The organism is Streptococcus sp. ALY_211 (assembly GCF_058314555.1).
In genome coordinates, this window is sequence record NZ_JBZFUN010000001.1 from 115,062 (window position 1) to 345,747 (window position 230,686).

Consider the following 230,686-nt stretch of genomic DNA (forward strand, 5'->3'; position numbering starts at 1 on the left):
AAGAAATGCTTGTAAGCTTCTTCTTCTGAGAGACCTTCGCTGACCATTTCGGCGTGGACACGTGAGGCAATTCCAGCCCCAGCAGATCCAGCTCCGTAGCAGAGGTAGACTTGGTCAGTGAGTCTTTCGCCAGTGATGTCAAGAGCACCGAAGATACCACCAAGTACTACAATACCAGTACCTTGGATATCATCGTTGAAGGTAGGGATAGATTTCTTGTAGCGGTTCAAGATGTCCGCCGCAGTTGAGCGACCAAAGTCCTCCCAGTGGAGGTAGAGTTTAGGGAAGAGCTTTTCTGCGGTTTGAACGAATTGATCGATAAAGGCATCGTACTTTTCACCACGCACACGCTCATGGCGGTTACCAAGGTACATGGGATCATCCAAGAGTTCTTGGCGGTTGGTACCTGCATCGATGACAAGGGGCATGACGCATGATGGATCAATCCCAGCAGCAGCTGTGTAGACCATGAGTTTTCCAACAGAAATATCAACCCCTTGGACACCCCAGTCACCGATACCAAGGATACCTTCAGCATCTGTTGCCACAATCAGGCGGATATCACGGTCACCAGCAGCGTTTTTAAGGGTTTCTTCGATATTTTCTGGGTGGTTGATGTCCAGATAAGCAGCGTATTGTGGATCTACAAAGAGGTGGCTGTAATTTTCAATCGTATCTGCGATGACTGGATCATAGACAATAGGGTTGAACTCAACCATGTGTTGGTTAAACAAATGATAGAAGAGGGTACGGTTAGTGTTGAAAATTTCCATCAAAAAGAGGCGTTTTTCTAAATTTGATGGTTTTTGAAGGAAATGTTGGTAAGCTTGCTCAGCTTGTTCTTCAATGGTTTGAACATAAGGTGGCAAGAGTCCAATAAGACCAAGTTCTTTACGCTCTTCCATGGTAAATGCGGTCCCTTTATTTAAAAAAGGATTATTTAAAATGTCATGTGCTTTCATGGGGAAAACTCCTTAAATAATAGAATGGTTACTCGTATGAGTTTTATCATTATAGGAATTTGCAAGTCTTATAGTCAACTTGACCCCATATCATAAATTTTATTTATAAGAGCGTTAAAAATTTGTTAGAATAGACAGCGGAGGACAGACATGAATTTAAGGGATTTAGAGTATTTCAAAGAGTTATCTAAACGAAAGTCATTTACCGCAGTGGCTAAATCTTTTGAGGTCAGTCAGCCCACTATTACCTATGCTGTTAAGCGCTTGGAAGATCATTTTCACTGTGACCTCTTTATCAAGAATCCGTCTCATCGCTCGGTAGTCCTGACCCAAGAAGGTGAGATTTTAGCCAAGCACATTGGGGTTATCTTGAGTGAGCTGGCGATTTCAGAAAAAGAGATGGAGCGGGTCCATCACCATGAGATTAAGGTTGGCTTGCCACCGATCATTCGTGCTAGGATTTTATCTGAATTGATCCAAAAGGGTGAAGACATTTCTTTTATCTCAGATATCCAGATGACGGGAGAGGAAGGTTCTGTCGATCTCTTTCAACATTTGATTAGTGGGGATTTGGATTTTAGTCTGATTGGCAGTTTACATGTACTAGATCATCCTAAGCTGGTCACCAAGGAGCTCTATCAGAGGCCTTTTTATGTGATCGTCTCAGAGAAACATCCCTTATCTCAACGCCAATCGATTAGGTTTGAGGAGGTGTTGGAAGAACCCTTTATCTTACTGGATGAAGGGCACACCCACCTAGATGCTTTTAATCATCTTAACGAGCGCTTTGATAATAGAGCTAAGGTTGCCTACAAATTATCGGAAGTGACCTTGATTGGTCAGATGGTCCGTGAAAACCTAGGCATCACCTATATGACAGACTTTTTCTTCTTTTCCAATGATGAAGGTCTGGTTAAGATTCCTGTGCAGGGTGATAGCAACCATTTTCATGTCAGTTACGCCTACTCAAAAAATACTGTCTTGTCTCCTGTTATTAAACATTTGATTGCCTTACTAGAAACCATCGACTAATTGTTAGATTATAAAACCAAGCCTTTTTGCTGAGGCTTGGTTTGTTTTACTAGTTTAAATGTGTGTCGAGGTCGGGTTAGACATAGAAAATCAGCGCTCGATCTTGGCTTGATTAATGGGAGGTTTTTGATGGCGATAGAGATACTTAAGGACCTTGAACTGGGAGTGAGTCGGCGGGTAGTCTTGTGGGCGGTTATTGGAGAGTTGCTCAAAATCCTGAACCAGCAGTTTTAGAATAAAGGTATTACCTTAGTTTATCTTTTGGCATAGAACCTCCTTAAGGATATATAGCATGCTATGGATTGCCAACCGATCTGCTCGGAATGGGTGAAAATAAAAGAGCAATCTTCATCCTTTAGATTTGCTCTTTTATCCTTATTCTAGCAGTCGTTAGTGTTATTGATGGGCTTTGATATAAGCAAGTTTTTGTGCGCGTGTTTTTTGTTTGAAGCGACTTTCAGCACTCATTGCTGCATTCTTGTGATTGAACGTTTCGGAGTAGATTAACTTGACGGGCAGGCGGGACTTGGTGTACTTAGCCCCTTTTCCAGCATTGTGGGTGGCGAGCCGCTTGTCGAGGTCTGTTGTGTAACCGGTGTAGAGACTGCCATCAGCGCATTCTAGGACATACATATAGGCTTTGTGGTCTTTACCAAAATAGATGTCATGGATGTCATCGGTATAGTCGCCATTGTCCTTGTGGACGATGAGCGGCGGTAGGACTTTCATGCCATCTAGGGAGCCATCTTTGATGGCCTCGACTAAGATCATATTGGCTGCCTTATCTTTTTTAGGATAGACAAATTGGACACGTTTAGGCGCCAGCTTGTAATTCTGCAGAGTTTCCATGATTTCTAGGAAGCGATCAGGCCGGTGCACAAGGGCTAGGCGTCCTTTGGTCTTTAAGGCCTGCTGGCTGATTTTACAGATAGCTTCTAGGTTGGTTGTGATTTCGTGGCGGGCTAGGAGGTAGTGCTGGCTGGCATTTTTTTTAGAGGTTTCAGTGGCCTTAAAATAGGGTGGATTGCATAAGATGAGATCTACCTTTGAACGGGGGACGTGCTGAAGGAGATTGTCCAGATCGTCATGGACCATGGTGACCTGATCTTGGAGATTGTTTAAAGTAATGGAGCGCTGTCCCATATCAGCCAGGCGCTCTTGGAGCTCGATCTCGACGATTTTAGCCTTGGTCTTGGTTGATGCAAAAAGTCCAACGGCTCCATTTCCAGAGCAGAGGTCAACGATTAAACCCTTGGATGGAAATTTTGGGAAGCGTGATAGCAGCACACTGTCGACAGAGTAGCTGAAGACGTCTTTATTCTGAATAATTTTAACATCGGTTGAAAAGAGCTGATCAATGCGCTCTCCTTGAAGTAAATGTGGCTTAGTCATAGTCTTTATTATAGCACGGGAAAAAGAGAGAGGACAAGCTAAGAAATAGAGAAAGTGGGACTCTTATCTTACTGCTTATGGCTTGTTGGAATGAGACTTTTTCTTTTCTTCCAGTACTTGGTTGATGCGGTTGGTACGATTAGCAAAGGATAAGGAGGACAGGCACCAAATAGTAACATAAACCAGTAGAAAAGTGGCTAGAAAGGGAAGGGTGAATGGATTGGTGATCTTATTTAGCAAGGTCATCAAGGCAACCAGTGCATAGACTAGACAAAAATGTAGGCTAAGTCCGGCAAGCAGTGATAAGCGATCCCATATAAAAATCATGCTCACCAGACCGATAAGGGCACTGATCCACATCACCGTTGCAATTTGTGCGACAGATTGTGTCTGTGCGTGTGTCATCAATAGCAAAAGCGTATAAGTGACTCCTCCAAAACCAACTCCGATGATAGCAAATTTAAAGATTGTTTCAATTTTTTTAATCATATTTACGCCCTCACAATCCTAGCTTCTTTTCGAGATTTTTTAAATACCAGCGACTGACATGTATCTTTCGTCCCCCTCTTAAAAAGGCGACCATATTTCCAGAAAAACTGTTTTCCAGCGCTTCTAAGTAGTTAATATTGATGAGGCATTGTTTTGATACTTGCACGAAGTCGGAATTTTTGAGCTGGTTCTGAAATTTATAGAGTCTCTCTTTGATCAGGTATTGACCTGTCAGGGTTTCTAAGACGAGGTTGGATCCATCCACTTCGACTGATAATAATTGATTCGTTTTAATCATGTCGATTCTGTCCTTGGTCTTTATGGGCAGAAATAGTGGGGATTTTGCTTGATAAGCTGCTAGGTATTCCAGTAACTCTGTAACAGCTGGAGTAGTCTGGTTGCTGCGAACAATAATCTGAATGTTATCGTCATCCAGATTTAGGATGTCTTCAAATTTATAGTCTACCAAATCCTGTCTCCCTCAACTTTCTAGGTTATAGCCGTTTTATTCGTTTTACGATAGGTGATGAGCAGGTGAGCTAGGAGCAATCCTAAGCAGATAAGGATGATTCCAATTGCTATTAAAATATTCTGTGTTAGATTCGTCAATCCATTCCAATCCAGTCCAATTCCTAGAAATTCTTTGATCTCAATGCCTTTAATGCTGGCCCGATGAGGAATATCTTCTACTAGGATCTGTCTAAAAGCTGCAGCACTGTAGGCACTGGGTGTTATTTTAACAATGGCTTGAGCACTGTCTGGTAGGGCACCGATTGGCATATAGACACCTACTAAAAACCCAGAAGCAGTCCCAATAATGATTGAAAAGCGATCTGCAGATTCTGATGTTTGGAACCGCTGTGCTAAAAGTAGGCTTAAGCTAGCTCCCAAACTGGCGGAAATCAGCATGACACCTAGCATTGGTATGGAGGTGTCCCATTGAAAAGCTAAGCCGTCTTGGTAGAAAAAGTAAACCGACATGATCAGGTACATGACTATCTGCATGATGAGACCAATGAAGGTGCTGCTTAGTAGATAGCCCATCTGCAAGGAGAAAAAGGAGGTGTCTGTCAATAGGAAGTCATCGAGACAGTGTTTTTCACGATCTCGGATTAAACGGCTTGTCCCGGTCCATGTCGTTGTCATACTGGTCACGGCCAGTGTTCCTCCAATAACCCATTGGTCCAGAATTTTTTCAGCGTTCTTGATGGCTTGGAAAGAATCCACTAGATTCTTTTGCAGGAAGATAATATAAAGGGCAAAAGCGATCCAGGCTCCTAAAAGTGAGAAAAAAAGACTGGCTTTATTGCTAAAGTAAAGTTGACAATTTCTTTTGGCAAGGGCAAACATTAAGACATCTCCTTTCCTGTGATGGCCATGAAGGCTTCGTTGATCGTTCCTGCCTTAAATTCAAAATCTGAAAGCTGGTGGCGGTACTGAGTTAGAAAATCGAGGGCATCTTGTGAGGTCATTCCCTCAATCACCAAGCCTCCTTCAACTTTTGTAATAGGGAAGTCAAGATTGGTGATAGTCCTTGGGTCGATCCCTCTGATATAGAGTTGTGTTTTGGCATATAAGTGGATGAGTTCTTGAGCAGTGCCCTGGGCTAAAAGACGTCCATGATCGATGATATAGGTCATATCGGCATTTTGGGCTTCTTCTAAATAATGGGTCGTTAAAACAATAGTAAGTCCTTGTTGCTGCTTTAAGTGATGGAGCAGTTCCCAGATCAGTTTTCTGGTTTGAATATCCAGTCCTGTTGTTGGCTCATCTAAAAATAAGACATCTGGCTTGTGTAGGAGGGCACGGGCAATATCGACACGTCTACGCTGTCCTCCAGATAGGGTGCCATAGGCTTGGTCTAGAAATTCATCAAGACCAATGAGGGTGATTAATTCTTCTAACCAGGCTTTATCCTTATTTTTATATAGTTTGGCTCTATTTTGTAGATTGTTACGAACGCTCAGTTCATCGTCGAGGACACTGTTTTGAAAGACGATGCCAATTTTTAAACCAGCTTCTTTAGATATATGTCCTGAGCTGGGCTGCTCTAGACCTGTTAGCATGCGAATGGTTGTTGATTTTCCAGCACCATTTGTCCCTAAATAAGCCACTAAACTGCCTCTAGGGATAGAGAGATCTAGGTGGTTGACGACGGTTTTATTCCCATATGTTTTGCTTAGTTTTTTTGCTTGAATAAGCATGGCTTTCTCCTCGTGTTAAAATATAATCTAGTATAGCACAGTAGAGTAGGCAAAAGAAGCTATTGAGAGCTAAGTGGTAGCGGTCAGAAGCCAAGTGGTAGATTGGGCTTTCTGTTTTTGCACTAAGGCTGATATTATTGGTCCATAAGAGGGGCATCAGCAAAAAGAGATAACGGATTGTTTATTGCAATTTTTAAGCAGCAGCCTACCATTAGTTAGTGTGGATTTGGGAGGCTCTCCAGCAGAGCTTGTTTGGTGATTTTTTTGAATTTTCTAGATAAAGGGCGTAAAATAAATGTGTTAAGATTTTCTCAATCTAGGTAGATGGGCTTATTGTTGGTGCTAGATTGAGCACTGTTCTGCCATCTGTTTTGTAGGTTTGAGAAAGGAGAGGAGATAGTCAATGAAGTTAAATGAAGCAAGAGTAGGTGGTCTCTACCGTGTGGAGGCTATTTACAGTGATGAAATTGGTGGTCAAGATCCAATGAGTCTAGGGATTGAACTGGGGACCTCCCTAAAAGTCCTAGCTATTTCTGGTAAAACAGCTACAGTTCTAGCAAATGATCAGCAGTTGGTATTAAATGATCAGCTAGCAAACAGTCTAGAGGTGAGTCAAGTTGCTGAGGAGGCTGATGTAGTTGATACAGGGGAGCAAGACAAGGCGGTATCATCTCCCGATCAGCAAGCGGGAAATGGCAGTTTGCCTATGGAAGAGCCTGCTGCTAAGCCAGTAGCAACAGGTATCAAGGTGGTCAGTATCTTATTTTGGCTCCTTGGTCTTGTTCTAATGTTTTCAGGGATTATGCTGGGCTGGTTTGAGCACTTTCCTATTATTGTACCTGGGATCATTTTATTTATTGGAATTGAAGCCCCTATCATGTGGTATTTTGTTTTTAAGATGAATCGACCAGAAGGTAGGCAGAAAAATTCTGGTAATTATTATTTGAGTCTATTATTTGTAGATTTTCTTTTCTTTATTTTTTTGGTCATGAGTCTATTACTGCCATGATGTATTTCTTAGAGATTGAGTTATCGGCCTGTCTTTTAGATTTTTTTGATTTTCCTAGGTAAAAGGAGTAGAATAAGTTTGTTATTATTTTCTCAATCTAGCTGGAAGAACGCTATGTTTGGTGCTGGAATGAGTGATATATTTCAACTATCTTGCAAATAGGAGAAGATTATGTCTGAGGTCAAAAAGCGCCCTGAGGTTCTAGCCCCTGCAGGGACATTGGAAAAATTAAAGGTTGCAGTTCTTTATGGTGCTGATGCTGTGTTTGTAGGTGGTCAGCAGTACGGTCTTCGTAGCCGTGCAGGTAATTTCAGCATGGAAGAGATGCGAGAAGGGATTGAATTTGCCCACGCGCATGGTTCCAAGGTCTATGTGGCTGCTAATATGGTAACGCACGAGGGTAATGAGCAAGGAGCCGGCGAATGGTTCCGCCAGCTGCGTGATATGGGATTGGATGCGGTTATCGTGTCTGATCCTGCCTTGATTGAAATTTGTGCAATAGAAGCACCGGGTCTTGAGATCCATTTATCGACGCAAGCCTCGGCTACCAATGTTGAAACTTTTCATTTTTGGAAGGATTATGGCTTGGCACGTGTGGTTCTGGCGCGTGAGGTTAGCATGGAAGAGCTGGCAGAAATTCGTCGCCGTACCGATATTGAAATCGAGGCCTTTGTACACGGAGCTATGTGTATTTCTTATTCTGGTCGCTGTACTTTGTCCAATCATATGAGTCACCGCGATGCTAATCGGGGTGGCTGCTCTCAGTCCTGCCGTTGGAAATACGATCTCTATGATATGCCATTTGGGCAAGAGCGTCGCAGCTTAAAAGGGGAGATTCCAGAAGAGTACTCTATGTCAGCTGTTGATATGTGTATGATTGATCACATTCCAGATATGATTGAAAATGGTGTGGATAGTCTTAAGATTGAAGGACGTATGAAGTCAATCCATTACGTCTCAACGGTAACTAATTGCTATAAGGCTGCAGTTGATGCCTATATGGAGAGCCCAGAAGCCTTTTATGCCATTAAGGATGATCTTGTCAATGAGCTTTGGAAGGTTGCTCAACGTGAGCTAGCGACAGGTTTCTATTATGGTACACCTAGTGAAAATGAGCAGCTTTTCGGGGCTCGTCGTAAGATTCCACAATACAAATTTGTAGCTGAGGTCGTCTCTTTCAATCCAGCATCAATGACAGCAACCATTCGTCAACGCAATGTTATTCACGAAGGAGACCAGGTTGAATTTTATGGTCCTGGTTTCCGCCACTTTGAAACAACTATCGAAGATCTTCATGATGCTGATGGCAACAAGATCGATCGTGCACCCAATCCAATGGAATTGCTTACTATTACAGTACCGCAAGCTGTTGAGCCGGGTGATATGGTGCGTGCCTGTCAGGAGGGCTTGGTCAATCTTTATAAAGAAGATGGATCCAGTCAAACGATTCGTGCCTAAGGGCGATATTTTTACGGATAAATAAGTGAGCCCAAGTGATCACTATAGTTACCAATAATAGTATTATGAGGGACTTGTCTTAATACGAAGGAGGTGTTTAGATGGCAGACTTTACATTTGAGATCGAGGAAAAGCTGCTGGTTCTATCTGAAAATGATAAGGGCTGGACCAAAGAGCTCAATCGTGTTAGCTTTAATGGGGCACCAGCCAAGTATGATATTCGTAGTTGGAGTCCGGATCATGAAAAGATGGGGAAGGGTATTACCCTAACCAATGATGAATTTAAGGCTCTGGTTGATGCCTTTAAACAGTAAAGATTTTTCTCTTTTTTGATGAAGTGACCTGCTCTTGATTAATGATAGAGCAGGTTTTTTGCTGTTAGGAACAGTCTTGTAGGAGATAAATCGCTAGAAATATAGTATAATAGGGAAAATTATAGATTATCAGTTAGGGTTTAGCAAACTGATTACTAAGGATACAGGATGAAAAGATTTGAAGAAGACTATAGACATGCGATCGCTAAGAGTAGTATCCGAGGCCTAGGTAACCCTCAAGTCAAGAAGGAATTGCAAGATCGCATTCAAAGACTGGCTGACAATCTGGAGCAGGCACAGGACGAAGAGGAACAGCATGAAATCCAGTTTCTCTTGGATCGTGCTAGGGGCGATTATCAAAAGTATTTAGCAGAGGAAGGGAAGATGGTTGCCATGATTCGTGAGGATAGGCGAGTGCGAGAAGAGCGGGAGCGCCAAATAAAGCGTCAGAGGTATCAGATCACAGCTATTGTTGCAGTTGTGGGTATCGTTCTTTTCTTTGTGGTTGGTCATATCATTGCTAATCGTCGTGGTGCTGCTAAGGAAGCTGCTGCCAAGGCTGCCTTTCAGCACAAAGATGCTAATTCCCAGAAAGAATCTCAAGCATCACAGGATAATAAGCTAGAGGAAGGGGAATTGGTCCCTAAAAATCTGGTTGGGACCTGGACTGGTACACAAGGCGGTGTCGAGATGACCCTGATATTTACTGAGGATGGTAGTGTCACTATCCGTACAGATACAGCAGATGGCAGCTATACTGAGTCACAAGGAACGATCATCACTTCAGAATCAGTAGATGATAACACCTTTAAAATTGTCGGTTACGAAGGCTTTGTGAGTCCTAACCAGTTGGATGCGCAAGTGCAAAGCGGTGAAGTTGGCTATCAGCTAGGAAAAGGTGGTAAGACCTTATACGGTGTTCATTGGCCAGTGGCTCAAGCTAGCTATACGGATGATTATGGTGAGAGTCAGACTGAGTCATCGACTAGCGATGGGACGTCTGACTATGAGATCGATAAAGAAAATGTCTTTGTCAAGAGTGAAGACTAGCTCAACTGCAGGGGAGTTGGTTTCGAAAAAAGATTAAGCCCTAGCAGTTATGGTAGTTAAGTCAATAGTGAGGTAGGCTGACAGTCCTATCTCTTTTTTCTTACTAGGGTTTTCGATGGGGATTGGTATTGATGAGAAGAGTTAACCTAGTTTGCTTCTAGCTATTCTCCCCTTATTTTCATAGCTCTATTGTTTAAAATTTGCTATAATATAAACTAACATATTATGCTTTATAAGGAGGTCAGACCTTGCCTGATTATTTGTCCGTCAGCTCTTTGACCAAATATTTAAAACTAAAATTTGATCGTGATCCTTATTTAGAGCGGGTCTATTTGAGTGGTCAAGTGTCAAACTTCCGAAAGCGTCCTAATCATCAATATTTTTCTTTGAAGGATGAGGGGGCAGTCATTCAGGCGACCATGTGGGGAGGCGTCTATAAGAAATTGGGCTTTGAGCTAGAAGAAGGGATGAAAATCAATGTTGTCGGGCGTGTCCAGCTCTATGCGCCTAATGGCTCTTACTCTATTGTGATCGAGCAGGCACAGCCAGATGGTATTGGAGCCTTGGCGGTTCAGTTTGAGCAACTTAAGGCTAAACTGACTCAGGCAGGCTATTTTGCTTCTGAACACAAGCAGCCCCTGCCTCAATTTGTCAAAAAGATCGGTGTTATCACTAGCCCCAGCGGAGCAGTCATTAGGGATATTATTACCACGGTTAGTCGTCGCTTTCCTGGTGTCGAGATTTTACTTTTTCCAACCAAGGTTCAAGGTGAGGGCAGTGCCCAGGAAGTAGCTGATAATATTGCTAAAGCTAATGAGCAAGAGGATCTGGATCTCTTAATTGTTGGACGTGGAGGGGGATCTATTGAGGATCTCTGGGCCTTCAATGAAGAAATCGTGGTTCAGGCTATTTTTGAATCTAAATTGCCCCTTATATCTAGTGTAGGCCATGAGACTGATACGACTCTAGCGGATTATGTTGCCGATCAGAGGGCCGCAACGCCTACTGCAGCAGCAGAGTTAGCGACGCCAGTAACTAAGGCTGACCTTTTGTCTTGGGTCAGTCAGGCTCGTCAAAGGGCTTTTCAGGCTACCCAGAGGCGTTTGGCCCAGTCTAATGAACGTCTGACTCAGCTCAGCCAGTCAGTTATTTTTAGGCAACCAGAACGCCTGTATGATGGGCATTTCCAGCAGTTAGACCGTCTTAAGGAGCGTTTGACCAATCAGTTGCGTCACCAGTATGCACAAGCCTTGCAAGAAGAGCGGTTACTGAGACAGCGTCTAGCAGGAGTGGATTTGGATAAGCGTCTTCACTATCTGCAGGAGGGCCTTGACCAGCAGAGACAGTCCCTGATCTATCGCATGAAAACGCTGATTTCGGCCAAGCAGGCACGATTTGATAAGGCTCAAGGGTCGCTGCTATCTCTTGATACGAGTAGAATTGTTGCAAGGGGGTATGCTATTGTTCGTAAGGATAGTAAGCCGATTACGAGTATCAAGGATGTAAAAGGTGGCGATGCTTTGACTTTAGAAATGAAGGATGGACAGATAAAGGTAGAGGTGAAAAATGCCAAGTAAGAAAAAAACATTTGAAGAGAATTTACAAGACTTAGAAACCATTGTGACCAAGCTTGAAAATGGGGATGTCCCTTTAGAAGAGGCAATCTCAGAGTTCCAAAAAGGGATGCTTTTATCCAAGAATTTACAAAAAACCTTGGCGCAGGCTGAAGAAACTCTAGTGAAAGTGATGCAGGAGGATGGCAGTCAAACTGAATTGGAGTCCCATGAATAAGCAAGATGGTATCGATCAGGCAATCAAGCAGTTTTATGGGGAAAAGCAAGTATCAGAGCGTCTTGTTGAAGCTATTCTTTACTCTGTCAATGCGGGCGGGAAACGTCTGCGCCCTCTGATTCTCCTTGAACTTTTAGAGGGATTCGGGGTTTCGCTTCAGGAAGCTCATTATCAAGTCGCTGCAGCGCTAGAGATGATTCACACAGGGAGTCTAATCCATGATGATCTCCCGGCCATGGATAATGATGATTATCGTAGGGGGCGTCTAACCAATCACAAGCAGTTCGATGAGGCGACAGCTATTTTGGCGGGTGATAGTTTGTTTTTAGATCCCTTTGCCTTGATAGCTCAGACAGATCTACCTGACTTGGTTCGCCTTGAGCTCATTCGTCAGTTATCTCTTGCTTCGGGAACCTTTGGCATGGTGGCTGGACAGCTGCTTGATATAGCAGGCGAGGGCCAGCAGCAGAGCTTTGAGGAGCTCAATGCGATTCACAGTCATAAGACTGGTAAGTTACTAGCTTTTCCTTTTCTTGCAGCTGGTATCCTAGCCCAGGTAGATAAAATAGCTATCGAAGCGCTTGGTCGAGCAGGTATCCTGATTGGAACAGCTTTTCAAATTAGAGATGATATTCTGGATGTCACAGCGAGTTTTGAAGAGCTTGGGAAAACCCCTCAAAAAGATCTTAAGGCGCAAAAAACTACCTATCCTAGCCTCTTTGGTTTAGAGGAATCTTACCAGATGTTAAACCAAGCCTTGGATCAAGCAAGGGCTATTTTTGATCGTCTTAGGGAAGATCATGGACTGGATTCAGAGTCCAGTCTTGATATCATAGAAAGGTTGCGGTTGCATGGCTAAGGAACGTGTTGATGTACTAGCTTATAAGCAAGGCCTTTTTGAGACAAGAGAGCAGGCTAAGCGTGGTGTAATGGCTGGTCTGGTGGTATCTGTCTTGGATGGTCAGCGCTATGATAAGCCAGGTGAGAAAATATCAGATGATACAGAGCTTCGCCTTAAAGGTGAAAGGCTTCAGTATGTCAGCCGTGGCGGTCTTAAATTGGAAAAAGCCTTGCGGGTCTTTAATCTTTCTGTGGCAGATAAGATAACGCTGGATATTGGGGCCTCTACTGGTGGCTTTACAGATGTGATGCTTCAAAATGGTGCCAAGCAGGTCTATGCTATTGATGTTGGGACCAATCAGCTGGTCTGGAAACTCAGGCAAGATCCTAGAGTTATTAGTATGGAGCAGTATAATTTTCGCTATGTCAAGGTTCAGGATTTTGATCAAGGCTTGCCTCAGTTTGCCAGTATAGATGTGAGTTTTATTTCCTTGAGTTTGATCTTACCCCCTCTAGCTAGACTATTAGCTGAAGGCGATCGAGTTGTCGCCCTGGTCAAACCTCAATTTGAGGCTGGTCGACAGCAGGTCGGTAAGCATGGTATTGTTAAGGATGCTAGGATTCATGAAAAAGTTTTAGAGCGTGTGGTCTCTTTTGCTCTAGAATGCGGATATACTATTAGGGACTTGGACTTTTCTCCGATTCAAGGGGGTCACGGAAATATTGAATTTCTGATGGATCTGGAGCGGTCTAGTCATCCAGAGAATACGATTGGCTCAAAAATTGCTACTACAGTAGAAAAAGCTCATGAGGAGTTTAAAAAAAATGAAAAAACATGAACGTTTGGAATTGTTGCGTCAAATTGTTTTAGATAATGAGATTGAAACTCAGAATGATCTTGTTGCTAAGCTAGAAGAAAACGGTCTAAAAGCGACTCAAGCGACTATTTCAAGAGATATTAACAGCTTGGGTATCATCAAGGTTCCTGGTAAATCTGGAAAATATATCTATGGCTTTTCCATGGAGAGTGCACGTGAGCTGATGACTCCCTTGCAACGTGCCTGTGAGTATATTATCCAGATTTCAGACTTGACACCAGGTCTGGAATATTTGATTAGTATCAGGGTTGAACCAGGGAGCACAAATTTTTTAAAGCGTTTGATTTTAGAGGAATTTTCAGACGTCATCTTCAGTGTGCTTGCTGATGATGATACGGTTCTGATTATCTTTAAGTCGCCAGAGCTTGGTGAGGAAGTGCGTGAAGATCTGGTTAACTGGACGGCCCATTATCATTGATTTGAGGAAGGAATATGCTACTAGAAATTTCCATTAAGAATTTTGCTATCATTGAGGAAATTTCCCTCAACTTTGAGACTGGTATGACGGTTTTGACAGGTGAGACTGGTGCTGGGAAATCCATTATTATTGATGCAATGAATATGATGCTGGGGGCACGTGCTAGTACAGAAGTGATTCGCCATGGTGCTCAAAAAGCTGAAATCGAAGGCTTTTTTACAGTTCAGGAACATCCATCTTTGCTGGCTATTCTAGCCGATCAAGGTATTGAATTAGCAGATGAGCTGATCATTCGACGGGAGATTTTTCAAAATGGTCGGAGTGTTAGTCGTGTCAATGGGCAAATGGTGAATTTAAGCACCCTGCGAGCTATTGGCCAATATTTGGTGGATATTCATGGTCAGCATGACCAGGAGGAATTGATGAAAGCTAGTCAGCATAGTCATCTTTTGGATGAGTTTGGTGACGAAACTTTTGAGGATGTCAAAATGGCTTATCAGGAGAGCTTTGAGGCCTACAAGGCTTTGCGCAAGCGTGTCATTGAGAAGCAAAAAAATGAAGTTGAGCACAAGGCTAGAATTGACATGTTAGAATTTCAAATTGCTGAAATTGAAACAGCTCAGTTACAGGCTGGAGAAGACCAGAAATTGCTTCAAGAGCGTGAACGCCTGATCAATCATAAAAATATTGCGGATACTTTGACTAATGCTTATGCTAACTTAGACAATGATGACTTTTCTAGTTTATCTAATATTAGAACAGCCATGAATGACATGCTGAGCATTGAGGATTATGATGCGACCTATAAAGCTTTAGCTGCCAGTCTTGCAGAATCTTATTATATTTTGGAGGATACTAGCAAGCGATTATCGGATGTGATTGATCAGTTAGATTTTGATGGTAATCGTCTTAATCAGGTCGATGATAGGCTGAATGTCATCAATACAATTACACGTAAATATGGTGGCAGTGTTGATGATGTCTTGACTTATTTTGAGACGATCACTAAGGAATATAGCCATCTGACTGGTAATGATCTTTCTAAAGATAATTTGGAAGCCGAGCTCAAAGAGTTGGAAAGAAGCCTTATTTCTAATGCTCAAAGACTAAATCAGATGCGTCATGACTTGGCGGATAGGGTTGAAGCAGAGATTAAAAAAGAACTGCAAGAGCTTTATATGGAAAAAGCAGAGTTTCAAGTCAAATTTACATCAGGTAAATTTACCAGAGATGGTAATGAGCAGGTTGAATTTTATATTTCAACGAATCCTGGGGAAGGTTTTAAGCCTTTGACCAAGGTAGCTTCTGGCGGTGAGATTTCTCGTTTAATGCTGGCAATTAAATCGGCTTTTTCTCGTAAGGAAGATAAGACTAGTATTGTCTTTGATGAAGTGGATACCGGTGTTTCTGGCCGTGTCGCTCAAGCTATTGCACAAAAAATTTATAAAATTGGTCAGCATGGACAAGTTTTAGCTATCTCTCATTTACCGCAAGTTATAGCTGCTGCCGATTATCAATTCTATATTGAAAAAGAGAGTAAGGATGAGTCTACGGTTTCTACAGTTAGGCTGCTGAGCATGGATGAAAGAATCCAAGAAATGGCTAAGATGTTGGCAGGGGATCAAGTGACTCAGGCTGCTCTCAATCAAGCTCAAGAATTACTTAGAAAATAATAATTTTAGTATATAAATACTTAAACCAGATGGGCAAAGTCCCATCTGGTTTTTTGTCTTTGAAGATGTTGCTAGAAATCTAAAAACTAGTTTAAAAAAGGGTTATAGAAGCCTGAAAATACAAGAAATATTGAAATACTGCTTGTCAAATAAAAGTTCAGGTAGTATAATATCTTTTGTTTTAAGAATGAAAGCATTTTTACACTATTAGTAGTTTGATACTGATTATAATGGGAGAGATGATTGGGGGTGACAGTAAAAATGTTTAAAAGTAAGGTTAGCGCTAAGAAGCGCTCATCAAATATGAGGTTTGATATCCAGCTGGTGGTTTTTATCTTGAGTGGGATTCTATTAGCTTTTATCTTGGGGAATGTAGAAGCACGTGTTAGCTCTGAAACCTCTTCGTCTAAACAACCTGTCGCCCAGACTACTGGTAAAATTTTGCCTGTAGATGTTACAGGTGTTTTAAATGGTGATTATTCTAGTGTTGTGGGGACTTGGAAGTCTGAGAATGGTTCTAAGGTCATTTTTGACACGGCTGGTCAAGTTACTGTTGTGTCTAAATCTGGTACTCAGTCTAAGGGGCAGCTCTATAATGCCAGAATTTTGGACGGACGTTTAGAGGCTCGTTTTGAACTGAGTAATAAAAGTATTGTTAGTATCTTTTTGCTTCCTAAAGGTTCGACTACTAAGTATACAGGAACAACTTATGCATCAGATGCCCTCCTAGTTCGTCAATCGATTAGTGATAGTGATGAGCCCTACTATCGAAAAGAATGAAAATAGAATAGATGTCAATTTTTTAGAAAACTCTGCTCTTGGGTTGTAGGTGAAATTGGTTGCGAGAAAGTGAAGCTGAGAATTTTATCTCAGCTTTTTTGTGTTTTTTAAAGTCAATGTTTTGAATAAATATAAAAATTACATAAAATATATTGACTTTTATTCAAAATAAAACTAGAATATAATACATAATTATTCAGTTTGGAGTGACTATTATGAAAGTTTCGATCATCGGAGTAACAGGTTATAGTGGGTTGGAGTTGGTACGTCTTTTGAGTAGCCATGGCCAGGTAGAATTGGTTTCAGTTCATGCGACTAAAGCTGTTGGTCTTTCGTTGTCAGATATTTATCCGCACCTTAAAGGGAGTTGTGACCTCATTATTGAGGCTGTAGATCCAATGATTATTATGCAAAAGTCAGATTTGGTTTTTATGGCAACTCCTAGTGGCATAGCTAAGGAATTATCGCAGACTTTTATTGATGAAAATTTTCCAGTGATCGATTTATCGGGAGATCATCGCTTATCTGGTGATCTTTATCAAAGGTGGTATGGAAAACAGCCAGCTGCTGATACGATTTTGGAAGCCTTCCATTATTCTTTGGCTGAATTTTCCCAAGAGCCCCGTCGCTTCATTTCTAATCCTGGTTGTTATGCGACAGCAACAGAATTGGCCTTAATTCCCCTTATGATGACGGATTGGATCGATGCAGATAGTATTATTGTTGATGCTAAGAGTGGCTTGACTGGCGCTGGTAAGTCCTTGTCTGAGTCGAGTCACTTTGTCAATGTACATGATAATTATGTAACTTATAAATTAAATCAGCATCAGCATATTCCAGAGATTATCCAAATGCTTAGGCGTTTTAAGCCAGATTTGGATCACATTCAGTTTTCAACTTCCTTGCTTCCTATTAATCGTGGGATTGTGGTGACGGCTTATGCTAAGGTTGTTGAGGATCTGTCCCAGGAGGATCTTCTGGCTCTTTACCAAAGAGTCTATGAGGATAAGTTCTTTGTTCGTATACAGCCGGAGCTTCCAAATCTCCATAATGTTTTAGGTTCAAATTTTACTGATATTAGTCTTGTTTATAATCCGGTGACTAAAATAGTAACAGTGGTAGCAGTTCTAGATAATCTGATCAAGGGAGCTGCGGGACAGGCGATTCAAAATATGAATCTAGCTTTTGGTTTTCATGAGAGCGAAGGTTTGATGGCAGGACCTCAGTATTTATAAGGATGTTAGAGATAAGAAGGGAGCAGTTATGAATTATATTGATGGCACAATTGCCAGTCCTCTAGGATTTTCAGCCGATGGTTTGCATGCCGGTTTTAAAAAGAGAAAGCTTGACTTTGGATGGATTGTCTCGGAAAAGCCGGCAAGTGTTGCAGGGGTCTATACGACGAATCAGGTCATTGCAGCGCCATTGATTGTTACGAGGCAGTCCGTTCAAAAAAGGCAGCAAATGCAAGCGATTGTGGTCAATTCTGGTATCGCTAACTCCTGTACAGGTGTTCAAGGGATGACGGATGCTTTGACAATGCAAGAGCTGACAGCCGACAGATTAGGTATTGAACCTGATTTGGTGGGGATTGCATCGACTGGCATTATCGGTGAACCTCTTCCTATGGAGACACTGAGGAATGGCTTAGATCGTATTGTGGTCAATGGGAATGCGGATGATTTTTCCAAGGCGATTTTAACGACAGATACTTGTCAAAAGAGTGTTGTGGTAACGGAAACGTTTGGTAAAGATTTGGTGACCATGGCTGGTGTTGCTAAGGGATCTGGTATGATTCATCCCAATATGGCAACGATGTTGGCCTTTATCACTTGTGATGCGGTTATATCTAGTGAGACCTTGCAAAAAGCACTGTCCCAAAAAGTAGAAACGACTTTTAATCAAATTACTGTAGATGGCGATACGTCGACAAATGACATGGTCTTGGTCATGGCTAATGGCTGTGCGAAAAACAAGGAGATTCTCCCTGACACAGCAGAGTTTGATGCTTTTGTTGCCATGCTGGAGTCTGTTATGACAGATCTAGCCAAGAAGATTGCTCAGGATGGTGAAGGGGCAACTAAATTGATCCAAGTGGATGTTACTGGTGCAAAGGATCCAGGAGATGCTAGGATGCTGGCTAAGTCAGTGGTTGGTTCAAGTCTCGTTAAGACGGCTATCTTTGGTGAGGATCCTAATTGGGGACGTATTCTAGCTGCTCTGGGCTATGCTGGTATCGATATTCCAGTAGATAAGGTGGATATTGCTATAGGTGCTATTCCCGTGATGAAGGCTTCTAGTCCAGTCGCTTTTGATCCTGAAGAGATGGCTGATATTATGCAGCAAGATAAGGTTGTGATTAGCGTAGACATACATGATGGCGAGGCTAGTGGCAGAGCCTGGGGATGTGATCTTTCCTATGATTATGTCAAGATCAATGCTCTTTATAGAACTTAAGTAGGATAGTTATCGTTATGAAAAGGAGGGATAGGATGTCTGATACGATTGTTATAAAGATCGGCGGAGTAGCTGCTAAGCAGTTAGATCAAGCCTTTATCAGTCAGGTTAAGACATGGCAAAAGGAAAAACAGGTAGTTATTGTCCATGGTGGAGGTTATGTTATCAGTCAGCTCATGGATGAAGCAAACCTGCCTGTAGAGAAAGTCGATGGTCTACGTGTAACCGACTTGGCAGCCATGCCTTTGGTTGAGGAAGCCTTGATTAATCGCGTTGGCAAATCTCTGCACCAACAGCTAGAATCTGCTGGTTTATCTGCTAATCAAGTTGTAGAAGGGTTAGACCAGATTGTTAGGGCAGATTATCTAGATAAGAATCGATATGGTTATGTCGGAAGAGTTGATGATATTGATGCTCAGGCCTTAAAAGATTCCATTAAAATTGGATCAATTCCTTTAATACCATCTTTGGCTTATGAGAGAGACGGCGCTTTGCTTAATATCAATGCAGATCATCTGGCAACTGCTCTTGCCATCAGTTTAGCAGCAGAAGAGCTGATCTTGATGACAGATGTTGCTGGAGTCAAAGAGGGCAACCAGATTTTAGGGCAACTACCAATTAGTCATATTGAGGCTAAGATAAGTCAAGGCGTCGTTACAGGGGGGATGATTCCTAAAATCAAGAGTGCTAAGGTTAGTATAGAGTCAGGGGTCAAGATGGTGCTCATTGGAGATAACCTTACTAGTGGAACAAAGATTGTAGAGGGATAGAATATATGACCGCATTATTTTCAAATTACAAGCGTGCAGAGATTGAATTTACCAAGGCTAAGGGAAATTATCTTTTTGATGCCAAAGGTAAGTCCTACTTAGATTTTTCATCTGGCATTGGTGTGACTAACTTAGGATTTCATCCAGCAGTTGTAGAAGCACTAGAGAAGCAAGCTGGAGAAATTTGGCATACCCCTAATCTCTATCAGAACCAGCTACAAGAAGAAGTTGCTCAGAAATTAATCGGAGATTATGATTATCTAGCTTTTTTCTGCAATAGTGGAGCTGAAGCTAACGAGGCTGCTATCAAAATTGCTCGTAAAGCTAGCGGTAAGCAGGACATTATCACCTTTAAAAATTCCTTTCATGGTCGGACTTTTGGATCAATGTCAGCTACTGGTCAGGATAAGATAAGAGAAGGATTCGGTGATGGTGTCCCACATTTTCATTATGCTCTCTATAATGATTTGTCTTCTGTCAAGCAGTTGGTCAGCGATCAGACAGCTGCTGTTATGCTGGAATTAGTCCAAGGAGAGTCAGGGGTACATCCGGCAGATCCTGATTTTGTAAAGGAACTGGCTGCTTACTGCCAAAAAGAGGAGATCTACTTGATTGTGGATGAAGTGCAGACTGGTATGGGGCGGACTGGTAAACTTTTTGCTTTTGAGCATTATGGTATCCTACCTGATATTGTCTCTTTGGCTAAGGGAATTTCTAATGGTGTCCCTGCAGGTGCTATGCTGGCGAAAGATTCTTTGGGTTGGGCTTTTTCATACGGTAGTCATGGGTCTACCTTTGGTGGTAACAAATTAGCGATGTCAGCTAGCTCGGCTGTGCTAGATATTATGCTGGCTGAAGGATTTTTAGATCAGGTCCAGGCTTTATCAAACTATATGAGAAGAGAACTTTCATCCGCTCTGGGGAAAAAAGATAGTGTGACTGAGATACGTGGTCTCGGTTATATGATTGGGATTGAAACCACTCGTAATCTAGAGGAATTGGTGAAGGCAGCACGGGATCGTGGCTTGATCGTCTTAACAGCTGGTTATGATGTGATTAGGCTTTTACCGCCATTAACCTTGACTAGAGAAGAAATAGACTTAGGTATTGCGATTTTGGCTGATATATTTGATTAAGAAGAGTTATGAAAAAAACACTGGAAAATTTTCCAGTGTTTTTAGAGGTTATTTGGTCCATTGTGCTACTTTATCAGGATTATCTTTAATCCATTTTTGGGCAGCTTCAGATGGAGTTTTTCCATTGTTGATAGCCAGCATGACTGATTCCATATCCTTAGAGGTCCAGTTGAAGTTATCAATAATCTTATAGGCTTCAGCATTATCATCTTTTAGACCTTTTCTGGAAATCGTATGGATATCTTCTGATTTACCAAAAGCACCTTTTGGATCATCCAAAAATTTTAAATCATACTTAGCAAACATCCAATGAGGTTTCCAACCTGTAATAACAATATCTTCTTTATTTTTTAATGCCTGTTGCAGACTGGTAACCATGGCACCAGTAGAAGAAGAACTTACCTTCCAACTTGAGAGATTAGAATATTCTTTTTGTGCTTTCTCAGCACCTGTCATAATACCAGCACCAGGCTCGATACCTGTGATCGTAGTATCAGCTTGATTAGATAGGTCTTCAATGCTGTTGACATCTTTCATGTAGGTTGGTACGACAAGTCCCAGTTTAGTTCCTTTTAGATTGACACCTAGATCATCTAATTGTCCTTTGTATTTATCGTATTGTGCCTTATGCGTAACTGGTAACCAAGCCGAAACAGAAGCATCAACGCTACCGTCAGCAACTGATTTCCAAGCAATAGCATTATCTAAAGGTTTAATTTCAACATTATAACCCTTGTCTTTAAGAACTTCAGCTAATACATTGGTTGAGGCCACCTCAGAGTCCCATTCGACATAGGCTAGGGTTACCTTTGGTTTCTGGACGCCCATATTTGTCAGAACAGTCTGTGTAATACCAGTAGCAAGGAAGGCCAAGACGAGAATCGGTGCCAACCATTTTTGCCATTTAGGCTTAATCGTCTTTTGTCTGATAGGAGTATTTAGTTTTTGAGTGAAGCGGTCGATAATAATGGCTAGAACAACTAAGGCTAAACCATTGACAAATCCATTACCGATTTCAGCGTGTTGGAGAGCTGATAGGACTCCGTTTCCTAGACCAGGAGCACCGATCATAGAAGCAGTAACGACCATAGAGAGGGATAACATGATAGTTTGGTTGACCCCAGCCATGATTGTACTCTTTGCTAGCGGTAGTTCAACACCGAACAATTTTTGTGAATTAGTGCTACCAAAGGCATCAGAGGCTTCGATCAATTCTACTGGAATTTCACGGATCCCTAAGTTGGTCATACGTACGGTCGGTGGCAGTGCAAAGATAACAGAGGCAAATACCCCTGGTACCATTCCGATACCAAAGAAGGCAACCGCTGGAATCAAGTAGACAAAGGCCGGCATTGTCTGCATGAAGTCCAAGATAGGATTAATAATTTTTTTAGCATTTTCACTTTTTGCCATCCATATTCCTAGAGGAATCCCAATCAAGATAGAAATAAGACTGGATAGGAGTACTAAAGTAAAGGTGTTGATCAGGTCTCCCCATAATTCTTGGTTGTAGATAAAGAGGAGCCCAATTGCTGTCAGAATACTAAAACTCCATTTTTTAGAGAGGATATAGGCTAAAGCTACAATCAAAACGATAAGAATCCAAGGATTAATGAAGGTCAGAGTGTTGGAAATAAAGCCCATAACACCATCCCCAGCTATTTTAAGAATATTGAAAAGTCCTGAGAAAGTATTTGTTAACCAATCGACAAAACTATCTACATAGTCTGCAATTGGTAATTTTGTTGTTACTAATCTATCCAAAATTACTCACCTTCCTTTTCTACTTCGATACCTTGTTTGGTTAAGGCTTCAATGACACGTCCCTTGATGATAACCCCCATCAAGCGCTCATTATCATCAAGGACAGCGATAGGAGCTGCAGAATCATAAATCAGAGGAAGGATATCAGTTAGGACAGCATCTTTAGGAACAGTACGGATATTTGGATCCACACAGTCAGCTAACTTGGTGCCGTTTTTACGAGCATCATAGGCAGCATCAGCTGTAATGACTCCTAGGAGTTTGCGCTTTCGGTTGGTCGCCAGAAGCATACTGACCTCTTCAGTATCCATTCGTTTGAGAGCTACGTTAGGACCATCGTTTTCGATATTAGCGGTAATTGGTTTGATCATGATATTTTGTGCTGTCAAAACCTTAGAACGATCGACATCTTCAACGAACTCACGAACAAAGTCATTAGCTGGTTGTGTGAGGATTTCTTCACCTGTACCGATCTGCATGATTTGCCCGTCTCTCATCAGTGCGATTCGATCGCCAATACGAAGGGCTTCATTAAGATCATGAGTGATAAAGATAATAGTCTTTTGAACATTGTCTTGCAGGTCCAAAAGCTCATCTTGCATTTCCTTACGAATCAAGGGGTCCAAGGCTGAGAAAGCTTCATCCATCAGGAGGATATCAGGATCGTTAGCCAGTGCACGTGCCAGACCTACACGCTGCTGCATCCCTCCTGATAGCTGATCAGGATACTGGTCTTTGAAGGCTAAAAGGCTTGAATTCTCCAAGGCTCTCTCAGCTAGAGCGGTACGTTCCTCTTTAGGAACGCCACGAAGCTCTAAACCATATTCGGTATTTTCCAAGATGGTTTTATGAGGGAAAAGTCCGAAGTTCTGAAAGACCATGTTGACAGAGTGACGACGGATTTCCCGCAGTTCCTCAGGAGAGGCTTCAGAGATATTTTTCCCCTTGATTTCAACCGTACCAGATGAAGGTTCGATCAAGCGGTTAATCAAGCGGATCAGAGTTGATTTCCCGCTTCCTGACAGTCCCATGATCACGAAGACTTCGCCTTGATTGACTTCGAAATTAACATCGTAAACACCGACAGTACAGCCTGTCTTTTCAAGAATCTCAGTTTTTGATTTTTCTTCTTGAATCATTTTTAGAGCAGCTTTTTGTTTTTTACCAAAAATCTTACTCAAATGACTAACTTTTAATAGTGTATCCATAGTAATCCTTTCTTATTAAGATAACTCTAAGGTAGTGTAACATAGTAGTATAACTCTAATATAATGTTAGTATTAAAACTAGATGACAGTTACACAGCTTATCACAAATATCCTCATTATAGCAGTAATTTGCAAAAAAATCATCTATTTCAAAAAAAGGGTCTGGCATAAAAGTCCAGACTCCTTAGTATTGTTCTATTTGAACCACTGCTGAATGGTAGTTCCTACCTTGGATTTATTCTATTTTTAGAATGAATGTCTAGAGATAAAAGGGAGAAAGAGAAATCAAAATCGTGATTTTATCACCGTTACTGACTGTCCTCTACTCTTTTCTGTAGGGCAGATATTTTATTTGAGTATGAGTTGGGCAACAATGGGACTGATGAAGACATACATAATACCGGTAATACCGATGGCTAAGCCAGCCATAGCTCCTTGAATTTGTCCTTCTTTAAGAGCTGCCCCAGTTCCAATAGCATGTCCAGTACCGCCAAGGGCTAGTCCGAAAGCGATGGGATCCGTCATTTTTAAACGTTTTAGAAGAGAGGGGCCGATAACGCTAGTCAAGATACCTGTCATGACTACAACGACCAAGGTCAAGGTTGTAATTCCTCCCATTTTCTCACTGATGCCAATAGCCATGGCTGTAGTGACAGATTTGGGAAAGAGTGAGATGGAAAAGAAAAAGTCTAGGCCAAAGAATTTAGCAATAAGGGCGGTATAGCCTGTGTTTAGGATAGTTGCAATCAAGCTTCCAATGATGATGCTACGGTAGTGATGTCTCATGAGATGGAAATTTCGGTAGAGAGGAATAGCCAAGGCTACCGTTGAAGGGACAATTAAGGTATTTAGATATTCACCACCTTTATAATAACTATCATAAGAAATTCCAGTTAACTTTAGAAGAATAATGAGAGCTATAGTAGCTACTAGCAGAGGTGTAGTAGCAGGGCGTGTGAAATGTCGATAGATGATGAGGCCAATAAGATAGGCAAGAATAGATAAGGAAAGTCCGAAAATAGGGTTATTAATAATGTCTGCCATATGCTTTATCCTTTGTAGTCGCCTTCAAAGCGATTTTTGATCCAGGTAACAACATAGGCCATGACGATGAGATTGATGAGCAAGGCACCTAGGGTTACCAGCAAGATAGGAAGAATATTAGGGAGGATGAGGTCAAAATATTGCATAACCCCGACACCAGCAGGCAAAAAGAGGATGGTCATATTATCTAGCAGGAATTTTCCGACGGTGTAGATGTGTCTTAGTCGGATAAGTTTAAACTGTAAGGCCAGAAAGAGCAAAATCAAACCAATGATGCTGCCGGGAATAGGCAGGTGGAAGATGGAGGAAATGAATTGCCCAATAAGACAGAATAATAAAATGATCATGAATTGTACGTATAACTTCATAAAAAGGCCTTCTTCTAAATGAATAAATCTAGTATAAGTCTACTACTCTGATAAAAATATTCAAGGTCATGAAACGCTTTCATGTGAAAAATAAACAAACTCCTGCTTGTCAAGCAGGAGTTGTACAGGTCTTTGATTATATGAAGCCTTTAGTCAATACCATAGTTATAGTCATCATCCTTCATAGCTTCTACGGTACCAAGGAGATAACCATTTCCGACCTGGCTAAAGAAGTCGTGGTTGCTTGTTCCTGTTGAGATACCATTCATGACGATGGGATTGACATCATCAGCTGTATCAGGAAAGAGAGGATCCTGTCCCAGGTTCATGAGGGCTTTGTTGGCGTTATAGCGCAAGAAGGTCATAACTTCTTCGGTCCAGCCTAGTTCATCGTATAAGGTTTGGGTATAACGTTCTTCGTTCTCATAAAGTTGGTAGAGGAGATCATACATCCAGTCACGAAAGTCGTTTTGCTCCTCTTCTGAGAGTTCGTTAAATCCTAGTTGGAACTTATAGCCAATGTAGGTGCCGTGGACAGATTCATCACGGATAATGAGCTTAATGATTTCGGCGACATTAGAGAGTTTATTATTTCCCAGGTAGTAAAGTGGGGTGAAAAAGCCTGAATAAAAGAGGAAGGTCTCAAGGAAAGTAGAAGCCACCTTTTTTTGGAGAGGATCACCATTGAGATAAATTTCATTGATAATCTCAGCCTTTTTTTGCAGGTATTCATTGTTGTTGGTCCATTCAAAAATCTCTTCAATTTCAGACTTGGTGTTGAGAGTTGAAAAGATGGATGAATAGGACTTGGCATGGACAGATTCCATAAACTGGATATTGTTAAGAACGGCTTCTTCGTGAGGGGTACGTACATCTTTACGGATAGCTTCCACACCAGTTTCAGACTGCATAGTATCAAGGAGTGTCAGTCCTCCAAAGACCTTACCCACTAGATCTTTTTCCGCAGCAGAGAGCTTACGCCAGTCATCCAAGTCGTTTGACAGTGGGATGCGGGTATCCAGCCAAAATTGTTCAGTCAGCTTTTCCCAAGTTGACTTGTCAATTAAATCTTCTATTTCATTCCAGTTAATGGCTTTGTAGTATGTTGTCATGAGTTTCTCCAAGTTAAAGAAGGATAATATTATTCAAAAGTTTAGTAAGTGAACTAGCCAAACCGCCGATAGCGGTTGGCGTGTCAAACATAGGAGCTTTAGCTCCAAGTTTGCCATGTCTAAAGAGTTACGACACGTAGTAGAAGGTGTCGATGATACACCTTCTACGAAGTTAGTAAGTGAACTAGCCAAACCGCCAATAGCGGTTGGCGTGTCAAACATAGGAGCTTTAGCTCTAAGTTTGGCTGTTCAGTTAAATCACACAGCTTTCACATTGATTTGCGCCTACCTCGGATCCATCATCTGTAAAAGTACGGATATAATAGATGGACTTGATTCCCTTGTTGAAGGCATAGTTGCGCAAAATAGAGAGGTCACGAGTCGTTTGTTTTCGTTCGGTTTTCCATTCGTAGAGACCATCTGGTAGTTCGCTGCGCATAAAGAGTGTCATTGAGAGACCTTGATCAACATGCTGTGTAGCTGCTGCGTAAACATCAATGACCTTACGCATATCCATATCATAAGCAGAAGTGTAGTAAGGGATTGTGTCGGTTGATAGCCCACTAGCTGGGTAGTAAATTTTACCAATCTTCTTTTCTTGGCGTTCTTCGATCCGTTGGATAATAGGGTGGATAGAAGCAGATACATCGTTAATATATGAAATGGATCCGTTAGGGGCAACCGCTAAGCGGTTTTGGTGATAAAGACCATCAGCCATAACCGCTTGACGAAGAGCTTTCCAGTCCTCTGCACTTGGAATAAAGTGCCCGGCAAACAGCTCCTTGACACGTTTAGAACGAGGTTGGTACTGACCGGTCACATACTTGTCAAAGTAACTACCATCAGCATACTTAGATTTTTCAAATCCTACAAAGCTGACACCACGTTCGCGAGCAATGGCATTGGATTCGACCAAAGTCCAATAATTCATGAGCATAAAGTAAATATCAGTAAATTCAACAGACTCTGGACTTCCATAGTGGATATGATTTTGTGCTAGGAAGGAATGCAGCCCCATAGCTCCTAGGCCAAAGGTGTGGGCTTCATCATTTCCATTTTTGATGGTTGGGACAGCATCGATACTAGATGAATCAGATACAAATGTCAACGCACGTACCATAGCCTTGATAGAGCGACCAAAATCTGGAGAAGTCATCATGTTGACGATATTGGTGGATCCTAGGTTACAAGAAATATCTGTCCCCATGTCGACATATTCTTGACGATCATTGATCAAACTTGGACGTTGCACCTGAAGGACTTCTGAACATAGATTGGACATGATGATGCGACCATCAATAGGATTTGAGCGATTAGCTGCATCCACATTGATGATATAAGGGTAGCCAGATTCTTGCTGCAGTTTAGAAATTTCAGTTTCTAGCTCACGAGCGGAAATTTTAGTCTTGGTGATATTAGGGTTGGCTACCAGCTCGTCATATTTCTCAGTGATATTAATGTAGTTAAAAGGAACACCATATTCTCTTTCAACAGAGTAGGGACTAAAGAGATACATTTCTTCGTTGTTACGTGCTAATTCATAAAATTTATCTGGCACAGTAATCCCAAGAGATAGGGTCTTAACACGAATTTTCTCATCAGCATTTTCCTTCTTCGTTGAAAGGAAGGCTAAAATATCCGGATGGAAAACATCTAGATAAACAGCTCCAGCTCCCTGGCGTTGGCCCAATTGGTTGGAATAGGAAAAGCTGTCTTCGAAGAGTTTCATGACAGGAACTACTCCGGATGCTGCGCCCGCGTAGCCCTTAATTGGTGCCCCAGCTTCACGCAAATTACTCAGAGAAATCCCTACACCTCCACCGATACGAGAGAGCTGCAGAGCAGAATTGATGGAACGACCGATAGCATTCATATCATCAGTCACTTGGATCAAAAAGCAGGAGACTAGTTCTCCACGTCGACTACGCCCAGCGTTTAAAAATGATGGTGTAGCTGGTTGGTAGCGCTGATGAATCATTTCATTAGCTAGGTCTTTGGCTAATTCTTCATTACCGTCAGCAAAGTAGAGGGCGTTGAAGAGAACCCTGTCCTCAAGACTTTCTAAATAATAGAGACCATCGTTAGTCTTTAAGGCATACTGCTGATAAAATTTATAAGCAGCCATGAAAGATTGGAAATGAAAATTTGATTCTTTCAAAAACTGCGCCAATTCCTCGATGAAGGCTGGCTTATATTTTTTAATAAAGGTTGATTCAATGTAATCATTCTCAGTTAGATAAGTGATCTTATCAGTAATGGTAGCGAATGACTTGGTATTAGGAATGACATTTTCCAGAAAAAAAGCTTCCAGCGCTTCTTTATCCTTGTTAAGTGGGATTTGACCGTTTACTGGTCGATTGATTTCATTATTAAGACGGAAGTATGATACATCCCCTAGATCTTTAAGACTCATAAAAATTCCTTTGATATACAATAATTAAACTTTAAAAAATATTAATCGATCGCTTTGAAATGTAGAACTGCTAAGTGACGACAAATCACTTAGCAGTTCTACACTAGGTTTAGATAATTTCTTTTAGCTTGGATGGTTGGAAACCAGAGAATACAGTGTCCCCCGCTTCAATAACAGGAGCAGCAGTAAAACCAAGACTTTTAACATAGTCTACTTTCTCAGGATGCTCTTCGATGTTAATTTCTTCGAAGTCAGCTCCGTTTTGTTCCAAGAATTTCTTGGTCATTTTGCATTGCATGCAATTATTTTTTGAATAGACTGTGATAGTAGCCATTATTTTCCCTCCAAAATATTTACTGAAACTAGCATACCCAAAACTAGGATAAAAAGCAAGGAATTAAAATCAAAAAAACACAATATTTTGTGGTTGTTTTTTCGAGGAAACCCAACATATTGTGGTGAATTTGCTTTTGACACCAAACTGTAAAAAAGCCAGTTATGACAATGTTCCGGGGGGCATTAAGCTAGAATTTTTATAAAATTAATCTTCTATTATATGTTTTTAAAAAAACTTTGATATGAGATTGGATATACTTCTAGGTTTAGAAAGATTGTGTGGGTGAAGAATTGAAAACCTTTATAGAAAAGCAAAGAAAAGGGTTACAAAAAAATGGAGAAAAAACTTTCTATCTTGAAAATCGTGAATGCTTATGATATAATTCTGCTTTGTAAGGGTTATCATAAGATAATTCAAAAATTTTTACATTAGAAAAAGGAGAGTCATTATGGCTTCTAAAGATTTCCACATCGTTGCAGAAACTGGTATCCATGCACGTCCAGCTACTTTGCTTGTTCAAACTGCAAGTAAGTTTGCTTCAGACATCACCCTGGATTATAAAGGTAAATCAGTTAACCTTAAATCAATCATGGGTGTGATGAGCCTTGGTGTTGGTCAAGGTGCTGACGTTACTATCGCTGCTGAGGGTGCAGATGCAGATGATGCAATCGCAGCAATTGAAGAAACAATGACAAAAGAAGGATTGGCATAAGATTATGACAGAAATGCTTAAAGGAATCGCAGCATCAGATGGTGTTGCTGTTGCTAAGGCATATCTATTGGTTCAACCGGATCTTTCGTTTGAAACAGTATCTGTTTCAGATACGAGTGCAGAAGAGGCTCGTCTAGACGCAGCTCTGGCAGCGTCTCAAGACGAGCTTTCTGCTATCCGTGAAAAAGCCGTAGGTAGCCTCGGAGAAGAAGCTGCAGCTGTATTTGATGCACATTTGATGGTATTGGCTGACCCAGAGATGGTAGGCCAAATTAAGGAAACTATCAAGTCTAAAGAAATTAATGCAGAAGCTGCTCTCAAGGAAGTAACGGACATGTTCATTACTATCTTTGAAGGTATGGAAGATAACCCTTATATGCAGGAACGTGCTGCGGATATTCGTGATGTCACTAAACGTGTATTGGCAAATCTTCTTGGTAAGAAATTACCAAATCCAGCTGCTATTGATGAAGAGTCGATTGTTATCGCACATGACTTGACACCATCTGACACAGCTCAATTGGATAAAAAGTTTGTTAAAGCTTTTGTGACTAATATTGGTGGACGTACTAGTCACTCAGCCATTATGGCACGTACGCTCGAAATTGCTGCTGTTCTTGGAACAAATAATATCACTGATACCGTGAAAAATGGTGATCTCGTTGCTGTTAATGGTATTACTGGTGATGTCATTATTGATCCTACTGATGAGCAGGTGGCAGAGTTTAAGGCAGCGGGTGAGGCCTATGCTAAGCAAAAAGCTGAGTGGGCGCTCCTTAAAGATGCTGAAACTGTTACGGCTGATGGTAAGCACTTTGAGTTAGCTGCTAATATTGGTACACCAAAAGACGTTGATGGTGTCAACGATAATGGGGCAGAGGCTGTTGGTCTATATCGTACAGAGTTCTTGTACATGGATTCACAAGACTTTCCGACAGAAGACGAGCAATACGAAGCCTACAAGGCAGTGCTTGAAGGAATGAATGGTAAGCCAGTTGTGGTTCGTACCATGGATATCGGTGGTGATAAAGAATTGCCATACTTCGATCTTCCAAAAGAAATGAACCCATTTCTAGGTTTCCGTGCTTTGCGTATCTCAATTTCTGAGACCGGTGACGCTATGTTCCGTACGCAAATCCGTGCCCTCCTTCGTGCATCAGTCCATGGTCAATTACGCATCATGTTCCCAATGGTTGCTCTTCTTAAAGAATTCCGTGCTGCTAAGGCTGTCTTTGAGGAAGAAAAAGCTAACCTCAAGGCTGAAGGGGTTGCAGTCGCTGATAACATTCAAGTGGGTATCATGATCGAAATCCCAGCAGCTGCTATGCTTGCTGACCAATTTGCTAAGGAAGTGGACTTCTTCTCAATTGGTACCAACGACCTTATCCAATACACAATGGCTGCTGACCGTATGAACGAACAAGTATCATACCTCTACCAACCATATAACCCATCAATCCTTCGCTTGATCAACAATGTGATCAAGGCAGCTCACGCTGAAGGTAAGTGGGCAGGTATGTGTGGTGAGATGGCTGGTGACCAAACAGCTGTACCATTGTTAGTTGGTATGGGACTTGATGAGTTCTCTATGTCAGCGACATCAGTTCTTCGTACACGTAGCTTGATGAAGAAACTTGATACAGCTAAGATGGAAGAATACGCTAACCGTGCATTAACAGAATGTGCTACTATGGAAGAAGTACTCGAACTTCAAAAAGAATACATTAATTTTGATTAATGAACATAGAAAAGCTAGCCTGAGGCTGGCTTTTTTGAGTGGATCTTATGCTAATCTTATAATATATGATGATTAGCGTAGCGACTATTTGAAAATAATTTAAAAAGTGTTAGAATGATTTTATCAATAAATAAAGGAGAACTAGATGACAAAGCAATATAAAAACTTGGTCAATGGTGAGTGGAAGCTCTCTGCTGAGGAGATTAAAATCTATGCTCCTGCTAGTGGAGAAGAACTTGGTTCAGTTCCAGCCATGAGTCAAGCAGAGGTTGATGCTGTTTATGCGTCAGCAAAGGCTGCTCAGCCTGCTTGGCGTGCTCTTTCTTACAAAGAACGTGCTGACTATCTTCACAAAGCAGCTGACATTTTGATGCGTGATGCTGAAAAGATCGGTGCTGTCCTCTCCAAGGAAATTGCAAAAGGTTATAAGTCAGCTGTGAGTGAGGTTGTTCGTACAGCTGAAATTATTAATTATGCAGCTGAAGAAGGCCTTCGCATGGAGGGTGAGGTTCTTGAAGGTGGTTCCTTTGAGCCAGCAAGTAAGAAGAAAATTGCCATTGTGCGTCGTGAGCCAGTAGGTCTTGTACTTGCTATTTCACCATTTAACTATCCTATCAACCTTGCTGGTTCGAAGATTGCTCCTGCTCTTATTTCAGGAAATGTTGTTGCCTTAAAACCACCTACGCAAGGTTCTATTTCAGGACTTCTCTTGGCGGAAGCTTTTGCCGAAGCTGGTATTCCTGCCGGTGTCTTTAGTACTATTACTGGACGTGGATCTGTTATTGGGGATTATATCGTTGAACATGAAGCCGTTAACTTCATCAATTTCACAGGTTCGACTCCGGTTGGTGAGCGTATTGGTAAATTGGCTGGTATGCGTCCGATTATGCTCGAACTTGGTGGTAAGGATTCGGCTATTGTCCTTGAAGATGCTGATCTTGAATTGACTGCTAAAAATATCATCGCAGGTGCTTTTGGTTATTCAGGTCAACGTTGTACCGCAGTGAAACGTGTTCTGGTTATGGATAGTATTGCTGACGAATTGGTTGAAAATATTCGCCAGAAAGTCCTTAAATTGACGATCGGTATGCCTGAAGAAGATGCTGATATTACACCGTTGATTGATACCAAGGCGGCTGACTTTGTTGAAGGACTTATCAACGACGCTAGCGATAAGGGAGCTGAGGCTCTTACTGAAATTAAGCGTGAAGATAATCTTATTTGCCCTGTTCTTTTTGATAAGGTTACCACTGACATGCGTTTGGCTTGGGAAGAGCCTTTTGGTCCTGTCCTTCCAGTTATTCGTGTATCGTCAGTTGAAGAAGCTATCAAGATTTCTAACGAATCTGAATACGGGCTCCAAGCATCTGTCTTTACTAAGAACTTCCCACTTGCTTTCAAGATTGCTGAGCAATTAGAAGTTGGTACTGTTCATATCAATAACAAGACCCAACGTGGTACAGATAACTTCCCATTCTTAGGAGCTAAGAAGTCTGGTGCCGGTGTTCAAGGGGTTAAATACTCTATTGAAGCGATGACAACAGTTAAATCGACTGTATTTGATATCGCAGACTAATCGTTCATTTGATCACTCACAATTGTGGGTGATTTTTTATGTTGAAGTGAGAGAAGAGGGGGGATTGTTGTCAGAAAAATCAGGCAAGTTCTTTTAATAGCTTATTAAATGTGATAGAATGATAAGGTAAATAAATTTATAGAAGAGGTACATTTATGTCTCGTACACCATTTATCGCTGGTAACTGGAAAATGAATAAAAATCCACAAGAAGCTAAAGCTTTTGTGGAAGCTGTAGCTGCTAAAATTCCAGCTACAGGTGTTGAAGCAGGAATCGCTGCTCCAGCTGTTGACTTGACAGCTGTTCTTGAAGCAGCTAAGGGTTCAAACCTTAAAGTTGCTGCTCAAAATACTTACTTTGAAAATTCAGGTGCTTTCACTGGTGAAACTAGCCCACAAGTACTGAAAGAGATCGGAACTGACTACGTTGTTATCGGTCACTCAGAACGTCGTGACTACTTCCACGAAACAGACGAAGACATCAACAAAAAAGCAAAAGCAATCTTTGACAACGGTATGCTTCCAATCATCTGTTGTGGTGAATCACTTGAAACCTATGAAGCAGGTAAGGCTGCTGAATTTGTAGGGGCACAAGTATCTGCAGCATTGGCAGGATTGACAGCTGAGCAAGTATCATCACTTGTTATCGCCTATGAACCAATCTGGGCTATCGGTACTGGTAAATCAGCCACTCAAGACGATGCGCAAAACATGTGTAAAACTGTTCGTGATGTTGTCGCAAAAGACTTTGGTCAAGAGGTTGCTGACAAGGTGCGTATCCAGTACGGTGGATCTGTTAAGCCTGAAAACGTTGCATCATACATGGCTTGCCCAGATGTTGATGGTGCCCTTGTTGGTGGTGCTTCATTGGATCCAGAAAGCTTCCTTGCTTTGTTGGAATTTTAATTTTAATAAAAAAAGAACTGCCTTGGCAGTTCTTTTTTTATTGGCGGCCTGTGATTTTTTTTAGGAGGCTAATCATTTTATATTTTAGGGGATGTGGATAGTAGCTGAAAGCGCCTGGGCGACGCTCAATATGTCCATTAAAATTCTGTTTAAATTTTAAAATACTATCACTGCCATCAAAGAGGCCTGAAATACCTCTAAGATTATAACTGGTTATCCCTTGATCAATGGCTTCATGCATGACATATTCTTGAAGTAGTCCTGGGGCATAGAAGCGGTTGAATTCTGGGTAGGAGCCGCTGAGAAAATAAACAGCTTCTTGAGGAGTGAAGATAAAGATAGCACCAGCTAGGACTTGGTCTTCTGATCCGTAGGTCGTAATAAGCTCTTTGGCTTCTGAACGTCGCTTATCAAAGGTCTCTGATTGGCTGAGAAGCTCTCGGAGTTGATTGTGCTTCTTGTTTGAATTTGGATGGGTGAGCAAGTCTTCTTGAAGCTTATGGATACGTTCTTTTAGCTGATCTTGCTGGAGGGTTAAATTCTCGAGATAATCGGTAAAGTTGAGGGTTGCCATCAGGAACTGCACCTGTTTGCCAAAACTATCGTACAAAAATTCGTAGTAGGATAGAGGCTTATCGTTATATGAACGTCTCTCAGATGTTGCTTCAGTTAATTCCTTGAAAAGATGGAGTTCCTCTCTTTTGAGCGGTCTTATCTTGGTTCCAAAGGTTCCAGCTTTTTTAACTAAAGATTTCCCTTGTTTGGTAAAAGTTTTGAGCAGGCTGTCTTTGGTCAGATCAGTCAAATCTTTAACATAGTGCCAATCGCTGGTTTCAAAGCCTTGAGTTAATCCAAGATGTTCGAAGCCAGCTGCTTGATAAGTAGCTATCAGCTGGTCATTCGTTGCCGAGTCGCTCTGACCATCGGAAGTGAAGGTTTGATAGATATCGTAGGGCTTGACAGTTATTTCTAGGGCCTTGATAGACTTGGCAAAGGATTTAAGCTCTTCTAAAAAAGCAGGAATGTGATCAAGATTAGTATAAATGGGTCCATAGTAAATTTCGGAGTGCAGGCCACCCAGAATAGGGGTGGAGTAGATAAGAGCTGCGACAGTTAGCTGTCCGTCAGTCTCATAGCCTAGGTAATCAACACGATAACCGCGCTGAGTAAAGACCTGCCCCATAGCAGCAGACTGTTCAAAACTTTTTTGTTTGACGGTCGTTGCAAATGTTTGAAATTCCTCTGGTGTTAGTGTTTTTAGCATGACATTATCTTCCTAACATCTTTTTAATGGTCTGGATGATCCTATATTTGAGAGGGCTTGGATGGTAGCGGAAGGTCCCCATCTTACGAACAATATAGCCGTTGAAGTTTTGCTTAAAGCGCAAAACACCATCACTATTGTCAAAGATTCCTTGAATCCCTAAGAAGTTATAGGTTGGGATTTGGCGCTTGATGGTTTCTAGCATGACGTGCTCTTGCAAAAGAGCCGGTGCATAGTAGCGATTGAACTCTGTGTAGGAACCGCTAAAGAGGTAGACGGATTCTTGGGGGGTGTAAATGAAAAGGCTGCCGGCTAGGACAACATCTTCTGATCCATGCTGGTCAATTGCCTCTTGGGCCTCAGCTAGGCGTGTCTCTAGTGTATCTAATTGTTTTTCTAGCTGCTGGCGTTGTTTTTTAATTTTTGCACCATCGGCCCCTTCATTGATGGCTTTAAGGATAGGATCTAGTTGGTTTTGTAGAGCTTGTTTTTGTTGGGACAAAGATTGGTGATAATCCTGAAAATTAAGGGTCGCAATCATGAACTCTGCCTTATCTCCCCAGCTATCATAGAAATCTTGATAGTATTCTAGAGATTTATCACTATATTCCCGTCGATCTGAGGTTGAGCTGGTAATATCTTTAAAGATATGTAGTTCATCTCTTTGAAGTTTGCGAATTTTTGTTCCAAAAGATTTGGCTTTTTTAACCAGAGGCCGTCCCTTTTTACTAAAAGATTGGATCAGGTTATCTTGGGTGATTCCTGTCATATCCTTGATGTAGTGCCAGTCTGGCTCTCCGCCTGGATAACCAGTTTGAAGACCATCATGACTAAAGCCTAAATCCGTTAGCCTTGTAATCAATTCTGGTCGCTCATGGTCTGTGGGATTTCCTTCACTATCAAACGTTTGATAGGTATCGTAGGGCTTGATAACAAGCTCGAGAGCCCCTTGAGACTTGGCATAGTGCTGAAGTTCTTGGTAAAAGCTAGTCAGATAGGTAGGGTCTGTCCAGAAGGGGCCTGAGTTGATTTCCATATGAAGTCCCCCAGTCATGGGCATGGTATAAAGGACAGCTGCAACAGTTAGTTGCCCATCAACTTTTAATCCGACATAGGTCGCTTCATAACCTCGCTTACGCAATAGCTGTGCCATTGGAACGGATTGCATAAATGATTTATAGGCTACAGATCGACTGAAGGTTTCAAAAATATCTTGACTGAGAATTTCAAATATCATTTAGTGCTTACTCCTTAGTTGCTTGCGCTTCGTATAGGCGAACATAGCTAGACGGTAGAAAGGACTGACGGGAATGTTGAACTCCCCGATAAATTCTTCAAATCGTGGTTCAAATTTTGACTTGAAAGCAAAAAGACCACCATCTAGCTGGTTTTCTACCCCTCCTAAATTGAGCCAGCGGTTGCCTCGTTCAAAAGCATGTGCAGCTGTTTCAAACCAGACATATAAAGGGGCTTGGTAGCGACGGAAGGTATCATCCATGCCGGCGTAAAGATTCTCAGATGTCTTTGCAAACTCCAAGGTCAAAGTTCCTGCTAGCGGAACCTTTTTAAAGCCTTGATGGATATAAGGTGCGATAAAGGTTAGTTCCTCTTCAAGACGCTTAATATCATTTTTGGTGTTTTCGACTTTACCGGGTTTAGTTTTTTCAGTGTATTTTGCCAGAGTTTCTTTTGCCTTATCCAACTGAGATTCCAGTTCAGCCTGTCTATTATTGAGATCCAGGTAGGCCATAGTAATAAAGGAATGATCTGGATAGGCGGTTAGCATCTTTTTGTAATAGTCACTATTGCGCAGATGGATAGATTTACGTTCCTCAGTCTTTTTCATCAGACTAGAAAAGTCTTCTAGTAATTCTAAACCACCAAAGGTAATCGTAACGCCCTTATTTTTGCTCGTCCGAATGGCTTGACGGATGTTTTTGGCAAGGGAATCTAAAGAGAAATCTTCAGCATAAATATTAGCTTGGAAACGCGGTTGGATGGTTTCTGATAGATCCCTTGTACGACCTGACCAATCGCAGCCTAATTCTTGGAGCGTAGTTATGAGTGCTTGGGCTTGAGCCTTATCTTGGAACTCAGCCTTGCCTTTTTTATCAGCGATTAGCACCATAGGATCGAACTTGAGAAATAAGGCTTTTTTAGTTTTTGCCACTTTTTTGAGAGTATCAAGTGTATAAGTTACTAGCTCTTTGTTAGTGTAATCTATAACGGGTCCACGAGGAACATAGACCATAGTACGTCCTAGGGGTAACTGACGGATGAGGAGCAGGGCAGCACCAGTCAAGTTTTCATTTTGGTATATACCTAGCCGGACACTTTTCCAGTCATCCTTGACCTTGGCCCAGCTGCTACTTTGAAAAAGGTTAACCTGCTCCTGACTGGCGATAAAATCATCATATTCAGAAGTAGGAATATCTAGCTTATAGCTATACATATTAGTCTAATACCCACTTTCTAATGGCGTAAGCAACGCCAGATTCGTCGTTTGTTTTAGTGATGTGCTTGGCGATTTTTTTGAGTTCAGGGTTACCATTTGCCATGACGATGGGAGTCCCTACAACTTCCAGCATGGCACGGTCATTTTCCTCGTCACCGATAGCCATGGTTTCTTCCATGCTCAGACCTAGGTGCTGAGCTAGGTGCTTGACAGCTTCTCCCTTACTAGAGGTTTTATTGAGCAGCTCTAGATAGAAGGGGCGGGACTTTACAATCGTAAAGCGTTCGTAGAACTCAGCTGGGATCTTTTCGATAGCAGCATCTAAAAGATCTGGCTCATCGATATACATGGCTTTAACAAAGGACTTGCTCGATAGTTCCTCGGGTGTTCGATAGAAGATGGGCATATCGACCAGGGTGGATTCGTGAACAGTGTATTTGCCAATATTACGGTTGCTTGTGAAGATACCATTCTTATCGATAGCGTGTGAATGAACTCCGAGTTTGTTGGCTAGACTTTCGATGTCCAGATAATCCTCGTAGGACAGGGCATCGATCAACAGCTCTTTACCTGTTGCAGTTTCTTGCACTAGACCACCGTTGAAAGTAATGACATAGTTGCCCGGTTCATTGAGCTTGAGTTGCTCAAGCAGACTTTTCACCCCAGCGATAGGCCGTCCAGTCGTGATGACAATTTTGACTCCAGCAGCCTTGGCCTCCTGTACAGCATTAAAGACGTCCTTGGTAATTTGGCGATCACTATTGACCAATGTACCGTCTATATCTACGGCAACGAGTTTAATTGACATAATATCTCCTTATAGGTATTACGTATATACGTAAATCGCATGAAAAATAGCCCTTATAGGCCTAAAATCTCAGTTACTATGATACTAAAAATCCTGCCAATTGTCATGGCAGGACTTGGCTAGAGAAGGTAGTCATTCTTGATGTGACTGAGGAAAATTTCTTTCTCAGCCTGAAAGAGGTCATCAGCTACTAGCATTTCCGCAGGAAAATAGAAGCGATAATCGCCGTGAATAGTGCCGGTTAGAGATTTGACCAAGGCTGATTCTTGGCTGAGTTCCTTTAGGCTACCATCTTTTTGGAGCAGCTCGATTTGAGTACGTGGATTTTCCTTCTCAGGTCTGTAGATATCGTAAGGAAGATCAAAGTTTTTGTGCTCAGTTGTGTAATAATCAGCGTCATATCCGATTGCTGAGATCATCTGGCGCAGTTGGCTCAGGGAAGTTTGGCTATCCTTTGTGATGATAACGGATTTAAAAGGTTTACGGTTGATGAAGCGGCTAGCTAAATCTGCAAGAATGGCATCGTCTGCCAACATCCAGCTTTGGAAGTAGGTATTCATGACACCATCGTCCAGCCTTAAGTAGTCGCTCAAAGTATAGTTCTGCTCGAAAAAAGGAATAAGGCAGGGAGAAGTTTTCTGGAAGTAGGTACTGTTCTTTGGATAGAGCACTTTGGCACGCTTGAGAAGATTTTGTAAGAGGACTTCCATGGCGCGGCTAGCAGGGTGAAAGTAGACCTGCATGTACATCTGATATCGACTGACAAGATAATCTTCGATGGCATGGGTACCATTGATGGTAAAAGCAATTCCATTGCCGTGGGGGCGTATAACGCTTAAAATACGAGTCAGATCAAATTGACCGTAGCTAGCGCCAGTATAATAGGCATCACGCAGGAGATAATCCATACGGTCACTGTCGATTTGACTGGAGATGAGCTGTTCGACCTGTTTGTTGGGATAGGTGTGGTTGATGACACTGGCTACCTTGTCTGGAAAATCAGGTGATACTCGGCGTAATACCGCATTGATCTGAGTGTTAGGATTAGTGATAATATCCTGTGTTACAGCCTCATGATCGGTGTCAAAAAGGCGCTCAAAGGTGTGAGAATAGGCTCCGTGTCCTAGGTCATGGAGCAGGGCTGCAGTCATAGCCAGCTGACTGTCTTCACTTTTCCATTGGTCAGGATAGAAGGTTTCAAAACGCTCAATAATGCGTTTGGTGATATGGTAGACACCTAGACAGTGAGAAAAACGATTGTGTTCAGCTCCATGGAAGGTATAGCTAGTTGTTGCTAACTGTTTGATCCTACGGAGACGCTGGAATTCATGTGTATTAATCAGATCATAGATCAATGGATCTGTGACAGAAATATAGTTGTGAACGGGATCTCGAAAAATTTTTTCTTTCATGGCTCTAGTATATCAAAAATTGCTTATTTGGGTTGAAATTGGTAGAATATTAGAGCGAAAAAAAGAGGAGATATTCCTATGAAAATCCATATTCATAATACCATTCAAATGGCAGGTGAGACGGAGATTATCAATGAAATTCATGAAGGTCAGTGGACTGTAAAAGCTGATTGCCATTATCTGGTTTATATCAATCAAGATGGTGAGAAGGTCGTTTTGAAAATGAGTGACGAGGAGCTGGTGATGAATCGTTTTTCAACACCAAAGTCTAGCATGCGTTTCACGCAAGGTGATTTAAATGTTGCTAGTATTCCTACACCATTGGGTGTTCAGCGCTTGGTGACTCAAACTTTCAAATATAATCTGGACCTGTCTCATCAAAAGTTGAGTTTGACTTATGATCTTCTCAGTGCTCCTGACAGTCCTGACCCCTTGGCATCCTACAAAATGATCATTACTTGGCGCTGATATAGGCCTCAAAATCGTTGTCAACTGCTTGGCTTTTTAGTATAATGGATAGCGATCAAGGGAGTAGCGGACAGTGCTTATCATACTTACTTAGTGATGATAGGGTCTGTGTCAGTGTCGTCAATACGAAAGCAATTTCCGGCACTGACTTAAACGGCGAGACTTGTTTAATATGAACAGGTCTCTTTTATTTTGTGATAAGGGAGACTAGAAAAGGAGACTATTTTGGCTAAAGAACAGAAAAAATTAGCTTACTATACTCAAGCTGAAGACGATGTCCTAAAAGCTCTAGAAACGTCGAGGGATGGCTTGACTAGCGCCCAGGCAAAGGAGCGCTTGGAAGCATATGGTCGCAATGAGCTAGATGAGGGTGAGAAGCGTGGTCTGCTAGCTAAGTTTATCGATCAGTTTAAGGATTTGATGATTATTATTTTGCTAGTAGCAGCAGTCTTATCCGTCATGGCAGAGGGAGCACATGGTGTGACGGATGCCTTGATAATTTTGGCGGTTGTCGTGCTTAATGCTGGTTTTGGTGTGTATCAAGAGGGACAGGCAGAAGCAGCTATTGAAGCTCTTAAGGATATGTCCAGCCCCATGGCGCGTGTTCGTCGTGATGGTCATGTTATTGAGATTGATTCTAAGGAATTAGTTCCTGGGGATATTGTTCTGCTAGAAGCTGGTGATGTTGTGCCAGCGGATATGCGCCTTTTGGAGGCTGCTTCTTTGAAAATTGAAGAGGCTGCTCTTACGGGTGAGTCGGTGCCAGTTGATAAAAATATCTCGGTAGAGCTTGCTGCTGATGCAGGGATTGGCGATCGTCTTAATATGGGCTATCAGAACTCTAATGTCACCTATGGTCGTGGATCTGGGGTTATTACCAATACAGGGATGTTTACTGAGGTTGGTAAAATTGCAGATATGCTGGCTAATGCTGATGAGACGCAAACTCCACTTAAACAAAGTATGGAGCAGCTGTCTAAAGTTTTGACCTATATGGTCATTGTTGTGGCTTTGATCACCTTTTTAGTTGGTGTTTTTGTTCAAAAAGAGTCACCTCTTGATGGCTTGATGATTGCGGTTGCTTTGGCGGTGGCTGCTATTCCGGAAGGACTTCCTGCTATTGTGACGATTGTCCTATCTATGGGGACAACGGCCCTGGCTAAACGTCATTCGATTGTTCGTAAACTTCCTGCTGTGGAAACACTGGGGTCAACTGAGATTATCGCATCTGACAAGACCGGAACCTTGACCATGAACCAGATGACTGTTGAAAAAATTTATTTCAATGGTGAGTTACAGGGAGCCTCGACTGAGCTTGCTGCTGGGAACAATGTCTTGCGTATTATGAATTTTGCCAATGATACCAAGGTGGACCCTGATGGTAAACTTCTAGGGGATCCAACTGAGACGGCTTTGGTGCAATTTGGGCTTGATCATAATTTTGATGTTAGAGAAATACTCAAATCAGAACCTCGTGTGGCAGAGCTGCCATTTGATTCTGAACGCAAGCTTATGACGACTGTTCATGAGCAAGGCGATGGGACTTACTTTGTTGCGGTCAAAGGGGCTCCTGATCAGTTGCTCAAGCGCATTACACAGATTGAGGATAAGGGAAGCGTTCGTCCGATTACGCAAGCCGATAAAGAAGCTATCTTAGCGACTAATAAGGATATGGCCAAGCAAGCTCTTCGAGTTCTTATGATGGCTTATAAGAGGGTTCCTCAGATTCCAACTATGGAAACGGAAACTGTCGAATCTGAATTGATCTTTGCTGGTTTAGTGGGAATGATTGATCCTGAGCGTCCAGAAGCAGCTCAAGCTGTTGAGGTTGCTAAGGAAGCAGGCATTCGTCCGATCATGATCACAGGGGATCACCAAGATACAGCTGAAGCCATTGCTAAGCGCTTGGGAATTATCGACGAAGGGGATGCTGAGGACCATGTCCTGACTGGGGCTGAACTTGATGAGATGTCCGATGATCAATTCCAGCAGGTCTTCAAACAATATTCTGTTTATGCGCGTGTTTCGCCTGAGCATAAGGTCCGTATCGTCAAGGCTTGGCAAAATGATGGTAAGGTTGTTGCTATGACTGGTGATGGGGTTAATGATGCGCCATCCCTTAAAACAGCTGATATTGGGATCGGTATGGGAATCACAGGTACCGAGGTGTCTAAAGGCGCATCTGACATGGTTCTTGCAGACGATAACTTTGCAACCATCATTGTTGCTGTTGAAGAGGGGCGTAAGATTTTCTCAAATATCCAAAAATCTATTCAGTACCTTCTTTCGGCCAATATGGCAGAAGTCTTAACGATTTTCTTTGCAACCTTGCTTGGTTGGGATGTCTTACAGCCAGTCCATCTTTTATGGATTAATCTAGTGACTGATAGTCTTCCAGCTATTGCACTTGGTGTTGAGCCGCCAGAGCCTGGTATTATGAGTCATAAACCTAGGGGTCGCCAGTCCAATTTCTTTAATGGCGGTGTTCTAAGCGCAGTGCTCTACCAAGGTGTTCTTCAAACGATTTTGGTATTGGGTGTCTACGCTTTTGGGATCAATTTCCCTGAGCATGCGGGAGATAAAGCCATTCATGCAGATGCTTTAACCATGGCCTTTGCGACCCTTGGCTTGATTCAGCTGGTACATGCCTATAATGTTAAGTCTGTTTATCAATCCATCTTTACCGTAGGTTTTTTCAAAAACAAGACCTTTAATTGGGCTATTCCAGTGGCCTTCATCCTTTTGATGGTGACCATTGTAGTACCAGGCTTTAACAGTCTCTTTCATGTTGCGCATCTCAGCGCAACTCAGTGGTTAGCTGTTATTGTTGGTAGTGTTCTTATGCTAGTTATTGTAGAGTTTATCAAGGTTATTCAACGTGCTCTTGGCAAGGATAAAAATGCTATCTAAGGAATACTGTAGCCATACAATTTAGATGATAAAAACCCAACCAGCTCCTAAGAGCTGGTTGGGTTTTTTAAAATAAAGAAAGGATTGAAACTTTTTTCGTGACCGATCGTAGTATCTAAACCATGTCCTGGATAGACTTGATAGTGATTGGGGAGAGTGAACAACTGTGTTTTGATGCTAGTGAGGAGCTGCTCTTTGTTACCAGTAGGGAGGTCTGTTCGTCCGATAGTCTCACAAAAAAGGGCATCTCCGGAAAAGACGAGTTCTTGTTCTGGGAAGATAAGAGACACACTACCCCAGGAATGTCCGGGCGTTTCGACCACTTGGAAGTGAAAATTAGCTAGATGGTAAGTTTGTCCAATGTGATAGTACTTGTCAGCGGCTCTAGCAGTAACATCTGGCATATCAGCATGGCGGGGCAGACCGGATAAGTTATCAAGGGGACTGGTTAGCCAGCTGGCCTCTTTTTCAGAAATATAAACCAGTGGAGAGTGAAAATGATCTCGTACAGCATCCACGCTCATAATATGATCATAATGGGCATGTGTCAGTAAAATGGCAGCAACTGGTTTGTTTAAACTGGTCAGTTTGTCAATGATCTGACTGGTATTGCTGCCTGGGTCGATGACTAAAAGAGCTTGTTTATTTTCTAGAATATAGGTGTTTTCAGCTGCGACAGTATTTCTAATGACATCAATTTTCATCTTGTGACCTCCTTATTTACTGCTATTATAGCTTACCTTTATTAAAAAGCTAGCAGAAAGACACAAGATGCTTTCTAGTGCGATTGGAAAAGGACAGTTGTCAAAATCAAGAAAACGCTTGCATAATCAAAGTGAGAGGTCTATAATAGATCCCATAAGAAAATTGGAGGTTATTATTATGTCAAAAGTTGCTATTGTTACTGGTGCTGGTCAAGGGATTGGTTTTGCAATCGCTAAGCGTCTGCATGCAGATGGATTCAAGGTTGGTATTTTAGATTATAATGAAGAAACAGCCCAGGCGGCTGTTGCCCAGCTATCAGCTGAGGATGCTTTGGCTGTTGTGGCAGATGTATCCAAGCAAGAACAAGTTGAGGCAGCTTTTGAAAAAGTTGTGGCACATTTTGGTGATCTTAATGTCGTTGTTAATAATGCTGGTGTGGCTCCTACAACTCCTCTGGATACTATTACCCCAGAAACTTTTGAACGCACCTTTGCTATCAATGTTGGTGGTGTGATCTGGGGAGCTCAGGCAGCTCAAAAGATTTTCAAACGCCTAGGACACGGTGGTAAGATTATTAATGCTACGTCGCAGGCTGGTGTCGTGGGAAATCCTAACTTGACCATCTACGGTGGGACTAAGTTTGCTGTCCGTGGTATTACGCAGACATTGGCTCGTGATTTAGCAGATCAAGGCATTACAGTTAATGCTTACGCACCGGGAATTGTTAAGACACCTATGATGTATGATATTGCTCATGAAGTCGGTAAAAATGCTGGTAAGGACGACGAATGGGGTATGCAAACCTTTGCTAAAGATATTACCCTCAAGCGCTTATCTGAGCCAGAAGATGTAGCTAATGCTGTTTCTTTCCTAGCAGGTCCAGATTCAAACTACATCACTGGTCAAACAATCATTGTAGATGGTGGTATGCAATTCCACTAATCGAGGTTAGAAAAGCTGGTAAGTCCAGCTTTTTTAGTATAATAAAATAAGCGATAAAAAGGAGGGCATGATGTCAGTATTTGAAGAATTAGCTCAAGGAGCAAAGCTCATTGATGTGCGAAGTAAGGCAGAGTATGATGACGCTCATGTAGAGCAGAGCCAACTTATCTCACTGGGAGATTTGGCAGAGGCAGATTTAGGTGATAAGGATCAGGCCATTTTCATTCACTGTGCTGCTGGTGGTCGTGCTGAGCAAGCCAAGCAAATTTTAGAAGCTAAGGGTTATCAAAAGGTTACTAATTTAGGCGCCTTAGATGATCTGGAAGCTATGGGATTTGACATTATTTAGTAGCAATGAGCTCTTATTTCCCTAAGATATTTTAAGGGGCCCCTGCTTTTTAGCTAGGGGTATTTTTGGTATAATGAGATTATTATGACAGACAAGAAAAAAGCAAACAAATATGCTGTTGTCGATCTAGAAGCAACTGGAACTTCAGCTAGGGCACAGATTATCCAGATCGGTATTGTTGTCGTAGAAGACGGGGATATTATCCAGACGTATGAGTCTGATGTTAATCCCCATGAACCCTTGAGCGAGCATATTATTAATTTGACTGGTATTACAGATGAGCAATTGGCCCAAGCTCCGGATTTTTCTCAAATTGCTCAGGAGGTTTATGAACTACTCGATGGCTGTATTTTTGTTGCCCATAACGTTAAATTTGATGCTAATCTTTTGGCAGAACAGCTTTTTCTGGAAGGCTTCGAGCTGAGGAATCCAAGGGTAGATACAGTAGAACTATCTCAAGTTTTCTTTCCAACCCTGGAACGCTATCGGTTGACGGATTTATCCCATTATCTTGGTCTGGACTTGAGGCAGGCTCACACTGCTATTGCAGATGCCCATGCTACAGCTCAGTTGCTTTTAAAAATTAGGGAACGGATTGGTAGCTTACCACGTTTGACGATCGCAAAACTCTTGGAGTTTGCGGATCACTTACTCTATGAATCTCGCTTATTAATTGATGAAGTTTATCAAGAGATGTCCCCCCAGCTTCCTAGGGGCTATGTGGAAGTTGGCAATCTTGTTTTAAGAGCAGAGGAAGCTCTTTTATCAGAAAGACAGGTTTCTGATGATTTTGAGACGAATTTGGCCTTGCTTGATTTGGATGCTAGAGCAGAGCAAGTTCTTTTTGCTCAGGATATTAGGGATCATCTGGAAGGGGAATTGCCTCACTTCGTTCAGGCTAGAGCAGGTATTGGCAAGACCTATGGTTATCTTTTACCCTTATTAGCTGGAGCTAAGCAAGGGCGCATCATCGTCAGCGTTCCCACTAAGATTTTGCAGGATCAAATTATGGCACAGGAAGCTAAGCGGTTAGCAGAGGTCTTCCATATTTCGAGCCATAGTTTGAAGGGGCCTGCTAACTATATCAAGCTGGATGCTTTTTATGATTGTTTAGAAAGGGAAGATAGTAATCGTCTTTTCAATCGTTATAAGATGCAGCTCTTAGTATGGCTGACGCAGACTGAGACTGGTGATTTGGATGAGATTCAGCAAAAGCAGCGCTACCAAGCGTTTTTTGATCAGATCAAGCATGATGGTAAGCTCGAAGCTAGTTCGCTGTTTTGGGAGCAAGATTTTTGGAATCGTTCCTATAGGCGTTCCCAACAGGCCAAAATCGTTATTACTAATCATGCTTATTTCTTAACACGGGTAGAAGATGATAAGGAATTTGTAAAAGGGCAGTATTTGGTCATTGATGAGGCTCAGAAACTCTTCTTGGCTATGGAGCAGTTTTCAAGGAGGCAAGTTGATCTGACCAAAACTGTAAAAGATCTGCATAGTCGCTTGGGTCACAGCCACAGCCAGTTGGGAATGCGTCTCTTAGAGAGTTTGCAGTTTGAATTGTCACAGATCAGTCTTGATTTTCATAAAAAGAATCAGGCCGATGTCGCTATGGAGCGTATCCAGCAGATACGTCTGGATCTCGAGGAGCTAGATAGTCCAGAGCTGGCTCCCTTGAAAGAGGCCTTGCTTCCTAGCTATCCCAATGTTTGGGTTAGTCAGGAAGAGTATCAGGATCATCGTGTGACTTATTTAAATAGTGCCCGTTTGGATTTTATGAACTTCAGTACTTTTTTACCCAGTACAGCCAAGACTTTTTTTGTATCAGCAACTTTAGATATTAGTGAGCGTATTGCTCTACCCCAATTACTTGGCTTTGATCGCTATACCCAGACGAGTTTGCCGCATGAAAAAGAAAGGCAGCAAGAAATTTGGATTGACTCTAGCATGCCTCCTATCAAGGACTTATCACAGAGTGCCTATGCGCAGGCTATTGTTGAGCGCCTTCGTGCCATAAGTCAGCTTGGCCGTCCTATCATTGTCTTGTTTAATGCTAAAAAGTTGATGCAGGCTGTTTCTGAAAGGTTGGATCAGGCTTCCTTATCTCATCTTTGTCAGGATAAAAATGGCTCAGCGGCCAATATTAAGCGTCGTTTTGACAGAGGGGAAAGCTCAATGATTTTAGGAGCAGGTTCCTTTTGGGAAGGGGTTGATTTTGCTAATCAAGATCAGCTCATTGAGGTGATTACCCGTATTCCTTTTGATAATCCTGTTGATCCTTTTAGTAAAAAGCTCCATCACCAGTTAAGTCATCAAGGCTACAATCCCTTTTATGATTACACGCTGCCGCTGGCTATCTTGCGGATTAAGCAGGCTATCGGGCGGACTAAGCGCAGAAACCATCAGAGATCTGCTGTTCTTATTCTTGATAATCGACTATTAACGAAAGATTATGGTTCGCTGATACAAGCCTCTCTAGGTCAGTCCTATGAGCTTAAAGCAGGTCATTTAGAGGAAATCTTGCCAGAAATGGCGCAATTTTTTAAAAATATTTGATATAATGAAATGGCAACTATTCTAGGAGAGCTGCCTAGTGAATGGATAATTGGGGCTGTAAAGCTAGATGGATCAGGTGAGAGAGGGAGAAGGATGACGTATTTATCACAGCGGGTTTTGGATATGAAAGAAAGTGTGACCTTGGCAGCCAGTGCTAAGGCCAAGCAGCTGAAAGAACAAGGGCGGGATATCCTCAGTCTGACACTAGGAGAGCCGGATTTTGTAACGCCTAAAAATATTCAGGATGCGGCTATTACGTCTATTCGAGAAGGACGTGCTTCCTTTTACACGGTCGCTTCTGGTTTACCTGAACTCAAGGCTGCTATCGCTAGTTATATGGAAAAATTTTATGGCTACTCTGTTGATCCCAATCAAGTTGTCGCAGCAACAGGAGCTAAATTTATCCTCTATTCTTTTTTTATGGCAGTATTAAATCCAGGTGATGAGGTCATTATTCCTAGACCTTACTGGGTGTCTTATAGTGATCAAGTCGAGATGGCTCAGGGGAGACCTGTTTTTGTCCAAGCCAGAGAAGCCAATGATTTTAAGGTAAGTGTTTCAGATCTTGAAGCAGCCCGTACTGATAGGACGAAGGTGCTTTTGATCAATTCTCCATCCAATCCGACTGGTATGATTTATACGGCGCAGGAGCTTAAGGCTATTGGTGACTGGGCGGTTGCGCATGATATTCTTATCTTAGCCGATGATATTTATGGACGTCTGGTCTACAATGGAGCTGAGTTTACTCCTATATCGACCTTATCTGCGAAAATACGCCAGCAAACGATAGTTGTTAATGGAGTAGCTAAGGCTTATGCCATGACTGGATGGCGTGTTGGTTTTGCGGTTGGCAATCCTGAGATTATTGCTGCTATGGGAAAAATCATTGGTCAAACGACTTCTAATCTGACAACTGTTGCTCAGTACGCTGCTATTGAAGCTTTCACTGGTGATCAATCCAGCGTTGAAACGATGCGCCAGGCCTTTGAAGATCGTCTCAACACGATTTATCCCTTGTTAAATGATGTGCCAGGTTTTACAGTTGTGAAGCCGCAGGGAGCTTTTTATCTATTTCCTAATGTCAAGGAAGCTATGGCTATTAAGGGCTTTACAGATGTTACTGCCTTTACTTCGGCTATCCTTGAGGAAACTGGGGTTGCCTTGGTGACAGGGGATGGATTTGGTGCGCCTGAGAATGTTCGTATGAGCTATGCAACCGATATGGAGACCCTCAAAGAAGCCGTGCATCGTCTCAAGATCTATATGACATCTTAGAGGGCGAGAGCTAAGGGATTATTATCGTAGTTGATGGCCTGTTCATCTAGGTGATGACAGCCATGAAATATCATAAAAAAGTAAACAGAAATGAGAGAATTTATGTCTAAACCATTAGTAAGTATTATTGATGTTCCTAAGCATCTTGGTGAGGAAATCAAGATCGGTGCTTGGGTAGCTAACAAGTCTGGTAAAGGGAAAATTGCCTTCCTTCAGTTGCGTGATGGAACAGCTTTTTTTCAAGGTGTCGCTTTCAAGCCTAATTTTATTGATAAGTATGGTGAAGAAGAAGGAACTGAAAAGTTCACGACGATTCGTCATCTGAGTCAGGAAACGTCTGTCTATGTGACGGGTATTGTCAAGGAAGATGAGCGTTCAAAATTTGGTTATGAACTGGATATTACAGATATCAAAGTCATTGGGGAGTCACAAGACTATCCGATCACACCGAAGGAGCACGGAACAGACTTCCTCATGGATAACCGCCATCTTTGGCTTCGTTCTCGTAAGCAAATGGCCATCATGCAAATCCGTAATGCCATTATCTATGCAACTTATGACTTCTTTGATAAGAATGGCTTCATCAAGTTTGATAGTCCGATTTTGTCTGGAAATGCAGCTGAAGATTCAACAGAACTCTTTGAAACAGACTACTTTGGCACACCTGCTTTCCTGAGCCAATCTGGTCAGTTATACCTTGAAGCAGGTGCTATGGCACTGGGGCGTGTCTTTGACTTTGGGCCGGTCTTTCGTGCTGAAAAATCTAAAACACGTCGTCATTTAACGGAATTTTGGATGATGGATGCTGAGTATGCCTTCTTGTCACATGATGAGTCACTCGATCTCCAAGAGGCTTATGTCAAAGCTCTCATTCAAGGGGTTTTAGACCGTGCACCACAAGCCCTTGAGATTTTAGAGCGTGATGTTGCCTTGCTCAAGAGTTATATCGATCAGCCGTTTAAGCGTGTACCCTATGATGAAGCGATTGATCTCTTGCAGGCTCATGAAAATGATGAGGATGCTGATTATGACCCTATCAAGCACGGTGATGATTTTGGCTCACCACATGAAACATGGATTTCCAACTACTTTGGTGTGCCAACCTTTGTCGTCAACTATCCAGCAAGTTTTAAAGCTTTCTACATGAAGCCGGTACCAGGAAATCCAGAGCGTGTGCTCTGTGCTGATCTCTTGGCACCAGAAGGCTATGGAGAAATTATCGGTGGTTCTATGCGTGAGGATGACTACGATACTCTTGTGGCTAAAATGGACGAATTAGGCATGGATAAGTCAGAGTATGAGTTTTATCTGGATCTTCGTAAGTATGGTTCAGTGCCACATGGGGGATTTGGTATTGGGATAGAGCGTATGGTTACCTTTGTAGCAGGTACCAAGCATATCCGTGAAGCCATTCCATTCCCACGCATGCTTCACAGAATCAAGCCATAACGCTCATCTTGTTATCATTTGGGGTTGGCTGAAGCCCCTCATCCACCTTAATCTGGTAAGGTGGATTTTGTTTTTGATCCAATGTTTCAATTTTCTGATAATTTTGTTATACTAGGAAGCATAAACAATAAGGAGACCAATTATGGCAAAAACGATTCATACTGATCAAGCTCCTGAAGCTATCGGACCCTATGTGCAGGCCAAGCAAGTAGGAGATTTTATTTTCGCATCTGGGCAAGTTCCTCTGTCACCAGAAACAGGAGAAATTGTTGGCGTAACCATTGAAGAGCAGACAAAACAGGTCTTAAAAAATATCACTGCTATTTTAGCAGAGGCTGGTACAGATTTTGACCATGTCGTTAAAACAACTTGTTTTCTCAGTGATATGAATGATTTTGTCGCTTTTAATCAAGTTTATGCTACTGCATTTGAAAAAGAGTTTCCAGCTCGTTCAGCTGTGGAAGTTGCCCGCCTTCCAAAGGACGTCAAAGTCGAAATCGAAGTCATTGCTTATCTAAAGGATTAAGAGCCTAGCTTAGCCAGGCTCTTTTACTTGTCTTTATGAGAAGGAAAGTGTGCTATAATAGAGCCTGGAAAGAAGGAGTTATGCCTAAAGAAGTACTTGTTGAAGATGCACTTGATCATAAAACGTATCGTTTAGTTGAGGGAATGACTGTGTCTGAGATGGATAGCCGTTTGCAGAAGTTATTGAGAAAAGATTATCCTCAGTTGTCTGCGGATGATTTTATCAGCCACGCCAATCTCTTGCCCTATCGTTTGGCTTGGCTTCGCTTGACGATAGAGCGAGCCCAGCTTAAAAATGATTATGTTCGTGAGACGGTTTATGATGTGACAAAAAATAGTCATTATGAGCCCATGAATATTCAGGAAGTGCTCGATCAGAAAGTGACATTTGGGCAAAAAGTAGCTGATGGTGTTGCTCGCTTTGGAGGCTCTTGGACCTTTATCATCAGCTTTATCATCTTTATGGGGCTGTGGATGGGCGTGAATATCGTTAAGCCATTCGGTATAGACTTTGATGCCTATCCCTTTATTTTACTGAATCTCGCTTTGTCGACTCTAGCCGCTATTCAAGCTCCTTTGATTATGATGAGTCAAAACAGGGCGTCAGACTACGATCGGCTCCAGGCTAAGAATGACTATCGTGTCAATCAGAGCTCTGAAGAGGGGGTGCGTCTCTTGCACACGAAGATTGACCATTTGGTGCAGCAGGATCAGTCCGATTTATTAGAGGTTCAGCAGCTGCAAACAGAAATGTTGGCAGCTATTCTCCAACAGTTAGATTTGCTTCAGCGAACGACGGATAGTCTGAAGAGTAGAGACGATTAATTTATGAAGCATTGGATAGAAGGAGGAAACCATGACACAAACGATTCATCTTGTGATTGTCACTGGAATGAGTGGCGCTGGTAAGACGGTTGCCATCCAATCATTCGAAGATATGGGGTATTTTACGATTGATAATATGCCACCGACACTGGTTCCTAAGTTTATGGAGTTAGTCGGTCAAAGTGATACTAATAATAAGGTTGCCTTAGTTGTTGATATGCGTAGTCGCTTGTTTTTTAAAGAGATTACCAATATTTTGGAAGAGTTAGACCGCAATGCCGTGATTGATTTTAAAGTGCTCTTCTTAGATGCCACTGATGGTGAGTTGGTGGCTCGATATAAGGAAACCAGGCGTAGTCATCCTTTGGCAGCAGCTGGTAGAGTTATGGATGGTATTGAGTTGGAGCGTGAGCTTTTAGCCCCTCTTAAAAGTCTCAGTCAACATGTTATCGATACGACCGAGCTGACTCCAAGACAGTTGCGCAAGGTAATTACAGATCAATTTTCCTCAACTTCTGACACGGCTAGCTTTCGTATCGAAGTTATGAGTTTTGGTTTTAAATATGGTCTGCCCTTGGACGCTGATTTGGTTTTTGATGTTCGCTTTTTACCCAATCCTTATTATCGATCAGACTTACGTGAGCAGACAGGCCTGGATCAACCAGTTAAGTCCTATGTTATGGGAAGCGAGGAAGCTGAATCTTTTTACCAAAATCTAGTGAGCTTACTAAAGCCTATATTGCCGGCTTATCAGTCAGAAGGGAAGTCTGTTTTGACCATTGCTATGGGCTGTACGGGTGGTCAACACCGCAGTGTTGCCTTTGTGCATCGCTTGGCTGAGGAACTCAGTAAAGACTGGATCGTCAATGAGAGTCATCGCGATAAGGATCGTCGAAAAGAAACGGTGAATCGCTCATGAGAAAACCGAAAATTACTGTTATTGGGGGAGGGACAGGTATTCCTGTTATCCTCAATAGTCTACGGCATAAAGATGTTGATATTACAGCTATTGTGACTGTAGCTGACGATGGGGGATCATCTGGTGAACTACGCTCAGCTATGCAGATGACACCGCCAGGGGATCTGCGCAATGTCTTGGTTGCAATGAGTGATATGCCAAAATTTTATGAAAAGATTTTCCAATATCGTTTTAACGAGGATGATGGGGCTCTGGCTGGTCATCCGTTGGGAAATCTGATCATTGCCGGGATTTCGGAAATGCAAGGTTCTACTTACCATGCCATGCAAATTCTGAGCGAATTCTTTCACACGACGGGTAAAATTTATCCAGCTAGTGAGGAAGCCTTGACTCTGCATGCCGTCTTTAAGGATGGGCATGAAGTAGTAGGGGAGTCTAGTATCGCCTCTTATAAGGGCATGATTGATCATGTCTTTGTGACTAATAGTTATAATCATGAGCAGCCAAAAGCTAGTCGTAAGGTTGTTCAGTCTATTATGGAAAGCGATATGATCGTCCTTGGTCCTGGTTCATTATTTACTTCTATTTTACCCAATCTGGTTATTCCAGAGATCAAGCAGGCTCTGCTTGATACGCCGGCTGAGGTCGCTTATGTGTGCAATATTATGACTCAGTATGGGGAGACAGAGCAGTTTAGTGATGCTGATCATGTGGCTGTTCTCAATCGTCATCTGGGGGCAGATGTGATTGATACGGTGTTGGTCAATGTCGAGCCTGTTCCTAAAGACTATATGGATAGCAATAAATTTGATGAATATCTAGTCCAGGTCGAGCATGATTTTGCAGGCTTGTCACGCTTGGTTAAGCGCGTGATTTCCTCTAATTTCTTACGCTTGGAAAATGGAGGGGCCTTTCATTATGGTGAAGGTGTGGTCGAAGAGCTTATGCGCTTGGCGCAAAGGAGGGCTAGATGAGTTTTACCACTAGTGTGAAAGAAGAAGTCCTTTCTCTAGATGATGCTGATCGCAGTCAGTTGTCAGCTTTTATCAAGATGTCTGGGAGCTTGGGCCTGACGAGTCAGGGCTTAACTCTGTCTATTTTGACTGAAAATGCCAAGATTGCCCGACACATTTATGCGCTTTTAGAGCGATTCTATCACAGTCATCCCGATATTCGTTACCATCAAAAAAACAATCTCAAGAAGAATCGTGTTTATACAGTTGTTCTTGAGACGGATGTGGAGAAGATTTTAACTGACCTGCAGTTAGCCGATTCTTTTTTTGGTATTGAAACCGGTATTGACCAGAGAGTTTTGAACTCCGACCAAGCTGGTCGAACTTATCTGCGCGGTGCTTTTTTGGCCAATGGGTCAATCCGAGACCCTGAATCAGGTAAATATCAACTAGAAATTTTTTCGGTTTATCAGGATCATGCAGAGGATCTAGCTCAGCTGATGCGCAAGTTTATGCTGGATGCCAAGGTCATTGAGCATAAAAATGGTGCGGTGACCTACCTCCAGAAAGCTGAAGATATCATGGATTTTCTGATTGTTATTGGAGCTATGGCAGCTAAGGATAGCTTTGAAGAAATTAAGGTTCTTCGTGAAGCTAGAAATGATCTTAACCGTGCGAACAATGCAGAAACAGCTAATATTGCAAGAACGGTCAATGCTAGTATGAAAACGATCAACAATATCGTTAAGATCATGGATACTGTTGGTTTGGATGTCCTTGCTCCAGAGCTTCAGCAAGTGGCACGCATTCGGATTGATAATCCTGATTATTCTATTCAGCAAATTGCTGATAGTATTGACAATTTGACTAAGAGTGGCGTCAATCATCGCTTGAGGAAAATTAATAAGATCGCTGAAGATCTCTAAACTTTCAGCGACTAGCATGGCACTTAGAGAAAATCTCTAGGTGCTTTTATCATCTTCATCTTAATTTTTATCACTTGACCTAATCTTTTAATGTGATATACTTAACCGGTAAAGTATTTTAGAGAGGTTTTTTATGACTAAAAAACAAATGATTACCTTTTCGACCTTGTTGGTCGCTGTATTGGCTGTTTTTATAGGGAGTTGGGTTCGCAATCAACAGGCTAAACATTCAGATAAGCCGAGATTGGTGACGAGCTTTTATCCCGTTTATGCTTTTACAAAAGAAATAGTCGGTGATGATGCAGATGTAGACCTTCTTATTCAGGCAGGTACCGAACCTCACGAATTCTCTCCATCTACCAAAGATATTGCTAATATACAGGATGCTGATGCCTTTATCTATGAAAATGACAATATGGAAACGTGGGCAGGTCAGGTTCGTAAAAATATCGATAGTAAGGAAACACAGATCATTCAAGCAAGTGGAGACATGCTCTTGCTGCCAGGCTCAGAAGCAGAACATGATCATTCTCATAGTGAGGCAGGGCACCACCATGCTTATGATCCTCATGTATGGCTATCACCTTATCGTTCAAAAATGCTAGTGCAAGAGCTTAGTGATCAGCTGGTTAAAGCCTTTCCAGATAAGGCAGCTGTCTTTAAGAAAAATACAGAGCACTATTTAGCCCAGCTGGATCAGCTGGATAAGGACTATCAAAAGACTTTTGCAGCAGCTAAGCAAAAAACATTTATTACCCAGCATACTGCTTTTAGTTATTTGGCTCTGGACTATGGGTTGGAACAAATCGCTATCAATGGTATTTCTGGTGAAGGGGATCCATCCTCGCAGCGGATCGCTCAGTTGAGTCAACAAGTTAAAGAATATGGTTTAAACTATGTTTACTTTGAAGAGAATGCTTCCTCCAATCTTTCTAATACTCTAGCTAAAGAAGCGGGAGTGAAAACTTTGACGCTTAATCCTTTGGAAAGTCTATCTCAAGAGCAAATGGACAAAGGAGAGGACTATATCAGCGTCATGCGCAAGAATCTTGCAGCCTTGAAAAGGTCTACCGATCTTAAAGCTAAGAAGGCGCAGCCTAAAAAAGAAGAAGAAAAGACAGTGGCTAATGGCTATTTTAAAGATAGTCAGATAAAAAATCGTCCCTTGAGCAATTGGAGTGGCAGCTGGCAGTCAGTCTATCCTTATTTAGAGGATGGTAGCCTAGATCAGGTTTGGGATTATAAGGCTAAACTCAATAAGGATCAATCGGCAAAAGACTATAAAAACTATTACACAACTGGCTATAAGACGGATGTCAGCAAGATTAAAATTGACGGTAAGACTAGTCAAATCAGCTTTACAAAAGGGGATAAGACCTATACTTATACTTACGAAAATAAGGGGCATAAGGTTTTAACTTATGAAAAAGGAAACCGTGGTGTCCGCTATATTTTTGAAGCTAAGGAAAAAAATGCAGGAGAATTTAAGTATGTTCAATTTAGTGACCATACGATTACAGATACAGCCAGTAGTCATTACCATCTCTACTGGGGAGGGGATAGTCAGGAAGCGCTCTATAAGGAATTAGAGCATTGGCCTACCTATTATCCATCAGATATGTCAAGCTTTGATATAGGTCAGGATATGGTCGCTCATGGTTAATCTAACAAGAGAGGTTAGGATACAGGTCCTGCCTCTTTGTCTTGTTATGGACTTATTAAATTGAAAGTTTTGCCATCTTACTTAATTGATCTCTTGTCAAGATTTGGTTGCGCTGCTTTTCTAACTCAGACTGATCGATCCCAGCGTTTAGCGTTACATTTGACGGTATTTTTGTTACAATTTGTTATAAGACTTATCTGATACTGGAGAGATCAGCTGCTCAGGTATTTGCCGATTTGAAAACTTGCTAAGAAGGGATCTCATATTGATTTTGTTAGTGAGTTGATTTGGCTGTTTTATGCTGTGCAGATGAGCTTGCTGAAGTGATTGATAGTCACTGCTGGTGATGGATGATCTATCCATCTTGTTAAACGATATTATAGTGAATTATGCACTATGTATAGTAAAGGAGAAAATTGTGTCAAAAAAACATATCAATGGTTTGACAGATGATGAGGTCTTACGTTCACGTGAGACGGGGGGCACCAATGCCCTCTCAGAAAAAAAGGAGGCAACCCTCCTTGAGATTTACTTGGATAGTCTCAAGGATATTTGGCTCTTGATTTTGATTGCTGGTTTGGCTCTGAAAGTTGTTATTAACATTCTCCAGCCCCATGAGGCTAACTGGTATGAAGTTGTTTCCTTGGTTGTTGCGATTGCATTAGCTTCAGGATTTGCGACACAATCAGAATATTCTAACCAGAAAGAATTTGCTAAGCTGCAAATGAAGGCTGGTAAGATTATGACTAATGTCGTTCGTAATGGACAGATGGCTGAGGTCATGATTGATGATATCGTTAAGGGCGATGTTATTAAATTACGTGCTGGGGATCAGATCCCTGCAGATGGCTATATCCTTGACGGAAGGATCAAGGTTGACCAGGCGAGTCTGAATGGTGAGTCAGAGCCTGCTAAGAAGGTGGCTCTTGGAGATGCTCCTAGACCAGAGTCACAAGATACTTTTAATGAGTACCTTTTGCTCAGAGGGTCTAATGTTCTTGAAGGTGAAGCCTATATGGTGACTGATACTATTGGAGATGAGACTATGATTGGTTCTATCAATACTTCTCTCCAAGAAGATACCAAGGTTTCACCATCTAATGCTAAACTAGCTAGATTAGCTAAACAGATAGGGGTATTGGGGACAGGAACAGCTATTCTTTATGTGGTGATTACCCTTGTTCAGGCTCTTGTAGGATCTCCTTCTATGGATCTAGCTGCCTGGCTAGCTATCCTTTTATCGATTGGTATGTATGCTGTGACCATTGTTATTATGGCTGTGCCAGAGGGCTTACCCATGATGACTTCCATGGTTGGCGGTATGAACTCTAAGCGCTTGCTCAAAGAATCTATTCTTGTGCGTAATACTGAGTCCATTGAGACAGCAGGCTATATGAATCTGCAATTTTCTGATAAAACAGGGACGATTACGACAGGTAAGATGGAAGTGGTTGATCTTTTGCTGGGGGATGGTCATATTTTCACACGTGAGGACGGAAGTGATCATCAGCAGCTGTCAGAGTTAGAAGATCCTTATCTTGAGGTGCTCAGTCAGGCTGTTGGGCTCAATAATGATGCTTACATCTATAATGAGCAAGGAACTGGCTCTAATCCGACTGACAATACCCTTATGACCTTTCTATATCAGCAGCAGCTGACTGACTTTGATCGAGATCAGATCGTTGATAAAGAACTCTTTGACTCAGCTAAGAAATTTGCCTCTGTGACAACTGAAGATGGTGTGACTTATCTCAAGGGAGCTCCTGAATTTCTGCCTGTTGAGATCACCCACTATTTGGATGCTGCTGGACAAGTACAGCCCTTTACAGCTGAGATCCAAAAAGCATTTATCGCAGGATCTGACTCACAAGCCAATCGAGCTATGCGTGTCTTAGCAGTCCTTAAGATTGTAGAGGACAAGAATATCTTGGTCGCTGGTATCTGTATGCGTGATAATGTTCGCCCAGGTCTGCCAGAGGTGATCAGGCAAGCCAACGAAGCTGGTGTTCAAGTTGTGATGGTAACGGGGGATCGTAAGGAAACAGCAGTTGCCATTGCTAAAGATGCTGGTATCTTGACTAGTGATGAAGAGATTGTCCTGACGCACACAGAGTTAGAGAATTTATCTGACCAGAAAGTCAAGGAAATCTTGCCGAAATTGAGAGTTGTGGCGCGTGCGCTTCCCATGGATAAGAAGCGTCTAGTACAGTTGGCTCAAGATCTTGATATGGTTGTTGGAATGACGGGGGATGGTGTCAATGATGCTGCTGCTTTGAGAGCTGCTGATGTCGGATTTGCCCTGGGTGATGGGACACAGACAGCTCAGTCTGCTAGTGACATGGTTCTTGTTAATAATTCTTTTAACACTATTTTGACAGCTATCCTTTATGGACGTACCATGACCAAGACGGTTCAAAAGTTCCTAATATTTCAGTTGACGGTAAATGTTTCCACCCTAGCCATGTCTGTCTTAGGACCTCTGTTTGGCTTTAGGGAACCATTTACTATTGTTCAGGTTTTGGAGATCAATCTCATCATGGATACTCTCGCGGCTCTGGCCTTTGCTTTGGAGCCTGCTCTCAAGCGCTATCTTAAGGAGAAACCGATCAGGCGCAGTGCTAATATCCTGACAAGATATATGATGAGCGCTATCGGATTTGCAGCTCTCTATATCACTATTATTGCTATTTTGACCTTGACAGATCTTCTAGGCATGCATAAGGTGTTGGATCTGCACACGCCTTTAGAGACATCTACCTTTATGTTCTCCACCTTTGTCTATACTATTTTGGTTAATAGTTTCAATACCCGCAGTGAAACCTTTAATCTTTTGGAAGATATTGGGCAGAATAAGCGCTTCCTGTGGATTATCGGTGGTATCTTTATTGGTCAATCTCTACTAGTCCAGTTTGGTGGTGCCTTTATGTCGACAACACCAATGGATCTTAAGCATTATCTCTATGCCTTTATCTTGAGTTTGGCTGTGATTCCATTTGATTTTCTTCGTAAGTTGATGATCAAAATTTATCGCCAATCTAAGTCATAAAAAGAATGGGACAGAAATCAAATTCTTCGAATGATTGATTTTCTGTCCTGTTTTTTTGGTTTATTGATAGAAATAGTAGAATTGAAAAGACAAAAAAGACGCAAGACATAATGCCTTGCGTCTTTAACAACCTTGATATTATAGAATAAATCAGGTTTATTATCATCATGAATGATAATCTTATTTGAGACCGTATTTTTTGTTGAAACGGTCGACACGTCCGTCTGCTTGTGTAAATTTTTGACGTCCAGTGTAGAATGGGTGTGAATCTGATGAGATTTCGACACGGATCAATGGATAAGTTTCCCCTTCAAATTCTACAGTTTCGTTAGAAGCTTTTGTTGAGCCGCTAAGAAATTGGTAACCAGTAGTTGTATCAAGGAAAACAACTGGACGATACTCTGGATGGATATCTTTTTTCATGTTAAAACAAATTCCTTTCTGCCATAGCTTTTCTAAGCCATAGTTAATAACTCCTTCATTCTAACAAAGTTATGAGTTTTTGGCAAGGCTTTTGCTAAAGAAAATCTGAGTTCACCTGATTTTAGAGGTTGGAAGAATGTATGATTTGGCTAAAGAATTTGCGAGGACTTGCTGTTTCTTGGTGACCACAATGGCGCCAAATTTTCTATGCTGAGCTTGGCTAAGGATGGTCTCAATCTTTGCACCAAAGAGTCGGCTGGTCCAGATGTCTCCATCGATTGAATTTGTTGAGATGATGGTCAGGCTACGAATGGGAGATTGGATAGGATAACCTGTTTTTTTATCCAAGATATGATGGTAGTTTCTGCTGCCATCTTTCAGGTAGCGTTCATAGGTACCTGAGGTGACCACTGATTGATCTCTGATAGCCAGGGTTACTAGGTGGTTTCCTCTAGGAAGCTGAGGATCTTGCAGACCGACTCGCCAGAGATGGTCTAGACTGTGATAAGCAGGTCCAAAGGTCAATACATTGCCACCGAGATTGATCAATCCAGCAGGGGCACCTAGTGATTTAAAGCGCTTGATGATCTGATCGGCAATGTAGCCTTTGGCTATAGCACCGAGATCTATTTTCATACCAGTTTTTTTAAGAAATACGCTCTGATTATGGGGGTGGAGTAGGATATCTGCAGGATCGGTCAAAGAGAGACTTTTGGTGAGATCGTCTTGGCTGGGCACTTTGGCATCAGCAAAGCCGATACGCCAGGTCTGTACTAAGGGACCAAGTGAGATGTTAAGCCAGCTGTCTGGAGCTAGGCTATGTTTCTTTCCAAGTGAGATCAGCTCAAACAGTTCAGAGTGGACAGATACAGCTTCTAGACCGGCTTTTTGGTTGATCACTGATAACTCAGACTGAGGATCATTGGCCGAGAAGCGCTGGTTATAGAGATGGAGTAGACGCACTCCTTCATCTAGGATAGGCTCTGGATCTTGATGGTAGATGCTCATCTGGATGTGGGTGCCCATGAGCTTGATTTCCCTAGTGCGAAGTGGCACTGGCTAAGGTCTCCTTGATTTCCTTATAGATTTGTTCGTTTTCTTCTAAGCTGTAAGAATTGGCTCCGCTAGCCAGTGGATGTCCCCCGCCATCGTGGCGTTTGGCAATGTCATTGATGACAGCTTTTTTACTGCGCAGGCGAACACGATAATGCCCCTCAGGCTGCTCGACAAAAATTGCCCAAGATTGAACGCTATCAATTTTTCCTGGGCTCCCTACGATGGCAGAGCTTTCAGCTTCTGTGACCTGAAATTTATCCAGTATGTCACGCGTCAGGGTCACTCTAGCAGCACCGTTTTGATCGACTTGAAGGTGGTCAAATATATAGCCTTGAAGTTTAGCGATTTTAAAGCTAAAACTGTCCATTTGACGAGAAATAGCTGCAAAATCAAAGTCAAATGCCCGCAAGTTAGCTGCAATTTTCAATGTTTTAGGGCTGGTAGCGTCGTAGAGAAAGCGGCCAGTATCGCCAACAATACCAGCATAAAGGAGGCGAGCCGCCTCATCGGTCAGCTTAAGATCAGTTTCTTGGGCAAAATCAGTGATGATTTCGCTGGCTGAAGAGGCTTGGGTATCAACATAGAGTATATCACCATAAGGATCTTCGTTGGGATGATGGTCAATTTTTATGAGAAATTTTCCCCTAGTGTAGCGGTCATCATCAATGCGAGGTGTGTTGGCAGTGTCTGTCACGATGACTAGAGCTTCTTGATAGGTACTGTCGTCAACAGTATCCATCTTGCCCAGCCAGCCTAAGCTCGGTTCGTCACTGCCCGTTGCTAGCACAGCTTTATCAGGAAAATTATGACGCAAAATTTCCCGCAGCCCTAGCTGACTGCCTAGGGCGTCCGGATCAGGCCTTTGGTGGCGGTGGATGATGATGGTATTGTAGGATTTGATGGTCTCTAAAATATTTTTAAATGTTGACATAGCAAGATTTAACCTTTCTAATTCTACACAGGAGGTAGCAGAAAAACGCAGTGCAAGTCAGTGATAAAACTAGACCTATTGCTGATATAGGCATGACTGCTATGCACATTATACCATAAGCTAAAGTATGGAAAAAAAAGAGCCTGGGACAACAAAATTAAAACCGTGATTTTTTTCACGGTTTACTGATTGAGTCCCACTCTCTTTAGAAGAGTTTTAATGAATATCCTTATACTCTGCTTCTAGTCCACGTTTAACAGCTGGACGTTCCGCAATTTTCTTTGTCCAGGCCTGTAGATTTTTGTATTCTGCGACATTGAGGAAGATTCCTGCACGGTCCCAGATTTTATCTTGAGCAAGGCGGCCATACCAAGACCAGATGGCTATATCGGCGATGGTGTAGTTGTCGCCTGCGATATAAGGCTTGTTGGCTAATTCTTTATCTAAAAGATCAAGCTGACGCTTGGCTTCCATGGCGAAGCGGTTGATGGCATACTCGATTTTTTCGGGTGCATAGTGGAAGAAGTGGCCAAATCCACCTCCAAGGAATGGGGCAGCTCCTGTTTGCCAGAAGAGCCAGTTGAGGACCTCATTGCGTTCAGCTGGATCTTTTGGAATGAGCTGATCAAATTTATCTGCTAGATAAAGGAGGATATTAGCAGATTCAAAGACTCGGACAGGCTTGTCACCTGATAGGTCTAAGAGGGCTGGGATTTTAGAGTTAGGGTTAATAGCGACAAAGTCAGAACCAAACTGATCCCCATCACTGATGGAAATTTTGTAAAGATTGTAAGCAGCCTCAGCAATTCCCAATTCTTTTAGCTCTTCAAGCATAATGGTCGCCTTAATCCCATTAGGAGTCCCTAAGGAATAAAGTTGGAAGGGGTGTTCTCCTTTAGGAAGTGTTTGATCGAAGCGAGCTCCAGCAGTCGGTTGATTGATCGATCCCCAAGCGCCCCCAATACTGGATGGATTTTCCCAAACTTCAGGCAGTTTGTAGTCAGACATGGTCTTACCTCCAATTATTTTAGTTATGGCCTTATGCTACCAAAATACGGTCATGATTTCAAAAAATTGATCGATCTAGGTCTTGAATTTTTGCTTAGTTGTGATAAGATAGGAAAAATATTTTAAAGGAGATTAGACATGTTTCAATCACTAGCTAAGACCGAACTGCACTGCCATTTGGATGGTTCCTTATCTTTAGATGCTATTAGACAGTTGGCCCAGATGGCCGATCGTTCTCTTCCAGAGTCTGATGATGCTTTAAAAGCGCTAGTGACAGCTCCATCCGATTGCCAAGATCTCATGGACTATCTCAAAACATTTGATTTTATCAGGCCCCTTCTTCAAACTAAGGAAGCTTTGGCACTTGCCGCTTATGATGTGGCGAGACAGGCTGCTAAGGAAAATGTTATCTATATGGAGGTTCGCTATGCGCCTGAGTTTTCTATGGATCGGGGATTGAAGGCGACTGAAACCTTGGATGGTGTTTTGACTGGTCTCAAGCGGGCTCAGGATGAATTTGGTATTGTGTCTCGTGCTTTGGTCTGTGGGATGCGTCAATCTGATCCTGCTGTCACACGGGATATTTTGTCAGCGATAGCAGAGTACGCACCCAAAGGGTTTGCTGGCTTTGATTTTGCTGGTGATGAACATGGCTTTCCACCAGCTAAAATAAAAGCCTTGATCCAGGACGTTCAAGCGTTAGGGTATCCGATGACCCTTCATGCTGGAGAATGTCGTTGTCCAGAGCATGTCAGTCAAACCTTAAGTCTTGGGATCAAACGTATGGGGCATGTGGCAGCGATTGCGCATCATCCAGATATCATTCAAGACTTTGTCTCTCAAGGAGCAGTTGCTGAGATGTGTTTGACTAGTAATTTGCAGACTAGGGCAGTTGCCAGCTTGTCGGACTATCCTTATCAGGCGCTCTATGAGGCAGGAGCTAAGATTACGATTAATACAGATAACCGAACAGTGTCTGATACAAACTTGTCAAAGGAATACAGTCTGTTTCACCATCACTTTGGAACTGAGATATCCGATTTTCTAAGATTTAATCAAAATGCTTTAGAGGCTGCCTTTGTTTCCGAACGGGAGAAAAAAGTGCTTCAAGATAGGTTGGTAGAGGCCTACAAGCCTTATCTATGAGCGGAAGCAATTTTTTTGTGATATAATCAAATCACTTGATTATATGGAGGAAACTATGGCTTTAGCTAAGATTGTTTATGCGAGTATGACTGGTAATACCGAAGAGGTTGCTGATATTGTAGCAGAAAAACTACAAGAGCTCGGTCATACGGTCGACGTCGATGAGTGTACGACAGTTGATGCTGTGGACTTTGAGGATGCGGACATCGTTATTGTGGCGACCTATACCTACGGCGATGGAGACTTACCAGATGAGATTGTTGATTTTTATGAAGATCTGGGTGATCTTGATTTGTCAGGTAAGATTTATGGTGTCGTTGGCTCTGGAGATACCTTCTATGATTATTTTTGTAAATCCGTTGATGAGTTCGATGAGCAGTTTGCTAGGACTGGTGCTACAAAAGGGGCAGACTCTGTCAAGGTAGATCTCTCTGCTGAAGATGAAGATATCGAAAATCTTGAATCCTTTGCAGAGAGCTTATCTGCCCAAGTAGGATAATGATGAGGTGGGATTGGAGTTTACGTTCCAATCTTTTTTGATGGTATTTGTGCTAGAAGGGTGGTAGGCATGAAAAAGGGACATAGAGAGTTGGGGGAGCCTTTTTTGAGGCGTCTGCTGGCCTGGTTGGCCTTGATCTTTGTTCTCTTGTATGTGGGGTTTGTGCTCAGTCGTTATTGGGAGGTGATTGTGAGCTATAGCCATTTGGATAGAGATTTTCAAAATCTGGCTCACCATCTTTCAAAGGCTAACCTGATTGATTTTTGCGTTCTGATTCTATTAACCGCTATGGGCTCGGCTGTTCCTTTTTTATCCAATGGCCTTCTAGCGATTTTTAATGGTATTGTTTTTGGGCCTTGGTTGGCCTTGGTCATGAATCTTTTAGCCAACATCCTTGGAAACTGGTTGATGATTCTGGTATTAAGAAAGATTAGCTTAGTTGGGCACGAACAAGCCTTTACAGATAAGTTAGCTATCTTGGAGCGGATCAATGAGCCTTATTTGGCTATTTGTATTGGCTATATGGTTCCTATATTTCCGACCCTTTTGGTTAATTATCTTGTCATCAAGGGTCATTTAGAAACAAGGTATTGGCTGGTGAGTGTATTGATTGGCGTCTTTCCTACTAGTTGTCTTTACGCTTTTGGCGGCGATGCTATTATTAGGGGAAATATCAAACGACTATTCTTTATTTTATTGTTTGTAGTATTGAGCTATCTATTGGTCAAAATCATGATAAAGCGTATAAAGACCTAGTTTTACTAGGTTTTTTTTGCTATAATTTTTTCAATCATTCTAGGGAGGATTTTATGGATTTAGTGGCGATTAGACAAGAGATTGACCAAACTGACTCAGAATTGGTTAGGCTCATTGAAAAGCGAATGGACTTGGTGTCACAGGTAGCGGCTTATAAGCGGGAAACAGGTAAGGCGATACTTGACCATGCTAGAGAGGAAGAGGTGTTAGCAAAAGTCTCTGAGCGTGTATGTAATGTAAGCTATAGACCCTATATTGTTGATACTTTTGTTGATATGATGAGGCATTCTAGAGCTTATCAAACGAGTGTCCTTAAGGATCGATAGCTAAGGGAAAGAGGCGTTTGATGGTTTTACAATTGAAAAAATGGTCGTCCTACCTTTTTTTATCTCTGATTATTGGTGTGGTGACTGGGGTAATTGACATGATTTTTGGTCGAGTTTTGCTGGCTATTGGTGATTATCGTGATCAGCATATCTCCGTTCTGCTGCCTTTTTTAGCCTTGGCTGGTCTTGTCAGTGTGTGGCTCTATCAGCGCTTTGGTGGAGAGAGTCAGAAAGGAATGGGACTGTTATTTGAGGCAGGACAGCGTAAGCGTGAAAAGATTCCAGTTATACTGATTCCTTTGGTAATGATTAGCACTTGGCTGACGCATTTATTTGGAGGGAGTGCCGGCAGGGAAGGTGTTGCCGTACAGATCGGTGCTAGCCTGTCTCACTGGGTAGGTAGACATCTGCCCTATCAGGATGCTTCTAGAATCTTTCTAGTTGCAGGTATGGCAGCTGGTTTTGCAGGTCTTTTTCAGACCCCTCTAGCTGCGACTTTCTTTGCTTTAGAAGTCCTGGTAGTTGGTCAGTTAGCAGTAGAGGCTTTGCTGCCTGCTTTAATAGCTTCTTTGAGTGCTAGTTTTACCTCGCATAGTCTTGGTTTGGAGAAATTTTCAGTATTTTTGTCTTTTCATCTAAAAGAGACCCCTATGCTATGGCTTAAATTGGCCCTTCTTGGTCTTTGCTTTGGTTTAGTTGGTAGAGCCTTTGCTTTCAGTTTAGCTTGGTCAAAAAAATTTGTCAGTCAGCGTTTGTCTAATCCTTATCACCGTATCCTACTGATTAGTATAGTTTTGAGCATCCTTCTCTACGCCTTATGGCAGGGGAGATATGCAGGACTGGGAACTAATTTGATTGGTTTTAGTTTTGAGACTCAGCAGGTCTATCTATGGGACTGGCTGGTTAAGTTGGTATTGACAGTATTGACTCTGTCAGCTGGTTTTCAAGGCGGAGAAGTGACACCATTGTTTGCCATAGGAGCTACTTTGGGTGTTGTCTTAGCAGGATTCTGGGGCTTACCGGTGATGCTGGTAGCAGCTCTCGGCTATGCTGTTGTATTTGGATCAGCCACCAATACGCTGTTGGCGCCAATTTTTATTGGGGGAGAGGTATTTGGATTTGCTAATCTTCCTTATTTTATTCTTGTAGCAGCTGTTGCTTATAGTTTGGGACATAAAACTAGCATTTATAGCTTGCAAAAACGTTGATGATAGGGTAGAATGATTTTATGCGTGTGTAATGGACATGCATGAATAAAACGGCTAATCCGCTGGGACAAGGCACCTATGATTAGTAAGATAGGAGAATTTTAAATGAATCCATTAATCCAAAGTTTGACTGAAAGTCAATTGCGCACTGATATTCCTGATTTCCGTCCTGGTGACACTGTTCGTGTTCACGCTAAGGTTGTCGAAGGAAATCGTGAACGTATTCAGGTCTTTGAAGGTGTTGTTATTTCTCGTAAAGGACAAGGCATCTCAGAAATGTATACTGTTCGTAAGATTTCTAGTGGTATCGGTGTGGAACGTACTTTCCCAATTCATACCCCACGTGTTGACAAGATTGAAGTCACTCGTTATGGTAAGGTACGTCGTGCTAAATTGTACTACCTACGTGCTCTTCAAGGTAAGGCTGCACGTATCAAAGAAATCCGCCGTTAATTTAGTTTAGAGATTTCTGTTTCTAAACCATTAATGGCATGAGAATCTGTCCCTTGATGGACAGGTTTTTTCATAAGTCCCCTTAGTTAAATGGATATAACATCTCCCTCCTAAGGAGCAGTTGCTGGTTCGATTCCGGCAGGGGATATGAGATTAGTAGTCAGTGACTATGGAAGAAGTTGAGTTTTCTGTTGAACTCAGCTTTTTATTAAACTCTTGCTTCTCTTACTTGCTAGTGCTACAATATCTTGTATGATAATTGGAAAAGAGACACAAGATATTGTGATAGAAGGGACTAATTTTGAAATTTGTCTATATTAGTCTTAGTGGTAATACTAAGGCCTTTGTACAGAAGTTGGTTGATCATTTTGCCTTTAATCATCCTGAATTGCCAGTTGATACTTTGGATGTTAAAGACTTGGTCAAAAGTGGTGCGAGTTATCCTGATTTGACGGAGGACTATATCGCTTTTTTGCCTACTTATTTAGAAGGTGGCAATGGTATTGATAATGGGGATCAAGAGATTTTGACGACTGACTTACGCCATCTAATTGCTAAAGGCGATAATGCTAAGCATTGCTTAGGTGTTATCGGAAGTGGTAATCGCAATTTTAATAATCAATTTTGTTTAACTGCCTACCAATATGCAGAGCAGTTTGGCTTTCCTGTCTTGGATGTGTATGAGATGCGTGGCTTGACAGCTGATGTAGAGCGTATTGCACAAAAAATTTTGGACGTCTATCATCTGAGCTAGGTAGGCTGCTGGACTAACAGTCTTTATTTTCTTGACGTATTGCTGCACTGAGTTAGTAAATTTGAAGTGCATGAAGAAGTCAGTAAAGTTGACTTGGTGCTGTATTCTTGGGGTGGTGGACAAATTATCTGAATTGTGCTAAAATTCTAGCATATATTAGGAGGGGCTATCTGATGCGGGATGATATCAAAATTAACGATCGAGCTTTGGCGATTAGTGATAAGCTCGTTGAGAAACTAGAGTCGGTCTTTGATCCTGAAATTGAGTTAGATATTTATAATCTGGGATTAATTTATGAGATTAATCTGGATGAAAATGGCCATTGTCAGGTTGTCATGACTTTTACAGATGTTGGTTGTGGCTGCGAAGACACGCTTCCTATTGATCTGGTAGAAGTTCTTAAGACGATTGATGAGATCAAAACTGCCAGTGTAGAGGTTGTCTGGCAGCCGGTTTGGCGCTTGACCCGTATCAGCCGTTTGGGTCGTATTACGCTAGGTATTGCTCCTAAATAATTGTTTCATATAGAGAGAAGGATGTCTTATGACAGAAGAGATGAAAGCCTTACGTCACCGTTCAGCTGTTTATGATAGCATGGTTAAGTCACCTAATCGGGCGATGTTGCGTGCTACGGGAATGACAGACCAAGATTTTGATAGTCCTATCGTCGGTGTGATTTCGACTTGGGCTGAGAATACACCTTGTAATATTCATCTGCATGATTTTGGAAAAATCACTAAAAAAGGTGTCAAATCTGCAGGAGCTTGGCCTGTGCAGTTCGGTACAATTACGGTTGCTGATGGGATTGCGATGGGAACACAAGGGATGCGTTATTCTTTGACTTCTCGTGATATTATTGCAGATTCTATCGAGGCTGCTATGGGAGGGCATAATGTTGATGCTTTCGTAGCGATTGGTGGTTGTGATAAAAATATGCCTGGTTCTATGATCGCTATCGCCAATATGGATATCCCTGCTATTTTTGCCTATGGTGGAACTATCGCACCTGGTAATCTCGACGGTAAGGATATTGATTTAGTTTCGGTGTTTGAAGGAGTTGGACACTGGAACAATGGTGATATGACTAAGGAAGAGCTGCGCCAGATTGAGTGTAATGCCTGCCCTGGCCCTGGTGGTTGTGGTGGTATGTATACGGCTAATACTATGGCGACAGCTATTGAAGTTATGGGTATGAGCCTTCCTGGGTCATCGTCTCACCCTGCTGAATCAGCTGAGAAAAAAGCTGATATTGAAGAAGCTGGTCGTGCTGTTGTCAATATGCTTAAAATGGGCTTGAAACCATCGGATATCTTGATACGTGAAGCTTTTGAAGACGCTATTACTGTGACAATGGCTCTGGGTGGTTCAACCAACTCAACCCTTCACCTTTTGGCTATTGCCCATGCTGCCAATGTGGATCTGAGCCTTGAAGATTTTGATGCTATTCAACAAAAGGTACCGCATTTAGCTGACTTGAAGCCCTCAGGACAGTATGTTTTCCAAGACCTGTATAATGTTGGTGGTGTACCGGCTGTTATGAAGTATTTGTTGGCTAATGGTTTTCTTCACGGGGATCGTATGACCTGTACTGGTAAAACGGTTGCTGAAAATCTAGCTGAATTCCCAGATTTAACACCAGGTCAAAAGGTTATCATGCCACTTAATAGTCCTAAGCGTGAAGATGGTCCATTGATCATTCTTAAAGGTAACTTGGCGCCTGAAGGTTCTGTAGCCAAGGTATCTGGTGTCAAAGTACGTCGCCATGAAGGGCCTGCCAAGGTCTTTGATTCCGAGGAAGAGGCAATCGAAGCAGTCCTTGCAGATGATATTGTTGATGGTGATGTTGTTGTGGTCCGTTACGTTGGTCCTAAAGGTGGTCCTGGTATGCCAGAGATGCTATCACTCTCATCAATGCTTGTTGGTAAAGGTCAAGGAGACAAGGTCTGCTTGATTACAGATGGTCGATTCTCTGGTGGGACTTATGGATTGGTTGTTGGTCATGTGGCCCCAGAAGCTCAAGATGGTGGTCCTATCGCTTACCTGCGTACAGGTGATGTTGTCGTCGTTGACCAGGATACCAAAGAAATTACGATGAAAGTCTCTGATGAGGAAATCGAGCGTCGTAAGTCTGAGACAGTTATTCCGCCTTTGTATTCACGAGGTGTTCTCGGTAAGTATGCTCATATCGTATCATCAGCTTCTAGGGGAGCTGTGACTGATTTCTGGAATCGTGAAGAAAATAATAAATAGGTTGATTAGAGCTAGAAGCTATTCTGGCTCTTTTCTATGATTAAGAAGGGAGAATATATGAGACAATTATTACCTGGGTTAAGTCTGACAGCTATGCTAGCTCTTGTATCTCTGATACTTGGTCACTTTGTTCCTTTGATAGGTTCCAGTGTCTTTGCGATTATATTGGGGATCTTGGCTAATCAGTTTTTGAATCTGGGAGATGGTTATAAGTCCGGGATTAATTACAGTGGTAAGAAGGTACTTCAGTATTCTATTATCATTTTGGGATTTAGCATGTCTGTAGGGTCAGTCTCTAAGACAGGCCTAGAAACTCTGAGGATTTCTATCGGTACGATCATCATTGCTTTTGTGGTTGCGTATATAGCTGGTCGTCTTTTCAAAGTGTCTCGTCCTTTGAATATTTTAGTTGGTTTTGGAACTGCTATCTGTGGTGGTTCGGCTATTGCAGCTGCTTCCCCGATTTTAGAGGCAGATGATGAAGATGTTGCCTTGTCTATTTCAACCATTTTTCTTTTTAATATCATAGCTGTCTTTCTTTTCCCTTTTTTGGGACATATGATGTCTATGACTCATCAAGATTTTGGGCTTTGGGCAGGGACAGCGATTAATGATACTTCTTCGGTAGTTGCAGCTGGCTATAGTTATAGTCAAGAAGCAGGTGACTATGCGACAGTGGTTAAGCTGGCGCGTGCGCTGATGATTGTCCCAGCCTGTTTAATAATGGCTGGCGTAAAAACCTATAGCAGTCAAAGGCACTCGGAGTCCTTTAGCTTTGCCAGGGTATTTCCTTGGTTTATTCTGTGGTTTTTTATCGCATCGCTAATTAGCTCGTTAGGTATTCTTCCCAAAGAAATAGTTCCTTATGCCAAGGGAATATCACAATTTTTAATGGCAATGGCTCTAGCTGGTATTGGTTGCCAAGTTTCTTTTGCTCGTTTTAGGCAAGTTGGTCTTGCCCCTGTGATGACGGGGGCTGTAACCTGGGCAGCAGTAGCAATCAGTAGTTTAATACTAAAACAGATCCTATATTGATTGCTGACCGCTAAAAGGAATCGTGCTATAATAGCAAGGATGATTAAATAGGAGAGTGCTATATGCCACGAAAAAGAAATAAACCGTTAGATAATGGGATTGATTATACGCTTATTATACCAGTGTTTTTACTGATTATTATTGGTATTGTAGCTATTTATACAGCTACTTACCATGACTACCCTCATGCGATTATACCGACCTTGTTGCAGCAAATCGTTGGTATCATCGCTGGATGTTTGGCTGCAGTAGTGGTGATGTACTTCAATGTTGAAAGACTCTGGCGGATAACTCCATATCTCTATGGTTTGGGTCTGGCATTGATGGTCTTGCCGATTTTTATTTATAGTCCAACCTTGGTAGCATCGACAGGAGCTAAGAACTGGGTCAGTATTGGATCTATTACCTTATTTCAGCCATCTGAGTTTATGAAGATTGCTTATATTTTGATGCTGGCTAGGGTCGGTGTCTGGTTTAAAGATACTTATCGTGATGAGGAGCCCAGTCTCAAAAAAGATGGACGTCTGCTCTTGATGTATGGTGCTGTCACCTTACCAATTTTAATTTTATTAGTCTTTCAAAAAGATATGGGGACTGCTATGGTCTTTATGGCTATTCTAGCAGGATTGATTGTCTTGTCAGGTGTCGCTTGGAAGATTATTCTGCCGGTTGTTTTGACAGTTGCCCTAGGATTTCTAATCTTTTTACTCTTGTTTACGTCTCAGTGGGGTAAGGAATGGCTGTTTTCTATGGGAATGAAGACCTATCAGATCAATCGGGTATCAGCTTGGCTGGATCCTTTTGCCTATGAATCTGGTATTGCCTACCAACAGGTTCAGAGTCTATTAGCTATTGGTAATGGTGGGGTGTTTGGCCGTGGATTTAATGTTTCAGAAGTGGCGATTCCTGTAAGAGAATCTGATATGATCTTCACAGTTATCGCAGAAGATTACGGCTTTTTAGGGTCGCTCATTGTTTTACTCTTGTATTTGATTTTGATCTTTAGAATGTTGAAAATCACAATAGAATCCAATAATGTTTTCTACACTTACATTTCTACAGGATTTATCATGATGATTCTATTTCATATTTTTGAAAATATCGGAGCAGCTGTAGGATTACTTCCTCTGACTGGAATTCCCCTTCCGTTTATCTCCAAAGGTGGCTCCGCTCTCATGTCCAATATTATCGGTGTGGGGCTAGTCTTATCCATGTCTTATCAAAATCAGCTAGCTAAAGAGCGTTCCAAAACATCTAAAAAGGCTTGAGAATATATTGATTAAATCAGACTGAAAAGAGGGTTTCAGTCTGATTTGTTTTATGGCTCAATTTTTTAGAGAATAAGTCTAAAAGGGCATAATAGCAAGGTTTTTAGTCTTTAAATAGATGCAAACAGCTTGAAAATATGTTACAATAGAATGTATGAAATTTCATGATTATATTTGGGATTTGGGAGGGACCTTACTCGATAATTATGAGCTGTCAACTAAAGCTTTTTGCGATACGCTCCAAGATTTTGGAGTTGAGGCAGATCATGATGCTGTCTACAGACAGCTTAAAATCTCAACGCAAGCAGCTATAGCTCGCTTTATCCCAGACCAGCCTACTTTTCTAGCCAAGTACAAAGATAGGGAAGCTAAGGAATTGGCTCATCCTATTTTGTTTCCAGGTGCAAAAGAGATCCTGAAGGCTATTGTGGCCTCTGGGGGTCGTAATTTTCTGATTTCGCACCGTAATCACTTGGTTTTAGATATTTTAGAAAGAGCTGGGATTGCAGCCTATTTTACTGAGGTAGTAACCAGTGAGAGTGGCTTTGCTAGGAAACCTAATCCTGAATCCATGATCTATCTAAGAGAGAAGTATCATTTGACCAATGCGGTCGCTATTGGTGATCGTGCTATTGATTGTCAGGCAGCTCAAGAGGCTGGCCTGACTGCCCTGTTGTTTGATGGGACTAAAACATTAGAAGAAACGGTAGAATAAGTATGTCTGAAGAAGTAAACAATACAGATGCTCTAGCCCAAGAATATGATGCTAGTCAAATCCAGGTTTTAGAAGGACTTGAGGCTGTGAGAATGCGCCCGGGGATGTATATCGGTTCGACCTCAAAGGAAGGTCTGCATCATCTCGTTTGGGAAATTGTGGATAATTCAATTGATGAGGCATTGGCAGGATTTGCTAGTCATATTGAGGTCTTTATTGAAGAAGATAATTCTATTACAGTTGTTGATGATGGTCGGGGAATTCCTGTCGATATTCAAGAAAAGACTGGACGTCCTGCCGTAGAGACAGTTTTTACGGTTCTTCACGCTGGTGGAAAATTCGGCGGTGGCGGCTACAAGGTATCTGGTGGTCTTCATGGTGTCGGTTCTTCCGTCGTAAATGCTTTATCAACAGTCCTTGATGTTAAAGTTCATAAGAATGGTAAGATTCACTACCAAGAATATCATCGGGGAGCAGTCGTAGAGGACTTGAAAGTCATTGGAGAAACTGACCGTACAGGGACAACGGTTCACTTTTGTCCGGATCCAGAGATCTTTAAAGAGACGATTGTTTATGATTTTGATAAATTGGCTAAGCGAGTCCAAGAGCTAGCTTTTCTTAATAAGGGTTTGAGAATTTCTATTACTGACAAGCGTCCAGATAGTCAGCAAGAAAAACACTTCCATTATGAGGGTGGGATTTCAAGCTATGTCGATTATCTTAATGAGAATAAGGACGTTCTTTTTGAAACCCCTATCTATACCGATGGCGAACTGGATGGTATTTCTGTCGAAGTTGCTATGCAATACACCGGAACTTATCACGAAACGGTTCTCAGTTTTGCTAATAATATTCATACCCATGAAGGTGGTACCCACGAGCAAGGTTTCCGTACAGCCTTGACACGTGTTATCAATGATTATGCACGTCAAAATAAACTCCTAAAAGAAAAGGATGATAACTTATCTGGGGAAGATGTTCGAGAAGGTTTGACAGCTATTATCTCAGTTAAGCATCCTAATCCTCAATTTGAAGGTCAAACCAAGACTAAGTTAGGAAATTCTGAAGTCGTTAAGATTACTAATCGCCTTTTCAGTGATGCCTTTTCACGTTTCCTTCTTGAAAATCCACAAGTGGCTAAGAAGATTGTTGAAAAAGGAATTTTGGCTTCCAAAGCTCGTATTGCTGCTAAGCGTGCACGGGAGGTCACTCGTAAAAAATCAGGGCTTGAGATTTCTAATCTTCCTGGTAAGCTGGCGGACTGCTCGTCTAATAATGCTAGTCAAAATGAGCTCTTCATCGTTGAGGGGGATTCGGCAGGTGGATCAGCTAAATCTGGCCGCAATCGTGAATTTCAGGCTATCTTACCTATTCGTGGTAAGATCTTAAATGTTGAAAAAGCTAGCATGGATAAGATTTTGGCCAATGATGAAATCCGTAGCTTGTTCACGGCTATGGGGACAGGATTTGGTGCTGATTTTGATGTGAGCAAGGCACGCTATCACAAACTTGTTATTATGACGGATGCCGATGTCGATGGAGCACATATTCGGACTTTATTGTTAACTTTGATTTATCGCTTTATGCGGCCGGTACTTGAGGCTGGTTATGTCTATATTGCGCAGCCGCCTATTTATGGTATCAAGGTCGGTAGTGAGATTAAGGAATATATCCAACCAGGAACGGATCAAGAAACTCAACTTCAAGAAGCACTTGACCGCTATACAACTGGGCGCTCTAAGCCAACGGTTCAACGTTATAAGGGACTGGGGGAAATGGATGACCATCAGTTGTGGGAAACGACCATGGATCCAGATAACCGCTTAATGGCACGTGTTTCTGTTGATGACGCTGCGGAAGCAGATAAAATTTTCGATATGCTGATGGGAGACCGGGTAGAGCCACGTCGCGAATTTATTGAGGAAAATGCTGTTTACAGTACCTTGGATATCTAGTGATAAAGAGGCTGTTACAGCTTTGTAACCAAGTTTTTTTGATATGTCTCCATAACTATGTTATAATGGGGCGTAATATGTGATATTGTGAAGGTATTCTATACCTTTGACACTAAAGGAGAAAACATGTCGGGTATTTTAGTGCTGAGTATAGTCCTCATTATCGTATTGGTTGCGGGCTACTTAATCGGCGTTATTATTAGAAAGAGAAATGATTCGTTACTGGCAGGATTAGATGAGAGAAAAAAAGCTCTCTTTAATGCTCCGGTCGATCAAGATCTGGAAAAAGTCAAAAAACTCAATTTGATTGGTCAGAGTCAGACGACTTTCCGTGAATGGAACCAAAAATGGACCGACCTAGTTGAAAATTCACAGGATGATATCAGTAATCAGATCGTTGAAGCAGAGCACTTGAATGATTCCTTTCGCTTTCTCAAGGTTAGCAATGCTATTGGAACTATTGAGAGCCAGCTTGATTTAGCTGAAGAAGATATCGCTTCTGTGCGTGATGCTCTTGCTATCCTTCAAGAACAAGAGGATAAAAATAGCGCACGTGTCAAGCATGCTTTAGATCTCTTTGAAGATTTAAAGGCAAGCATTAAAGATAATGCAGATAACTTCGGGACTACCAAGTCTGAAATTGATAAGCAGCTCAAAAATATTGAGTTGGAGTTTTCTCAGTTTGTAACGCTTAATACAACTGGTGATCCAGTAGAAGCGGCAGAGATATTAGACCGTTCTGAAGAACATACGATTGCTCTGGGACAGATAACAGAGAAAATTCCAGCTATTGTTGCTAAGCTTGAAGATGATTTTCCCGATCAGTTGGATGATTTGGAAACTGGATACAGAAAGCTCTTAGAAGCCCATTATCATTTTCCAGAGCGCAATATTGAACGTCGTTTCCAAGATATTAGAGAATCTATCTCGAGTAATGCTGAAGGTATGGTCAATTTAGATTTGGATCGTGCCAATGAAGAAAACGATGATATTCAGGAAAAAATTGATAGCCTTTATGCTATATTTGAGCGTGAGATTGATGCCCACAAGCAAGTTATGAAGGACAGTAAGATTCTGCCTAAATATCTTGAGCATGCCAAAGGCAATAATGACCAAATCAATGCTGAGATGGATCGTCTCAATGAGATCTATATCATTGAGGATAATGAAACCCTCAGTGTTCAAAAATTTGCTAAGGAGCTGGAAAAGATTGAAGGTGATACCATTCCAGCTATTGAGAACTTTGCTACCCAGGACAAGCCCTATTCTGAGCTTAAGGTTATATTTGATGAAGCGCTTAAGACTTTAGCTATTGTTGAGGAAGGTCAAATTGAGCTCAGTAAAGAACTTAAGAGTATTGAGCGTATTGAGAATGATTCTCGCATCAAGGCAGACGATTTTATTAATCAGTTGCATACGATTAAGCGTTTTATGGAAAAGCGAAATTTACCGGGGATTCCTCAAGATTTTCTCAGTATTTTCTTTACTGCTAGTGAACATTTGGAAACGCTCATGGATGAGCTTGGTAAGAAGCGAATTAAAATCAATTTAGTGGCTCGCTTGACAGAGTCGGCAGCTTCCTCTATGGATCTATTGGTTGAAACGACTTATCGTGTCGTTCAAAATGCTATCCTGACTGAGCAGCTCTTGCAGTATTCCAACCGCTATCGCAGCTTTGAACCTGCTGTGCAAGAAAGTTTTGAGATTGCACTGAGATTGTTTGAAAATGAGTATGACTACAAGTCATCTTTTGAGGAAATTTCATACGCTTTAGAGCTGGTTGAGCCAGGCGTTACAGATCGATTTGTATCATCTTATCAAAGAACACGTGAAATTATTAGATTTTAATCCTAAAACCTGGGCTAAAGTGCCTAGGTTTTTTGATTTTGCTACTGATTATTTTGTGAATAGAATTTCTAAGAGAGGTGGCTTGTGCTATCTGACCTTGTAGCAAATATGATATAATATGATTTACTGATTAGTAGGTAGAAAGGGGGATCTTCTGTGATTGGCACAAGTAAGGAAGCTGAGCGCGTTGTCCTATTGGCAGTTGAGCTGCCAGATACGCAAAATTTTGCCATGTCCTTTCAGGAATTGGAAAATTTAGCTAAGACGGCTGGTGCCCAAATTGTTACTAGGTGCGTACAAAAGCGGCAGCGTTATGACAGCAAGTCCTTAATTGGTTCAGGGAAACTCCAAGAAATATCTGCTTTGGTAGATGCTGAAGATATTGATACTATTATTGTCAATAACCGTTTAACACCACGACAAAATGTTAATCTAGAGGAGGCATTGGGAGTTAAGGTAATTGACCGGATGCAGTTGATCTTAGATATTTTTGCTATGCGAGCACGTAGCTATGAAGGTAAACTTCAGGTGCATTTGGCCCAGCTTAAATATATGTTACCTCGTTTAGCAGGTCGGGGAGTGATGCTCAGTCGTCAGGCTGGAGGTATCGGTAGCCGCGGTCCTGGTGAAAGCCAGTTGGAGCTCAATCGCCGTTCGATTCGTAATCAAATTGCAGATATTGAGCGTCAGCTTCAGCAGGTTGAAAAAAATAGAGAGAAGCTACGGGATAAGAGGATGGACGAATCCACCTTTAAAATCGGTTTGATCGGCTATACAAATGCTGGAAAATCTACACTGTTAAATGTTTTAACAGATGACCAACAGTATGAGGCAGACGAACTCTTTGCAACCTTGGATACAACGACGAGAAAGATCCATCTCAAGGATCAATTCCAAGTTACACTGACTGATACGGTAGGCTTTATACAAGATCTGCCAACTGAGCTCGTTGCAGCCTTCAAATCGACTCTTGAAGAGAGTAGAGAAGTTGATCTCCTCCTTCACCTTATTGATGCTAGTGACCCTAACCATAGTCAACAAGAGAGGGTTGTCATGGATATTCTTGAGGATTTAGGGATGGAGGATATTCCTAGACTGGCTATTTATAATAAAATGGACAAGGTTGATCATCTGATTCCTACAGCCTTTCCCAATATCAGACTCTCTCTTAAAGATCCTAATAGTCGTAATATTTTACGACATCAGATTATTGATGAAATTGAACAAATTTTTGTTCCCTTTACTATCAGACTGGGGCTAGAAAATTATCATAAATGGTATGAGTTGAGTAAATTTGCCTTGATGGATCCTTTGGATTTTAAAGAGTCTAGCGAAGAAATCAAGGGATTTATTGCTGAAAACAATAAATGGAGGTTAGAAGATTTCTATGACTGATATGCTAGATCTAGCGATACGTTATGGGGGCTATACTAGCTTGGACAGGGTTTACTTGCAGACTCATTTGCAAAAATTAAGCCCTAAGCAGCAGTTAGAAATGATTGCACCACCTCCAAGTGTTGTGAATGCTTATTTTGCAGAAATCTATCAAAAGCAAGGGCCTAAAGAGGCGACAGATTATTATTTGGAATTGAGCAAGGTCTTTGGCTGGTTTCAGTCTGATCCTAGTTTTGAGGCTGAGCAATTTCCTTTTATTCGCTTAAATATCTCTGGAACTTCTTATGGTATGGTCTTTGAAAATGAAGAGCAACGAGCTTTAGTATTTTCTGAAGTCGAGTCTACAGTGACTCCTTATTTACTGATGGAGCTTGCTAAAATTTTCCCCCACTACAAGGTTTTTTTAGAGCAAGGTCGGATTTATATGATGCCTATTGAGTTTGATGAAGAAGGGGCGAAAAAAGTTGACTTACCTCATCAAAGTCTGCTTACTGAAGCCTATCAGCTTAAGGGAAATTTGCTAAAGGTGACTGGTTACAATCAAGATGATTTGTTAGAAGTATTAAATCTTAACTTGGCACAGACAGTATACTATAGCTTTTATCAGAGAAACTTTGTTATTTATTTGCGAGCCTACTAAAAAAGAACGTAAGGATAATAGTTGAAAAATTTAAGGACAGGATAAGGCATGGAATTACAGTTTTTAGGTACAGGTGCTGGTCAACCAGCTAAGTCACGTAATGTTTCAAGTTTAGTTTTAAAGCTGCTCAATGAGATTGATGAAGTGTGGATGTTTGACTGCGGTGAAGGGACCCAGCGTCAAATCTTAGAGACCACTATCAAACCACGTAAGGTTCGAAAAATTTTTATCACTCACCTACATGGTGATCATATTTTAGGGTTACCGGGCTTTTTGTCCAGTCGTTCTTTTCAAGCTAGTGAGGAGCAGACTAGTATTGATATCTATGGTCCTGAAGGCATTCGTAGTTTTGTTTTAACAGCATTGAAGGTTAGTCAAACACGTCTGCCCTATCGTATTAACTTTCATGAATTGCAACCCAATGGGTTAGGCAAGATCCTTGAAACAGATCAGTTTACTGTCTATGCAGAAGCACTTGATCATACGATCTTCTGTCTTGGTTACCGAGTCGTCCAAAAGGATTTAGAAGGAAGACTGGATGCCGAACAATTAAAGGCTGATGGTGTTCCTTTTGGTCCCCTCTTTGGGAAAATTAAAAAGGGCTTGGATGTTACCTTGGAAGATGGTCGGATAATCAAGGCTGAGAATTATCTATCAGCTCCTCGTAAAGGGAAGGTTGTTACGATATTGGGTGATACACGCCAGTGCCATGCTAGTGTCCGTCTGGGATTTGGTGCAGATATCTTGGTTCATGAATCGACTTATGGCAAGGGCGATGAAAAATTGGCATGCCATCATGGGCATTCTACCAATAGACAGGCGGCGCAAGTAGCTAAGGAAGCTTCGGCTAAGCGTCTATTGATGAATCATATCAGTGCTCGATTTTTAGGACGTGATGTCAGACAACTTGAAGCCGATGCTAGAACAATCTTTGAGAATAGTAAGGTTGTTTGGGATTTAGAAGAGGTTGAAATTTAATGAAAGCAAGCGGTCGTATTATTGCTATTACAGGAGCATCAGGTGGGCTGGCTCAGGCCTTTATTGGTTTACTACAGCCAGACGATACGATTTTAGCTATTGGTCGTAGTGAGGCCAGATTAGCTGAGCTTTATCAGGGTCAGGATAATATTCATTTTTATGGACTGGATCTGCGTGATCCTTTAGCGATTGAAAATCTAGTTGAAGAGATTTACCAATCTTTTGGACGCATTGATGTTTTTATTAATAATGCCGGTTTTGGTGAGTTTAAGGCTTATGATGCCTTTGATGTTGAAACCATTCAGGAGATGGTCGATATCAATACATTGGCGGTTATTCACTTTTCTCGCCTAGTCGGACAAAAAATGGTTGAACGAGGAAGTGGGCAGATTATGACAGTAGCAAGTATGGCTGGTAAAATGGCGACGGCTAAGGCTAGTGTCTATGGCGCTACTAAATTTGCAGTTATCGGCTATTCTAATGCACTCAGATTAGAATTGGCTGAGCACAATGTCTTTGTAACGACGGTCAACCCTGGTCCAATTTCAACGCCTTTTTTTGATCGAGCTGATCCATCGGGGAGTTACTTGAAATCGGTTGAAAAATTCAGTTTGCGGCCCGAGAAAGTGGCTGGTAAAATGTTTAAAGCTTTGGGTAAAAATAAGCGTGAGCTTAACATGCCTTTAGCTCTGCAAGCGGCTTTCGTTTTTTATACCCTATTTCCCAGGGTATCTGATTTTCTATCCAGAAAGGTCTTTAACTATAAATGATTTCGTCAAAATATGACTGGAATATGATTGAAAAGGCTCCTAGTGAGTCCTTTTTAGCACTAGGACAAAAAGAAGCGTTAACACCGACAGTTGCTAAGATTCTTTATGATCGAGGGATTGATTCTGAAGAGTCTTTGCGAGACTTTCTTCATGCAGATCTTGGTCACTTACATGATCCTTATTTACTTCATGATATGGAAAGGGCGGTGGAGCGTATCCGTCAGGCTATTGAGAATTATGAGCAGATTCTTATTTATGGTGACTATGATGCTGATGGGATGACGTCTGCTTCTATTATGAAGGAGGCACTCGATATGATGGGGGCAGAACATACCGTTTATCTGCCTAATCGCTTTACAGATGGTTATGGTCCGAATCAAAGTGTCTATAAGTACTTTATAGAACAGCAGGGGGTCTCTCTCATCATTACGGTAGATAATGGAGTGGCTGGTCATGAAGCGATCACTTATGCACAGTCTAAGGGGGTGGATGTCATTGTTACTGACCATCACTCTATACCAGATGTATTGCCAGAAGCTTATGCGATTATCCATCCGGAACATCCTGAGTCCGATTATCCTTTTAAATATTTAGCAGGATGCGGGGTTGCCTTTAAGCTTGCTACGGCTCTGTTAGAAGGAATCCCCAATGAATTATTGGATCTCGTAGCGATTGGGACAGTAGCTGATATGGTTAGTTTGACAGATGAAAATCGTATCTTGGTCAAATATGGACTCCAAGTCTTAGCGCATACCGAGCGTATTGGCCTGCAAGAACTCATGAAGTTAGCTGATGTGAACATGGGAACCCTAACAGAAGAAACGATCGGTTTTCAGATTGCTCCCATGCTGAATGCTTTGGGACGTTTGGATGATCCTAATCCCGCCATTGAGCTCTTAACTGGTTTTGACGAGGAAGAGGCTCAGACGATCGCTTATATGATCAAGGAGAAAAACGATGAGCGAAAAGCTCTTGTTCAGACTATCTATGATGAGGCTAAAGCTATGGTTGATCCTGATCGTCCGGTCCAAGTGCTAGCTAAGGAGGGATGGCATCCAGGCGTTCTTGGAATTGTAGCTGGACGTATTCTTGAAACGATCAATCAGCCAGTCATTGTTCTTACTATTGAGAATGGGAAAGCTAAGGGGAGTGCTCGTTCCATAGATGCTGTCAATATCTTTGAAGCTTTAAGTGAGCACCGTAATATGTTCGATGCTTTTGGTGGTCATGCAGGTGCTGCTGGAATGACCTTATCTGAGGAGAATTTGCCTAGGCTAGCAGAAATTCTTAGTGAGTATGTGATGTCCCAATCTATTGATAGTAGGCAAAAAAATAGCCTAACGATTGATGATCAACTCAACTTGAAAGACCTTAATTTTGATACGGTTAAAAGTCTAGAAAAGCTAGCACCATTTGGGATGGATCACCAAAAGCCTGTCTTTAGATTGAAGGACTTTAAGGTTCTCCAGAGCCGTACCATGGGACAAAATGGAGCTCACCTCAAGCTAAAAATTGATCAGGATGGTGCCGAATTTGATCTTATTGCTTTTTCGCAAGGACATCTGGTACAGGAGTTTGCTAATGCTAGTCATCTGGAGGTAGCTGTTACCTTATCTGTCAATGTTTGGAACGGCAATACTAGCTTGCAGTTGATTCTGGTAGATGCCCAGGTAGAAGGTGTTCAACTCATAGATATCAGGGCTAAGTCAGCGCCATTACCAGATCATGTTCCCATTTTAGGGTCACAAGAGGAGGGAATGGAGTCTGTTGTTCTGCTAGATCTACCAGAAAAACCAGAGGAGTTGAAGCGTCTCTTTACTGGGCAGGATTTTAAGGTGATCTACTTTAAAAATCAAATCAAACAAGCCTATTATTTAACTGGCTATGGTACCCGTGACCAATTTGCTAAACTTTATAAAACGATCTACCAATTTCCAGAATTTGATGTTCGTCACAAACTTAATCAGCTAGCTAATTATCTCAAGATTCCTGATATTCTTTTGGTCAAAATGATTCAGATCTTTGAGGAATTAGACTTTGTGACCATTGATGATGGAGTGATGCGTGTTAATAAAGGCGCTCAAAAACGTGAGATTTCTGACAGTAAGATCTACCAAGATCTTGTACAGGTTGTTAAATACCAAGAACTTATGGCTTTAGGGACTCCCCAAGAAATTTATGATTGGATAAGGAAGTCCTAGCTATTTGTGTTTTGTAAGAGTCACCACGATCATATGATTGATTGTGGTGTTTTAATATGTTTTTATGGTCATAGGAGGGGGTATAAGGCTAGTGCTATAAATTGACTTGACCTAGCAAAAAGGGTAGTATAAAGGCATGGATATTTGGACAAAGCTGGGGCAGTTTTCTCAGTTAGAAACACAGGATCTTTATTTAAGACCCTTTTGTTTTAGTGATCATGAAGATTTTTTTGAGATGACTCAAGATCCTGAAAATATGGCCTTTATTTTTCCCAGTCAAGCTAGTCAAGCTGAAAGTGATTATTTGTTGGTTCACTATTTTATGAAGGAGCCTTTAGGAATCTGGGCTATGGAAGACAAGATAGGTGGTAAATTGGTCGGTGCTATTCGCTTCGAAAAGCTTAATCTTGTGAAGAGGACAGCCGAGATTGGTTATTTTGTTCATAAGGACTATTGGGGGAGAGGCTTTGCGACACAGAGTTTAAAAACGTTGAGCTTCTTAGCCTTTGAGGAGTTTGGGCTCCAGCGTTTGGTTCTCATTACTCATTTAGAAAATATTGCCAGCCAAGCAGTTGCTAAAAAAGCTGGTTTTAATATTGTTAGACGCTATAAGGGTAGCGATCGGTATAGTCATAGGATGAGGGATTACTTGGAGTTTCATTTGACTGCTTTTCCTGACGGTTGATGCTCTAGTATCATTATTAATCAAATGATGGTATACTTTGTACTGTGAAGAACAGGTCGTAGATTTGTTATTGATGTTTTATTTAAGGAAATAGGAGACTTAATATTTTATGATTACACTTAAATCTGAGCGTGAAATTGAAGCGATGGATCGTGCTGGTGACTTTCTAGCCAGCATTCATATTGGTTTGCGTAAGCTTATCAAACCTGGCTTAGATATGTGGGAAGTAGAAGAATATGTTCGTCGGCGTTGCAAGGAGGCTAATGTTCTTCCTTTACAGATTGGGGTTGATGGCCAGTTGATGGACTATCCTTACGCTACTTGCTGCGGTTTAAACGATGAGGTTGCTCACGCCTTTCCTCGTCATTATATTCTTAAGGATGGGGACCTTTTGAAGGTGGATATGGTGTTGAGTGAGCCTATTGATAAGGCTGAGCTTGATGTGGCCAAGCTTGATTTTGATAATACCGCAGAGATGAAAAAATACACAGAGACTTACCGTGGTGGTATCGCAGATTCTTGCTGGGCCTATGCTGTTGGTGAGGTTTCTCAAGAAGTTAAGGACCTTATGGACGTGACTAAGGAAGCTCTTTATATTGGAATTGAGCAGGCGGTCATTGGCAACCGTATTGGAGATATTGGTGCGGCTATTCAAGAATATGCTGAGAGCCGTGGTTACGGAGTTGTACGTGATCTTGTTGGACATGGTGTTGGTCCGACTATGCACGAGGAACCCAATGTCCCTCACTATGGGAAGGCTGGACGTGGTCTTCGTTTAAAAGAAGGTATGGTATTAACGATCGAGCCAATGATTAATACAGGTACTTGGGAGATAGATACAGATATGGAGACTGGCTGGGCACATAAGACACTGGATGGTGGATTGTCTTGTCAATATGAGCATCAGTTTGTTATCACTAAAGATGGTCCTGTTATTTTGACTAGTCAGGGAGAAGAAAGAACATACTAAGCCTATGATGAAAAAAATAGTGGATCAGTTGCTCGATAAATTGAGCTATCCACCCTTGCAGGTTTTTATCAAGCACTATCGCAGTGCTGAGATTGATTTATCTAGTATAGCTGTGGCTTATTACTTGATTTTGACCTTGTTTCCAATGGTTGTTATTGCTGCGAATATTTTTCCTTATTTTGATATTGATCTGACTGATTTTCTCTCTTTTTTGAGGCAGAATCTGCCGATTGAGATCTATAGTTCTGTAGCAGGTATTATTCGCAATTTATTTGCGACTCCCTCTAGCAGTATTTTGGGAGTGGCGACAGTGGCTGGCTTTTGGACCATGTCTCGAAGTTTGACTTCCCTTCAAAAGGCTTTTAATAAAGCTTATGATGTGAGTGAGCATCGAGATTTTGTGATCGGTCATATCATTGGGATTATTGCTAGTTTCTTTATCTTTTTTCTATTGACATTTGCTCTCTTGCTGTCAACCTTGTCAGATGGTATCTACCAATCCTTACGTAAAGATTATGACTTGCCCGCTGGGATTGTCAGTCTTTTGTTGCATGTCAATAGGCCTTTGATGATTATGATCATTATCATTGGATTAATGACTCTCTATTTTATCCTTCCCAATGTTAGGATAAAAAAGTGGCGCTATACCTTACCTGGTACAATGCTCAGCTCGCTAGTTCTGATTTTTATGACAGGATTGGTCGGTCGTTATGTAACACGAACTTTTAATAATCTCATCGATATTAAGGTGTTTGGATCTATCATTATCTTCATTATCATGTTTTGGTTCGTTGTTTTAGCACGGATTTTGATTACGGGAGCTGTCCTTAATGCGACTGTTCAAGAGCTTAAGCAAGGGGAAATGGAAGGACGCCGTGGTGACTTACTGGCTTTCTTTGGACACGGTGATGTTTCCTCATCTGAGTCGGGCAATGAAGATCAAGAGGAATGACCATAATTGTATCAAAAAGACTGAGGCATACGAGTGTATGACCTCAGCTTTTTGATGATGGAGTCTTAATCTTTGTGCTATAATGAAGGCACGATATTATCAAAGGAGAAGCTTATGCCAGTTGATTTTAAAGCAGAAGTAGAAAAACGCCGTGAAGACTTGTTGGCTGACTTGTTCAGCCTTTTGGAAATCAATTCGGAACGTGATGATAGTAAGGCTGATAAGGAACATCCCTTTGGGCCTGGTCCTGTTAAGGGCCTCAAACACTTTTTAGCTATGGCTGAAAAGGATGGTTATAAGGTGCGCAATATCGACAATTATGTCGGTGATTTTGAGTTTGGTGAGGGCAATGAGACTTTGGGAATCTTTGCCCACCTGGATGTGGTGCCTGCTGGTTCTGGTTGGGAGACTGATCCCTATAAACCAGTTATCAAGGATGGGAAACTCTATGCGCGTGGCTCCTCGGATGATAAGGGGCCTACTATGGCAGCTTATTACGCCTTGAAAATCATCAAGGAATTAGGTCTGCCGACTTCTAAAAAGGTTCGCTTTGTTCTAGGAACAGATGAAGAATCTGGATGGGCTGATATGGATTATTACTTTGCTCACCCAGATGTAAAAAAACCAGACTTTGGCTTTGCTCCGGATGCTGAGTTTCCCATTATCAATGGGGAAAAGGGCAATATTACCCAGTATCTGCATTTTTCTGGTCAAAATGCTGGCCCAGTCGTTCTCCATTCTTTCAAGGGCGGTCTTAGGGATAATATGGTTCCAGAATCGGCAACAGCAGTCCTTTCTGGTCAAGTCAGTCAAGCAGATTTGGAAGAAAAATTATCCGTTTTCTTAGTTCAAAATCCTAATCTGTCGGGCTCTCTAACAGCAGAAGGCGATAAATTAACAGTCCAAATTATCGGGAAGGCAGCCCATGGTTCAACCCCTGAAGAAGGTCTCAATGGAGCAACTTATTTAGCGCTTTTTCTTAAGGATCTAGCTTTTGCTGGTCCTGCCAAAGCCTTCATTGATTTGACTGCTGATGTTCTGCACGGAGACTTTGATGGGCATAAATTAGGCTTAGCTTATAAGGATTCTAAGATGGGAGCTTTGTCTATGAATGCTGGTATTTTCGACTTTGAAGCGGATTCTGATAATAATACTATTACCCTCAATTTCCGCTATCCCCAAGGAATCGATACTGCAACCATCAAGGCTGGACTCGAAAAGTTGGCTGGGGTCGAATCTGTTAGTCTGGCTGACCATGAACACCTGCCTCACTATGTCCCAATGGATGATCCCCTAGTTAAGACCCTCTTGTCTGTTTATGAAAAACAAACTGGTCTAGAAGGTTATGAGCAGGTCATTGGCGGTGGGACCTTTGGCCGCCTCTTGGAAAGAGGTGTTGCCTTTGGTGCTATGTTCCCCGATTATGTCAATACCATGCATCAGGCCAATGAATTTGTCGAAGTGGAAGATCTCTATCGGGCCTGCGCTATCTACGCCGAAGCCATCTACGAATTGATCAAATAAGGCAGTAACCACATATCTAAGCTCACTAATCTCTGGCTAGATTGTTTCACTGATTTTAGCTTGGAAATACTCAAGGATGAATGCCCAAGGGCAGAAAAAATGCTCCGACATCAACCTGATTTTGAAAAGGAGATGTTGTCCATGTCAACCATGCAAGACATTGTTAAAGCTATTATGGCCGATCCAGAAAATGAGGATTATACCAAGGCTGGCATTGAACCGCTTTTTACGGCGCCAAAGAGCGCTCGTATCAATATCGTCGGTCAGGCTCCGGGAATTAAGGCTCAGGAATCCCGCCTTTACTGGAATGATCCATCGGGCGATAATTTACGAGATTGGTTGGGGATTGATCGAGATACGTTCTATAGTTCTGATAAAATAGCCGTTATCCCTATGGATTTCTATTATCCTGGTAAAGGGAAGTCTGGTGATCTCCCTCCTCGCAAGGGTTTTGCTGAAAAATGGCACCCCTTGATTTTGCAGGAATTACCTGATATTTCTTTGACTTTACTGATTGGTAATTATGCGCAACACTATTACCTCCAGCAAAAGCCTTCAGTCAAGCTGACCGACAATGTTAAGTCCTACAAGGACTTCCTCCCTGATTTTTTCCCGCTGGTTCATCCGTCGCCTCGCAATAATATTTGGCAAAAGAAAAATCCTTGGTTCAAGGAAGACGTATTGCCAGACCTCAAACAACTTGTGAAAGATATTCTTGAAAAATGACACAAAAATTGATTTTTAATGTTTCTACCGCTCAAAAGAAACCTAGTAATCAGGATAGCTGTCCCTTTTGTCAGGTCGATAGTCTGGAAAAAATCATCGCTCAAGAAGGCGATATGATTTGGCTAGACAATAAGTATCCTGTTCTTGATAAGACCTATCAAACCTTGATTATTGAGTCTGACCAGCATCTAGGCGATATCACGACCTACAGTCAGGAATATAATCGCAAGCTCTTTGTCTTCGCTATCAAGTCTTGGCATCAGTTGGAGGAGAGCGACCAATTTAAGACTGTTGCTCTCTTTAAGAATTTCGGGCCTTTGTCGGGTGGTTCTCTGCGCCATCCTCATATGCAGATTGTCGGTTTTGAAGATCTTGATGCTTATGAGGCCGTTGATCCAAAAACCTTTGAGGGAACTCTTGTTTGTCAAGAGACAGAACAGCTGGCTCAGGTCACTATTTCTGACCAACCTTTGAGTAGTTTTACTGAAATCAACGTGACTATAGCAGATATCAAGGATAGCTATAAGCTAGCTGATACTGTTCAAAAGGTTCTCCGTTATGTTTTAGAGGGCTATTTAGATGGCGCTTGTAGCTCCTACAATCTCTTCTTTTACCATCAGGAAGAAGGTCTCAGTTGTAAAGTAGTTCCTCGTTTTGTAGCCTCTCCCTATATGGTTGGCTATCATCTGGTTCAGGTCAACTCAGCTGTCAGAGTGGCAGAAGAGGTGGCAGAATTGCAGGCTTTTTTAGAAAAGTAGATGGAGTCTGATCCAAGTTACTTGGATCAGATTTTTTCTAGCCAGCCGGTACATTTACCCTATCTTAAAATTATTGGAAAAAGGCTTGCCGGCCTTCTTATAAAATGGTAAACTTTTTCTAAAAGTTTTTTAAGGAAAATATTATGACTCCGAATCAATTTAACCAAGAGCGAGAGGAACAAGACTTTTCTAACCCTATTTGGACATCGGGCAGGGATCATTTCCAAGAACGTTATTCTGACTTAAACCCGTCTACCCTTTCTAAGCAGGATACTTTAAGGACATTGTCTTTTAGGCAGAACCGCTCGAAGGTGCCAGGCCTATTTACGACTATTGTTGCTATTATGACAGCAATTTTATTGCTGTTGATTCTATTAGGTATAATATTTAGCTCGGCCATTAATAATGTCGTTCTGGGCTTAACGGCAATAGTCTTGGTCTTTACCTATATGCCTGCGACTATTATTCTTAGTATTTTAGGAATAGTCAAGGCCAGTCAATATAATCGTTGCGGTATCGAAAGCTATTCAGCGAGTCTGGTAAGTAACATCGTTTTTTTAATCATCAATGGTCTACTATGGTTCTTTTTCCTAATTTTGGTTATAGAGGGGATTAGGAGCTAAGGATATAAGAAGACTGATTATTAAATATTAAAAAAGGAAAAAATTGTGGCATTAAAATTAACAGAAGAAATTGTTTCGAACTTAGTTGCGGAGTACAATCAGATTAATCCTGCCTTTCAAATTGACTGGAAAACCTATATTTATGGGACTGACAAAGAAGGCTCTGTCCGATCTTCTCAGCAAGCACCTCTCTTATGGTTTGAAAATGATTATTATTTTGTTTTAATCTATTTAGCAACTTTAAATGTCAGTAAAATTCAAAAAGTTAAGGTTATTGATAAAGATGAAATTCAAGGAGTGAAGATTAAATACGGTGGCCTAAATGCTGTCGTTAAAATTCGGATGACCAATGGAGCTTACTATAACTTGAGATTAGCTCGCAGAAATTACAAGACTCTGCCTCGTCAATTGTCTAACTTGGATAGCTTGATGGAGGTTTTCCATCTTTTCTACAGTGACCGGATTGATATGAAGGACCATTCCACATCAATCGGTGCTAAGGTCCTGAGTGCAGCGACAACCGCAGTCTTAGTGATCCTAGCTATCCTCTTTATATTTTTAACAAAGTCTAGAGTTCTGACTTATCTTTTGTTAATTCTAGCTATTTTCTTAGGTGGTTTGATTTGGACTCAAGCAGAAACCTTTATCAATAAGCAAAGAGACAGAGCATTTGTGCAAGCTTTTGAGCAAACAAAGCAGCTTGTTACTAGTATGACAGAAAGTCAGTACTATCAAGCCTTACAGGGTATAGATGTAAAACCAAAAACTCAGATGATGCAGGAAAGCTACCTTAAGGTTCTAATTTCAATCGCTCATAATCTGGGCTTGGATAAGGAGGCTAGAGCATATTTAACACAATTTCCTAGACGATATTCAGCCGATGCTGAAGAAATTTATTTAGGACTCATAAATCTGTTAGCCTCCAATCAAAAAGTCCCTTACGAATTTGGCCAAGCACCATTAGACGTTGAACAGGACATCTGGCAGAAGTATCAGTAAGAGTATAATCTGAAAATCCTAGGAATGGCTATCTTAGATTTTGGGAAAGCCTGCTGGCCATCTCTGGTCTGGTTTGTCTATTTTTTTGAATCTGACATCCGAGATATTGGCGGTAAGTAGGTCAATAATAAGTCAAAAAAATCTGAGTCTTGTCTCAGATTTTTTGAGTTTGATAATAATTGCAGGACTCGTTAACAATAGTTTGTGTCTTAATTGTTCGCCCTCCATTACTTTCAGGCTTGTTCTAAACTGATGCTTCCCAGACTGGCTTATTTCCCCAAACAGAACTGGCTAAAGAGCTGGGTGATGAGTTCATCTGGAGCGGCATCGCCGGTGATTTCTCCCAGAATTTCCCAACAGCGGGTAAGATCTACTTGAAGGAGATCGACTGGCATTTCCATGGCCAAGCCATCATTGACAGCTTGGAGACTGGCAATCGCTTGTTCAATGAGGGATATGTGACGGCTGTTTGATAGGTAAGTGGCATCTTGATCGATGGTTTGCGCATTGTCAAAAAAGAGGGCATTAATTTTTTCTTCAATAGCTGTAATATTTTTATTTTCAAGGACAGAGATACGGATACAATCTTCTGGAAGTTGATCGTTTTCGATCTGTTCGTTTAAATCAGTTTTATTAAGAAGAATGATTCGTCGGCTATCCTCTGATAGAGTTAGTAGCTGATAATCTTGCTCTGTCAAGGGTTCTGAGGCATTGAGGACCAGTAAGACTAGATCTGCTTCAGAGAGTGCTTTGCGAGAACGCTCTACTCCAATTTTTTCAACCACATCTTCTGTATCACGGATTCCTGCGGTATCAATCAATTTTAATGGCACACCATTGATATTGACATATTCTTCAATGATGTCACGTGTGGTTCCCTCTATATCTGTGACAATAGCCTTGTCTTCCCGTAGGAGTGTATTGAGAAGGCTAGATTTTCCAACATTTGGCCGCCCAATGATAGCTGTTGAGATACCTTCTCGAAGGATTTTTCCTCTTTTGGCAGTCTGGAGGAGGTGTTCCAGCAATTGCTGGAATTCTTCTGTTTTTTCACGTATAACAGCTGTTGTAGCTTCCTCAACATCATCATACTCAGGATAGTCGATGTTGACCTCTACTTGGGCAAGGGTTTCTAGAATTTCTTGTCGAGTTTGATTGATTAGCTGAGATAGGGAACCATCTAACTGTTTGACGGCATTATTCATAGCCTTGTCTGTTTTGGCTCTAATGACATCCATGACGGCTTCAGCTTGAGTCAAGTCAATACGGCCATTCAGAAAGGCACGTTTTGTAAATTCACCAGGCTCAGCCATGCGGGCACCGAAGCGGATGAGAAGCTGGAGAACTTCATTAGTGACAGCAATACCACCATGGGTATTGATCTCAATGACATCTTCACGGGTGAAGGTCTTGGGGGCACGCATGACTCCTACCATGACTTCATCGATAACTTTATCAGTTTCAGGATCAATAATGTGCCCGTAATTTAAGGTGTGACTTTCTACCTGCTCAAGGTCATGGCCTTTAAAGACTCGCTTAGCAATAGCAAGCGCATCATTTCCAGATAGGCGGACGATACCGATGGCACCTTCGCCCAGAGGAGTAGAAATAGCGGTAATAGTATCAAATTCTTTAGTAATCATTTATTTTCCTTTTCAACAATAATAGCTTCTTCCTATTATATCATGCTAGCTATGAAATGCATCAGTATAGAATTGTATAGGAGCCTAAAAGGATCAATGTTTAGGAATAAAAAGCTATGGAAGGTTTAAAAGCATTTTTTGTTAAAAAGATGACAAAAAAATGACTTTTATTAATAAAAAGATACAATTTCCAGAAAATTGTGATATAATGAACTTGTAAAAATAAGAAAGGAGTGAGTCATTATGATGGATTTATTCTCAAAAAAACAACGGTTTTCTATTCGTAAGTACAGTATTGGCGTGGCGTCTGTTTTGATTGCTGTAGCCCTGTTTGCCAGCAGTCCTGTCAGGGCAGATCAGGTGACTCAGGAATCTGGAACGACCACTGCTCCAGAAACCTCTATCGTTAGTCAGACAGATGATAACTCCTCAGTACAAGTCAATCAAGCACCTGAAACTCCAGCGACTTCTGAATCCGCTCCATCTGTATCAGAGACAGCTCCAGAATCCAAGACGACAACAGCTCCTACCTCAGATATTTCTGAGAGTCATGTGGGTAGTGCTACTTCTGATGATTCAGTAGCTACTTCTAAAGTTGTCAAAAATAACCAAAAGGCAAAAGCCAGTGTTGCTAAGGTAAATAATTTACCAGCTCAAGGCACCTATACCTTTACTAGAAGAACTGAAATCAAGTATGAGCCTGTGGCATCTCGTAAGGCTGATAAAGTGTTCAGTAAGGGTGACCATGTTATGTATGAAGCTGTGATTGAAGCAGATGGACATCGGTGGTTGAAATTTAAGGATTATAATTTTGTTTATAATTATGCTGATATTGCTACCTTGTCTAAAACATCTAAGACCAATAAGGGGGCAAAAGAACCAGCACCAGCTGGTAAAGTAGCTAAGAGCAATCAGCTCCCTGATAAAGGTACCTATGTCTTTACTAAACGTTCTGAAATCAAAGAATATCCAAGAAGAGATGCACCTAGCGATTACTACTATGACAAGGGAGAGTCAGTTAACTATGATGTTCTCATAGAGGGTGATGGTCTGCAATGGATTAGCTATGTCGCTCATTCTGGTCGTCGTTTCTATGTAGCAGTTGGTGATGCTCCTAAAGCTGATGCAAACAAGGTTAATACAACTCAGCCATCAGCTACCAAAGCGGCTTTACCAGCTAAGGGCACTTATACCTTTACTAAACGTGCTGAAATCAAGGAATCTCCAAAGAAGGATGCGCCTAGTGATTACTACTATGAAAAGGGCATGTCTGTTAATTATGACAAAGTACTCAATGCAGACGGTCTACAATGGATTAGTTACCTGTCTAATTCTGGTCGTCGTCTCTATGTAGCTGTTGGCAATGCTTCTAAAGCTGATGCAGGTAAGACCAATGCTACTGAGCCATCTAAGAAAGCAGTCTTACCAGCTAAGGGTACTTATACCTTTACTAAGCGTGTTGAGATCAAGGAAATTCCAACTAAGGATGCACCTAGTGATTACTACTATGATAAGGGTATGTCTGTTAATTATGACAAAGTGCTCAATGCAGACGGTCTGCAATGGCTTAGCTACCTGTCTAATTCTGGTCGTCGTTTCTATGTAGCTATTGGTAACGCCTCTAAAGATGACGCAGGTAAAACAAATACAACTAAGCCATCTGCTAAAACAACTTTACCATCTAAAGGTACCTATACCTTTACTAAACGTACTGAGATTAAAGAATCTCCAAAGAAAAATGCGCCTAGTAAGTATTATTATGATAAAGGCATGTCCGTTAATTACGACAAAGTCGTGAAGGCGGATGGTTTGCAATGGCTTAGCTACCTGTCTAATTCTGGTCGTCGCTTCTATGTGGCTGTCGGTAATGCAGGCAAGGTCAACTCAAGCAAGAAAGCGACTTTACCAGCTCAAGGTATCTATACTTTCAAAAAACGCTTAGCGATTCAGAGTCAGCCAAAGGTTTCTAGCAAAGTGTTGACTTACTATAATGCTGGCGATCAGGTTTACTATGACAGTGTGATTAAGTCAGATGGCCATCAATGGTTGTCTTACAAGACCTATACTGGTAAACGTCTTTACATCGCTATTGATTAAATAACTAAAAAGAAAAATAGATAAAATTTGTGAAGTTGTACCTCAACTATTAGTCTTTCTTGACTAACAGTTGAGGTATTTTTTGTCGAGGGATAGGGCAAAATAAAATTACTTTGGATTTTTTATTTCTTATTTGGATGGGTAAAGCCCCCTTTGCGCCACCTGGTTTATGGTATAATAGAGTGATAGAAAATGAAGGAGTTGCTATGTCTAATCTTAAGAAGGCTGTTGGTGTCAAGGCGGCTGAATTTGTTAGTGATGGTATGATTGTTGGTCTTGGTACAGGATCGACTGCTTATTATTTTGTTGAGGAACTTGGTCGGCGTGTCAGGGAGGAGGCCCTGAACATCACTTGTGTAACAACTTCCAGTGTTACCTATAATCAGGCTCAGAGCCTAGGAATCAACTTGAAAGCTATTGATGAGGTTCCTTATGTTGATTTAACAGTTGACGGTTCTGATGAGGTGGATCCTAATCTCAATGGTATTAAGGGCGGTGGCGGAGCCCTCTTGATGGAAAAGATTGTTGCTTCAAACAGCAAGGATTGCTTCTGGATTGTAGATGAGTCCAAGTTGGTTAGTCGTTTAGGATCTTTTAAACTGCCGGTAGAGGTGGTTCAGTATGGCGCTACTAATCTTTTTAGGCAATTTGAGGAAAAGGGGTATCGGCCATCTTTTCGTATGATTGATGGTGAGCGTTTTGTTACTGATATGCAGAATTACATTATCGATCTTGATCTCAAAGAAATTGATGATCCGTACGCCTTGGCCGAGGAGTTGAAGCTTACAGTCGGTGTGGTAGAACACGGTCTGTTCTTAGATCGAGTTTCCAAGGTTCTAGTCGGTCGCAAGTCCGGTGTTGATATTATTGAAAAGTCTTAAGAGTTTAGAATGGAGGAGTCCTATGTCAAAATTTGATCGTATTCATTTAGTTGTTTTGGATTCAGTTGGGATTGGTGCGGCACCAGATGCCAATAATTTTTCTAATGCTGGTGTGCCAGACGGTGCCTCTGATACCTTAGGTCATATTTCAAAGACCGTTGGTCTTGATGTACCAAATATGGCTAAAATTGGTCTGGGGAACATCCCTCGTTCACAAGCATTAAAAACTGTTTCAGTAGAAAATGCTCCAAGCGGTTATGCCACTAAGCTAGAAGAAGTATCACTTGGTAAGGATACCATGACTGGTCACTGGGAAATCATGGGGCTCAATATCACAGAACCTTTTGATACCTTCTGGGACGGTTTTCCAGAAGAAATCATCACTAAAATTGAGGAGTTCTCAGGACGCAAGGTTATCCGTGAAGCCAACAAACCTTATTCAGGAACGCAAGTTATCGAAGACTTTGGTCCCCGCCAAATGGAAACTGGTGAACTGATTATCTATACTTCAGCTGACCCAGTTTTACAGATTGCGGCCCATGAAGATGTGATTCCTTTGGAAGAACTCTATCGTATCTGTGAATATGCTCGTTCCATTACCTTAGAACGCCCAGCTCTACTTGGTCGTATCATTGCCCGTCCTTATGTAGGCCAACCGGGTAACTTTACTCGTACTGCTAATCGTCGTGACTTAGCTGTTTCTCCGTTTGCCCCAACCGTCCTTAACCAATTAGATGAAGCTGGTATTGACACTTATGCTGTCGGTAAAATCAATGATATATTCAATGGTTCAGGCATCAATCACGATATGGGGCACAATAAGTCTAACAACCACGGTGTTGACAATCTTATCAAGGCTATGAAGTCCCCTGACTTTGAGCATGGTTTCTCTTTTACCAATTTGGTGGACTTTGATGCTCTCTATGGTCACCGTCGCAATGCTCACGGTTATCGCGATTGTCTCCAAGAGTTTGATGCTCGTTTACCTGAAATTATTGCAGCTATGGGAGAGAATGATCTTCTCATGATTACGGCTGACCATGGTAATGACCCAACTTACGCCGGTACCGACCATACTCGAGAATACATCCCACTCTTGGCTTATAGTCCTGCCTTCCAAGGTAATGGGGGCATTCCACAGGGACACTTTGCAGACATCTCAGCAACTATCGCTGAAAACTTTGGTGTCGACACAGCCATGATTGGTCAAAGCTTTTTGGATAAATTAAACTAAAGGAGTAGTTATGAAGGTTACCATTTATCATAATCCAAATTGCGGCACTTCTCGAAATGTACTAGCCATGATTAAGCAAGCTGGCTTTGAACCAGAGGTTATTGAATATTTAAAAACACCTCCGACTCGCTCTACGTTGGTGAGCTTGATTAATGCAGCAGGACTATCGATCAGAGATGTCCTTCGGACAAATGTACTACCTTATGAAACGTTTGGGTTAGATGATACCTCACTGAGTGATGACCAGCTCTTAGATGCTATGATGCAAGAACCAATTCTGATCAATCGTCCCATTGTCGTAACGGATAAGGGTACTAAACTTTGTCGACCATCGGAAACCGTTTTGGACTTGTTACCTGAACCATTTCCATTCCCGTTTATCAAGGAAGATGGTCAGGTCATTGATGGCTACCGCTAATTTTATTAACAAAGGAAAAAAGACATGACACTACTTGATAAAATCAATGAAACGGCTGCCTTTCTTAAAGAAAAAGGCATGACTGCACCCGAATTTGGTCTGATTTTAGGATCAGGTCTGGGAGAGCTGGCAGAAGAAATCGAAAATGCTATTGTATTGGATTACGCTGACATTCCAAACTGGGGTCGCTCGACTGTCACTGGGCATGCTGGTAAGCTAGTCTATGGTGATTTATCCGGTCGTAAAGTTTTAGCTCTTCAAGGTCGTTTCCATTTCTATGAAGGGAATCCCTTGGATCTTGTTACTTTTCCGGTGCGCATCATGAAGGCTCTTGGTTGTCAAGGGGTTCTCGTTACCAATGCAGCAGGCGGTATCGGCTTTGGACCAGGAACACTTATGACGATCAGTGACCATATCAACTTTACCGGTCAAAATCCATTGATTGGAGAAAATCTTGATAGTTTTGGCCCTCGTTTTAATGATATGTCAAACGCCTATACGAGAGACTATCGTGCTACTGCTCATCGTGTCGCTGATAAGATCGGTATTCAGTTGGATGAAGGGGTTTATATCGGCGTGTCAGGCCCATCTTATGAAACACCTGCTGAAATTCGCGCCTTTAAGACTATGGGGGCCGATGCAGTTGGTATGTCTACTGTAGCAGAAGTGATTGTTGCAGCCCATTCTGGACTTAAGGTTTTGGGGATTTCTTGTATCACTAATCATGCTGCAGGTTTTCAAGAAGAGCTCAACCATGAGGAAGTGGTTGAGGTGACTCAAAGGGTCAAGGGGGATTTCAAGGCCTTGATTACAGCTGTTTTGGCAGAACTTTAAACTATTTAGAGCTTAATAACGATTAATAAGAAAGGACAGAGTGTTAACATATTTAACACTCGGATATAATCAATGAGTATTCATATTGAAGCCAAGTCAGGTGATATTGCCGATAAAATTCTTTTACCAGGTGATCCTTTACGTGCAAAATTTATCGCAGAGAATTTCCTAGAAGATGCGGTTTGTTTCAATCGAGTCCGCAATATGCTTGGCTATACTGGGACTTACAAGGAGCATAGGGTCTCTGTTATGGGAACTGGTATGGGAATGCCATCTATTTCTATTTATGCCAATGAATTGATCACTTCTTATGGTGTTAAGAAGTTGATCCGTGTGGGAACTGCGGGTTCTCTCAATAAAGATGTACATGTGCGTGATCTGGTCTTGGCTCAGGCGGCAGCAACGACATCAAGTATGATAAAAAATGAGTGGCCACAGTATGATTTGCCACAGATTGCGGATTTTAGCATGCTGGATAAGGCTTATCATATTGCTAAAGAGATGGGGTTGCCACTTCATGTCGGCAGTGTCTTGTCTATAGATGCTTTCTATTCTGATTTTGCTGAAAACAATATTAAATTAGGGAAAATGGGCCTTAAAGCTGTAGAAATGGAAGCAGCGGCCCTTTACTACCTTGCAGCTAAACACGGTGTTCAAGCCCTTGGTATTATGACTATTTCAGATAGCTTGGTTGCTGATGAGGATACCACTGCTAAGGAGCGTGAAACCACCTTCACCGATATGATGAAAGTTGGATTGGAAACCTTAATTGATGGCGATGAATAGAACTGTTAGCAAAGATATTATTGAAATCTTGCTCAATCATTATGACTATAATTCAGCTTATGGTATTATCAAATCAGAACCGATTGATCAGGATGCTAAGACACTGATTTACCTTATGAAGAGACGGCGACAGTTGGCGATTGATGAATTATTCAGTAAAAAAACACTTGAGTATTTCAAAGCACATTATCGAGTGGATTTGGTGGTCAATGCAGCTGAAGAAGAGCTTTTAGCTAACTATATTATGGATCTTCAAGCTAAGGTTGAAACAGAGGACATTATAGACTTTGTCCGTGCAGTTAGTCCGATTATCTATCGTCTTTTTATGCGTTTGATTGCTAGAGAAATTCCTGATATTACTGACTACATCGTGAATGCTAAGGATTCCCAGTATGATACATGGGATTTTGAACACTTGTCAATGTCAAACTATCCAGCTTTGATGAATTTTTCTCAGGTCTGGCATGATTCTCGTGTGACCTCCAAGAGTTTGCAGGTGCTTATTGAGCAGTTGGGAGTCTCAGAGTCCTTGAAAAAAGATGTTGTTTTTTTGAGGGATATGGAAAAATCTGTGAGAAATCCTTTAGCACATCTCATCAAACCTTTTGATGAGCGGATTTTGAGTCAAACGACAGGGTTTTCATCTAGGGCCTTTCTTGAGATGCTGATTAAATTAGCTCATCATACTGGCATCAACTATCAAGAAAATCCATTTTACTTTGATCAGATCAATCAGCTGATTTTATCACTTATCTAAAATGAAAGGTTTTATATCTAAAAAATGATAAAGTATCTCATAATGTTTTTGATTTCAATGGTGCCTATAATTGAGCTGCGTGGTGCAGTTCCTTATGGTGTGGCTGCCGGAATTCCCGCCTGGCAGGCTATTGTGATTTCTGTCATTGGTAATATGTTACCTGTGCCCATTATTTTCTTCTTTGCTCGTCGTGTTTTGGAGTGGGGATCGGACAAGCCAATTATTGGAAAATTTTTTAGCTGGTGTTTGAGGAAGGGACATAGTGGTGGTCAGAAATTAGCTAAAAGTGCTGGAGATAAAGGACTCTACCTTGCTTTATTCTTATTTGTGGGTATCCCCTTGCCAGGAACAGGAGCTTGGACGGGAACCTTGGCTGCCTCCATTTTGGATCTTAAGTTTAAAAATAGTATTATAGCTACTATGCTGGGAGTTGTTCTGGCTGGTTTTATTATGGGGATTACGTCCATCTTTCTAAAGGGATTGTTCTTCTAATATTAAGGAATATTCGATTGAGTGATCGAGCATTTTATTTTGTTATCAACTTAACTATTGGCTTGAAATATAGGAGATAAGGTCTATAATGAAGTTAGAAGGTAATAAAAATAGAAAGTGTGTTAGTATGATGACTGCTGATGAAAAGATTATAGCACTCGTAAAGCCAGAATATATGGAGCGTATTCCCCGTTTGGTGAGGGGGCATGCGACTAGGTCAACTTGTCAGTTGATTGCGCGTGAGTTTCCAGAAGCTTATGCTGAAGCTGAGAAAGAAGGAGACATTTCGTCAGAAGCAAAAGAGCAGCTGACAAAGATTGTCAACGATATTTTTGAAGAACGGATGGCAAAGCATCATCTGTAAAATAATAAGAGAGCGGGACAAATTTTGTCTCGCTCTCTTATTATGTAAATTTTACTTCCTCTAGTAGGTAGTCAATAAAGCGTTCGCCCATTTTAGAAAGGTTAGCTTTTTGATGTTTGAGGTAAACGATATCAATTTCATCTTCTACATCAAGGGGAATTGATATGATATTATCGCCATTTAGATTGCTGTTGAGAATCCCTGTAGCGACAGTATAGCCGTCCAAACCGATTAGGAGGTTGAAGAGTGTGGCACGGTCGGAAACGACGATAGATTTTTTATGGGAAATCTGTGACATGATTTCCTCAGAAAAGTAGAAAGAGTTGTGTACTCCTTGTTCATAACTGAGATAGGGGAAGTCTTCTAGGTCACTGAGCTTGATCGATGATTTCTGGGCTAGAGGGTTGGTCTTGCTGACAAAAATATGAGGCTTCGCTTTAAAGAGGCTGGTGTAGGATAAATGATTATCGTCAAACATTTTGGTGAGGACATCACGGTTGTAGCTGTTGAGAAAGAGGACGCCGATCTCTGAGCGAAAATTTTTGACATCATCAATGATTTCATAGGTTCTGGTTTCGCGTAAAAATAGTTCATATTGGGTCATATCCGCCCCTTTTAGCAAAGAGACAAAGGCATTGACAACAAAGGCATAATGCTGTGAAGAAACACTAAAGAGCTCTCGGCTAGTTGAGGGGCTCTTATAGCGCTCTTCTAGGAGGTTGGTTTGTTCGACGACTTGACGAGCGTATGAGAGAAATTCCATGCCATCCTTTGTCAAAGTGATTCCTTTGGGATTTCGATTGAAAATGGTGATATTCATCTCTTGTTCAAGATCTCTGACAGCATTAGACAGACTGGGCTGGGTGATATAGAGTTGCTTGGCAGCTTCATTCATACTGCCAGTTTCAACGATTTTAATAATATAGTGTAATTGTTGGATTCGCATAGTAGTATTGTATCACACTTTAGCTATAGTTACAGGCTATATAATATCAAATATGAGCGAAACACCAAGAAGGCAACGCCTTCCTGACATTTGAGGACCTCTATGGTATAATTTAAGGTGATAAATTGCGAAAGGATTTTTCCTATGAAAGGTATTATATTAGCGGGTGGTTCTGGCACTCGACTTTATCCTCTGACACGCGCAGCTTCCAAACAGCTGATGCCTGTTTATGATAAGCCTATGATTTACTATCCCCTATCAACTCTAATGTTGGCTGGTATCAAAGATATTCTGATTATCTCCACGCCACAAGATCTTCCTAGATTTAGAGAGCTTCTCCAAGACGGTTCTGAATTTGGTATTAGTCTCTCTTACGCTGAGCAGCCAAGTCCTGACGGATTGGCTCAGGCTTTTATCATAGGTGAAGACTTTATCGGTGATGATTCGGTTGCCCTTATTTTAGGAGATAATATTTACCATGGTAATGGCTTAAGTAAAATGCTCCAGCGTGCAGCTAGCAAGACATCTGGTGCGACAGTTTTTGGCTATCAAGTTAAAGATCCTGAACGCTTCGGTGTGGTTGAGTTTGATAGTCAGATGAATGCTATCTCAGTTGAAGAAAAACCTGAGGCACCCAAATCAAATTTTGCAGTTACGGGTCTGTATTTCTATGATAATGATGTCGTTGATATTGCCAAAAAGATTGCACCCTCTCCTCGTGGTGAACTGGAAATTACAGATGTGAACAAGGCTTATCTAGAACGTGGTGATTTATCTGTCGAAGTCATGGGGCGTGGTTTTGCTTGGCTGGATACTGGGACGCATGAGAGTCTGTTGGAGGCGGCTCAATATATCGAAACGGTTCAACGCTTGCAAAACCTGCAAGTTGCAAACTTGGAAGAAATTGCCTATCGCATGGGCTATATTACTAAGGAGCAAGTCTTTGAGCTTGCTCAGCCTCTTAAGAAAAATGAGTACGGACAATATTTGCTCCGTTTGATTGGAGAAGCCTAATGTCAGAACAATTTTTTGGTAAAAATCTAGCTGTTCGTAAGATTGATGCTATACCGGGAATGCTGGAATTTGATATTCCCGTACATGGGGATAATCGTGGCTGGTTTAAAGAAAACTTTCAAAAAGAAAAAATGCTCCCTTTAGGATTTCCAGAAAGTTTTTTTGAGGCTGGTAAATTACAAAATAATGTTTCTTTCTCTCGGAAAAATGTGCTGAGAGGTCTTCATGCGGAGCCTTGGGATAAATATATTTCTGTTGCTGATGAAGGAAAAGTACTGGGAGCTTGGGTGGATCTTCGTCAGGGAGAGAGCTTTGGTCGTACCTATCAAACCATTATTGATGCATCCAAAGGAATCTTTGTCCCTAGAGGTGTTGCCAATGGCTTTCAGGTGTTATCAGATAAGGTATCTTATAGTTATCTGGTCAATGATTATTGGGCGTTGGAACTCAAACCCAAGTATGCTTTTGTCAACTATGCCGATCCAAGCCTAGACATTAAATGGGAAAATCTGGAAGCGGCTGAAGTGTCAGAAGCAGATAAAAATCACCCTCTGCTCCAAGATGTAAAGCCATTGAGGCAGGAAGATCTATAAGGTATCCTTCTTTATAAGTGAGCTTCTTGGACAGAGGTCTAACTATTAGAATAAGTCTCCAAAATCAAATCATAAAAGGAACTACCATGTCAGAATATAAACATATTATCGTTACCGGTGGCGCTGGTTTCATCGGATCAAACTTTGTACATTATATCTATAATAATCACCCAGATGTGCATGTCACTGTCTTGGATAAGCTCACTTATGCTGGTAATCGTGCTAATATCGAGGAAATTCTCGGTGATCGTGTAGAGCTTGTAGTGGGTGATATTGCAGATGCTGAATTGGTTGATAAGTTAGCTGCTAAGGCTGATGCTATCGTCCACTATGCTGCTGAAAGTCACAATGATAATTCCCTAAAAGATCCTAGTCCCTTCATTTATACTAACTTTATTGGGACCTATACCCTTTTAGAAGCTGCTCGTAAATATCATCTTCGTTTCCACCATGTATCGACAGATGAGGTCTACGGCGATCTTCCCTTGCGTGAGGATCTGCCAGGGCACGGCGAAGGGCCAGGTGAAAAATTCACTGCTGACACCAAGTACAATCCATCATCACCTTATTCATCAACTAAGGCAGCTTCTGATTTGATTGTTAAGGCTTGGGTCCGTTCTTTCGGTGTTCAGGCTACCATTTCTAACTGCTCAAATAATTATGGACCTTACCAGCATATTGAGAAATTCATTCCACGTCAAATCACTAATATCTTATCTGGGATTAGGCCAAAACTTTATGGTGATGGGAAAAATGTCCGTGATTGGATCCATACTAATGATCACTCTACCGGTGTTTGGGCGATTTTGACTAAAGGAAAAATTGGGGAAACTTATCTGATCGGTGCTGATGGTGAAAAAAATAATAAAGAAGTTCTAGAGTTGATTCTGGAAAAGATGGGCCAGCCCAAGGATGCTTATGATCATGTGACTGACCGTGCTGGTCACGATCTGCGCTATGCGATCGACTCAACCAAGTTGCGTCAGGAGCTTGGTTGGGAACCTCAGTTTACTGACTTTTCGGAAGGACTACAAGAAACCATTGACTGGTATAGTTCCCATAAAGATTGGTGGCAGTCTGAGAAAGAGGCTGTTGAGGCTAATTATGCCAAGAGTCAAGACATTCTAAAAAAATAAGAGATTTAAAGGGGGAGACTGGGTTCTTCCTTTTTTTTTAAGGGTGAAAGTGATATACTTAGACGGAATGAAAAAACAGGATGAATATCTAGAAATTATGAAAAAACATTATTTTAATAAGCAAAGCGTCGTCATGCCAATGTTGGTTGGTATATTCTTGGTTGTATTTAATCGCCTGTTTTGGCAAAGCTCTCCTGCTATTGCTAATCTCGCAGGAAGAGATTTACGAACAGGATTTTCTTATGTCTTTGATTTGGTTATCTCATCGGGCTTGCCGCTGATTTTAATATCTATAGGGTATCTGTTTGCGCGCAAGAAAAATACCTTTCCTGATGCTATCAAGCTCTGGCTAAACACGGTAGTCGTAGGATTATTTGTTGTCTTATTTTTGATCATTTTTCCCAGGGTATTCATGATTTCGACGCTCTATGATGTGTTGCTTCCAATAACTAGGAGCAGTAGTTTGGAGATTACGTCGATCATTCTCTTGCTAATGATTATGCCCTTGGTTAAGATTTTTGCTGAGAGGATGACCCTACAGCGCTTGATTGCTGTTATTTTGGTTTTCTATGGCTTGGGAACGATCTTTAATAAAGATATTTTTTCCATGACATTAGGGACTTCAATTGTATTTTATCTCTCATTGGGGATTTTAGGAGTCTTTATCAACTATTGTCATATAGATCTTGACTGGAAGCGCTTATTACTTGGAACAGTTGGCAGTTGGCTCCTTGTCGCTATTATTAATATAGCCATGCCCTATATGTCCTATTTGGTTCATAGTAATGGATCGACAGCAGGACGTTTTCACAATATTACTAATCTCTTCTCTATCGTTGCTATTATTTTCACCTTTTTATTCTTATCAAAAATCAAGTTACCGAAGTGGTTGTATCCCAACCAAATTGCCTATGTGGCTTTATCGGCTTTAGTTGTTTCTAGAAATATTAATGTCCTTTCTTATTTTAATAGCATGTACCTTCCGCGGTTTGGTGGTTTTACCCTATATCACTTGATCTACTCCTTTAGAAATGCGATTGTGATCAGTATTGGTGTAACGGTGTTACATATTATTTTGTACTTTACAGCCAACCGTATCGGCTACCGCCAGCGGGTTAATAGCTATTGGCGTAAGGTCACGATCTTCAATGCCTATGAAGTCGTTATTAGGGGACTCCTCCAAGCTAAGCGCTTTGTTGCTAACCATAAGATTGAAATCGGTTTTGGTGTTCTTTTGTATGTCTTGTCTTATCTATCTATGCTGGCTATGAACACCTCCTACATTATCTCGGTTTCGACAGCCACTAAGCACAATGCTTTCTTATATAGCTTATTTGCACGCCAAAACTTGCTCTTTATCACGTTTTTGATCTATCTTCTACTCTATGCAGTTTTGAGGGCTATCACTAATCGTTTTTGGGTATCTGCAGTAGCGACATCAGCCTTTTTGATTTTTTGGAGTGTAGCTAGTCGTCTCAAAATGCTGACACGTGGTGAGCCTATTATGCCTTCTGAGGCTAAGATGGTTTCGGCTTATGGTAGTCTTTTAACCATGGTTGATCAGCGTATTTTGATAGTATCTGCTATCTTCTTAATACTGTTGATTGCAGCTGTCTTTCTCTTAGAGCGTCGCCTTCCCTTCAAGAAAATTTCTTTGAAGAGACGCTTAGTCTATCTTGGAATTTTTGTAGTAGTGACACCGTCAGTCTTCTATCTTAACCACGAAGGCAGTATGGTTAAGGTTGTATCGGATGGATTGGGTAATAAGCCCATGTTTTATAACCAATCGGTGGCTTCGCAGCTCAACGGTCCGACGATTCAATTTTTGAATAATCTAGATGTTGAAGTGATGGCTGAGCCATCTGGTTATTCACAAGATAAGATGCAGGAGATTGCACGTAAGTATAATCTTGAAGCTAATGTCATTAATAAAACCCGGACTAATGATATTTCTGATCAGACGATTGTCTTTAATTTGAGTGAGAGCTTTATGGATCCTAAGCGTTTAGCACCTCATATTGAGGTTAAAAATGATCCTATTCCTTACACTCGCTCCCTGATGAAGCAAACGACATCGGGGACTATGGTCAGCTCTGGTTATGGTGGAGGAACTGCCAATATGGAATACATGAGTTTGACAGGTTTTACTTTGAGCCATTATTCACCAACCTTGGCAACACCTTATACTCAGTTAGTGTCTTCTCTGTCGCCTGCCCTATCCTTTAACCAGGCCTTTCCAAATTCAAAGGCTATTCATACGTATTCGGGTGTGTATTATAGTCGTATTCCAGTCTATGAGAAATTTGGCTTTGACTCCTTTATGTATGAAGGCAGCAAGGATAAGCTGCATCATCTCAAACGTATTGATCACAGCCGTTACCTATCGGATGAAACAGCCTATCTCAATACACTTGATGCTATTAAGGCTAAGGAGGACAGTGGTAATTTTGTCCAATTAGTGACCATGCAAAATCACTTCCCCTATAATTTAGATACCTATAATGACACCTCGACCTATGCAACATCTGGTCCTTGGGTATCTACACCTGAAGTTGAGAAAAACACCACTAATTATGCGACAGGTCTTCATTATACCGATGAGGCGCTTAAAGATTTCATTAAAAAAATTGATGAGATTGATCAGCCGATTACCCTGATTTTTTATGGGGATCACTTGCCTGGAATATTCCCAGGGGATCAAGATTCTCAAGCCTTGCTTATGCACTCTACAGATTATTTCCTCTATTCCAATAAATATGCTAGGGAACATGGTGCAAAAAATATCAAGGATACAAGTGACCGTTATGTAGGACCAAATGATTTTATTGCTTTGGCTCTTAAACAGACAAATTCAAAAGTGGATGCTTACACTGCACTTTTGACTCGTGTTCAAGAACAATTACCGGCTATGTCGCTAAGTACAGAGACAACCTCTAATGTCGATCAGCCTAATACGATGTATACGACTGATGATGGTAAGGTTATTACAGAGGATGATCTCACTCAGCAACAAAAAGAATTGTTAGAAGACTATAAATTTGTCCAATATGATTTGAATGCTGGACAGGGCTACTTAAAACATTTAGATTTTGCGAATAGCTTTTTCTCAAAGTCAAAATAATCTGGTGACTCACAAAGACTTTGATCGTTTATCGGTCAGGGTCTTTTGTCTGTTCTTGTGAGATCGATCGTTTGATAAGTATGTAAGCTCTATTGCTTGGTCAGTTAGTATATGCTGCTGTACTTGTCTTATTGGGGGTGCTTTTTCTTTAAGAAATCTATAACATTGTGATAAAATAGAGTAAATCAATAGGAAAGAAAAGAGATGATGATGGAACAAGCCGAACAAAATTTTAAACAGTTGCTGCATAAGCTGTCTGTTACACGTCACTATTTACATTTGTTTGAGTCGGAATTGGATATGGTTGTTAGTCAACCCTCACTTTTGGAGTATTCACTAGATTCTATTCGTTTCAAAGATCAAATCTCCAAGATTATTGAGGCCTGTCGTCCTCTTCATCTGCTTGAAGAGAGAGTCCAGTCTCTATCATGGTATACGACTGAATCTTTTCGTGCTATGGAGGGGTCTTTAGATGTCCTTCAGGAGTGGATTAAGCAACTGGCTTATGTGGAAAAAGTTGCCTTGGCTCAGCCATTTTTCTATACCTTGTTGGATCAAGACCGTTCAAAATCTTACGGTATCCTAGTGGACTTATTTGGAAGTTTACAGGTTTCTAGGCGTGCCCTCAATGAAGAATATCTCCGTCTCAAAATGTCTTGACAATTAGATAGTTATAAGCTATACTATTGACAATTTAAAAACCTTTAATTAAGTCCAGTGAGGCTTCAAAGGGGCGGGTATCAGTTGGGTATAGGATAGCTATACTCAGTTATTTTCGTGCAACCTTGTCCTCGGACAAGGTTTTTCTGTAGGCGGACCTGCTTAGGTGTGCCTGGTAACCTCCCTCCAGATGGGGTTTTAGAGTAGTGGTATATGAAGGATTGATCGAAAGAAAGGAAGCAACTATGTTAACTAAAGTCGTCTCTTCCAGACAGTCGTTTCTCAAAGAGAATTTGAAGGTAGTAAGGCAGGAAGAAATTGCTCCTAAAATTTTCAAGATGGTTTTGTCGGGTCATATGGTAGAAGAGATGGCTATCGGTCAGTTTTTACATCTTAAGGTTCCAGATCCTAGTAAAATTCTACGACGCCCAATATCGATCTGTGCCATAGATAAGGCCAGTCAGCAAGTTACTATCATATATCGAGTAGAGGGAATGGGGACGGAGATTTTGTCCCGTCTTCATGCTGGTGACTTTGTGGATACCATGGGACCTCAGGGAAATGGTTTTGATATTTCTTTTGTAGAGCCAGGTCAAAAGGTGCTTATTATAGGTGGAGGTATTGGTGTCCCTCCTATGTATGCGACTGCTCAAGTCCTTTCTGAAAAAGGAGCTGAGGTGACAGCTGTGCTGGGCTTTGCTAGTAAAGATGCTGTCATTTTAGAAGAAGAGATCGGTCAATATGCTGATGTGGCAGTGACAACTGATGATGGCTCCTATGGTATTAAGGGATATGTTTCTACGGTAATTGATACTTTAGATGAGGAATTTGCTGCCATTTATGCCTGTGGGGCGCCTGGTATGCTTAAATATGTTGATCAAAAATTTGCGAACCATCCCCATGCGTATCTTTCTCTTGAGTCACGTATGGCATGTGGCATGGGAGCTTGTTATGCCTGTGTTGTCCATCTCAAGGATCAAGATGATGCTGCTAATAAGCGTGTATGTGAAGATGGTCCAGTCTTTGCTACTGGCACAGTCGTATTGTAAGGAGAAACTATGTCTGATAATCGTTTAGCAGTTCATCTTCCTGGTTTAAAGTTAAAAAATCCTATTATTCCTGCATCGGGCTGTTTTGGTTTTGGTCAAGAGTATGCTAAGTATTACGACCTTGATCGACTAGGTTCTATTATGATTAAAGCAACTACCAAGGATGCCCGCTTTGGAAATCCAACACCACGAGTAGCAGAGACACCATCTGGCATGCTCAATGCCATTGGTCTGCAAAATCCTGGTGTTGCTGCTGTTATTTCTGACAAGTTACCTTGGTTGGCGGAGCATTATCCTGACCTTCCTATAATTGCTAATGTTGCTGGCTTTTCAAATGAAGAGTATGCTTATGTAGCAGGAAAAATTTCCCAGGCTCCCAATGTTGCAGCTATTGAACTTAATATTTCTTGCCCCAATGTTGATCATGGTAATGCAGGTCTTTTAATTGGACAAGTACCTGAGTTGGCTTATGCGGCGACAAAAGCGGCTGTTGAGACTTCAGCAGTACCTGTCTATGTTAAGTTGACGCCCAGTGTTGCTGATATCACACAGATAGCCAAGGCAGTGGAAGAAGCCGGTGCGGCAGGCTTTACCATGATCAATACCTTGGTTGGAACACGTTATAACTTGAAAACAAGACAACCGATCATTGCCAATGGTCAAGGGGGAATGAGTGGACCAGCTGTATTTCCAATAGCGCTTAAGTTAATTCGCCAAGTGGCTAGTAGTACGGATCTGCCCATCATTGGTATGGGAGGTGTTGATTCAGCAGAAGCAGCACTGGAAATGATGATTGCAGGAGCATCAGCTATAGGGGTCGGGACAGCTAATTTTAGCGACCCTTATGCTTGTCCAACTATTATCGATGATTTGCCCGCTGCCATGGATAAATACGGTATTGATGATCTAGAAACTTTACGTCGCAATGTCAAGGATAGTTTAGGTTAAAGGTAGGTGAACTATGAGAGAAGAACGTCCGATTATCGCCCTCGATTTTTCATCCTTAGAGGTCATAAAATCTTTCTTAAATCAGTTTCCCAAAGAGGAAAAACTCTATGTAAAGATAGGAATGGAACTATTTTATGCTGCTGGACCGGAAGTTGTCAGCTATGCTAAATCACTAGGACATTCCGTCTTTTTGGATTTGAAATTGCATGATATTCCCAATACGGTCAAATCTGCCATGGCAGTTTTAGCCAAGCTGGGTGTGGATATGACTAATGTCCATGCGGCTGGTGGCGTCGAAATGATGCGAGCTGCCAGAGAAGGTTTAGGAAAGGGTCCTAAATTGATTGCTGTGACTCAGCTGACGTCTACATCTGAGGAGCAAATGAGAGACTTTCAAAATATTCAGACCAGTCTGGAAGAGTCGGTTCTGCATTATGCCCAGAAGACGCAAGAAGCTGGTTTAGACGGCGTGGTTTGCTCAGCTCATGAAGTAGCTAAAATTAAGACAGTAACCTCTGAAGACTTTATATGCTTGACCCCAGGTATTCGTCCAGCGGGCTCGGCTGTCGGTGACCAAAAACGGGTGATGACTCCAGCTGATGCTTACAGAATTGGTTCTGACTACATCGTGGTTGGACGCCCTGTTACTCAAGCTGAGGAGCCTGTCGCAGCCTATCAAGCTATTAAAGCTGAGTGGAATGCTCAAGCCTAAAACTTGCAAACTAACCTAATCCCCAATTTAGAACGGAGAAACTTTATGACATTAGCATCACAAATTGCATCAGATTTACTAGATATCAAGGCGGTTTACCTGAAACCTGAGGAGCCCTTCACTTGGGCTTCAGGCATCAAATCCCCAATCTATACAGACAACCGCATCACCCTTTCCTATCCTGAAACCCGCAGCTTGATTGAAAATGGCTTTGTTGAAAAAATCAAGGAAGAGTTTCCAGAAGTTGAAGTGATTGCTGGGACAGCGACAGCTGGGATTCCTCACGGGGCCATCATTGCGGATAAGATGAATCTGCCATTTGCTTATATCCGCAGCAAACCCAAAGACCATGGTGCGGGAAACCAAATCGAAGGTCGGGTTGCTAAGGGTGAAAAGATGGTCATTATCGAAGATCTGATTTCAACGGGCGGCTCTGTATTGGAAGCTGTCGCAGCTGCTGAGCGCGAAGGAGCTGATGTCCTTGGTGTCGCAGCTATTTTCACCTATGAACTACCCAAGGCAGATAAGAACTTTTCTGATGTAGGGGTGAAATTGGTAACCCTATCCAACTATTCTGAACTCATCAAAGTAGCCAAGGTTCAAGGTTATATCAACGCTGACGGTCTGCAGCTGCTGAAAAAATTCAAAGAAAACCAAGAAACTTGGCAGGATTGATTCTGTCGCTGTAAGAAAGGGAAAATTAATAGGAGGTTCCAATGGCTTTTGGCAATTTCAACAAGCGGGAATTGCTGGATTGGCTGGTCGATCTGACTGGAGCCGAAGTGGCTTATCCCTTTACACGTGAGAAAAGTAAGGATACATCGGTCATTCGGCATGGCCGCAATCAAAAAATGCTGGCGCTGGTGACACAGAAAAGACGGAAAACTCCTGCTCAACCTCAACCTCCAACCCGAACAGGTAGAGATGATGGATATCAAGGGCGTTATCCCAGCTTATCACATGACTAGAAAGCACTGGCTCAGCGTTTTAGTCAATGAAACTGAGCTGAGCGAACCTGAACTTGAGGCTATGGTACTGGAAAGCAGCCGTTTAACACGTTAGGAGGTTAATGATGAAAATTACAGTTCCTTTTGAAAATAAAATTATCCCAGATCGTTACAGTAAACATACTGGTGAACTTGAATTGGGGAATGCCATTGTATCCTTCCCTTTTTCCATAGAAGATGTACCTGCGGGCACTAAGACTTTTGCTTGGTCTCTTATTGACTATGATTCTATTCCAGTCTGCGGTTTTGCCTACATTCATTGGACAGTCGCTAATGTCCCTGCTGCTAAAACTGTGATTGAGGCAGATTTTTCCAGAAGGGACAGCCAGCATCTCCATGGTAAAAACAGCCTTGTCAGCAAATTTTTATCAACAGATTTTTCAGCTATTGAAGATAATTATATCGGACCTTACCCGCCAGATAAAGATCACCTTTATACGCTAAAAGTTTATGCTTTGGATACTGCGCTTGCACTTGATCATGGATTTTACCTTAATGAGCTTATGCACGCAGTTGAAGGTCATATCTTGGCCGAAGCTGAGCTTGATTTGGTCGGTAAAGTCTGATTTTGAGCTAAGAAAGGATGCTGCCCTATGGAACATTCAAGTTGGCATGAGCGGATTAAAGCTCAGTTACCCCAGCATTATTTTGGGAAAATCAATGCCTTTATGGATCAGGTTTACGCCCAAGGCGTCGTCTATCCGCCGCGGGAAAAAGTTTTTAATGCCATTCAAACGACGCCTCTGGAAAAGGTTAAAGTGGTTATTATTGGTCAGGATCCTTACCATGGTCCCAAGCAGGCTCAGGGCCTGTCGTTTTCGGTACCTGAGGCTATCCCAGCCCCGCCGTCTCTGCAGAATATTCTCAAAGAGTTAGCACAAGATATTGGACAGCGTGACCATCATGACTTAACGCCTTGGGCTAAGCAAGGTGTACTCTTGCTCAATGCTTGCTTGACAGTACCAGCTGGTCAAGCTAACGGTCACCAAGGTCAGATTTGGGAGCCCTTTACAGATGCGATTATCAAGGTCGTCAACCAACAGGACCATCCTGTTGTCTTTATCCTCTGGGGTGGTTTTGCCCGCAAAAAGAAGACTCTGATCAATAATCCCATCCATCATATTATCGAGTCTCCTCATCCTAGCCCGCTGTCAGCTAATCGTGGTTTCTTTGGCTCGCAGCCGTTTTCGAGAGCTAATGCATATTTACAAGAAGTAGGTCTGGAACCGATTAATTGGCTGAGGTAGTAATGAATATAGTTGAATTACTAAAAAATTTGAAAGATCTTTTACCAATAAAATATTATAAATATTTTATTTTATTAATTTTACTGTCGCTTCTTACTTTCAAGAGGGAATATTTTTTTGTTTTAATATCAAGATATCCTCTTTCCCTTTTTGCATTCCTATCATTTATTATTGTTTATTTATTGATTATAGTCAGTGATAGAAAATCTGATTTAGTCATTGAAGAAAAAACTCTAAGAGAGCAATTATCTCTACTGACAAATGTTGAAAAAGAAATTTCATTTATATGTAAAGAAAAAGATGGTGATCTTCTTTTAATAATGAATAATTTAAGTGGTAAGGATATTTTTGACATTGAAGGGGTAGTTAAAATTTTTAGGGACAAATCTGCCGGTTTCAGAGATAAAATAGCAGAGAAAACTTTTAATCAAAAACAATTGGAACCCAAAACAAGTGTGCAAATCAGTGTACTTAGCCAAAGAGAGTTTAAAGGAGTATGTGCTTGGACGTCTTTTGAAGTTGAATTAATCAAATTAAGAATCTTAGACTCTGTCCAAAATTACAATATTCATTACTCTTCAGAAAAAATAATGAGATCGTATGACTTTATACTTAATTTGGATAAATATATTGATAAGCATATATTATTCTTCAGAATTCCTTATAATCTTGCATGGCTTAAAAAAATTTTGTTCTTAATAGAAGATAAAATTTTCTTTCTTACCAAACAGCACGTTTTTTACTATAGTCTATCAAAATTTGATGAAAATTTATCATTCGTTTCAAAACGAAGATTATCTAAAAAGGAAAAACGAGACTTGAGAAAAGACTCTGTAAGAAAATGGTTTTATAGGGTAGTATTCGTTCTATTAGGTGGTGTGAGTATGATTATCTTGCTCTATTCTATGTTTCAATTTATGCAGCTTATTGTTGTTATTTTAAATGATATAGGAAGTTATTTGTTAAAGAGATACTTATGAGGAGTTACTATGTTATTAATTAAAAATGGTCGAGTGATGGATCCCAAGTCGGGATTTGATAAAGTTTCAGATGTGCTCATCGATGGTGAGCGAGTGGTTAAGATCGCTGAGGCTATCGATGAAAAGGCCGCAGAAGTAATCGATGCGACTGGCCTAGTGGTGGCTCCAGGATTAGTTGATATTCACGTTCACTTCCGCGAACCCGGACAAACTCATAAAGAAGATATTCATACAGGAGCGCTAGCTGCAGCAGTAGGTGGTTTTACTAGTGTCGTAATGATGGCCAATACTAATCCAACCATTTCAGATATCCCTACCCTTAAGGAGGTTTTGGCCAGTGCGGCTAAGGAGAACATTCATATCTACACCAACGCAACGGTTACCAAAAATTTTGACGGACAGAATTTGACGGATTTTAAAGCTCTCTTAGAGGCAGGAGCTGTTTCTTTCTCGGATGATGGGATTCCTCTGCAAAGCAGTAAGCTAGTCAAAGAAGCCCTAGAATTGGCTAAGGAGAATAATACTTTCGTTGCCCTGCATGAAGAAGATCCGGAACTCAATGGTATTCTTGGATTCAACGAAACTATTGCTCGTAAGGAATTTGGTTTTTGCGGAGCAACAGGTGTGGCTGAGTATAGCATGATTGCACGGGATGCCATGATTGCTCATGCTGTTCAGGCTCATTTGCACATCCAGCACTTATCAAAAGCTGAATCTGTTCAAGTTGTTAAATTTGCCCAAGAACTGGGGGCTCCTGTAACAGCAGAAGCAGCCCCCCAGCACTTCTCTAAGACCGAAGATCTCCTTTTATCAAAAGGGGTAAATGCTAAAATGAATCCGCCTTTACGGACAGAAAAAGATCGCCGTGCTATTATCGAAGGTCTTAAGAGCGGTGTTATTTCTGTCATTGCCACTGATCACGCTCCTCATCATAAGGAGGAAAAAACCGTTGAAGATATGACCAAGGCACCATCAGGTATGACAGGGCTGGAAACCTCTTTGTCTCTTGGTTTGACTCATTTGGTACAGACAGGTGCGTTAAGTTTGATGAGTTTGCTTGAAAAGATGACAATCAATCCTGCTAGCATGTATGATTTTGATGCGGGTTATTTAGCTGAGGGAGGACCAGCTGATTTAGTACTTTTCGCGGATCAGGAAGAGCGTTTCATTACCAAACAGTTTGCCTCCAAGGCTAGTAATTCTCCATTTATTGGAGAGACTTTGACAGGAGTGGTTAAATATACCATTTGTAATGGTCAGGTAATCTATGGAATGTGATGAAATTATGATAGAGGTTAGGTAGATAGGGGTGAGGCAGATATCTCACCTCTTTTATATCGTTTTAGATCTATCAGATTGTTCTCTTTATGTTGTCATAATTTAGAAATCTTTTGAGTCTTTAATCTTTAAATGACGTTTAGAATAGTGTACAATAGATAGTAATAAAATTATTGTGGAGAGTTATATGCGAAAGCAAACTTATTTAATTCCTGCGCTTTCTGCTATGTTATTATCGGCGGCAGTTCCGTCTCGAGTTGTACAGGCCGATGAGCCAGGTAATGAATCGGCTAATGACAATGCCGTTAACATGTCGCAGGAGGAAGCATCAAAAGCGTCAGGGAATGCTGATTTTAGTAGGAATCCTTTGTCGACCTCTGAGGTGACGCCGGCTGCTGAGACTACTGGGGAGGAGTCTGATACGGACGCTCCCTTTGCTTCCGAACAGGCCCAAATTCAAGTTGAGCCTGTTTCAGTTGGTCAATCTGAGACGACTATCCTTCATACGAATGATGTTCATGGGCGATTAGCTGAAGAATACGGTGTTATTGGTGATGCTAAATTAGCGACGGTTGTTGATCAAGCACGTCGTCAAGGTGAGGTGATCTTGTTAGATGCGGGAGATTCTTTCCAAGGATTACCTATTTCCAATAATAGTCAGGGTGAGGATATGGCTAGAATTATGAACCGTCTTGGCTACGATGCTATGACGGTTGGTAATCATGAGTTTGATTTTGGTCTGCTCCAGTTAAAACGACTTCGAGAACATCTGGATTTTCCCATGATTAGTTCAAATGTTTATGTTGATGGTGCTCGCTTATTTGATCCTTCTGTTATTATTGATAAAAATAAGGCAGTAGATGGTGATGAGGTTGTTGTTATTGGTGTTACCACACCAGAGACAGCTACTAAAACTCATCCTAAAAACGTTGAAGGAGTGACCTTTACAGATCCTATCACAGAAGTGATGACTGTGATCGATCAGACTGAAGCCAATGCTAGAGCGCAAGGGAAAACCTATAATAATTATGTTATCTTAGCGCATTTGGGAGTCGACAATACAACTAAGTCTGCATGGCAAGGCATCAGTTTAGCACATGCTTTGGCGCAAAATAAACTCTTGCAGGATAAAAATGTCATTGTAATTGATGGTCACTCACACACGGTGCTACAAGTTACTGATGGGAATGTTACTTACAATCAAACTGGTAGTTACCTCAATAATATTGGTAAGATTGTTCTAAATTCAGATCGTGTCCTATCTGCAGGGGTTATTACGGCTGAGGAAGCTAGTCAGCTCCTTCCTAGTCCTGAAGTCGCTGAGATGGTAGAGACTATCAAGGCTAATTACGAAAAGGATATGGCAAGAGTTATTCTTGCTAATAATCCTGTTGAGCTTAGTGGTGATCGTCAGGATGTACGTGTTCGTGAGACTAATCTGGGCAATCTAGTCGCAGATGCCTTGTTATTATATGGGCAGTCTGGTTTCAGTCATAAGAGCAATCTTTCTGTGACCAATGGTGGTGGTTTACGTGCCTCTATCAAAAAAGACCAGCCTATCACAAAGGGAGATATCATTTCGGTTCTTCCATTTGGGAACACAGTCTCTCAGATTAAAGTGACTGGTCAGCAAATCTTTGATATGTTTGAGACCTCTCTCAGTGCCCCTCTACAAAGGGATGAAGAGGGAGAGTACATTGTGGACGAGCATGGCAATCCCTTGCTAGAGCCCAATGGTGGCTTCCTTCATTTTTCAGGTGCAAATGTTTACTTTTCAGCAGACTCACTGGATCTTCCTGATCCTCATCTCCATGTGGCGGCAGTAGATATCTTTGATCCAGAACAAAATAGTTATCAGCCAATAGATCTTGATCAGACCTATTATCTGGCGACAAATGATTTCCTTGCTTCTGGTGGTGATAACTATACTATGTTGGGAGGTGCTAGAGAAGAAGGTCCATCAATGGATGAAGTGCTGGCAGCCTATCTCAAATCAGGGATTGATTTAACCAATTATAGTGAGATCCATCCTTATACTCGCTTGTTGCCTGTAATACTACCTGCTACAGCTAGTTTTATTGACTTTATAGGGTTTTCAGAATACGTCATGCTGCCAGAAAATTCAATTTCTGCTCAGTTTGCATTCGATCCGACGGTCAGTCTTTCACTCGATTTGAAAGATGGAGAATTTCCACCTAAGGATGGGGGGCAAGGAGGGTTGCCTGATAAACCACAAGATCTACTGCCTGATTCTCCAGCTCCTCACTCCAATTCTACTTCGTCATTTGAGGAAATTGCTAAATCGACGATTCTTTCAACTAGTGATTCTGTTTTAGATGCTTCTGAAAATCATTCTGCAGACCTTAAGGCTTCTGTTGACAGTTCTGATGAAGAGGCCACAGAATTAGGAAATCTGGCTGCTGGTACTTCAGCGACTGATACTGCTGGTAGTGCCAAAGAGGGGAGCTCCCAATCTGCTTCCAGTGCATTGCGTCCGGATTTGGAAGCTTCACCTGCAGCAGTGACGAAACCTGCTGGATCTGAGACTGTCATTAGAGAAGTTATTGTCAGTGTGCTCGGTGTTGTTACCGTAGCTGGTGGCTCAATTTTTGATCACATTAGATCACGTCGTTCCAATTAAAAAAAGCTCTGAAAGAGCTTTTTTTAATGGATTGAAACCTACTTATTTGACTTTTTGCTGAGTGAGGTTTAATCCAAATGGAACTAAATTTTCTTCGTGGTGACGAATGCGGCTGATATTTTCTTTATGGCGAAGAATGATGATTAGGGCAAGCCCTGTCACAATAAGGGTGAATAACCAATCATATCCTTCCAATATAAAGTGAAAGTAAGGAAAGGTATAGAGTGTGATTAATCCTAAAAGAGCTGTCGTGACGCTGGCAAAGGAGATCATGCTGCTGAGGTAGAGAAGGAGGGCAAACAAACCTAGTAAGAAGAGGCAGTAGATAGGTGTAAATCCTAGGAGGACACCAGCACTGGTAGCTACTGCCTTACCTCCTTTAAATCTGGCAAAGACAGGGAAGGTGTGACCTAATACAGCAAAGAAGCCGATGAGTAAGGGAGACCAGGTGTGACCCTGCCCAAACCATATAGGTAGAAGTACTGCCAGTGTTCCTTTGAGCATATCGATGAGAAAGGTTGCAGTGCCAGCCTTTTTGCCTAAGACACGGAAAGCATTGGTTGTGCCAGTGTTTTTACTGCCGAGTTCACGTAGATTTTTGTTGAAAAAATATTTACCAATCCATAGTCCAGACGGGATGGAACCGAGTAAATAAGCTATAGTCATAAAAATCAAATTTGTCATGTTGCCATTATATCACAAATAAGGGCTTTCTGCCTATGCCTCTAGCCTTCTAAAGCGCTTGCTAGGTCTAGTATAGACGGCTAAGATAGCATCTTTCGTCGTGGGATAAAGTCGGGAAGCTTGAGGGTAAACGTAACAATTCTGTGACAATTTTTTTTGCAAAATAGAGGAAAAACTTGTAATATAAATGGGACGATTAACTGGGAGGTCAATTGTGACTAACAAAGAGATAACAATAGAAAATTATAATGATGATGCCATCCAGGTTCTTGAAGGACTGGATGCTGTTCGAAAACGACCAGGGATGTATATCGGATCAACCGATGGTACAGGCTTGCATCATCTTGTTTGGGAGATCGTTGATAATGCTGTTGATGAAGCCTTGTCTGGTTTCGGTGACCGTATTGAAGTGATTATCCATAAGGACGGTTCTGTCAGTGTTTCTGATAGAGGACGTGGAATGCCAACCGGTATACATGCGACAGGCAAACCGACTGTAGAGGTGATTTTTACCGTTCTCCATGCTGGTGGTAAGTTTGGTCAGGGTGGCTATAAAACATCTGGAGGTCTTCATGGGGTAGGTTCTTCTGTTGTTAATGCCATGTCTGCGTGGCTGGAGGTCGAGATCACAAGAGATGGCGCTGTCTATCGCCAGCGCTTTGAAAACGGTGGTAAGCCGGTGACAGGTTTGGACCAGATCGGGACAGCTCCAAAGTCTAAGACAGGTACTAAGGTGACCTTTAAACCGGATGATACTATTTTTTCAACGACGGAGTTTAAGTTTAATACCATCGCAGAGCGTCTTAAGGAGTCGGCTTTTTTACTCAAGCAAGTGACTCTTGTCCTAGTAGATGAGCGTAGCGACCAGCGTGAGGAATTTCATTACGAAAATGGGGTTAATGACTTTGTTGCTTACCTGAATGAAGATAAGGAAACCCTGACCCCTGTTATTGCTATTGAGGGTCAAGACCAAGGATTTGACATCCAAGTTGCTCTTCAATATAATGATGGCTTTTCTGATAATATCCTTTCTTTTGTCAATAATGTTCGTACCAAGGACGGAGGAACGCATGAAACAGGGCTTAAGTCAGCTATTACCAAAGCTATGAATGACTATGCCAGAAAGACTGGCCTTCTCAAGGAAAAAGATAAAAATTTAGAAGGCTCGGATTATCGTGAGGGGCTATCGGCTGTTCTGTCTGTTTTAGTTCCGGAAGAGCACCTTCAGTTCGAAGGTCAGACCAAGGATAAGCTTGGTTCACCTTTAGCTAGGCCGGTAGTGGATAGCATTGTTTCTGAAAAATTGACCTTCTTTCTCATGGAAAATGGAGAGATAGCGTCGAATCTTATTCGTAAGGCGATCAAGGCTCGTGACGCTCGTGAGGCAGCTCGTAAGGCTCGTGATGCTAGCCGCACTGGCAAGAAGAAAAAGGATAAAGGGCTCTTATCAGGTAAGCTGACACCTGCTCAATCTAAAAACCCTAAGAAAAATGAACTCTATCTCGTTGAGGGGGATTCTGCCGGAGGATCGGCTAAACAGGGACGTGACCGAAAATTTCAGGCCATCTTACCGCTTCGGGGGAAGGTTCTCAATACTGAAAAAGCCAAGATGCCTGAGATTCTGAAAAATGAAGAAATCAATACCATGATTTACACGATTGGTGCTGGTGTTGGACCAGATTTTAGTCTTGACGATATCAATTATGATAAGATCATCATCATGACCGATGCGGATACCGACGGTGCCCATATTCAGACGCTTTTATTGACCTTCTTCTATCGCTATATGAGGCCTCTTGTCGAAGCGGGGCATGTCTATATTGCCCTTCCGCCTCTTTATAAGATGTCTAAAGGCAAGGGTAAGAAAGAAGTTGTAGAGTATGCCTGGACGGACGGTGAGTTAGAAGAGCTCCGCCAAAAATTTGGTAAGGGAGCTAGTCTCCAGCGCTACAAAGGGCTGGGAGAGATGAATGCTGATCAGCTTTGGGAGACAACTATGGATCCTGAGACACGAACTCTGATCCGTGTCACTATTGAAGATCTGGCGCGTGCTGAGCGCCGTGTCTCTGTTCTCATGGGCGATAAGCCCGCCCCACGCCGCCAATGGATTGAAGACAATGTTAAGTTTACCTTGGAAGAAAGTACGGTGTTTTAAGGGATAATAATATTTAGAAGATTAAAGAAATTAAATGAAAAAGATTATTAGAGTTTTAGGTATATTGTTAGTGCTAGTGACTTTATCTGCTTGTCAGAAAACCAAATCAGATAAATTTGCTATTGAAGAGCTCAATAAACCATTTGTCTCTTACTATGAGGATGATACTTTTACAAAAGTAGAGTTACCAGCTTCTGCAAAAAACGATGTTAAAAGAAAATCTCGAACATCAGCAGTTTCTGAGAAGGAAGCTCGTGAAGATGTTGACTATATTCTTCAAGCTTTCTACTACGAGAATGGTGCATCAAGGCGTAAAGAGATTTTAGGAAAAACAGATGTAGAGTTATTAGATGGTCTAACGGATGAAATGTTCAACTATTTGAATGAAAGTTATGGCATGACAGTTGATCAGAAGCAAACCGTCAAGCTTGATGGTAAAACTCTTAATTTTAGGGACGAAGCTTCTAAAAGAATTTTAGCAACGATGAGGAGTCTTCAAACAGCTAATCAGTATGAGATTACTGACCTAAATGTTAAGGACAAAAAGATTACTGTAAATGCAGAGCTGCGTACCATCGATACGTATCAATATACAGTAATGTTACAAGGTTCCCCTAAATACTCTTCAACTTATTATCCATTTGCTTTGAAGTCACAATCATTCGATAAGGACAAACCTAAAGAACATGCTACTTATAAGTTTTATGAATCTGTATTGATGAACGTCGCTGTCTATGATCTTAACAAGGATAATAATTATACGGTTCCGCTTGAATACCCTAGTCGAACTCAGTCGGTAAAACTAACTTTTAAATATGACAAAAATGGTTATCTAACTGTTCCGAGGAAATCTTTACTAGCATTGACGCAAGTTAAGATAGCAGAGTAATGTGATACCCTGTTATTCGTGAATTGACACGTCTAATAACTAAATAATATCCTTATAATTGTAATTTACTGAAAGGAATTGAACATGTCCTAAAAGATTGTGTCAAAAAGATAAATCGTCTAGAAAATCAGGATTTTCTGTCGATTTCCTATTTTGATCTTGTCTTTTTTACGGGCTTTGTATCTTAATTATGAGCAATATTCAAAATATGTCCCTTGAGGACATCATGGGAGAGCGCTTTGGTCGCTACTCTAAATACATTATTCAAGAGCGGGCGCTGCCTGATATCCGTGACGGGTTAAAACCGGTTCAGCGCCGTATTCTTTATTCCATGAATAAGGACGGAAATACCCATGATAAGGGTTATCGTAAATCGGCCAAGTCAGTCGGTAATATCATGGGGAACTTCCACCCGCATGGGGATTCGTCCATCTATGATGCCATGGTCCGGATGTCCCAGGATTGGAAGAACCGTGAAATTCTCGTAGAAATGCACGGGAATAATGGTTCCATGGATGGTGATCCGCCAGCTGCCATGCGTTATACTGAGGCTCGTCTGTCAGAGATTGCGGGTTATCTGCTTCAAGATATTGATAAAGACACTGTCCCTTGGGCTTGGAATTTTGACGATACAGAGAAAGAGCCAACTGTTCTTCCAGCAGCCTTCCCAAACCTTTTGGTCAATGGTGCGACTGGTATCTCAGCTGGTTACGCTACAGACATCCCTCCTCATAATCTTTCTGAGGTTATTGATGCGGTTGTTTACATGATTGACCATCCCAAGGCTAAATTAGAAAAGCTCATGGAATTCTTACCGGGACCTGACTTTCCAACAGGTGCTATTATCCAAGGGGCTGACGAAATTCGTAAAGCCTATGAGACGGGGAAAGGCCGCGTGGTTGTTCGCTCTCGGACAGAAATTGAGTCTCTTAAAGGTGGTAAAGAGCAGATTATTGTGACGGAGATTCCTTACGATGTCAATAAGGCAGTTTTAGTTAAAAAAATTGATGACATTCGTATTAACAATAAAGTCCCCGGCATTGCTGAAGTGCGTGATGAGTCCGATCGTGATGGTTTGCGCATTGCTATCGAACTAAAAAAAGAAGCTGACAGCGAAGTCATACTTAACTATCTCTTTAAGTATACCGATCTCCAAATCAACTATAATTTCAATATGGTAGCGATTGACGATTTTACACCTCGTCAGGTTGGATTAGTGTCAATGTTGTCTAGCTACATTGCTCACCGCCGAGATATTATTTTAGCACGTTCCAAATTCGATAAGAAAAAAGCGGAAAAGCGCCTGCATATTGTGGAAGGGCTCATTCGTGTAATCTCTATTCTAGATGAAGTGATAGCCCTGATCCGTGCCTCTGAAAACAAGGCTGATGCCAAGGAAAACCTCAAGGTCAGCTATAGCTTTTCAGAAGAGCAAGCAGAAGCGATTGTCACTTTGCAGCTCTATCGTTTGACGAACACAGATATTGTGACGCTTCAGGAGGAAGAGGCGGCATTGCGGGAGCAAATTGCGTTATTAACAGCCATCATTGGAGATGAGCGTACCATGTACAATGTGATGAAGAGGGAATTGCGTGAAGTCAAGAAGGCTTTTGCTACTCCACGTCGTTCTGAGCTTCAGGCTAAGACTCAAGCTATTGAGATCGATACAGCTAGTCTCATTATTGAGGAAGAGACCTATGTTAGTGTTACCCGAGGGGGCTATGTCAAGCGTACTAGTCCACGTTCTTACAATGCTTCAACGCTAGAAGAGCTTGGTAAACGTGATGATGATCAAGTTGTACTCATACAACAGGCCAAGACCCCTCAACATTTGTTGATGTTTACGAATTTAGGTAATGTCATTTATCGTCCAGTTCATGAGTTGACGGATATTCGTTGGAAAGAAATTGGTGAACATCTGTCACAAAGTATTACCAATTTTGATTCCCAGGAAGAGATTCTTTATGCTCAAGTATTTGACGATTTTACCGAAAGTGTTTACTATGCTGTAACCCGTTATGGACAGATTAAGCGGGTTAACCAGACAGAGTTCCAACCAGGACGTAGTTACAAAACAAAGTCGGTTAAATATGCTAAGCTCAAGTCTGAGAAGGACGCCGTAGTTGCAATTGCTCCGATGACTGCCGATTCGATTATGGTAGTGACTGAAAAAGGGTATGCTCTTCACTTTAATAGCCAAGAAGTACCGGTTGTTAGTGGAAAAGCTGCCGGCGTCAAAGCCATTAATCTAAAAGATGACGATATAGTCACTTCAGCCTTTGCGATCACGACTGATACATTTTACATATTGACTCAGCGTGGCAGTCTTAAGCGTATGGCAGTTGGAGATATTCCTCTGACCAAGCGTGCTGGTCGAGGATTACAGGTGCTTCATGAATTGAAGTCTAAGCCCCATCGTATCTTTATGGCTGCTCCAGTGCGCTCAGACGCTCAAGTGGGAGAGTTGGATCTATTCTCAACAGATTCAGAGAGTACTGGAGATGAGCAGTTCCTTAAAATTATCTCTAAAACTGGTACTGTTAACCAAGTCGATCTGGCTCATTTATCCTTGTCTGGACGCACTAGCAATGGTAGCTTTATATCAGATACCATTTCAGATGAAGAAGTATTTGAAGCTTATGAAATTTAGTGATAGGCATTAAAAAGCATTCTCTGTGCTGGATTGAGAGTCTAGCGAGGATGCTTTTTTTGATTGAGACAGATAGTGTGAGGAAAGAATAGCCCAATTTAAAAACAAGTATTGAAGTTTTATTTAAGGTTTGCTATACTCTTAAGGGAATTATAAGTTTAGGAGGCTTATGATGAAAGGTTTATCAATTAATGGCCGATACTTGGTTTTGGTATCTTTAATGGTTGTTTTTGCTTTCTTCAGTGCTAGTGGGATAGTAGTGGCTGAAAGTGTTTCATCCCTACCTGATATTAGTCAGGAAGTGAGTCAGCCTGTATCAGATGATGGTCTTTCTAGTCAGATTATTACAGAGCAGACACCATCTGATCTGGATACCGTACCTATGCAAGAATCGGAGTCCCTTACTGATGAAAAGGTGGAAACAACTGATTCGCTAGCTCAAGATGTGAAACCTGCTCCAGCTATCGAGCCAAAAACTCAGCCAGTTTCTAAAAAGATAGAAGATCATAATTCTGCAGTGAGTACAGAGTCAACAGATCTTGTTGCTCACTCAGAGACTTCTGCAGGACGAAATGCGATTAGTGCAGAAGCCCAATCACAACCAAAAGCACAAGTAAATCAACCGACTTCTCAGGCAGAGTCGGTTAGGAGTAGTCAGTCAAAAGAAGAAGTGGATAGTTCCTTACAAGAACAACCTGCGGGACTTCCAGAGACAGGTGACGACAACTCACGTGCGTTAGGACTATTAGTGTTGTCCACTTTATTAGCCCTAACGACCATTGTTGTTAAAGAGAAAAGATCAAAACATCATTGATGGTATGTCAATGATGTTTTATTTTACTCAGGATAGAACCATATAGTTTTTTAAGTCTTTACAGGAAGAGAAATCAACAGAATTGTCAGAATTTTGAAAAAACGCTTGAAAATTTATTGGAAAAGGTCTACAATGTTAAGCACATGAAAGAAAGAGGTTTTTAGTATGACTGTAGACTTAGATTGGGAAAACCTAGGATTTGCTTACCATAAATTGCCATTTCGCTACATTTCTTATTATAAAGATGGTAAATGGGATGATGGTGGATTGACTGAAGATGCGACTCTACATGTTTCAGAGAGTTCTCCGGCTCTGCACTATGGGCAACAAGCTTTTGAAGGACTAAAGGCTTATCGGACAAAAGATGGTTCGATTCAGCTTTTTCGTCCTGATGAAAATGCCAAACGCCTTCAACGCACAGCAGATCGGCTCTTGATGCCTCAGGTTTCAACTGACAAATTTGTTGATGCTGTTAAACAAGTGGTTAAGGCCAATCAAGACTATGTTCCGCCATATGGGACAGGTGCTACTCTTTATCTTCGTCCTCTTCTAATTGGTGTTGGTGATGTTATCGGGGTTCATCCAGCTGAAGAGTATATTTTCACAGTTTTTGCTATGCCGGTTGGTAACTATTTTAAGGGTGGTTTGGCGCCTACAAATTTCTTGATTCAAGATGACTATGACCGAGCAGCACCGCATGGTACTGGTGCTGCTAAGGTTGGAGGTAATTATGCAGCCAGTCTTTTACCAGGAAAGTTAGCTCATGATCGTAAGTTTTCAGATGTTATCTATCTGGATCCTGCAACTCATACTAAGATTGAAGAAGTGGGATCGGCTAACTTTTTTGGCATTACCAAGGATAATGAGTTTATCACCCCATTTAGCCCTTCTATTTTGCCTTCTATTACGAAATATTCCTTGCTTTATCTCGCAAAAGAACGCTTCGGCATGACTGCTATAGAAGGAGATGTTCACATCGATGAGTTGGATAAATTTGTTGAGGCAGGTGCCTGCGGTACAGCTGCAGTTATTTCTCCCATTGGTGGTGTTCAGCATGGTGATGATTTCCATGTCTTCTACAGTGAGACAGAAGTTGGTCCTGTGACTCGCCAGCTCTATGAAGAGCTGACAGGCATTCAGTTTGGTGATAAAGAAGCACCAGAAGGTTGGATTTATAAAGTGGATTAAAGCACGAGAAAGGGCTTGCTCTTGCAAGCCTTTTTGTTTTTGTGTAAAATGAAGGAAATATTCATGAAATCGGAGAAAGAAATGGCAAAAAAAGATAAAAAAATAGAAATTCAGCTGATAGATGCAAAAGTAGAAGTATCTGGTAAGGAAATTGATGGCTATGCTATGGTTATTGGTAAGCGCTCAGTAGGCCAAATTGTTGAACTGGAAGATCAGTTTGCAACAGTGGAGCAAGGTGCTTTGGGAACGGTTTATCAGAGTATGGATCAAGCGGTAGAGAGCATCATCGAAAATTACAATTTAAATCATTAAAACGGTTGACAGTTTAGCTTTATTTATGTTAGACTAAAAACTAGTTGCTGGAGAGGTAGCGAAGTGGCTAAACGCGGCGGACTGTAAATCCGCTCCTTCGGGTTCGGGGGTTCGAATCCCTCCCTCTCCATTGGGCGTGCATATGCAGATAATTGAGTTTTACTTCAGCGTCCTTTTTGGGGTATAGCCAAGCGGTAAGGCAAGGGACTTTGACTCCCTCATGCGTTGGTTCGAATCCAGCTACCCCAGTCTGAGGTATTAGGTCATTGCCTAGGACCGTTTACTTATTACGGGTTTGCCTTAAGAAATATAGTGTTGCCAGGAGTGGGGAATCCCACTCCTGCTGGAGGATTTTTTAGAATGAATGAATTTGAAGATTTGCTAAACAGTGTTAGCGAAGTTAACCCTGGTGATGTTGTCACTGCTGAAGTTTTGACAGTTGATAATGGTCAAGCAAACGTAATCATAGAAGGTACTGGTATCGAGGGTGTTTTGACGCTTCGTGAGTTGACTAACGATCGTGAAGCAGACATCAATGACTTTGTTAAATCTGGTGATAAGATTGAAGTTCTTGTGCTTCGTCAAGTCGTTGGTAAAGATACTGATACGGTGACTTATCTTGTCTCTAAAAAACGCTTGGAAGCACGCAAAGCTTGGGATAAACTTGTTGGTCGTGAAGAAGAAGTTGTTACTGTTAAAGGCACTCGTGCTGTTAAGGGTGGACTTTCTGTCGAATTTGAAGGTCTTCGTGGCTTTATCCCTGCTTCAATGCTCGATACTCGTTTTGTACGTAATACAGAACAATTTGTAGGGCAAGATATTGAAGCTAAAATTAAGGAAGTTGATCCAGCTGAGAATCGTTTCATCCTTTCTCGTCGTGAAGTAGTAGAAGAACAAACTGCTGCTGCTCGCCAAGAAGTGTTCTCTAAACTTGAAGTTGGTTCTATTGTTACTGGTAAAGTAGCACGTCTGACAAGTTTTGGGGCTTTCGTTGATCTCGGTGGTGTTGATGGCCTTGTTCATGTGACTGAGCTATCTCATGAGCGTAATGTATCTCCAAAATCGGTAGTATCTGTTGGAGATGAAATTGATGTTAAAGTTTTGGCGATTGATGAAGAAGCTGGACGTGTATCTCTGTCATTGAAAGCTACAACGCCTGGTCCATGGGATGGTGTTGATCAGAAGTTGGCTGCCGGTGATGTTATAGACGGAACTGTTAAACGTTTGACAGACTTTGGAGCTTTTGTAGAAGTATTACCAGGTATTGATGGTTTGGTACATATTTCACAAATTTCACATAAGCGTGTTGAAAATCCAAAAGATGTGCTTTCAGTAGGTCAAGAAGTTCAAGTCAAAGTGCTTGAAGTGAATTCTGATGCAGAGCGAGTATCTCTATCAATCAAGGCTCTTCAAGAACGTCCGGCTCAAGAAGAAGGTGAATCTTCTGAAAGACGTCAATCACGTCCTCGTCGTCAAAAACGTGAAAAACGTGATTTCGAGTTGCCAGAAACTCAAACTGGTTTCTCAATGGCTGACCTTTTTGGTGATATCGAGCTATAATAATAGGAGGCTTAGGCCTCTTTTTATTTTTCTCTAGATTCTTTTGTGATGGCATGGTATAATAATAGGCGCTTCCATCCTTAGTGTAATGGATATCACGTAAGATTCCGGTTCTTGAGATAGGGGTTCGATTCCCTTAGGATGGATATGTTTAAATGGCTTATTACAAATTTATAGCCATTTAGGTTATCTGGTATTGCAGTATTAATCTAGTTGATTTTAAATAGTATCAAGGAGTCTGAGCTTTTGTTTCAGACTTTTTAGCTCTTTTTACTTTTTTTATGAACTTGAGATTCTAATGAGAAAGATATAGAGGGGGTCAGCTTTTGCTATTTTTAGGGCCTTTTGTTATAATTTAAGCATAGTTTTGCGGGGTCGTTACGGATTCGACAGGCACTATGTGATATATTTTGCGACTCGGGTGGCGCCGTTAACGCTCAGTTAAATATAACTGCAAAAAATACTAATTCTTACGCTATCGCTGCCTAAACAACAGCTAGTGTAATCTTCTATGGGATTGCTTGTGTCCCACTAGAAGGTTTTATTTAGCAGCAAGCTACGTTTGATCATTTCCTAGCTGATTAAAAAGAGACTTATAGGATCGCTAGATGAGGGCTTGAGTTATGTGCCGTCGTTTGGTTAAATCAATACATAACCTATGGTTGTAGATAAATATATTGGCAGGTGTTTGGACGTGGGTTCGACTCCCACCGGCTCCATATATTCTTGCATCTGATAAGGAGATTGAGAAATGAAGAAGTTTATGACTGGACTAGCTCTGGTGTGTGCCCTAGTGCTGTTGGGTGCTTGTCAGAAAAAGGCAGAAACCAAGTCTTCAGAGGCTGGTAATTTGTTAACCTCATCAACTAGTTCAACAGATTCTAAGGCACTGGCTGTGCGTCAAAATTTTGATGAGATTAAATTAGCTACTGCTAAGAAAAATTTTACTGATGGGACAAAATTAGCTAAGTTGAAAGAGTACTTTGGGGAACCTAGCAGTCACAAGACCGAAAAGCCTGAGTCAGGGAACATCACTCTTGATGTCTATCATTGGACAGTGGAAGGTGTGTCAGTTGAGGTCAAACTTTATAAAGATAGTGCCTTGGTTCGTTCTATTCAGGGATTTTCTTACAGTCGTAGCATGACGATAAACAAGGGCACTTTTGACAAGATCAAAAAGGGAGATAGCTATTCTGATATGGTGGCTCGCCTAGGCTCTCCGGACAGTCTATCAGAGGCTGTATCATCTGGTAAGACAGAGTTGCAGGCTGTTTGGTATAGTAATGTTAAGTCAGCTAGTAGCGATAATCAGGCTCAAATGGTTCTGATTTTCAAGAATGGTAAATTAACAGATAAGCAAGAAAGCAATATGGCTTCAAAATAATTGAAGTATTCCATTGTAATTATGAGTAGTGCTAGAAGGCTGAGATGTTTCATCTCAGTCTTTTTGAATAGTTATTATAAGGCGTAAAATTGTGAGATTCGTAGTATAATGATAGGTAGATGACTGTATGATAGAAAGGATAAGTGATGTTTGTACCCCTAGATACAAAAACTGTATATAGTTTTATGGATAGTTTGGTCGATATTTCTACCTACATCAAAAAAGGGAAGGAACTTGGCTACAGCCATCTGGGTATTATGGATCGTCATAATCTGTATGCAGCCTATCCCTTTATCACTCAAGCTCAAAAAGCGGGGATCAAGCCTGTTCTTGGACTTGAGTTGGAGGTCTTGGTGGGCGATGAGCCTTTACTAGTTCAGGCAATCGCCCTGGACACGGTTGGCTATAAACGTTTGCTTGTGTTATCAACTTTACAAATGTCTGGAGAGTTGAAACTTGAAGATTTGAACCGTGATCACCAAGGTCTTGCCTATATTTTGCCAGAGTCTACCAAGCTGATAGATCAGGACTTGGGATTTGATTTTTATATCGGTGTAACTGCTCGATCGACCCAGAAGGAGTTTGATCATCCTGTCCTTCCTATCCAAACGGTTAGATACTTTGAGGATAGTGATAGGGAAGCATTGCAGGTTTTACATGCGATTAGAGATAACCTCTCCCTAAAAGATGTTCCCTCGCCTGCTGCCCATCAGCGCTTATATGCTAGATCTGATATAGAAGCTGTCTTTAGAGAGAAGTATCCAGATAGTCTAGCTAATTTAGAAAAGTTACTCAGTCAAGTAAACTATCAGTTTGATCATAGTTTAAAACTCCCTCGTTTTAATCGGGAGAAAGAAGCACGGTTGGAATTGAGGGAAAGAGCAGAGCAGGGCTTGCTTGAAAAAGAGTTGACCTCATCTATTTATCAGGAGCGACTAGAACATGAATTAAATATCATTCATCAAATGGGGTTTGATGATTATTTTTTAATCGTTTGGGATTTGTTGCGCTTTGGTCGTAGTCGTGGCTATTATATGGGGATGGGACGTGGATCAGCAGCTGGTAGTTTGGTGGCCTATGCTTTAGACATTACAGGAATTGATCCTGTGACAAATAATCTTCTTTTTGAACGTTTTTTAAATGTTGAGCGCTATAGCATGCCTGATATTGATATCGATTTACCAGATGTTTACCGTGCTGAATTTCTGCACTATGTCAGGGAACGTTACGGAAGTCGCCATTCGGCTCAGATTGTAACCTTTTCAACTTTTGGGGCTAAGCAAGCGATTCGTGATGTTTTTAAAAGATTTGGGGCGGCTGAATATGAGTTGACTAGCATTACGAGAAAGATTGGCTTTAAGGATAATCTGCGCTTGGTTTATGATAATAATATGTCTTTTAGGCAGATTATTAATGCCAAGGCTGAGTATCAAAAGGCTTTTGCTATTGCCTTAAAAATAGAGGGGCAACCTAGGCAGACCTCCATTCATGCGGCAGGTGTTGTGATGAGCGATGATGATCTGACCAATCATATTCCTCTGAAACCTGGTGAAGATATGATGATTACCCAATATGATGCTCCTAGTGTTGAGGCAAACGGGATGCTTAAAATGGATTTTTTGGGACTCAGAAATCTGACCTTTGTGCAGCGAATGGCTGAAAAGCTTAAGGAGGAAGAGAATATTGATCTAGATATTAGGTCTATTGATCTCAATGATCCCCAAACTTTAAACTTATTTGCACAAGGTCGCACAAAAGGGATTTTTCAGTTTGAGCAAGCGGGAGCGATTAATCTCCTTAAGCGCATTAAACCTAAGACGTTTGAGGATGTTGTAGCGACCACTAGTCTCAATCGCCCGGGTGCTAGTGATTATACGGAAAATTTTATCAAACGTCGCTTTGGTAAAGAACCAGTAGACCTCATTGATCCTCTGATTGCTCCTATTTTGGAAGGTACCTATGGTATTATGCTCTATCAGGAGCAGGTTATGCAGATTGCGCAGATTTACGCTGGTTTTACCTTAGGTAAAGCCGATCTCTTGCGCCGAGCAATGTCCAAAAAAAATGCGACAGAGATGCAGGAAATGAAAGCTGATTTCATGTCGGGGGCTAAGGCATTGAAGCGTGATATGGTGATTGCTGAGGATCTATTTCAAAGAATGGCCAAATTTGCCGGTTATGGCTTTAATCGCAGTCACGCTTTTGCTTATTCTGCTTTAGCCTTCCAGTTAGCCTATTTTAAGGCCCATTATCCCTCAATTTTTTACGATGTCATGCTTAATTATTCAAGCAGTGATTATATTACGGATGCCTTGGATTCTGGCTTTCAGATAGGACGTTTGACTATCAATAATATCCCTTATACGGATAAGATTTCTCATGGGCAGATTTATATGGGGCTGAAAAACTTGAAGGGCTTCCCTAGAGACTTGGCTTACTGGATTATTGAGCAGCGTCCCTTTGCGTCGGTGGAAGATTTTTTCACCCAGTTACCTCGACAGTATCAAAAGTTGGAGCTCGTGATTCCTTTGGTCAAGATTGGTCTTTTTGATTCTTTTGATTCCAATCGTAAAAAAATAGAAGACAATATTGAAGCACTTTTCACCTTTGTCAATGAATTAGGCAGTCTCTTTGCAGAATCCTCCTATCATTGGGTAGAAGCCCAGGACTATACAGCCAGTCAAAAATATGACATGGAAGTAGAATTGCTTGGTGTAGGGATTAGCCCGCATCCTTTAGCTATCCTCTCTAAGGAGTTGCGTGGCTCCTATACACCTTTTGATGATCTAATAGAGCAAGAACAAGTTACAGTACTTGGTCAAATCGAGAGTGTACGTGTTATTAGAACCAAGTCAAAAGGAGAGCAGATGGCCTTTTTGAGCCTTAGTGATACTAAGCGTAGACTCGATGTTACTCTCTTTCCGGAAACGTATAAAGTTTGGCAAGCATCCTTAAAAGAAGGAGATATTGTTTATGTTAGTGGTCGCACGCAAGAGAGAAATGGGGCCTTGCAGCTAATAATGCAATCTTTAGAGACGGTTAGTCGTGAAAGATTTTGGATACAAGTAGACAATCATGATAAGGATCAGGAAATCGCAGAGATATTAAAGCGCTATCCAGGGAATATACCAGTAGTATTGCACTATCAAGATAGCAATCAAACACTGCAGAGTCATAAGATCCATGTTTCAAAATCTCAAGAACTTCAAAATGAGCTTCAGGCAGTGACGTTGAAAACGATTTATCACTAAAAACTTGTTAGAAATAGAAGCATTTTAATACTGAGTGTGCTATAATTAAAGGGTTAAAAAGAAAAAAGGAGTATCAGGTAGAATGAAACGTATTGCTGTTTTGACCAGTGGTGGAGATGCCCCTGGGATGAACGCTGCTGTTCGTGCAGTTGTTCGTAAAGCAATTGCTGAAGGCATGGAAGTCTTCGGTATTAATCGTGGTTATGCTGGTATGGTCGATGGGGATATCATTCCTTTTGATGCTAAAAGTGTAACTGACATTATTAATCGTGGTGGAACCTTTCTTCAGTCTGCTCGTTACCCTGAGTTTGCCACTCTTGAGGGCCAACTTAAAGGGATTGAGCAGCTAAAAAAACACGGCATAGAAGGTGTTGTCGTTGTTGGTGGTGATGGTTCTTATCACGGTGCCATGCGCTTGACTGAGCATGGCTTCCCTGCTGTTGGTCTTCCAGGTACGATAGATAATGATATCGTTGGTACTGATTACACTATTGGATTTGATACTGCTGTAACAACAGCCGTAGATGCCCTGGATAAACTTCGTGACACATCCTATAGTCATAACCGTACCTTTGTTGTTGAGGTGATGGGACGTAATGCTGGTGATATTGCTCTTTGGGCTGGTATTGCAGCTGGTGCTGATCAAATTATTGTTCCAGAAGAAGATTATGATATCAATGACGTTGTTGCCAAGGTAAAAGACGGCTATGAAAACAAGGGCAAGAAGCGCCATATCATTGTCTTGGCTGAAGGTGTTATGGGTGCCGATGAATTTGCTGCGAAGATGAAGGAAGCTGGTGATACTAGCGATCTTCGTGCGACAAATCTTGGTCATATTGTGCGTGGAGGAGCTCCGACAGCACGTGATCGTGTACTTGCTTCATGGATGGGTGCCCACGCTGTTGACTTACTTAAAGAAGGCCGAGGTGGTCTTGCTATTGGTATCCATGATGAAGCATTGGTAGAGAGTCCAATCCTAGGAACAGCTGAGGAAGGTGCCCTATTTAGTCTAGCTGAAGATGGTAGCATTATCGTTAACACTCCGCATAAAGCTCGCCTTGACTTTGCTGATTTGGCACGTAGCTTAACTTACTAATTATTATTTTTTTAAAAAACTAGTTAAATCTGTCCCAATAGGGATTTAAAATAGAGGGAGTTCATATTATCATGAATAAACGCGTAAAAATTGTTGCAACACTCGGTCCTGCGGTAGAAATCCGTGGCGGTAAGAAATTTGGTGATGATGGCTATTGGGGTGAAAGCCTCGATCATGAAGCATCAGCACAAAATATTGCTAACCTAATCAGTGAAGGTGCTAATGTCTTTCGTTTTAACTTCTCACATGGTGATCATGCAGAGCAAGGTGAACGTATGGAAGTTGTGCGTAAAGCTGAGGAAATTGCTGGTCAAAAAGTTGGTTTCTTGCTTGATACAAAAGGACCTGAAATTCGTACTGAGTTGTTTGCAGATGATGCGAAAGAATACTCTTACAAAACTGGTGACAAACTTCGTGTTGCTACAAAACAAGGAATCCAATCTACTAAAGATGTTATTGCATTGAATGTTGCTGGTGCCCTTGATATTTACGATGATGTTGAAATTGGTAAACAAATTCTTGTAGATGATGGTAAGCTTGGTCTTCGTGTTGTTGGGAAAGACGATGCTACTCGTGAATTCGAAGTTGAAGTTGAAAACGATGGTATCATTGCTAAACAAAAGGGTGTTAATATCCCTAATACTAAAATTCCATTCCCAGCTTTGGCAGAACGTGATAATGCAGATATCCGCTTTGGTTTGGAACAAGGACTTAACTTCATCGCAATTTCATTCGTACGTACAGCTAAAGATGTGAACGAAGTGCGTGCTATCTGTGAAGAAACAGGTAATGGTCATGTTAAATTGTTGGCTAAGATTGAAAACCAACAAGGGATTGAAAACATCGATGAAATTATCGAAGCTGCTGATGGTATCATGATTGCGCGTGGTGACATGGGTATTGAGGTACCATTTGAAATGGTTCCAGTCTACCAAAAAATGATCATCACCAAGGTTAATGCTGCTGGTAAAATTGTTGTTACAGCGACAAATATGTTGGAAACAATGACTGATAAGCCACGTGCAACTCGTTCTGAAGTTTCTGATGTCTTCAACGCTGTTATCGATGGTACAGATGCTACTATGCTTTCTGGTGAGTCTGCCAATGGTAAATATCCTCGTGAATCCGTTCGTACAATGGCTACGATTGATAAAAATGCTCAAACTCTTTTGAAAGAGTACGGTCGTTTGGATTCTTCAAAATTTGAACGTTCTACCAAGACAGATGTAGTGGCTTCTGCTGTTAAAGATGCTACTAACTCTATGAATATCAAGTTGGTTGTGACCATTACAGAATCTGGAAACACTGCTCGTTTGATTTCTAAATATCGTCCGGAAGCTGATATCTTAGCTGTTACTTTCGATGAAAAAATCCAAAAATCATTGATGCTTAACTGGGGTGTTATTCCAATTATTGCTGATAAACCTGCATCAACTGATGACATGTTTGAAGTGGCTGAACGTGAAGCTGTTAAGTCTGGTCTTGTACAATCAGGTGACGATATTGTGATTGTTGCTGGTGTACCTGTAGGTTCAGGCGGTACAAACACTATGCGTGTTCGCACAATCAAATAAGATAGAAAGAGTCCGAAAGGGCTTTTTTATTATTTGCTATTGAATCATTTAATTAGAACATCGCTAGAGAATGTTGACTGAGGATTAGCCACCTTTTAAAATTGTTGTCATCATGTTATAATGGTGAGGATTGAAAGGAGCACTAATGGTAAGACGTGATCTCATAAGAAATATTTTGCTCGCTTTGATTGTTATTTTAATAGTCATATTGTTTCGTATTTTCTTCTTTTCAACCTTCAAGGTAACGGATGATAGTAGCAATCATTATCTAGCATCCGGTGATATTGTCACTATTGCTAAGCAACGTTCCCCCTTGGTAAGAGATTTTGTCGTCTATGAGGTAGATGGTAAGGAGTATATGGGCCGGATCATTGCTAAGGAAGGGCAAGAAGTCACATCAATGGATGATGTTCTTTATGTTGATCACAAGGTCAACAAAGAACCCTATCTAAAAAAAGATAAGAATCGTTTTTTAAAAACAGCCCAAGCTGATCATTTTTATACAGAAGATTTTTCAATTAATAGCTTAAATGGAAATGATAAGACTAATACGATTTCTAAAGATAGTTATCTGATTTTAAATGATAATCGGCAAAATAAGCAGGACAGCCGTTCATTTGGTCTGATTAAGAAGAGTCAGATTAAGGGAGTAGCCTCTACTCGTATTTGGCCTTTGGATAAATTTGGATTTATCTCAGTAGAGTAAAGCAGCCTGGCACGGCTGTTTTTCTTTTTGGTAATTGAACTATACCAATTTTTGAAGTTGACAAATAAATAGGCTTTATTTATAATGTATTCATAGTTTATAAATAAAAAAAGACTATACCAATTAAGGATAAAATTAAAAAGGAGAGGCAGTTTAATTCTGCCGATTAATTGTATGTGTGGAATTGTTGGTGTCGTAGGTAATGCTAATGCGACAGATATTTTGATTCAAGGATTGGAAAAATTAGAATACCGTGGTTATGATTCTGCTGGTATTTATGTTACCGATGGGCAGTCTAATCATCTGATTAAAGCAGTTGGGCGAATTGCTCAATTGGAAGAAAAGGTAGGAGATACCAAGGGAACAGCAGGAATTGGTCATACACGCTGGGCAACTCATGGACCAGCTAGCGAAGTTAATGCCCATCCACATCAATCCCAAACATCACGTTTTACCCTGGTGCATAATGGTGTGATTGAAAACTATTTGACTATCAAGGAAACTTATTTGACTGGTCATGATTTTAAAGGGCAAACTGATACTGAAATTGCTGTTCATTTGATTGGTAAGTTTGTTGAAGAAGATGAGCTACCTGTTCTTGAAGCTTTTAAGAAAGCCTTGTCTATTATTGAAGGATCTTATGCATTTGCGCTTATGGATTCAGAGGATTCAGAGACTATTTATGTTGCTAAAAACAAATCTCCTCTTTTGATTGGTCTGGGAGATGGTTATAATATGGTCTGTTCCGATGCTATGGCTATGATCCGTGAAACAAACCAATTTATGGAAATTCATGATAAAGAATTGGTTATTGTAAAAGCATCCGGTGTAGAGGTTCAGGATTATAATGGTAAGGTTCAGGAACGCTCTAGCTATACAGCAGAGTTGGATCTTTCCGATATTGGTAAAGGAACTTATCCATTTTATATGCTCAAGGAGATTGACGAACAGCCTACTGTTATGCGCAAGTTAATCAACACTTATGCTGACGCAGCTGGTAAGATGACAGTCGATAAGGATATTATTTCCTCAGTTCAAGAAGCTGATCGTCTTTATATATTGGCGGCTGGTACTTCTTACAATGCTGGTTTTGCAGCTAAGTCTATGCTGGAGCAATTGACTGATACACCTGTTGAGCTCGGAGTTGCTTCAGAATGGGGTTACAATATGCCACTTTTGAGCAAAAAGCCTATGTTTATTTTGCTCAGCCAGTCTGGTGAAACAGCAGATAGTCGTCAAGTATTGGTTAAGGCTAATGAGATGGGAATTCCAAGCTTAACAGTGACCAATGTTCCGGGATCCACTCTATCACGTGAAGCTAGCTATACCATGCTTCTGCATGCTGGACCTGAAATTGCGGTTGCTTCTACCAAGGCTTACACAGCTCAAATAGCAGCACTTGCCTTTTTGGCTAAGGCTGTTGGTGAGGCTAATGGTAAGCAAGAAGCTATTGATTTTGATCTTGTGCATGAATTATCTATTGTGGCACAGTCTATTGAGTCAACACTTTCTGAAAAAGATCTTATTGCCGATAAGGTCTCTGCCCTTCTTCCAGATAGTCGTAATGCTTTCTATATTGGACGTGGTAACGATTATTATGTGGCGATGGAAGCTTCGCTGAAGTTAAAGGAAATTTCCTATATTCAATGTGAAGGTTTTGCGGCAGGTGAATTAAAGCATGGAACCATTTCATTGATTGAAGAAGGCGTACCTGTATTAGCCTTGATTTCTTCGAGTGAGGGGGTTGCGGCTCATACTCGTGGTAATATACAAGAGGTTGCAGCACGTGGGGCTAATGTCCTTACGATTGTAGAGGAAGGACTAGCTCAAGATGGTGATGATATTGTTGTCAATAAGGTTCATCATTATTTAGCAAGTATTTCCATGGTTATTCCGACACAATTAATTGCTTATTATGCTTCTTTACAGCGTGGTTTGGATGTTGATAAGCCACGTAATCTTGCTAAGGCGGTTACAGTTGAATAATAGTATCAACGATCTCAATCTGATGTTGAGATCGTTTTCTAATAAAAAAATGAGATCCAGCTGCGCTAGGATCTCGTTTTTCTTAGCTATTAGTACCCATATCTAATGTAAGAGAGTTTTCTAATTGTGGTTAGGTATTCTTCTGCTTGATTAGTCAATAGGATGTGATTTTCTCTTAGAACTTTAGAGACTGCGATATTGAAGCCAGTTAAAATAGCAGGAATTGGTATTTGTCTTTCTTCTAGTTTTCTTTGATAAGTTTTTAGTACTTCTTGTAAGGCCTGACTGTCCTCTATTTTTCTTACTTCCTTAATCAGGTTTTTGAGGGTGGATAGAGCAAGATCTTGTCTTTCCTCGCTGCCTGCAAACCATTTTAGTGGAGCCATATGATTTCCTTCTTTCTAAGCAACTGCATTACTAGGATTTTAACTCTTATAGGAGATATGGATAGGTTTAATCTCTGGTTTAGTATAATCTATTTTGATCTATTTGTGGGCGTCATGTCATGAACGGTAGTGATTTTGTCATGAATGGTTAGGATATTGAAGAAGAGAGGGTTATGACAATTTTTTTTTGCCAAAATTTGAGTGTTATGGCAAAAAATTTTCTCCTATAATAGACTCATAGAAAAAGGAGGATTTATCTATGAATGAAGGTAATTCTTTGAAACTCAGAATCCAAAAGTTGGGGACTGCGCTTTCTAATATGGTTATGCCAAACATTCCAGCCTTAATTGCTTGGGGTGTTTTGACGGCCTTGTTTATTCCGGATGGTTATTTGCCAAATCCACAACTCAATCTAATCGTTAATCCTATGTTGGTGTATTTGATTCCAACTTTGATTGGATTTACAGGTGGTAAGAATATTTATGAACACCGCGGAGGTGTTGTTGGTGCTATTGCCACTTTTGGTGCTATCACTGGTACCCAAGGTAGCTTGATGGTCAATAGTCTGATCAGTGGACTGGATCCGGCGACTATGTCTGCCAGTGAATTTGTCACTAAATATTCAGATATTGTGGCTAATGGTAAACCCAATGTTACTATGATTGTCGGTGCTATGATCATGGGACCTCTAGGAGCTTGGTGTATCAAGAAGTTTGATGAAGTTGTTCAGCCTAAGGTCAAAACTGGCTTTGAAATGTTGGTGAATAATTTCTCTGCTGGTCTTATCGGCTTTGGTCTGATGTTGGTTGCCTATTTTGGTGTCGGTCCCATTGTTGCGACTTTGACGGAATGGGTTGGTCAAGGGGTTGAGGCTATTGTAAAGGTTCATTTGTTGCCATTGGCTAATGTGATCATTGAACCTGCTAAAATTCTATTCCTCAATAATGCCCTTAATCATGGTATCTTCACGCCACTTGGTACTGAGCAAGTGGCAGAAGCGGGTAAATCGGTCTTCTTCTTGCTTGAAGCTAATCCTGGTCCTGGTTTGGGAATTCTTATTGCTTATGCTTTATTTGGTAAGGGTTCTGCTAAATCTTCATCATGGGGGGCAATGATTATCCACTTCTTTGGTGGTATTCATGAAATTTACTTCCCTTATGTCATGATGAAACCAGCTATGTTTTTAGCTGTCATTGCCGGTGGTGTGTCAGGGACATTTACCTTCCAGCTTCTAGATGCCGGGCTTAAGTCGCCTGCATCTCCTGGTTCTGTCATTGCTATTATGCTAATGTCTCCTAAGGGGATCGGTGCGCATTTGGCAGTTTTAGGTGGTATCTTGGTTGCGACAGTCGTTTCTTTCCTTATCGGAGCAATTATTTTGAAGGCTGATAAGTCTGACATCTCATTGGAAGAAGCTCAAGCAGCGACTCAGGCGGCTAAGGCAGAATCAAAAGGACAGTCTGAAGAAGTAGCGCTGGCTGATTCAAATGCTATTACGAGTGATAATATTAAGCAAATTATCTTTGCCTGTGATGCGGGTATGGGTAGCTCAGCTATGGGTGCCTCTATCTTGCGTGATAAGGTGAAGAAATCAGGTCTGGATATTCCAGTGACTAATATGGCTATATCTAACTTGACTGATAAAGATCACACCTTGATTGTCACTCAAGAAGAGTTGGCTGCTCGTGCAGCAGAGCGAACACCAAGTGCAGCCCATGTAATGGTTGATAATTTCTTAGCAACACCTAGATATGATGAAATTGTCAGTCTCTTGGCTGGTGAGGCTCAAGGAGGTGCAACAACTGCTGCTCAGACTAATGAAGCCGATCGTGATGGCGTTGATTTAAACTATATTGACGAAGCTGTGTTTGCTTATGGACTTGCAGAAGGGTCAGCGACTATGGGACAAGCGACTTTAGAGGTGATCTTTAAGGCAAATGGAATCGGTATTCCAATTTCCAAGGTAGCTAATGCTCAGTTGGGTAACTTCAATGCTAAAAATATCCTGATTATTACCTCTATTGCCAATCAATCAGATGCTCAAAAATTTGCGCCAGATGCTCAGTTCTTAGTTGTTGATAGTTTGGTGACTACACCAGAGTATGACAAGATGGTTGATCGGATGCATAAATAAGGCTATAGCATCTTGTTAGCTAAAGTAGTGTATAATGAGGCCATGATATTTAATAAACGTGAAGAAAAATTGATTAAAGCTTTCCTGGAGGTTGGAAAGCTTTCGGTTGATGACAGTCAAAAGATTTTAGGTGTCTCACAAAGAACAGCCTATCGAGTGTTGTCTGAGCTAACGAATAGCTTAAAACAGTTGAATATAGATCTGATAAAAGATCATAAGAAGTATGTTCTAGCTGGTGATCTATCAAAATTAAGTGGACTTTATACTCTGGAGAATTACAGCCGCAGTGAACGTCTAAGTCTGATTACACGTGACTTATTGTTGAGTGATTCTGCCTTAACCAATGCGTATTTCCAAGAGCGTTTTGGTGTTAGCAATGTCACGATTATTCAAGATATTAATGCGATTGAGGAGCGTTTGCAGTCCTTTGATGTTAGCCTTGAGCGAAAACAGGGTTATCTGTTGATCCTAGATTCTGAAAAAAGGCGTTATTTACTAGCTGTTTTATTGACTCATGACCTAACAACTGATGATTTTTATCAAGGCAGGCTAGAAAGTCTACCTGATTCTCTTACTGAGCCGATTAAGCTTGCTCAGAAGGCTTTTAAGGAAAATCAGGGACTCATTCCGGATATGGATCCAAAATTGCTTCAATTTTTTGTGATTCTCTTAGGCCTTTCTAATCAATTTGGTCAGGTTTCTACAGTGCATCATATCAGTAAGCGGGCTGTGGAGTTGTCACAACATCTCTTTTACAGTTTGGCTAGACTTTCAGGTGATGTTTACAAAAGCGATGAGATTCTGTACTGGGCCAGTCAATTAGACAGTCTTTATATCAAGCGGCAAGACAATCCTTTGTATGTAGAAAATTTTGACAGTCCTTATTTTTACAGTGTGACGAATCTTATTGATAAATTATCATCTTTTACAAAGATTAATTTTGTCAAAGATAAGACCTTGTTTAAATTTTTGTTTCATCATCTTCGTTTAAGTTTGGCGGTGCCTAATCTTTTTCCTGATCAATCGGTGTCCTCAATAGCTCATGTCGTTGCCTTTCAAAATGACTTTTTGCATCGCCTTATTAGGCAGGTTGTTAAAGATTTGTTTCCAGCTTACATTCAAACGGAAGCAGAATTTGAGCTGATCACCTTGCACTTTGCATCCAGCTTAAGGCGAAGTCCTGATATTTATCCTATCCAGGTGCTTATGCTGACGGATCAGCGGCCCTTAGCAACGGAGTTACTTCTTACCAGAATTAAATCTATTGCTCCCTTTATCCAATCCATCCAAGTTAAGCGTATACAAGATTTTCTTGTCGAAGATTTAGATCAGTATGATTATGTCCTATCAACTAGTCCAACTGATCAAAAGGGGATTGATGTGATTGCTAGCTTTCCTAATAATGCTGAACTCTTACGTCTTCAAGAAAGACTGCAGAGGGTCCAACTGGAGCGTGATGAGCGCCGTGAGCAGAGTTTTGAGCTGGCTGGTCAGACAGTGCTCAAGGATTATTTGGGGGCGAGTCGTCAGATTTTAGAACAATTTTACCTAGAGCAGATCGATAACAGCGAGACATTTGAAAAGACTGTTTCAGAAATTGTGCCACTGCTTAAAGGGATCAATGATTCTTCTTATCTGATAAATAAGCTATTGAAGCGCTTTGAGATTAGCCCTTTTGCCATTCCAGAGACGGGATTAGCCCTACTTCATACGCAATCTCATACTGTTGATGTCAGTCAGTTTGTGGTCTATGAATTGGCTATTCCAATAGAAGTAGTCTCCATGGATAATAGCCGGGAGAAGGTGAGTCGGATTTTAGTCATGTTGACCAAGTTAGATAGTTCTAAGGAAATTAAAGCTTTAATGTCAGCTATAGGTCAGTCTATTATTGAGAATCACCTCTATACGGAAATTTACAAAACGGGTAATCAGGAAATCATCTATCAATTATTAAATAAAATTTTCACAGAAACCATTAAAGAGTTGGAGAGTTAATCTATGGAATTTGAAAAACAGTTAATCAAATTGAGTCAAGCGTTCGACACTAAGGAAGAGGCCATTCGTTATTGCGGCCGTCTGCTGGCAGATGGTGGTTATGTTGATGAAGATTATATCGAAGCTATGATCCAACGTAATCAAGAGCTATCTGTCTACATGGGAAATTTCATCGCTATTCCCCACGGTACCGACGATGCTAAAAAGTCAGTAGTAAAGACAGGCATCAGTGTTGTCCAAGTCCCTAAGGGCGTTAATTTTGGAACAGAAGAAGACCCCCAAATTGCAACAGTTCTCTTTGGAATCGCTGGTATCGGTGATGAACACTTAGAGTTGATTCAGAAAATTTCGATTTTCTGTGCAGATGTCGATAATGTTGTCAAACTGGCAGATGCTCAGTCAGAAGAAACTATTATTCGTTTGTTAAATGGCGTTGAGTAAGAAAAGAGGTTTATGATGAAAAAAGCAGTACACTTTGGTGCCGGAAATATCGGTCGGGGCTTTATTGGTGAGATTTTATTTGAAAATGGTTTTGACATTACATTTGTTGACGTTAACGAAGCTATTATCAATGCACTCAATGAGCGCCACAGTTACGAGATTGAAATTGCGGAAGATGGCCAGCGTCATATCGCTGTGTCAGGTGTCAGTGGTATCAATAATGCTCAAGATCCAGAGGCTGTCGTGGCAGCTATTGCGCAAGCAGATATGATCACGACAGCTATTGGTCCTAATATCCTGCCGCTTATCGCTGAATTGGTCGCCAAGGGGATCGAAGCCCGCCAAGCTGCTGGTAATCAGCAGGCTATTGATGTTTTGGCCTGTGAAAATATGATTGGTGGGTCAGAATTCCTCTGGTCCGAAGTGCAGAAGTACTTATCTGAAGCTGGTCTGACCTATGCTAAGGAATATGTCGGTTTTCCAAATGCGGCTGTTGATCGTATTGTTCCGGCACAAAGCCATGAAGATCCTCTTTTTGTGGTGGTTGAACCCTTCAAAGAATGGGTTGTTGAAACAGGTCGTATGAAAAATAAGGCGTTAAAACTGGAGGGCGTGCATTATGAAGAAGAATTAACACCTTTCATTGAACGCAAGCTCTTCTCAGTCAACTCCGGTCATGCAACATCTGCCTATACTGGTGCTTTCTATAGCGCTCAGACCATCCTTGAAGCGCTTAAAAACGAAAGGGTTAAAGCCAATGTTGAAGCAGTTCTAGCAGAGATCCGCAGTCTCTTGATGGCTAAATGGCGCTTTGATGAAACAGCCTTAGTTGATTATCATAAGGTCATCATCTCTCGCTTTGAAAATCCTTATATTGTCGACGACGTGACCCGTGTTGCCCGGACGCCAATTCGTAAACTGGGTTTTGATGAGCGCTTTATCCGCCCTATCCGTGAATTAAAAGAGCGGGGGCTTTCCTATGACAATCTTTTAAAAACCGTCGCCTTTGTCTTCAAATATCATGATGCTGAAGACCCGCAATCTCTTGAGCTGCAAGAACTCTTGACTGACAAGTCTCTACCAGAAGTCATCGCTCAAGTCACAGGCCTTAAGGATCAGGAGCTCATTAAAGAGATTGAAGATGCAGTTACTGCAATTTAAAAAATTAGCAGTCATGTCAAAAGCAAGCTAAAATGTTAGCTTGCTTTTTTTATGAGCCTTTTATGCTCTGAAAAGTAATTTTTAAGCAAAATATTAAATTTTCAGAAATTAATATAAAGTTAAAGAAGAAATGCTAGAATAAGTTATGTTGTCTCATCAGTAAAGTAGAAATTTTCAATATAGCAGCAAAATTTACCAAAAGAAAGCCAGAGAGAATATTTGATATGTCCAATAGTTATAAGGAATTTAAGAACTTACTTAGGAGATTTGTAGAACAGGCGAATGAAAATCAAACAGAGAATAAGAAAACTAAATTATTATCAGTGGATTTACCAAATAGCGAATATAGAGATGGAAATCGAATGTTTTTTGTAACGATTGCCGATATTGAATTTCATTGTCATCTATTTAATACAGGTTCCTATGGTCCTAAAAGTGGAGATGGAGAGACAAAAGTACCTTATATAAATTATGATATTTCTGTAGATCATATGGTGGAGGGGCTATGGGCAAATTTAAGATTTGAATTTAAAAATGGCAAAATTATTTCGGTAAAAGCTGTTATTTGGAAAAACGGGGAAAAAGATTTACCAACAGGAATAGCAGCTAACATAGAAGATTTAGATTTATTTAATGATAGGGATCCAAATTTGAATTTAAGAAATTTTTTTGACGAATATATGCATATTAAAGAAACAGAAGCATATAGAGGCTTAGTCAGTTCTAGAGAAAATCTAGTAAAAGAAAATCCATCTACATTTTATAGTAAAAATGCTAATATTTTATTAAATTCCCACAACCTCATCCTCCGTGGTGCGCCGGGTACTGGGAAAACCTATCTTGCTAGGCATATTACTGAGGAGCTGACTGGAGGGAATGATGACCAAATCGGTTTTGTGCAATTTCACCCATCCTATGATTACACAGATTTTGTGGAAGGGTTGCGCCCTGTCTCAAGTACTGATGGTCAAATTGGTTTTGAATTGCAGGATGGGATTTTTAAGGAATTCTGTAAGAAAGCAAGAGAAGATCTAAACAAAAACTTCGTCTTTATCATCGACGAAATCAATCGCGGAGAGATTTCAAAGATTTTTGGAGAGTTGTTTTTCGCTATTGATCCGAGTTACCGCGGGGAGAAGGGTGCAGTATCAACCCAATATGCTAATTTACATGAAAGGGATGAGAGATTTTATATTCCTGAGAATGTCTATATCATTGGCACCATGAACGATATAGATCGCTCCGTTGATACTTTTGACTTTGCTATGCGCCGGCGTTTTAGGTTTGTTGAGGTGAAAGCTGAGGATAGATTGGAAATATTGGATGACACATTGGGAGACTATGCTGAGGAAGCAAAGGCACGACTGACTAACCTCAACAATGCCATTTCTCGGACTGATGGTCTCAGCAGTCACTATCATATTGGTCCATCGTATTTCTTGAAACTGAAAGATCTTGATTACGATTATGGTGTACTTTGGTCTGACTATTTAGAGCCGCTTTTGGAAGATTACTTGCGTGGTTCCTATGATGAGGTAGAAAAGCTGAAAAAGTTAGAAGAAGCCTACAACTTAGTAACAAAGGAAGAGTCAGATGAGACTGACGGATAATGATTCAGTAGCTAGGTCTGAATTTGAAACTTCTTACCCTCAGCTGTCAGAAAAATTGCTGGATAGAAAGTTGGAAGGTCTTTCCACAGAGGGTAATCTCTTTATTTTTCCGCATGATCTACAGGATTCTTTCGATTTGGAAAAAGACGGCAAGGTGCTAGAGACAGTTGACGGTCAGATTAAAACGCACAATATCATCGGCTTTCTGGGCTGTGGGGAGGAGCGCTTGAGCATTCATTCACGTTTTGCCACTGGGGAAGATGACTATTTCTTGCATTACATGCTGCAAAAGGTGCTGCAGCTCAATCTGACTAGTCTCGATGTCGGCCTGTCTCAGAAAGATAGCTGGTACCAGCTATTGGTCTATCTCTTTCCCAAATATCTTGAAGCAGCCTTGCGCAAGGGGCTGTATAAGGAATATCAACGCTTTTTCTACAATGACAGTCATGTCAAAGGGACAATAGAAGTTGCCCAGCATATTAAGCAGAACACGCCTTTTACAGGAAAAATAGCTTATTCAACTAGGGAATTTTCCTTTGATAACGCTCTCATGCAGCTGATTCGCCACACCATTGCCTTTATTCAGCATACGGTTCCCAATGGCAGAGCACTTTTATCCAGCTCATCTTCAGTTAAGGAAAATATAGCTGAAATTGTACGGGTAACGCCCGGTTATCGATTTTCAGATAGGACTAAGATCATCAGAGAAAATCAAAATAAACCTATCCGACATGCTTACTATCATGAGTATCGGACTTTGCAGCGGCTTTGCCTGATGATTTTATGTCGAGAAAGGCATGGGCTGGATCAATCCCATCAAAAAATCCACGGTCTTCTTTTTGATGTCGCCTGGCTCTGGGAGGAGTATCTGGCGACTTTGCTTGGGAAGGATTTCGAGCACCCGCAGAATAAGGCTAGTACAGGTGGTATTTCTGCTTTTTCTGACAGGACAAGAACAGTTTATCCAGACTTTTACAGCCGTCAGTCAGGTATTGTTTTAGATGCTAAATATAAGCGATTGGAAAAGACTGAGAAAGGCATTGCTCGGGAAGATTTGTTTCAGCTGATTAGCTATACTTATATTTTAGAAGCTAAGGCAGCCGGTTTGCTATTTCCAAGTACTGAAAGAGAAGCTGATCACTATATCGGAAGGCTTGCAGGTTACGGCGGAACATTGAAAAAGCTCGGCCTCTTTATTCCTCAAGAACAGACTAACTATCAGGATTTCAGTAGTGCCATGAAGGAGGCAGAAGAGATCTTTCAATATCAATTATCTGACTCCATTTGCCAAAACTCCAATCCTACAGTAAAATAGTGGTATTAATGATTAAGGAGAAATACATGTCTTTACCAAATTGTCCCCAGTGTAACTCGGAGTATGTCTATGAGGACGGAATTCTGCTGGTTTGTCCTGAGTGTGCCTACGAGTGGGATCCAAATGAAGTTGCTGAGGAAGAGGGCTTGATTGTGCTTGATAGTAATGGTACCCGCTTGGCAGATGGTGACAGTGTTACTGTCATCAAAGATCTTAAGGTTAAGGGGGCTTCTAAAGATATTAAGCAAGGGACTCGTGTTAAGAATATCCGCTTGGTTGATGGTGATCACAATATTGACTGTAAGATTGATGGCTTTGGAGCTATGAAGCTCAAGGCAGAATTCGTAAAGAAATCCTAAGTTTACAAGAAGCTGGATAAAAATCAGCTGCTACAGTGATCGTGGTTAAGAAGTCAGTTGGTGTTTTTCTGTTGATTTGTCTATCCTTAGGGGAAATGATGCAAAAGGCTCAGGCATTCTGTCTGGCTTTTTTTGTATATTTTTGCTATGAATTGAATAAAAATAAATACTCTATCTGATTGTCAGAAAATTTGGTATAATAAGTCATATCATCTATCGAGGAGTTATTATGGCGTATGTAATGGAAATTCTCCCCGCTCTTTTAAATGGGGCTCTAGTCACTTTGCAGGTTTTCTGCATTGTTATTATTTTATCCATTCCCTTGGGAATTATTTTGGCATTCTTGATGCAGCTCAAGTTTAAACCTTTGAATTGGTTGTTGACGATCTATGTATGGGTCATGCGTGGAACTCCGCTCTTGCTTCAGCTGATTTTCTTTTACTATGTTCTGCCAAGTGTGGGTATCGTCTTCGATCGCTTGCCAGCTGCAATTTTAGCATTTACGCTTAATTATGCTGCTTATTTTGCGGAGATATTTAGAGGGGGGATTGATGCCATTCCTAGGGGGCAGTATGAGGCTGCACGTGTTTTAAAATTTAGCCAGCTTCAGACCATTCGTTATATCATTTTGCCACAGGTTATCAAGATTGTGCTTCCCAGCGTCTTCAACGAAGTCATTAACTTGGTGAAGGATTCATCCTTGGTTTACGTTCTGGGTGTGGGTGATCTGCTTCTAGAAAGCCGTACCGCTGCTAATCGTGATGCCACTCTGGCGCCAATGTTCGTAGCTGGAGCTATTTACTTAGTTCTTGTTGGTGTAGTGACCCTAGCATCTAAGCGTATTGAGAAAAAATTCAATTTTTATAAATAGGGAGGTCGTATGTTAACTTTAAAAAATATTTCAAAACAATTCGGCCAAAATAAGATTTTTACCGACTTCAATTTAACAGTCAAGGAAGGAGAGATCTTGGCGATTGTTGGTCCTTCTGGTGGTGGTAAGACCACTCTCTTACGTATGTTAGCTGGTCTGGAAACAATTGATGCTGGTCAAGTTCTCTATCAAGGGAAAGAGGTTCCTTTGAGTCATTTGGAAACAGAGAATATTTTAGGCTTTGTTTTTCAGGATTTTCAGCTCTTTCCTCACTTGACGGTCTTGGAAAACCTCACCCTATCTCCGGTTAAGACCATGGGAATCTCTAAGGACGAAGCTGTTAAAAAGGCTCAGAAACTGCTGGAAACACTTGGACTTGAGGAGCATGTTAATGTCTATCCTTATTCCTTATCTGGTGGTCAGAAACAGCGGGTTGCTTTTGCGCGTGCTATGATGATTGATCCTAAGATCATTGGTTACGATGAACCGACATCGGCCTTGGATCCAGAACTGAGACAAGAAGTAGAAAAACTCATTCTGCAAAATCGTGACACAGGTATTACCCAGATTGTTATTACCCACGATATGCAGTTTGCGAAAAATATTGCAGATGAAATTTTGACGATTAATCCTAAATGAAATAGGTGATCTATGAAAATGATAAAAAAATTATTGGGGCTCTCCTTCTTGGCCCTGCTTTGCTCGACGGTATTAGTGGCTTGTAGTTCCCGTTCTAATTTTGCAACTCAGCGTGATCAGTGGAAGACCTATGTCCAAGAAAAGCGGATTAAAATTGGTTTCGATGCTACCTTTGTCCCTATGGGGTTTGAAGAAAAGGATGGTAGTTACCATGGATTTGATATTGACTTAGCTAATGCTGTCTTTAAAAAATATGGGATTACTGTCGAATGGCAGCCTATAGACTGGGACATGAAAGAAACTGAGCTTAATAATGGAACGATTGACCTGATTTGGAATGGTTATTCTGTAACAGATGATCGCAAGCAAGTCCTTGATTTTACAGATCCTTATATGGTTAATGAACAAGTCGTGATTACCAAAAAATCATCTGGTATTGATACAATAGCTGGTATGTCTGGTAAGAGCATAGGTGCTCAGGCTGGATCATCAGGATTTGATGCTTTTAATGCTGAGCCCAAGCTCTTAAAGGATAAGGTCAAGGATAAAACGGCAACCCAATATGCCACTTTTACGACAGCTATGATTGATCTGGATGCCAATCGTCTCGATGGACTGTTGATTGACCGGGTTTATGCCAACTACTACCTGGAACAAGAAGGAAAGTTGGATCGGTATAATCTGACACCAGCTGGTTATGAGTCTGAAAATTTTGCTGTTGGTGCCCGTAAGGCAGACAAGACTCTGGTTAAAAATATTAATAGAGCTTTTAGTGACTTGTATCAGGAAGGGAAATTCCAGAAAATTTCAGACCGCTGGTTTGGAGAAGACATTGCAACTAAAGAGGTCAAAGAACCGTAAAAGGATTATTCAAGTGATCATAATAAATGAGGCCGGGAAATTTCCCGGCCTCATTTTGCTTTTTGTTTGGATGTGATTTGGTGAAAGATCAGTTGCCAACGCTCATGGCGACGCCAGATACTGGTATGGCTTTCTTGGTTGACTTGGTAGGTTACTAGTTTTGTTTTTTGACTGATGGAAGTCATTTGGAAGTTTTTTAAATGATTGGAAGAAGGCTGCCAGTGGTCTGCAATAGCCTTTCCTTTACTAGTAGAGCCCTCCTGGTCGATGAGCTGTGTTGACTCTGTTAGGAGGTCCAGATGGTCAGATAGTTTTGACAGGATCTCTGTTTCGTAGCTAAGGAGTTTATTGTAAACATTTTCTTCTTTTTCATCTTCGGGAATACTGGCTGGCTCGACGTGAATATCCACATCATAGATTTGGAACTGATGGTGGAGGAGGTCTTCCACTTGTTCGGTAATGGCATGGCTTTCGTAGACTGATAAATCAGGGTTCATTTCAAGCACCAAGTCCAAAAAGATATTGCTACCATAGGTACGTCCACGTTGTGATTTGACCGCTGTAATTTTGGGGATTTCAAGAATGGCTTTCTCATATTTGAGCAATTCTTGGTCGTCAAAGCCATCTGACAGACTAAAGGTTGCTTGAATAAAAATATCATAGGCTGTTTTTAAGATGAAATAGCAGATAATGATGGCAGCCAGACGGTCAATAATGGGGAGCTTAAGTGAGCTGGCAATAATGGCAATAGATGTTCCTAAAGAGACTAAAGCGTCAGATAAATTATCCTTGGCAGAAGCTAGGAGGGCGCTGGAGTTCACCTTTTTGGCTAGCTGTTTATTGTAAAAATAGACTAAAAGCATCAAGCTGGCTGATATCAGACCAACTAGGGCTCCTTGGGCATCAATGGGAGTGCTTTGGTTGGCTAGCAATTTTTTGATGGTTTGAAGCAAGACTTGAAAACCAACTAGAAACATGATAAAGGAAGTGATGAGGCTGGAGAGATCCTCAATTTTCCAATGCCCAAAGCGGTGGTCTTCATCGGCAGGTCGGCTAGCGAGATATAGGCCGATTAGCAAGATGACATTGCTGAGGATGTCGGAGAAGTTATTAAAACCATCAGCAATTAAGGATGAGGACGCTAAATAGTGTCCTACAAACAACTTTCCACTGGCCAAAAGGATATAGGCGCAGATACTAAGAATAGGCCCTCGTCTAGCTTGTTTGATATTGTCTATTTTTTCAGTCACAGCTTGCTCTCCTTTAGTATTGGTTTAGTTATTATACCAGAATTGCCCCCGTCGTGATAGGGTAGGGGATAAGGAAGTGGGGGCAAAATCAATCGTTCTAGGCATTGATTCTTATTTCTTGTTGGGTTTTAAACTTTAGGTAGCTAAGGGATTTGGCGCTTGGATTGTAAGCTGTCATTTTTCAATCGTTGAAGTTTACTCTTCACTTTGGTTCAATACATAAGGCTGAGAACTTTTGTCTCAGCCTTTTTTGTCTCGTTGGTCAAAGTATTTTTTCGTTTCTGCGATGATGATCGGTGATAAGCCTAGCAAGGCTACAAGGTTGGGAAAGGCCATAAGTCCATTGACAATGTCAGCGATTGTCCAGACGACTTGTAATTTGATAAAGCCTCCTAGGGCAACCATGAGCACAAAGACAGCACGATAGAATTTGATAGCTTTTGTTCCGAGGAGGAACTCCACACAGCGCTCACCATAGTAAGACCAGCCTAGGATAGTGGTAAAGGCAAATAGGGCTAGTGACAAGGTCAAGACGATGATACCAAGGTTGCCAAAAACAGATCCAAAAGCACCTTGTGTGACAGTCACACCTTCAAGTCCCTTAACTGCCCATTTACCAGTGACAAGAATAGAGAGCCCGGTCAGAGTACAGATGATAAGGGTATCGATAAAGGTACCTGTCATGGAGATGAGACCTTGCTCCACAGGTTCTTGAGTTTTAGCAGCAGCGGCTGCAATAGGGGCAGAACCTAGACCAGATTCATTGGAGAAGACACCGCGTGCTACCCCTAGCCTAATGGCTTCCATAACGCCTACTCCAGCAAACCCTCCTGTGGCAGCAGCAGGAGTGAAGGCTGATTTTAAGACCATCCAGATAGTTGGGAGGATGTTTTGGTAGTTGACAGCTAGGATGCTGATAGCGGCTAGGATATATAAAGCAGCCATAAAAGGAACAATCTTCTCAGCTACTTTGGAGATCGACTGGATACCGCCGAAAATAATAATGGCTACCAGAACAGCAACAATGCAGCTGATGATTTTTGGCGACCAGTGGAAACTGCTCTCCAGTGAACTGGTAATAGAATTGACCTGAGTAAAGGTACCGGAACCAAGTAAGGCGGTCATAGTACCAAAGATAGCAAAGAGGACTGCTAACCATTTCCAGTTTTCTCCTAGCCCATGGACAATATAGTACATGGGTCCACCAGATACCTGACCATTAGCATCCTTAGTACGATACTTGATAGCAAGGAGCCCCTCGGCGTATTTGGTGGCCATTCCAAAGAAGGCCGCCATCCACATCCAGAAGAGAGCTCCAGGCCCGCCAGTTCCAATAGCGGTTGCGACCCCCACGATGTTACCGGTGCCGACAGTTGCAGCTAAGGCAGTAGCTAGGGCTCCAAAACTAGAGATATCCCCTTCGCCAGTGTCTTCTGCAAAAATGAGCTTGAAGGCCTTGGGGAGTCGGATAATCTGGAGAAAGCCAAGTCTTAGAGTCAAATAAATTCCAGTACCTACTAAGAGAATGAGTAGTATTGGTCCCCAGACATAGTTATCTTTAATATCTGTTAATAGTCCTAAATCTAACATGAGAATATACATTCCTATCTTCTTTTATTTGCGAAAAGAAAAGGAGCTAGGACCTAGCTCCTTTCGCTTGACACTATGTATAAATTAGAGATGTCATTATTGTATAAAAAGTTATTTGACCTGTCAAATTGCTTTGAAAGTAGTCAAGTAGCGCTTAGTTTTGCTTATGGCTAAAGTATCGCTTGGTTTCTTTAATGATAATGGGCGATAAAATTAGAAGGGCAATCAGATTAGGAATGGCCATGAGTCCATTGACAATATCAGCAATCTTCCAGATGATTGCAAGTTTGAGATAGCCTCCTAGTGCCACCATGATAACAAAAATGATGCGATAGCTGGCGATAGCCTTGGTGCCAAAGACAAATTCTATACAGCGCTCACCATAGTAAGACCAGCCTAGGATAGTGGTAAAGGCAAATAGGGCTAGTGACAAGGTCAAGACAATGACTCCAAGCTCACCAAAGACAGAACCAAAGGCAGTCTGAGTTACAGTAGCACCTTCAAGTCCCTTGACTGCCCATTTACCGGTGACAAGGATAGAGAGCCCGGTCAAGGTACAGATGATTAGGGTATCGATGAAGGTACCTGTCATGGAGATAAGCCCCTGCTCTACAGGTTCATTAGTTTTAGCGGCAGCAGCTGCAATAGGGGCAGAACCCAGACCAGATTCATTGGAGAAGACACCGCGTGCCACCCCAAGCCTGATAGCTCCCATGACAGTAGCTCCAGCAAAACCTCCTGTGGCAGCAGCAGGGGTGAAGGCTGATTTTAAGACCAGCCAGATAGTTGGGAGAATGTTTTGGTAGTTGACAGCTAGGATGCTGATAGCGGCCAGAATATATAAAGCAGCCATAAAAGGAACGATCTTCTCTGCTACCTTGGAGATGGATTGAATCCCCCCAAATACGATAGCGGCTACTAGCACGGCAATGAGAGGACTAATGATTTTTGGTGACCATTGGAAACTGCTCTCCAATGAGCTGGTAATAGAGTTAACCTGTGAAAAGGTACCAATCCCAAGGAGGGCGACGAGGATACCTGCTAAGGCAAAGAAATAGGCTAGAGGTTTGGCAAGGGGTTTTAATCGTCCAGTAATACCATTGCTGATGTAATACATGGGTCCACCAGATACCTGACCATTAGCATCCTTGGTACGATACTTGATAGCTAAGACACCTTCGGCATATTTGGTAGCCATTCCAAAGAAGGCGGCCATCCACATCCAGAAGAGTGCCCCTGGTCCCCCGGTTCCAATAGCGGTTGCGACCCCTACGATATTACCGGTTCCGACGGTTGCAGCTAGGGCAGTAGCTAGGGCTCCAAAACTGGAGATGTCACCTTCCCCTTTGTCCTCGGCAAAAATGAGCTTAAAGGCCCTGGGGAGGTGGATCATCTGTAGCAAGCCCAGACGCAGGGTCAAGTAGATCCCTGTTCCCACCAAGAGGATGAGAAGAGGGGGACCCCAGACATAGTTATCGTTAATGTCAGTCAGCAGTTTAAGCCAGTCGATCGTTAGTAAGACAGACATAAAAATCCTTTCTTTAATCCGAACGATCGTCTGGAGAGCAAAAAAAGTCCAGATATAGCATCTGGACTTCTGGATGGTAGAAAAACATAGCTTCTAAATTTAAAGTTAGAAGACTATGATTATTTTTCTGTCCTTTTGCCTGAGAGATTGAGCAGCCAAGCCACCTTGCCCCTTCGGCGTTCCCCTAGTGGGAAGCTCTCCAGAAGTCCGTCCATCATCAGTCATATCTAGTCTACTAGAACCTGAGAGTATTACTCCTTCGGTGAAAGACATAGTCTTTGCTCTCCTGACGATTTCATTCGGTTTATTTATAATAAGTCTGTTAAAAATCATATCACAAGTGAGATTGTGCGTCAACCTAGATTTCAGTAATGTTACTAGACTTTTATAACTGTCCTGTGATATAATCGCAAGTGTTTTAAGGGGAGAGAATATGTCGAGGCGTAAGAAAATTTTTTATGTTAAGGTGGAGTTCTTGGATGGTGAGCGATGGAACTACCAGCTGCCATCAGATCTGCAAAAGCCGATGAGGCTTTATTTTCATGAGCATCCAGATAGCTGGAAACTTTTGCTGAGAGGTGCTCTTATCAATGTTCCTGTTGAGAAATACTCTAGCAGCAACCACTATCAGCCCTTGATTCGTTTGGCTCGTGTTAGACAGGTCTATTATCGCTATGAAGAGCAGTACTGGCGTACTCGAGGCCAGTTTTTAACTCGAGAAAATTGGCAAAAATCAGGTGTGTCTCACTTTTGGCAGAGCGTCCGTTTTTTACGGCATGACTTCAAATCTTGTAGTAAATGGCAGATTACAGTTGATTATGCTAAGTGGCGCTGGCTCCTTCGTAAAAACGGCCCAGATCAATTTTATTAATCTATTTATGCAGCTGATGGAGTCAGCTGCTTTTTAGGTCTATTGACTGGGTTGGGATTTTGATTGAGATTTGTGGTATAATTTTAAGGCAAAATTGATAAGGAGAAGCGAATGAATCCACTATTGACAGGCATGAATGACCGCCAAAAAGAAGCGGTCAAAACAACCCAAGGCCCTCTATTGATCATGGCGGGTGCTGGATCGGGTAAGACACGTGTGCTTACCCATCGCATTGCTTATCTCATCGACGAAAAAATGGTCAACCCTTGGAATATTCTAGCTATCACATTTACTAACAAGGCGGCACGTGAGATGCGTGAGCGGGCTATGCAACTCAATGAAGCAACTCAAGAGACCTTGATTGCCACCTTTCACTCCATGTGTGTACGCATTTTACGGCGGGACGCTGATCATATCGGATACAATCGAAATTTTACGATTGTTGACCCTGGGGAGCAGCGTACCTTGATGAAGCGTGTTCTCAAAGATCTCAATATTGATAGCAAAAAATGGAATGAGCGTGCGATTTTAGCCACTATCTCTAATGCTAAAAATGATTTGATCGATGAGGTTGCTTATGAACAGCAGGCAGGTGATATGTATACGCAGATTGTCGCCAAATGCTATAAGCTCTATCAAGAAGAACTGCGTCGCAGTGAGGCGATGGATTTTGATGATTTGATTATGCTAACCCTTCGGCTTTTCGATCAAAATCCAGATGTTTTAGCCTATTATCAGCAGCGTTATCAATATATTCATGTCGATGAGTATCAAGATACCAATCATGCTCAATATCAGCTGGTCAAGCTCTTGGCATCACGCTTTAAAAATATCTGTGTAGTTGGTGACGCTGACCAATCTATTTATGGTTGGCGTGGGGCTGATATGCAGAATATCTTGGATTTTGAAAAGGACTATCCTGAGGCCAAAGTTGTCTTACTTGAGGAAAATTATCGATCGACTAAAAAAATCCTGCAAGCCGCTAATGATGTCATCAATCATAACCGCAATCGCCGTCCCAAAGAGCTTTGGACTCAAAATGCTGATGGGGAGGAAATCGTTTATTATAGAGCCAATGATGAACGTGATGAGGCTGTTTTCGTTGCATCGACCATTGATGAATTGGTTCGTGAGCAATCTCGAGATTTTAAGGATTTTGCTGTCTTGTACCGCACTAATGCTCAATCACGTACCATCGAGGAAGCTCTCCTTAAATCTAATATTCCCTATACCATGGTAGGGGGGACTAAATTCTATAGTCGTAAAGAAATCCGAGATGTTATAGCTTATCTCAATGTGATTGCAAATCCCCAAGATAATATCAGCTATGAGCGTATTATCAATGAGCCCAAGCGTGGTGTTGGTCCAGGAACTGTTGAGAAAATTAGAGATTTTGCTAACTTACAGGGGATGAGTCTGCTAGAAGCTTGTGAGCAAGTCATGCTGTCCAGCATTAAAGGAAAGGCTGTTCAAGCTGTCTGGGACCTCGCTAATACGCTTTTGGCTCTGCGATCAGATCTCGATGCTTATACCATCACAGAGCTTGTGGAAGCTGTATTGGATAAGACAGGCTATATGGAAGCTCTTAATCTGCAAAATACTCTTGAGAGCCAGGCACGTATTGAGAATATCGAGGAATTCTTATCTGTGACCAAAAATTTTGATGGTGATAACGATGAGGCACCTGAGGGTGAATCGGGACTCGATAAACTCAGTCGTTTTCTTAATGATCTAGCTTTGATTGCAGATACTGATGATGGAGATGCTGAATCAGCTGAGGTGACTCTCATGACCCTGCATGCCGCCAAGGGATTGGAGTTCCCTGTTGTTTTTCTAATTGGTATGGAGGAGAATGTCTTTCCTTTGAGTCGAGCAGCCGAAGATCCAGATGAGTTGGAGGAAGAGCGGCGTCTGGCCTATGTTGGGATTACGAGGGCAGAAGAAATTCTCTATCTGACCAATGCTAATAGTCGTACTCTCTTTGGGAAATCTAGTTATAATCAGCCAACTCGCTTTATCAAGGAAATTTCAGAGGAGCTTTTAGCATACAAGGGCTTGGCTCGGCCCGTCAATACCTCTTTTGTGGCTAGTTATAGTGACAGCAGCGAAACGAAGTTTGGTCAAGGGATGAGTTTGGCTCAGGCCCTGCAAGCCAGAAAAGCGCAGGCAGCTCCTAGATCTGTTGTTAAAGCTCGTTCGGGAGGCCTTCCAGTGCAGTCAGCAGGTCCTGATCAACCGTCTGTTGATTGGCAAATTGGTGATATTGCCCACCATCGTAAGTGGGGAGACGGTACGGTATTAGAAGTGTCTGGCTCTGGTAAGGCTCAGGAGCTCAAAATCAATTTTCCAGAGGTCGGCCTTAAAAAAGTTTTAGCCAGTGTGGCACCGATTGAGAAGAAGTAGCTGGAGCCTGAGACAAGAGTCCAGACTCGTTAATATTATTCCAGATTTAACTAGAACGACGCAGTGGTTGGGAGCAAGACTTGCCGGCTTAGTCTTACCCCTGCACAGCTCATTAGGTGCTTTAGCACCAATGAATTACTGCAGCCCAAAAATAGGAAAGCGAGGTCAATCAAAACCGTGATTTTCTCACGGTTTATTGATTTTTCTCCCACTCTCATATCTGGTCTGTAATTGATAAAGGATGTATAGCTGAAAGCTATACATCCTTTATTTAGTTAGCTATTAGCCAATAAAAAGTTTTAGGTGTAAAATAAACCTAATGATATTTATGGAGGAATGATTATGACAAGAGACTATTCATTTGAAACCCTGCAGCTACACGCCGGTCAAACAGTCGATCCAACGACTAAATCACGTGCCCTGCCGATTTACCAAACCACATCCTATGTTTTTAACGATTCGCAGGATGCTGAGGATTCTTTTGCTCTGCGGACAGAAGGCAATATCTATACGCGGATTACCAATCCAACGACTGCCGTTCTTGAAGAGCGCATGGCAGCTTTAGAAGGCGGTGTCGGTGCTTTGGCGACGGCTTCTGGCATGGCAGCCATTACTTATACGGCTCTTGCTTTAGCGCATGCTGGGGACCACATTGTATCAGCAACGACTGTGTACGGCGGTACCTTTAACTTACTCAAAGAAACCCTGCCGCGCTATGGAATTACGACCAGCTTTGTCGATGTAGCTGATTTTGCCGCTATCGAAGCCGCTGTTAAGGACAACACCAAGTTTATTTTAGCTGAGACGCTGGGAAATCCCTTAGGGAATGTTGCAGATCTTGAAAAACTTTCAGAGATTGCCCATCGCCATAATATTCCTTTGGTTGTTGACAATACCTTTGCCACCCCTTATCTCATCGATGTTTTCTCTTACGGTGTTGATATCGCTGTGCATTCGGCCACTAAGTTTATTGGCGGTCACGGCACCTCTATCGGCGGTGTGATTGTGGACTCAGGAAAATTTGACTGGGAAAAATCCGGCAAATTCCCGCAATTTGTCGAGGAAGATCCATCTTACCATAATCTCAGCTATACCCGTGATATTGGGGCAGCAGCCTTTATTACAGCAGTTCGTACACAATTGCTGCGTGATACCGGTGCCTGTCTCTCCCCTTTCAATGCCTTTCTTTTGACACAAGGGCTGGAGACTTTGTCTCTGCGAGTGGAACGCCATGTTGAAAATGCCAAGAAAATTGCAGCATATCTGGAAAATCATCCTAAAGTGACTAAGGTTAACTACGCTAGTCTCCCATCTAGTCCTTACTACGAATTGGCGCAAAAATATCTGCCTAAGGGCGCCAGCTCCATCTTTACCTTCAATGTTGCAGGAGGAGCAGAAGCTGCTCGTAAGGTGATTGACAGCTTAGCCATTTTTTCAGATCTTGCCAATGTCGCTGATGCTAAGTCTCTTGTAGTGCATCCGGCGACTACAACTCACGGTCAGATGAGTCCAGAAGACCTTCGTGTCTGCGGTATTGAACCTAACCAAATTCGTGTGTCTATCGGATTGGAAAACGTCAATGATTTGATTGGTGATTTGGATCAAGCATTGGAGCAAATCTGATTAGAGCTATTTAATGATAGAAGCTAGGGGATAGTCATGATTTTTTCTTTGAAGATATTTTAGGCCGGCTCACTTGGGTCGGTCCGATTGATGACTCATTTCGGATAACTGCTAGCGTTTTATGATTCAAGATAATTTTAAATCTTTTATGGCAATTTGTGCTATAATGAAATGTAAAACATTTTTGGCCAAGTGCTATAGAAAGTGATGTTATGGATTTAACAAAGTATATTGCCTCTATTGAGAACTACCCTAAAGAAGGAATTACCTTTCGTGATATTTCACCCTTGATGGCTGATGGTAATGCTTACAGTTATGCCATTCGAGAGATCGTTCAGTATGCTACTGATAAGAAAATTGATATGATTGTCGGCCCTGAAGCGCGTGGTTTCATCGTTGGCTGTCCTGTTGCTTTTGAATTAGGTATTGGCTTTGCGCCTGTTCGTAAGCCGGGTAAATTACCACGTGAGGTTATTTCTGCAGACTATGAAAAGGAGTATGGCATCGATACTTTGACCATGCATGCAGATGCCATTAAGCCTGGTCAGCGTGTCCTGATTGTTGATGATCTTTTGGCGACAGGCGGTACGGTTAAGGCAACGATAGAGATGATTGAGCGCCTGGGTGGGATTGTCGCAGGTTGTGCCTTCTTAATTGAGCTAGATGGTCTCAACGGGCGTAAGGCTATTGAAGGCTACGATAGTAAGATTTTGATGAACTTTCCGGGTTGATTGCGTTTGATAGGCTTATAGTTTTGTCCTATAACTCTATCAAGAAAACAGGTATTTGAAAAGCTTATCCCCATGTCCTATAATAGGTTAGACTATCATAGAACGGGGGATATTTTGATGCCGATTACTTTAGATAAAAAATTACCAGCGGTTGATGCGTTAAAAAAAGAAAATATCTTCGTTATGGATGATAAGCGAGCAGACACTCAAGAAATTCGTCCTATCAAGGTTTTGATCGTGAATCTTATGCCGACTAAGGAAGTGACGGAAGCACAGCTCTTGAGGTATCTATCCAACACTCCCTTGCAATTAAAGTTAGACTTCATCCATATGGCGACGCATGCGTCTAAAAATACTAAACTGGAGCATCTTGAGACATTTTACAAGACTTTTGAGGATATTCAGGATAATTATTATGACGGATTGATCATTACTGGGGCTCCAGTCGAAACTTTGCCTTTTGAGCAGGTAGACTATTGGTCAGAGTTGACTCAGATTTTTGAATGGAAAAAGACGCATGTTTATTCGACCCTACATCTTTGTTGGGGAGCTCAAGCTGGTTTGTATTACCATTACGGTGTTGATAAGGTGAAGATGTCCCATAAGTTATCTGGGATCTATCAGCAAGAGGTTACAGAGCCTTTATCCCCCCTGATGAGAGGTTTTGATGATCAATTTTTAGCGCCTCATTCTCGTCATACGGATATTTTAGAATCGGATGTACGAAATAAAACGAATTTGCAGATCTTGGCTAAGGGTGAGCAGGTTGGTCTATCAATTTTAGCTAGTCGGGATTTGCGGGAGATCTATAGCTTTGGCCATCTGGAGTATGATCGTGATACCTTAAAAAAGGAATACGATCGTGATTTAGCTGCTGGGAAGCATCCCAGTCTTCCTGAAAATTACTTTCCTGAGGATAATCCTCAACAAACGCCTATGTTACGCTGGAGTTTGGTGGCGACGACATTCTTTTCAAACTGGTTGAATTACGGTGTGTATCAGGAAACCCCTTATCATTTAGAAGATTTGGCCTTATCAACCGCAAATTTTGGATGTTTATAATGATGGACTAGTTAGAGAGCTTGACTCAGACCTTTTTGAGTCTGTCTAGCTAGTTTCTAGCAGAGAGGATATATGAGCTATTTAGAGAATTTTCAATCAGGTAATCTAGTCTTACCCAGTGCCCTATTGTTTCACTATAAAGATATTTTTTCTAGCAGCGATGATTATCTGGTTTGGCTGTTTTTCTATCTTCAAAATACTACTAATATTGAAGATATGCCATCCAGTCGTATAGCAGAGGCACTGGGAAAAACTGTGGCAGAGGTCAATTCTGCTATTACCAATCTAACTGGTCAAGAATTATTGGTGATGAAAACCATTGAGTTGGATGGTGAAACGGATATTATTTTTGATGCAAGCCCTGCTTTAAAACGCTTGGATGACTTGTTGGCAGATGATAAAGGATCACTAGTTCAGACTAAGCCAGCTCTAGATGCCAATGAATTTCAGCTTTTATTAGATGACTTTGAAAAATCTGGCTGGATGCTGACACCGTTTGAGCTTGAAGACCTGCAAAAATATGTACGGGAAGATGAGATCAGTCCAGATCTTATCCGAGAAGCTCTAAAAGAAAGTGTATTTAATAGTAAACGTAATTGGAAATATCTTACGGCTATTTTGAGGCGCTGGCGCCAAGATGGTATTACTACGGTGCGTCAAATCGAAGAGCGGCGCCAGGAGAGAAATCAGTCTAATCCAAACAAGGTTCAGGTATCGGATGATTTCTTAAATGCTATGAATCTTTGGAGCGAATAGGCTGACAGAGCCTTTAGCTCATCTTTTTGGGCAGTCAAACAGTTCGTTTCTGCTGGTTAGTGCTAGCTTAACTTGCTTGGTCCCAATTAGGGGGCTTTTTTGGTATAATGAAATTATTATGGAAACGATATTATCACAACGTCTGCGCGATGTTGCAGCTTTTATTCCTAAAGGGAGTATATTACTAGATGTTGGCAGTGACCATGCTTATCTGCCTCTTTTTGCTCTGCAAAAGGGTTTGATTGACTGGGCGATTGCTAGTGAAGTAGCTAAAGGGCCCTATCAGGCTGCTTTAGCTAATATTACTCAGTATGGCTTTAGAGAATCTATAGAAGTTCGGTTAGCGGATGGCTTGAGAGCCTTTGATCCTAGTGATAGTGTTGATGTGATTAGCATCTGTGGAATGGGGGGGCGCCTGATCGCTGATATTTTAGAACAGGGACAGGATAAGCTAGACTGCATTCAGCGCTTGATTCTTCAACCTAACAATTGCGAAGATGATTTGAGGCGGTGGCTGAGCCAACATGGTTTTTCTCTAGTAGCGGAGAAAATCATGACTGAAAATGATAAATTTTATGAGATCTTGGTTGCTGAGCATGGGAGAATGGAGCTCTCGGAAAAAGAATTACGCTTTGGGCCTTTTTTATGGCAGGAGCAGTCCTTCGTTTTTACGAGGCGTTGGCAAAGAGAGCTAAACAAGTTGGAGCTAGCTCTAGGGAAGGTTCCTGAAACTAATCCAGAGGCAAGGCAAGTTATTAAGACCAAGATAGCTATGATTAAGGAGGTTCTTTCAGGTGAAAGCGCGTGATTTTATTGCTGCTTATGAGGCTTATTGTCCCCAGGAATTGTCCATGGAAGGAGATATTTCGGGTCTTCAAATTGGCAGTTTAGATAAGGATATTGATAGGGTTATGGTGACCTTAGATGTTCGTGAAGCTACTGTAGCTGAGGCCATCGACAAGGGAGTAGACTTAATTATTACCAAGCATGCTCCGATTTTTAAACCTTTAAAAAATTTAGTCAGCACGCCTCAAAGCGATGGACTTTTAGATCTGGTTAAACATGATATTGCGGTCTATGTCAGCCATACCAATATTGATATTGTTCCTGATGGGCTAAATGATTGGTTCTGTGACTTGTTAGATATTAAGGATACTAAGCCTTTACATGCTACTCAAGAGGGTTATGGTATTGGGCGTATTGGATCCATATCTCCCATGAGTTTAGAGGATCTCTCGACCAGGGTTAAGTCTGTTTTTGGTCTTGATAGTGTGCGTTTGGTGCGCTATGACGGGGCAAATCCTCAAATTGAGCGAGTTGCTATTTGTGGCGGTAGCGGTCAAAGTTTCTATCCAGATGCTCTAGCTAAGGAAGCTGATGTTTTGATTACAGGGGATATTTATTATCATACTGCTCAGGATATGCTGACTCAGGGTTTATATGCCATTGATCCAGGTCATCATATTGAAGCACTTTTTATTGAAAAATTGATTGAAAAAATGACTGAGTGGAAGTTATCTTATAACTGGCAGGTTGACCTGATAGCTAGTCAGTCTTCGACTAATCCATTCAGTTATCTCTAGAAAGAGGATTATAATGACGTGGATTTTATCACAAAATGTTGTTTTACTAGCTCTGTTAGCTGGTTTATTTACTTGGGGCTGTACGATATTGGGAGCAGCAATTGTCTTTTTCTTTAAGCATATTAGCCGTCGTTTGCTTGATACAATGATGGGATTTGCAGCAGGTGTCATGATAGCTGCCTCATTTTGGTCCTTATTAGAGCCTTCTATTAGCTATTCCCAGAAGGATTATGGTATTTGGTCTTGGATTCCAGCAGCTGTTGGTTTTTTAGCAGGAGGCTTGATGCTTCGTTTGATCGATGCCCTGGTTCCTCATTTGCATTTAGATAAGGATGATATCAGTCAAGCAGAAGGTCTCAAACCGCAGAAGAAGCTGTCTAAGACGACGCTGTTATTTCTAGCTATCACTATTCATAACTTTCCTGAAGGATTAGCAGTAGGTGTAACCTTTGGTGCCTTAGCAGGTGGTCATCTAGGGCAAGCTGCTCTGATGGGAGCTATTGGTTTAGCCATCGGTATTGGACTTCAGAATATCCCAGAAGGTGCTGCCTTGTCTATTCCTATTAGGGCGGATGGGCAGTCTCGTATGCGGGCCTTCTATCTAGGCTCTATGTCTGCTATTGTGGAGCCTATTGGTGCTGTCTTGGGTGCTGGTCTTGTGGTATTGATGATGCCCATTTTGCCTTATGCCTTGTCTTTTGCGGCAGGTGCCATGATCTTTGTGGTTGTTGAGGAGCTGATTCCTGAATCTCAGGGCAATGGTAATACAGATATTGCAACACTGGGACTTATGCTGGGATTTGTTATCATGATGGTAATGGACGTTGCGCTAGGATAGGAGCGAAAAATGCGAGTAGCTGTTGTGGGAGCAGGTATAGTTGGAGCTACTGCTGCCTATTATTTGTCAAAGGAAAAGGATCTGGACATCACCGTCTATGATCATGGCTATGGACAGGCAACCAAGGCTGCTGCTGGAATTATTAGTCCTTGGTTTTCTAAGCGTCGTAATCAGACTTGGTACCGTCTAGCTAGGATGGGAGCGGACTTTTACCAGACACTGATCAGTGATTTAGAGAATGATGGTTATGCTACAGACTTTTATCAACAAACAGGTGTTTATCTGATCAAAAAACGTGAGGATAGGCTTGAGGAGTTGTATGATCTAGCTAGGGAGCGGCGCCGGGAATCTCCTCTCATTGGTGAGCTGTCGCTAAAAATGCGCTCAGAAGTTGAGCAAGAGTTTCCAGGATTAACCGGATTTGAAAAATTACTATACGCTTCTGGTGGGGCACGTGTTGAGGGCGCTGAACTGACCCAGACTCTTCTACAAGCTAGTAAGAGTCCAGTAGTTCATAAAAAGGTAGATCTTACAGTTTTATCAGACGGCTATCAGATTGATGGTCAGTGCTATGATCGTATTATTCTAGCGGTTGGTGCTTGGTTGCCCGATATGCTAGTACCTTTGGGATATCAGGTGGATATTCAGCCGCAAAAGGGTCAACTCAGTGATTATTATTTTAATGAGTTAGAGAGTGATCAATTACCAGTGGTGATGCCAGATGGCGAAATTGATATTATTCCTTTTAGAGGTGGTAAGATCTCTGTTGGGGCGAGTCATGAAAATGATCGTGGCTATGATCTTAGTTTGGATTTAGAGGTTTTAGAATCTTTGGAAAATCAAGCCAAGGGATTCTTTCCAGCTTTAGATCAAGCAGATAAGGTCAGTTCTCGTGTCGGAATTAGGGCTTATACTCCTGATTTTTTACCCGTTTACGGCCCGGTTCCTGGTCTTGAAGGTGTGTTTGCTGCCAGTGGATTAGGTTCCTCTGGCTTGACTGTCGGTCCTCTTATGGCTAAGGAATTGGTAGAAGTCCTGATAAATAGACCAGGTCTACTGAATTTAAGGGATTACCCTATTGGTGACTATATTAAAAGAGAGGGGGATAGAAATCCATAGATTGTGATTTTAGCACGGTTTATGGATTGTCCCCCCTCTCTTAATTTTTAGGATCAGGTAGAGCTCCCACACCAGAGCTACCACGTGCACAGTCCTTAAACAGTCCAGTGGATTGTTTAAGGGGGCGCCTGAAAATGAGGCTGGCTTTGCCTAGCCGATAAAATGGACTAAATAAATAGGGCTGGGAACTTATATCCCAGCCTTATTTGTACCTATTTTTTTGAGAATAGTCCTTTGATACTATCTAGGATACCACTTGCTCCCTGAGCATTGGTCAGTAGGTCCTGTGCTTGTTCAAAGTAATTTCCCAGATTATCTTTGTTATCATTGATAAAATCTTGTGCAGCTGAGAAATCCTTCTTAGCGATCATCTCTTTTACTTGATCAAATAATTCTAATGGATTCATTGTTTTCTCTCTTCCTATTGTGATAATGCTATTAAATCATACTTATGCCAAATGAGATATTAAAATGCTTGCAATACTTTGAGGCTAGCCCTGTATAATACAGACTCCTTCTGGGACTGTGAAGTCATGGCTGATTTCCTCGAGGCGCCCTGTATCAGCATGACGCTTGAAGACCGTGACATTATCACTGTCTTGGTGGGTGACAATGAGATATTTCTCATCGTCAGTTAGGCAGAAATCTCTGGGAATTTGGCCATGGGTTGGAATGACTTCTAGTAGGTGGATATAGCCGTCTAGAGCAAACTTGAAAATAGCAATGGAGTTATGGCCGCGATTTGAGACGTAAATGTAGCGGCCATCTTTTGTTGTTTCTATAGCGGCTGCAGCATTATCTCCTAGATAGTCTTCTGGTAGGCAAGAAATTGTTTGGAAAATTTCAATGTCACCACAACCTTGGTACAAAATATTATGAATGGTTGAATCTAGTTCATTGACGACAAAGATGTGTTTAAAAATAGCGTGATAAGCTAGATGACGTGGTCCTGAACCAGACGGAAGCGCCAAGGACTGAATCTTGGTCAGCTCTTTAAGGTTCTTACTCAGTTTGTAAGTTGTTAGGTGATCAGTTCCTAGATTGCAAGTGATGATATAGCGATCCGGCGTCAATCCAATGAAGTGGATTCTGGAGTGTTCTTGATCAGGATGAGGGCCTTGCCCTTTTTCTTTGATACGATGAAGAAGATGCAAGTGTCCATCATCTAACAGTTGGTAAATCAGTCCCTCGCCGGTATGGTAATTAGCTGTCATAATGAGATTTTGCTTGTTATCGACACTAATATGACAAGGAGCAGGTCCAGTTTCGAGGGCTTGGGTTGAGAGGTCCAAGTTATCATTAAGCACACGAATGCCTCCTTGCCCCTGTTCATTAGCGACTGTAACTAACTGGTGATTTTTAGTAAAGGCTAGGTAGGTAGGGTTGGTCTGTTTAGATAGAAGCTCGAGATTGGATAATTCTCCAGTAGCAGGATCAAAATCCGCCCGATAAATTCCTTGAGAGAGGCGTTTAGTATAACTACCAAAATAGAGATGTACCATGGTTACTCCTTTTATATCCAGTTGCTTGTCAGAGAGTAGATTTCTAGCTTGATTAGGGGATAAAATACTTCTGATGAGGAGGGTTCTTCATGATAAAAATTATAGCATGTTTTGTGAGATTCGCCAGACTATGACTGGTGAAAAATCATAGTTGAGATCTGTCAATCTAGTCAAAAAAGACAAGAAAGATACGTTTTTAAATAGATTGTTTTGGTTATTTAAATAAAGTTATTTAACTTAACCGAAACCGGTAAATTTTTGCTAGAATAGATGGCAAAGCTATAGAAGGAAAGTTAAATGACCAAACAAGCTACAATCTGCTATATTGATAATGGAAAAGAGCTCTTGCTCATGTTGCGTAACAAAAAGCCAAATGATGTCCATATGGGTAAGTGGATCTCTGTTGGAGGGAAGCTGGAAGCTGGAGAAACACCAGAAGAATGCGCTATTCGGGAGATCTATGAGGAAACGCATCTACGGGTCAGACAAATGGATTTTAGGGGGATGGTAACCTTTCCTGAGTTTACACCTGGGCATGATTGGTATACCTATGTCTTTAAGGTGACTGCGTTTGAAGGCGAGTTGATTTCAGACCAGGACTCCCGAGAAGGAACCTTGGCATGGGTCCCCTATGATCAAGTCTTATCTAAACCAACCTGGCAGGGGGATTATGAACTCTTTAAGTGGATTCTTGAAGATAGTCCTTTCTTCTCGGCTAAGTTTAGCTATGATAAGACTGGGAAGTTGGTCGATAAGCAAGTCACATTTTATGAATGATGGGAGCCATGATGCATAAAAAAAATACAAATTTTACAGATAGCTGGTTTTACAAATGGGTACTAGATAATCGTTTTGTCAGTGCTATGGTTATCAGCTTTTTAACTTTTTTAACCCTTTATCTTTTGACTCGTATTGGGTTTATCTTTTTTGCCATTGCTGGCTTTATTGCGGTTTTACTGCTGCCAATGGTGATCTCGATTCTTTTTTATTACTTGCTGAAACCTTTGGTCCTTTTAGTAGAAAAATATTGCCATGTCAATCGTACCATAGCTATCAGCTTGATTTATTTGATATTTGCAGCCCTCTTGGTATGGGGAGGTGCTAATCTTTTTCCCATGTTGCAAGAGCAGATGATGTCTTTTGTGAAAAATCTTCCTGACTATATTCAAAGCATGGAGAAGCAGATGACTAAGATTCTAGAAAATGAGCGTCTCGAGCCTATGCGTCCTCAACTAGAAGAGTGGATCAATAACTCCAGCAGCAAGGCTGTTGACTATGCTGAAAATTTCTCAAAAAACTTTATTTCTTGGGCTGGTGATTTTGCTAGTGCGGTGACTAGGGTAGCAGTTGCTATCATCATGACCCCTTTTATTGTTTTTTACCTCTTAAGAGACAGTGATAAGTTAAAGGGAAATATTTTGAAGATTGTTCCAGTTGCCTGGCGCACTCCAGTGTCTCGTGTGCTCAGTGATATTAATAGTCAGTGGCAGGGGTTTGTACAGGGACAGGTAGTGGTTGCTATAATTGTTGGTATTATGTTTGCCATTCTTTTTTCCATTATCGGTTTACCTTATGCAGTGACCTTGGGGATAGTAGCAGGTGTGCTCAATATGATTCCCTATTTAGGAAGTTTCTTGGCTATGATCCCGGTCGTTATTTTAGCTTTGGTAAATGGTCCCTGGATGCTTGCCAAGGTAGCCATTGTCTTTACCATTGAACAGACTATTGAGGGACGGTTTGTATCGCCTTTGGTTCTTGGCAGTAAGTTGAGTATCCATCCGATTATGATTTTATTTATCCTCCTAGCTTCTGGATCTGTCTTTGGTGTTTGGGGTGTCCTGCTAGGTATCCCTGTCTATGCTTCCGTTCGAGTTGTTATCAAGGAAATCTTTGACTGGTACCGTGAATTTAGTGGGCTTTATCAGGAAGAAAGTGAGGGGGAATCTCATGCTGAATAGTGAAAAGATGATTGCTTCTCTGGATCAACAAGATCTAGGGAGAGCCAATAAGTATTTTAAACGTGCGCTTTTAGAAGATGATTCAGATACGCTCTTATCATTAGCACAGTACTTAGAAAGCATCGGTTTTTTTCCTCAGGCTAAAGAAATCTATCTCAAAGAGCGTTTTGATTTTCCGGAAGTTAATATCAATCTGGCTCAAATTGCTGCTGAAGATGGTGATATTGAGGAGGCTTTTTCTTATCTGGATACTATTAAGCCAGAGGATGAGTCCTATGTACCATCTCTATTAGTCATGGCTGACCTCTATGATATGGAAGGTTTGACGGATGTGGCACGTGAAAAGCTTTTAGTAGCGAGTCAGATTAGCCAAGATCCCTTAATTATTTTTGGTTTAGCTGAGTTAGATAGCCAATTAGGTAATTTTGAGGAGGCTATCCAGGCTTATGCCAGACTTGATAATCGGGAAATTCTCATCACTACTGGTGTGTCCACTTATCAGCGGATTGGATTGTGCTATGCTAGTATGGGTAAATTTGAAGCGGCCGTAGAGTTTCTAGAAAAGGCGGTTGAAATTGAATACGATGATGCTACTGTCTTTGAGCTAGCGACTATTTTGTACGATCAAGGAGAGTACCAAAAGGCTAATCTTCACTTTAAACAGCTAGATACTATGAATCCTGATTTTGAAGGCTATGAATACATTTACGCCCTATCCTTACATGAAGAGCATCAGATTGATGATGCCTTGAAGTTGGTTCAACAAGGGTTGTCCAAAAATCAATATGACAGTCAGCTCTTGCTTTTAGCATCACAATTATCTTATGAAAATCATGATGCTAAAATGGCTGAGTTTTACCTGCTCAGTGCTAAGGATCTGGCAGAGGATGCTGAAGAGGTCCTTTTACGCTTGAGTACGCTTTATTTGGATGATGAACGCTATGAAGACGTAGTAGCTTTGGACCAAGAAGACATCGATAACGCTTTAACCAAGTGGAACATCGCTAAGGCTTATCAAGCATTGGAAGATGAAAGGGCTATCGAGGCCTACAATAGTCTGTCAGAAGATCTTAAGGATAACCCAGAATTCTTATATGATTATGCCTTTCTTCTTAGGGAGTACGGTTACGGGGAGCGTTCACGCTTGATTGCCGAGCGTTATATGACTATAGTTCCTGATGATATGACCATATTGGATCTTTTAGATCAGTGAAAATTTAGGACAAGAGTGGGGTGAGCATCACTAGTTCTAGGCATATGACTTTATCATTTGCCTAGCTTAAGGCTGATGATGAGACATAGCATAAAGTTATGTGCTTTACTGTGACAAGAAGGAGGAGGTTGAGCTGTGGCAGATGTGATCAAATTGTTTCAGTATAATACGTTGGGTGCTTTGATGGCAGGCTTATACGATGGCTCTATGACTATTGGGGAGCTGCTTGAACATGGTGATTTAGGAATTGGTACCCTAGATTCTATCGATGGGGAGTTGATTGTATTAGATGGGAAAGCTTATCAAGCTAAAGGATCAGGAGAGGTCCCAGAAATTGTTGAGGTCCCTCTGGAGGCTAAGGTTCCTTATGCTGCTGTTGTCCCTCATCAAGCGGAAGTTATCTTTCGACAACGTTTTGAGATGACAGACCGTGAGCTAGAGGAGCGTATCGAGTCTTACTATGATGGGGTTAATCTTTTTCGTTCCATTAAAATAACTGGTACCTTTAAGCAGATGCATGTTCGCATGATCCCCAAAGCTAAGAGAGGGGAGCGTTTTGCTGAAGTTGCCACCATGCAACCAGAGTACCGCAGGGAAAATGTTAAGGGGACTATTGTAGGCCTGTGGACTCCTGAAATGTTTCATGGTGTGAGTGTGGCAGGCTATCATTTACATTTTTTATCGGATGACCATACTTTTGGTGGGCATGTCATGGATTTTATCATTTCAGATGGCAGTGTCGAGGTTGGACCTGTTGATCAGCTGGATCAGCGCTTTCCTGTTCAAGATCGTCAATATCTCTTTGCTAAGCTCAATGTGGATCAATTAAAAGATGATATTAACAAAGCGGAGTAAATCATTGATCATAAAAGGGGGAGGATTTTAATCCTCCCCCTTTTATGATGTTTAAGTGCCACATTTTATTTGTTATCGTGAAAAACAAATAGTTTGCTAAAGATATAGTTGAGCACGATAATGAGGACCTGGCTGATCAGTCCGACGATAAGGTCTACGATACGCAGATTGTCATTGACAAATTGTCCGATGATATGAGGAAAACGAGTGACAAAAATGTAAGTCATACCAAAGTCCAAGACCATGGTCACTAACCTAGCAGGGATAAACTTCATAAAGCGTTTATGCCAACCTTGTCGTTTTTGGTTGAAGACCCAAATGTCATTGGTCACGAAAGCGAAGATAATGGCAATGACATTAGCAACAGGTGTTGCGACTAGGGGATGCCCTGTGAGGAATAGGGTAGTAGCACGACTGATCAGGTAAACTAAGGTTGTTAGTCCTCCGAAAAAGAGGTATTTCAGAATTTCGTTGTTCCAGCAAAAAAGAATGAGTGATTTAATCTGTTTCATAGCTCTAGTCTAACACAAAATGCTGGTACAAACTAGGTAAAAACAAGTTCCATTATTTTTAGAGTAGCTTGTGCTATACTAGTGGAGCTGTATGATTAGAGCTTGATACCATTATTGCGATCAAGTGGATTAAAGGAGGCAAAGGATTTATGACATTTACAGTGCGTGATATTGTTCAAATTTCTATTGTGACGGCTCTTTACTTTATATTGACGGCTTTTCCGCCTTTTAATGCCATCAGCTATGGTGTTTATCAGTTCCGCCTTTCGGAAATGCTGAATTTCTTGGCTTTTTATAAGCCAAAATATATTATCGCCGTGACACTCGGTTGTGCCTTGGCAAATTTATATAGTTTTACCTCGATAGATGTTCTTGTGGGAAGTGCTCAAACCTTTATTTTTGTTAGTCTGGGTGTTGTCTTGTTTAAAAAGTATATGGATCAGACTATTCTTGGTTACAACAAGGCTTTTTTCTGGTTTAGTCTCTGGTTTTCATTCAGTATGTTTGTCATTGCCGCTGAATTGGCAGTTGTTGGCAAAGGACCATTTTTCATAACTTGGCTGACAACAGGTATTGGTGAATTAGTGTCTCTTTTGGTTGGTGGTGCTATTATTAGTCTTTTGGCTAAACGTATTGATTTGACCAAATAAAATCTGCAAAAAAAGAGATGATGGATAGGAATAGGAAATAGTTGTATCCGAATTAAGAAAGGAAAGGTCACAGATCGTTAAGTCTATAACGGTTTATAGTGTCTTCCTTTCTTTTTTTGCTTAACAAGCCTATGGTGACATGCTATAATACACTTATGGAAAACCGTATCAAAGAATTGGTAGCTCAGCTCAATCGCTATGCTAATGACTATTATACGCATGATAATCCCAGTATTTCTGATGCCCAGTATGATAAGCTCTATAGAGAGCTTGTAGACTTAGAAAGGGATTATCCAGAACTAATACAGCCTGATAGTCCTACGCATCGTGTCGGTGGTGTGGTGCTGGAAGGCTTTGAAAAATATACTCATGAATACCCTCTGTTTTCTTTGCAGGATGCTTTTTCACGTGAGGAGCTGGACGAGTTTGATCGCCGGATTAAGGCAGAATTTCCCAGTGCCTCTTATCTGGCTGAATTGAAAATTGATGGGCTCTCTATTTCTCTGACTTATCGTGAGGGGCGCTTGGAGATTGGTGCGACACGTGGAGATGGGACCGTTGGTGAAAACATTACAGAAAACCTCAAACGGATCAAGGATATCCCTTTGATACTGCCTAATCAAGAGAGTTTGACGGTTAGAGGAGAGGCCTATTTACCACGAGTTTCTTTTCAAGCGATTAATGCTAAACGTCAAGAAGAGGGGTTAGAGGAGTTTGCTAATCCTCGAAATGCTGCAGCGGGCACATTGAGGCAGCTAGATACTAGGGTTGTTGCTGAGCGGCAGCTGGCTACCTTTATTTATCAAGAGGCAGGAGAAACTCAGTTTAGTACTCAAGCTGATGTTTTAGAAGGCTTTGAAAAACTGGGATTTGTGGTCAATCCCCGTCGGATAGTAACCAGCTCTATGGATGTTATCTGGGACTTTATTCAGGATGTTCAGGCAGAGCGTGACCAGCTGGGCTATGATATCGATGGGATTGTAATCAAGGTTAATAGCTTAGCTATGCAGGAAGAGCTTGGTATGACAGCTAAGGCTCCACGCTGGGCTATTGCCTATAAGTTTCCAGCAGAGGAAAAAGAAGCACAAATACTATCTGTTGACTGGACAGTAGGACGGACTGGAGTGGTCACTCCGACGGCTAATCTGACACCAGTGCAATTAGCTGGAACGATGGTCAGTCGTGCGACTCTGCACAATGTTGATTATATCGCTGACAAGGATATCCGTATCGGAGACACAGTGATTGTCTATAAGGCTGGGGATATTATTCCAGCGGTTTTAAATGTCCTTATGGAAAAGCGTAGGGACCAAGAGCCCATGTGTATTCCAGAGCATTGCCCGTCTTGCCATAGCGAGTTAGTCCACTATGAAGATGAGGTGGCTCTACGCTGTGTGAATCCTCGCTGTCCTGCCCAGATCAGAGAAAAATTAATTCACTTTGCTAGTCGAGATGCTATGAATATCACAGGACTTGGTCCGTCTAATATTGATAAGGTTTATAAAGCTGGATTGGTAGAGGACGTAGCTGATCTCTATCAGGTCAGTCAGGAGCAATTCTTAAGTTTGGAAGGCTTCCAAAAAAAATCAGCTCAAAAACTCTATCAAGCGATTGCAGCTTCTAAGGCAAATTCTGCTGATAAGTTACTGTTTGGATTGGGGATCCGTCATGTTGGAGCCAAGGCCAGCCAGTTACTTATGGAGCATTTTGGCAGTTTGGATGCCTTGATAGCAGCAGATCCTGAAGAAGTTGCTGCTATTGATAATCTGGGTCAGTCTATCGCAAAGTCGCTCAAGGACTATTTTGCTACCCAAGGTGGGATTGAGTTGGTTGAGGAGCTGCGTCAGGCGGGATTGAACTTTAACTACCAAGGTTTTCGGGTGGCAGCAGATGCTGTCTTATCCAATCAGACGGTTGTTTTGACTGGTAAATTGAGTAGTTTGTCCAGAAAAGAAGCGAAGGAAAAATTAGAAAGACTGGGAGCAAAAGTTACTTCATCAGTCTCTAAAAAAACAGATCTGGTCGTTGCTGGTGAGGATGCTGGCTCCAAGTTGGCTAAGGCTCAAGAATTAGGAATTACCATTCATGATGAAGCCTGGCTACTAGAACTGTAATCGTATAAAAATATACTTCATAGCCCCACCGAGTTTGCTTGTTGAGTGGCTGGTATCTTATTTCAATGATATCTGGGGCTATTGCTAATGATGAGGAGAAAATCTCTTAGTCATTATAAATTTTCGACAGTCTTTTATCTTTCTATTAGGATTTTGATAGGTAGATTGTCTTTTGTTTACCTTAGGTTAGGAGAAAACTATGGCGCAAAAACGTGCACGTCTGATTTATAATCCGACATCAGGCCAGGAAATTATGAAGAAAAATGTTGCTCAGGTCTTGGATATTCTGGAGGGATTTGGGTATGAGACGTCTGCTTTCCAGACAACACCTGAGCCAGATTCGGCCAAAAATGAAGCTAAACGTGCGGCTCAAGCAGATTTTGATTTGGTCATCGCAGCAGGTGGTGATGGCACCATTAATGAAGTTGTCAACGGTATTGCTCCTTTGGATAAGCGACCACAGATGGCTATCATTCCGACAGGAACAACTAATGATCTTGCACGTGCCCTAAAAATTCCTCGTGGGAAGCCTGTTGAGGCCGCTAAGTTGATTGGAAAGAATCAAACGATCCAGATGGATATTGGCCGTGCTCAGGATGATGTTTATTTTATTAATATTGCTGCAGCTGGAACCTTAACAGAGCTGACCTACAGTGTCCCTAGCCAGCTTAAGACCATGATTGGCTATCTTGCTTACTTGGTCAAGGGGGTTGAGTTACTGCCGCGTGTGAGTACAGCTCCCGTGAGGATTACGCATGACCAAGGTGTCTTCGAAGGGGATGCTTCTATGATCTTTGCGGCCATTACCAATTCAGTAGGTGGCTTTGAGACGATTGCGCCGGATGCTAAGTTGGATGACGGCATGTTTACTCTGATCATTGTAAAAACAGCTAATCTATTTGCCATTACGCATCTGGCTAGCAAATTGATCCAGGGCGGCAAACATATTGATGATCCTCGTATTGAATATATCAAGACGAGCAAGATACATATCGAGCCCCTGACGGATAAGCGTATGATGATCAATCTGGACGGTGAGTATGGAGGCGATGCGCCAATCACTCTTGAAAATCTCAAGAATCATATTGAATTTTTTGCAGACACGGATGAAATCTCAGATGATGCAATGGTTCTAGATACAGAGGATTTAGCTATGGAGGCGATCGCCCAAAAATTTTCTCATGAAGTTGATGAGTTAGAGGACTTTCCAGATGAGGAAAAAACAAGTGAAACTGACCGTATGTGATAGAGCATTAAAGGGATAGTGAGATAACTCGCTATCCCTTTAAACGGTAAAAGAGTAGGAATGGTCAAACTGTTTTCAGAAAAATGAGCTATTACTTTTGAAACCGTTGACTTTCTTATTGAATAGGTCTAGAATTAGTGGGTAAAAAATTTTAAAGGAGTATTTTTACTATGCATTTAACTGTTTTAGCACTCGGCCTTGCCGTTATGGGTGTATCAATCGGTGAAGGTATCTTGGTTGCCAATATTGCTAAGGCAGCCGCTCGCCAACCAGAAATGTTCAGCAAACTTCGTTCATTGATGTTTATCGGGGTTGCCTTTATTGAAGGTACCTTCTTCGTTCTCTTTGGTTTAAGCTTCGTAGTAGCTAACCTGTAGGATAATGAACATAGTAGAAGAAGGAGGGATAAGGTTTGGAAACACAAACTAATCCAAGTGTATCTATTTTCGGTATCAAATTTGATTTGACCATTTTAGCCATCTCTCTTTTGACAGTCCTTATTGTGTTTTTATTCGTTTTTTGGTCTAGTCGTAAAATGTCAATCAGACCTAAGGGGAAGCAAAATGTTTTGGAATACCTCTATGAATTTGTAAATGGTACCATTTCAGATAATTTAGGGGGCTATACAAAAAATTATGGTCTTTTACTCTTTGTTGTTTTTACGTTTGTCTTTACGGCTAATAATATCGGCCTTTTGACCGCTATTAAGACGGAGAAATATAATTTGTGGACCTCGCCAACTTCTAATTTTGGTGTCACCCTTACACTCTCTTTATTGATAGCTTTGGTTTGCCATGTTGAAGGGATTCGCAAGAAGGGAGTAGGCGGTTACCTAAAAGGTTTCCTCAGTCCCTATCCTGCCATGTTACCAATGAACATTCTTGAACAACTTACCAATGTTGCTTCCTTAGCCTTGCGACTTTTCGGGAATATCTATTCTGGTGAGGTGCTTACAGGTCTTATTTTAAAACTAGCTACACTGTCAATCTTTGCATGGCCTATAGCATTTGCCATCAATATTCTCTGGGTTGCCTTTTCAGCTTTTATTGGTGCTATCCAGGCTTATGTCTTTATTATTTTGAGTTCTAATTACATCGGTGATAAAGTCAATGCCGAAGAAGAATAAGGAAAGAGAGGTAAAATATGTCTATACTGTTTAATAGTACGACGCTCGGTAATATTATCATTACGACAGGTTCAGTTTTAGTCCTCTACTGGTTGATTCGCAAATTTGCCTGGAAGCAGCTTACTGGAATCTTCGAGGAGCGGGCTCAAAAGATTAACAATGACATTGATGAAGCTGAAAATGCTCGTAAGCAGGCAGAAGAGTTGGCCCAAAAGCGTCAGGTTGAACTGAATGCTGCTAAGGATGATGCCGCAAAAATTATTGACGATGCTAAAGAAACTGGTCATGTGCAAAGTCAAAAGATCATTGCAGATGCTCACGTTGATGTGAGCCGTATGAAAGAAAAAGCTGAGCAAGATATCGCGCAATCACAGGCAGAAGCTCTTTCAAGTGTGAAGGGTGATGTAGCTGACTTAACGATCTTGCTAGCTGAAAAGGTTATTGCTAAAAACCTTGATCAATCAGCTCAGTCCGATCTGATTGACAACTATCTTGATCAACTAGGAGATGCCTAATGGATCGTAATACGCAAGCTGTCATTGAACAGTATGCTGATGGCCTGGTTCAGGTTGCTATTGACAATGATCAGATAGCAGAGATTCAAGAGGAAGTTTCCAGCCTTCTTGCTGTCAGTCAGGAGACTGGACTTGTTGAGTATCTGTCCAGCCTTGCAATCAGCCACAGCGATAAAGAAAAACTCATTGAAGTGCTGCAAGAGCAGGCTTCTCGGTATGTGAAGAATTTTCTTGCAGTCATTTTACAGAATGAACGTGAAGGTTTGCTAGAGTATATGTTCCAAGCAGTTTTGGACAAGCTCACTCACCTAACATGTAATTTTGATTTGACCGTGACAACAGCGGTGACTCTTACAGATAACCAGCGACAGGGCTTGCTTGCTCTTGGCAATCGCAAGTTTGGTATCCAAGCGAAGTCACTGGTGGAAAAGCTTGATGCTAGAATTATTGGTGGTTTTATACTTGAAGCTAATCATCAGACGATCGATACTAGTATTCGAAGTCAATTACAACAATTAAAAAATAATCTTAAATAGAAAGTGGTGTGACTTTTGGCCATTAATGCTCAAGAAATTAGTGCTTTAATCAAAAAGCAAATTGAAAACTTCCAGCCAAATTTTGACGTCACTGAAACTGGTGTGGTAACTTACATTGGTGATGGGATTGCTCGTGCAAGAGGGCTCGACAATGCTATGGCTGGTGAGTTGCTGGAATTCCAAAACGGTGCTTATGGTATGGCTCAAAACCTTGAGTCTAATGATGTTGGTATTATTATTCTTGGTGATTTTTCTGCAATCACTGAGGGAGATACCGTCAAGCGCACTGGAAAAATTATGGAAGTCCCAGTCGGTCCCGAAATGATTGGTCGTGTGGTGAATCCACTGGGTCAACCAGTTGATGGACTCGGTGATATCAATACGAAGGCGACACGTCCTGTTGAAACGCCTGCACCAGGTGTCATGCAGCGTAAGAGTGTCTCAGAACCTCTGCAAACAGGACTCAAAGCTATTGATGCACTTGTTCCAATAGGACGCGGTCAACGTGAATTGGTCATCGGTGACCGTCAGACTGGTAAAACATCTGTTGCTATTGATGCGATTTTGAATCAAAAAGATCAAGATATGATCTGTATCTATGTTGCGATTGGACAAAAAGAATCAACCGTTCGTACACAGGTTGAAACCCTCCGCAAATATGGTGCTCTGGATTATACAATCGTTGTGACTGCATCGGCATCACAGCCCTCTCCCTTAGTTTACATTGCCCCTTATGCAGGTGTAGCGATGGCAGAAGAATTTATGTATCAAGGTAAGCATGTGCTGATCGTTTACGATGATTTATCAAAACAAGCCGTAGCTTACCGTGAGTTATCCTTACTTTTGCGTCGTCCACCGGGTCGTGAAGCTTACCCAGGGGATGTCTTCTATCTTCATAGTCGTCTGTTAGAGCGTTCTGCCAAGGTTTCTGATGACCTAGGTGGCGGCTCTATTACGGCTCTGCCGTTTATTGAGACACAAGCAGGGGATATTTCTGCTTATATCGCAACTAACGTTATTTCTATTACAGATGGTCAAATCTTCTTGCAAGAGAATCTTTTCAATTCTGGTATACGTCCTGCTATTGATGCTGGTTCCTCTGTATCACGTGTTGGTGGTGCTGCCCAAATCAAGGCTATGAAAAAGGTAGCTGGAACCTTACGTTTGGATTTGGCATCTTACCGTGAGTTGGAGGCCTTTACGCAGTTCGGATCTGATCTAGATGAAGCGACTCAAGCTAAGTTGAACCGTGGTCGTCGGACAGTAGAAGTTTTGAAACAGCCTGTTCATCAGCCCTTGCCTGTTGAAAAACAAGTTTTAATTCTCTATGCTTTGACACATGGCTTCTTGGACAATGTGCCTGTTGATGATATTCTTGCGTTTGAACAGGCCTTGTATGATTATTTTGACAGTCATCATGAAGATCTCTTTGAAATTATACGGACGACTAAGGATCTTCCAGACGAAGCTGTTCTGGATGCTGCTATTCAATCTTTCAAAGATCAATCATCGTTTGAATAAGGGAGGTTGATGATATGGCAGGGTCTCTAAGTGATATTAAAAGTCGCATTACGTCGACGGAAAAAACAAGTAAAATTACGAGTGCCATGCAGATGGTATCTGCCGCTAAGCTGACAAAATCTGAGCAAGCAGCAAAAGATTTCCAAGTCTATGCTTCAAAGATTCGACAAGTGACGACTGATCTCTTGAAGACAGAGTTGACCAATGGTAGTGATAATCCCATGCTAGCCGCTCGTCCTGTTAAGCGGACCGGCTATATTGTGATTACATCTGACAAGGGATTAGTCGGTGGTTACAATGCTAAAATTCTCAAGGCTGTTATGGATTTGATCGAAGATTACCACGCTGGTAGAGATGATTACGCTATCATTTCAATCGGAAGTGTGGGATCTGATTTCTTTAAAGCTAGAGGAATTGACCTGGCTTTTGAACTGCGTGGTCTTGAGGATCAACCTAGTTTTGATCAGGTGTCTCAGATTATTTCACAATCCGTTGAGATGTACCATCAAGAGATTTTTGATGAACTCTATGTTTGCTATAATCACCATATCAATAGTTTGACGAGTCAAGTACGTGTTGAGCAAATGCTTCCCATTGTTGATTTAGATGCTAATGAAGCACATGAACAAGAAGCATCAACAGTATTTGAGTTGGAACCGGATCGTGAAGCTATTTTGGAACAATTATTGCCACAGTATACGGAAAGTTTGATTTACGGGGCAATTGTTGATGCTAAGACAGCTGAACATGCTGCAGGAATGACAGCGATGCAAACAGCGACAGATAACTCAAGGAATGTCATTAATGATTTGACTATTCAGTACAACCGTGCCCGGCAGGCTGCTATTACTCAGGAAATTACTGAAATCGTTGCCGGTGCTAATGCCTTGGAATAAAAGGTAAGGATTGTAAGCTCTCTAGTATAAGAGATAAGATGATTTTCAGTAGGAAGGAAATAAAAATGAGCTCAGGCAAGATTGCTCAGGTGGTTGGTCCTGTTGTAGACGTTAAGTTTGCCAGTGATGATAAACTTCCTGAGATTAATAATGCGTTAGTTGTATACAAGGACAGCGCAAAAAAAGAAAAAATCGTGCTAGAAGTTGCCCTTGAACTAGGGGACGGAATGGTACGTACAATTGCCATGGAGTCAACAGATGGTCTTACTCGTGGTTTAGAAGTTCTCGATACTGGCCGTGCGATTAGTGTACCGGTTGGTAAAGAGACTCTTGGACGTGTCTTTAATGTTTTGGGAGATACGATTGATCTGGAACAGCCATTCGATGAAGATGCCCCACGTGAACCAATCCATAAAAAGGCTCCAAGTTTTGATGAATTGTCAACTGCGTCAGAAATTTTGGAAACAGGAATCAAGGTGATTGACCTCTTGGCACCTTATTTGAAGGGTGGTAAAGTCGGACTCTTTGGTGGTGCCGGTGTTGGTAAAACGGTCCTTATCCAAGAATTGATCCACAATATCGCTCAAGAGCATGGAGGAATTTCAGTATTTACTGGTGTCGGTGAGCGTACTCGTGAAGGGAATGACCTTTACTGGGAAATGAAGGAATCTGGTGTTATCGAAAAGACTGCCATGGTCTTTGGTCAGATGAATGAACCACCTGGTGCACGTATGCGTGTCGCACTGACTGGACTGACACTTGCGGAGTATTTCCGTGATGTTGAGGGGCAAGATGTTTTGCTCTTTATTGATAACATTTTCCGTTTCACTCAAGCAGGTTCTGAGGTATCGGCCCTTCTTGGACGTATGCCATCGGCTGTGGGTTACCAACCAACATTGGCTACTGAGATGGGACAGTTACAAGAGCGTATCACCTCAACTAAAAAAGGATCTGTAACGTCTATTCAGGCGATCTATGTGCCAGCGGATGACTATACCGACCCAGCTCCTGCAACAGCTTTTGCACACTTGGATTCAACTACGAACTTGGAGCGGAAATTGACTCAAATGGGGATCTATCCTGCCGTCGATCCATTGGCTTCTAGCTCTCGAGCTCTTTCGCCAGAAATTGTCGGTGAGGAGCATTACCAAGTGGCAACAGAAGTTCAGCGTGTCCTTCAACGTTACAATGAATTGCAGGATATTATTGCCATTCTTGGGATGGATGAACTGTCAGATGAGGAAAAAGTCCTGGTGGGACGTGCCCGTCGTATTCAATTTTTCCTCTCACAAAACTTCAATGTAGCTGAGCAGTTTACGGGTCAGCCGGGCTCTTATGTTCCAGTTGAAGAGACAGTGCGTGGCTTTAAGGAAATTTTGGAAGGGAAGTATGATAATCTCCCTGAAGATGCCTTTCGTGCGGTCGGTCCAATTGAGGATGTTGTCGAAAAAGCTAAAAAGATGGGCTATTAATGAGGTGACTGTATGGCAGAACATATGACAGTCCAAATTGTCACACCTGATGGTATTCGTTATGATCATCATGCAGCTTTTATCTCTGTGACTACGACAGATGGTGAGATGGGGATTTTGCCTAATCATATCAATACTATAGCTCCACTTGCTGTCCATGAGGTAAAGATCAGACGTATTGATGATGATAATCATGTCGATTGGGTAGCGGTCAATGGTGGTATTCTTGAGATCAAAGATAATGAGGTGACGATTGTTGCTGATTCTGCAGAGCGTGATCGTGATATTGATGTCTCTCGGGCTGAACGGGCTAAGTTACGGGCTGAAAAAGACATGGCAGAAGCTCAGCAAAGTCATGAAGCTGACCAATTTAAGCGAGCTGAAGTTGCTTTGAGACGTGCCCTCAACCGTATCAATGTCGGTAACAAGTAATCACTAGCCATTAGATAGTAGTAGGTTTGCTTAATTAAGCCTCAAGATTTTAATTATCAACTCATGGCTTCTATATCGATATGGTAAATCCAGAATAATACTAAAGGGGTCTGGACTTTTGTCCAAGGCTCTTTTTGTTTACGGCGAAAACTTGCGAGAGATCTTTTTGACATGGTAGAATAAGGGCATGGAATTTTTACAAACACTTAGTAATATTGTGATCCATATGATTTTTATCATTTGGATTCATCAGCTTCTGATTAATTTAGTTCCGTGGGAAAAGTATCTAAAAATTCATACTGATAATCTCATGCAGGTTCGCCTGTTCATTCTTTTTATAGCTATCGCACTGGGCTATATGGTCAGTCTTTTCTTTATTGATATTATTAGTCTAGGGATGAGTCTCTATTTGTCAGCACCTTGAGGAAGTTTTTTCATCAACTTGTGATATAATTAGTTAAAACAGTTGAAAATGGAGAAATACGATGGATAAAATTATTATCAAGGGAGGCAATACACGTCTAGAAGGAGAAGTATCTATAGAAGGTGCTAAAAATGCCGTCTTACCTTTACTAGCAGCCACCATCCTACCGACTCAGGGACAGACGATTTTGCATAATGTTCCCATATTATCTGATGTGTTTACCATGAATAATGTTGTTCGTGGTCTTAATATCAAGGTAGATTTTGACGAATCGGCTAATCAAGTCACAGTGGATGCTACGGGGAAGATCTTAGATGAAGCTCCCTATGAGTATGTCAGCCAAATGAGGGCCTCTATTGTTGTTCTTGGACCGATCTTAGCACGTAATGGTCATGCTAAGGTGTCTATGCCAGGAGGATGTACGATAGGTAGTCGTCCTATTGATCTCCATTTAAAAGGGCTCGAAGCTATGGGAGCTGAGATCCGTCAAGTTGGTGGTGATATTACTGCAACAGCAGATAAGCTCAAGGGAACCAATTTTTATATGGATTTTCCATCTGTTGGTGCAACACAAAATCTGATGATGGCTGCAACTTTGGCAGAAGGGACAACTATTATCGAGAATGCAGCTCGAGAGCCTGAGATAGTGGATCTCGCTCAGCTGTTAAACAAGATGGGTGCTGTTATCAAGGGAGCCGGTACAGAAACCTTGACGATTCAAGGTGTGAAAGAGCTTCATGGGACTGAGCACGATGTCGTTCAGGATCGTATTGAGGCTGGTACCTTTATGGTGGCTGCTGCTATGACAGGCGGTGATGTCTTGGTTAAGGATGCTGTATGGGAGCATAATCGTCCCTTACTATCAAAATTGATTGAAATGGGCGTGGAGGCAAGAGAAGAGGCAAACGGTATTCGTATCCGGTCTGATGTGACTCAGTTAAAGCCAGTAGTTGTTAAGACCTTACCGCATCCGGGCTTTCCGACAGACATGCAGGCTCAATTTACAGCCTTGATGGCTGTTATTCCAGGTGAGTCTACCATGATTGAAACTGTTTTTGAAAATCGTTTCCAACATCTGGAAGAGATGAGGCGGATGGGTCTCAATTCAGAAATTCTTCGTGATACTGCTATCATTCATGGTGGTCAAGGTTTGCAGGGCGCTAAGGTTATGTCAACAGATTTACGTGCCAGTGCTGCTTTGATATTGACTGGTATGGTTGCCCAAGGGACTACTGTCGTCAGCAAGCTTAATCATTTGGATCGTGGCTATTACAAGTTCCACGAAAAATTAGCTAGTCTTGGTGCTGATATTGAGAGGGTGAGTCAGTAATGACAAATATAGGATGGAAGTATGTCAGAAGACAGCTCATGGTTGTTTTGATTCTCTTGATTTTGAGTCTAGTTGTGTTTATGATTGGTCTCATGCTGGGCTATGCTATGCTGGGAGAAGGCAAGAATGCTTTTGACATTTTGTCATTTGATAAATGGAAATCACTGGTTGATAAATTTACTGGAAACTGAGAAGTCTCGCTGGTTTGTCCAACGAGACTTTTTGTGCTTAAGCTAGCTTGCTAAGCTGGTCTTTTCGGGACTAAGTATAGTAGCTATTGGTTGTTTTGATGGAGTTAGAAAAGTATGAAAAACAGACGGTTAAGGAAATCTGAGCAGAAGCTATTGTTCTCTCTTGTTGGTCTGGTTATTATTTTGTCTTTGGGCTATGTTGCGACATCGGATCGTTTGTCAGAAGACAATCCTATTAAGCAGTTGGCCCAGTTGGTTATATCAGATGGTACGAAGTCAGATTCGGCATCTCTTGATCATCCAACAAAAAGGTTGGCAGAATCCGTTATGACGCCTTCGGTAAGACGAGAGCTTTCTTCAGCTATTGATTGGAATGGCAGTGGGGCTTTTATTGTTAATCATAATCAAACTGATTTAGATGCCAAGGTTTCCAGCCTTCCTTATGTCAACAATCAGACTAAGCGTGTCCAAGGGAAGCTGGTACCAAAGCGTGCTAATGCGCTTCTTTCCAAAGCTACCAGACAGTACCGTAATCGTCTGGAAACGGGTAATGGGTCAACTAGTTGGACACCTGCAGGATGGCATCAGCTTCACCATTTAGCTGGCAGTTATGACCATGCTGTGGATCGTGGGCACCTGATTGGTTATGCCCTAGCTGGTGGTCTAAAAGGTTTTGATGCTTCGACGAGTAATCCTGCTAACATTGCTGTTCAGACAGCTTGGGCTAATCAAGCTAGCAGTAAAGACTCAACGGGTCAAAACTACTATGAAGGCTTAATACGCAAAGCTTTAGATAGGAATAAGCGGGTTCGTTATCGAGTAACGCTCATTTATGAAGGTGATAATCTTATCGCTAGCGGCAGTCACATGGAGGCAAAATCCAGCGATGGCAGTCTTGAATTTAATGTTTTTATTCCTAATGTCCAAGAAGGTTTGACAATAAATTATTATAGTGGAAAGGTGAGCCGAGGATGAGTGTAGAAGAATACGGTCGAGATACTTATCAGCTTCGTGAATCTGGCCTTGCCCTTCCTGTATCTGATATCACTAGTTATGATAAGGAAGACGATAAGGTTTTTTTATGATCCTGCACTTTATCTAACAAAAGAAGGGCGTGCTTATCTTGATCATATCTATGGTGAGCAGGCTGAGCCTGATGTTTTAGAGGATTGTTTATATTTTTACTTTAGTCCGGATACTTAGAGTTTTTTATTAACTTGCAACCGGATCTAAAATCTGTTAGAATGAGTCTAATTGAATAGTTGTCCGTGAGACTAGTAGCTTGGTGGCACTTTGAAGGGAATGTGAATCGTAGACTGGGAGTTCACTAAAGGAAAGCCTTGTGAATTCACTCATATCAAGGACTTATGAAATTAAGATTCAGTCTTTCTGAATGAAAACGGATGGTACCGCGTGTCAACGCTCCGCTTGTGGTGGTTGTGTTGGCATGCGATTTTTGTTTACCGAAGAAAGATTATTATGATGGCTAAGAAAGGAAACCCCATGGATTTACAAAAACAGTTAGAAGAATTGAAAATGACAACTCAAGCTAAGTTAAAAGAAATGCATGGTGATCACGCTAAGGAACTTCAAGACTTGCGGGTCTCTGTCCTCGGTAAAAAAGGTTCTCTGACAGAGTTGCTCAAAGGATTAAAAGATTTATCTAGTGAGATGCGCCCTGTTGTAGGTAAGCAGGTTAATGAGGTTCGTGATACTTTGACAAAGGCTTTTGAAGAGCAAGCAAAAATTGTTGAGGCAGCTAAGATTCAAGCACAATTAGAGTCTGAAACAATCGATGTTACCCTACCCGGTCGCCAGATTAAGCTAGGCAATCGTCATATTCTAACGCAAACAACCGAAGAAATCGAAGATATCTTTTTAGGAATGGGCTTTAAAATTGTTGAAGGGTATGAAGTAGAAACAGACTACTATAATTTTGAACGCATGAATCTTCCTAAGAATCATCCAGCTCGTGATATGCAGGATACTTTCTATATTACGGAAGAAATTTTGCTGCGTACCCACACAAGTCCTGTGCAGGCACGTACTTTGGACGAGCATGATTTTTCAAAGGGACCTTTGAAGATGATTTCACCTGGACGTGTTTTCCGTCGGGATACCGATGATGCGACTCACTCTCATCAATTTCACCAAATTGAAGGCTTGGTCGTTGGCGAAAATATCTCTATGGGGGATCTCAAAGGTACCTTACAGTTGATTAGTCAAAAGATGTTTGGTGCTGATCGCAAGATTCGTCTGCGCCCATCCTACTTTCCTTTTACTGAACCTTCTGTCGAAGTTGATGTGTCTTGCTTTAAATGTGGTGGTGAAGGCTGCAATGTTTGTAAGGGAACCGGTTGGATTGAGATTTTAGGTGCTGGTATGGTTCATCCGGGTGTACTAGAAAAAGCAGGAGTTGATGCTGAAAAATACTCCGGTTTTGCTTTTGGTCTAGGGCAAGAACGTATTGCTATGCTTCGCTATGGTATCAATGATATTCGTGCCTTTTACCAAGGTGATGTCCGTTTTTCAAGTCAATTCAAATAATTTAGAAGGTTAGAGATGTCCATTTCAATAATTCCGATTAAACTTGGAGATTTAGAAGAGCTAAGAGATCTAGCCATGCTGACTTTTACAGAGACCTTTGCTTTTGATAATACTCCAGAACAGTTAAATGACTATTACCAGACAAGCTACTCTTTAGAGGTTCTAAGAGAGGAGCTGACTAATCCAGAGACTTTCTATTATTTTATTGAGGTAGATGGTCAAAAAGCTGGATTTATGATGACGAATGTCGGCCAGGCTCAGACAGAACATCTGCTAGAAGATGCTTATGAGGTTCAGCGGATTTATGTCTTAAAGGCATTTCAAGGCCTCGGACTAGGGAAGTGTCTTTTTGAGCATGCCTTGGCACATGCTGAGAAATTAGGCAAGAGCTGGATCTGGCTTGGTGTTTGGGAACATAATCATAAGGCACAAGCCTTCTATGCCAAGTATGGTTTTGAGAAATTTGACGAACATACATTTCCAGTGTCAGAAGATAAGGTAGATACGGATTGGCTCTTGAGGAGAAAGTTATCTACTGTGGGCTAAGACAGCCTTTAAGTAATATTAAGAAAGGAAGAGATGGAGAATTTTAGCTATTCTCTTATCCAATATCACTATGCTTGTATCGTATAAATGGTTAAAAGAGTTGGTTGATGTTGATGTGACCACAGCTGAATTAGCTGAAAAAATGTCGACAACAGGAATTGAAGTAGAGGGAGTTGAAACGCCTGCGGCTGGTTTATCAAAGATTGTCGTTGGTCATGTTTTGTCATGTGAAGTCGTTCCAGAGACCCATTTGCATTTGTGTCAAGTGGATACAGGAGAGGCTGAGCCTCGTCAAATCGTCTGTGGTGCCCCTAATATTATGGCTGGTCAAAAAGTGATTGTAGCTCTGCCTGGAGCACGCATTGCAGACAATTATAAGATTAAAAAGGGTAAAATTCGTGGCATGGAATCACTGGGAATGATTTGCTCCCTTCAAGAGCTGGGCCTACCAGATAGTATCATTCCGAAGGAATTTTCTGACGGGATTCAAGTCCTTCCCGAAGATGCAGTGCCTGGAAATAATGCCCTTCCTTATTTGGATTTGGATGATGAAATTATCGAATTGGCAATTACCCCAAATCGTGCGGATGCTCTCTCTATGCGTGGGGTAGCCTATGAAGTGGCAGCCATCTATGATAAGTCTGTTCATTTTCCTGAAAAGTCTGTCTCAGAGGTTGATCAAAAAGCTTCTGACCAGCTAAAAGTTGCCATCGAAACTGATAAAGTTATGGCCTATCGTTCACGTGTTATCGAAGATGTCACAGTGGCGCCAAGTCCTCAATGGCTGCAAAACCTTTTGATGAATGCTGGTATTCGTCCCATTAATAATATTGTGGATATTACTAACTACATTTTACTTTACTTTGGTCAGCCTATGCATGCCTTTGACTTTGATACATTTGAGTCTGATACTATCGTGGCTCGGAATGCTCGTAGTAATGAAACAATAGTGACTCTAGATGGTGAAGAGCGTGAGTTGAGCGCTGATGATATTATCATTGCGGTTGCAGATAAACCGGTTGCGCTGGCAGGTATCATGGGAGGTTTGGCGACAGAGATTTCAGATCAGTCTAAGAGAGTTGTCCTTGAAGCAGCTGTTTTTGATGGTCAGTCTGTTCGCAAGACTAGCAGTCGGCTTAATCTTCGCTCTGAAAGTTCATCACGCTTTGAAAAAGGCATTAACTATGATACGGTATCTGAGTCTCTTGATTATGCTGCAGCTATGGTAGCAGAGCTTGCTGGTGGTCATATTTTAGCGGGACAAGTCAGCCAAGGTGAACTGACAACTGAGCCTGTCTCTGTCTCTACATCATTGGACTATGTCAATGTCCGTCTAGGAACTGAATTGACTTATGCAGATATTGAGCAGGTATTTGCTCAGCTTGGCTTTGGATTAGCTGGTACGGCTGAATACTTTACTGTCTCAGTACCACGTCGTCGTTGGGATATTAGCATTCCTGCTGACTTGGTGGAAGAAATTGCACGTATTTATGGCTATGATAAGCTGCCTACTAGCCTGCCTGCAATGGGAGCTACTGCTGGGGAGCTGACCTTGGCACAATCTTTGCGCCGAAAGGTTAGGAAGATTGCTGAGGCATCTGGCCTATCTGAAATAATCAGTTATGCTTTAACAACACCAGAAAAGTCAGTAGAATTTAGCTTGCAGCCAACGCCGATCACTGAGCTCTTATGGCCAATGAGTATCGAACGTTCAGCCCTGCGGCAAAATCTGGTATCTGGAATGCTGGATACCCTGAGCTACAATGTTGCACGTAAAAATCGCAATGTTGCTGTTTATGAGATTGGTAAGATTTTTAAACAGCCAGGTGATCCAAAGAAGGACCTTCCGGATGAAGTGGAAACATTTGCTGTTGCCATGACAGGAATGGTTAGTGAAAAAGATTTTCAAACACAAGCTTTCCCTGTAGACTTTTTCTATGTGAAAGGGATTTTGGAAACTCTTTTTGATCGACTGAATCTTGAGGTTATCTTTGATGCGGATGCTAGTCTAGCTAGTATGCACCCTGGTCGTACGGCGCTTATTTTGCTTGATGGAGAGGCTATTGGATTTATCGGTCAGCTGCACCCTGAAACTGCTAAGTTGTATGCTATTCCAGAAACTTATATTGCTCAGCTTGATCTTTCTAAAGTGGAAGCAGCGTTAGAGTCGTCAGCAAGTTTTGAAGAAATTACTAAGTATCCAGAGGTCTCTCGAGATATTTCCTTGTTAGTGGATGCTGATGTGTCCCACCAAACCATTGTAGATGTGATCCGTGGTGCTGGAGTCAAGCGGCTTACAGACATTAAGCTCTTTGATATCTATGATGGCCATAACATAGGAAGCGGTAAAAAATCAATGGCTTATAGCTTGACCTTCCAAAATCCAATAGATAATTTGACGGATGAGGAAGTTAATACTTATATAGGAAAAATTACTAAGGCTTTATCTGAAAAGATAGCAGCTGAAATTCGATAGTAACTGAAAATAACCAAAAACGATCTTAGTTTTTGGTTATTTTTTATACTTTTTAAAGCGTCCTCTCGCTCATAACTATAAGTTGGGGTTGCTAATAATTCTAACTGTTGATTTTCACATAATCTGCTAAATTTTGGGCAAATGCTAAAAAGCCTGGATTTTATTCCAGACTCTTTGTTATTTGCTATTCTTTTTTTCGTGATGAACTGGAAGTTGTTGATGATCCAGATTTACCAGAGCTTGATGAACTGCTGTTGAGATCACTGTAGCTGAGTGGCTGATAAAGGTTTACCGTTGTTTTATTGCCATTTTTATGATAAATGCTGGTAGATTTCTTCCCGAGTTTTTTATTTTGAGTTTTGAGGATCTCGTAAGAATTGCTGTAAGAAACTTGGCTAGTATCTATTGGCTTAAGGCCTGGAATCTTAGCAAATCTTAGCAGGTCACCAGTTTGAATGGCATCACTATTTTTTAATTGGTCATCGGCGATGACTTTGAGTTCATCGAAACGTTTTTGAGTATCTGCGGAAGGCTTGAAAATTTCTTGACCGGTTCTGGTATCGTAATTTTTACCAGCATAATTAGTATAGTCAGGAGCGATATAGTTGCCTTGTGTTCTAAGAGCAACGACATTATCATTATCCTTAGACAATAGGTCCTGTCCCAGTTGTGAATAGCCCTTAGTATCAATTCCTAGTAGATGAAGTAGGGTTGGCAAGTGGTCCACCTGTCCACCGTAGGTATCGCTGATGAATCCTTGGTTATATCCAGGAATATGAACAATATAGGGAACACGTTGCATCATAGCATTGTCATAATCTGACCAGGTTTCAGGATCCTTGCCTAGCAAAGGAGCCAGAGCTCTATTGCGTGTATTAGAAATGCCATAGTGGTCTCCGTATAGAACAATGATAGAGTTATCATAGACACCCGTTTGTTTTAAGTAGTCAAAGAAATATTTGAGAGAAGTATCTAGGTAGTTGGCTGTTTGGAAATAGCCATTGACAGTATTGTCGCTTGTATCAGCAAGTGGGAAGCCAAGTTCTGATTTCTCACTGTTGAGACTGGTGTAAGGGTAGTGGTTGGAAACGGTTAAGAACTTAGTATAGAAGGGTTGCTGTAGCATCTCCATATACTTGATGGAATCGCTGAAGAAGTATTTATCATTCAGCCCATATTGGAAAGAGTTACTGCTGTCTTGATCTTGGAAGTAAGAGGCATCGAAGAAGTAGTTGTAGCCCCATCTTTTATAAGCATTGTTTCGATTCCAGAAACTTCCTGTGTTACCGTGGAAAGCAGCTGTGGTATATCCTTCTTTTTGAGACAGGATAGATGGCGCTGCATAAGCAGTGTTATCACCACCATAGTTGACCATATAAGAGCCATTATTGAGGCCGTACAGTGATGTCTCCATCAATGTTTCAGCATCAGAAGTTTTACCATTTTTGACTTGGTGGAAAAAGTTTGAAAAACTAATGGAAGACTTAGAGTGATAGAGGGAATTGATAAAAGGAGTAACCTCATATTTTTTTCCGTCTGAGTCTAGTTTATAGTCAATCAAAAATTGCTGGAAACTTTCCAAGTGAACCATGATAACATTACGATTTTTAGCAATCCCGAAATATTTATCATTTGGAGCAGCATAGTTCTGATCGATATATTTTTGGACCTTGGTAAAGTCTTCTTTAGAAGCAGAGTTGCGCTCCTTTTGAGCTTGGTAAGTCTGATTGGCACTATAGGTAGTAAAGGCAGGCAGTCCAATAGCACGAACCACATAGTAGTTTGAAAAACCACGTGTCAAGAGCTGAGGACGGATGATTTCAGCTACAAACAGATTAATTGAAAATAATAAGGTTGCAAAGGCAGTGACGGCAAAACTCGCTCGCTTATTGAAAGCTCTACTGTCTGACTTCAGTTTTCTAGAAATCAGCAAATAAGCGAAGACAAGCACGTCAATCAAATAAAAGAGATCGGTAAACTCAAAGAGGTTGGTAGCAGAGTCTCCTAGTCCAGCAGCAGCTTTGGAGCTGGCCAAAAGGGTATTAACAGTGATGAAATCTGTGAACTCTCTGAAATAGATGGCATTAGCAATGACCAAGATATTCAACAGCAGATAGATAGCTATCTCTAAGGTATAAAAGATTTTACTATTCTTGATGTAAAGGGGGAGTCCTAGCAGTAAAAGACCGAGTGGAATAGGATTAAAGATAGCAACGACGAGTTGGTAAATATCTTCTAATTCAAGATTAAAATGAAAGGTATAAGCCCAGATGGACTTTATCCAATAAAAGAATAGGAGGACAAGGACAAATCCTAGTCGTGTATTAATGATTTTCCCCAATTTTTTTAAGGGGAAGAGATACTTTTTCATAATAATTCCTCGAATAATATAATTTAAAAAAATTCACCTTCCATTATATCATTTATTTATTCATAGCGTTGAAACAAGGTAGAAACTTTCTTGTTTTTTTGGTATAATATTAGCCATGAAAAAGCTTATTGTGGATCCAAAAGTAGCAGACAAATGGAATCGAGGCATCAAGCTGATTGTGGCTGATGATCTGCCTTCTCATGGGCTGGATAATCAAGTAGTTTCAGTCTATTCTAGGAGTCAGAGCTTTCTTGGAACAGCTTACCTGTCCCCTCAAAATAAGGGTGTTGGTTGGCTGGTTTCCCGAGACAGGATCCAGCTTGATCAGGAGTACTTTGCAAAGTTATTTCAAATCTCAAGACAAGCACGTCAAGTTTATCATGAAGATACATCGACGACGGCTTATCGCTTGTTTAACCAAGATGGGGATGATTTTGGTGGTTTGACGATAGATCGTTATGGAGATTATGCAGTTTTTTCTTGGTATAATGCTTTTGTCTTTAGTATCAAGTCGCTTATCATTCAAGCATTTCAGAAAGTCTATCCAGAAATTATTGGAGCTTATGAGAAAATCAGATTTAAAGGGCAAGCTTATGAATCTGCTCATCTTTACGGCTCAGAGGCACCAGCGAGAATAAGAGTACTCGAAAATGGCGTGACCTATGATGTTTTTCTCAATGATGGCTTGATGACTGGAATTTTTTTGGATCAGCATGAAGTCAGGGCTGGTTTGATTGATGGCTTGGCTTTGGGGCGTTCAATGCTCAACGTTTTTTCTTATACGGCTGCTTTTTCTGTGGCAGCTGCTATGGGAGGTGCTACAGAGACAACTTCGGTTGATTTAGCTAAGCGTTCGCGTGAGTTATCGCAAGCTCATTTCGAAGCTAATGGTCTTGATTTGAGTCAGCATCGGCTGGTTGTAATGGATGTTTTTGAATATTATCGCTATGCTAGGCGCAAGGGGCTCAGTTATGATCTTATAGTGATTGATCCCCCTAGCTTTGCCCGCAATAAGAAACAGACATTTTCAGTTGCCAAGGATTATCATAAGCTCATCAGTCAGGCTCTTGAGATTTTAAATCCCGGCGGACTCATCATTGCTTCCACTAATGCCTCTAATATGACGATTGAGCAGTTTAAAAAGCAGTTGGAAAAGGGCTTTTTAAATCGGTCTCATCATTATTTAGATTTCAAACAATTGCCAGAAGATTTTAAGGTCAATAAGGCTGATAAGCGAAGTAATTATTTAAAAGTTTATACGATAAAGGTTGATTAAAATGAAGATAGTAGTACCTGTATTGCCCCGTTCCCTGGAGGAAGCTAATGAGATCGACAGCGCAAAGTACGATCAAGCCGATATTATCGAGTGGCGAGCTGATTATCTCCCCAAGGATAAAATTGTTGAAGTGGCGCCTGCCATTTTTGAAAAATTTCCTGGTCATGAAATTATTTTTACCCTGAGGACAAAGTCAGAAGGGGGACAAATAAGCTTGGATTCCGAAGAATATATTGCCATTATTAAGGAAGTTTCGAGCTTGTATGATTTGGATTATATTGATTTTGAGTATTATACTCATAAGGATGTTTTCCAGAAAATGCTGGAGTTTCCTAATTTAATTTTGTCCTATCATAATTTTGAAGAAACGCCGGATAATCTGATGAGTATCTTGTCAGAGCTGACCGCTCTGTCGCCTCGTGTGGTTAAGGTAGCCGTTCAGCCTAAGAGTGAGCAAGATGTGCTGGATTTGATGAATTTCACACGTGGCTTTAAGACCCTAAATCCTGAGCAAGATTTTGTGACGATGTCGATGGGGAAACTGGGGCGTTTGTCTCGTATCTCAGGAGACTTGACTGGTTCGAGCTGGAGCTTTGCTAGTGTTGAAGAGTCCAGTGCACTAGGGCAGCTTAGCTTAGCTGATATTTCTAAGATAAAGGAGATCTTAGATGCTGATTGATGGCCATACGAGAATGGCAGCTGTTGTCGCTCATCCTATCAAGCACTCTATCTCACCCTTTATTCATAATTATGCCTTTAATGCTAAGGGGATTAATGGCGTTTATCTGGCTTGGGATATTGCGGCAGAAGACCTTGAGGAGTCTGTTAATAATATTCGCCGCTATGATATGTTTGGGATTAACCTCTCCATGCCTTATAAGCAAGCGGTTATCCCTTTTTTAGATGGTTGTGATCCAGCAGCGAGGCTGATCGGAGCTGTCAATACAGTTGTTAATCGTGACGGACAATTAATAGGCTATAATACTGATGGGTTAGGTTTCTTCGATGCTTTATTGCATGAGGGATTTGACATTTCTGATAAAACGATGCTTATTCTGGGTAGTGGTGGTGCTGCTACAGCGATTATTGTTCAAGCAGCTATTAGTGGCGCTAAGGCTATCAGTGTTTTTAGACGTCAGTCTAAGTTAGCTGAAACACAAGAAAAGTTAGATGCTATCAGCCAAGAAACAGGGGTACCTATTAGGGTCTATCCTATTGAAGATCAAGAGTGTTTGCAAAAGCATATTGGAGCTACAGACCTCTTGGTCAATGCGACCAGCGTGGGTATGGATGGAGTCAGTCTTCCTCTGGCAGATTGCCTTGAGTTGCCAGCCGAATTATTTGTTTCAGATGTTATTTATCAACCTTTTGAGACCCCTTTACTAAGATTAGCTAGACGTAAAGGGCTAGCAACCAATAATGGTTTAGGGATGCTCCTTTATCAAGCTGCTAGGGCTTTTGAGTTGTGGACTGGTCAGCAGATGCCTACTCAGGCGATTTGGAAAGAGTTAGAAGCGCGCTATGATACTTAGTGAGGTAAGTAGATGAAATTACGAGTAGATTTAACCCATAATCCTTATGATATTGTCATTGAGCCTGGGGCTCTCTCGCGCGTAGGACAGTGGGTGGCAGCCCTTTGGCAGCCTCAAAAGATTGCTATTATCACTGATAACCGTGTTGGTGGTCTCTATGCTGAAAAGGTCAAACTGAGCTTACAAGGGGCTGGGTTTGAAGCTGTAGTCTTTGATTTTCTAGAAGGAGAAGCTAGTAAAACTTTGACAACAGCTAATAAGGCTTATGAATTCTTACTTAAAAATGGTCTGACACGCAGTGATGGTATCCTTGCTCTTGGGGGCGGAGTCGTCGGTGATTTAGCCGGATTTGTAGCATCGACTTATATGCGAGGCATTCATTTTTTACAGGTTCCGACTAGTCTCACGGCTCAGGTAGATTCTTCCATTGGTGGTAAGACGGGGGTCAATACCCCGTTCGCCAAGAATATTGTGGGTTGTTTTGCGCAACCTGATGGTGTTTTAATTGATCCGGAAGCATTGCAAACGCTTGGACAGCGTGAGCTCGTTGAAGGTATGGGTGAAGTGATTAAGTATGGCTTAATTCAAGACACCGAGTTATGGGAAGAGCTTGATGGTATGGATGGGTCAGCTGTGTCTATTTTGAAGCATGCGGATTCTATTATCTATCGTTCTTGTAACGTCAAACGTAAAATTGTTGTGGAAGATGAATTTGAAGGCGGCGTTCGTATGTATCTCAACTTTGGTCATACGATTGGTCATGCGATTGAGCAGACGGCCGGCTATGGAAAGGTTATGCATGGGGAGGCTGTAGCTATCGGTATGGTGCAGTTATCTCAAGTTGCAGAGCAAAAAGGTCTGATGCCGGTCGGGATTACTCAAAAAATTAAGGAGATGTGTGCTAAATTTAATCTTCCTGTAGATTATCTTCCATGGAAGAGTGAAGAGCTTTATAAGGCTTTGGTACACGATAAAAAGGCACGTGGCAACAAGATTAAGACAGTTATTGTTCCAGAGATTGGACAAGCTGCTATCAATGAGATTCCTCTAGCGGAAATGAAAGAATATTTGGTGAAATAATGAGATATTTAACAGCTGGTGAGTCGCATGGTCCTCGATTAACTGCTATTATTGAGGGAGTTCCTTCTGGTCTAACATTAACAGCAGAGGATATTAATCGGGATCTCAAGCGTCGTCAGGGTGGCTATGGTCGTGGTGGCCGTATGAAAATTGAGAGTGATCAAGTGGTCTTTACTTCGGGGGTTCGTCATGGTAAGACGACCGGTGCTCCTATTACTATGGATGTTATCAATAAAGACCATCAAAAATGGCTGGATATCATGTCTGCTGAGCCTATCGAAGAACGTCTAAAGACTAAGCGAAAAATTACGCATCCACGTCCTGGACATGCAGACTTGGTCGGTGGAATGAAATATCGCTTTGATGATTTGCGCAACTCTTTGGAGCGATCAAGTGCTCGTGAAACAACTATGCGAGTGGCAGTCGGTGCAGTCGCTAAAAGGATCCTCTCAGAGCTAGACATTGTGATTGCTAATCATGTTGTTGTTTTTGGCGGCAAGGAAATTGATGTCCCAGAAAATTTGACCGTGTCTGAGATTAAAGCTTTAGCAGCTCAATCAGAAATCTCTATTGTGAATCGTGAGCGGGAGCAGGAGATCAAGGAATATATTGATCAGATCAAAAAAGAGGGAGATACTATCGGCGGTGTTGTTGAAACGATTGTCGGTGGTGTGCCAGCTGGCTTGGGTTCCTTTGTTCAATGGGATTGTAAATTAGATGCTAAATTGGCTCAAGCTGTTGTTTCCATCAATGCTTTCAAGGGAGCTGAGTTTGGTGTTGGTTTTAAGGCTGGTTACCGCAAAGGCTCTGAGGTCATGGATGAAATTCTTTGGAATCAGGCAGATGGTTATACCCGCAAAACCAACAATCTCGGTGGTTTTGAAGGAGGAATGACCAATGGGCAACCCTTGATTATTCGAGGTGTTATGAAGCCAATACCTACGCTGTACAAGCCGCTTATGTCCGTTGATATTGAGACGCATGAGCCTTACAAGGCGACCGTTGAGCGTTCGGATCCAACGGCTCTTCCTGCGGCTGGTGTCGTGATGGAATCTGTAGTTGCAACAGTTGTTGCTCAAGAAATATTAGATAAGTTCTCGTCTGACAATATGGAAGAACTCAAAGAGGCGGTTGCTAATTATCGTAAGTATGTTAAAAACTTTTAAGCTAGTATAAGTGTCATTATGAGCAGCTAACTGGGCTAGATGAATGGGAGTGACTGATGGCAGCAAAGAAAATTTATATTGCAGGACTAGGTCTGATTGGTGGTTCTATTGCTTTGGGCATTAAGCGTGGGCACCCGGATTATGAGATATTAGGTTACAATCGCTCTGATGCCTCCCGACAGGTGGCTCTCGAAAGAGGGATTGTCGATCGTGCTACAGCAGATTTCACAACTTTTGCACCAATTGCAGACATTATTATTTTGGCTGTTCCCATCAAGCAAACCATTGCGTTCATGAAGATACTATCTCAGATGAAACTCAAAGATGATGTTATTATCACAGATGCTGGTTCTACCAAGGTGGAGATTGTAGCAGCAGCTGATCGGTATTTTGCTGATTGTTCTGTTCAATTTGTAGGTTCTCACCCTATGGCAGGTTCTCATAAATCTGGTGCAGTGGCTGCTGATGTTAATCTTTTTGAGAATGCCTATTATATTTTTACGCCAGCTAAGAATACTCAAGCAAGTACGATTCCTGAATTAGAAGATTTGCTAAGTGGATTGCATGCCCGCTATATTCAAATAGATGCTGGAGAGCACGACTATGTCACGGGGCAGGTTAGTCATTTTCCGCATATTTTAGCCGCCTCTCTGATGGAGCAGGCAGCTGATTATGCTAAGAGACATTCTTTGACGAATCAGTTTGCTGCTGGAGGCTTTAGAGATATGACTCGTATCGCTGAGAGTGAGCCAGGCATGTGGTCCAGCATTCTTTTGTCGAATAAGAAAGCGGTTTTGGAGCGTATTGATGATTTCAAAGAGCGTCTGGATGAAGTCGCAGGTTACATTAGAAATGGTGATGAAGATGCGATTTGGAACTTTTTTAATGATGGGCGATTGAAACGTCAAGAGATGGAAATTCACAAAAAGGGTGGTGTCGATTCCTTCTATGATCTCTTTGTAGATGTTCCCGACCAAGAGGATGTTATTTTGCATATTTTAGAGCTCTTACGAGGGACTTCTCTGGTCAATGTGCGTATCAATGAAAAAAATCGTGAAGACATCTACGGTATCTTACAGATCTCCTTTAAAAATGAGAAAGATCTTGAGCATGCGAAACGTGTTATTTCTGAGAATACGGATTATAAATTAGTGATTGCCTGATGTAGCAGTATATTAATTTTAGAAAGGGAAATTCAAATGGAAAATGTCTACGATTTGGCCAACGCTTTAGAGCGAGGGATTCGTCATTTGCCTGAATATCAGCGCTTAGTTCAGACAAAGGCGGAGATCGATAAGGATGAGCAGGCAAAAGCTCTTTATCAAGAGTTTTCAGATCTGCAGGCGACAGTTTTGTCAGCTATGCAATCTGGTAATATGCCTGATCAAGATCAGCAAGCCAAAGTGACTGAGTTTGGGAAAAAGATTGAAGGCAATGCCTTACTCAGTTCTTATTTGGAAGCGCAGCAGGCCATTTCTGTTTATCTTAATGACATCGAGAGGATTGTTTTTAGTCCTTTACGTGAACTCAATGATTGAGTGCTTAAAAGAGTGGGATAGAACATCGGTAATGCGAAACATTTGATTTCTAGGCGAGAAAGATAAGAACTTCCAGCTACTGCACCTAGCAAATAAATTGACTAAATAAAAAGGCTGAGACAAAAGTCTCAGCCTTTTATCAATGTAGGAGAAAGGTTTGATTTTTTAAACTGACTTCTTGGACTTGTGCAAATTTTTTCAGCTTTTTTAGCTCTTCTGGATGAGTAATGAACGTTATAACCATCCCAGACTTTCCCATGCGGCCAGTTCGGCCTGCTCGGTGAGTATAGGCCTCTTTGTCACGAGGAACTTCATAATTGACAACTATTTCTAAATTTTCAATATCAATCCCCCTAGCAACAAGATCAGTCGCCAGTAACAGGGCTAACTCATGATTTTTAAATTTTTCTAGAATAACTTTACGGAATTTGACATTAACGTCACTAGCTAGGGAAACAGCAGAAGCACCACTGTATTGAAGGCGTTCCTCAGCGGCTCCTAAGTCGGAGAGACTGTTAAAGAAAACGAGTCCGCGAAAATCAGGGATATTTGACAGCTTACGTAATAAATCTAGCCTGTTACGTTTATCCACTTGAAGGTAGTAATGTTGAATATTGTTGAGTTGCTGATCGCTAAGATCAATGATCTGTGTGTTTGTCGCCAGTTCTTTGTGGTCAACTTTGTCAGTCGCACTCATATAGATCATTTGATGATCTCGGGGAACATAGTGACTGATACGTTGAACAAACTGATATTGAGAATCACTTAATAGTTCATCAAACTCATCCAAGACGATGGTATCGACAGTCATCATCTTAACCTTTTTAAGCTTAACCAGCTCAAAGACACGTCCTGGTGTTCCGATTAAAATCTGAGGACCTTTTTTCAAGCGTTCAATTTGACGCTTTTGACTGGATCCTGATAGTAAAACTTGAGCCGTATAGCCAAGTAGCTCTCCCCAAGTTTTAGTGACTTCGAAAATTTGGCCGGCTAATTCAGTATTGGGGGCTAGGATTAAAATTTGCTGAGCTTTTTTGCTGGTCAGTTTGCTTAAAAGTGGCAATAGATAGGCCAGTGTCTTTCCGGTTCCGGTTGGACTAATGCCTAGTAGGTTTTTGCCGGCCAAGATGGGGGCAAAGGCTTGTTCTTGGATTGGTGTTAGCTCTTGAATGCCAGCTGATTTTAATTGTTCTGCTAAAAGTGAGGGTAATTGAATAGACATAGTGGATTCCTTAATTCTAGTTCGGGACTTTGTAAACAGAGCCTGAAGGTCTTTCTGTCCCTTTAATGGTGACTTTTATTATATCATCTTTTAGGGTATAATAGGGGATGATTTCAGATTAGATACGAGTGGGTTTTATGCAGAAAAAAACAATTATTATTGGTGTGACAGGTGGTTCTGGTGGTGGTAAAACCAGTGTATCAAGGGAAATTCTCAATCATTTTCCTAATTCAAAGATTGCGATGATTGAGCATGATTCCTACTATAAGGATCAATCCCACCTAACCTTTGAGGAGCGAATATCAACCAACTATGATCATCCTTTAGCTTTTGATACAGAGCTCATGATTGAGCATATCAAGGAGTTGCAGGCTGGTCGCCCGGTGGATATTCCTATTTATGATTATACTCAGCATACTAGAAGCAGTGAAACGTATCGGCAGGAGCCTCAGGATGTTTTTATCGTTGAGGGAATTTTGGTTCTGGAGGATGAACGTCTAAGAGACTTGATGGATATCAAACTTTTTGTCGATACCGATGATGATATTCGGATTATTCGACGGATCAAAAGGGATATGCTGGAGCGGGGCCGCAGTCTAGATAGTATTATCGAGCAATACACCAGCGTGGTTAAACCTATGTATCATCAGTTTATCGAGCCAACTAAGCGCTATGCTGATATCGTTATTCCAGAAGGCGTTTCTAATACCGTAGCTATTGATCTCATCAATACTAAGATCGCTTCTATTTTAGATGATAAATAGTCACATCAACCCTGGTAGATGAAGTTTTACCAGGGTTGAGATCCCTTATTTTAGAACTCATATCTCTGTCACTCTCTATTTTTAAGTGGCAGATTTTTTATTTATCTCTGAACAGCTTTCCAGACTGTTCGGAGCTGTCACTCGGTTAGCCTAACAATTCGGTGAACTGTCTGAGACGGGACCTTGTAAAAATCTTTTAGTTACACAAGGGTAATTAGTAGTGTTCATTAGTGCTAGATCACCTAATAGTCTGTGTAGGGTAATGTTCTTAGTCTAGCAGATCTGGAGATGTATTGATAGATCTTGGTTGTTGTTTTAGCGTGAATTATGCGATTTTTCAGAAAATTTCTAAAAAATCCTTGACATCAATTTATAAATACGTTAGGATAATAAACAAGAATTATCGAAGGGAAGCAGTCAAATGACATCACATTCTACTACAGTTTTATTGTTGAGGGATGAGGGCTAGTGCATAAGCATTAGTCCTGTTTGGCTTACCAAGCGGGCGTCAAAACATCTCGCTTGGAAGAGCGAGATGTTTTTTGTTAGATTGATGAGAAACTTTCGATAACTATTAGAAAGAGGTTGGTCCATGCGTAAAATTGAATTTCTTGATACGACATTGCGAGATGGGGAGCAAACACCAGGTGTTAACTTCTCAGTGAAAGAAAAGATTGCGATTGCTAAGCAATTAGAAAAATGGGGAATTTCAGCTATTGAGGCTGGTTTCCCAGCAGCTAGTCCAGATTCATTTGAGGCTGTTAAGAGCATTGCAGAGACTATGACGACAACAGCTGTAACAGGGCTGGCTCGTTCTGTTAAATCGGATATTGATGCTTGCTATGAAGCGTTGAAAGATGCTAAACATCCACAGGTCCATGTTTTTATAGCGACGAGTCCTATCCATAGGGAATATAAGCTGCAAAAATCTAAGGAAGAGATCCTTGAATTAATTAGGGAACATGTCTCTTATGCACGCCAATATTTTGAGGTTGTTGAGTTTTCTCCTGAGGATGCGACACGTACAGAATTGGATTACTTACTTGAGGTTGTTCAAACAGCTGTTGATGCTGGTGCTACTTATATCAATATTCCAGATACAGTTGGTTTCACAACTCCTAAGGAGTTCGGCCATATTTTTAAGTATTTGATTGAACATGTAAAATCTGATCGTAATATTATTTTTAGCCCTCATTGCCACAATGATTTGGGTATGGCAACTGCTAATACCCTGGCAGCTATTAAAAATGGTGCTGGCCGTATTGAAGGAACTGTCAATGGTATTGGTGAGCGTGCTGGTAACGTGGCTCTGGAGGAAGTTGCTGTTGCGCTTAATATTCGTGAAGATTACTACCAAGTATCTAGTGATGTAGTTCTTAATGAGACGGTGACTACCTCAGAAATGGTATCTCGTTTCTCTGGGATTCCAATACCTAAAAATAAAGCTGTGGTTGGTGGCAATGCCTTTTCTCATGAATCTGGTATCCACCAAGATGGTGTGCTTAAGAATCCGTTGACCTATGAAATTATCACTCCAGAATTGGTAGGAGTGAAAAAGAACTCTTTACCATTAGGGAAATTATCAGGGCGTCATGCCTTCGTTGAGAAGCTTAGAGAGCTTGATTTGAATTTTGCAGAGGATGAAATTCTTGAGTTGTTTGCCAAGTTCAAGAAATTGGCAGATAAAAAACATGAGATTACGGATGCTGATATTATAGCCCTGGTGGAAGGTGTGGAAGTCAATAATCCAGAAGGTTTCCACTTTGCTGATCTTAAGCTAACTTCTAACAATGACGAAACTGTAACGGCAGTGGTAACTATGGCAAATGTGGATGCTGAAAGAGTCGATGTTGTTGCCAATGGTAAGGGATCGGTAGAAGCTGCTTTCAATGCTATTGATAAGTTCTTCAATCAGACGGTCAAATTACTTAGCTATAGTATTGATGCGATAACAGATGGTATCGATGCTCAGGCTCGTGTGTCGGTATCTGTTGAAAATGTTGATACTGGTACCATTTTTAATGCCACGGGTGTTGAGTTTGATGTGATGAAGGCAAGCAGTATAGCTTATATCAATGCTAATGCTTTTGTCCAAAGGGAAAATGCCGGTGAGATAGGTCATCGTCTGTCTGAGAAAGACATGTAGACAAGGGAGATTGGTATGACAAAAAAAATTGTTAGCCTAGCTGGTGATGGAATTGGTCCTGAGATCATGGCCGCAGGACTAGAAGTTCTTGAATCCGTAGCTAAGAAAACAGGATTTGATTACATAGTAGAAGCCTATCCTTTTGGTGGAGCAGGGATTGATATAGCAGGGCACCCACTGCCCGAGGAAACTTTGAAGGCTGCTCGGCAAGCAGATGCTATTTTGATGGCAGCGATTGGCTCACCAGAATACGATCATGCGTCTAGTCGTCCAGAACAAGGTCTCCTAGCCTTGCGTAAAGAACTTAATCTCTTTGCAAATATTCGTCCGCTAAAAATCTTTGAGCCTCTTAAGCACTTGTCGCCACTCAAGCCTGAGCGTATTGCTGATGTGGATTTTGTGGTTGTTCGTGAATTGACGGGAGGGATTTACTTCGGGGATCATATTCTTGAAGATGAGACAGCGCGTGACATCAATGAATACTCTGAGAAAGAAATTCGACGTATCATGGTTAAAGCTTTTGATATAGCACGTACTCGTCACAAGAAGGTGACAAGTATTGATAAACAAAACGTGTTGGCTACCTCAAAGTTATGGCGTAGGGTAGCAGATGATGTCGCAAAAGAGTATCCAGATGTTACCTTGGAGCATCAGCTGGTGGATAGTGCAGCTATGCTGATGATTACAGATCCAGCCCGCTTTGATGTTGTCGTGACAGAGAATCTTTTTGGTGATATCTTGTCAGATGAAGCCAGTGTTTTGCCTGGTACTCTAGGTGTTATGCCTTCTGCTAGCCATTCAGAAAAAGGGCCAAGCTTATATGAACCCATTCACGGCTCAGCTCCAGATATTGCTGGTCAAGGACTGGCCAATCCGATTAGCATGATTTTATCAGTTGCTATGATGTTACGTGAGTCTTTCGATGATGATCGGGCTGCCAGTATGATTGAGACAGCAGTAGAGCGTACCTTGGCGCAAGGAATCTTGACTCGTGATCTAGGCGGTCAGGCTGATACCTCACAAATGACCGCTGCTATTATTAGTCATTTATAAAATGATGTGGTTGATCTTAGGAATATGGAATGCTTTGAGCTTCATGCTTTATGCTCTTGATAAGCGGCGTGCTGCTAAGGGAGAATGGCGCATTTCTGAGAAGACCTTGCTATTGGTCTGTTTAGTTGGTGGTGGTATAGGTGCCTTTCTAGGTGGTAGGCTCTTTCACCACAAGACTTTAAAATGGTATTTTAAGATGTCTTGGTATTTAGGTATCATGATAGATGCTGTAATAATATATCTGCTATGGAGTGTTTAATATGAGTGGAAAATCAATTTTTGATAAAATCTGGGATCGTCATGTGATTACAGGAACCCAAGGAGAACCCCAGCTCATGTATGTGGATCAACATTATATACATGAAGTAACAAGCCCACAGGCTTTTGACGGTCTGCGTGAAGCTGGGCGTCAGCTTCGTCGACCGGATTTGACCTTTGGAACTTTTGATCACAATGTACCGACAGTTAATATTTTTGATATTCGTGATGCCATATCAAAGGCGCAGATGGATGCTTTAGAGCGCAATGTCAAGGAATTTAATGTTCCTTATGCGCCACACGGTGCCGAAAATCAAGGCATTGTTCATATGGTTGGTCCTGAATCAGGTAGAACTCAACCTGGGAAATTTATCGTGTGCGGTGATAGTCATACTGCGACACATGGGGCCTTTGGCGCTATCGGATTTGGTATTGGGACGACAGAAGTGGAGCATGTTTTTGCGACACAGACACTTTGGCAAGTGAAGCCTAAGAAACTCTTGGTTCGCTTTACAGGTAAACCACAAAAGGGGGTTTATTCAAAAGATTATGTCCTAGCTTTGATCGCTAAATATGGTGTTTCTGTCGGTGTCGGTTATGTTGTTGAGTATGTTGGTGAAGCTATTGAAGCACTCAGCATGGAAGAGCGTATGACCATTTGTAACATGTCCATTGAATTTGGCTCTAAGATAGGAATTATGAATCCTGATCAAACAACCTTTGATTATGTTCAAGGACGTGAAGCAGCGCCGAAGGGAGCTGATTTTGAAGCGGCAGTTGCTGATTGGAAGACACTAGTATCAGATCCAGATGCCCATTATGATAAGGTTATCGAGATGGATGTGTCTGATTTAGCTCCTATGGTGACTTGGGGAACCAATCCATCTATGGGGGTATCGTATGATGAAGTCTTTCCAGAGATTAGAGATATGAATGATGAGCGGGCTTATCATTATATGGATCTTAAACCAGGCGGTAAAGTCGAAGATATAGAAATTGGTTATATCTTTATCGGTTCTTGTACCAATGCTCGTCTCAGCGACTTAAAAGTAGCAGCAAACTTTGTCAAAGGAAAGCATACAGCTCCGAATGTGACCGCAATCGTAGTGCCTGGATCACGTCCAGTGAAGCGAGCGGCAGAAGCGATTGGCTTAGATAAAATATTTTTGGATGCAGGATTTGAATGGCGGGATCCGGGCTGTTCTATGTGCCTAGGAATGAATCCTGATAAGGTTCCTTCTGGTGTCCATGCGGCTGCAACCAGCAATAGGAACTTTGAGGATCGTCAAGGGGTTGGTGCTAGAACTCATCTTTGTAGTCCAGCTATGGCAGCTGCCGCAGCTATAGCAGGTCACTTTGTTGATGTTCGTCAATTACCAGAAGCGCAGTAAGGTGTAATCAGTACTATGGAAAAATTTACAGTATATACTGGGACCACGGTTCCCTTGATGAATGATAATATCGATACCGATCAAATCCTTCCCAAGCAGTTTTTAAAGCTGATTGATAAAAAAGGTTTTGGTAAGTACCTCATGTATGAATGGCGTTATTTGGATGATGATTATACTGAAAATCCAGAGTTCATTTTTAATACTAGTCCTTATCGCAAGGCTACTATCCTGATCACAGGAGATAATTTTGGTGCTGGGTCTTCACGGGAGCATGCGGCATGGGCTCTGGCTGACTACGGATTTAAGGTCATTATTGCTGGTTCTTTCGGGGATATTCATTACAATAATGACCTTAACAATGGGATTTTGCCGATTGTCCAACCTTTGGATGTGCGCCAAAAATTAGCTGCCCTTGATCCTACCGATCAAGTGACAGTAGACCTGCAATCTCAAAAGATTCTATCTCCGGTAGGGGAGTTTAGCTTTGAGATTGATGGCGATTGGAAGCACAAGCTGCTCAATGGTCTTGATGATATTGGGATTACACTTCAATATGAAGATTTAATCGCTGAGTACGAAAAAAATCGTCCAAGCTATTGGCAGTAGTAATGCTTTGTTGGTTTTTGAAAATTCAGAAAATTACTTGAAAAGTAGCTCGTTTCATGCTAAAATGAGCGAGTCGATATTTGATTTAGATGGAGATAATAATTTATGACGAAACATGTGCAGTGGGATGGAAATCTTAACCAAGAAGGCCTTGAGATTCTTAAGGGTGAAGGTGGTTGTATTGTGACCCCAACCAAGGTTGGCTACATTATTATGACCAGCGATAAAGCTGGCTTGGAGCGTAAGTTTCAAGCCAAAGATCGTAATCGCAATAAACCAGGTGTAGTTCTTTGTGGTAGCATGGATGAGCTGCGTGCTCTAGCCCAGTTAACCCCTGAAATCGACAGTTTCTACCAAAAACACTGGGATGATGACATTCTTCTTGGCTGTATCCTCCCGTGGCGTGAAGATGCTTATGCTAAGCTCCAAGCATTTGGAGATGGTCGTGAAGAGCTGATGACCGATAGCCGTAAGACTTCATGCTTTGTGATCAAGTTTGGTGTAGCTGGTGAACAGATCGCTAAGGAAATGTGGGAAAAAGAAGGTAAGATGGTCTATGCGTCCTCTGCCAACCCATCTGGTAAAGGTAACCGTGGTAAGGTTGATGGTATCGGGGATAAGATTGAAAATGCTGTTGATTTAGTTATTGAAGCAGATGACTACGTGGCATCTATTCAGCCTGATAAAACAGTGGAAACCCGCTATGAGCAAGGTGTGATGGTTTCTATGGTTGATAAGGACGGTAAACTCATTCCTGAACAAGGCAAAGGTAGCCGCTCTATTGATAACTGTCCGGTCGTTATTCGCAAGGGTCTAGATATTGATAAAATTATGATGAATTTATCAGATACCTTCAACTCTTGGAACTACCGCCAAGGTGAATATTATTAAGAAGAAGCAAATCACTCATCAGAGTGATTTTTTGCTATTATAGCTGCTACTATTCTAGGAGAACGGCAATGTATAAAGCTAAAAACGCTTCATTCAGGAGAGATAATTTAGAGCTTGACTATCTTACTTTTGGCTTAGGCAAGCAGCCGCTGATTTTGATTTCAGGATTGAGCCTGTCACGCTTGCGTGGGAAGGCTTGGCAGATGTCTGTCATGTACCGGCTCTTTGCCAAGAATTATAAGATTTATATGTTTGACCGCAGGAATCATATCCCGACAGGTTATCAAGTATCAGATATGGCAGATGATTTAGCTTTGGCGATGACAGCGTTAGGTCTTAAAAGTGCGCATGTTGTAGGAATATCACAGGGCGGTATGATCGCCCAAAGTCTAGCCATTAAGCATCCAGAATTAGTTAGCCGCTTAGTGCTGGGAGTAACCCTGTCGCAGCAAAATGCTTGTGTTCAGTCAACTATTGGCGGCTGGATAGCCTTAGCCCAAAAGCATGATTGGGAAGGTTTAATCAAGGACATGTTTGCCAAAATGTATTCGGACACTTATGTGCGCAAGCACAGATGGCTGATTGCACTCTTGGCTAAATGCTTAAAACCAAAGGAGATTGAGCGTTTTCTGATTTTGGCTGAAGCCTGTCTGACCTTTGATGTCTACGAAGATCTCCCGGCCATCAACTGTCCGACGCTTGTCATTGGCGGTGCGAAAGATTTGGTGGTATCTGGCCAAGCCAGTCTAGAGCTGGCAGATAAGCTGGGGTGTTCTGTCTACCTTTATGAAAATTTGGGGCACTCAGCCTACAGTGAAGCTAAAGATTTTAATCAGAGGGTCTTTGATTTTTTGCAAAAGAAAAAAGACTAATTAAGTTTAACTTTTGTATAATATGGACTTTTTTGAAAGTAAAATGACAAAATTATTGCATTTTTAAGTCAAAATCTTTGCGTTTTCAAATAGGCTACACTATAATAACTCCTGTATTAATTATTTATGGGAGGGAAAAATGAAAAAATTTTTCGCAGAATTAATTGGAACCTTTATGCTTGTCTTTATCGGGACGGGTTCAGTTGTATTTGGTAATGGTATGGAAGGGATTGGCCATGTTGGGATTGCCCTTGCTTTTGGGCTGTCAATCGTAGCAGCAGCTTACTCTGTAGGTACTGTTTCAGGTGCTCATCTCAATCCAGCTGTTTCCATTGCTATGTTTATCAATAAGCGTTTGTCTTCTAATGAATTGATCAATTACCTTGTTGCTCAAATTCTTGGTGCAATTCTTGCTTCATCCTCTCTTTTCTTTTTGGCTAGTCAGTCAGGATTGAAAATTGCTAAAGTTGGGCTTGGGCAAAATGCTCTGGCTGAGGGTGTGAGTCCATTAGCTGGTTTTCTTTTTGAAGTTCTAGCAACCTTTATTTTTGTTCTCGTTATTGTGACTGTAACATCCGACAGTAAGGGAAATGGTAAGATTGCGGGGATTGTTATTGGTTTAACTTTAGCCCTTATGATCTTGCTAGGCCTTAATATCACTGGCTTATCAGTAAATCCTGCTCGTAGCTTGGCACCAGCTCTTTTTGTTGGTGGTGATGCGCTTGCTCAAGTATGGATCTTTATCCTAGCGCCTATCATCGGTGGTGCTCTTGCTGCTGTAGTTGGAGATAAACTACTGGGAACTGAAGAATAATTTATGGGAGGTGGGACAAAAGTCTGGCCTCTTTTTACGACTTTTAATATCTTTAAAAGTTAGCTCTTGTTGGTCTTTTTTGCTATAATGTGGATATGAATAATAAAGAAAAACAATCAAATTATGAGTTATTGCTAGCGCAGTTGGAATCTCTTTTAGAAGGAGAGACTAATCCATTGCCAAACTTGGCTAATGCCTCTGCCTTATTGCGTCAAGGGCTTCCCAATTCTGTATTTACAGGCTTCTATCTTTATGATGGTAGTGAGCTTTTGTTGGGACCTTTTCAAGGTCATGTTTCTTGTGTCCATATCACCCTTGGTAAGGGGGTCTGTGGGGAATCGGCTCAAAAAAGACAGACCTTGATCGTTGACGATGTGACCAAGCATGATAATTATATTGCTTGTGATTCAGCTGCCATGTCTGAGATTGTCGTTCCGATGATCAAAGATGACCAGTTGCTTGGTGTCTTGGATTTAGACTCTTCTGAAATCGGCGATTATGATGCAGTGGATCAGGAATTTTTAGAAAAATTTGTTGCTATTTTAGTTGAAGCGACTCAATGGAATTTTGAGATGTTTGGAGTAAATGGGTAATGTACCAAGCTCTTTATCGTAAATACCGCAGCCAGAATTTTGCTGAGCTAGTTGGACAGGAAGTTGTGGCTACCACCTTAAAGCAAGCAGTAGCGTCTGGTAAAATTAGTCATGCTTATCTTTTTTCAGGTCCAAGAGGAACTGGGAAGACTAGTGTGGCTAAAATTTTTGCTAAGGCCATGAACTGTCCTAATCAAGTGAATGGGGAACCTTGTAATACCTGCGATATTTGCCGGGACATTACTGAAGGCAGTCTGGAGGATGTTATCGAAATCGATGCGGCATCCAATAACGGTGTGGATGAAATCCGTGAGATTAGAGATAAGTCGACCTATGCACCGAGCCGAGCTACTTATAAAGTTTATATTATTGATGAGGTTCACATGCTTTCTACTGGGGCTTTTAACGCCCTCCTCAAAACCTTAGAAGAACCTACGGAAAATGTTGTCTTTATTTTAGCAACGACAGAGCTCCACAAAATTCCTGCGACTATACTATCCAGGGTTCAGCGCTTTGAGTTTAAGACGATCAAATTGCCTGCCATCAGGCAGCATTTAGCAGAAATTTTGGATCAGGAAGGGGTTGCCTACGAAAAGGATGCTCTCAATCTTATTGCACGTCAAGCAGAGGGTGGTATGCGCGATGCCCTATCCATTCTTGATCAGGCTTTAAGTTTGTCAACTACTTCTGAAGTTACTCAGGAGATTGCAGAAGAAATCACCGGTAGTATTGGACAAGAAGCCTTAGACAGCTATGTCTCTAGTATTTCCTCTGGTGATAGTCTGTCTGCTCTTGATGCTCTCAATCAGATATTTGACAGTGGTAAGAGTATGAGTCGTTTTGCGACAGATTTGCTGGATTATTTTAGAGATCTTTTGGTTGTGCAAGTTGGTGGTGAAACTATCCGTTTTAGCCAAGGGTTTGAATCCAATCTCCACCTGACACAAGCTAGGATTTTCCAGATGATTGAGCAAGTGACCAAGAGTCTACAAGAGATTAAAAATGGGGCTCAGCCAAAAATCTACGCAGAAATGATGACCATTAGTTTGGCTGATCAAGTCTCTGATTCCACAGTATCTTCTGCGTCTCAACAGCTAGAAGAAGAAATAGCTCAATTAAGGCAGGAGGTTTCCTCACTTAAGAGTCAGATTCAGTCAGGAGACTTAGCTGTTCTACCTAATAATGATAGGAGGCCTAAGCCTAAGGCAGTTTTTACTTACAAGGTAGATAAGTCTAAGATCCTTACTATCATGGAAGAAACGGTTGCTGATAGTGAAAAATCTCGTCAATACCTTGACGCTCTTAAGTCTTCTTGGAATGAGATTTTAGATGCTATTAGTCCTCAGGATCGGGCGCTTTTACTAGGGTCTGAGCCAGTACTTGCCAATAGTGAAAATGCTATCTTAGCCTTCCAATCCTCCTTTAATGCAGAGCAGGCGATGAAGCGAAGTGATTTAAATACCATGTTTGGTAATATCATGAGTCAAGCCGCTGGTTTTTCTCCTCAAATCATGGCAGTGCCTAAGGCTGATTTTGAGGAGATTCGTACTGAGTTTGCCCAGCATATGCGCCGGCAAAAAGATTCAGCATCGCCTGATCAAGTCAGTCAAGAAGAGGAAGTATCGCATCTGATACCAGATGGCTTTGAATTTTTAAGTGATAAGATGGCTATAGCTGAGGATTAAGAGGTGAGTTAAAGTGGCTATTTTATCAGGATATGATATTTAAAGCATTAATAAAACTTGGAACGCCTATGTCCCAAGTTTTTTTGGTATAATCTAACTATTATGAATCGGATACAATTTATGTTTGCAGCTCTTAGAAGTGCTGTTGAGAGTTATTTTTTCAGTAGTGCCCTTATAGATGGCCAGAGTTTTCTAGCAGTGTTTTGGGGGATTCTTTTGATACAAGAATTGAGACGAGCTTACCTTGCCGATCGTCTCCTAAAGGAAGTTTTGAAAAACTTTCCTAAGTTTCCCAAGAAGTAAGACTAACTTCTCCTGAATGTAAGAGCATTTCCTTGCCGTCGTCCAGTAGGACTAGGAGTTTGCCGTCATCAGTGATAGCTTTTGCTCTGCCGCTATAGCTTTTTGGTCCTTGTGTGAAGGTCACTTGTTTGTCTATAACGAGTGATCTTTCTTTATATACCTTGATGAGATCTTTTTCTGGGGTATTAAAAAAGGTAGTCCAGATTTTTGAGATCAGTTGATTGCGCGTGATGTTAGGCTGACTGGTAAATAGGCTACCTGCTTTATCAGAAAGATTTGCAGGAAAATCTTCTACAAAAAAATTGAGGCCAATGCCGATATAAACATCTGTGATAACGCCTGTTTCAATAGAAGACTGCGCCTCTGTTAAAATACCAGCCAGCTTCTTTTTCCCAAGATAAATATCATTGACCCACTTGATTGAGACCGTTTGCTGAGTGAGCTCTTGAATGGCCTTGTAGATGCTGGCTGCTATCATCATGGTGTAGTTGGGCATGTTATGATAGTGAATATTAGGTTGAAGGTGTAGGGTCATATAGATGCCACCGGTCTTTGGAGCATAGAAAGGGCGTTCAAATCGCCCTCTTGCCCCAGTCTGACTAGGTGCAAGGTAGAGTGAAGGAGTATTGTCAGAAGCAGCTTTGGCATCATCTTGGGTAGAGGTTGAGTTTTCATTTAAATAGACGGCTAGGGAAGTCTTTGCTGCAATTTCCTCTGGGAGAAGGAGGTCGCCTTTGATGAGACGATAGCCCTTGTTTTTTTGAACCTCTATGGTGATTCCCTTTTCTTCTAGGGTTTTGACAGCCTTCCAGATGCTTGTTCTTGAAACTCCTAATGTTTTGGCTAGATCTTCGCCGCTGCTAAATTCACGTCGCTGGGATAAGAGGGTGTATAACTGTTGATAAGTTTTCATGTTAGAAGCTCCTCTTTTTATTTTCTCATCTATCATTGTATCATAATCCTTTAGGCTTACTGGATAAAGTAGGAGGGCTGCACGAGATCTCCTTCGCAAGATCTAGAGATTTATGATAGAATAAGGAGGTTAATTAGTCCCGAAAAGGTGGTTATCTAGTTTTCTGGGTAGCCAGTGCTTTGTAACTTTTTAACATTATATCAGTGATAGTGTTTATCACGAGACATTAAAAGGGGGACATATCTATGTCAGAACGTAAACTTTTCACGTCTGAGTCAGTATCTGAGGGACATCCAGATAAGATTGCTGATCAGATCTCCGATGCTATCTTAGATGCTATCTTATCTAAGGATCCAGATGCTCATGTCGCTGTTGAAACCGCTGTTTATACTGGATCTGTCCATGTTTTTGGTGAGATTTCGACGGATGCTTATGTGGATATCAATCGTGTCGTGCGTGATACGATTGCAGAGATTGGTTATAATAATGCGGAGTACGGCTTTGCAGCAGAATCAGTCGGTGTTCATCCTTCCTTGATTGAGCAGTCTCCTGATATTGCTCAAGGGGTTAATCAAGCCTTGGAAGCTCGTCAAGGAGCAGTTGATGAGCTTGATTTGATAGGTGCTGGTGATCAAGGGCTCATGTTTGGATTTGCGGTGAATGAAACGCCTGAGCTCATGCCTCTGCCTATTTCTCTGTCGCATAAGCTAGTCCATAAGCTAGCAGAGTTACGCAAATCTGGCTCACTTGATTACTTACGTCCAGATGCTAAATCTCAAGTAACGGTGGAATATGATGAGCAGGACAAGCCAGTACGAGTAGATACAGTGGTGATCTCTACTCAGCATGATCCGGAAGTTTCTAATGATCAGATTCATGAGGATATTATTAATCATGTGATTAAAGACGTGATCCCTGCGGATTATCTAGATGAACAGACTAAATTTTATATTAATCCAACTGGCCGCTTTGTTATCGGTGGACCACAGGGAGATTCTGGACTGACTGGCCGTAAGATTATCGTCGATACTTACGGTGGTTACGCTCGTCATGGTGGCGGTGCTTTTTCTGGAAAGGATGCAACCAAGGTTGATCGTTCAGCCTCCTATGCAGCTCGCTATATTGCTAAAAATATAGTTGCTGCTGGTTTAGCTGATAAGGCTGAGGTACAGTTAGCCTATGCTATTGGGGTGGCTCATCCGGTTTCAGTGCGGGTGGATACCTTTGGAACCTCTTCTGTCTCAGAAGCAGTGCTTGAAAAAGCTGTTCGCGACAACTTTGATTTACGCCCGGCTGGTATCATCAAGATGCTTGACCTTAAGCGTCCTATCTACCGACAGACAGCGGCTTATGGTCATATGGGGCGCACTGATATTGATCTTCCATGGGAAAGATTGGATAAGGTTGAGGCGCTTAAGACTGCTGTCAACTAAGAGTTATTGATTGTAAAGGTTTGAGCTATGCTCAAGCCTTTTTAGCTGCATTAACTGGAGCTTTTGAAGCCTTTTTTCATCTCCTTAGATGGATGTATAGTTTGTCAAGGGGCGTAAAGTTTGATATACTTATAAAGCTATTTATCAAGTATTATAGAAAGAAAATTTGGAATGAGAAAAATTGTCATTAATGGTGGGAAGCCACTTTCTGGTGAAGTGGCTGTTTCTGGCGCAAAAAACAGTGTGGTTGCTCTGATTCCAGCCACTATTCTTGCAGATGATATTGTGACTCTTGAGGGAGTTCCTGCTATCAGTGATGTGGATACTCTAATTGAGATTATGGAAATTATGGGAGCTAAAGTTGATCGTAAGGGAGAAACTTTAGTGATTGATCCTCGTGCTGTCAAGGATCAACCAATGCCTTTTGAGCAGACAGACAGTCTTAGAGCTTCTTATTATTTTTATGGTAGCTTATTAGGCCTGTTTGGACGAGCAGTTGTTGGTCTTCCCGGTGGATGTGATTTGGGTCCTCGTCCTATTGATCTACATCTCAAGGCTTTTGAGGCTATGGGAGCTAAGATGACAGAAGAATCCGATGCCATGCGTTTAGAGGCTGATGGCCACTCCATGAAGGGGGCTCATATTTATATGGATACTGTCAGTGTGGGGGCGACTATCAATACTATGCTGGCAGCTGTCAAAGCGACAGGACGAACTGTCATTGAGAATGCGGCACGTGAACCTGAAATTATCGATGTAGCGACTCTCTTAAATAATATGGGAGCTCATATTAGAGGAGCTGGGACTAATATTATTACCATAGATGGTGTTGAAAGATTGGGTGGGACTCATCATCAAGTCATTCCCGATCGTATCGAAGCTGGTACCTACATTGCGCTTGCAGCAGCAGCTGGTGAAGGGGTTCGTGTGAGTAATGTCCTTTATGAACATCTAGAGAGCTTTATCTCTAAGCTTGAAGAAATGGGTGTTCGTATGACTATTGAGGAAGATTCCATCTTTGTCGAAAAGCAAGGAAATCTTAAGGCTATTTCCATTCGTACCAGCCCTTATCCAGGATTTGCTACAGATTTACAACAGCCTTTGACACCTTTGTTGTTGATGGCTAGTGGTCAGGGTCATATTCAAGATAGCATTTACCCAGAGCGAGTGAGACATGTGGCCGAGCTTGAACGCATGGGTGCTAATATTTCAGTGATTGGTGGTCGCATTGTCTACAAAGGGCCAAATGAGTTAAAGGGTGTTAAAGTTAAGGCCTCTGATCTTAGGGCTGGGGCTGCTCTTGTTACGGCTGCTTTGTTGGCTAAAGGGCAAACGGAAATTACTAATATCGAATTTATCCTGCGTGGTTATTCCAATATCGTTGAAAAGCTCAGAAGACTCGGAGCTGATATTACTCTAGTTGAAGCTTAGATAGAAGAACTGGTTCAGAGACTGGATCAGTTTTTATTAATCAATTATCACAAAAGAAACCTTATGCATTTAAGGTAAGTAAAAATTAGATTTTTGACAAAGGGTTGATGAAAGCCTAGAATAGCTCTTGAATAAAAATAAAAGGAGATATGTTATGAAAGTATTTGTTATTGGTGCTAATGGGCGTGTTGCTAATCAGTTGTTGAAGCGCTTGGCAGAGAAGGGCCATGATGTTATAGCTGCCTTGAGAAGTCCTGAAAAATTAGAAGATATACCAGGTGTGACTAAGGTTGCCTTTGATCTACATGCAAAAGCTGATGCTATGGCAGATCAGCTGTCTGGTGTTGATGCTGTCTACTTCTTAGCCGGTTCGCGTGGTAAAGATCTTTTACAAACCGATGCTTTTGGAGCTGTTAAGACCATGCAAGCCGCTGAAAAAGTTGGTGTTAAGCGTTTTATCATGCTCAGTGCTATTTTGTCTACTGAACCTGAGAAATGGGATCAGGCTGGTGTCAATCAATTATCTGATTACTATGTTGCTAAATTCTTTGCGGATAACTATCTGATGCAAAGCACTCAGCTAGACTATACTATTCTCCAGCCAGGTGCCTTGGTAGAAAAGCCAGGTAAAGGGCTAGTGGATCTAGCACCGGCTGGTGTTGGCAGTATTAGTATTGAAGATGTCGTCAAAGTTTTGGCGATTGTTCTGGAGAGTGATAATACTGTCGGTAAATTAATTCCCCTAGTTGAAGGTGATACTGCTGCTGAGGAGGCTATCAAAGCTATATAAGAGAAGAAATCTTATATTATTTGATCATAAGTTTGATAGCCATAGTATTATTTTAGTAAGGAATCAGAAAATGTCTAATCAAAATTTTGAAGAGATTGTTTTTAACCGTCGTTCTATTCGTCAGTTTGATCCATCTGTTAAGATCAGTCAAGAAGAGATGCTTGAAATGATTGATCAGGCTGTAACAGCACCATCTGCTGTCAACATGCAACCTTGGCGCTTTATGGTCGTTGCTTCTCAGGAGGCAAAAGCTACTTTATCAGAGCTTTTGTATGGGAATCAGTTGCAAAATGATACATCGGCAGCTATGGTTTTAGTGTTTGGTGATAGGCAATGTCATAGCTATGCTGAGGACATTTATGATCAAGCTGTAGCTGAGGGTAAGATGCCTAGGGAGGTCCGTGATCGCCAACTTGCTACTATTGTTCCTATGTATGAAAACAAGACAGATCAAGAAATGGAAAGTACCGTAAAAATTGATGCTAGCTTAGCAGCCATGCAGTTTATGCTAGTAGCACGTGCACATGGTTACGATACTAATCCGATTGCAGGTTTCGATGCGGCTCATCTAGCTCAGGCTTTTGGTTGGGATCCAGATCGCTATGTTCCCGTGATGATTGTGGCTGTAGGTAAAGCAGCAGAAGCAGGTCATAATTCTGTTAGATTGTCTGCTGAACAGGTCACCGTATTTAAATAGTAGGTGAGAGGGCCTTTTTATGAAGATTTCTGTTTTAAACCTTGTTCCTTTACGGCAGGGACAAAATTATCGTGAAGCTATGGCTGATATGGTAACCATGGCTAAAAAGATTGAGGCATTGGGCTATGAGCGCCTCTGGATTGCCGAGCATCACAATATGAAGAGCGTGGGATCAAGTGCAACTGTCTTACTTATGCAGGAAGCTTTGTCAAAAACTACCAGTATTCGTGTCGGCTCTGGGGGGATCATGCTTCCTAATCACAGTCCTTATATTGTAGCTGAGCAATTTGGGACATTGGAGACCCTTTATCCGGGACGTGTTGATCTTGGTCTGGGACGAGCACCTGGGACTGATATGCAGACAGCGCGTGTCTTGCGGCGTTCTGATGATTTAAATCCGCATTTTTCAGAGGATTTAGAGGAGTTACAGGGCTATTTTAAGGATACCAATCCTGTATCGGCATATCCAGCTGCAGGTATTCAAGTGCCTTTTTATGTTCTTGGTTCAAGTACTGATAGTGCTTATTTAGCAGCTGAGAAGGGACTTCCTTATGCCTTTGCCTCGCATTTTGCTCCGGCTATGATGGAAGAGGCAGTAACCATTTATCGTCGTTATTTTAAGCCATCTGATGTTTTGGATGAACCTTACGTTATCATTGGTGCTAATGCTGTTTTAGCAGATAGTGATGATGAAGCACGGCAGTTAGCAACGACACAGTTGCAGTCCTTTTTATCTATTGTAACAGGACAGCCCAGTGGTTTGATGCCTCCTCTTGCTAATGAGGATGATGTTTGGAAAGACTATGTTCGAGCTTATAAGGTTCCCCACTTTGGACCAGTTGCTTTTGAACGTGAAGATGTCATTCATCGAGAAAAGATGATTGTTAAGCAGATGTCAAGAATTTCATTGGTAGGTCATACGGATACCGTTAAGCAGCAAATCCAGTCTCTTCAGTCGGCTGTTAATCCAGATGAGATCATTGTTAATAGCTATATTTATGATCAAGCAGCCCAGCTTCATTCTTTTGAACTCTTGAAATCAGTTATTGATGGTTTGTAATAGTATATGTTTCTCCCTTATGGACATCGAAGTAGTAGGGGAGTTGATGATGAGTTTTAACGACAAAGGAGATGTTATGTCAGTTAGACCAGCGATTATTGAGGATATAGCAGATCTTGAAGAACTGCTAAAGCAAGTGCTTAGGGTCCATCATGACGTTAGGCCAGATATTTTCTTAGCACAAGGGCAAAAATTTAGCTCCCAAGCACTTAGAAAGATGATTGAGGATGGTCAACCTATTTTTGTCTATACAGATAGTTCAGGACAAGTCTTAGCCCATCTTTTTTTGAGTATTGAAGAAGTCAGTAAATCACCTTTGGTGCCGAGAAAAACGCTTTTTATAGATGATTTGTGTGTCGCAAAAGAAGCTAGAGGACAAGGAATTGGTCACACCCTCTTACAATTTGCTAGAGACTATGCAAAAACGCAAGGCTGCTACAATCTTACGCTGCATGCTTGGAATGATAACCAGGAGGCTCTAAAATTTTATCAGAAGGAAGGGTTTAGAGCACAGGTAACAACGATGGAAGAAATTCTGTAAATTATAAAGAGTAGCCCTTACATAACTTTTTTAATTATGCTATCCTTGATATATAGCTAAAAAATCAAGGATAGCTAAGTGAGGCTTAGTAAGCCCTTGAAATATAACTAAATGGAGTTGTTATGCCTCGTAATTTTAAAGAAGCACTGATCTTTACCTGTTTGATGTGTGGATTCATGGTCTGTGGTATGAGTCTGTGGAACTTGATGGTTCTACATGTATCAGGAGTAGAGCCCTTTAAGTGGTCTCACTTTTTCCTCGGATTACTACCAGGATTTGCGGTAGCCTTTATCCTAGATATGGCTTTGGTTGGTCCGATTGCTAAGGGACTTGCGACTAAAATTCTTCATCATCTCAAAGCTCACGATAAGCGTTGGGCAAAGATTTTAGCTATTTCAGGGACTATGTGCCTATTTATGGTCAGTTTGATGTCTATCTACGGCTTGTTGGTTAATGGGCGTCCGCTGACAGCAGTGAACTATGGCCAAGCCTGGTTGACCAATATTGTCTGTGCCTTGCCGCTTAATTTTTTGGTAGCAGGTCCTATCTCTCGCTTCATTCTGAGTCATTTCCAAAAACCTTTACCAGGTGAAGATGTCATTGAAGATTTTGACAATGATGATGAGATTCCTACAATTATCTAAGTGTCTTGAAAAAACTCTAGTGAGTCAGAGCTGTCGTTGATTATCAGCTTTACTTGCTAGTTTTTTTAGTATTCGGGCTATTTGTAGTCTAAATTTAATCTGGTTGACTACTGCAAGCGGTTTAAGTATGGTAAAATGGTGGAATCAATAGAACTTTAGACTAGAAAGGGTAATGTTGGCCGTGTCTGATTTTGTAGCTGAGTTTCCTCAGTTTCTGATGATAAAGTTTATCGTAGTATCATCACTTTGGTCCTTATTTACTCATATCACGGGGATTAGACCTAAATTCTACCAAGGATTTCTTTTAGTAGGTGTTCATTTATTATTATCATTGTTGCTGACACCATTTGCCTTTATTGGTGGAGTTGGATCAGAAATGACGCTTGCTGGACTCTATTATCTTTTGCTCTTGTTTGTATTCGATCGTAAGAGTCCTTTTTTGGAGAAGCTATTTTTTGCCTTTTATCCTCCAGTCTTGTACGCTATTTTGTTTAACTTTATTGCACGGATGCTTTTTCCTTATCTGTTTGACATTAAGTTTGAAATTTTTAGGACCAACTTTGTCTGGTGCATGTCAATGTTGATCGTATTAAACTTGAGTGAGCGATTTTTACGGGAATTTTTTCAGGTTAATTACCTGGCCCTCAAGGAAAATATCTGGCTAGATAATAGGACTCGTCTTAATTTTTATTATTGCTTGACTGCAGTCATGGCTTATTTTGTCACTCAGCATCTCTTGAGCTTGGCGGAGGCTTTTCAGGTAGATCGCGTTCTATTTTTTCCTTTTTATCTTGCTTATAATGTGATTACTTTGCTTTATCTTGGGATTTTGTTTCAAATTTTGATCACGACGGATTATTACTCTCGTGAATATTTGAAAATGCTAAGGGAGCAAGAGCAGAAGCACTATCTGGAAAATCTAGAAAATTATAGCCATCAGCTGGAAGAACTCTATCGTTCTGTTCGAGCTTTTAGGCATGATTACAGCAATATCTTATTGAGTCTACGGACCAGTATCAATAGTGGGGATATTGGACAGGTGCGTCAAATTTTTGATGAAGTGTTTCGAAATAGTATTGTTGGTTTAGAGACCAAGGATTATCAAACCAAGTTGATCAATGTTACTGTTCCTGAATTGAAATCATTCCTTTATCTTAAGCTGAGTGAATATGATAATCAGAAGCGAAAATTTATCCTGGAGATTTCTGATTTGATTTTGGATTATGGGGTGACTAGTACAGTAGGCCTGATGGTTCTCTCGGAGATGTTTGATCGGCTTAAGGCTGTGGTAGATCGAGACCCTGATGCAGTCCTGGTCTTAAAGATTTCGGATGATGGTGAGTGTCAACTGATTAGTCTGGGCATTACTCCTTTTAAGTCACAGGACTTATCAGATTTGGATGAACTATCTTTGGAATCACGGAAAATGTTGAATCACTATCATGAGTTAGAATTTTATCAAGGGATGCATGGCCAGACCTTTGTGCAAGAAATACAAATTAGGAGAAAATCTGATTGATGGATTATTTGCCTTGTTTTTTATTCGCATGGACGATTTTCTGGGTAGGATGGTATGTTTTTACCTCAATTAGTAAGCTTACTCTGCCTTGGAAAAAGTTATTACCAGTATCGATACTTTCTTCAGCTATCATTTATTTATCTTTTGAGAGTGGGACGATTGCTGACTCTTTGCATCTACTCTTAATTGCCTTTTATTTCTTTAGGCATGAATCTAAGTGGAATTTGCTCTTCTATGCTTTTTATACCACAGTTATGGTGGAATGCTTACTTTGCCTCTCGTATGTGATCGTTTTTGGACTGAATACGGATGCTAATACTATTGTGATCAGTGCCCATCCTTATTATGAGCTTTTATTTGCGAATATGTTTGCCATCTTTGAATATTGGGCGATCAAAACGATCTTCAATCTGAATTTTAGGACGATGACAGATAGTAGCAATGCAAGTGTTAAGAAGTTTATTCGTCATGTGACGGTTTTCTTGATTATTGCTTATTATTTTATTGTGATGGTTTATCTGTTTCACTTTTTAGATCTTCATGTTTTTCCCTGGTTGGATAAGAATCGGATCAAGGTCATTTTAGGAAGTGTTTTCGGTGTAGCTATGTATCTATTTGGTTACAGCCGCTGGGTACGCCGCAATATGAATAAGGAAATCGAAAATGACCGTCTCATGCATATTAAAAATTTGGAGACCTATAATCGTCGTGTTGAGTCCCTCTACGATGAGCTGGGTGATTTTAAGCGTAACTATCAGAGCATTTTTGAGCAGTTAGCCAAAAGTATTGCCAATCGGGATATAAAGTCGACACAGCAGATTTATAATGATTTTCTGGGAGAGATCGATGATAAAACGCTGTCTAGTCGTGGAGATATTGGTAAGCTGTCTTCTATCCATATCTCTCCCATTAAGAGTATGATTTCGTCAAAAATTGTAGTCGCTCAAGATGCTGGTCTAGAAGTATCGATTGAGGCACCAGATGAGATTGAATCCATTTCCATGAATGTAATTGATCTTGTGACCTTGATTGGAATTCTATGCGATAATGCTATAGAAGGGGCTGTAGAATCTGAGGAAAAAACATTGGGGGTTGCTCTTTTCACAGTTGGAAATCAGCATTTCTTTGTGGTAGAAAATTCTACCAAGGAAGAGCAAATTCCTATCAGCATGATATTTGAGGAAGGCTATTCTTCAAAAGGGCCTAATAGAGGTATTGGTCTATCGAATGTTGAACGTATTATTTCTAAGTATGATAATGTTAGCCTGTCTACTGTTTCAGAGGATTATCTCTTTCGTCAAACCCTATCTATTACTGAGCCGAAATCAAATTAAAAGAGCCTCAGGCTCTTTTAATTTGAAGTGGCTTGAAGTGATTTTGCTCCTATGACTGTTTTTATGAGCATGAGTAGGTATCCTGCTAAGATATAAAAGGTAGCTAAGATAAGGGCAAAAGTAAGTACATATGCCCATCCCTTATGCTGAACATCTAGAAAGAAATAAGGAAAGGGGCTACTATCAGCTCCTGGTACTTGGAGTTTAAAGATTAGGCCATTGATAATCGAGAAAAAGGCGTAAAAAATTGGTAGAATTGCCCATTTAAAGGGATCAGTTAGGCGGTAGCTGCTTCTCTTATCAAGGATCAATGTATCTAGAATCATAGCTAGAGGTGCGATATAGTGGACCAAGAAATTCTTAAGATTCCAATAGTCGTGATGGCTTACCAATGGGGCCAGGAGAAAATGATAGACTAAAAATGTTAAGGCGATAGCAAGAGTAATACCTGCCTTGTAGCGTAAGAGAAGAGGGTGATGGTTGATACTTTCCCTACGAGATTCATAGTAGACAAAATAGAAAAAACTCATGAAGACTAGGATATTGGAAAGGACAGTGTAATAGAGGAGCATACCAGGACCACTTTCATAGAGCTGAAGACTCACTCCGGTTAGACCGACTAATCCCATGAGTAAGCGGTAAAATTGTGTTTTTGACATATTTTTCCTTTTCTAGAGTATTATTATGACTTCCATCATATCATAAAGCCTGTATAGATGACTTGCCTTGTGATTATAAGATGATAAATCATATGCTTGCTGATCCTTGGCTTAAGGCTTTCTCTTTGCTGGAGACGAGAAGCAGACAGGATTTTTTCAAGTAGATGTGCTATATTAGTACATCATAGGGGGAGAAGAGCAGATGGGAACGATTCTTGATTTTGTTAGCATATTTGGTGAGAGATCTTTTGAGGATCATCCCTTATCCCTTGTAGATATGGCGGTGATCAATGAGCTGAGTTACTTGCCCTTAGGAGAGATAGAAGAAGCAAAAGAGCAAAGAGATGGGTATTTAGTCAAAGACGCATTGGTGTCTTTGCAGGCACAAGATAAACTATCCTATACTTACACTAGAAATAAAAGTCGTGTTAGCTTGCTTGAAGCTGTTGCCCAGTCTTTTCGCTATCGGAGCTTGAGATTTTCTCAATATGTCAGTGTGATCGATACTGTTTATGAGAAACAATTTGCTGCTGTTCTTTTTACTCTTCCTGAGCTAAACTATCGTCAGGTGTGCTTTCGGGGAACAGATGAGAGTTTTATTGGTTGGAAAGAAGACTTCAAAATGACTTATATGAGCGAAATTCCAGCTCAAAGGCAGGCAGAGTCTTATTTAAGGGAGATTCTGAATTTGTATCCTGAAGATTCCTTTATCCTGTCTGGCCACTCCAAGGGTGGTAATCTGGCTCTTTTTGCGGCAGCTCAGCTAGATCCTGCTCTTCAGAAACGTTTGCCTTATCTCTTGCTGTTGGATGCACCGGGACTTCATGACCGTCTTTTGACGAGTCCTGGTTATGATCGTATCCGTCATAAGATTTGTGCGCTGCGTCCCAAGGATTCTGTTGTAGGGAGTATGTTAGGAAATGATGTGGCTGGCATTTTTTTGGAGAGTAGAGGGTTAGGTATCTCACAGCATAATGTTATGTCTTGGGATGTTGAGGAAGGTAATTTTGTCTTGGCTGCTGGTGGTCAGAGTGAATGGAGTCATGCTCTTGAAGTCACTTTCAGCCAGTGGACACAGAGTCTCGGTAAGCAAGAGCTCAAGATTTATTTTGATACTGTTTTTGATTTATTTTTAGAAAATGATCTAGAGACTATCGATGATTTTCAGGCAAATTTTTTTAAAAATGTGGCAACCATTCTTAATAGCTTAGGAGAACTTTCAGAAGATAAGCGCCGTATCTTGACTCAATCCACTATCAAATTGATTAATATTTTCCTAAAATCTCGTGCTGATCAATTTGACTTACCCAAATTGCCTGATTTTGATAGTTGGCGCATGTTTTAACGGCTAAAGATCAACATTAGGTTGTGTGTTATAATATTGGCATTACTAAAGATGTAAAATAGGAGTAAGCATGAATATCAAGAAGGTGAGTGAATTGACCGGTATGAGTGCCGATACTATTCGCTATTATGAAAAAATAGGGATACTGCCTCATATCAAGCGCAACCGAGCTGGCGTTCGAGAGTTTAGTGAGCATGATATTGAGATTATTCACTTTATACTTTATTTTAAAAAAGCAGGATTTAGTGTTGATGCTCTCATTGAGTATGTCAGTCTGCTTCAAGCGGGGGATCATACTATTGAGGAGCGCTTAGCTCTTTTGATTGATCAAAGAAGGGCACTTCAAAAGCGGATAGATGACCTTCACGAAGCCATGGAGCATCTTAACTATAAGATTGATCATTATGAAAATACAATATTGCCAAGAGAATATGAGCTTTTTGAGAGAGAAAAAAATATAAAAGATTAGGCTAGTTTACTTAATGATAAAGACAGGGTGTTATGTCTGAAGTAAAAAAATATTTTCAATAGATTTAAAAAAAGTATTGACAGGTCATAAAAGAAGTCGTAGAATATTGGCATATCAGAAAAGTACCTTTTGAAAGTTTTCAGGGAGTCTGTGGTGATTGTGAACAGATAGCGGACATGGGGGAAATTGGGCTGATAGTTCGTATGGAAATAAGCAATAGTTTTCAGGTTGGCACCCCTTACCGTGCAGCTCCTTGTTAGAGGAGTTAGAGATAGCAGAAATGCTTTGATAGTATTTTATCTGCTAAATGAGGTGGCACCGCGTTATCTTAGATATCGTCCTCACATCCTTTTGGGATGTGAGGTTTTTTATTTCCAGAAAATCGAAATGATATGGGTGTGCACCCCTTATCGTGCAGCTCCTTGTTAGAGGAGTTAGAGATGGCAGAAATGTTTTGATAGTATTTTATCTGCTAAATGAGGTGGCACCGCGTTATCTTAGATATCGCCCTCACATTCCTTAGGGAGTGTGGGGGCTTTTTGTTTACTAAATGGCAGATTGATCTGTGTCTGATAGTTATAGAGATATAGGAGGAGAAATGATATGAGAAGGATTTTACCGGCTGATACCCTCACACCAATTTTGGCTTATATGAGGGTTCATGGGGAGCACAAGGTGATCTTGGAGTCTATCCCACGTGAAAAGGAGACAGCCCGCTTTTCCATTGTTGCTTATAATCCTGTCTATGAGATTACTTATGATAAGGGTAAGCTGCTTAATAATGGCCGTATTATCGAGCAGGATCCATTGGATTATTTGGATGGTCTGACGGTAAAAGGCCATGCTAATGACCTTCCTTTTGCTGGCGGCGCTATTGGGTTTGTGGGTTATGACATGGTCAGTCTTTACGAAAATATTGGATCTATTCCTGAGGATACCATTGGGACGCCAGATATGCATTTCTTTGTCTATGAATCTTATATGATTTTTGATCATAAGACAGAGAAGGTTCACATTGTGGAGGATAATTGCTACAGCTATAGAAGCATGGAAGATCAAAGTCAGGCCATGCAGGCGGTCCTGACGGATTTACAGACGCCAAGGAGTGATGAGCTCGCTGCACTTGATATTGAGCCTTTGCATTTTACTAATCATATTCAAAAGGAGCAATTTGAGAGGATGGCTCAAGCCGCTCGTGATCTCATTCGTCAAGGTGATATGTTCCAATGTGTGCTTAGTCAGCGTTTCTCGGCAGACGTTAATGGTGATCCCTTTGATTATTACCGCAACTTGCGCGTGACCAATCCTTCCAATTATCTTTATTATTTTGATTTTGGTTCCTACCAAGTCATTGGTGCTAGTCCTGAAAGTCTGGTGTCGGTTAAGGACGGGACTGTGACGACGAATCCTATTGCTGGAACTCGACCACGTGGTCACAAGGAACAAGAAGATATTGCCTTGGCTAAGGAATTGGCTACAGATAGCAAAGAAATGTCAGAGCACCGTATGTTAGTTGACTTGGGGCGAAATGATATTGGTAAGATTGCACGTGTCGGCAGTGTCTGCATTACTAAACTAATGGAAGTAGAATATTTTCGCTATGTTATGCATCTGACTAGTGTCGTCAAGGGTGAACTATTGCCAGGACTGACAGCTATAGATGCTCTCAAATCAACCTTACCAGCTGGTACAGTATCAGGAGCCCCGAAAATTCGTGCTATGACCCGCATTTACGAACTGGAAAGTGAAAAACGAGGGATTTATTCAGGAGCTATCGGTTATTTGTCTGCTTCGGGGAATATGGATTTTGCGATTGCGATTCGCACCATGATTCTAAAAAATCATAAGGCCTATGTCCAAGCTGGGGCAGGCATTGTTTATGATAGTATACCGGAAAATGAATTTTATGAGACGATTAATAAGGCTAAAGCGATGACTAGAATTGGAGATTACTAATGATTTTATTAATGGATAATTATGACTCGTTTACCTATAACTTGGCTCAATACCTAGGAGCATTTGATCAAGTGGAGGTGGTCAGAAACGATGCAGCTGATATAGAAACAAGGGTAATAGCTGCAGATGGTGTGGTCTTTTCACCGGGTCCAGGATGGCCAGCAGATGCAGGGCAGATGGAGAGAATCATTGCTAAGTATGCTAATTGCAAACCCATGTTAGGCATTTGTCTTGGTCATCAAGCCATAGCAGAAGTTTTTGGCGGGAGGCTTCGGTTAGCACAAGAGGTTATGCATGGTAAGCAAAGTCAAATGAATCTTCAAGCTCAAAGCCCAATCTTTCAGGGAATGGAAGCAGAGATGCCTATCATGCGCTATCATTCGATTGTGGTCGATCAGCTGCCAGACGATTTCCTAGCTCTTGCTAGGACAAGCGATGATGGGGAGCTTATGGCTATGCAGCATCGCAGCCTCCCTATTTATGGCCTGCAATATCATCCAGAAAGCATCGGAACGCCGGACGGTCTAAAGATGATTGAAAATTTTGTCACTATTGTAAATAATCAAAAGAAAGGATAAGCTATGTCAAAACTTACAGAAATGTACCTCAACCTCAGTCACCATAAGGATCTCTCACAAATGGTAGTCAGGGACTTATTTACAGATATTCTTCAGGGAAGACTCACTGAAAGTCAGATCGCAGCCTTTCTGATGGGGCTCAGTGTCAAAGGAGAGACCAGTGATGAGATTACTGGGATTGTTCAAGCGCTCAAGGCACATGCTCTTGTCCTGCCTGAATCTTTTACTGATGCCATGTGCAACTGTGGTACTGGCGGAGATCGGTCTTATAGCTTTAATATTTCAACGACAGTGGCTTTTGTCCTAGCCGCTGGTGGGATCCGACTTGCTAAGGCAGGTAACCGCTCTATTTCATCATGCTCTGGGTCGGCAGATGTCCTTGAAGCTCTAGGTATTAATATAGCAGCTAGTCCTGAGACTTTAGCTAGAGCGCTGGATCAGGTAGGGATAGCCTTTATTTTTGCTCAGAGTGTCCATCCAGCCATGCGCTTTATTGGTCCGGCTAGGCAAGCGCTTGGTATTCCAACGGTTATGAATATCGTAGGCCCTTTGGCTAATCCTCTTGATCTAGAGACTCAGATGATGGGGATTTATCGGGTTGAGCTTCAAGAGATCGCTGTAGAAGTTATGCAGAAGTTGGGCCGTAGCAGAGCTTTAGCTATTACAGGTCCCGATCAGATGGATGAGGCTGCTCTTTATGGGACTAATACTTATACTCTTTTAGATAAGGGCACGATCAGTAGAGGGCAGTTTACCTATAAGGACTTAGGTATGCCAAAGGTTGAACTATCGGATATTCGTGGAGGAGATGCTCAGGAAAATGCTCAAATTCTTCTCAGTGTGCTTAAGGGTGAGCCAAGTCCTTATTTAGAAACCACTGTTCTTAATGCTGGTCTTGGCTTTTATGCAAATGGGAAGACTGATAGTATCGCATCTGGTATTGCCCTTGCTCGGCAAGTGATTGCAGAGGGCAAGGCGCTGGAAAAACTTAGTCAACTTCAGGAGGTTCAACAATGAGTCAAACCTTTCTTCCAAAAATTCTAGAACAAAAAGCTCGTGAAGTTGCTCAGATGACAGTCGAAGAAGTAGGCACGCTTCGTTCAACTTATTCCTTGTATGAATTTTTAAAGAAGCATAGTAAGCGGGTTCAAATTATTTCTGAGGTAAAGAAAGCTAGCCCGAGTTTAGGGGATATTAACTTAGCTGTTAATATTGTTGATCAGGCTAAAATCTATGAAAATGCTGGGGCAGCTATGATCTCAGTATTGACAGATCCTTCTTTCTTTAAAGGAGATATAGCTGATTTATGTGAGATCTCTAGGAGCGTAACTATTCCGACCCTAGCCAAAGACTTCATCATTGATGAAAAGCAAATTATCCGCAGTCGTAATGCAGGAGCGACGGTCATTCTTTTAATTGTAGCAGCGCTTAGCAAGGAACGCTTGAGCCAACTTTATCACTATGCCAGGTCTCTTGGTCTTGAAGTTTTAGTAGAAACTCACAATGAAACGGAGTTAGCCCTTGCGCATGAGCTTGGTGCTCAGCTTATCGGTGTCAATAATCGTGATCTAGTAACATTCGATGTCACCATTGAGACGACTAAGCATATGGCTAGAGACTTTAAAACCGATCCTGTTTATATCTCTGAGTCAGGTTTCTTTACGCCTCAAGATGTAGCTCAGGTTGCCCCCTTTGTCCATGCTGTTTTGGTGGGAACCGCATTGATGACATCAGGGGATGTTGCAAGAACGTTGAGGGAGTTGCAAATTGACAAAGGTTAAAATCTGTGGCTTGTCCACTCCAGAGTCTGTTGCTTGCGCTGTCCATGCCGGAGCAGACTATATCGGCTTTGTTTTTGCCAAGAGTAAACGTCAGGTTACTTTGGATCAGGCCCATCAACTGGCAAAAGAAATCCCTCCCACTATCAAGAAAGTCGGTGTTTTTGTTAGTCCTAGCCTAGAGGAGTTGCAATCTGCTATCAGTCAAGTGCCGCTAGATCTAGTTCAAATTCACGGCGTCTTTGATCCAAGTTTTGCTGAGGCTATTACTTGTCCGATTATTAGAGCTATAGCTATCGAGAAGGGACAAAATCCTCAATATCAGTTGGGAGCTGACTACCTGCTTTTTGACGCTCCAGTTGCTGGATCTGGTCAGAGATTTGATTGGCAGTCTTTGGACATAGCTCATTTAAAACAGCCATTCTTTATAGCAGGAGGACTGAATATCGACAATGTTGCAAGTGCTATCCGGTATTTTCATCCTTATGCTGTTGATGTATCAACCGGTGTAGAAACGGATGGCCAGAAAGATTTAGATAAGATAAAACGATTTATAGAAAGTGTGAAACAATGACTTATCAAGGACCAGATACTAAGGGATTCTTTGGATCTTATGGAGGACAATTCGTCCCAGAAACGCTTATGACTGCTATTATTGAGCTTGAAGCAGCTTATCGGGAGGCTCAAAAAGATCCTTCTTTTCAAGCGGAGCTCGATTCCCTTTTGAAGGATTATGTTGGTCGGGAGACTCCGCTTTATTACGCTGAGCGCTTGAGTCAGCATATTGGTGGTGCTAAAATCTATCTCAAACGTGAAGATCTCAACCATACAGGAGCTCATAAAATTAATAATGCTCTTGGACAAATTCTTCTTGCTAAGCGTATGGGTAAAAGCAAGATCATTGCAGAGACGGGAGCTGGTCAACATGGTGTTGCAACAGCTACAGCTGCAGCTCTTTTCAATATGGAATGTACGATTTATATGGGAGAAGAAGATGTCAAGCGTCAATCTCTGAATGTTTTTCGTATGGAATTACTGGGGGCTAAGGTCCATGCTGTCAAGGATGGTTCACGAGTACTGAAAGATGCAGTAAATGCAGCGCTGCGTGCTTGGGTTGCTCAAATTGAGGATACTCACTATGTTATGGGATCTGCTCTTGGTCCGGCTCCCTTCCCAGAAATCGTCCGTGATTTTCAGTCAGTCATCGGCCGTGAAGCTAAGCAACAATTTGCAGCTATTTCTAATGGTCAACTGCCAGATGCTGTTATGGCCTGTATCGGAGGAGGATCTAATGCCATTGGTCTCTTTTACCCCTTTGTTGATGATGAATCAGTTGCCATGTATGGTGCAGAAGCAGCAGGACTGGGTCTGAATACAGAGCACCATGCAGCTACTTTTGCCAAGGGGCGTCCAGGCATTCTTCACGGTGCTCTTATAGATGTCCTTCAAGATGCGCATGGTCAGATTATGGAGGCTTTCTCTATTTCAGCAGGTCTTGACTATCCTGGTATTGGGCCAGAACACTCCCACTTTAAAGAACTGGGCCGTGCTAGCTACCATGCTATCACAGATCAAGAAGCCTTAGAAGCTTTCCAGCTCCTCTCTCGTTTGGAGGGAATCATACCTGCTCTTGAGTCGAGCCATGCTATTGCCTTGGTTCAAAAGATCGCTAAAGAAATGTCACCTGATCAATCCATCATTGTTTGTCTATCAGGGCGTGGGGACAAGGATGTTGTTCAAGTTAAAGAGCGCTTAGAAAAAGAAAATTAAAGGAGGTAAGGTAGATGATCAAGACCTTAACACAGAGTTTAGAAGCGATCAAGGCAGCAAAAAAAGGTATTTTTATCCCCTATATCATGGCTGGTGACCATGAGCGAGGTCTAGATGGTCTTTTAGAAACCGTCAGTTTTTTGGAAGATAACGGAGCTTCAGCTATCGAGATTGGCATTCCATGGTCTGATCCGGTTGCGGATGGTCCTGTTATTGAATCAGCGGGGCAACGCAGCCTGTCTAAGGGAACGACACTGACAGCAGTGTTAGAAATGCTCAAAGGGAAGAAGACTCAAGTTCCTCTAGTTATGATGACTTATTTTAATCCTGTTTACCAATATGGGATTGAGCGTTTTGTCCAAGATTTGGAGGATACCCCTGTCAAGGGTCTCATCATTCCTGATCTTCCTCATGAAAATGAAGACATGGTTAAGCCTTATTTGCAGGGGACAGATGTTGCGCTTATCCCTCTTGTCAGTCTAACAACTGGGGAAGAACGTCAAAAGTTGCTGCTGACAGGTGCTGAGGGCTTTGTTTATGCTGTGGCCATCAATGGGGTTACTGGTAAGACAGGTCTTTATAGAGATGATCTGGATAGTCATCTAAAACGTCTCTGCCAGCTAGCTAATATTCCAGTTCTGGTGGGGTTTGGTGTTTCTAGTACAGACGATATTGACCGTTTTAATGCAGTATCTGATGGCGTTATTGTTGGTAGTAAGATTGTCGATGAGATGAACAAGCGAAAAATGGCTGATATTGCTAAGTTTGTGCAATATGGTAGTCAGCTGGAGAAATGAAACTTTTTAAGTAATATAAGTTTGAAAATACTAAAAGTACTTGCAAAAAATAATATTTCTTATATAATTTTTAAAGGGTAGAGATAGTTATGATTATTTTAAGGAATTGATAATTGAGCTAACTAATTTGATTAGTATGACTAGTTAGCCTATGGATAAAGATAAGTGAGGGGGAGCTGTCGACTTCCTCTCATATCTTAACGAGCAAACTTATAGAAAGAGATAAGGTATGACACAAGAAGAATGGTCAGAGCAGTTTAATGCTCTCAATGGTCGTTATCCAACAGCTGATGAATTACAATTTGGACTGGCACAAGGTTTCTATACGGATAATTCTATGGCAGCTGAGTCTTCAACTTCGAGCCAATCAGCTGACTTTAGTCAAAGCCCGCAACCAGGTGCTGCGGCGATTTCAGCACAGCTCCCAACTGCTGAGCAATGGGTGCAAGAATTTTTCGAGCGCAATGGCCGCCAAGCGACTGAGCAGGAATTTCAAGAAGCCTATCAGCAAGGCTTATTTCAATCAAATAGCCCTAAAAAAACTTTCAATGCGAAACTCTTTTACCAACTGCTTGCTATTGCAGCTTTGGTTGTTTTAGCGATTGCTGCAGCTTATCATGGGATGTCCTATGATAAGGATGATCCAAAGTTTGAAACCCTTTATCGTAATCAATATTGGTTGCTTGCTCAAGGAGGCCTTTTTGCCATCTTCTGGAATGCCTTACAATTTTATAGGCAATATGGCTTGAGTCAAGTTTATGATAGTGCTACTCAGAGCTTTTTGGAATCAGCACGTCGGACGTGGTTAATCAGAACTGGGTTTATTCTTGCCTTGGTTTATTTCTTTATGCACCTTGTTTTAGCCTATGTGGATGTGACAATAGCTCATTCTGGTTACGAGAATTCGATTTATCAGTTCTTTAATGCAGGTTTTGATAATCAATCCTTCATAACCATTGTTATGTCAGTCTTTATCCTCGTTATGATGGCCATGCTCTCTTCAC

214 protein-coding genes, 4 tRNA genes, 1 other RNA gene, 1 pseudogene and 1 riboswitch (2 of these 221 only partly in view) are annotated in these 230,686 nt (G+C 41.5%); of the genes and pseudogenes, 183 read left to right on the forward strand and 37 right to left on the reverse strand.

Annotated features, from left to right (window positions below; genetic code table 11):
• On the reverse strand, positions 1-962 hold the 5' portion of the coding sequence (locus tag AC4HAJ_RS00555; RefSeq protein ID WP_491078208.1) for a malolactic enzyme. It extends 661 nt beyond the left edge of the window; 962 of the gene's 1,623 nt are visible here — the first part of the coding sequence; its start codon is at positions 960-962; the stop codon falls past the left edge of the window.
• Between the two features lie 150 nt (positions 963-1,112).
• On the opposite strand from AC4HAJ_RS00555, the gene AC4HAJ_RS00560 reads away from it, so the two are divergent.
• Entirely contained in the window at positions 1,113-1,994 is an 882-nt protein-coding gene (locus AC4HAJ_RS00560; protein ID WP_491078209.1) for a LysR family transcriptional regulator, read from the forward strand.
• A 396-nt stretch (positions 1,995-2,390) separates the two neighbouring features.
• Here the strand turns inward: AC4HAJ_RS00560 and AC4HAJ_RS00565 are convergent, their stop codons facing one another.
• From AC4HAJ_RS00565 to AC4HAJ_RS00585, 5 genes are all read right to left on the reverse strand, one after another.
• On the reverse strand, positions 2,391-3,386 hold the full coding sequence (locus AC4HAJ_RS00565; RefSeq protein WP_491078210.1) for a GIY-YIG nuclease family protein: 996 nt from the start codon (positions 3,384-3,386) through the stop codon (positions 2,391-2,393).
• Between the two features lie 75 nt (positions 3,387-3,461).
• Positions 3,462-3,875, reverse strand: a complete 414-nt coding sequence (locus tag AC4HAJ_RS00570; RefSeq protein WP_491078211.1) for a DUF3021 domain-containing protein — start codon at positions 3,873-3,875, stop codon at positions 3,462-3,464.
• Positions 3,876-3,885: 10 nt separating this feature from the next.
• Positions 3,886-4,344 (reverse strand): LytTR family DNA-binding domain-containing protein, encoded by a 459-nt coding sequence (locus tag AC4HAJ_RS00575; protein WP_491078212.1) that lies wholly within the window; start codon positions 4,342-4,344, stop codon positions 3,886-3,888.
• Positions 4,345-4,364: 20 nt separating this feature from the next.
• Positions 4,365-5,225, reverse strand: a complete 861-nt coding sequence (locus AC4HAJ_RS00580) for an ABC transporter permease (RefSeq protein WP_491078213.1) — start codon at positions 5,223-5,225, stop codon at positions 4,365-4,367.
• A complete protein-coding gene (locus AC4HAJ_RS00585; RefSeq protein ID WP_491078214.1) occupies positions 5,225-6,079 on the reverse strand; it encodes an ABC transporter ATP-binding protein in 855 nt (284 codons plus the stop codon). Before AC4HAJ_RS00585 ends, AC4HAJ_RS00580 begins: the two co-directional genes overlap by 1 nt.
• Positions 6,080-6,482: 403 nt before the next feature.
• Between AC4HAJ_RS00585 and AC4HAJ_RS00590 the strand changes: the two genes are divergently transcribed.
• The 15 genes from AC4HAJ_RS00590 (at position 6,483) to AC4HAJ_RS00660 (ending at position 20,653) form a co-directional block, all read left to right on the forward strand.
• Positions 6,483-7,088 carry a hypothetical protein gene (locus AC4HAJ_RS00590; protein WP_491078215.1) on the forward strand — a complete coding sequence of 202 codons (606 nt, stop codon included), beginning with the start codon at positions 6,483-6,485 and terminating at the stop codon, positions 7,086-7,088.
• 168 nt (positions 7,089-7,256) lie between these two features.
• Entirely contained in the window at positions 7,257-8,546 is a 1,290-nt protein-coding gene (locus tag AC4HAJ_RS00595; protein WP_491078475.1) for a peptidase U32 family protein, read from the forward strand.
• A gap of 101 nt (positions 8,547-8,647) precedes the next feature.
• Positions 8,648-8,860, forward strand: a complete 213-nt coding sequence (locus AC4HAJ_RS00600; RefSeq protein WP_491078216.1) for a YdbC family protein — start codon at positions 8,648-8,650, stop codon at positions 8,858-8,860.
• Positions 8,861-9,028: 168 nt separating this feature from the next.
• Entirely contained in the window at positions 9,029-9,910 is an 882-nt protein-coding gene (locus AC4HAJ_RS00605; RefSeq protein WP_491078217.1) for a hypothetical protein, read from the forward strand.
• A gap of 248 nt (positions 9,911-10,158) precedes the next feature.
• Positions 10,159-11,487, forward strand: coding sequence for an exodeoxyribonuclease VII large subunit (gene xseA, locus AC4HAJ_RS00610; protein ID WP_491078218.1), 1,329 nt, complete (start codon positions 10,159-10,161; stop codon positions 11,485-11,487).
• Entirely contained in the window at positions 11,477-11,701 is a 225-nt protein-coding gene (locus AC4HAJ_RS00615) for an exodeoxyribonuclease VII small subunit (protein ID WP_491078219.1), read from the forward strand. Before xseA ends, AC4HAJ_RS00615 begins: the two co-directional genes overlap by 11 nt.
• Positions 11,694-12,560: a polyprenyl synthetase family protein gene (locus AC4HAJ_RS00620; RefSeq protein WP_491078476.1), complete on the forward strand. Its 867-nt coding sequence runs from the start codon at positions 11,694-11,696 to the stop codon at positions 12,558-12,560. The genes AC4HAJ_RS00615 and AC4HAJ_RS00620 overlap by 8 nt, the downstream gene beginning before the upstream one ends.
• Entirely contained in the window at positions 12,553-13,380 is an 828-nt protein-coding gene (locus tag AC4HAJ_RS00625; protein WP_491078220.1) for a TlyA family RNA methyltransferase, read from the forward strand. The genes AC4HAJ_RS00620 and AC4HAJ_RS00625 overlap by 8 nt, the downstream gene beginning before the upstream one ends.
• A complete protein-coding gene (locus tag AC4HAJ_RS00630) occupies positions 13,367-13,837 on the forward strand; it encodes an arginine repressor (RefSeq protein WP_491078221.1) in 471 nt (156 codons plus the stop codon). Before AC4HAJ_RS00625 ends, AC4HAJ_RS00630 begins: the two co-directional genes overlap by 14 nt.
• Positions 13,838-13,851: 14 nt before the next feature.
• On the forward strand, positions 13,852-15,510 hold the full coding sequence (recN, locus tag AC4HAJ_RS00635; protein ID WP_491078222.1) for a DNA repair protein RecN: 1,659 nt from the start codon (positions 13,852-13,854) through the stop codon (positions 15,508-15,510).
• A 249-nt stretch (positions 15,511-15,759) separates the two neighbouring features.
• Positions 15,760-16,290, forward strand: coding sequence for a DUF6287 domain-containing protein (locus tag AC4HAJ_RS00640; RefSeq protein WP_491078223.1), 531 nt, complete (start codon positions 15,760-15,762; stop codon positions 16,288-16,290).
• A 215-nt stretch (positions 16,291-16,505) separates the two neighbouring features.
• Entirely contained in the window at positions 16,506-17,525 is a 1,020-nt protein-coding gene (argC, locus tag AC4HAJ_RS00645; RefSeq protein ID WP_491078224.1) for an N-acetyl-gamma-glutamyl-phosphate reductase, read from the forward strand.
• Between the two features lie 28 nt (positions 17,526-17,553).
• Complete coding sequence (gene argJ / locus AC4HAJ_RS00650; RefSeq protein WP_491078225.1) at positions 17,554-18,747, forward strand: bifunctional glutamate N-acetyltransferase/amino-acid acetyltransferase ArgJ; 1,194 nt, start codon at positions 17,554-17,556, stop codon at positions 18,745-18,747.
• A 35-nt stretch (positions 18,748-18,782) separates the two neighbouring features.
• On the forward strand, positions 18,783-19,517 hold the full coding sequence (gene argB, locus AC4HAJ_RS00655) for an acetylglutamate kinase (protein ID WP_491078226.1): 735 nt from the start codon (positions 18,783-18,785) through the stop codon (positions 19,515-19,517).
• Between the two features lie 5 nt (positions 19,518-19,522).
• A complete protein-coding gene (locus AC4HAJ_RS00660; protein WP_491078227.1) occupies positions 19,523-20,653 on the forward strand; it encodes an acetylornithine transaminase in 1,131 nt (376 codons plus the stop codon).
• A gap of 48 nt (positions 20,654-20,701) precedes the next feature.
• On the opposite strand, the gene AC4HAJ_RS00665 is transcribed toward AC4HAJ_RS00660, so the two are convergent.
• The 7 genes from AC4HAJ_RS00665 to nrdH form a co-directional block, all read right to left on the reverse strand.
• The gene (locus AC4HAJ_RS00665; protein WP_491078228.1) at positions 20,702-22,417 is read right to left on the reverse strand and encodes an ABC transporter permease/substrate binding protein; all 1,716 of its coding nucleotides are present in this window, start codon (positions 22,415-22,417) and stop codon (positions 20,702-20,704) included.
• A gap of 2 nt (positions 22,418-22,419) precedes the next feature.
• Positions 22,420-23,625: a quaternary amine ABC transporter ATP-binding protein gene (locus AC4HAJ_RS00670; protein WP_491078229.1), complete on the reverse strand. Its 1,206-nt coding sequence runs from the start codon at positions 23,623-23,625 to the stop codon at positions 22,420-22,422.
• A 348-nt stretch (positions 23,626-23,973) separates the two neighbouring features.
• Entirely contained in the window at positions 23,974-24,669 is a 696-nt protein-coding gene (locus tag AC4HAJ_RS00675) for an LrgB family protein (RefSeq protein ID WP_491078230.1), read from the reverse strand.
• A 5-nt stretch (positions 24,670-24,674) separates the two neighbouring features.
• Entirely contained in the window at positions 24,675-25,037 is a 363-nt protein-coding gene (locus tag AC4HAJ_RS00680; RefSeq protein ID WP_491078231.1) for a CidA/LrgA family protein, read from the reverse strand.
• Positions 25,038-25,186: 149 nt separating this feature from the next.
• The gene (gene nrdF, locus AC4HAJ_RS00685; protein ID WP_491078232.1) at positions 25,187-26,149 is read right to left on the reverse strand and encodes a class 1b ribonucleoside-diphosphate reductase subunit beta; all 963 of its coding nucleotides are present in this window, start codon (positions 26,147-26,149) and stop codon (positions 25,187-25,189) included.
• A gap of 253 nt (positions 26,150-26,402) precedes the next feature.
• On the reverse strand, positions 26,403-28,562 hold the full coding sequence (gene nrdE, locus AC4HAJ_RS00690) for a class 1b ribonucleoside-diphosphate reductase subunit alpha (RefSeq protein ID WP_491078233.1): 2,160 nt from the start codon (positions 28,560-28,562) through the stop codon (positions 26,403-26,405).
• Positions 28,563-28,671: 109 nt separating this feature from the next.
• A complete protein-coding gene (gene nrdH, locus AC4HAJ_RS00695) occupies positions 28,672-28,896 on the reverse strand; it encodes a glutaredoxin-like protein NrdH (protein ID WP_491078234.1) in 225 nt (74 codons plus the stop codon).
• 451 nt (positions 28,897-29,347) lie between these two features.
• On the opposite strand from nrdH, the gene AC4HAJ_RS00700 reads away from it, so the two are divergent.
• From AC4HAJ_RS00700 to tpiA, 4 genes are all read left to right on the forward strand, one after another.
• Positions 29,348-29,611, forward strand: a complete 264-nt coding sequence (locus tag AC4HAJ_RS00700) for a phosphocarrier protein HPr (RefSeq protein WP_491078235.1) — start codon at positions 29,348-29,350, stop codon at positions 29,609-29,611.
• 4 nt (positions 29,612-29,615) lie between these two features.
• A complete protein-coding gene (ptsP, locus tag AC4HAJ_RS00705) occupies positions 29,616-31,349 on the forward strand; it encodes a phosphoenolpyruvate--protein phosphotransferase (RefSeq protein ID WP_491078236.1) in 1,734 nt (577 codons plus the stop codon).
• 145 nt (positions 31,350-31,494) lie between these two features.
• On the forward strand, positions 31,495-32,925 hold the full coding sequence (locus AC4HAJ_RS00710; RefSeq protein WP_491078237.1) for an NADP-dependent glyceraldehyde-3-phosphate dehydrogenase: 1,431 nt from the start codon (positions 31,495-31,497) through the stop codon (positions 32,923-32,925).
• A 155-nt stretch (positions 32,926-33,080) separates the two neighbouring features.
• Positions 33,081-33,830, forward strand: a complete 750-nt coding sequence (tpiA, locus tag AC4HAJ_RS00715) for a triose-phosphate isomerase (RefSeq protein ID WP_491078238.1) — start codon at positions 33,081-33,083, stop codon at positions 33,828-33,830.
• A 37-nt stretch (positions 33,831-33,867) separates the two neighbouring features.
• Here tpiA and AC4HAJ_RS00720 read toward each other — a convergent pair whose 3' ends face one another.
• The 5 genes from AC4HAJ_RS00720 to AC4HAJ_RS00740 form a co-directional block, all read right to left on the reverse strand.
• On the reverse strand, positions 33,868-35,094 hold the full coding sequence (locus AC4HAJ_RS00720) for an aminoacyltransferase (RefSeq protein ID WP_491078239.1): 1,227 nt from the start codon (positions 35,092-35,094) through the stop codon (positions 33,868-33,870).
• A gap of 4 nt (positions 35,095-35,098) precedes the next feature.
• Entirely contained in the window at positions 35,099-36,331 is a 1,233-nt protein-coding gene (locus AC4HAJ_RS00725) for an aminoacyltransferase (RefSeq protein ID WP_491078240.1), read from the reverse strand.
• A complete protein-coding gene (locus AC4HAJ_RS00730; protein WP_491078241.1) occupies positions 36,332-37,546 on the reverse strand; it encodes an aminoacyltransferase in 1,215 nt (404 codons plus the stop codon).
• A gap of 1 nt (position 37,547) precedes the next feature.
• Complete coding sequence (yidA, locus tag AC4HAJ_RS00735) at positions 37,548-38,357, reverse strand: sugar-phosphatase (RefSeq protein WP_491078242.1); 810 nt, start codon at positions 38,355-38,357, stop codon at positions 37,548-37,550.
• A gap of 119 nt (positions 38,358-38,476) precedes the next feature.
• On the reverse strand, positions 38,477-39,769 hold the full coding sequence (locus tag AC4HAJ_RS00740; protein WP_491078243.1) for an HD domain-containing protein: 1,293 nt from the start codon (positions 39,767-39,769) through the stop codon (positions 38,477-38,479).
• Between the two features lie 78 nt (positions 39,770-39,847).
• On the opposite strand from AC4HAJ_RS00740, the gene AC4HAJ_RS00745 reads away from it, so the two are divergent.
• Together AC4HAJ_RS00745 and AC4HAJ_RS00750 are read left to right on the forward strand one after the other, a co-directional pair.
• Positions 39,848-40,237, forward strand: a complete 390-nt coding sequence (locus AC4HAJ_RS00745; protein WP_491078244.1) for a YwiB family protein — start codon at positions 39,848-39,850, stop codon at positions 40,235-40,237.
• 225 nt (positions 40,238-40,462) lie between these two features.
• Positions 40,463-43,147, forward strand: coding sequence for a cation-translocating P-type ATPase (locus AC4HAJ_RS00750; protein ID WP_491078245.1), 2,685 nt, complete (start codon positions 40,463-40,465; stop codon positions 43,145-43,147).
• A gap of 47 nt (positions 43,148-43,194) precedes the next feature.
• On the opposite strand, the gene AC4HAJ_RS00755 is transcribed toward AC4HAJ_RS00750, so the two are convergent.
• Positions 43,195-43,851, reverse strand: a complete 657-nt coding sequence (locus AC4HAJ_RS00755) for an MBL fold metallo-hydrolase (protein ID WP_491078246.1) — start codon at positions 43,849-43,851, stop codon at positions 43,195-43,197.
• Between the two features lie 178 nt (positions 43,852-44,029).
• Between AC4HAJ_RS00755 and AC4HAJ_RS00760 the strand changes: the two genes are divergently transcribed.
• From AC4HAJ_RS00760 to AC4HAJ_RS00815, 12 genes are all read left to right on the forward strand, one after another.
• A complete protein-coding gene (locus AC4HAJ_RS00760; protein ID WP_491078247.1) occupies positions 44,030-44,794 on the forward strand; it encodes a (S)-acetoin forming diacetyl reductase in 765 nt (254 codons plus the stop codon).
• A 70-nt stretch (positions 44,795-44,864) separates the two neighbouring features.
• On the forward strand, positions 44,865-45,143 hold the full coding sequence (locus AC4HAJ_RS00765) for a rhodanese-like domain-containing protein (RefSeq protein WP_491078248.1): 279 nt from the start codon (positions 44,865-44,867) through the stop codon (positions 45,141-45,143).
• Between the two features lie 84 nt (positions 45,144-45,227).
• Positions 45,228-47,699, forward strand: coding sequence for a bifunctional DnaQ family exonuclease/ATP-dependent helicase (locus AC4HAJ_RS00770; protein ID WP_491078249.1), 2,472 nt, complete (start codon positions 45,228-45,230; stop codon positions 47,697-47,699).
• Between the two features lie 93 nt (positions 47,700-47,792).
• Positions 47,793-48,974, forward strand: coding sequence for a pyridoxal phosphate-dependent aminotransferase (locus AC4HAJ_RS00775; protein ID WP_491078477.1), 1,182 nt, complete (start codon positions 47,793-47,795; stop codon positions 48,972-48,974).
• A 102-nt stretch (positions 48,975-49,076) separates the two neighbouring features.
• Positions 49,077-50,423, forward strand: coding sequence for an asparagine--tRNA ligase (gene asnS, locus AC4HAJ_RS00780; protein WP_491078250.1), 1,347 nt, complete (start codon positions 49,077-49,079; stop codon positions 50,421-50,423).
• A 142-nt stretch (positions 50,424-50,565) separates the two neighbouring features.
• The gene (locus AC4HAJ_RS00785; protein WP_491078251.1) at positions 50,566-50,949 is read left to right on the forward strand and encodes a RidA family protein; all 384 of its coding nucleotides are present in this window, start codon (positions 50,566-50,568) and stop codon (positions 50,947-50,949) included.
• An 80-nt stretch (positions 50,950-51,029) separates the two neighbouring features.
• The gene (locus AC4HAJ_RS00790; protein WP_491078252.1) at positions 51,030-51,773 is read left to right on the forward strand and encodes a DUF1003 domain-containing protein; all 744 of its coding nucleotides are present in this window, start codon (positions 51,030-51,032) and stop codon (positions 51,771-51,773) included.
• A 31-nt stretch (positions 51,774-51,804) separates the two neighbouring features.
• Positions 51,805-52,692 carry an RNase adapter RapZ gene (gene rapZ, locus AC4HAJ_RS00795; protein WP_491078253.1) on the forward strand — a complete coding sequence of 296 codons (888 nt, stop codon included), beginning with the start codon at positions 51,805-51,807 and terminating at the stop codon, positions 52,690-52,692.
• Positions 52,689-53,666, forward strand: coding sequence for a YvcK family protein (locus tag AC4HAJ_RS00800; RefSeq protein ID WP_491078254.1), 978 nt, complete (start codon positions 52,689-52,691; stop codon positions 53,664-53,666). The genes rapZ and AC4HAJ_RS00800 overlap by 4 nt, the downstream gene beginning before the upstream one ends.
• The gene (gene whiA / locus AC4HAJ_RS00805; protein WP_491078255.1) at positions 53,663-54,571 is read left to right on the forward strand and encodes a DNA-binding protein WhiA; all 909 of its coding nucleotides are present in this window, start codon (positions 53,663-53,665) and stop codon (positions 54,569-54,571) included. The genes AC4HAJ_RS00800 and whiA overlap by 4 nt, the downstream gene beginning before the upstream one ends.
• A gap of 133 nt (positions 54,572-54,704) precedes the next feature.
• Positions 54,705-56,234 carry a zinc ABC transporter substrate-binding protein AdcA gene (locus AC4HAJ_RS00810; RefSeq protein ID WP_491078256.1) on the forward strand — a complete coding sequence of 510 codons (1,530 nt, stop codon included), beginning with the start codon at positions 54,705-54,707 and terminating at the stop codon, positions 56,232-56,234.
• A 418-nt stretch (positions 56,235-56,652) separates the two neighbouring features.
• Entirely contained in the window at positions 56,653-59,280 is a 2,628-nt protein-coding gene (locus tag AC4HAJ_RS00815; protein ID WP_491078257.1) for a calcium-translocating P-type ATPase, PMCA-type, read from the forward strand.
• A gap of 180 nt (positions 59,281-59,460) precedes the next feature.
• On the opposite strand, the gene AC4HAJ_RS00820 is transcribed toward AC4HAJ_RS00815, so the two are convergent.
• From AC4HAJ_RS00820 to yghU, 4 genes are all read right to left on the reverse strand, one after another.
• A complete protein-coding gene (locus tag AC4HAJ_RS00820; protein ID WP_491078258.1) occupies positions 59,461-59,703 on the reverse strand; it encodes a type B 50S ribosomal protein L31 in 243 nt (80 codons plus the stop codon).
• Positions 59,704-59,814: 111 nt separating this feature from the next.
• Positions 59,815-60,729, reverse strand: a complete 915-nt coding sequence (locus AC4HAJ_RS00825) for an FAD:protein FMN transferase (RefSeq protein ID WP_491078478.1) — start codon at positions 60,727-60,729, stop codon at positions 59,815-59,817.
• Positions 60,730-60,742: 13 nt separating this feature from the next.
• Positions 60,743-61,690: a DHH family phosphoesterase gene (locus AC4HAJ_RS00830; RefSeq protein ID WP_491078259.1), complete on the reverse strand. Its 948-nt coding sequence runs from the start codon at positions 61,688-61,690 to the stop codon at positions 60,743-60,745.
• A gap of 216 nt (positions 61,691-61,906) precedes the next feature.
• Positions 61,907-62,698, reverse strand: coding sequence for a glutathione-dependent disulfide-bond oxidoreductase (gene yghU, locus AC4HAJ_RS00835; protein WP_491078260.1), 792 nt, complete (start codon positions 62,696-62,698; stop codon positions 61,907-61,909).
• A 138-nt stretch (positions 62,699-62,836) separates the two neighbouring features.
• On the opposite strand from yghU, the gene add reads away from it, so the two are divergent.
• The 28 genes from add to AC4HAJ_RS00975 all read left to right on the forward strand — a co-directional run bounded on the left by add (position 62,837) and on the right by AC4HAJ_RS00975 (position 90,132).
• Positions 62,837-63,844 carry an adenosine deaminase gene (gene add, locus AC4HAJ_RS00840; protein ID WP_491078261.1) on the forward strand — a complete coding sequence of 336 codons (1,008 nt, stop codon included), beginning with the start codon at positions 62,837-62,839 and terminating at the stop codon, positions 63,842-63,844.
• A 55-nt stretch (positions 63,845-63,899) separates the two neighbouring features.
• Entirely contained in the window at positions 63,900-64,343 is a 444-nt protein-coding gene (locus tag AC4HAJ_RS00845) for a flavodoxin (protein WP_491078262.1), read from the forward strand.
• 69 nt (positions 64,344-64,412) lie between these two features.
• The gene (locus tag AC4HAJ_RS00850; protein WP_491078263.1) at positions 64,413-65,099 is read left to right on the forward strand and encodes a VTT domain-containing protein; all 687 of its coding nucleotides are present in this window, start codon (positions 64,413-64,415) and stop codon (positions 65,097-65,099) included.
• A gap of 53 nt (positions 65,100-65,152) precedes the next feature.
• On the forward strand, positions 65,153-65,425 hold the full coding sequence (locus tag AC4HAJ_RS00855) for a chorismate mutase (RefSeq protein ID WP_491078264.1): 273 nt from the start codon (positions 65,153-65,155) through the stop codon (positions 65,423-65,425).
• Positions 65,426-65,445: 20 nt separating this feature from the next.
• Positions 65,446-66,633 (forward strand): chloride channel protein, encoded by a 1,188-nt coding sequence (locus AC4HAJ_RS00860; protein WP_491078265.1) that lies wholly within the window; start codon positions 65,446-65,448, stop codon positions 66,631-66,633.
• Positions 66,634-66,738: 105 nt separating this feature from the next.
• Positions 66,739-67,086 (forward strand): 50S ribosomal protein L19, encoded by a 348-nt coding sequence (rplS, locus tag AC4HAJ_RS00865; RefSeq protein WP_491078266.1) that lies wholly within the window; start codon positions 66,739-66,741, stop codon positions 67,084-67,086.
• 76 nt (positions 67,087-67,162) lie between these two features.
• Positions 67,163-67,234: transfer RNA gene (locus tag AC4HAJ_RS00870), tRNA-Arg, on the forward strand.
• Positions 67,235-67,387: 153 nt separating this feature from the next.
• Positions 67,388-67,840: a class Ib ribonucleoside-diphosphate reductase assembly flavoprotein NrdI gene (gene nrdI, locus AC4HAJ_RS00875; protein ID WP_491078267.1), complete on the forward strand. Its 453-nt coding sequence runs from the start codon at positions 67,388-67,390 to the stop codon at positions 67,838-67,840.
• Positions 67,841-68,013: 173 nt separating this feature from the next.
• Positions 68,014-68,355 carry a metal-sulfur cluster assembly factor gene (locus AC4HAJ_RS00880; RefSeq protein WP_491078268.1) on the forward strand — a complete coding sequence of 114 codons (342 nt, stop codon included), beginning with the start codon at positions 68,014-68,016 and terminating at the stop codon, positions 68,353-68,355.
• A 28-nt stretch (positions 68,356-68,383) separates the two neighbouring features.
• Positions 68,384-70,090, forward strand: coding sequence for a dihydroxy-acid dehydratase (gene ilvD / locus AC4HAJ_RS00885; protein WP_491078269.1), 1,707 nt, complete (start codon positions 68,384-68,386; stop codon positions 70,088-70,090).
• 57 nt (positions 70,091-70,147) lie between these two features.
• Complete coding sequence (locus AC4HAJ_RS00890; RefSeq protein ID WP_491078270.1) at positions 70,148-71,125, forward strand: YeiH family protein; 978 nt, start codon at positions 70,148-70,150, stop codon at positions 71,123-71,125.
• A gap of 62 nt (positions 71,126-71,187) precedes the next feature.
• On the forward strand, positions 71,188-72,393 hold the full coding sequence (locus AC4HAJ_RS00895) for an FtsW/RodA/SpoVE family cell cycle protein (protein WP_491078271.1): 1,206 nt from the start codon (positions 71,188-71,190) through the stop codon (positions 72,391-72,393).
• A 154-nt stretch (positions 72,394-72,547) separates the two neighbouring features.
• A complete protein-coding gene (locus AC4HAJ_RS00900) occupies positions 72,548-73,108 on the forward strand; it encodes an HAD-IA family hydrolase (protein ID WP_491078272.1) in 561 nt (186 codons plus the stop codon).
• Between the two features lie 2 nt (positions 73,109-73,110).
• Entirely contained in the window at positions 73,111-75,063 is a 1,953-nt protein-coding gene (gene gyrB / locus AC4HAJ_RS00905; RefSeq protein WP_491078273.1) for a DNA topoisomerase (ATP-hydrolyzing) subunit B, read from the forward strand.
• A 126-nt stretch (positions 75,064-75,189) separates the two neighbouring features.
• Positions 75,190-76,911, forward strand: a complete 1,722-nt coding sequence (gene ezrA, locus AC4HAJ_RS00910; protein WP_491078274.1) for a septation ring formation regulator EzrA — start codon at positions 75,190-75,192, stop codon at positions 76,909-76,911.
• A 156-nt stretch (positions 76,912-77,067) separates the two neighbouring features.
• Positions 77,068-78,306, forward strand: a complete 1,239-nt coding sequence (gene hflX, locus AC4HAJ_RS00915; protein ID WP_491078275.1) for a GTPase HflX — start codon at positions 77,068-77,070, stop codon at positions 78,304-78,306.
• Positions 78,299-78,946: a cystathionine beta-lyase gene (locus AC4HAJ_RS00920; RefSeq protein ID WP_491078276.1), complete on the forward strand. Its 648-nt coding sequence runs from the start codon at positions 78,299-78,301 to the stop codon at positions 78,944-78,946. The genes hflX and AC4HAJ_RS00920 overlap by 8 nt, the downstream gene beginning before the upstream one ends.
• 48 nt (positions 78,947-78,994) lie before the next feature.
• Complete coding sequence (gene rnz, locus AC4HAJ_RS00925) at positions 78,995-79,924, forward strand: ribonuclease Z (RefSeq protein WP_491078277.1); 930 nt, start codon at positions 78,995-78,997, stop codon at positions 79,922-79,924.
• Entirely contained in the window at positions 79,924-80,694 is a 771-nt protein-coding gene (locus AC4HAJ_RS00930) for an SDR family NAD(P)-dependent oxidoreductase (RefSeq protein ID WP_491078278.1), read from the forward strand. The genes rnz and AC4HAJ_RS00930 overlap by 1 nt, the downstream gene beginning before the upstream one ends.
• A complete protein-coding gene (gene recJ / locus AC4HAJ_RS00935; RefSeq protein WP_491078279.1) occupies positions 80,691-82,895 on the forward strand; it encodes a single-stranded-DNA-specific exonuclease RecJ in 2,205 nt (734 codons plus the stop codon). The genes AC4HAJ_RS00930 and recJ overlap by 4 nt, the downstream gene beginning before the upstream one ends.
• 136 nt (positions 82,896-83,031) lie before the next feature.
• Entirely contained in the window at positions 83,032-83,580 is a 549-nt protein-coding gene (locus tag AC4HAJ_RS00940) for a GNAT family N-acetyltransferase (protein WP_491078280.1), read from the forward strand.
• Between the two features lie 109 nt (positions 83,581-83,689).
• Positions 83,690-84,550, forward strand: coding sequence for a methionyl aminopeptidase (locus tag AC4HAJ_RS00945; RefSeq protein ID WP_491078281.1), 861 nt, complete (start codon positions 83,690-83,692; stop codon positions 84,548-84,550).
• Between the two features lie 4 nt (positions 84,551-84,554).
• A complete protein-coding gene (locus AC4HAJ_RS00950) occupies positions 84,555-85,502 on the forward strand; it encodes a YihY/virulence factor BrkB family protein (RefSeq protein WP_491078282.1) in 948 nt (315 codons plus the stop codon).
• Between the two features lie 114 nt (positions 85,503-85,616).
• Entirely contained in the window at positions 85,617-87,026 is a 1,410-nt protein-coding gene (gene pepV / locus AC4HAJ_RS00955) for a dipeptidase PepV (protein WP_491078283.1), read from the forward strand.
• Positions 87,027-87,167: 141 nt separating this feature from the next.
• A complete protein-coding gene (locus AC4HAJ_RS00960) occupies positions 87,168-87,752 on the forward strand; it encodes a uracil-DNA glycosylase family protein (RefSeq protein WP_491078284.1) in 585 nt (194 codons plus the stop codon).
• Complete coding sequence (locus AC4HAJ_RS00965; RefSeq protein ID WP_491078285.1) at positions 87,749-88,510, forward strand: DUF4931 domain-containing protein; 762 nt, start codon at positions 87,749-87,751, stop codon at positions 88,508-88,510. Before AC4HAJ_RS00960 ends, AC4HAJ_RS00965 begins: the two co-directional genes overlap by 4 nt.
• Positions 88,511-88,653: 143 nt before the next feature.
• A complete protein-coding gene (locus AC4HAJ_RS00970) occupies positions 88,654-89,133 on the forward strand; it encodes a hypothetical protein (protein WP_491078286.1) in 480 nt (159 codons plus the stop codon).
• Between the two features lie 45 nt (positions 89,134-89,178).
• Positions 89,179-90,132: a hypothetical protein gene (locus AC4HAJ_RS00975; protein WP_491078287.1), complete on the forward strand. Its 954-nt coding sequence runs from the start codon at positions 89,179-89,181 to the stop codon at positions 90,130-90,132.
• 269 nt (positions 90,133-90,401) lie between these two features.
• Here AC4HAJ_RS00975 and mnmE read toward each other — a convergent pair whose 3' ends face one another.
• Positions 90,402-91,775: a tRNA uridine-5-carboxymethylaminomethyl(34) synthesis GTPase MnmE gene (gene mnmE / locus AC4HAJ_RS00980; protein WP_491078288.1), complete on the reverse strand. Its 1,374-nt coding sequence runs from the start codon at positions 91,773-91,775 to the stop codon at positions 90,402-90,404.
• 243 nt (positions 91,776-92,018) lie between these two features.
• On the opposite strand from mnmE, the gene AC4HAJ_RS00985 reads away from it, so the two are divergent.
• The 9 genes from AC4HAJ_RS00985 to AC4HAJ_RS01025 all read left to right on the forward strand — a co-directional run bounded on the left by AC4HAJ_RS00985 (position 92,019) and on the right by AC4HAJ_RS01025 (position 99,638).
• Positions 92,019-93,872 carry an SH3 domain-containing protein gene (locus AC4HAJ_RS00985; protein ID WP_491078289.1) on the forward strand — a complete coding sequence of 618 codons (1,854 nt, stop codon included), beginning with the start codon at positions 92,019-92,021 and terminating at the stop codon, positions 93,870-93,872.
• A 206-nt stretch (positions 93,873-94,078) separates the two neighbouring features.
• Positions 94,079-94,753 carry a ribose-5-phosphate isomerase RpiA gene (gene rpiA / locus AC4HAJ_RS00990; RefSeq protein ID WP_491078290.1) on the forward strand — a complete coding sequence of 225 codons (675 nt, stop codon included), beginning with the start codon at positions 94,079-94,081 and terminating at the stop codon, positions 94,751-94,753.
• A gap of 22 nt (positions 94,754-94,775) precedes the next feature.
• Positions 94,776-95,987 carry a phosphopentomutase gene (locus AC4HAJ_RS00995; protein ID WP_491078291.1) on the forward strand — a complete coding sequence of 404 codons (1,212 nt, stop codon included), beginning with the start codon at positions 94,776-94,778 and terminating at the stop codon, positions 95,985-95,987.
• Between the two features lie 10 nt (positions 95,988-95,997).
• Positions 95,998-96,405: an arsenate reductase (glutaredoxin) gene (gene arsC / locus AC4HAJ_RS01000; protein ID WP_491078292.1), complete on the forward strand. Its 408-nt coding sequence runs from the start codon at positions 95,998-96,000 to the stop codon at positions 96,403-96,405.
• Positions 96,406-96,429: 24 nt separating this feature from the next.
• Entirely contained in the window at positions 96,430-97,239 is an 810-nt protein-coding gene (locus AC4HAJ_RS01005; RefSeq protein WP_491078293.1) for a purine-nucleoside phosphorylase, read from the forward strand.
• 72 nt (positions 97,240-97,311) lie between these two features.
• The gene (gene deoD / locus AC4HAJ_RS01010; RefSeq protein WP_491078294.1) at positions 97,312-98,025 is read left to right on the forward strand and encodes a purine-nucleoside phosphorylase; all 714 of its coding nucleotides are present in this window, start codon (positions 97,312-97,314) and stop codon (positions 98,023-98,025) included.
• Positions 98,012-98,782: a LytR family transcriptional regulator gene (locus AC4HAJ_RS01015; RefSeq protein ID WP_491078295.1), complete on the forward strand. Its 771-nt coding sequence runs from the start codon at positions 98,012-98,014 to the stop codon at positions 98,780-98,782. The genes deoD and AC4HAJ_RS01015 overlap by 14 nt, the downstream gene beginning before the upstream one ends.
• A gap of 27 nt (positions 98,783-98,809) precedes the next feature.
• Entirely contained in the window at positions 98,810-99,274 is a 465-nt protein-coding gene (locus tag AC4HAJ_RS01020) for a COG2426 family protein (RefSeq protein WP_491078479.1), read from the forward strand.
• A gap of 130 nt (positions 99,275-99,404) precedes the next feature.
• Positions 99,405-99,638: a hypothetical protein gene (locus AC4HAJ_RS01025; protein ID WP_491078480.1), complete on the forward strand. Its 234-nt coding sequence runs from the start codon at positions 99,405-99,407 to the stop codon at positions 99,636-99,638.
• Positions 99,639-99,678: 40 nt separating this feature from the next.
• Here AC4HAJ_RS01025 and AC4HAJ_RS01030 read toward each other — a convergent pair whose 3' ends face one another.
• On the reverse strand, positions 99,679-100,584 hold the full coding sequence (locus tag AC4HAJ_RS01030) for a LysR family transcriptional regulator (RefSeq protein ID WP_491078296.1): 906 nt from the start codon (positions 100,582-100,584) through the stop codon (positions 99,679-99,681).
• Between the two features lie 144 nt (positions 100,585-100,728).
• Here AC4HAJ_RS01030 and rfbA point away from each other — a divergent pair, with 144 nt between their 5' ends.
• The 15 genes and pseudogenes from rfbA (at position 100,729) to AC4HAJ_RS01105 (ending at position 116,970) form a co-directional block, all read left to right on the forward strand.
• Positions 100,729-101,598 carry a glucose-1-phosphate thymidylyltransferase RfbA gene (rfbA, locus tag AC4HAJ_RS01035; protein WP_491078297.1) on the forward strand — a complete coding sequence of 290 codons (870 nt, stop codon included), beginning with the start codon at positions 100,729-100,731 and terminating at the stop codon, positions 101,596-101,598.
• Positions 101,598-102,191, forward strand: coding sequence for a dTDP-4-dehydrorhamnose 3,5-epimerase family protein (locus tag AC4HAJ_RS01040; protein WP_491078298.1), 594 nt, complete (start codon positions 101,598-101,600; stop codon positions 102,189-102,191). Before rfbA ends, AC4HAJ_RS01040 begins: the two co-directional genes overlap by 1 nt.
• 86 nt (positions 102,192-102,277) lie before the next feature.
• Entirely contained in the window at positions 102,278-103,327 is a 1,050-nt protein-coding gene (gene rfbB / locus AC4HAJ_RS01045; protein ID WP_491078299.1) for a dTDP-glucose 4,6-dehydratase, read from the forward strand.
• A gap of 97 nt (positions 103,328-103,424) precedes the next feature.
• Positions 103,425-106,448, forward strand: a complete 3,024-nt coding sequence (locus tag AC4HAJ_RS01050; RefSeq protein ID WP_491078300.1) for an LTA synthase family protein — start codon at positions 103,425-103,427, stop codon at positions 106,446-106,448.
• A 210-nt stretch (positions 106,449-106,658) separates the two neighbouring features.
• On the forward strand, positions 106,659-107,108 hold the full coding sequence (locus AC4HAJ_RS01055; protein ID WP_491078481.1) for a hypothetical protein: 450 nt from the start codon (positions 106,659-106,661) through the stop codon (positions 107,106-107,108).
• 245 nt (positions 107,109-107,353) lie between these two features.
• A complete protein-coding gene (locus tag AC4HAJ_RS01060; protein WP_491078301.1) occupies positions 107,354-108,157 on the forward strand; it encodes a dihydroorotate dehydrogenase electron transfer subunit in 804 nt (267 codons plus the stop codon).
• Between the two features lie 9 nt (positions 108,158-108,166).
• Positions 108,167-109,105: a dihydroorotate dehydrogenase gene (locus AC4HAJ_RS01065; protein ID WP_491078302.1), complete on the forward strand. Its 939-nt coding sequence runs from the start codon at positions 108,167-108,169 to the stop codon at positions 109,103-109,105.
• A gap of 13 nt (positions 109,106-109,118) precedes the next feature.
• Entirely contained in the window at positions 109,119-109,817 is a 699-nt protein-coding gene (gene pyrF, locus AC4HAJ_RS01070; RefSeq protein ID WP_491078303.1) for an orotidine-5'-phosphate decarboxylase, read from the forward strand.
• A gap of 45 nt (positions 109,818-109,862) precedes the next feature.
• Positions 109,863-110,492: an orotate phosphoribosyltransferase gene (gene pyrE, locus AC4HAJ_RS01075; RefSeq protein ID WP_491078304.1), complete on the forward strand. Its 630-nt coding sequence runs from the start codon at positions 109,863-109,865 to the stop codon at positions 110,490-110,492.
• A gap of 41 nt (positions 110,493-110,533) precedes the next feature.
• Positions 110,534-110,879 (forward strand): annotated as a pseudogene (locus AC4HAJ_RS01080) (MmcQ/YjbR family DNA-binding protein).
• Between the two features lie 10 nt (positions 110,880-110,889).
• Positions 110,890-111,390, forward strand: a complete 501-nt coding sequence (locus AC4HAJ_RS01085) for a YbhB/YbcL family Raf kinase inhibitor-like protein (protein ID WP_491078482.1) — start codon at positions 110,890-110,892, stop codon at positions 111,388-111,390.
• A 27-nt stretch (positions 111,391-111,417) separates the two neighbouring features.
• The gene (locus AC4HAJ_RS01090; protein WP_491078305.1) at positions 111,418-112,071 is read left to right on the forward strand and encodes a uracil-DNA glycosylase; all 654 of its coding nucleotides are present in this window, start codon (positions 111,418-111,420) and stop codon (positions 112,069-112,071) included.
• Positions 112,072-112,073: 2 nt separating this feature from the next.
• A complete protein-coding gene (locus tag AC4HAJ_RS01095; RefSeq protein ID WP_491078306.1) occupies positions 112,074-113,051 on the forward strand; it encodes a hypothetical protein in 978 nt (325 codons plus the stop codon).
• Between the two features lie 9 nt (positions 113,052-113,060).
• Positions 113,061-114,329 (forward strand): dihydroorotase, encoded by a 1,269-nt coding sequence (locus AC4HAJ_RS01100; protein ID WP_491078307.1) that lies wholly within the window; start codon positions 113,061-113,063, stop codon positions 114,327-114,329.
• 187 nt (positions 114,330-114,516) lie between these two features.
• Positions 114,517-116,970: a 5'-nucleotidase C-terminal domain-containing protein gene (locus AC4HAJ_RS01105; RefSeq protein WP_491078308.1), complete on the forward strand. Its 2,454-nt coding sequence runs from the start codon at positions 114,517-114,519 to the stop codon at positions 116,968-116,970.
• A 42-nt stretch (positions 116,971-117,012) separates the two neighbouring features.
• On the opposite strand, the gene plsY is transcribed toward AC4HAJ_RS01105, so the two are convergent.
• Positions 117,013-117,654: a glycerol-3-phosphate 1-O-acyltransferase PlsY gene (gene plsY / locus AC4HAJ_RS01110; RefSeq protein ID WP_491078309.1), complete on the reverse strand. Its 642-nt coding sequence runs from the start codon at positions 117,652-117,654 to the stop codon at positions 117,013-117,015.
• Between the two features lie 214 nt (positions 117,655-117,868).
• On the opposite strand from plsY, the gene parE reads away from it, so the two are divergent.
• The 17 genes from parE (at position 117,869) to glmS (ending at position 137,219) form a co-directional block, all read left to right on the forward strand.
• Positions 117,869-119,809 carry a DNA topoisomerase IV subunit B gene (parE, locus tag AC4HAJ_RS01115; protein WP_491078310.1) on the forward strand — a complete coding sequence of 647 codons (1,941 nt, stop codon included), beginning with the start codon at positions 117,869-117,871 and terminating at the stop codon, positions 119,807-119,809.
• Positions 119,810-119,843: 34 nt separating this feature from the next.
• On the forward strand, positions 119,844-120,698 hold the full coding sequence (locus AC4HAJ_RS01120; protein WP_491078311.1) for a hypothetical protein: 855 nt from the start codon (positions 119,844-119,846) through the stop codon (positions 120,696-120,698).
• Between the two features lie 190 nt (positions 120,699-120,888).
• The gene (gene parC, locus AC4HAJ_RS01125; RefSeq protein WP_491078312.1) at positions 120,889-123,348 is read left to right on the forward strand and encodes a DNA topoisomerase IV subunit A; all 2,460 of its coding nucleotides are present in this window, start codon (positions 120,889-120,891) and stop codon (positions 123,346-123,348) included.
• A gap of 169 nt (positions 123,349-123,517) precedes the next feature.
• Positions 123,518-124,162, forward strand: coding sequence for an LPXTG cell wall anchor domain-containing protein (locus tag AC4HAJ_RS01130; protein ID WP_491078313.1), 645 nt, complete (start codon positions 123,518-123,520; stop codon positions 124,160-124,162).
• 165 nt (positions 124,163-124,327) lie between these two features.
• Complete coding sequence (locus AC4HAJ_RS01135; protein ID WP_491078314.1) at positions 124,328-125,350, forward strand: branched-chain amino acid aminotransferase; 1,023 nt, start codon at positions 124,328-124,330, stop codon at positions 125,348-125,350.
• An 81-nt stretch (positions 125,351-125,431) separates the two neighbouring features.
• Positions 125,432-125,662, forward strand: a complete 231-nt coding sequence (locus AC4HAJ_RS01140; RefSeq protein WP_491078315.1) for a DUF2969 domain-containing protein — start codon at positions 125,432-125,434, stop codon at positions 125,660-125,662.
• Positions 125,663-125,711: 49 nt separating this feature from the next.
• Positions 125,712-125,792: transfer RNA gene (locus tag AC4HAJ_RS01145), tRNA-Tyr, on the forward strand.
• 47 nt (positions 125,793-125,839) lie between these two features.
• Positions 125,840-125,911 (forward strand) — tRNA-Gln (locus AC4HAJ_RS01150).
• A 111-nt stretch (positions 125,912-126,022) separates the two neighbouring features.
• Positions 126,023-127,222 (forward strand): 30S ribosomal protein S1, encoded by a 1,200-nt coding sequence (gene rpsA, locus AC4HAJ_RS01155; RefSeq protein ID WP_491078316.1) that lies wholly within the window; start codon positions 126,023-126,025, stop codon positions 127,220-127,222.
• Positions 127,223-127,296: 74 nt separating this feature from the next.
• A tRNA-Arg gene (locus tag AC4HAJ_RS01160) sits at positions 127,297-127,368 on the forward strand.
• 225 nt (positions 127,369-127,593) lie between these two features.
• Positions 127,594-127,944, forward strand: a transfer-messenger RNA (tmRNA) gene (gene ssrA, locus AC4HAJ_RS01165).
• 29 nt (positions 127,945-127,973) lie between these two features.
• Complete coding sequence (locus AC4HAJ_RS01170) at positions 127,974-128,606, forward strand: DUF3862 domain-containing protein (RefSeq protein WP_491078317.1); 633 nt, start codon at positions 127,974-127,976, stop codon at positions 128,604-128,606.
• 146 nt (positions 128,607-128,752) lie between these two features.
• The gene (locus tag AC4HAJ_RS01175) at positions 128,753-131,857 is read left to right on the forward strand and encodes a DNA polymerase III subunit alpha (protein ID WP_491078318.1); all 3,105 of its coding nucleotides are present in this window, start codon (positions 128,753-128,755) and stop codon (positions 131,855-131,857) included.
• Between the two features lie 82 nt (positions 131,858-131,939).
• Entirely contained in the window at positions 131,940-132,953 is a 1,014-nt protein-coding gene (gene pfkA, locus AC4HAJ_RS01180) for a 6-phosphofructokinase (RefSeq protein WP_491078319.1), read from the forward strand.
• A 71-nt stretch (positions 132,954-133,024) separates the two neighbouring features.
• Positions 133,025-134,527: a pyruvate kinase gene (gene pyk / locus AC4HAJ_RS01185; RefSeq protein WP_491078320.1), complete on the forward strand. Its 1,503-nt coding sequence runs from the start codon at positions 133,025-133,027 to the stop codon at positions 134,525-134,527.
• 145 nt (positions 134,528-134,672) lie between these two features.
• Positions 134,673-135,233 carry a signal peptidase I gene (gene lepB, locus AC4HAJ_RS01190; RefSeq protein ID WP_491078321.1) on the forward strand — a complete coding sequence of 187 codons (561 nt, stop codon included), beginning with the start codon at positions 134,673-134,675 and terminating at the stop codon, positions 135,231-135,233.
• Positions 135,234-135,407: 174 nt separating this feature from the next.
• Complete coding sequence (glmS, locus tag AC4HAJ_RS01195; RefSeq protein WP_491078322.1) at positions 135,408-137,219, forward strand: glutamine--fructose-6-phosphate transaminase (isomerizing); 1,812 nt, start codon at positions 135,408-135,410, stop codon at positions 137,217-137,219.
• Positions 137,220-137,308: 89 nt separating this feature from the next.
• Here glmS and AC4HAJ_RS01200 read toward each other — a convergent pair whose 3' ends face one another.
• Entirely contained in the window at positions 137,309-137,605 is a 297-nt protein-coding gene (locus tag AC4HAJ_RS01200) for a bacteriocin immunity family protein (RefSeq protein WP_491078323.1), read from the reverse strand.
• 259 nt (positions 137,606-137,864) lie between these two features.
• Here AC4HAJ_RS01200 and AC4HAJ_RS01205 point away from each other — a divergent pair, with 259 nt between their 5' ends.
• The 10 genes from AC4HAJ_RS01205 to AC4HAJ_RS01250 all read left to right on the forward strand — a co-directional run bounded on the left by AC4HAJ_RS01205 (position 137,865) and on the right by AC4HAJ_RS01250 (position 148,991).
• Positions 137,865-139,739: a PTS mannitol transporter subunit IIBC gene (locus AC4HAJ_RS01205; RefSeq protein WP_491078324.1), complete on the forward strand. Its 1,875-nt coding sequence runs from the start codon at positions 137,865-137,867 to the stop codon at positions 139,737-139,739.
• A gap of 42 nt (positions 139,740-139,781) precedes the next feature.
• Positions 139,782-141,734: a BglG family transcription antiterminator gene (locus tag AC4HAJ_RS01210; RefSeq protein ID WP_491078325.1), complete on the forward strand. Its 1,953-nt coding sequence runs from the start codon at positions 139,782-139,784 to the stop codon at positions 141,732-141,734.
• Positions 141,735-141,737: 3 nt separating this feature from the next.
• Positions 141,738-142,175: a PTS mannitol transporter subunit IIA gene (locus tag AC4HAJ_RS01215; RefSeq protein ID WP_491078326.1), complete on the forward strand. Its 438-nt coding sequence runs from the start codon at positions 141,738-141,740 to the stop codon at positions 142,173-142,175.
• Between the two features lie 15 nt (positions 142,176-142,190).
• Positions 142,191-143,336 carry a mannitol-1-phosphate 5-dehydrogenase gene (locus AC4HAJ_RS01220; RefSeq protein ID WP_491078327.1) on the forward strand — a complete coding sequence of 382 codons (1,146 nt, stop codon included), beginning with the start codon at positions 142,191-142,193 and terminating at the stop codon, positions 143,334-143,336.
• Between the two features lie 224 nt (positions 143,337-143,560).
• Positions 143,561-144,946, forward strand: coding sequence for an McrB family protein (locus AC4HAJ_RS01225; RefSeq protein WP_491078328.1), 1,386 nt, complete (start codon positions 143,561-143,563; stop codon positions 144,944-144,946).
• A complete protein-coding gene (locus tag AC4HAJ_RS01230; protein ID WP_491078329.1) occupies positions 144,930-146,261 on the forward strand; it encodes an McrC family protein in 1,332 nt (443 codons plus the stop codon). Before AC4HAJ_RS01225 ends, AC4HAJ_RS01230 begins: the two co-directional genes overlap by 17 nt.
• Before the next feature lie 26 nt (positions 146,262-146,287).
• On the forward strand, positions 146,288-146,620 hold the full coding sequence (locus tag AC4HAJ_RS01235; protein ID WP_491078330.1) for a zinc ribbon domain-containing protein YjdM: 333 nt from the start codon (positions 146,288-146,290) through the stop codon (positions 146,618-146,620).
• A 229-nt stretch (positions 146,621-146,849) separates the two neighbouring features.
• On the forward strand, positions 146,850-147,491 hold the full coding sequence (locus AC4HAJ_RS01240; RefSeq protein WP_491078331.1) for an amino acid ABC transporter permease: 642 nt from the start codon (positions 146,850-146,852) through the stop codon (positions 147,489-147,491).
• 9 nt (positions 147,492-147,500) lie between these two features.
• Positions 147,501-148,130 (forward strand): amino acid ABC transporter ATP-binding protein, encoded by a 630-nt coding sequence (locus tag AC4HAJ_RS01245; RefSeq protein ID WP_491078332.1) that lies wholly within the window; start codon positions 147,501-147,503, stop codon positions 148,128-148,130.
• A gap of 12 nt (positions 148,131-148,142) precedes the next feature.
• Positions 148,143-148,991 carry an amino acid ABC transporter substrate-binding protein gene (locus tag AC4HAJ_RS01250; RefSeq protein ID WP_491078333.1) on the forward strand — a complete coding sequence of 283 codons (849 nt, stop codon included), beginning with the start codon at positions 148,143-148,145 and terminating at the stop codon, positions 148,989-148,991.
• A 50-nt stretch (positions 148,992-149,041) separates the two neighbouring features.
• On the opposite strand, the gene AC4HAJ_RS01255 is transcribed toward AC4HAJ_RS01250, so the two are convergent.
• The 3 genes from AC4HAJ_RS01255 to AC4HAJ_RS01265 form a co-directional block, all read right to left on the reverse strand.
• Positions 149,042-150,241, reverse strand: a complete 1,200-nt coding sequence (locus tag AC4HAJ_RS01255; RefSeq protein ID WP_491078334.1) for a cation diffusion facilitator family transporter — start codon at positions 150,239-150,241, stop codon at positions 149,042-149,044.
• 240 nt (positions 150,242-150,481) lie between these two features.
• Complete coding sequence (locus AC4HAJ_RS01260) at positions 150,482-151,831, reverse strand: alanine/glycine:cation symporter family protein (protein WP_491078335.1); 1,350 nt, start codon at positions 151,829-151,831, stop codon at positions 150,482-150,484.
• A 154-nt stretch (positions 151,832-151,985) separates the two neighbouring features.
• Positions 151,986-153,359 carry an alanine/glycine:cation symporter family protein gene (locus AC4HAJ_RS01265; RefSeq protein ID WP_491078336.1) on the reverse strand — a complete coding sequence of 458 codons (1,374 nt, stop codon included), beginning with the start codon at positions 153,357-153,359 and terminating at the stop codon, positions 151,986-151,988.
• Positions 153,360-153,476: 117 nt separating this feature from the next.
• Positions 153,477-153,572: riboswitch (glycine riboswitch) on the reverse strand.
• A gap of 220 nt (positions 153,573-153,792) precedes the next feature.
• On the opposite strand from AC4HAJ_RS01265, the gene AC4HAJ_RS01270 reads away from it, so the two are divergent.
• From AC4HAJ_RS01270 to AC4HAJ_RS01315, 10 genes are all read left to right on the forward strand, one after another.
• On the forward strand, positions 153,793-154,230 hold the full coding sequence (locus AC4HAJ_RS01270) for a DUF7679 family protein (protein WP_491078337.1): 438 nt from the start codon (positions 153,793-153,795) through the stop codon (positions 154,228-154,230).
• Between the two features lie 111 nt (positions 154,231-154,341).
• On the forward strand, positions 154,342-156,633 hold the full coding sequence (gene pcrA, locus AC4HAJ_RS01275) for a DNA helicase PcrA (RefSeq protein WP_491078338.1): 2,292 nt from the start codon (positions 154,342-154,344) through the stop codon (positions 156,631-156,633).
• A 342-nt stretch (positions 156,634-156,975) separates the two neighbouring features.
• Positions 156,976-158,256: an O-acetylhomoserine aminocarboxypropyltransferase/cysteine synthase family protein gene (locus AC4HAJ_RS01280; RefSeq protein WP_491078339.1), complete on the forward strand. Its 1,281-nt coding sequence runs from the start codon at positions 156,976-156,978 to the stop codon at positions 158,254-158,256.
• Positions 158,257-158,468: 212 nt separating this feature from the next.
• Entirely contained in the window at positions 158,469-158,987 is a 519-nt protein-coding gene (locus AC4HAJ_RS01285; protein WP_491078340.1) for an adenine phosphoribosyltransferase, read from the forward strand.
• Between the two features lie 117 nt (positions 158,988-159,104).
• Complete coding sequence (gene metA / locus AC4HAJ_RS01290) at positions 159,105-160,049, forward strand: homoserine O-acetyltransferase MetA (RefSeq protein ID WP_491078341.1); 945 nt, start codon at positions 159,105-159,107, stop codon at positions 160,047-160,049.
• Between the two features lie 72 nt (positions 160,050-160,121).
• A complete protein-coding gene (locus AC4HAJ_RS01295; RefSeq protein ID WP_491078342.1) occupies positions 160,122-160,805 on the forward strand; it encodes a DnaD domain-containing protein in 684 nt (227 codons plus the stop codon).
• A gap of 118 nt (positions 160,806-160,923) precedes the next feature.
• On the forward strand, positions 160,924-161,613 hold the full coding sequence (locus AC4HAJ_RS01300) for a tRNA (adenine(22)-N(1))-methyltransferase (protein WP_491078343.1): 690 nt from the start codon (positions 160,924-160,926) through the stop codon (positions 161,611-161,613).
• Positions 161,600-162,388 (forward strand): Nif3-like dinuclear metal center hexameric protein, encoded by a 789-nt coding sequence (locus AC4HAJ_RS01305; RefSeq protein ID WP_491078344.1) that lies wholly within the window; start codon positions 161,600-161,602, stop codon positions 162,386-162,388. The genes AC4HAJ_RS01300 and AC4HAJ_RS01305 overlap by 14 nt, the downstream gene beginning before the upstream one ends.
• 13 nt (positions 162,389-162,401) lie before the next feature.
• Positions 162,402-163,226, forward strand: coding sequence for a ZIP family metal transporter (locus AC4HAJ_RS01310; protein ID WP_491078345.1), 825 nt, complete (start codon positions 162,402-162,404; stop codon positions 163,224-163,226).
• A gap of 9 nt (positions 163,227-163,235) precedes the next feature.
• Complete coding sequence (locus AC4HAJ_RS01315; RefSeq protein ID WP_491078346.1) at positions 163,236-164,345, forward strand: NAD(P)/FAD-dependent oxidoreductase; 1,110 nt, start codon at positions 163,236-163,238, stop codon at positions 164,343-164,345.
• 212 nt (positions 164,346-164,557) lie between these two features.
• Here AC4HAJ_RS01315 and AC4HAJ_RS01320 read toward each other — a convergent pair whose 3' ends face one another.
• Positions 164,558-164,752, reverse strand: coding sequence for a hypothetical protein (locus AC4HAJ_RS01320; protein ID WP_491078347.1), 195 nt, complete (start codon positions 164,750-164,752; stop codon positions 164,558-164,560).
• Positions 164,753-164,836: 84 nt separating this feature from the next.
• Entirely contained in the window at positions 164,837-165,847 is a 1,011-nt protein-coding gene (locus AC4HAJ_RS01325) for a lactonase family protein (protein ID WP_491078348.1), read from the reverse strand.
• A 297-nt stretch (positions 165,848-166,144) separates the two neighbouring features.
• Between AC4HAJ_RS01325 and AC4HAJ_RS01330 the strand changes: the two genes are divergently transcribed.
• From AC4HAJ_RS01330 to budA, 4 genes are all read left to right on the forward strand, one after another.
• Complete coding sequence (locus AC4HAJ_RS01330; RefSeq protein WP_491078349.1) at positions 166,145-166,624, forward strand: NUDIX hydrolase; 480 nt, start codon at positions 166,145-166,147, stop codon at positions 166,622-166,624.
• Between the two features lie 11 nt (positions 166,625-166,635).
• A complete protein-coding gene (locus AC4HAJ_RS01335; protein ID WP_491078483.1) occupies positions 166,636-167,805 on the forward strand; it encodes an AI-2E family transporter in 1,170 nt (389 codons plus the stop codon).
• Positions 167,795-169,018 (forward strand): tetratricopeptide repeat protein, encoded by a 1,224-nt coding sequence (locus AC4HAJ_RS01340; RefSeq protein WP_491078350.1) that lies wholly within the window; start codon positions 167,795-167,797, stop codon positions 169,016-169,018. The genes AC4HAJ_RS01335 and AC4HAJ_RS01340 overlap by 11 nt, the downstream gene beginning before the upstream one ends.
• Before the next feature lie 135 nt (positions 169,019-169,153).
• Positions 169,154-169,873, forward strand: coding sequence for an acetolactate decarboxylase (budA, locus tag AC4HAJ_RS01345; protein ID WP_491078351.1), 720 nt, complete (start codon positions 169,154-169,156; stop codon positions 169,871-169,873).
• 65 nt (positions 169,874-169,938) lie between these two features.
• Here budA and AC4HAJ_RS01350 read toward each other — a convergent pair whose 3' ends face one another.
• A complete protein-coding gene (locus AC4HAJ_RS01350; RefSeq protein WP_491078352.1) occupies positions 169,939-170,385 on the reverse strand; it encodes a GtrA family protein in 447 nt (148 codons plus the stop codon).
• 149 nt (positions 170,386-170,534) lie between these two features.
• Here AC4HAJ_RS01350 and AC4HAJ_RS01355 point away from each other — a divergent pair, with 149 nt between their 5' ends.
• From AC4HAJ_RS01355 to pheT, 18 genes are all read left to right on the forward strand, one after another.
• Positions 170,535-171,035, forward strand: a complete 501-nt coding sequence (locus tag AC4HAJ_RS01355; RefSeq protein WP_491078353.1) for a QueT transporter family protein — start codon at positions 170,535-170,537, stop codon at positions 171,033-171,035.
• Between the two features lie 155 nt (positions 171,036-171,190).
• Positions 171,191-173,149 carry an NAD-dependent DNA ligase LigA gene (gene ligA / locus AC4HAJ_RS01360; RefSeq protein WP_491078354.1) on the forward strand — a complete coding sequence of 653 codons (1,959 nt, stop codon included), beginning with the start codon at positions 171,191-171,193 and terminating at the stop codon, positions 173,147-173,149.
• Positions 173,150-173,348: 199 nt separating this feature from the next.
• A complete protein-coding gene (locus tag AC4HAJ_RS01365; protein ID WP_491078355.1) occupies positions 173,349-174,395 on the forward strand; it encodes a diacylglycerol kinase in 1,047 nt (348 codons plus the stop codon).
• A 170-nt stretch (positions 174,396-174,565) separates the two neighbouring features.
• On the forward strand, positions 174,566-174,772 hold the full coding sequence (locus AC4HAJ_RS01370) for a F0F1 ATP synthase subunit C (RefSeq protein ID WP_002997972.1): 207 nt from the start codon (positions 174,566-174,568) through the stop codon (positions 174,770-174,772).
• Between the two features lie 35 nt (positions 174,773-174,807).
• On the forward strand, positions 174,808-175,521 hold the full coding sequence (gene atpB, locus AC4HAJ_RS01375) for a F0F1 ATP synthase subunit A (protein WP_491078356.1): 714 nt from the start codon (positions 174,808-174,810) through the stop codon (positions 175,519-175,521).
• Between the two features lie 17 nt (positions 175,522-175,538).
• Entirely contained in the window at positions 175,539-176,036 is a 498-nt protein-coding gene (gene atpF / locus AC4HAJ_RS01380; protein WP_491078357.1) for a F0F1 ATP synthase subunit B, read from the forward strand.
• Positions 176,036-176,572 carry a F0F1 ATP synthase subunit delta gene (locus AC4HAJ_RS01385; RefSeq protein ID WP_491078358.1) on the forward strand — a complete coding sequence of 179 codons (537 nt, stop codon included), beginning with the start codon at positions 176,036-176,038 and terminating at the stop codon, positions 176,570-176,572. The genes atpF and AC4HAJ_RS01385 overlap by 1 nt, the downstream gene beginning before the upstream one ends.
• A 15-nt stretch (positions 176,573-176,587) precedes the next feature.
• Positions 176,588-178,093, forward strand: coding sequence for a F0F1 ATP synthase subunit alpha (gene atpA, locus AC4HAJ_RS01390; protein WP_491078359.1), 1,506 nt, complete (start codon positions 176,588-176,590; stop codon positions 178,091-178,093).
• A 14-nt stretch (positions 178,094-178,107) separates the two neighbouring features.
• Positions 178,108-178,989, forward strand: a complete 882-nt coding sequence (locus tag AC4HAJ_RS01395) for a F0F1 ATP synthase subunit gamma (RefSeq protein ID WP_491078360.1) — start codon at positions 178,108-178,110, stop codon at positions 178,987-178,989.
• Between the two features lie 65 nt (positions 178,990-179,054).
• Positions 179,055-180,461 carry a F0F1 ATP synthase subunit beta gene (gene atpD, locus AC4HAJ_RS01400; RefSeq protein ID WP_491078361.1) on the forward strand — a complete coding sequence of 469 codons (1,407 nt, stop codon included), beginning with the start codon at positions 179,055-179,057 and terminating at the stop codon, positions 180,459-180,461.
• Positions 180,462-180,473: 12 nt separating this feature from the next.
• Positions 180,474-180,893 carry a F0F1 ATP synthase subunit epsilon gene (locus tag AC4HAJ_RS01405; RefSeq protein WP_491078362.1) on the forward strand — a complete coding sequence of 140 codons (420 nt, stop codon included), beginning with the start codon at positions 180,474-180,476 and terminating at the stop codon, positions 180,891-180,893.
• A gap of 187 nt (positions 180,894-181,080) precedes the next feature.
• Positions 181,081-181,317 (forward strand): DUF1146 family protein, encoded by a 237-nt coding sequence (locus tag AC4HAJ_RS01410; protein ID WP_491078363.1) that lies wholly within the window; start codon positions 181,081-181,083, stop codon positions 181,315-181,317.
• Between the two features lie 61 nt (positions 181,318-181,378).
• A complete protein-coding gene (murA, locus tag AC4HAJ_RS01415) occupies positions 181,379-182,647 on the forward strand; it encodes a UDP-N-acetylglucosamine 1-carboxyvinyltransferase (protein ID WP_491078364.1) in 1,269 nt (422 codons plus the stop codon).
• Positions 182,647-182,838 carry a DNA-directed RNA polymerase subunit beta gene (locus AC4HAJ_RS01420; protein ID WP_491078365.1) on the forward strand — a complete coding sequence of 64 codons (192 nt, stop codon included), beginning with the start codon at positions 182,647-182,649 and terminating at the stop codon, positions 182,836-182,838. Before murA (AC4HAJ_RS01415) ends, AC4HAJ_RS01420 begins: the two co-directional genes overlap by 1 nt.
• Before the next feature lie 114 nt (positions 182,839-182,952).
• Positions 182,953-183,813: a DNA/RNA non-specific endonuclease gene (locus AC4HAJ_RS01425; protein ID WP_491078366.1), complete on the forward strand. Its 861-nt coding sequence runs from the start codon at positions 182,953-182,955 to the stop codon at positions 183,811-183,813.
• A 528-nt stretch (positions 183,814-184,341) separates the two neighbouring features.
• Complete coding sequence (pheS, locus tag AC4HAJ_RS01430) at positions 184,342-185,385, forward strand: phenylalanine--tRNA ligase subunit alpha (RefSeq protein WP_491078484.1); 1,044 nt, start codon at positions 184,342-184,344, stop codon at positions 185,383-185,385.
• Between the two features lie 15 nt (positions 185,386-185,400).
• Positions 185,401-185,931: a GNAT family N-acetyltransferase gene (locus tag AC4HAJ_RS01435; protein WP_491078367.1), complete on the forward strand. Its 531-nt coding sequence runs from the start codon at positions 185,401-185,403 to the stop codon at positions 185,929-185,931.
• 70 nt (positions 185,932-186,001) lie between these two features.
• Positions 186,002-188,407, forward strand: coding sequence for a phenylalanine--tRNA ligase subunit beta (pheT, locus tag AC4HAJ_RS01440; protein WP_491078368.1), 2,406 nt, complete (start codon positions 186,002-186,004; stop codon positions 188,405-188,407).
• 184 nt (positions 188,408-188,591) lie between these two features.
• On the opposite strand, the gene AC4HAJ_RS01445 is transcribed toward pheT, so the two are convergent.
• A complete protein-coding gene (locus AC4HAJ_RS01445; protein WP_491078369.1) occupies positions 188,592-190,778 on the reverse strand; it encodes an LTA synthase family protein in 2,187 nt (728 codons plus the stop codon).
• A 115-nt stretch (positions 190,779-190,893) separates the two neighbouring features.
• On the opposite strand from AC4HAJ_RS01445, the gene AC4HAJ_RS01450 reads away from it, so the two are divergent.
• From AC4HAJ_RS01450 to AC4HAJ_RS01480, 7 genes are read left to right on the forward strand one after another with little or no spacing between them, the layout of a single operon-like run.
• A complete protein-coding gene (locus tag AC4HAJ_RS01450) occupies positions 190,894-192,054 on the forward strand; it encodes a class I SAM-dependent rRNA methyltransferase (protein WP_491078370.1) in 1,161 nt (386 codons plus the stop codon).
• 1 nt (position 192,055) lies between these two features.
• On the forward strand, positions 192,056-192,733 hold the full coding sequence (gene aroD / locus AC4HAJ_RS01455) for a type I 3-dehydroquinate dehydratase (RefSeq protein ID WP_491078371.1): 678 nt from the start codon (positions 192,056-192,058) through the stop codon (positions 192,731-192,733).
• Positions 192,723-193,586 (forward strand): shikimate dehydrogenase, encoded by an 864-nt coding sequence (locus AC4HAJ_RS01460; protein WP_491078372.1) that lies wholly within the window; start codon positions 192,723-192,725, stop codon positions 193,584-193,586. Before aroD ends, AC4HAJ_RS01460 begins: the two co-directional genes overlap by 11 nt.
• A gap of 12 nt (positions 193,587-193,598) precedes the next feature.
• A complete protein-coding gene (aroB, locus tag AC4HAJ_RS01465; protein ID WP_491078373.1) occupies positions 193,599-194,666 on the forward strand; it encodes a 3-dehydroquinate synthase in 1,068 nt (355 codons plus the stop codon).
• A complete protein-coding gene (aroC, locus tag AC4HAJ_RS01470; RefSeq protein WP_491078374.1) occupies positions 194,666-195,832 on the forward strand; it encodes a chorismate synthase in 1,167 nt (388 codons plus the stop codon). The genes aroB and aroC overlap by 1 nt, the downstream gene beginning before the upstream one ends.
• Before the next feature lie 56 nt (positions 195,833-195,888).
• Positions 195,889-196,995, forward strand: coding sequence for a prephenate dehydrogenase (locus tag AC4HAJ_RS01475; RefSeq protein WP_491078375.1), 1,107 nt, complete (start codon positions 195,889-195,891; stop codon positions 196,993-196,995).
• Between the two features lie 36 nt (positions 196,996-197,031).
• A complete protein-coding gene (locus AC4HAJ_RS01480; RefSeq protein WP_491078376.1) occupies positions 197,032-197,370 on the forward strand; it encodes a YlbF/YmcA family competence regulator in 339 nt (112 codons plus the stop codon).
• 139 nt (positions 197,371-197,509) lie between these two features.
• Here the strand turns inward: AC4HAJ_RS01480 and AC4HAJ_RS01485 are convergent, their stop codons facing one another.
• Positions 197,510-198,592 carry a DEAD/DEAH box helicase gene (locus AC4HAJ_RS01485; protein WP_491078377.1) on the reverse strand — a complete coding sequence of 361 codons (1,083 nt, stop codon included), beginning with the start codon at positions 198,590-198,592 and terminating at the stop codon, positions 197,510-197,512.
• Between the two features lie 137 nt (positions 198,593-198,729).
• On the opposite strand from AC4HAJ_RS01485, the gene udk reads away from it, so the two are divergent.
• The 12 genes from udk (at position 198,730) to AC4HAJ_RS01545 (ending at position 209,968) form a co-directional block, all read left to right on the forward strand.
• Positions 198,730-199,356 carry a uridine kinase gene (gene udk, locus AC4HAJ_RS01490; RefSeq protein ID WP_491078378.1) on the forward strand — a complete coding sequence of 209 codons (627 nt, stop codon included), beginning with the start codon at positions 198,730-198,732 and terminating at the stop codon, positions 199,354-199,356.
• 592 nt (positions 199,357-199,948) lie between these two features.
• On the forward strand, positions 199,949-201,502 hold the full coding sequence (locus AC4HAJ_RS01495; protein WP_491078379.1) for a 2-isopropylmalate synthase: 1,554 nt from the start codon (positions 199,949-199,951) through the stop codon (positions 201,500-201,502).
• A 15-nt stretch (positions 201,503-201,517) separates the two neighbouring features.
• The gene (gene leuB, locus AC4HAJ_RS01500) at positions 201,518-202,555 is read left to right on the forward strand and encodes a 3-isopropylmalate dehydrogenase (RefSeq protein ID WP_491078380.1); all 1,038 of its coding nucleotides are present in this window, start codon (positions 201,518-201,520) and stop codon (positions 202,553-202,555) included.
• Position 202,556: 1 nt separating this feature from the next.
• Positions 202,557-202,814 carry a DUF1294 domain-containing protein gene (locus AC4HAJ_RS01505; RefSeq protein WP_491078381.1) on the forward strand — a complete coding sequence of 86 codons (258 nt, stop codon included), beginning with the start codon at positions 202,557-202,559 and terminating at the stop codon, positions 202,812-202,814.
• Position 202,815: 1 nt separating this feature from the next.
• Complete coding sequence (leuC, locus tag AC4HAJ_RS01510; protein WP_491078382.1) at positions 202,816-204,204, forward strand: 3-isopropylmalate dehydratase large subunit; 1,389 nt, start codon at positions 202,816-202,818, stop codon at positions 204,202-204,204.
• A 15-nt stretch (positions 204,205-204,219) separates the two neighbouring features.
• Entirely contained in the window at positions 204,220-204,810 is a 591-nt protein-coding gene (gene leuD, locus AC4HAJ_RS01515; protein ID WP_491078383.1) for a 3-isopropylmalate dehydratase small subunit, read from the forward strand.
• A gap of 105 nt (positions 204,811-204,915) precedes the next feature.
• Positions 204,916-205,701: an L-threonylcarbamoyladenylate synthase gene (locus AC4HAJ_RS01520; protein WP_491078384.1), complete on the forward strand. Its 786-nt coding sequence runs from the start codon at positions 204,916-204,918 to the stop codon at positions 205,699-205,701.
• A 68-nt stretch (positions 205,702-205,769) separates the two neighbouring features.
• Positions 205,770-206,573, forward strand: coding sequence for an alpha/beta fold hydrolase (locus tag AC4HAJ_RS01525; RefSeq protein ID WP_491078385.1), 804 nt, complete (start codon positions 205,770-205,772; stop codon positions 206,571-206,573).
• Positions 206,574-206,712: 139 nt separating this feature from the next.
• Positions 206,713-207,387, forward strand: a complete 675-nt coding sequence (locus AC4HAJ_RS01530; RefSeq protein ID WP_491078386.1) for an MIP/aquaporin family protein — start codon at positions 206,713-206,715, stop codon at positions 207,385-207,387.
• A 95-nt stretch (positions 207,388-207,482) separates the two neighbouring features.
• On the forward strand, positions 207,483-207,980 hold the full coding sequence (locus AC4HAJ_RS01535) for a GAF domain-containing protein (protein WP_491078387.1): 498 nt from the start codon (positions 207,483-207,485) through the stop codon (positions 207,978-207,980).
• Positions 207,980-209,665 carry a DNA polymerase III subunit gamma/tau gene (gene dnaX / locus AC4HAJ_RS01540; RefSeq protein WP_491078388.1) on the forward strand — a complete coding sequence of 562 codons (1,686 nt, stop codon included), beginning with the start codon at positions 207,980-207,982 and terminating at the stop codon, positions 209,663-209,665. The genes AC4HAJ_RS01535 and dnaX overlap by 1 nt, the downstream gene beginning before the upstream one ends.
• Positions 209,666-209,767: 102 nt before the next feature.
• Positions 209,768-209,968, forward strand: a complete 201-nt coding sequence (locus AC4HAJ_RS01545) for a DUF3272 family protein (RefSeq protein WP_491078389.1) — start codon at positions 209,768-209,770, stop codon at positions 209,966-209,968.
• On the opposite strand, the gene birA is transcribed toward AC4HAJ_RS01545, so the two are convergent.
• On the reverse strand, positions 209,949-210,881 hold the full coding sequence (gene birA / locus AC4HAJ_RS01550; protein ID WP_491078390.1) for a bifunctional biotin--[acetyl-CoA-carboxylase] ligase/biotin operon repressor BirA: 933 nt from the start codon (positions 210,879-210,881) through the stop codon (positions 209,949-209,951). The two genes, AC4HAJ_RS01545 and birA, sit on opposite strands and share 20 nt — an antisense overlap.
• Before the next feature lie 245 nt (positions 210,882-211,126).
• Here birA and metK point away from each other — a divergent pair, with 245 nt between their 5' ends.
• The 9 genes from metK (at position 211,127) to AC4HAJ_RS01595 (ending at position 220,330) form a co-directional block, all read left to right on the forward strand.
• Positions 211,127-212,314 carry a methionine adenosyltransferase gene (gene metK, locus AC4HAJ_RS01555; RefSeq protein WP_491078391.1) on the forward strand — a complete coding sequence of 396 codons (1,188 nt, stop codon included), beginning with the start codon at positions 211,127-211,129 and terminating at the stop codon, positions 212,312-212,314.
• A 171-nt stretch (positions 212,315-212,485) separates the two neighbouring features.
• Entirely contained in the window at positions 212,486-213,745 is a 1,260-nt protein-coding gene (gene murA / locus AC4HAJ_RS01560; protein ID WP_491078392.1) for a UDP-N-acetylglucosamine 1-carboxyvinyltransferase, read from the forward strand.
• A gap of 154 nt (positions 213,746-213,899) precedes the next feature.
• On the forward strand, positions 213,900-214,535 hold the full coding sequence (locus AC4HAJ_RS01565; RefSeq protein ID WP_491078393.1) for an SDR family oxidoreductase: 636 nt from the start codon (positions 213,900-213,902) through the stop codon (positions 214,533-214,535).
• Between the two features lie 70 nt (positions 214,536-214,605).
• Positions 214,606-215,232 (forward strand): nitroreductase family protein, encoded by a 627-nt coding sequence (locus AC4HAJ_RS01570; RefSeq protein ID WP_491078394.1) that lies wholly within the window; start codon positions 214,606-214,608, stop codon positions 215,230-215,232.
• Positions 215,233-215,251: 19 nt separating this feature from the next.
• Complete coding sequence (locus AC4HAJ_RS01575) at positions 215,252-216,292, forward strand: LLM class flavin-dependent oxidoreductase (RefSeq protein WP_491078395.1); 1,041 nt, start codon at positions 215,252-215,254, stop codon at positions 216,290-216,292.
• 76 nt (positions 216,293-216,368) lie between these two features.
• The gene (locus tag AC4HAJ_RS01580) at positions 216,369-216,833 is read left to right on the forward strand and encodes a GNAT family N-acetyltransferase (RefSeq protein WP_491078396.1); all 465 of its coding nucleotides are present in this window, start codon (positions 216,369-216,371) and stop codon (positions 216,831-216,833) included.
• Between the two features lie 122 nt (positions 216,834-216,955).
• Complete coding sequence (locus AC4HAJ_RS01585; protein WP_491078397.1) at positions 216,956-217,477, forward strand: DUF2798 domain-containing protein; 522 nt, start codon at positions 216,956-216,958, stop codon at positions 217,475-217,477.
• Positions 217,478-217,658: 181 nt separating this feature from the next.
• Positions 217,659-218,996 (forward strand): hypothetical protein, encoded by a 1,338-nt coding sequence (locus tag AC4HAJ_RS01590; protein ID WP_491078398.1) that lies wholly within the window; start codon positions 217,659-217,661, stop codon positions 218,994-218,996.
• Between the two features lie 254 nt (positions 218,997-219,250).
• Positions 219,251-220,330, forward strand: coding sequence for a GHKL domain-containing protein (locus AC4HAJ_RS01595; RefSeq protein WP_491078399.1), 1,080 nt, complete (start codon positions 219,251-219,253; stop codon positions 220,328-220,330).
• A gap of 17 nt (positions 220,331-220,347) precedes the next feature.
• Here the strand turns inward: AC4HAJ_RS01595 and AC4HAJ_RS01600 are convergent, their stop codons facing one another.
• Entirely contained in the window at positions 220,348-220,989 is a 642-nt protein-coding gene (locus tag AC4HAJ_RS01600; protein ID WP_491078400.1) for a Pr6Pr family membrane protein, read from the reverse strand.
• A gap of 202 nt (positions 220,990-221,191) precedes the next feature.
• Between AC4HAJ_RS01600 and AC4HAJ_RS01605 the strand changes: the two genes are divergently transcribed.
• From AC4HAJ_RS01605 to AC4HAJ_RS01650, 10 genes are all read left to right on the forward strand, one after another.
• Positions 221,192-222,334, forward strand: coding sequence for an Mbeg1-like protein (locus AC4HAJ_RS01605; protein ID WP_491078401.1), 1,143 nt, complete (start codon positions 221,192-221,194; stop codon positions 222,332-222,334).
• A gap of 70 nt (positions 222,335-222,404) precedes the next feature.
• Complete coding sequence (locus tag AC4HAJ_RS01610) at positions 222,405-222,803, forward strand: MerR family transcriptional regulator (RefSeq protein ID WP_491078402.1); 399 nt, start codon at positions 222,405-222,407, stop codon at positions 222,801-222,803.
• Positions 222,804-223,406: 603 nt separating this feature from the next.
• A complete protein-coding gene (gene trpE, locus AC4HAJ_RS01615) occupies positions 223,407-224,759 on the forward strand; it encodes an anthranilate synthase component I (RefSeq protein ID WP_491078403.1) in 1,353 nt (450 codons plus the stop codon).
• A complete protein-coding gene (locus AC4HAJ_RS01620) occupies positions 224,759-225,337 on the forward strand; it encodes an anthranilate synthase component II (protein WP_491078404.1) in 579 nt (192 codons plus the stop codon). The genes trpE and AC4HAJ_RS01620 overlap by 1 nt, the downstream gene beginning before the upstream one ends.
• A 21-nt stretch (positions 225,338-225,358) precedes the next feature.
• Positions 225,359-226,354 (forward strand): anthranilate phosphoribosyltransferase, encoded by a 996-nt coding sequence (gene trpD, locus AC4HAJ_RS01625; RefSeq protein WP_491078485.1) that lies wholly within the window; start codon positions 225,359-225,361, stop codon positions 226,352-226,354.
• Positions 226,351-227,118 carry an indole-3-glycerol phosphate synthase TrpC gene (gene trpC / locus AC4HAJ_RS01630; RefSeq protein ID WP_491078405.1) on the forward strand — a complete coding sequence of 256 codons (768 nt, stop codon included), beginning with the start codon at positions 226,351-226,353 and terminating at the stop codon, positions 227,116-227,118. Before trpD ends, trpC begins: the two co-directional genes overlap by 4 nt.
• Positions 227,105-227,689 (forward strand): phosphoribosylanthranilate isomerase, encoded by a 585-nt coding sequence (locus AC4HAJ_RS01635; RefSeq protein WP_491078406.1) that lies wholly within the window; start codon positions 227,105-227,107, stop codon positions 227,687-227,689. The genes trpC and AC4HAJ_RS01635 overlap by 14 nt, the downstream gene beginning before the upstream one ends.
• Positions 227,686-228,885 (forward strand): tryptophan synthase subunit beta, encoded by a 1,200-nt coding sequence (gene trpB, locus AC4HAJ_RS01640; RefSeq protein WP_491078407.1) that lies wholly within the window; start codon positions 227,686-227,688, stop codon positions 228,883-228,885. Before AC4HAJ_RS01635 ends, trpB begins: the two co-directional genes overlap by 4 nt.
• A 14-nt stretch (positions 228,886-228,899) precedes the next feature.
• Positions 228,900-229,682, forward strand: a complete 783-nt coding sequence (trpA, locus tag AC4HAJ_RS01645; protein ID WP_491078408.1) for a tryptophan synthase subunit alpha — start codon at positions 228,900-228,902, stop codon at positions 229,680-229,682.
• 229 nt (positions 229,683-229,911) lie between these two features.
• A protein-coding gene (locus AC4HAJ_RS01650) for a hypothetical protein (RefSeq protein ID WP_491078409.1) crosses the window boundary here: on the forward strand, positions 229,912-230,686 show its 5' portion. Its footprint extends 671 nt past the window's final position; only the first 775 of its 1,446 coding nucleotides appear in the window; its start codon is at positions 229,912-229,914; its stop codon lies off the right edge, out of view.

Bases quoted from the DNA above. Each gene is read 5' to 3' on its own strand.
- AC4HAJ_RS01480 (WP_491078376.1), top strand. From the start codon at position 197,032: ATGGAAAATGTCTACGATTTGGCCAACGCTTTAGAGCGAGGGATTCGT.
- AC4HAJ_RS01105 (WP_491078308.1), top strand. From the start codon at position 114,517: ATGCGAAAGCAAACTTATTTAATTCCTGCGCTTTCTGCTATGTTATTA.
- AC4HAJ_RS01015 (WP_491078295.1), top strand. From the start codon at position 98,012: ATGGCGATGAATAGAACTGTTAGCAAAGATATTATTGAAATCTTGCTC.
- ezrA (WP_491078274.1), top strand. From the start codon at position 75,190: ATGTCGGGTATTTTAGTGCTGAGTATAGTCCTCATTATCGTATTGGTT.
- murA (WP_491078364.1), top strand. From the start codon at position 181,379: ATGGATAAAATTATTATCAAGGGAGGCAATACACGTCTAGAAGGAGAA.
- aroB (WP_491078373.1), top strand. From the start codon at position 193,599: ATGAAATTACGAGTAGATTTAACCCATAATCCTTATGATATTGTCATT.
- AC4HAJ_RS00985 (WP_491078289.1), top strand. From the start codon at position 92,019: ATGATGGATTTATTCTCAAAAAAACAACGGTTTTCTATTCGTAAGTAC.
- AC4HAJ_RS00565 (WP_491078210.1), bottom strand. From the start codon at position 3,386: ATGACTAAGCCACATTTACTTCAAGGAGAGCGCATTGATCAGCTCTTT.
- AC4HAJ_RS00850 (WP_491078263.1), top strand. From the start codon at position 64,413: ATGAAAAAGGGACATAGAGAGTTGGGGGAGCCTTTTTTGAGGCGTCTG.
- AC4HAJ_RS00775 (WP_491078477.1), top strand. From the start codon at position 47,793: ATGACGTATTTATCACAGCGGGTTTTGGATATGAAAGAAAGTGTGACC.
- nrdE (WP_491078233.1), bottom strand. From the start codon at position 28,562: ATGAGTCTTAAAGATCTAGGGGATGTATCATACTTCCGTCTTAATAAT.
- AC4HAJ_RS01250 (WP_491078333.1), top strand. From the start codon at position 148,143: ATGAAAATGATAAAAAAATTATTGGGGCTCTCCTTCTTGGCCCTGCTT.
- AC4HAJ_RS01620 (WP_491078404.1), top strand. From the start codon at position 224,759: ATGATTTTATTAATGGATAATTATGACTCGTTTACCTATAACTTGGCT.
- AC4HAJ_RS01135 (WP_491078314.1), top strand. From the start codon at position 124,328: ATGACTGTAGACTTAGATTGGGAAAACCTAGGATTTGCTTACCATAAA.
- AC4HAJ_RS01525 (WP_491078385.1), top strand. From the start codon at position 205,770: ATGTATAAAGCTAAAAACGCTTCATTCAGGAGAGATAATTTAGAGCTT.
- AC4HAJ_RS01545 (WP_491078389.1), top strand. From the start codon at position 209,768: ATGAATCGGATACAATTTATGTTTGCAGCTCTTAGAAGTGCTGTTGAG.
- AC4HAJ_RS01265 (WP_491078336.1), bottom strand. From the start codon at position 153,359: ATGTCTGTCTTACTAACGATCGACTGGCTTAAACTGCTGACTGACATT.
- AC4HAJ_RS00700 (WP_491078235.1), top strand. From the start codon at position 29,348: ATGGCTTCTAAAGATTTCCACATCGTTGCAGAAACTGGTATCCATGCA.
- AC4HAJ_RS01065 (WP_491078302.1), top strand. From the start codon at position 108,167: ATGTCTGATAATCGTTTAGCAGTTCATCTTCCTGGTTTAAAGTTAAAA.
- AC4HAJ_RS01270 (WP_491078337.1), top strand. From the start codon at position 153,793: ATGTCGAGGCGTAAGAAAATTTTTTATGTTAAGGTGGAGTTCTTGGAT.
- AC4HAJ_RS01365 (WP_491078355.1), top strand. From the start codon at position 173,349: ATGGCGCAAAAACGTGCACGTCTGATTTATAATCCGACATCAGGCCAG.
- AC4HAJ_RS00745 (WP_491078244.1), top strand. From the start codon at position 39,848: ATGAAAATCCATATTCATAATACCATTCAAATGGCAGGTGAGACGGAG.
- AC4HAJ_RS01300 (WP_491078343.1), top strand. From the start codon at position 160,924: ATGGAAACGATATTATCACAACGTCTGCGCGATGTTGCAGCTTTTATT.
- AC4HAJ_RS00675 (WP_491078230.1), bottom strand. From the start codon at position 24,669: ATGGCAGACATTATTAATAACCCTATTTTCGGACTTTCCTTATCTATT.
- ptsP (WP_491078236.1), top strand. From the start codon at position 29,616: ATGACAGAAATGCTTAAAGGAATCGCAGCATCAGATGGTGTTGCTGTT.
- rapZ (WP_491078253.1), top strand. From the start codon at position 51,805: ATGACACAAACGATTCATCTTGTGATTGTCACTGGAATGAGTGGCGCT.
- AC4HAJ_RS01460 (WP_491078372.1), top strand. From the start codon at position 192,723: ATGCTGATTGATGGCCATACGAGAATGGCAGCTGTTGTCGCTCATCCT.
- AC4HAJ_RS01280 (WP_491078339.1), top strand. From the start codon at position 156,976: ATGACAAGAGACTATTCATTTGAAACCCTGCAGCTACACGCCGGTCAA.
- AC4HAJ_RS00660 (WP_491078227.1), top strand. From the start codon at position 19,523: ATGACCGCATTATTTTCAAATTACAAGCGTGCAGAGATTGAATTTACC.
- AC4HAJ_RS01285 (WP_491078340.1), top strand. From the start codon at position 158,469: ATGGATTTAACAAAGTATATTGCCTCTATTGAGAACTACCCTAAAGAA.
- AC4HAJ_RS00890 (WP_491078270.1), top strand. From the start codon at position 70,148: ATGAGACAATTATTACCTGGGTTAAGTCTGACAGCTATGCTAGCTCTT.
- AC4HAJ_RS00600 (WP_491078216.1), top strand. From the start codon at position 8,648: ATGGCAGACTTTACATTTGAGATCGAGGAAAAGCTGCTGGTTCTATCT.
- aroC (WP_491078374.1), top strand. From the start codon at position 194,666: ATGAGATATTTAACAGCTGGTGAGTCGCATGGTCCTCGATTAACTGCT.
- AC4HAJ_RS01260 (WP_491078335.1), bottom strand. From the start codon at position 151,831: ATGTTAGATTTAGGACTATTAACAGATATTAAAGATAACTATGTCTGG.
- AC4HAJ_RS01340 (WP_491078350.1), top strand. From the start codon at position 167,795: ATGCTGAATAGTGAAAAGATGATTGCTTCTCTGGATCAACAAGATCTA.
- AC4HAJ_RS01570 (WP_491078394.1), top strand. From the start codon at position 214,606: ATGTCTAATCAAAATTTTGAAGAGATTGTTTTTAACCGTCGTTCTATT.
- recN (WP_491078222.1), top strand. From the start codon at position 13,852: ATGCTACTAGAAATTTCCATTAAGAATTTTGCTATCATTGAGGAAATT.
- AC4HAJ_RS01420 (WP_491078365.1), top strand. From the start codon at position 182,647: ATGACAAATATAGGATGGAAGTATGTCAGAAGACAGCTCATGGTTGTT.
- metA (WP_491078341.1), top strand. From the start codon at position 159,105: ATGCCGATTACTTTAGATAAAAAATTACCAGCGGTTGATGCGTTAAAA.
- AC4HAJ_RS01585 (WP_491078397.1), top strand. From the start codon at position 216,956: ATGCCTCGTAATTTTAAAGAAGCACTGATCTTTACCTGTTTGATGTGT.
- rpiA (WP_491078290.1), top strand. From the start codon at position 94,079: ATGTCTAATCTTAAGAAGGCTGTTGGTGTCAAGGCGGCTGAATTTGTT.
- AC4HAJ_RS01095 (WP_491078306.1), top strand. From the start codon at position 112,074: ATGAATATAGTTGAATTACTAAAAAATTTGAAAGATCTTTTACCAATA.
- atpF (WP_491078357.1), top strand. From the start codon at position 175,539: ATGTCTATACTGTTTAATAGTACGACGCTCGGTAATATTATCATTACG.
- AC4HAJ_RS00790 (WP_491078252.1), top strand. From the start codon at position 51,030: ATGCCTAAAGAAGTACTTGTTGAAGATGCACTTGATCATAAAACGTAT.
- AC4HAJ_RS01565 (WP_491078393.1), top strand. From the start codon at position 213,900: ATGAAAGTATTTGTTATTGGTGCTAATGGGCGTGTTGCTAATCAGTTG.
- rpsA (WP_491078316.1), top strand. From the start codon at position 126,023: ATGAATGAATTTGAAGATTTGCTAAACAGTGTTAGCGAAGTTAACCCT.
- rfbB (WP_491078299.1), top strand. From the start codon at position 102,278: ATGTCAGAATATAAACATATTATCGTTACCGGTGGCGCTGGTTTCATC.
- AC4HAJ_RS00825 (WP_491078478.1), bottom strand. From the start codon at position 60,729: ATGGGCACCCACATCCAGATGAGCATCTACCATCAAGATCCAGAGCCT.
- AC4HAJ_RS01025 (WP_491078480.1), top strand. From the start codon at position 99,405: ATGACTGCTGATGAAAAGATTATAGCACTCGTAAAGCCAGAATATATG.
- AC4HAJ_RS00810 (WP_491078256.1), top strand. From the start codon at position 54,705: ATGACTAAAAAACAAATGATTACCTTTTCGACCTTGTTGGTCGCTGTA.
- AC4HAJ_RS00830 (WP_491078259.1), bottom strand. From the start codon at position 61,690: ATGTCAACATTTAAAAATATTTTAGAGACCATCAAATCCTACAATACC.
- AC4HAJ_RS01175 (WP_491078318.1), top strand. From the start codon at position 128,753: ATGTTTGTACCCCTAGATACAAAAACTGTATATAGTTTTATGGATAGT.
- AC4HAJ_RS01030 (WP_491078296.1), bottom strand. From the start codon at position 100,584: ATGCGAATCCAACAATTACACTATATTATTAAAATCGTTGAAACTGGC.
- AC4HAJ_RS00730 (WP_491078241.1), bottom strand. From the start codon at position 37,546: ATGTATAGCTATAAGCTAGATATTCCTACTTCTGAATATGATGATTTT.
- AC4HAJ_RS01445 (WP_491078369.1), bottom strand. From the start codon at position 190,778: ATGAAAAAGTATCTCTTCCCCTTAAAAAAATTGGGGAAAATCATTAAT.
- trpA (WP_491078408.1), top strand. From the start codon at position 228,900: ATGATCAAGACCTTAACACAGAGTTTAGAAGCGATCAAGGCAGCAAAA.
- ilvD (WP_491078269.1), top strand. From the start codon at position 68,384: ATGACAGAAGAGATGAAAGCCTTACGTCACCGTTCAGCTGTTTATGAT.
- trpD (WP_491078485.1), top strand. From the start codon at position 225,359: ATGTACCTCAACCTCAGTCACCATAAGGATCTCTCACAAATGGTAGTC.
- birA (WP_491078390.1), bottom strand. From the start codon at position 210,881: ATGAAAACTTATCAACAGTTATACACCCTCTTATCCCAGCGACGTGAA.
- AC4HAJ_RS00670 (WP_491078229.1), bottom strand. From the start codon at position 23,625: ATGGATACACTATTAAAAGTTAGTCATTTGAGTAAGATTTTTGGTAAA.
- AC4HAJ_RS01120 (WP_491078311.1), top strand. From the start codon at position 119,844: ATGAAAAAGATTATTAGAGTTTTAGGTATATTGTTAGTGCTAGTGACT.
- deoD (WP_491078294.1), top strand. From the start codon at position 97,312: ATGAGTATTCATATTGAAGCCAAGTCAGGTGATATTGCCGATAAAATT.
- AC4HAJ_RS00995 (WP_491078291.1), top strand. From the start codon at position 94,776: ATGTCAAAATTTGATCGTATTCATTTAGTTGTTTTGGATTCAGTTGGG.
- AC4HAJ_RS00785 (WP_491078251.1), top strand. From the start codon at position 50,566: ATGGCAAAAACGATTCATACTGATCAAGCTCCTGAAGCTATCGGACCC.
- AC4HAJ_RS00800 (WP_491078254.1), top strand. From the start codon at position 52,689: ATGAGAAAACCGAAAATTACTGTTATTGGGGGAGGGACAGGTATTCCT.
- plsY (WP_491078309.1), bottom strand. From the start codon at position 117,654: ATGACAAATTTGATTTTTATGACTATAGCTTATTTACTCGGTTCCATC.
- mnmE (WP_491078288.1), bottom strand. From the start codon at position 91,775: ATGATTACTAAAGAATTTGATACTATTACCGCTATTTCTACTCCTCTG.
- AC4HAJ_RS01050 (WP_491078300.1), top strand. From the start codon at position 103,425: ATGAAAAAACATTATTTTAATAAGCAAAGCGTCGTCATGCCAATGTTG.
- AC4HAJ_RS00755 (WP_491078246.1), bottom strand. From the start codon at position 43,851: ATGAAAATTGATGTCATTAGAAATACTGTCGCAGCTGAAAACACCTAT.
- AC4HAJ_RS00920 (WP_491078276.1), top strand. From the start codon at position 78,299: ATGACTGATATGCTAGATCTAGCGATACGTTATGGGGGCTATACTAGC.
- gyrB (WP_491078273.1), top strand. From the start codon at position 73,111: ATGTCTGAAGAAGTAAACAATACAGATGCTCTAGCCCAAGAATATGAT.
- AC4HAJ_RS01610 (WP_491078402.1), top strand. From the start codon at position 222,405: ATGAATATCAAGAAGGTGAGTGAATTGACCGGTATGAGTGCCGATACT.
- AC4HAJ_RS00725 (WP_491078240.1), bottom strand. From the start codon at position 36,331: ATGATATTTGAAATTCTCAGTCAAGATATTTTTGAAACCTTCAGTCGA.
- arsC (WP_491078292.1), top strand. From the start codon at position 95,998: ATGAAGGTTACCATTTATCATAATCCAAATTGCGGCACTTCTCGAAAT.
- AC4HAJ_RS00765 (WP_491078248.1), top strand. From the start codon at position 44,865: ATGTCAGTATTTGAAGAATTAGCTCAAGGAGCAAAGCTCATTGATGTG.
- rnz (WP_491078277.1), top strand. From the start codon at position 78,995: ATGGAATTACAGTTTTTAGGTACAGGTGCTGGTCAACCAGCTAAGTCA.
- pheS (WP_491078484.1), top strand. From the start codon at position 184,342: ATGGATTTACAAAAACAGTTAGAAGAATTGAAAATGACAACTCAAGCT.
- AC4HAJ_RS00625 (WP_491078220.1), top strand. From the start codon at position 12,553: ATGGCTAAGGAACGTGTTGATGTACTAGCTTATAAGCAAGGCCTTTTT.
- AC4HAJ_RS01580 (WP_491078396.1), top strand. From the start codon at position 216,369: ATGTCAGTTAGACCAGCGATTATTGAGGATATAGCAGATCTTGAAGAA.
- AC4HAJ_RS01600 (WP_491078400.1), bottom strand. From the start codon at position 220,989: ATGTCAAAAACACAATTTTACCGCTTACTCATGGGATTAGTCGGTCTA.
- recJ (WP_491078279.1), top strand. From the start codon at position 80,691: ATGATTTCGTCAAAATATGACTGGAATATGATTGAAAAGGCTCCTAGT.
- pyk (WP_491078320.1), top strand. From the start codon at position 133,025: ATGAATAAACGCGTAAAAATTGTTGCAACACTCGGTCCTGCGGTAGAA.
- AC4HAJ_RS01575 (WP_491078395.1), top strand. From the start codon at position 215,252: ATGAAGATTTCTGTTTTAAACCTTGTTCCTTTACGGCAGGGACAAAAT.
- AC4HAJ_RS00605 (WP_491078217.1), top strand. From the start codon at position 9,029: ATGAAAAGATTTGAAGAAGACTATAGACATGCGATCGCTAAGAGTAGT.
- AC4HAJ_RS01235 (WP_491078330.1), top strand. From the start codon at position 146,288: ATGTCTTTACCAAATTGTCCCCAGTGTAACTCGGAGTATGTCTATGAG.
- glmS (WP_491078322.1), top strand. From the start codon at position 135,408: ATGTGTGGAATTGTTGGTGTCGTAGGTAATGCTAATGCGACAGATATT.
- AC4HAJ_RS01485 (WP_491078377.1), bottom strand. From the start codon at position 198,592: ATGTCTATTCAATTACCCTCACTTTTAGCAGAACAATTAAAATCAGCT.
- AC4HAJ_RS00855 (WP_491078264.1), top strand. From the start codon at position 65,153: ATGGATTTAGTGGCGATTAGACAAGAGATTGACCAAACTGACTCAGAA.
- dnaX (WP_491078388.1), top strand. From the start codon at position 207,980: ATGTACCAAGCTCTTTATCGTAAATACCGCAGCCAGAATTTTGCTGAG.
- AC4HAJ_RS00950 (WP_491078282.1), top strand. From the start codon at position 84,555: ATGATGAAAAAAATAGTGGATCAGTTGCTCGATAAATTGAGCTATCCA.
- AC4HAJ_RS01535 (WP_491078387.1), top strand. From the start codon at position 207,483: ATGAATAATAAAGAAAAACAATCAAATTATGAGTTATTGCTAGCGCAG.
- atpD (WP_491078361.1), top strand. From the start codon at position 179,055: ATGAGCTCAGGCAAGATTGCTCAGGTGGTTGGTCCTGTTGTAGACGTT.
- AC4HAJ_RS00590 (WP_491078215.1), top strand. From the start codon at position 6,483: ATGAAGTTAAATGAAGCAAGAGTAGGTGGTCTCTACCGTGTGGAGGCT.
- AC4HAJ_RS01240 (WP_491078331.1), top strand. From the start codon at position 146,850: ATGGCGTATGTAATGGAAATTCTCCCCGCTCTTTTAAATGGGGCTCTA.
- add (WP_491078261.1), top strand. From the start codon at position 62,837: ATGTTTCAATCACTAGCTAAGACCGAACTGCACTGCCATTTGGATGGT.
- AC4HAJ_RS01005 (WP_491078293.1), top strand. From the start codon at position 96,430: ATGACACTACTTGATAAAATCAATGAAACGGCTGCCTTTCTTAAAGAA.
- AC4HAJ_RS00900 (WP_491078272.1), top strand. From the start codon at position 72,548: ATGAAATTTCATGATTATATTTGGGATTTGGGAGGGACCTTACTCGAT.
- AC4HAJ_RS00585 (WP_491078214.1), bottom strand. From the start codon at position 6,079: ATGCTTATTCAAGCAAAAAAACTAAGCAAAACATATGGGAATAAAACC.
- lepB (WP_491078321.1), top strand. From the start codon at position 134,673: ATGGTAAGACGTGATCTCATAAGAAATATTTTGCTCGCTTTGATTGTT.
- aroD (WP_491078371.1), top strand. From the start codon at position 192,056: ATGAAGATAGTAGTACCTGTATTGCCCCGTTCCCTGGAGGAAGCTAAT.
- yghU (WP_491078260.1), bottom strand. From the start codon at position 62,698: ATGTCTGACTACAAACTGCCTGAAGTTTGGGAAAATCCATCCAGTATT.
- AC4HAJ_RS01475 (WP_491078375.1), top strand. From the start codon at position 195,889: ATGGCAGCAAAGAAAATTTATATTGCAGGACTAGGTCTGATTGGTGGT.
- AC4HAJ_RS01295 (WP_491078342.1), top strand. From the start codon at position 160,122: ATGAGCTATTTAGAGAATTTTCAATCAGGTAATCTAGTCTTACCCAGT.
- AC4HAJ_RS01320 (WP_491078347.1), bottom strand. From the start codon at position 164,752: ATGAATCCATTAGAATTATTTGATCAAGTAAAAGAGATGATCGCTAAG.
- AC4HAJ_RS00630 (WP_491078221.1), top strand. From the start codon at position 13,367: ATGAAAAAACATGAACGTTTGGAATTGTTGCGTCAAATTGTTTTAGAT.
- AC4HAJ_RS00930 (WP_491078278.1), top strand. From the start codon at position 79,924: ATGAAAGCAAGCGGTCGTATTATTGCTATTACAGGAGCATCAGGTGGG.
- AC4HAJ_RS01100 (WP_491078307.1), top strand. From the start codon at position 113,061: ATGTTATTAATTAAAAATGGTCGAGTGATGGATCCCAAGTCGGGATTT.
- argB (WP_491078226.1), top strand. From the start codon at position 18,783: ATGTCTGATACGATTGTTATAAAGATCGGCGGAGTAGCTGCTAAGCAG.
- pyrE (WP_491078304.1), top strand. From the start codon at position 109,863: ATGACATTAGCATCACAAATTGCATCAGATTTACTAGATATCAAGGCG.
- whiA (WP_491078255.1), top strand. From the start codon at position 53,663: ATGAGTTTTACCACTAGTGTGAAAGAAGAAGTCCTTTCTCTAGATGAT.
- AC4HAJ_RS01435 (WP_491078367.1), top strand. From the start codon at position 185,401: ATGTCCATTTCAATAATTCCGATTAAACTTGGAGATTTAGAAGAGCTA.
- AC4HAJ_RS01355 (WP_491078353.1), top strand. From the start codon at position 170,535: ATGACATTTACAGTGCGTGATATTGTTCAAATTTCTATTGTGACGGCT.
- pheT (WP_491078368.1), top strand. From the start codon at position 186,002: ATGCTTGTATCGTATAAATGGTTAAAAGAGTTGGTTGATGTTGATGTG.
- AC4HAJ_RS01495 (WP_491078379.1), top strand. From the start codon at position 199,949: ATGCGTAAAATTGAATTTCTTGATACGACATTGCGAGATGGGGAGCAA.
- AC4HAJ_RS01220 (WP_491078327.1), top strand. From the start codon at position 142,191: ATGAAAAAAGCAGTACACTTTGGTGCCGGAAATATCGGTCGGGGCTTT.
- AC4HAJ_RS01425 (WP_491078366.1), top strand. From the start codon at position 182,953: ATGAAAAACAGACGGTTAAGGAAATCTGAGCAGAAGCTATTGTTCTCT.
- AC4HAJ_RS01595 (WP_491078399.1), top strand. From the start codon at position 219,251: ATGGTGGAATGCTTACTTTGCCTCTCGTATGTGATCGTTTTTGGACTG.
- AC4HAJ_RS00580 (WP_491078213.1), bottom strand. From the start codon at position 5,225: ATGTTTGCCCTTGCCAAAAGAAATTGTCAACTTTACTTTAGCAATAAA.
- trpB (WP_491078407.1), top strand. From the start codon at position 227,686: ATGACTTATCAAGGACCAGATACTAAGGGATTCTTTGGATCTTATGGA.
- AC4HAJ_RS01040 (WP_491078298.1), top strand. From the start codon at position 101,598: ATGTCAGAACAATTTTTTGGTAAAAATCTAGCTGTTCGTAAGATTGAT.
- AC4HAJ_RS01200 (WP_491078323.1), bottom strand. From the start codon at position 137,605: ATGGCTCCACTAAAATGGTTTGCAGGCAGCGAGGAAAGACAAGATCTT.
- AC4HAJ_RS01335 (WP_491078483.1), top strand. From the start codon at position 166,636: ATGCATAAAAAAAATACAAATTTTACAGATAGCTGGTTTTACAAATGG.
- AC4HAJ_RS01605 (WP_491078401.1), top strand. From the start codon at position 221,192: ATGGGAACGATTCTTGATTTTGTTAGCATATTTGGTGAGAGATCTTTT.
- AC4HAJ_RS01055 (WP_491078481.1), top strand. From the start codon at position 106,659: ATGGAACAAGCCGAACAAAATTTTAAACAGTTGCTGCATAAGCTGTCT.
- pcrA (WP_491078338.1), top strand. From the start codon at position 154,342: ATGAATCCACTATTGACAGGCATGAATGACCGCCAAAAAGAAGCGGTC.
- argC (WP_491078224.1), top strand. From the start codon at position 16,506: ATGAAAGTTTCGATCATCGGAGTAACAGGTTATAGTGGGTTGGAGTTG.
- asnS (WP_491078250.1), top strand. From the start codon at position 49,077: ATGTCTAAACCATTAGTAAGTATTATTGATGTTCCTAAGCATCTTGGT.
- AC4HAJ_RS00860 (WP_491078265.1), top strand. From the start codon at position 65,446: ATGGTTTTACAATTGAAAAAATGGTCGTCCTACCTTTTTTTATCTCTG.
- AC4HAJ_RS00680 (WP_491078231.1), bottom strand. From the start codon at position 25,037: ATGAAGTTATACGTACAATTCATGATCATTTTATTATTCTGTCTTATT.
- AC4HAJ_RS01530 (WP_491078386.1), top strand. From the start codon at position 206,713: ATGAAAAAATTTTTCGCAGAATTAATTGGAACCTTTATGCTTGTCTTT.
- metK (WP_491078391.1), top strand. From the start codon at position 211,127: ATGTCAGAACGTAAACTTTTCACGTCTGAGTCAGTATCTGAGGGACAT.
- yidA (WP_491078242.1), bottom strand. From the start codon at position 38,357: ATGTCAATTAAACTCGTTGCCGTAGATATAGACGGTACATTGGTCAAT.
- AC4HAJ_RS01505 (WP_491078381.1), top strand. From the start codon at position 202,557: ATGATGTGGTTGATCTTAGGAATATGGAATGCTTTGAGCTTCATGCTT.
- murA (WP_491078392.1), top strand. From the start codon at position 212,486: ATGAGAAAAATTGTCATTAATGGTGGGAAGCCACTTTCTGGTGAAGTG.
- AC4HAJ_RS01060 (WP_491078301.1), top strand. From the start codon at position 107,354: ATGTTAACTAAAGTCGTCTCTTCCAGACAGTCGTTTCTCAAAGAGAAT.
- AC4HAJ_RS00960 (WP_491078284.1), top strand. From the start codon at position 87,168: ATGTCAACCATGCAAGACATTGTTAAAGCTATTATGGCCGATCCAGAA.
- pfkA (WP_491078319.1), top strand. From the start codon at position 131,940: ATGAAACGTATTGCTGTTTTGACCAGTGGTGGAGATGCCCCTGGGATG.
- AC4HAJ_RS00720 (WP_491078239.1), bottom strand. From the start codon at position 35,094: ATGCTAAAAACACTAACACCAGAGGAATTTCAAACATTTGCAACGACC.
- AC4HAJ_RS00940 (WP_491078280.1), top strand. From the start codon at position 83,032: ATGGATATTTGGACAAAGCTGGGGCAGTTTTCTCAGTTAGAAACACAG.
- trpC (WP_491078405.1), top strand. From the start codon at position 226,351: ATGAGTCAAACCTTTCTTCCAAAAATTCTAGAACAAAAAGCTCGTGAA.
- AC4HAJ_RS01225 (WP_491078328.1), top strand. From the start codon at position 143,561: ATGTCCAATAGTTATAAGGAATTTAAGAACTTACTTAGGAGATTTGTA.
- AC4HAJ_RS00945 (WP_491078281.1), top strand. From the start codon at position 83,690: ATGATTACACTTAAATCTGAGCGTGAAATTGAAGCGATGGATCGTGCT.
- AC4HAJ_RS01405 (WP_491078362.1), top strand. From the start codon at position 180,474: ATGGCAGAACATATGACAGTCCAAATTGTCACACCTGATGGTATTCGT.
- parC (WP_491078312.1), top strand. From the start codon at position 120,889: ATGAGCAATATTCAAAATATGTCCCTTGAGGACATCATGGGAGAGCGC.
- nrdF (WP_491078232.1), bottom strand. From the start codon at position 26,149: ATGACAACATACTACAAAGCCATTAACTGGAATGAAATAGAAGATTTA.
- AC4HAJ_RS01170 (WP_491078317.1), top strand. From the start codon at position 127,974: ATGAAGAAGTTTATGACTGGACTAGCTCTGGTGTGTGCCCTAGTGCTG.
- rfbA (WP_491078297.1), top strand. From the start codon at position 100,729: ATGAAAGGTATTATATTAGCGGGTGGTTCTGGCACTCGACTTTATCCT.
- leuB (WP_491078380.1), top strand. From the start codon at position 201,518: ATGACAAAAAAAATTGTTAGCCTAGCTGGTGATGGAATTGGTCCTGAG.
- ligA (WP_491078354.1), top strand. From the start codon at position 171,191: ATGGAAAACCGTATCAAAGAATTGGTAGCTCAGCTCAATCGCTATGCT.
- AC4HAJ_RS01520 (WP_491078384.1), top strand. From the start codon at position 204,916: ATGACGAAACATGTGCAGTGGGATGGAAATCTTAACCAAGAAGGCCTT.
- AC4HAJ_RS01245 (WP_491078332.1), top strand. From the start codon at position 147,501: ATGTTAACTTTAAAAAATATTTCAAAACAATTCGGCCAAAATAAGATT.
- AC4HAJ_RS01230 (WP_491078329.1), top strand. From the start codon at position 144,930: ATGAGACTGACGGATAATGATTCAGTAGCTAGGTCTGAATTTGAAACT.
- AC4HAJ_RS00740 (WP_491078243.1), bottom strand. From the start codon at position 39,769: ATGAAAGAAAAAATTTTTCGAGATCCCGTTCACAACTATATTTCTGTC.
- AC4HAJ_RS01410 (WP_491078363.1), top strand. From the start codon at position 181,081: ATGGAATTTTTACAAACACTTAGTAATATTGTGATCCATATGATTTTT.
- AC4HAJ_RS01450 (WP_491078370.1), top strand. From the start codon at position 190,894: ATGAAAAAGCTTATTGTGGATCCAAAAGTAGCAGACAAATGGAATCGA.
- AC4HAJ_RS01325 (WP_491078348.1), bottom strand. From the start codon at position 165,847: ATGGTACATCTCTATTTTGGTAGTTATACTAAACGCCTCTCTCAAGGA.
- AC4HAJ_RS01210 (WP_491078325.1), top strand. From the start codon at position 139,782: ATGATATTTAATAAACGTGAAGAAAAATTGATTAAAGCTTTCCTGGAG.
- AC4HAJ_RS01140 (WP_491078315.1), top strand. From the start codon at position 125,432: ATGGCAAAAAAAGATAAAAAAATAGAAATTCAGCTGATAGATGCAAAA.
- AC4HAJ_RS01350 (WP_491078352.1), bottom strand. From the start codon at position 170,385: ATGAAACAGATTAAATCACTCATTCTTTTTTGCTGGAACAACGAAATT.
- AC4HAJ_RS01315 (WP_491078346.1), top strand. From the start codon at position 163,236: ATGCGAGTAGCTGTTGTGGGAGCAGGTATAGTTGGAGCTACTGCTGCC.
- AC4HAJ_RS01385 (WP_491078358.1), top strand. From the start codon at position 176,036: ATGGATCGTAATACGCAAGCTGTCATTGAACAGTATGCTGATGGCCTG.
- AC4HAJ_RS01130 (WP_491078313.1), top strand. From the start codon at position 123,518: ATGATGAAAGGTTTATCAATTAATGGCCGATACTTGGTTTTGGTATCT.
- nrdH (WP_491078234.1), bottom strand. From the start codon at position 28,896: ATGGCTACTATCACAGTCTATTCAAAAAATAATTGCATGCAATGCAAA.
- leuC (WP_491078382.1), top strand. From the start codon at position 202,816: ATGAGTGGAAAATCAATTTTTGATAAAATCTGGGATCGTCATGTGATT.
- AC4HAJ_RS00770 (WP_491078249.1), top strand. From the start codon at position 45,228: ATGACAGACAAGAAAAAAGCAAACAAATATGCTGTTGTCGATCTAGAA.
- AC4HAJ_RS00570 (WP_491078211.1), bottom strand. From the start codon at position 3,875: ATGATTAAAAAAATTGAAACAATCTTTAAATTTGCTATCATCGGAGTT.
- AC4HAJ_RS00615 (WP_491078219.1), top strand. From the start codon at position 11,477: ATGCCAAGTAAGAAAAAAACATTTGAAGAGAATTTACAAGACTTAGAA.
- AC4HAJ_RS01395 (WP_491078360.1), top strand. From the start codon at position 178,108: ATGGCAGGGTCTCTAAGTGATATTAAAAGTCGCATTACGTCGACGGAA.
- AC4HAJ_RS00710 (WP_491078237.1), top strand. From the start codon at position 31,495: ATGACAAAGCAATATAAAAACTTGGTCAATGGTGAGTGGAAGCTCTCT.
- tpiA (WP_491078238.1), top strand. From the start codon at position 33,081: ATGTCTCGTACACCATTTATCGCTGGTAACTGGAAAATGAATAAAAAT.
- AC4HAJ_RS01090 (WP_491078305.1), top strand. From the start codon at position 111,418: ATGGAACATTCAAGTTGGCATGAGCGGATTAAAGCTCAGTTACCCCAG.
- rplS (WP_491078266.1), top strand. From the start codon at position 66,739: ATGAATCCATTAATCCAAAGTTTGACTGAAAGTCAATTGCGCACTGAT.
- argJ (WP_491078225.1), top strand. From the start codon at position 17,554: ATGAATTATATTGATGGCACAATTGCCAGTCCTCTAGGATTTTCAGCC.
- AC4HAJ_RS00895 (WP_491078271.1), top strand. From the start codon at position 71,188: ATGCCACGAAAAAGAAATAAACCGTTAGATAATGGGATTGATTATACG.
- AC4HAJ_RS01085 (WP_491078482.1), top strand. From the start codon at position 110,890: ATGAAAATTACAGTTCCTTTTGAAAATAAAATTATCCCAGATCGTTAC.
- AC4HAJ_RS01205 (WP_491078324.1), top strand. From the start codon at position 137,865: ATGAATGAAGGTAATTCTTTGAAACTCAGAATCCAAAAGTTGGGGACT.
- AC4HAJ_RS00760 (WP_491078247.1), top strand. From the start codon at position 44,030: ATGTCAAAAGTTGCTATTGTTACTGGTGCTGGTCAAGGGATTGGTTTT.
- AC4HAJ_RS00845 (WP_491078262.1), top strand. From the start codon at position 63,900: ATGGCTTTAGCTAAGATTGTTTATGCGAGTATGACTGGTAATACCGAA.
- pepV (WP_491078283.1), top strand. From the start codon at position 85,617: ATGCCAGTTGATTTTAAAGCAGAAGTAGAAAAACGCCGTGAAGACTTG.
- AC4HAJ_RS01330 (WP_491078349.1), top strand. From the start codon at position 166,145: ATGACCAAACAAGCTACAATCTGCTATATTGATAATGGAAAAGAGCTC.
- trpE (WP_491078403.1), top strand. From the start codon at position 223,407: ATGAGAAGGATTTTACCGGCTGATACCCTCACACCAATTTTGGCTTAT.
- pyrF (WP_491078303.1), top strand. From the start codon at position 109,119: ATGAGAGAAGAACGTCCGATTATCGCCCTCGATTTTTCATCCTTAGAG.
- AC4HAJ_RS00560 (WP_491078209.1), top strand. From the start codon at position 1,113: ATGAATTTAAGGGATTTAGAGTATTTCAAAGAGTTATCTAAACGAAAG.
- udk (WP_491078378.1), top strand. From the start codon at position 198,730: ATGCAGAAAAAAACAATTATTATTGGTGTGACAGGTGGTTCTGGTGGT.
- AC4HAJ_RS01370 (WP_002997972.1), top strand. From the start codon at position 174,566: ATGCATTTAACTGTTTTAGCACTCGGCCTTGCCGTTATGGGTGTATCA.
- AC4HAJ_RS00620 (WP_491078476.1), top strand. From the start codon at position 11,694: ATGAATAAGCAAGATGGTATCGATCAGGCAATCAAGCAGTTTTATGGG.
- leuD (WP_491078383.1), top strand. From the start codon at position 204,220: ATGGAAAAATTTACAGTATATACTGGGACCACGGTTCCCTTGATGAAT.
- AC4HAJ_RS00970 (WP_491078286.1), top strand. From the start codon at position 88,654: ATGACTCCGAATCAATTTAACCAAGAGCGAGAGGAACAAGACTTTTCT.
- AC4HAJ_RS01310 (WP_491078345.1), top strand. From the start codon at position 162,402: ATGACGTGGATTTTATCACAAAATGTTGTTTTACTAGCTCTGTTAGCT.
- AC4HAJ_RS00965 (WP_491078285.1), top strand. From the start codon at position 87,749: ATGACACAAAAATTGATTTTTAATGTTTCTACCGCTCAAAAGAAACCT.
- AC4HAJ_RS00820 (WP_491078258.1), bottom strand. From the start codon at position 59,703: ATGAAAAAAGATATCCATCCAGAGTATCGTCCAGTTGTTTTCCTTGAT.
- AC4HAJ_RS00880 (WP_491078268.1), top strand. From the start codon at position 68,014: ATGCGGGATGATATCAAAATTAACGATCGAGCTTTGGCGATTAGTGAT.
- AC4HAJ_RS01215 (WP_491078326.1), top strand. From the start codon at position 141,738: ATGGAATTTGAAAAACAGTTAATCAAATTGAGTCAAGCGTTCGACACT.